Source organism: Dyadobacter sediminis, assembly GCF_005860765.1.
GTDB classification, from domain to species: domain Bacteria; phylum Bacteroidota; class Bacteroidia; order Cytophagales; family Spirosomataceae; genus Dyadobacter; species Dyadobacter sediminis.
On sequence record NZ_VCEI01000011.1, the window covers coordinates 865,070 to 1,095,755 of the forward strand.

The window sequence follows — 230,686 nt, forward strand, 5'->3', positions numbered from 1 at the left end:
ACGTATTTGGTTCCTTTTTTAAGGATTTTGGCTTTTGTCCAGGGCGCTTTGTCAAGCAATTTCTGTTTGGTCGCGTCCCCTTCGATGGCATATTCGATCTTGCGGAACACCATTTCCATGAACACCGTCTGCGGACAAGCCCAGCCACACCATAACCTTCCCAGGATGCTTGTAAAGAGCACAATGAAAACCATAAAGGAAAGCATGGCAAGCCCGAAAATCCAGTAATCCTGCGGACCGATGAAGATGCCGAACAGAATGAACTTTCGCGCCAGTACGTTGAAAAGCAACAGCGGCTGATCATTCACCCGGATAAAAGGCCCTGAAAAAAGCAGGGTTAAAATCAAAACAGTAAACCAGACCCTCCGGTTGTGCCATTTGCCTTTTGGCTTTTGAGGATAAATCCAGTTCCGCTTCCCGTCCTTGTTCACAACGTTGAACTGATCGCGGAAAGAAGGGTCGTGGCCGGAAGTAGCAAAGGTTTGAGAACTCATTGTATTGGTGCGTTGCACTTGGTTAAGCCGGATTTAATTTGCGGCAATTTTTTCATCCGTCATCAGTTCTCCCTGCGGCTCTTTCGGATTGGCCGGCGTTGATCCTTTCAGCGTCATAACATAACTCGCCACTTTCTGGATATCCGTTGGCGAAAGCTGTTTTTCCCAGGAAATCATTCCTTTTTCAGGCACGCCGTATTTGATCGTTTTGAAAATATTCTTAATGCCGGTGCCGTGCAGCCAGTAGTTGTCTGTCAGGTTCGGGCCTACCGTTCCGCCGCCGTCCATGCCATGGCAGGCCGAGCATTTTTCCTGAAAAGTTTTCTTTCCCTCGCTTACTATTGCCGGATCGGTAAGCTGTGCAACGTTGTTTTCGTCCATGCTGGCGCCTACCTTTTCCATATAGATCTTTTTGTCAATCTCCGCCTGCGCCATTTCCTTGTCCAGCTCCGCCAGTTGAAAATCGCCGATTCCGCTGTAGTAGTAAGCAAAGTAAGCAATGGCGATCACGATCGTACCCGCAAAAAGCGATTGCAGCCACGGCGGCATACGGTTATCGAGTTCATGAATGCCGTCGTAGTCATGGCCTTCAATAATCAGGTGTTTTTCATCTGCCGGCATGACGCTCATTCCTGCAAATTTTCTCCACCAGGAAATCGTTTCCCTCGTTTTGCTCTGAGCCGCTTTCTTATTTTTAGTAAACTTATTCAAAGTACTTAAAGCACTTGCCAGCGTAATAACCAGCTGTACGGCAACGAAAAACGACACAACCAGCAACAGATAGAGCACGATTTCAGTACCGCTGATGTTCTGTATTTCGGCTATGGGCGCCTGTGCAAAAGCAGAAACGGAGATCATCAGTAAGACAGCAACGGTCAAAATACCTTTTTTGATGACTCCATCGTTCAGCGGCATGCTTTCCAGTTTCTTCAATGTCTTTTTGTCCATCCGTAAAACAAAAACAAGCAGCGACACAAAGAAGAGAAAAAAGATAATGAGCGAAATGAGCGGATAAATGCTTATTCCGGATATGGTTTCGAGGTAGTTACGAAATTTCATGATTTACTTTTCAGTTTTAATATCCGTTCCCAGTCTTTGCAGATAGGCAATCAGAGCAATGATTTCCTTGTTTTCGGCTGTTTTGATTCCGCTTTGTCTGAGCCGCGCCTGTATTTCTTTGGACTGTTTATGCAATTCGGCATTGGCAATCTTGTCATAATCTTTTTCGTATGGCACGCCCAGCGTCTGCATGGCGCGGATCTTCGCAGCAGTTGTGGTGGTATCGAGATTGTCTTCCAGCAGCCAGCCATAGCGGGGCATAATGGAGCCGGGCGACATGCTTGCGGGATCTTCCATGTGATTGTAATGCCAGGAGTCGGGGTATTTCCCTCCTACCCGGTGCAGATCCGGACCGGTCCTTTTGGAGCCCCACTGGTGCGGGTAATCGTATACAAATTCGCCGGATTTGGAATACTCTCCGTAACGTTCGATTTCGGAGCGGAACGGACGTATCATTTGCGTATGGCACACATAGCAGCCTTCCCGTACGTAAATATCGCGTCCTTGCAATTCCAGCGGCGTATAGGGTTTAACGGCCGTAATCGTCGGAACATTGGAGTCAATCATAAAAGTCGGGATCATTTCGACCATGCCGCCGATGGCTACTGCGACCAATGCAAATACGGTCAAAGTCAAAGGCTTGCGTTCAAACCATCTGCGGTGCCAGTGTTCGCTTTTTTCAGTGTGCCAGATGGCTTTCAACGGCAAGGCGCGTGCCGTTTCAGTGGCAATCAATGTACCTTTCAGGGCCGTCATCCAGAGGTTGTAGATCATGACCACAAAACCGATGATGTACAGCGTGCCGCCTACGCCGCGCAGAAAATACAAGGGTTTCAGTTGCGTCACGGTTTCCAGGAAGTTAGGGTATTTCAAAAGTCCTTCCTGCGTAAACTCCTTCCACATCGAGCTTTGTACCCAGCCCGCCCAGTACATGGGAACCGTATAGAATACAATGCCGAGCGTACCGATCCAGAAATGGAAATTGGCAGCCTTCTGCGAGTATAACGGACGTCCATATATGCGCGGGAAAAGCCAGTACAAAATCCCGAAAGTCAGAAAGCCGTTCCAGCCCAGCGCGCCCACATGCACGTGCGCCACGATCCAGTCGGTATAGTGTGCAATGGCGTTTACATTCTTGAAAGAAAGCATGGGTCCTTCAAACGTTGCCATTCCGTAAGCGGTAATTGCCACAACCATAAATTTCAGGACTACATCCTCACGCACGCGGTCCCACGCGCCGCGCAGCGTCATCAGCCCGTTGATCATTCCTCCCCACGAAGGCGCGATCAGCATGACGGAAAAGACGGTTCCCAAGGTTTGCGCCCATTCCGGAAGCGCCGTATAAAGCAAGTGGTGAGGTCCTGCCCAGATGTACAGAAAAATCAGCGCCCAGAAATGAACAATAGAAAGCCGGTAGGAATAAATAGGCCGGTTGGCTGCTTTGGGCAGAAAATAATACATCAGACCCAGATAAGGCGTAGTCAGGAAAAAGGCTACGGCATTGTGTCCGTACCACCATTGTACCAGTGCATCCTGCACGCCTGCATAAACGGAATAACTTTTGAAAAGGGAGATCGGTAACGCCATGCTGTTGACCACGTGCAGCATGGCAACGGTTACAAAAGAGGCAATGTAAAACCAAACTGCCGCATAAATGTGCTCGGTCCGGCGGTTGATCGTCGTCATGATGATGTTGATCAGCGCGGCAACCCATACTACGGCAATGGCCACATCAATAGGCCATTCCAGTTCGGCGTATTCCTTGGAAGTGGTCAGCCCCATTGGAAGTGTGATTGCTGCGGCAAGGATAATGAACTGCCATGCCCAGAAATGCAGCCTGGCAAGTACCGGACTCCATATCGGTGTCCGCAAAACCCTGGGAACCGAATAATATAATCCGGTGAAAAAGCCGTTTCCTACAAAGGCAAAAATCACCGCATTGGTATGCAGCGGCCGGATGCGGCTGAAAGTCAGAAAGGGAAGATCCATGTTCAGGCCGGGGAAAACCAGCTGAAAGGCAGCAAGCAACCCGACCAGCATGCCGATAAGACCAAACAAAATGGTGGCAATCGCAAAATCCCGTACAATGCGGTTATCATATTGAAAATCATCCAGTTCAACAGGAACGAGTTCAGGATGCGGAACGTTTGACATAACTCAGGTAAAATTTGGTGAATGGCTTACTTGTCTTTTCTGTTGGATTTTTCGCTGACCGGATCATCCAGTAAAATCCGTATCGAAGGTGTATAGTCGTCGTCATAATGTCCTTTTTTGACCGACCAGATGAAAGCACTTAAAAATGCGGCAGCAATAAAAAGGCTGGTGATGATCATGACATAAAATGCGCTCATAGGAAGGAGGGTTTAAGTGTCTTTTGTTATTCAAAACTACCCGATCGCGCCGGTCGGCGTGATGATGACGGATACTGCAGGCGATGATTTTGGTCAGTCCCTGAAAATTCGTCTGGCTGCCAGCTTGCTGGCCGCAGTGGTAAAGGCAACAATCGTGATCAGACTGACCGGCATCAGAATGGCCGCAAACACGGGAGACAATTTCCCGCCGATTGCAAAGAAAAGACCCAGAATATTGTAGATAAGCGAAATGGCAAAGCTGGCCTTGATGATTTTCTGCCCTGCCTTCGCCAGCTTTATAAATGCGGGTAAGCGCGAAAGCTGACGGCCTTCCATGATCATATCGCAGGAAGGCGAGAAATCAGCGGTATCATCAGAAACTGCCATGCCTACATTGCTCTGCCGCAAAGCACCGGCATCGTTCAGGCCGTCGCCGATCATCAGCACATTTCTGTGATGGCTATTTTGCAGATTTTTGATGAATTCCAGTTTTTCATCCGGTTTCCGGTTAAAAAGAAGGCTTGCTTCATGGCCGAAAACCTTGCTTAGGAAATGCGGGTCGGCAGGCTTGTCACCGGAGAGCAGAAAAGTTTGAAATCCGTATTTCCGAAGTGCTGAAATGGCTTCGGGCAAATTACTGCGGTATTGAATCCGGATTGCGAAAAACCCGAGCACCACTTGATCAATGGCGACATACACCTTTGAAGATGAATAGTCTGCATTATTTTCAGAAGATGCACCGACCCATTCCGCAGAGCCAAGCCGTATTTCCTGTTTTCCCCGAAGCACCTGAATGCCCGCTCCACGGACTTCTGAATAATTTTCCAGGCTTCGTCTGCTAATCTGGATATGTGCAAGATTTCCCACGATCATCCGGCTGAGCGGATGGGAGGATTGTGATGCAACCGTCTTGATGATAATCAGCTCGTCATCGGATAATTCCTTGCCGACAAACTGCACGTCGGCTTCTTCGGACCGGGTAATGGTGCCTGTCTTGTCAAAAACAACCGTATCAATGTGCGACAAGCGCTCAACGGCATCGGCGTTCTTCGGATAGCAGCGGTTTATTCCAAAAAGACTTAAAATATTTCCGTTCGTGAAAGTAGAGGAAAACAGCAGGCCGCACGGACAAGCCACCAGCAGACAGGTTGTAAATGCCCGGAAGGCCGTTTCAGGATCGTTTTTAACAAAATACCAGATGAGAAATGTAACCGTGGCAATGATCAGGACAATGACCGAAAAGGAGCGGTTGATCCGGGCAGAAAGAGTATTGTTCTGATTTTCTTTTTCCCTCGAGAAGGCGTCATTGTTCCAGAGCTGGGTCAGATAACTTTGAGAAACTTTCCTCAGCACTTCCAGTTGAATGGCCGTTCCGGTCTGTTTTCCGCCTGCATAAATCATTTCGCCTTTTTTCCGCGAAACAGGTTCCGCTTCGCCGGAAACAAAGCTGTAATCAATCCACGCCTCCGGACTGAGCAGCACGGCGTCCGCCGGGATCAGTTCTGCATTGCGGACCAGTACTGTATCGCCCGGAGCGAGTTCCGTTATGGGTGTGCGCACTTCCGTACCGCCTTTCAATACAGAGACACCAACCGGAAAGTAGGATTTGTAATCCCGGTCAAAAGAAATGCTGTCGTATGTTTTGTCCTGAAAAAAACGGCCGGTCAGCATAAAGAAAACAGCGCCGGTCAGTGAATCCAAATAGCCCGGGCCGGTTTCGGAAAGAATCTGATACAGGCTCAGACCGAAAATGCTCAGCAAGGCCAGCACAATCGGCGCGTCGATATTCAGGTATTTTCCTTTCAGTGCAGACCAGGCCGATCTGAAAAAGTCACCGGCACAATAAAGCAGCACCGGAAGGCTCAGGACCAGATTCAGGAAACCGAAAGTAACCCGCAGATTTTGGTCCGAACCCGAATTTCCCAGATGAAAATATTCCGGAAAGCTCAGCATCATGATATTACCGAAACAAAATCCCGCGATACCGATTTTATACAGCCGTGTACGGTTCCAATTTTTGATCTGCTGGCCTCCGAGGTCATTCAAACTGATATAGGGCTCGTAACCAATTTGCGAGATCAATGCTGCCAGCTCGCTGAGTCTGATCTTTTCCGTATCGAATGTGATTCTGACCTTTTTTTCAGGAAAGTTCACCACCGAACTTCTGACCGCCGGATTAAATTTATACAGCTGTTCCAGCAGCCAGATGCATGAGCTGCAATGCATTTTGGGAATATGCCAGTTGACCCGTGATAAAGGATGATTTGTAAATTCCAAGATCTTTTCGCTGACTTCCGGCAGATCCAGATAATCGTATTTGCCGTTGAAATAGGCTTTGTCAGGCGAGATGCCCGTTGCGCCTTCAACGGAATAGTAGGCGCATAAATCACTTTCTTTTAAAATGTCATAAACATTAAAACAGCCTTTACAGCAGAACGCATGCTCGTCTGCAAGGATAATTTCCTCCCGGCATTCTTCTCCGCAATGATAACAGATATGCTTGGCAGCAGTCTCCTGCTTTCTTTCTTCCTTTAAAAAATTCATGAGTACGCCCGCTTAACTTTGAACCCGCAGCTTAACTGCCCGGTAAAGGTGCTGATTAGCGGTTTTTGCGTAGATGACGGCCGTGGGCATGAAGGATGATTTTCATCAGTCGTGCAACAGAAGCCGGAATAATCCTGGGAAATTATGAATTGGATGTAAGATGGGCTGTTCAAGTTGCAGGCCGTTCTCAGGTCGATAGTATATGCATTATATACCAAAAAAACAGCCCTGTACAGCGACAGTGCATTATAAAATCGGAAGAAGTGTTCAAGTAAACTTCCAAAAATAATTGGATGCAGAAAAGGTCAAGGTATCAAACGATCTTTCCGCAATTTTTCAAACAGGTCATAAAACGAATCCTGGGTGGACTGGAAATTCGTAAATCCGAGCTTCCGGCTTTTGGACATATCTGTCATAACCTCGATTGGACGGCCCAGATCCAGATCGGTATGCCAGGCCGAAACCAGGCGGTTCAGGTTGTTTTCCTTCAAATTGTACTTGACTGCCATTTCATTCCAGACTTGCTGGTCTCCTGCGATTTCAGCTTCCATCGGGCGAATCTCACCGTCAAAGCCTTTTGGCTGAATGTCAAACCATTCGGCCAGTTTTCGCCACAGCCAGCTCCACCGGAACACGTCGCCGTTCGTAATGTTAAATGCTTCATTGTGTGCCTGCGGCGTTGTTGCCGCCCATATCAGATGCTCGGCAAGTATTCTGGCATCGGTAACATCCGAAAGTCCGTTCCACTGCGCACCGGACCCCGGCCACACAAACGGACGACCGGTTTCTTTACAAATCGTGGCATATACAGCCAGTGTTGTCCCCATATTCATCATATTGCCGACTGCTTTGCCGATTACGGTATGCGGCCGGTGAATGCTCCATGTAAAGCCGTCACGCGCTGCGGCAGCATATACTTCGTCTTCCTGTGCATAATAAAAGTTTTCAATATCCAGTCGGGGATGTTCTTCGCGTACAGGCGTTTCGGGTAACGTTCCGGCTTTGGCATACGCATCAAAAGGGCCAAGATAATGTTTCAGGCCGGTTACAAGCGCAACATGCTGCACCGATTTCTGGGGCGACAGCGCATTAAGCAAATTGCGCACCATCAGACTATTCACACGGATGTTTTCCGCTTCCGTTTCGTTGCGCATCCAGCTGGTCAGGAATACGTGTGTCGGCTGAACGTCTTTCAGCGCAGCTTCCAGGCTCCCTTCATCCAGCAGATCGGCAGCAACAGGAATCAATTCCGGAATATCCGTATTCGGTTTTCTGGCCAGTCCGTAAGTTACCCACCCTTTTTCAATGAGCTTTTCAGCAAGGTTACTTCCGGTAATCCCACTCGATCCAACAACAAGCGCACTATTTTTCATTTTAAGAATTGTTTTTGCCGTTGTTATTGAAAGAATTGTTCCAGGCGGAGTGAATTTTAGTCATGAGGTCAGTTCGGATGAATCCGTTTGGTCATTTGTTGTTGCTGTTTCTCTTATTGAATTATTTAAGTATAATTTTTTGAAACTGCTGTTTAAAGGTCTTTTTTCATCATCATATCGGTTTGCTCATCTTCACCGAACCGGAAAATATGCTTGTCAAACGCTGCAAAACCATTTTTTTCATAAAATCGGATGGCTTTCCGGTTCTTTTCCCAGACACCAAGCCAGATATAGGATTTATTCAGAGAGCGGGCAATTTCCAATGCTTTTTCATACAGCATCTGACCTACTTTTTCACCATGAAAAGCCTTTTTTACATAAATACGCTCTATTTCAAGTGCAGATCCATCCCGAAGTTCCGTTTGCGACGTTCCGGTATTTACCTTCAGATAGCCAACCGGTGTTTCATTATTCCAGGCAATACAAAATACCGATTCCGGATTGGTTAATTCGGATCTGATTTTTTCATCACTGAAATTTTCCACCAGATACTTATTCATATTTGCTTCTGTGTTATCGGCTGCAAACGTTTCAAAAAAAGTCTCTTTTGCAATAAGTTGTACTATTTTCAAATCTTCAGGACTGGCTATGCTTAATTCCACTGGTTGTTCATTTAGGATGATTAATGGTGCAAAGTTAATTCCGCGTCAGCAGGTTTAATCACATAAGTCTTTAATCGGATTCAGGATTTTCTGCCTGTCTGGATGATGGCAGGTTTTTGATTCCGGTCTGTAAGTTCCACAATCTCGCTGATTCGTTTCTGACGGGTTTCGGGCCTTTTGGCGAGTACAAGCCATTGCAGGAGGTTGCGTTGATCCGATTTGCACAACGTTTGGTAAAATTTTCCCGCATCGGGCCTGCGGTTGAACTCCGCCTGAAGATCAGCCGGAATGATCCGTTCTTCCACTTCGTCCAGAATGTTCCAGGAACCGTTCTGCTTGGCTATGTTTATGACTTCCAGGCCCGCCTGCGTCATCAAACCTGCTTCAATAAACCTGTTCACTTTTTCCTTATTGATCTTGGACCAGACGCTGTTGGGCTTTCTGCGGGTAAAAAATTGCATAAACCGGTTTTCATCCATCTGCCTCGATAAACTATCGATCCAGCCGAAACACAATGCTTCATCTACGGCTTCACTCCAGGTAATGGTCGGCACGCCTGACTTTTTCTTGTGGTAAATCAGCCAGACGGATTTTTCCCGGGCATGGTTTTCCATCAGCCATGCTCTCCATTGCTGCTTGCTTGCAGGACAATAAGTCTGAATTTCTTTCTCCGTCATAGGAATGTCATTTTCGATTTTACAACAGCAAATTAAAATTACAATACAAAGGAAAGTGGCCGTGTGACAACCCTATGTCACAAGATTTTATTAATTTAGGCAATGATATACAAATTTACACAAGATGAAGATTGGCTACGGCTACCTGAATTTTTATTGCGTTTGTGCAAGAATATCCTTAATTGCTGATAAGGTCCATTCGCCAATTTGAATTATTGCTAATCGTAAATGAAATGCATCTGTCTTTCCAAAACCTTCTGCAGTCCCAAAAACCGTTATTGCAGATTTTATACTTTCTAAGCTAGCCATTGGTTTAAGCTCTAAATGCGCTACTCCATCTTTATTACAAATCCATTTTATTAATTGTTTTGGAGTGTATCCGATTGTTCCTTTTGCTAAGTTTGTTTGCTTGTCAATTTTAGGAACTGCACCAATCTCTGTATCTAAATATTCTTCTATGTTCATTTCGTATGCATCTTCCTCTAAGGTATAGGAAGCAATTAGTGCGTCGATTGTATAAGCGGTTTTATTAGGATTGAAGGTATGTCTTGCAGGGTAAGAACCCCAAACTTTTAACTCAATATTATGCTCTTTTGCATAGTATAATAAAATGGGAACCTCGCCATCGCAAAGGAGAACCCTTAATAGACCAGCTATCGTATAGTGTAAATCATATTCGTCTCTTTCAGGATCAGAAAGAAACTTTCCCAACTGATTCTGATGTCTATAAAGTACTTCTCGTAGCCTTATCTTTTCTTGAATAATCATTTGGTGTAAATTTGTATATCATTGCCTTAATTTAAAAATTCCTTCAATACGCAAGCTGAAACTCAACACAACTTCTATTCACCTTAACATTCCTGTTTTGATAAGGCTATAACTTTGTAAAACGTTTAGCTGCTATTGAAATTAAAAAATAAATTTGAACCGAATTATCAAAGCCAATTCAACCGAAATGCCCGATTTGTTCCCTGCCAGAAACAGGATTCTTTACGGATTACTCACGATCATTACATTGATTACGGGCTATTTGTCCAGACGTTTATTCGGTGATTACGCATTCATCAAGCTTTATGTCGGCGATGCCTTGTGGGCTTTGATGGTGTTTTTCGGCTTTGCTTTCCTGTTCCGAAAGCGTTCAACTCTGGTCGTTGCTGCAATTGCACTCGGATTTGCAGTAAGTATTGAAATCAGCCAGCTGTATCATGCGCCATGGATTGACGATCTGAGAAAGATGCCTTTAATCGGGCTTGTTCTGGGCTTTCAGTTTGTATGGAGCGATCTGATTTGTTACAGCATGGGCGTTGCATTTGGCGCACTTGCTGAAATCTGTTTCATTCAACCTTTTAAGGAATCCAGAACGGCCGCAAAAAAGCAGTAATCCGTTGATAAAGTTTTAACGGTTTCACTGCTTGTCTCACTTTCAGGCTTTTGGTCTGTTAACAACAGCATAAAAAAATCATCAGCTTGCAACCGTAACAAGCTGATGATTTGCAAAACCCGTTTATTTCAATCTGTTGAATTTATATTTCTGTCATGCTGCCTATGCATTTTTCTTAGTAAAATCAGGCAATGCGTTCGGACGGGCATAAGGAAATTCCGCGATTTTTTCCAGCTTGTAATAAGAATTCAAACCCGAAATACCAACATCATCCAGCTGGCTTAAATCAATCTGTCCCTGCGCATTCACAGCTTCATCAGGAACAATCAGATGTTCTACTTCGCCGATGATCAGGACCGTTCCATTCAGTTCAATCGGGACAGTTTGTACGAGTTTCATTCCCATTTTCACAAGACTTTCTTTTACAAACGGCGCCTTGAAACCGGCCATGTATTCCGCTGTCAAAGCACATGTATCAAATTCCGATTCATCTTTTCCAAACTTCGCCGAAGTATAATGCGCCTGTTCCATAAAGGATTCATGAACGTGATTTATGGTGTAACAACCATTCTCCTTGATGTTGTCAAAAGTATGTTGTCCGGCCTCGCGGTCGGGTCTTATAATAAATCCGATCAATGCAGGGTTGCTGCCCAGATGTACAACTGAACTGAAAATGGCCAGGTTTGTTTTGCCGTCATCGGAAACGGTTCCAACCAGATTGGCCGGTTTAATGCCGGTGATGGAATTGATGATATTTAAACGTTTGATCCGTTCTGTATTTTGAATTTCTTCTTTGGTCAGATGCATAAATGAAGATGTAAAATGATTGGTATGCGGCATTGGGTATCCATTGCCAAACTGGCTTACGGTTCATTTACCTGTAAAAATGACATGCCAGATTATAAACCAGCCTGTGACTTTCCGGGATATGCACGTCCATGAATGTCTCCCGCCATTCAACATGCACCAGCTATTCACTTTTAAACACAAACCCTTCCACAACTGCCACATCGCCCTGAACACCTTTGGCTAAAATACCGGCCCGTACGGCACGGTCCCATGGCGGCAGGTACGAAATATCGGGCATGGTTATATCCAGTTTTGTAAAATCATCTCCGTTCAGACTGTACGAGAAACTGATTTCCTTATTGTTTTTTACATCCATTTTCAAAAACAGGTGCTTGTCTGCCGCAGCCACCGGAAACTTGCCCAGGCTGCTTCTCGCACCGTCCCTGGCAATGGTTACATGGATACTATCCTGTTTGGCAACCGCGTAAATCAGGTTCTTTTCATCCCCGATCAATGCGACACCGGCCAACGGGTTTTTTCCCGGAACGGTTTCCACAGTCGCCTGATAATTTGGACTGTCTATCCTGCGGGCAATGAAAATTTCCCTTTCATCTTTGATCTGCAGCGCCAGTCTTCCGTTTTTCAATTCATATTCAGGCTTGTTGAATACCGACCAGCTCCATTGCAGGTTCAGACTTTTCTTGTCAAAATTGTCAGTCGATGTATAAGCTAAATTCTTGTTGGAAGGTGACAGATATTCGTCTGTAAAGCGTAGCCAGTTGTCAGGCGTAAATTCAAAGCCCCGGATCAGCGCCTGACGGCCGGTATACTGGGTTGAAGTTTTGTCGTAGGCATGGTACATGAAATAGTTTTTCCCCTTGTGCATGATCGCCGTTCCGTGTCCGGGACAAATCCAGTCACCTTGTCCGGTGAGGATGGGGTTTGCTGCGTACTTTTCCCATGGCCCCATCAGGTTTTTGGCCCGTGCAATGCCCGTTGCATAGGTACAACCTGCGCCGCAGCAACCCGCAGCCGCATATATTGCATAAAAATAACCGTTATTCTTGATCACCGAAACACCTTCCACCAGATTTCCTTCCCATGGCTTATCGTTCCTGAACAATTCTTTTTTTTCACCGGTGAGCTGGGTTCTTTCCTCATTAAGCGCCTGAATCCAGATCGGTGTTGGCTGTCCGATGCTGTTGCCGTCCTCTTTCCAGATCAGATACAGCTTGTTGTTTTCATCCCGGATCGGAAATCCGTCGATTGATCCGGCTTCCTGGCACACAAGCGGGCCGTGATCCTTGAACGGGCCTTCGGGACTGTCAGCACTGGCCACGCCTATGCACAGGTTCCCGCCTTTTTTGTGAGCCGTATAATAGGCATACACTTTCCCGTTGTCATAGTTGAGCTCCGGTGCCCAGTAATAGTAATCTGCCCAGGAAGTCAGGTCCGGAAAAATGGAGCCAGTCTGTTTCCAGTTTTTAAGGTCTTTCGATTTCATTACCGGGTATGCAGGCGCCCAGTTGGAACTCGTGGCAGCAGCATAATAAGATTTACCAACTTTAATAACGGACGGGTCTGCAAAATCGCCCCGGATAACCGCCCTTTGTGCATTTGCAAATTGAACCAAAACCAACAGCAGCAAATGAATGCTCAGAATCTTCATAAACAAATTTTAAGGTGAATGTTTTTCAAACTTCCAAATATAATCAAATCACTATTCACCGGATGGGACGGTAATAGCCAGTCCCGTCGCAACCGGCTCTCCGAAAACCGGCAAACCATCCGCATTCCAGCTGAACTTTTGTATTCTTACGTTCCTTGCATTGCCGCAACCCTGTCCGGCCGCTGAATTGGCATGGTAAATAATCCAGTCTTCTTTCCCGTCCTTTGATTTGAAAAATCCGTTGTGCCCGACTCCGAAAGCATTCGCTGAAGCAAGCCCGGTAAAAACAGGAGTTGGCATTTTGGTCCAGCTTTTCACATCCATCGGGTCGCCTGCTTCTTTCAGACTGATTAATCCCAGTCCGTAACGGTCATCGCCGCAGTAACTGCCCGAATACACGACAAATGTTTTTCCGGAAGGACTTCTTAGAATTTCCGGACCTTCATTCACCGGAAATCCGCGTTTTTCCCATTCATTCTCGGGAGCAGCCATTTTTACCGTCGGACCGGTGAGCGTATAGGGATTGCTCATGCGTGAAATGTAAAGATTCTGTGTCAGATCATCGTTTCCACCCGCAAACGGTCTGCCCGACCAGATCATGTATAACGTGGTATCCTGCTGGAAAATCGTTGCATCAATGGACCATAAATCGGTGGGCTGCGTTACAAGTCTGCCCTTATCGATCCATGTACCCTGCGTCGGGTCCGGGCTTGCATTTTCAAGTACCCACATGCGGTGTTCACGATCATTTCCATCCGAGCCGGTATAATAGATATACCATTTTCCGTTCAGAAAAAACAGCTCGGGCGCCCATATATCCCGTGAATTGCCACCCGAAGCCGGCGCATTAAATACAGTAACCGGCACAGCATCCTTCAGTCGGCTCATCTTACCCGTTTTCCGAATTTCAATCCGGTTGCCTAGCGTATGCAGGTAATAATAAACGGAATCTTTCTGGAATACCCACGGATCAGGCGCGGATTCAAGCAGCGGATTGGTAAATCGGGCTGTCTGCTCCGTAACGCCGGGCAGTTGGTTTTTTGCTTCCTTTTTGCAGGATGCATTGATAAACAACAGTGGAATACACCAGACTAAAACAGCGCGACAAAGTGAGCGAATGATCATATGGTTTAACGGATTGCGCTATGATTTAATTGAACGGCCTGAAGCGTAGCGACGCCTCTACGCCATGAGAAAAAAGACAGATTTGTTCTTCCCGAACTGATTACCAGAACCGCATCTGCACCGCACCGACAGGCAGCAGGCATGGCCTTTTTGATAGCTGCTTCCGCAGTTCTTCTGACATACAAGGATGAGCCGGTAATGCTTTCCAGATCGCATAATACGTTGTAAGCACCACCGATCTCACTTGCATTCCTGAATACCGGAAGCTGGCAATCGCTTGTTTTTGCCTCATCATGTTTTATTTCCTTTACACGGACAGATGCACAGGAAGTAAGCAATGATAACAAAATCAAACTAAAAACACACACTTTGATCAGGTTGGCAAACATGTAAATGTAAGATAAATGTGTACACCACTATACAAAAACCCTGTTTCTTAATACCCGGGATTCTGCGTCAGGTTCGGATTCAGATCTATATCCGATTGCGGAATCGGATACCATTCATTTCTGCCTTTTACGAAATTGGTAAATTCAGGATCTCTTGCTGCCAGTTCCGGACCAAGATCACCCCAACGCTGCAGGTCGGCAAACCGCCAGCTCTCGCCTGTAAGTTCGGTAATGCGTTCATGCTTGATCTGTGCCAGAAACTGTGCCTGCGTCATAGCCGGTTTAGCCTGCGTCAACGGCCGCAATCCGGCGCGTGCGCGAACCATATCCACATACGGATAAGCCTGGGTCGTCTGTCCTGTTCCGTTCAGTGCCTCGGCGTACATCAGCAAAATATCGGCATACCGGATCAGCCGGAGATTGTTTGGCGACCTGAAACCTTCTTCAGTCCTGCCCGGCTCGTTATCATTCAGCTGCTTGCGGAACCATACTGCGCTGCTTTCGCCTCCGGTGGTACCGTAACGGCTTGCGAATGTCTGACCGTAAACCGTTGTAAATTGCGGACCGCGGACATCCGTAGAATCGAACAGCAAGGTGGCGGCAAGTCTCGGATCCCTTGTTCCGGCAGCTGTTTTTTCTTTTTCAAATTCCCCGATCAGCCAGCGGCGTGCTCCGCCATCGGAAAACCCGACGCCGCGCGGTGCATAAAACTGGGCAATGGACGTTCCCGTGTTATTGATCCGCGTTTCGTCCACATCGTCATCCGTACTTTCATTGGGATTGAAACGGAACTGTATTTCAAATACAGATTCGCTGTTGTTTTCTGTGGATGCTTTAAAATTGTCCTGATAATTGGGAACAAGACTGTACAGGCTTTTTCCTTCACCCGTAATAAACCAGGCCAGCGTATTGACTGCTTCCTGATATTTGTTTTGCTGCAGATGGGCTTTGCCGAGCAAGCCCAAGGCCGCGCCGCGTGTAGCCCGGCCCAGATCGTCGCCGGTATAGCTCAGCGGCAAAGCCGCCGCAGCTTCGGAAAGGTCTTTTTCAACCTGCGCCCACGCTTCCGCATTGGTTGCGTTGGATGGCCTGTCAGTCGGCTCGGAAGGTTCCAGGATCAGCGGCGGCCTGCCGTAGTACAGCGTCAGATTAAAATAAAATAATCCTCGGAGGAATTTAGCCTCGCCTATAATCCGGTTTTTCAATGCTTCATCCATAGCAATTTCCGGTACATAGGCCAAAACCTGATTTGCCCGGAATACGCCGATAAACAAATTCTGCCACGTTCCGGCAGTCAGACCTTCGTTATAATTGGTCTGGTTGAAACTCATGATATTGTTCAGCGTGATATCGCCGCCTGAGCCGTAACCTTCATCGGAACGGAGCATACCGTGATAAAACAGAAACCGGGAATAAAGCGTGGCAGTGCGGTGAAAGGTACTGTAAACCGCATTGATTCCCTTCACCGCATCGCTCTCGCTTTTCCAGAAAGATGCAATGGTCGGATTGTTCGGATTAGGCTCATCAAAATCGCGGTCACAAGCGGTGGTAACCAGCAGAATAAAGGAAGCAAGCAGAAATATCTTTTTCATGTTGATGTCTTTTGAAGTAAATGGCCGTTTGTCAGAAGCCCAGGTTCAGGCCGAAAGAAATTATGCGCGAAGAAGGATAACTTCCCAGATCCACACCGGGTTCCAGATTGAAGTTGGCACCCACCACATCCGGGTCCAATCCGGTATACTTGGTGAAAGTCAGCAGGTTCTGCGCACTTACATATACTCTCGCATTGCTCAGGTGCAGTTTTCCGGTGACAGATTCGGGAATGGAATAACCCAGCTCCACATTTCTCAGACGCAGATAGGAACCGTTTTCCAGCCAGCGGTCCGTATTGGCACGTACATTGGAAACAATTCCCCGGTCGGCCGAAGCAGGATCGCCGGCTGCACCGGTTGAATAGGAAACGCCCAGTCGCGGAAAATCGGTACCGGTATTTTCGGGTGTCCACGGGTTGATGCCGCGACGGTAATTGGAATAACCCATGCCGTCAATTTCCCTTCTTACATCATTGTATAGTTTCTGGCCGAATGCGCCGTAAAACTGGATGTTCAGCGACAAGCCCGACCAGGTTCCGTTCAGGATCAGGCCCGAAGTCAGTTTCGGCCACGGACTGCCTGCGAACGTCCGGTCGCGGTCATTGATATCATCATTGGTACCCTGATCAATCCGGTTTACATAACGGACATCGCCGGGTTTTGCGTAAGCGGCCTGCGCACGGTGCGACTGTATTTCTTCATTGTTCTGAAACAGCCCGTCTGTTTTTATCAGATAATACTCGCCAATGGAACGTCCGACCTGCGAGCGTGTATTGCCCGACTGAATGTAATTTCTCGGCTCACCCGTTTCTTCGTCTACACCCAGATTTCCGAGTTCAAGCACTTTATTCCGGATCACGCTGACATTGGGCGCAATGCTCCATGTGAACGGACCGGACGTCTGGCGGTAGGCAAGGTCGAGCTCAATACCTTTGTTTTCAATGGAACCAATATTAACAAGCGGGTCGCCCTGTAAATTTCCGATGTAAAGCGGCAGCGGAAGCGAGAGCAAAACGTCCTTGGCAACGGAACGGAATGCATCCACTGTAATGGCAAGCTTGTTATTAAAAAGCACAAGGTCAGCGCCCAGATTGGTTGTAGCTTTTTGTTCCCATTTGATATCCTCATACACGAGCCTGGCCTGCGTTGCGCCGGGAAACTCGGTTTGACCCGATCCGAACACGGCGCGTGGTGCCTGGTTCAGAAATCCTGTAAACTGATAATTGCTCAGGTTGGCAGAACCGAGAACGCCGTAAGAACCTCTCAGTTTCAGCTCGGTGATCAGGTCGGATTTGAAAAACTCTTCGTTGCTGATTTTCCAGGAAGCCGCCGCGGAAGGGAAATAACCCGTACGGTGTGCAGGTGAAAAGCGTGAATCCTTGTCGGCGCGGAATGTAAAGGTGAGGTAATATTTTTCAGCATAATTGTAGTTCAGCCGTCCCAATGCTGAATTGATCAGTGTTTGCGAGCGCGTTCCTGAAGCAGTCATGCCGCCGCTGGCCGAATTGATGGTTGTAAAATAATCCCCTCCGTAAATGCCAAGCTGCAGGCGTCGTCCGCCAACGGCATCGTTCCGGATGGTCTGCTGTGTATATCCGACGACACCATTGAGGTTATGTTTATTAAAAGTAAAATTAAAGTTCAGCGTATGTTCAAACAGATAGCTCAGAAACTGTGAACGCGACTGCCCTACGCTGCTGAATTCCGGCGACTGGTTCCAGTACCAGAAACCTTCTTTCCGGACATCGTTCGTCTTGTCAAAACTGGTTTCCAGCCCCGCATTAAAACGGTAACTCACGCCTTTGAAGATTTTGTAATCAACATAGGCGTTTCCCAGAACCTTGAAAAAATTACTCGTCGATTGCGTGATATTATTGATCGCAGCCTGATTTCTTGCAAAAGAACGCGCATTGAACGAACCGTAACCCCATCCGCCGGGATTGGAAGTACTCACCAGATCAGCACTTTGAACCGGGATGATCGGAAGACTAGTCCAGATATCATACCATGCATTCCCTTCGGCAAATCCGCCCTGAAACGGCGCATTGCGTTCGGTGCTGGAAATCATCATGTTTTCACCGAAAGTAAAATTGTTTCGCGTTGCTTCCGTATTGATCCGTACGGATGCACGCTGGAAATCGCGAGCTTTCAGGATGCCTTTGTCGGCAAAATAGGAGCCGGAAATCAGGAACCTGCTGTCTTTTCCGCCACCCGACAGGCTGACGTTATAGTCCTGAATACTTCCTGTCCGCAGCAGCTCGTCTGCCCAGTTGGTATTTACCGCTCCGTTATAGCCAGCAACAGCCGGTTGCAAGGCATAACTTGCCGCCTGATAAGCGCGTGTGTTTGTTTGCACATACTCCTGCGCGTTCATCATGTCCCACCGTTTGGGAAGTGACGAAATTCCTACTCGGGCAGTTGCATCCACTTTCAGTGCACCTTCTTTTCCTTTTTTGGTAGTAATGATTATGACGCCATTCGCTGCACGGGAGCCGTAAATAGCCGCTGCCGAAGCATCCTTCAGAACTTGTATGGTTTCCACATCGTTGGGATTCACCGTCGTATTGGCATCGGCCAGCATGCCGTCGATGACATAAAGCGGGCTGGCATTACCAAACAGGGTACTGAGCCCGCGGATATTTACAACTGCTTCCTGTCCCGGCGCACCGCCGTTCCTTACTGCTACGCCTGGCGTCATACCCTGCAAGGCTTCCGGCACCGAACGGGCAATGCGCTTGTTGGTATTCTGCGCATCAATAATACCGGTTGCGCCGGTGAGATCCGTCCGTCTTACGGACTGATAGCCGATTACGACAAACTCTTCCAGGTTCTGTGCATCCTCCGCAAGCTGGATCGTATAAGTAGTCTGATCCGTTACGGGAACTTCTGAGGGCAGAAAACCGATAAATGAAACCCGCAATGTTTGTCCGTTTGCAGCAGTCAGTGAAAATTTACCGTCTGCATCCGAAATGGTTGCGGTGTTGGTACCGGCAACGAGCACCGTAGCTCCGGGAAGCGGTTCGCCGGTAGATGTCTGCACGATGCCGCTTACTTCCCTGCCCTGAGCAAGGGAATTTTCAATACAAAAGAGAAAAAGAACGACGATCTGAATCAGAGTACAAGAATAACGCATAGCTGATTGGTTGATGATTTAACGAATAAGTAACCTTATCGAAGCAAAAATGAAGAAAGCAGTTTACAAGCATAAAAATTGTGCCATTATTCAGTTATAAAATTCTATTTGCATGTATTTGCAGCCATGGGCAACCAGCTTTTAGCTGTAAGCGGATACTGATCAAAAGGATAAACACTCAGGAGGTTTAATACGGAATGATTTACGATATGCAATTTCCAGTCGTACATGCATACCCGACTGGTTCGGAAGTGTTCCGAGGTGCCCGGACCCAACACTTCAACCACTGGAAAAGCATATATATACTCTACTGAAAATTAGTGACTTAACTTGAACAACACAGTAAATAAATGGATATATTTAAATAAAATATGGTCATATACCTGCATACCTTAAACAGCCCGAGCTATGAAAATCAGACTACTTGTTTTGACGATTGCCATGGTACTGCCCCGCTTGCTGACTGCCCAGCAAACTGAACTGGTAAAAGATATTAACACAACGCAAACCGGTCTAGGTCTTTCTACCCGTGAACAGGCTGTTGCCAACAACATGCTCTTTATGCTTGCGGGCAACAACACAGAAGGAATCCAGTTCTGGAGAAGCGACGGCACCGACAATGGCACCATCAGGCTGACCGATGTCAACAGCATCCACCGCGGTGATCCCTCCTATCTGACCGGCGGCGGAAATTACGTTTGCTTTGTAATGGAATATGAAGGACAGGACTGGCTGTACCGCAGTGACGGCACCAGAGAAGGCACTTACCGGTTACGCAGGTTTGGCACATTTGCTTCGGGGTATTTCGATATCCTAGAAAATGTGAAAGGGACCATTTATTTTTCCTATTCCGATGAAATCAAAAGCCGTCAGCTCTGGAAAACGAACGGAACTGTTGCCGGAACCGTGCTGGTGAAAGATTTTGGCATTTCAGGTTCCGGTGAATCCGTTCCCGACCAGCTGTTCAGCTTCAACGAAAAACTCTACTTTGTAATCCGGAATGAAGAAGATTATGATTTGCCGGCAGTACTCTGGCAAAGTGACGGCACCACTGCCGGAACCGTGCCCGGGCCGGTTGTACCCAGGGGTTTTATCCGTCCTGTTTTCATGGGGAACAACATCTACTTTGGAGAAGGAAACAGCCTTTACCGCATAAACGGCAAAACGGTCACCGTAGTTAAAGACGGTTTTGAGTGGCTCCGCGAGCCGCTTGTAGTCGGACAAACCTTGTATTTCTCTGCCAGGCATACGGCTACGGGCGAGGAACTATGGAAATCGGACGGCACGACGTCGGGAACCGTTCTGGTCAAGGATATCAATCCCGGAAGTGCCAACTCCTCCGATCCCACCGCTTTTGTCCATGTAGCCGGAACGCTTTATTTCAAAGCACACGATGCAACCGGATGGAAGTTATGGAAAAGCAACGGCACCGCAGCAGGAACGGTTCCGGTAAGCAATGCAGAGGTCAGCAGATATACTTTTGTGGGCCAGAATGATCTGGTTGCAATTGGCAGCAAAATCGTATTTCCGGCTGGTCCCGATTCCGATGAACTCTGGGTGTCCGATGGTACACAGGCCGGAACGCAGTTGCTGCTTTCCGTGAAAGTCGAAATTCTGGGCAAAGTGAAAAATGAGGTTTTTTTTCTTGGAATAACGCGCCATGGCAATCAGTTGTACAAAACAGACGGCACGGTTGCGGGCACCGTAGCAATTACAAACCGGACTTCGTCCGAAGGCTCTACGCCGCAACAACTGACGGATGTAAACGGAACAGCATTCTTTATTGCATCCCCCGTCCTTTCCGTAAACACGAAATATGAACTCTGGAAAAGCAACGGCACGGCCGCCGGCACCGTCAAGTTAGTCAACTCGACTTCAGTCAATACCAACCGGCCGCCAAGATCATTTACCAACGTGAACGGAACATTATATTATGTGGAAAACGATGATGAACTATGGAAAAGCGATGGCACCGCAGCGGGTACAATACGGTTAAAGATCAACATGGGTTCGGATTTCAGCAGAAACATTGACTACCTGACAGCCGTTAACGGAACCCTCTTTTTCCTGATGAACAATGACGTCTGGAAAAGTGACGGAACCACTGCCGGTACCATCCGTATCCAGCATCCCGACTTGAAAACAGGAAGAATCAGCAGTCTGTTCCATGCAGGCGGAACGATTTACTTCAAGGAGATAAGGTATGCAGAAGATACGCTGCAATCTGTTGTCTTGTGGAAAACCAACGGCGAGCCGGGAGGAACCATTCTGCTGAAAAGCTTCGGTCCATCATTCCGAAACACGGTTCCGTATGCATTCAAAGGGGAACTCTACTTTGGGGAGTGGGATTTTGTCAACAGCGTGGAGCTATGGAAAAGTGACGGGACAAAAAATGGCACCGGCATCATCAAACAAGTAATTTCCAGCGGAGGCAATATACTGGCACAGCCCGAAGCAATGGCTGGCTGGGGAAATAACCTGTACTACATTACCAATACTTCCAACGGTTTTCTTCTGGTGAAAACAGACGGGACAGCAGCGGGCACAACGGTGATCAAAAATCTTTTCCCCGGTGGAAATATGAAGCGTTTCAGGCTATATACGGCTATGGGAATGGTTTATTTCAGCGTTTACAACCAGAATGCCATGCAGGAATTGCTGTGGCGGTCGGATGGAACTGCTGCCGGCACTTTTCAGCTTGCCGCTTTTGACGTATACGATGCCGGAGATCCGTACCGGGTTGAAAACAGGCCGGTTCAGATAAAAGACGAGATCAATGGCAAACTGATCTTTATCACCTACGGCAAACAATCAGGCGATCAGGTTTGGGTAACGGACGGAACCGTAAAAGGCACCCAAATGCTGACGACGGTCCAGACTCCGAAAAATTTTATCATCCGATCGACAGTGAAGTTTGGCAACCTGTTCTATTTTGACATGCTTGACCCTGAAACCGGAACGGAGCTGTGGCAAACAGACGGTACGGCAGAAGGAACGCACCTGACGGTGGAAATGAACCCGGACGGCAATGCAATCATCCATGAAATGCTGGTCATCGGCCGCACGTTGCTCCTGTCCGCAGATGATGGAAAAACGGGCATTGAACTTTATAAATACCTTCCGCCTGCCGGTCAGGACGTGGTTATGCCCCCGATTGCGGATGCCTATACGCGCAATGTCCCGTATGAAAAAACAAATTTCGGAACCCAGCCTGAACTAAGCATAAAAGCAGGAAGCCTGCCCGGCTACCAGCGGAAAACGTACCTTAAGTTCCCGCTTGAGGGCATCAGTAAAATTACATCGGCCAAATTGAGGATATACGGCTTCAACTTTGAAAACAACAAGAATATTACACTGGCAGCAACGGGAGTCAGTAATGACGGCTGGACTGAAACGGGCATCAACTGGCTGAACGCACCGGCAGCTTCCGGCAAAATACTGGATTCTGTAAAGGTCAGTAATCAGGCGAAGTATTATGAACTGGATGTAACGGATTTTGTGAAAGCGCAGCTTGGGGGCGACAAAACCGCCAGCTTCCTGCTGACCAATCCGAAGCAGGACAATGTACGCCTTTACTTTATGAGCCGGGAAAGCAAGACCAATCCTCCGCAACTGGTTATTGAAAATCAGAGCAGCTCTGCAGCGCGGATTGCAGCATTCACCGAACCCGAAAAAAGAATTGCTGACGATTCCTACATTTACCCCAATCCGGTAAAGGATCATTTTTTCATTAAGATCTCCGATAAGCACCAAGGACATGCGCAATTACTTCTTACACAGCTGAATGGCCAGACCCGGCTGCTCAGACAGGAGAATTACAAAGCAGGTAAAAAGACAATGAGAGTGGACGTGTCCGATTTCAGGCTGCCAGCCGGCAAATATCTGCTACGGGTAAAGTCTGAAAAAGAAGAGGAGGTTGTACAGATGATTGTATCGGAATAAAAAACGGGCCGTCAAAGGATTAAACTAAAAAAGCACTCCGTGTATAATGCCGAGTGCTTTTTTAGTTATTTGTTTAAAATCCTTCTTACTCCGTCACTATCAATTTAAGTACTTCGGATTTGGCTGCTGACTGCACTTTCAAAAGATACATGCCTTTATCCAGCGCCAGATCGGCAATGTTCACTTCCGCCCTGGTTCCCGCATGCAGCGCGTCAGTTGTTTTGACAGGATAAGCACGACCGGCTTCGTTGATAATCTCAAGAGCGATATTTTCCCGGTGCTGATTGCTGATCTGAAGTGTAAACCGGCTGCGTACCGGGTTAGGGTAAATAACCGAACTTTCGGTTTCAGGTTCGGAAATTTCATCCAGTGCAACTTCACTTTCCATCCGCGAGGCAGAACTTACAGCTCTATTTGCCGTAAGAATCAACTTTGGCGCATCACGAGAAGCTTCCCTGCTGTTAAACCACACAATGTTATTACGAGTACTTATATCTTTCAATTGTAGAGTTAATACTTTGTCTTTTCCAAGCTGTGCCTTAGCAAATTCTGTAATATCAACTTCAAAATGCTTTCGATTGCGTTCCGATTCGAAAGATCCCAGTGTAGCTGTAACGCCGGTTGGTGCATTGTTTCCGTTGATTCCCATTTCTGTCCAGTCATCATTGTCAACACCAATAACCCCGATCCGGACCCTTTTATTACTTTCAACATTTCCTCCAAACAAGCGAATTTTTGCACTTTTAATTTCTACCAGATCATCCAGTGAAAATTTAATGTAAGAAGTATAATCCCAATCTGCCGGTGAAGTTGCCTTAACACGCAAACTTTCTTTACCATAATTGGTTCCCGAATTGGTACCATAGCGAACATACGCATCGGCAACCGGCCATAAAGTAACCTCGGTGAGCGGACTCAGAAATTCAACTTCAATGGCAGATACTCTCGGTTTGTCGCGTAATGCCAGGAAATCAAGATTAAGGTATCCGTCAATTACCTGAACTTCAAAAGACTCTTTTACTGCTCTTAACGGTCCGCCAGCTCTTGCGATAATATCATAATTGGCAAGCTTATTGACGCCTTCTGCATTGACGTTGAATACACGCTGACCTGGTTTTCCGTCACGATTGGGATAAACGCCCCAAAAAATTTCAGCAAAATGAAGTGTAACCTTCATCGTACCGTTCCTGACAGGAATTGCGTAATTAAATTTATCTGAGCAGCGTCCTGATCTGTAAATTTCATCATCCGTTGTATTCAGAATATCCACATCCTTAACAGAACTTGCCCGATCCATTCCACCGTAGTATCTGTCTGCCTCAAAATAACGGCCATCAGGCGTTGTATAGCCGCTTCCGCCTGCATTGATCCGGATTGCAGTATTATCTATTGGTATATTTACCTTTACGCCAATCGTTTCTTCATCAAACAAAACCGGAGAAGTATTGCTGCTCACTCTTACAGTGATTGGATACACGCCTGCATCCTGGGGCACTATCCATTTGAAAAACCCGCTGGCTGAATCGATTGCAGCACCTGCCGGCGCATTTACCAGCGAAAATGTCTTGGTTTGCCCAAGAGCTGCTGTTGCCGTGGCAGTAAATGAAAGCGTTTGCCCGGCAAGCAATTCCTTGTTGCCAATGGGTTCCAGTGTCGGCGGCGTAGTTACATCGTTGACGCGGAGATTAACGGTCATCAATGCGCGTGCATAACCGGGAGCAGTAGCATTCACAACAGTTTTGAAATTACCCGGAAAAATTCCTGATGGATCCACTTTGAATGACAAGGAACCCAAAGATGCTGTGGGAAGGTTAAGCCAGGCGGAAAACGACTTTTTAACGGATACGGCAGTCGTTCCCGTATTTGCCGTCAGGTTTACAGTCTGAGGCGGCGTTGTTGTATTTCCGGTATTAGTAAATTCCAGTGATGTTGCAGAAAATGACAGCTTTCTGGTATTTGATTCGGCCAGCAGTTTTACAAACCATGTGCCTGATCCGGAATCGGCTTTATCGTTTGCAGCATCATAGCCATCCGTATTTCCGCATAGCCAATATCCGCCATCATAGGCTGGAAAGGCTCCAAACAGTTGGCTTGTTGAACCGGCACCCGCACCAAAACTCTGGTCCCATATTTTTTTCCCGTCCGGGCCTATTTTTACAATCCAGTAGTCACTTTTTCCTTTGCGTGACACAGTCTTGCTGCCGCTTTTGAAAGATTCAGAATTACCTGCAATTATAAAACCACCATCAGAGGTTTGTATAACCGATCTTAACAATTCCCATTCTTTTCCTCCAAGTGTCCTGTCCCACTGTTTAATCCCGTCTGAATTCACTTTAACGATCCAGAAATCTATAACTCCGATTAAATTTTCTGACTTGTCTGCACCGGTTGGAGATTGTGAAAAACCGCCGAGTATAAAACCGCCGTCAGCCGTACGCTGTACAGATAGAAAGTTATCATAACTGATACCGCCGATGGTTCTGTCCCATTGCTTTGAACCATTGGCAGACAATTGTACAATCCAGTAATCCGAATTTCCTTTGGAGTCTACAGTTTTATCTCCACTGATGTTGGAATACGATGTACCTCCCAAAATGTAACCTCCACTGTTTGTCAGGTCTATGCTGTATAATTCATCTGACTTTGCTCCGCCGATGGTTCTGTCCCATTGCCTGTTTCCGGATGAGCTGATCTTGATTACCCAGTAATCGTTGTATTCTCCTTTGGACCCCTCCGATTTCACATCACTGATTCCTGAATTGGACGAGCCGCCAATGATATAGCCACCGTCGGTCGCCTGTTTCATTGTCGTAAGAACATCATTGCCAGTTCCTCCGAATGTTTTATCCCATTGCTTTGTACCATTGGCAGAAACTTTTACGATCCAGAAATCGTTGCTCTCCGCCCAATAGGAATCTTGAGACTTATCAATTCCGGCATCGGAATTGCTGCTCCCTCCAAGCAGATAACCACCGTCAGAAGTCTGTATAATGGCCGACAACTGATCGCTTTTATTGCCGACATAGGATTTTTCCCATTCTTTAACCCCGGAAGCATTGAACTTGAAAATTAGATAATCCGATTCATTTGAAACGCCTGCAATCAAACCGCCATCAGAAGTCGGAGTGGCCAGATACAATCCTCTTCCCACAATTTTGTCCCATTCCACGGCAGGTTGTGCGACAAGGCTTGTGATGGAAAGCAGCAGGCTTAATGAAAAGATCAGGAAACGCCAAAGCTGCGCCGGACAATGGCCTGCCGAAAGCCGGGAAGCAGCCGGGGAGCGATTAACTTTTTCCGGGTAACGAAAACGTTGCGTAAGTACATGTGAATGCATAAAGTTTTAACAATTATAATTTTAGGTACATGGAATCCCAACAATCATGTTGACAAGTGTAAATGTACCTTTATTTACTGTTTACTAACAATATACAAAGTCTTCTCACGTAAAAAATGTATTTACCGGTTACAAGAACATGGTTATTTGTGCATTTACTGCTGATGAAAAGATGAAACGCTGACTTACGCGTGCATCAGCCGAGAACGTTCTTACATCGTTGTTCGCTGCACTGACTTCCGCGCTGGCATATTCAACGATAAAGGTCTGCGATGCCGGTGAGTGATATACGCCAAATTTGCGGTGAGGTCGCACTGCATCCGGATTACCGCAACCATTATCTGTAATGTTACACACTTCTTTTCCGTCCGACCAACCTTGGAACGAACCTCTTGTTCGTAAAAAATTCGTAGTACCGCAGAATGGATTTTAAGAATTATTTTATGCAGGTTGTCAGTTGTGGAGCAGGTGTACGCCTTAACAGTATCCATATCTTCAAGGCAATGGGCTGGCCGGTTGAGGAAATCATGGAAGCTGATGAAAACAACAGACCGTCCTGAACGGTGTCCGGAAAACCGGATGAACGTATTTGCTAAAAACCATTTTTTACGGCTGAAGCGACATGAACCAAATGATCCAAGGCCGATAAACCGTACAAACTTCGTGACCTGGCATCGTCCCAGCGCATCACCGTATGCGGACATCATTCAAATGGTATTATTTTTTATAGATACCTGATCAAAAAGATTTTGAATTTTTATGGATAAGAGTGGCACAATTATCATAATCGAAGATGATGCGGACGACCAGTTTGTACTGGAAGAAGTTTTCAATGAACTCGGTTATCCAAACAAAAGAATGTACTTTGCTAATGGCATGCTGGCGCTGGAATACCTTTATTCCACTCCCGACCGGCCTTTTATCATTATTTCAGACATCAATCTGCCGCAACTGAACGGCCTCGAACTGAGGCAGAAAGTCCAGACTGATGCCGAGCTCAGTTTAAGGTGCATTCCGTACGTGTATTTCACAACAGCCATCAACCAGCAGGCCGTTATCGATGCTTACAGTACTTCTGCACAGGGCTTTTTCGTGAAGCCCGGGGCATTTGATGACATCAAGGAAACGATCCGGGTGATGATGGAATACTGGAAAAAGTGCGCGGCTCCGAATAATTTCTGATGCTTACGGAGCATTTTCCTGACAGGTGTTGCTACCGGTTGCCCGAAATGGAGCAAACCGGATTGTGGTGGATTGTTACGTCGGCTGGGATTGTTGATTTGCCTTTAATGCCTTGTGAAAGTGCTGTACAAAGGTTTCAACCGGCCATGCTGATGTTCAGATTGTTTTTTATCCTGTTGATTGAAATTCGCTGTTTTTCCAGCAGCCCGTCAAGGACAATGGAAAGACGGTTGTTTTTCATCTGCAGATCATGGATGTGTTTTTTGATGGTAGCACAATCTGTTGAAAATCGCTGGCATGCGATTGCATTTGCTACCAGATCCAATTTGTTCATAAAAAGCTGCTGAATTTGAGTGGCTTGACCGGGCAACCTGGAAAACGGACGGAAAAGTGACTCGGGTGAAACTGACTGTAACAAATATACGCATTTTTTGGTGGTACTCACCGTTATGCTGAATCTTTCCAGGACATGGAAGACTTTCCTGCTGCAATATGCTCCAGAGAAACTGATCAGGCGAACTGGAACACAAGTTTGAATTGCTTTTACTACATAATACCGGAAGACTTTATTAAATTTTTATAGATGGAACAAACGCGCCTTACGGCTGAGCAGCCTGCAAAGAAGCCGCTGATTGCTACGCTGGCCATTACGCCGTCGGCACAGGATTATTTCAACCAGTTGCGCCGGCAGCACTTTCCGTCCAGACGTAATTATCTGGATGCACATCTGACCCTTTTTCATGCATTGCCGGATGAACCCTGGATCGTGGAAGATACCAAAAACATGGCAGCGAATCAGCAGCCGTTTGAAGTCACTGCCCAGTCGATCGTTTCGCTTGGCGGTGGCACTGCCTTCAAAATTATTTCGCCCGAACTACCCGCGCTGCATCAGATGCTTCAGAAGGGCTGGTTTGAATCCTTGACAAATCAGGACCGGCAGAAAAGAAATTTCCATATCACCATACAAAACAAGGTGGAACCGCATGAAGCCAAGAAGTTACAGGCAGAACTGATTCCGGATTTTCAACCCTTCCGCTTTTCGGTACATGGCATTCAGCTATGGCGCTATCTGGACGGGCCGTGGGAATTCCTGATGAAGTTTGATTTTCGTAAAGTATAATCTTCTGATCATTTATTATATAACGTTTTTACCGGATAAAGCTACTTGCAAACTATTCAATGGTTTCAATCCGTTCCTGAAAGATACCGTTTTCACTTCTCATGATGATCCGGTATTTTCCGGGAAAAAGGACCAGTGTGTTATCCGCTTTCAGATCCGTCATTTCAATGACATCAGCCGGAACCGCACTCAGGTGATCTTCTTCAAGGTAGTATGCAAAAACCAGGCACGGCACCACGGCCCTGCCCTCTTCTGCCCGGACCGGGAATGGCTTTCGTCTGCCGTTCAGATACAGCCAATCCGGACGGCCATGGATCATCTTGGTTCTGGGATGAAAAAGCCTTGCATCAAACCTTGCAGCAGCTCCGGGAGGTCCGTTGAAAAGCTCGTTTTTATTATTTACAAACAGGCTGGACGTATCAACAGCAACCATTTTATAATACGGATTTTCGTAAGCAGCGGAACTTCTTTCGGTCATCATTTCCTGATTTATCGTAAAAGGATTGATTCCGGTAAATTCCTTTAACCTTCCGGCCATTGCCTTGCCCCAGCTTCCACCAACCTGATCTTCGCGAATGTGGTCAAAACCGGCATGAATCAGAATTTTTGCCTGCGGATCTTTTGCAAGAACAGCCTGGATATGCCGGGCCTGACTTATTTCCCTGCGCTTGCCATCCTGAAAAGCTTCCATGGTTCGCGCTTCATAGTCAAATACCTGAAAACCGATTTTAAGCGCCTGCCGGATCAGTTCACCGTACTGAGGTTCCACGCTATACCAGCCGGTTGATTGCAAAGGATATTTCCGCTCATTCAGGAGCGAATCGGCGAAGCTTATTGTTTCCGCACCAAAATACCGGTATCCGCAATGGTATAAATCCTCTAACAACGACATCGTAAAAACCCGATGCAAAGGGCTGTGATGCGCTTCATTGATAATAACAATCTGCTCATTTGCAGCACGTTCCGCTATATAACCGTTTGCAGCAACCGGTCTGAATGTTCTGAAATAATCAGAATCTTTCTTTGCGAGTTCCGGAAACATCCGGGCACTGCTATCAGCAAACTGAATCGCTTTTTGGTAATCACCGATGAAAGAGAATTGCCAGGAAGTTAAAAAATAATTGTCCTTTTTGACAGAGTTGAAAATCCGGGATGAAAAGTAATAATCGTTGGGATGACTTTCATCGGTGACCGGCTGAGATGCCACAAGTTGCGCCTGGCTGCAAAGCAAGTATAAAGCAGCAATCAGGATATTGTACCCTTTGCTTTTTAGGATCATATAATTTCTTTAAATTAACCAAAAATCAATTTACAACCTTCCTTACAAATTTCCGCTATAACACATTTGCAAAAGGGATAAGAAACAGATTGTACATCTTCCAAAGACATTCAACAGAAACCGGTTATTACCTATGAAAAGCTGTACGATTATCCTGTGCTTTCTTGTCACGGCCTTCCTATACGCATGTGAGCCGGATGGCAACCGGCTGGGAAAGCCTGTATCCGGCACATCCGAAGCAGCTTCGGGTTTCAATAACTGGTGGAAGTACCATGGCAGGAATATCCGATTTTACGAAGATTTTACGCCATTTGATACGCATTCGAATGTGATACCGCTTGATTCCTTTATGGCACAATATGCCACCGGCCAGTACATCCTGCTGAAATATGTCGGCAAAAACGCTGAGGCACAATACAAACTGCAAAGGCTGGAACCGAACGCAGATGAAACGATCAGAAACACGCTGAAAAGTGTCGCTTACTCAGACTTTCAGGATTATCAGCAGCTTGGAAAAGCACTTCCGGACTTTAATTTCACAGATATAAACGGAAACCGGTATACCGCACAGAATACAAAAGGGAAACTTGTGATCCTGAAATGCTGGTTTATCGGCTGCAAGCCTTGTGTCGCGGAAATGCCCGAGCTTAACAAACTGGTGGCCAGCAAGAGCAACCGGAACGATATGCTGTTCCTGAGCCTCGCCTTTGATTCCGAATCCGAACTCAAATCATTTCTGGCCAGACGGAAGTTTGATTACAAGGTTATTGGAAATCAGAAAACCTATTTAAACCAGAAGCTGAACATTCGCGGGTACCCGACGCACATGGTCATCAATAAAGAAGGTCTGGTGGAGCGCATCTGCAATTCTGCACCAGCTCTGCGGACGATCCTTGCCGATAAAAAATATCAGTAGCCTGGCGCTACGTTATCCCACTATAAAAATATTTGGAAAGCCGCAACTTTCCACAGCAGCTTCCTGCATAGCAGACGTATAGCTGGCATAATCTTTGACACAAAGGCGCGTCGTGTGACCAGACAAGTTGTTAAAACAGATAAATTATACTGCATAACGGCTTGAAACAGCACATGTAAAAGCAATCATAAACGTTAACCCGCTTTTTTTATGCCCTTAATCCTACTCGCTTTGCTGCTGGCCAACTTGGCCACCATTGCATTTTTTGGACTGGAAATTTATTTATGGAGAGAATGGTATCTGCACAAGGATATTCTAGCTGATCATGATTATGCCCGAAATTGCCTGATCGGTGCAATCGCCATGCTTTTGTATTTGCTGTTGGGCAGAAGCATAATCAGAATGCTTTTAGGGAAAAAACGTACAGGAGAAGATGAACCTGTAGCAAACCGATTTCCGGATCAGCAGCAGTTACAAAGGCCGGACGGCAGTGTTATCCATATTGAATATGGCGGAATAAAGGGAAAACAGACGATCGTATTTATTCACGGCTGGAACTCCAACAGCATGCAATGGTATTACCAGAAAAAATATTTTGGCAATGATTATCATCTGGTGCTTATGGATCATCCCGGACTGGGGAAATCAAAGCGTGCCAGCAACAAGGATTTCAGCCTGGAAAAGTTAGCTGCAGACCTCGATGCCGTTATTGATTTCTCCGAAGCAAAAGATCCCATCCTGTGGGGACACAGTATGGGCGGTATGACCATACTGACCTTCTGCAAGGTTTACAAACAGAAGCTGTCCTCCATAAAAGGAATTATTCTCGAACATACGACCTTTACCAATCCGGTCAAAACTGCTATCCTCAGCAGCTTACTGGTGACCATTCAGAACTCGGTGCTGAAACCGATTTGCTGGCTTATGGTTCTGTTTTCTCCTTTGCTGTGGGTAAGCAGGTGGATGAGCTATCTGAACGGAAATATGCTGGTTATGACCCGGTTTTTGACCTTTGCCGGCACCCAGACCGGCAAGCAGCTGGATTTTACGAGTTATCTTTCCGCCATGGCACCGCCGGCAGTTACAGGCAGAGGCCTGCTGGCCATGTTCGATTATGACGCTACGGATGTACTGCCGGAACTATTCGTCCCGACCCTGATTATAGGCGCAAACAAAGACCGCCTGACGAAACTGGAAGCGAGCATTATTATGAAGGAAAGAATTCCGGGCGCAAAGCTTCTCACGCTGCAACCGGCCGGACATATGGGCTTTGTCGAAAGGCATCAGGAAGTGAATGAAGCAGTTAGTCAGTTCATTCTGCAAACCAGACTTGTATCGTAGCAGGCCTTACACGGCTGCTTAAATAGATGAACCTGTACAACCGGCATTTTTTGCAACGTTGTACAGGTTTGGTTTTAAAAAGCCGCTTATTGTCAGGTTTGAGCTTGTAGCATCATTATAATGAAATGATATGCGCAGGTTTGAGCAGCTTTGCTATCCAGACTACTGCTTTTGTTTCAGCTGATCATCCGTGAAATGTTCGGTATGTTTTGGCTGAGCGAATTTATCCGTGTTGTACACTTGCGATGAGCCGCGGGGAATGGAAAGTGACTTCCATTTATCGCCGAGGACCATTTTGCCGATAAACACGATCTGTCCGATGTGATAAGGATAATGAGCAAGTTGTCTGTTGATGGCCTGCACTACGGTATGGCCCTGATTACGGATATATATTTCTTTCCCCAGATCTTCAGTACCAAGTTCTTCCAGCGCTTTCTGCAGACAGGCCCAGCCTTTATTCCATATTTCCAGCAATTCAGCTTTTGTCCGGATATTGTTTTCAAACTCCTCCTCCCGGTCACGCCATTCCTTTTCACCGTCTGACGTCAGAAAATCCGTCCATCTTGACAGCATGTTGCCGGAAAGATGTTTTACGATGATTGCTACGCTGTTGCTATCGGCATTGATTTGCCCGAAAAGCGCATCTTCCGGCAATTGGTGAATGGTTTGTTCGCCCAGCCATTTATAGTATTCAAACTGTTTTTTGACACTGTCCAAATAGTCGAGGGCTATGGCTTCAGAATAGTGCGGATGTTGGTTTGACATAGGGTTTTCTGGTTTTGTGAAAAGGAATGTAGTTGGGCTTTGCTGTATGAGCAGAAAGTCATTTGATTGTTATTTTATTGACATTTGATGGTCAGTTCATTGTCATTTGGTTGTCATTTGGTTGTCATTTGGTTGTCATTTGGTTGTCATTTGATTGTCATTTGTTGTTTTTTAGAAGGCGCCCGGTTGTTGAGTTGTTTGGTTGATATGATTTTGGCAGGTGACGGATGCTTGAATGCGATGAATATTAAAGTCCTGTCACCGGCAGGCCGCTTGGGACGGAAGCAGGCACGGATTTATCGAAATTGTCATCATTCAATGTATTCAGGAAATCCACGATCCTTGAAATATCCCTGAAATTGACATCCATGTCCGTTGCAAGGGAATCCATTTCCTCCGGCTTTACATGCGGGTTCAGTATTTTACCGCCTGCAATGTCTTCGTAAAACATAAGCACCTGATCCAGCGTTGCCAATTTGCCGCTGTGCATATAAGGAGCCGTATACCGCAGGTTGCGCAACGTGGGCGTCCGGAAAGCATAATCCAGATGGATCCCTGCATCGCTTTCTTTCCGGTTGTCTGTATCGGGTACGCCCAACGTATGCAGCTTGTAATCGGAAAACATAGGCCCGGAATGACATTTGGCACAGCCGGCAACCAGAAAGGAATTCAGGCCGTCTTTTTCACCACTGGATAAAGCATTGCTGTCTCCGCGCATGTACTGATCAAACCGTGTATTCGGTGCAATAAGCGTCCGTTCAAATGATGCGATGGCTTTTGACAGATTGATCTGGTTTACCGGCTCTCCTTCTCCGGGAAATGCAGCGGCAAACAAGCCTTTATACGCCGGGATTCTTTGAACGCGTTCTACAATCTCATCCAGTATCCGGCCCTCATGAAAAGAAGCACCGCGCATTTCTTCCAGCGTCCGGATGGGCACGAGCGCCTGCATTTCCAGCCCTTTTGCCCGCAGGTCCCAGAACATGGGGGCTTCCTCAGGCTTGTACGGTTCACCGTTTTTTATGCCGTTAAAAGCTGTATTCAGGATGCTCTGGGAATTTCTTTTGACAAACGGCAGGTCATTGGAATCATTGAACCTCCTCTTGCTGCCCGTTCCTGTTCCATTCACACCGATGGAGGTTTCCAGAAATTCGGCATAGTTGAATTCCGGCTGGTGACAGGTTGCGCAGGACACATCCCGGTTTCCGGAAAGGATCGGATCAAAAAACAGGAAACGGCCCAGTTCTATCTTTTCAGGAGTTGCAGGATTATCTTCCGGATCGGTTACAAAGCGCGGCAGCGCACCCAGATCTGCAATCGTTTCTATTGTTTTTACCTTTTTCTGACGCAATGTACCCCGCTCCTTTCCACAGCCGGCACAAAGCAATGCCATGCACACCAACAGGAATGAATAACGCAACCGTGATTGCAGAGCCGTTTTGTTACGCAAACGCATCATGAAATGGCAGGATGTTTCATTATCCGGATAAAGCCTGCATGGTAGTAAAATATAATGACGGTTTCGGGCAACTTTATGAATGAATATTTTTTCCGGAAACTTGAACCTATCTGAAAAAATACTACTTTTGAAAAAACATACCACATAGTATCTTTATGGGAAAAGCTGCGGATACCCGCCTCATCATTTTGCAGAAAGCATTTGAGCTTATTTACAGAAACGGATATCAGGCCACAAGCATTGACGTGATCATTGCCACTACGCAGGTAACCAAAGGTGCTTTTTATTATCATTTCAAATCCAAGGAAGAGATGGGGCTGGCGATCATCAAGGAAGTGATGTATCCGGGCATGGCCGCTGCCATGATCGAGCCTTTAATGGATGGAACGGATGTGCCCGGCAAAATTTACCGCATGATGGAAGGTCTGCTGCTCGATAATCCTTTTTTTGATGTACGGTACGGATGTCCGGCCATTAACCTGATCGAAGAGATGTCACCTTTGAGCCAGTCATTTAAAAGTGCGCTTACGCAGCTGGTCGTCCGATGGCAGCATGCGATTGAACACGTTCTTACCCTAGCGCAGCAGTCGGGAACGATTCGGCCTGATCTGTCACCGCGACAGATTGCCTTGTTTGTCATTACTGGTTATGGAGGCGTGCGGAACATGGGCAAAGTATTCGGACAAAATTGCTACAAGGACTTCCTGGCCGAACTTAAACGCTACCTTCAGAAACTAGCCTGAATTTTTTTTGACCATAAACATACCAACCAGTATTTTCTCTGCTTATGTACGCGATCCTGCTTTTACTGCATTCTTTGTTCCGGTGGATGGTGCTGGCGTCCTTGCTGTCGTCCATTTATGTTGCTTTAAACGGTTACTATGGCCAAAGGCAATTCACGGCAGCTGCCGACAAATTCCGCCACTGGACTGCCACCATGGCCCATATCCAGTTTATGCTGGGAATGGGTTTGTATTTTTTAAGTCCGGTTGTGAAAGCGGCCGGCACTGCGTTCAGCGATGGATGGGCTCATGACCAGACATTCTTTTTCCGGTACATGCATGCAGCCCTGATGCTTGTCGTGGTGACCGTTGTTACAATTGGTTCTGCAAAAGCCAAACGCATGGAAACGGACCGGCAGAAGTTCCGGACCATGCTGCGCTGGTTTGTTGCCGCTCTGGTCATTCTTTTTCTGGCTGTTCCCTGGCCGTTTTCACCGCTGGTTGCCCGTCCGTATTATCGTTTATTCTAACCGTATCAATGAAAAACAATTTCAAATCTTCTGTATTCCGACTGCGCATCATGGGTATTCTGGAAGGGATTTCACTGCTGATCCTGCTTTTTGCTGCCGTTCCCAGAAAATACTTTTTCCATGATCCTTCGTGGGTCAAAGCCATCGGGCCTGTTCATGGCGTATTCTTTTTACTATTCATTTTCAATACGTTAAGCGTAGCCGTTGAGCAGCAATGGAAATTCAGGCAAATTACATGGAAAGTACTGCTGGCCTGCCTGGTTCCTTTCGGCACATTTTATATTGACAGGAAAATTCTGAAAAGTCTGGACCAGGCATAATCCGGAAATCCGGTACCATGCTCATGAAAGCTGAAAATTCATTGATTTGAATAAAGCAATTTCCGGAAAGCGGCGGGCGACAATCCGGTTTTCTGCCTGAAAAACTTATTAAATGATTGCGGATGCTCAAAGCCGAGCTGGTAAGCCACTTCTGCTGTCGTCAGCGTATCGCTGCTCAGCAGTTCCTTCGCTTTTTCTATCAGCCGGAGGTGAATGTGCTGCCGGGTTGTTTTGCCGGTTAAAGACCGGAGCATATCGGACAGATAACGCTGCGAAACTTTTAACTGATCTGCAATTTCCTGTGTAGTCGGCAAGCCGCTGATGAGGGCCTGCTCTTTCGCAAACCACTCCGTGAGGTACGCGTTCATCCGGTCAATCAAATCATGATGCATGACATTGCGGGTCAGGAACTGGCGGTTATAAAAACGGTTGCAATGATTCAGCAGCAACTCAAGCTGCGACACCAGCACGTCCTGACTGAAACGGTCGATGTTATTTTTCAGCTCCGTATCAATGGCCTCGAAAACAGACTGGATCACTTTCTTTTCGTTTTCAGATAGAAACAACGCTTCGTTTACGGAATAGGAAAAAAAACCATGTTGCTGAATCGTTCCGGCAAGCGGATAATCGTTGAACAGATCAGGGTGAAAAAACAATGCATAGCCTTCATGCTCTTCAGCATCGCCGGAAAGCTCAACCAACTGGTTTCTGGCGACAAAAGCAAGTCCTCCTTCCTGAAAATCGTAAGAACCCGGCCCGTATTTCGCCTTTCCACTGAAGCGTGACTTAAAGGCTATCTTATAAAAATGAAGTAAATACAGACTTCCCGCGTCCGACAGATCCGGCTTAGTCCTGTCATAATGAACCAACGCGATGTGCGGATGCAGTGGCCGGGGCAAAGCCAGACGCTGCATCAATCCGGAAATGTTTTCGAAAATCAGTGGCTTCACGATTGACTTCACAGCCTTTTATTTTTTACTAAGTTACGCTGTAAAAGGGATTTAATCCTGAGCAGTCGGGCGAATTACGATATCTCCAGTATCCACATAGTCCGGCTGCGCAATCGCAAAGGCAACTGCCTGCGCTATGGCTTCGGCCGGTATCGCAATTGCATCGGCCTTCTGCTGTATGGCTTCCCGCATGTTAGCATTTTTAATATTTCCGGCAAACGGCGTGGCAACAAATCCGGGCGATATTCCGGTAACGCGCCAGCGTCCGTTTGATTCCTGCCGCAACGCTTCGCTAATCGTACGTACTGCATTTTTTGTGCCTGCATAAACGCCCATCGCCGGAACGATGCTGATGCCCGCCGTTGAAATAATGGTGATAAAATGCCCTGATCCCTGCGACACAAAAATCGGTAATGCTGCGGCAATGCCGTAAAGTACGCCTTTCAGGTTTACGTCAATCATTTGTTCCCAGCCTTCCACATCCAGCTCTTCCATCCGGTAAAGCTGACTGATTCCTGCATTATTGATCATCACATCCAGCCGACCGAAATGGCTTACCGCCAAAGCTGCAAGCTGCGCAACTTCATCCCGGTTCGTCACGTCTGTTTTCAGGCATACGGCCTCGCCGCCACTTTGTTGTATGCGATCAGCAAGTTCGTTCAGCAAATTGGCCCGACGTGCACCCAATACAACCTTAGCTCCGCGTGCGGCCAGCAATGCTGCCGTGGCTTCCCCTATTCCGCTGCTGGCGCCGGTAATGACCACAACTTTTCCTTCCATTCCGTTTTTCATATTTTATCAAAATTTAGAATTACAAAATTCTGCCGGAATGATTCGCCAGGTGTAGCCATGCATGCAGAATGTGTAGCCAGAATTACGGATCCTGTATGAGGCAGGATGGAATGATTGGAGGATGAGGATTAATGGAGGAAAGGATTAAAGGAGAAAAGGAGGAGGTTTTTGGGGGATTGGGAGAGCTTTGTTATAAAATAAACCTGATTAGGAAGTTTGGTATATGCTTCATAATCAGGCTTAAAAGGATTAAATATGGATTTACCGCTTTGGTCCTACTGCATCATAAATCACCACTTTTTCCCATAGTTGGGCGTAATTGTTTCGGAAATCGTCATGGATCGGATGTTTCTGATAAGCTTCTTCATCTGCAGGGCTGTCGAAAAAGCATAGCCAGGAATAGGCATAAGTGCGCTCGATCACATCGCGGTTTGTTTCTGCAGGCGTTCCGATATGGACCATTTTAATTGTCGGACATTTGGCGAGCTTGTTCAATCCTTCCAGCAATTTGTCTTTGTCGGCCGTATTTCCCGGATTTTTCAGATAGAATAAAACATGGTGTACAAACACGTTTTTGGCGGCCGGTTCCGTTGCTATGCCCATGCCCACGCCAGCCGCAAGGCCGCTTTTAACAAAATTTCTTCTTGATTGCTGTTTCATTGACTTCTTGTATTAAAACGGATAATTGAATATTTTTTTAGAACAAACCTGCGTAATCTTTCGGCATTGCAGAAAGTTCCCTGATCATAATATTACGATAAAATACTTCCGCAGCCTCACTCTGCAGCTGGATTTTACCACTGATCATCGGCACTTCCTTCCCTTCCGGCGTAATATAACGCGAATTGTTCAGCACCATCACGACATGGCCGTTGACAATATGCAGACTTTTTCCTTCATAGCAAATCAGTTCGAGCGTAGTCCATTCGTTTGCCGGGCTTTCGTAATTTCCCGAACGCATGCAAAAATAATCCCCGCCGCCTTTGAAGGTGCCAAAAGGCTGCTTGTGATCTGCTACCCGGTTCATGACGCCTTCGGACGGGAATGAACGAATGTCAATGGCCGAATTGGCCTGGCACCAGAAATCGCCCATATGCCCTTCCATGATCTGAAATTCCTGCGACAGCATCCATGTCCGCCAGTATTCGGCACCCGCCTCGCCTTTGGAATGATACAAAATTCCGGAGTCGCGCAGCTTGTCCTGCCGGGGTTCATACTTTTTATCTCCCCATTTTACCTGAAGTCTGAGATGGTAATTCTTGTATGAACTGCGTGTGAACAGACATCCGTACGTTTCACCGCTGATCCGCAGCACCGGGCCGCCGGATTCATTGATAACCGAAAATACGTTGCCGTTATCTTTGTTATAACCAATCGGTGCAACCGGATTGCCGTTTACGTCTTTCGGTACTTTTCCATTATAGCCGTTTTTATGCGCATAGCTCAGGTAATTCTCCCACTGGCTGAGGTTTTTATCGAGAAGCGGCGTCCATTCATCCGCACTCCGCATGGAAAAGAGGGTACAAACTGCTGCTAACCCCGCTGAAAAGATAAATGCAAGTTTCATAAATGTATTTATATCTGTCGTTTGAATTCTTATACAAGGACAAATGTAAAAACCGGATAGCCGGCTGCATGGTAAAAATCCATTATAAATTGGTAGGTTTATGGTTTTATTAAAACCCGATGAAACGATACATTCTCCATACGCCTTTCAGCATTTACCATTTTGAAGCCGCAACCTGGGACCACTCTGTTCATAAGCATACCTATTTCGAAATTATTTTTATACTGAAAGGAAGCGGCATTCACCGGATCAATGGCAATGCTTTCCAGTATGCCGAGAGCGACGTCTTTCTGCTTGGGCCAGAGGATTTCCATCATTTTGATATTCAGGAATTGACCGAGTTCAGCTTTGTCCGTTTCAACGAATCCATTCACAAGCAGCTGCCCGGAGACAAAGACCGTCCGTGGCAGCCCATCATCCGCACTTTGCTGAATACTTCATCTCAAAGCCGCGGGTCCATTGTGGCGGATAAACAGGAAAAGCAAAAACTGCATCACCTGCTTGCCGTGCTGGAAGCAGAATCATCCGACGATCAGTCGCAGTATTTCGAAGTAATCCGCGATGGTCTGATGCGGAGCATGCTTATTATTCTGGCGCGAAACCTGTTCAGCCAGACACAGAGCAGACCGGTCCGGAAGGATTCGATCGAGGCGATCCTGATGTATATCCGGCAGCATATTTACAGGCCAGAGGACCTGACCATTGAGCGTCTGGCCGAACATTTTCATTATGCGCCAGCTTACATCAGCCTGTTTTTCAAAAAACAAACCGGCGAATCCCTGAAACAATATATCATCAGACATAAAATCAAACTGATCGAGGCGAGGTTGCTTTACAGCCAGCTGACACTGAGCGAAATTGCTGACGAATTTGGCTATACGGATGAAAGTCACCTTTGCAAACAGTTCCGGAAATATACCGGAACCACGCCTATTGCCTTTCGGATGCGCGTTTGATAAAAATGAATGCAGGATAAATACAGGCCGGGATGCAACATTTTTCATTTTTTCCGATCCATTGGTTGAAAACTTAGCCATGGACTTGTATGAAGCATCTTTTACCCGCAGCACTGATCCTTTTCGCATCCTTTTACGCGCATGCCCAAGATTATAATGTAAGCGGAAACGTCAGAAACCAGCAGGATGAGCCGGTTCCTTACGCCGCTGTTTCGGTCAACAATTCCGCTGATTCCGCACTGATCAGGGCCGATGTTGCCGACGATCACGGTTTGTTCCGAATTTCCGGAATTGGTTCAGGAAAATACTTCATCCGGATTTCATCGGTTGGCAGCAAATTGTTCCAGTCGCCGGCATTTGAAGTAACGGACTCCGATGTAAATTTCCCGGTTTTCAAATTACTTGCAGACACGCAGCAGCTGAACGAAGTCAAAGTAACTGCCGCCAGGCCGCTCATTGAGGTCAAAAACGACAGACTGGTTTTCAATATCGAAGGAAGCATCAACGCTACGGGTTCCAATGCGCTGGAATTGCTGCAGAAATCGCCGGGAGTACAAGTTGACAAAGATGAAAACATTCTGGTGAAAGGAAAAACCGGCGTTCGGATCTATATTGACGGACGGCCATCGCCTATGAGCGGAAAAGACCTTGCCTCTACGCTGAAAAGCATGAACTCCGCGGATATTGAGGCCATTGAAATCATCACAAACCCGTCCGCCAAATATGATGCTGCCGGCGATCTGGGCATTATCAATATCCGTCTGAAAAAAAATGTAAAGCTGGGAACGAACGGGAATTTAAGTCTGGGTGCAATGCTCGGCATCACGCCCAAATACAACGCTTCCCTGAACCTGAATCACCGGGATAAAAAAATCAATGTATTTGGCTCCTATGGCTTCAATCAGGGTGCCTGGCACAATACGACTTACGATGACCAGGTACTGAACGGTGTAGCTTACAACAAAATCTGGCATGGCATCTGGCGCGACACGACGCACAGCGCGAAAATCGGAGCGGATTATTTTATCAATGCAAAAAATACGCTTGGATTCAGTGCCAACGGCAGGATCAGCAATCACAACGGCGGCGGACAAAGTGAAACATTCATCAGCCGCCGGCTGCACATGGAAGGCGATTCCCTCATGCTTTATTCACAGACTTCCAACCCGGAAAAGAATAAAAACCTGAACATCAACCTGAATTATCATTATGCCGACACCACAGGCCATGAACTGAATATAGACGCTGATTACGGAAGGTTTGTGTCACGCGGGGTGAGTTACCAGCCCAACAAATATTTTTTCAGTCTGGACGAAAAGGAACCGCTTGAAAAAAATTATGTAAGCAAAACACCCGTAGGCATCACCATCCGGTCATTCAAGGCTGACTACGAGCAGCCGCTGAAAAAGGGAAAGCTTGGCTACGGTTTCAAGTTATCGGATGTAAAATCGGACAATACTTTTGATTTTTTCAATGTGGTCAGCCATGTGGAAGTCATTGATACCAGCCGCAGCAACCGGTTTAAATACACGGAACGCGTCTATGCGGCTTATGCCAATTACAATGTGGCCATTGGCAAAAAGTGGGATTTACAGGCTGGCATCCGCGCAGAACATACCAAATCCCTGGGCGATCTGACCAGCTTCAAACAGAATGCTTTGGACAAAGTGGATACGACTTACCTTAATTTTTTCCCGAGCGGCGCCATTTCATTCAAGGCTTCCAAAAATCACAACTGGAATCTAAATTACAGCCGCCGGATCAACCGGCCGAGCTACCAGAACCTGAACCCGTTTGAATACCGGATCGACGAACTTGTTTACTCCAAAGGAAACCCGTTTCTGAAACCGGAATATGCCAACAGCTTCAAACTCACGCATGTTTATAAAGCTAAACTGACTACCTCACTCGGTTACCGGAGAACGCGGTTTCCGGTTGTAGGCCTGCGTATTCCCTATGACAGCAGCCGCACTTATTTTATTACGCAAAACCTGGATCATTCCGAAAGTTTCAATCTGGATGTCAGCATTACAACGGCCGTTACCAAATGGTGGGACATTTATTTCAACATCGGCGGCTACCATAATAGCTGGAAAGCGGCTTTGCCGGACGGCCTGATCATCAACAATACGACAACCGCGTTCAACATGAACGGCCAGAATACCTTCAAGCTCAAAAACGACTGGACACTGGAACTGACCGGATGGTATAACTCTCCTTACCGCCGGATTGATTACAACCGGGGAATGGGCATGATGGATGCGGGAATCCAGAAAAAGTTCTGGAAAAGCAATGCCACGCTGAAAGTTTCATTCAGTGATATTTTTCATACGGCGCGCGGCGGATACGAATCTGAATACGCAGGCATCAAAACCAATCTGCGTTTCCGCTTTGAAGGCCAGATGCTGAAGATCAACTTCAACTACCGTTTCGGAAGCAAGGAAATCAATGCTGCGCGCAACAGGCGCACCGGCTCAGAAGATGAACTGAACAGGATCAAAGGCGGCTGATTTCTTGGCTACGCATCATCAAACCAATCCAATTAACAATCCGGAAATTGAGAACAGCACTTTTTATTCTCTGAAATCGTCAATTTAAACATCCGGCTTCACCATCAGTTACAAAATAGACCGCAAGTGCAAGTATTGTTATTCAATGGACAAAATACCTTAGTAGATTTTCTATAAATTTGCTTCGAAAATTGATTCATTTATTATCCTCACCAAAACTATCAGTATGAAATTGTTTATTACGATTTGTTCATTATGTTTCATTTCCCTCTTTGTAAATGCCCAGGATTTTGCTCCGGATTCAACCGTAACCATTCAGAAACAGCAGCTTTACACCGTTGTGCCCAATGAAGATCTGACGGTAAAAGGACAAATTGATGCAGAAAGACATTACGTCAAGTACAAAGGTGCAGCAACAGGAACACTCATTGCGAGCCTCGTATCTCCACTGATCGGACTGATCCCAGCAATTGCGACATCATCAACAACACCTAAAATTGAAAATCTGGGTTATCCGGACGAGTCGCTGTTCAGACAGGCAAACTACCATGCGGCTTATACGCGCAAGGCTAAAAAAATAAAGCAGGGAAAAGTATGGAAAAACTGGGGCATCGGCTTTGGTGTCAACCTGGCACTCATTCTGCTGCTCACCGCCGGACAGTAGCTTTTTAGATCTAACCCAAAGTACTTACCCGGACGCGCCGGGAAATTCAAGCTGAATTGGCGCGTTTGTAAACGTTGCATAACCAGATACAGTCCGGATCAGGGCACAGTATCTGGTTATTTTTATGTCCATTCCAATCGAATACCTTTTGGAAACAGTTTACAACATTGTAAGCGACAGCATTTAACAATAATCGGCACTTTCCGGCATAGAAAGTCTTTGTGTTCGTGACACGCTCAAAGCTGATCCGTACAGACAAGTTATTTGAGCCGTAGAGGAAATCTGAAATGAATAGCAACACGCACCTTTGTATTGTTCAATCAAAACAATCGCAATGACAACGATACCAACAATAAACCTCGGCAACAACGGCCCGCTCGTTTCCAAAATCGGATTAGGCTGTATGAGAATGTCACCCGTATGGGGAAGCCCGGCGAATGATGAAAATGAAAGTATTGCCACCATTCAGATGGCGCTGGACAACGGCATCAATTTTTTGAATACCGGCGATTTCTACGGCAGCGGCCACAACGAACTGCTTGTAGGCAAAGCCATCAAAGACCGGCGCGACGACGCATTTGTGAGTGTCAAGTTCGGGGCTATTTTTTACAATAACCAATGGATTGGGCTGGACCTGAGGCCGATAGCTATCAAAAATTTCATTAACTATTCGCTGGTTCGCCTGGGTGTGGAAACCATTGATCTGTATCAGCCCTGCCGACTGGACAACAGCGTTCCTACAGAAGATGTAATCGGAACGATTGCAGACCTTATCCAGGAAGGGAAAGTGCGGCATCTGGGTGTTTCCGAAGTTACTGCAGATCAGCTGCGCAAGGCCAACAGCATTTATCCCGTAACTGCATTGGAAATCGGCTACTCGCTGGCCGACCGACAGATTGAAAATGACCTGCTTCCAACGGCAAAAGAACTCGGCATCGGGGTTGTGGCATTTGCCAATACAGCCGAAGGACTGCTTTCCGGCGAAATGAAAGCGCCGCTTGCATCCGACGCCTATCAAAACCACTTCTCTCGTTTTCAGGGAGAAAATCTGATTAGGAACCTGGAAAAAGTAGAACTTTTGAAACAAATGGCCAGGGAAAAAGAATATACACCGACACAACTAGCCATAGCCTGGGTAAATGCGCAGGGTGAACAAATGATGCCGTTGGTAAGCATGAGCCGCAGATCACGGCTGCCGGAAAATACAGCGGCCATGTCCATTGCATTTACAGCGGAAGAATTAAATTTGCTCCATACGCATTTTGCACCGGGTGCCATACTCGGCAGCACTTATCTGCAGCGATAACAAGTCAAATAACAGCGGGGCCTTACGTAAGCCCCGCATTTTATAACTTTTCAAAGTGAATAGTCCAACTCAACTAATTCCCGGCGTCATTTTCTTTTCCTATCTCTCCATGATGAAAAAGGAGAAAGTGGCATTTCTGAAACATAATACGCTGGTGATGCTGGTTTCCGGCCGGTTTTCCATGGTAAATGCGGAGGAGAAAATATCCATGAAAAGTGGTGAAATGCTGTTGATCCAGAAAAACCAGTTGGCAGAAATTACCAAAACACCTTTGGAGAACGAGCATTACCAGACGATTGTAATCAGTCTGCAGGAAAACATGCTCAGGCAAATTGCACTGGAAGAGCAAATTGAAACGGGCAGAAAATACACCGGCCCACCCAATATCCTCATTCCCGGAAACGATTTTCTCAGGGCCTTTTTTCAGTCCATCCTTCCCTACGTCCGTAACCCGGACGAGAAATTAACCAATTCGATGGGCATGCTCAAAGTAAGAGAAGCCGTTCACCTACTGCTTCATACCATGCCATCATTACAGGAATTGCTGTTCGATTTTTCGGAGCCGTACAAAATGGATCTTGAGAAATTCATGCTCCATAATTATCACTACAATATACCGGTCGAGAAATTTGCGCACCTGACGGGAAGAAGTCTGGCGGGTTTCAAACGCGATTTCCAAAAGACATTCGGAATGGCACCGCGGCATTGGCTGCAGGAAAAAAGGCTTGTCGAAGCACGGCATCTGATAGAAACCAAAAACAAGAAGCCATCCGCCATTTACCTTGAACTGGGATTTGAAAGTCTTTCACATTTTTCTCATTCTTTCAAAAAGAAATTCGGAAAAGCGCCAACGGAATGGCCGGTTTAGAATGTAAACGAATGTTCCGCATCGAAGCAAGGGGATTTTAAATGTGTTAATGTTCATAAAATCAGCCCGATATAGGCGTGCATCAGGGGGCTTCTCCGGAGCCGTATGAATTGGAATGTCCTACAATTTTCTACAAACAGAAGGCTCCGCAGGAGCCGGCCTTTATTGAAAATCCAAGTGGAACATATCCAAAGCCAGGCTCCGGAGGAGCCCCCTGTTTATAGAAAACCCCAATCAAACAAAAGCAAAAACCAGGCTCCAGAGGAGCCACCTGTTTATAGAAAACCCCAATCAAACAAAGACAAAAGCCAAGCTCCGGAGGAGCCCCCTGTTTATAGAAAACCCGAGCAAAACAAATACAAAAGCCAGGCTCCGGAGGAGCCCCCTGTTTATAGAAAACCCGAGCAAAACAAATACAAAAGCTGGGCTCCATAGGAGCCCCCTTGTTTATAAGCACTGCCTGTATTCCAGCCAAATACATCCCGCAATCAAATCCCGTTCAATGATCTGATGTAAGCTTCAGCACAATCAATCCCGCTATAATCAACAGGACCGCAAGCACCCGTATCAGGCTGAATTGTTCACCAAGAAAAATAATCCCGACGATAAATGAACCCACCGCCCCGATCCCTGTCCAGATGGTATAGGAAGTACCGAGCGGTAAAGTACGCATGGCGGCAGCCAGCAGCCCAAAGCTGGCAATCATGGCAACAATGGTAATGACAGTTGGCATGAGCCGGGTGAAACCTTCGGATTGCTTCATGAAATACGCCCAAACGATTTCCAGCAGTCCGGCAATCACCAGATAAATCCAGGACATGAATTGAATCAGTATGATCCGGTCGTCCGGAGTTAAAACCCACTACGGGAGAGGTCGTCCTCTTGATCCTGTCACTTACTTCGGAGATCAGCAAGCAAGCATCTTTGCAAAGCTATAACGAATTTCAGGATTGTACGCCGGGAAGGTCGGAATTTACCTTTTTATGCAAAATTTAAAGTTATTAAAAAACCAATTTTCGATCTGATAACAGTACTTTTTATTCCCCGCGTTAGTCATTTCGTATAACATTCTTTACTTTCCTGAATTCGTAAATGATTTCTGAATTCAAACATGGCTCGTAACAGCTTTAATTTATTAAGACATATTGCAGCAATTCTTGTGGTATATGGCCACGCTTATCCCCTTTCGGGAAACGGAACAATCGATAAAATTCAGGAAATCAGCCGCGGTGTATTTCCGAGTGCACAAATAGGCGTGTTTATATTTTTCTCCATTTCCGGCTATCTGATTGCCATAAGCCTCGAACGAAGCAGCTCCTACATCAATTTTTTATGGAAACGGTTTCTGAGGATCATGCCGGGCCTGGCGGTGTGCCTAATTTTTATCATGCTGATCATAGGTCCGATCAGTACGGTGCTGAGCACGGCGGCCTATTTTTCTTCTCCGCAGACGTATGCTTTTCTGAAAGCACTGAAAATATTTCCGGATTATCCCAATTACTTACCCGGCGTATTCGAAACATTGCCCGTTCAATTGGTAAACGGGTCACTTTGGACACTTGCGTATGAAGTCACTTTATACGTTATACTGATGACCCTGCACATTGCGTTTGGAAAAAGAACAAAATCGGCTGTTCTCGTAATGATTATTTTACTTTGGTCTTCCTTTTTTGTATGGCATGGCCCGGTTACGTCATGGAATCAACCGCTGCGTATCATTCATTTGAATTTAGGTGAACTGATTAATTTCGGATTGTATTTCTTTATCGGTTCTGCATCTTTTTATTTCAGGAATATATTAAAATTCAAATCCTATTATATGCTGGCCGGACTGGGTATCCTGATGTTTGTTTACTGGCTTTCATCCACGATGAATTTTATTCCACTTAGCAGCATTGTGTGGATTCGCTACATGCTTTTACCCTATATTATTTTTTATATCGCCCTGCAATTTGACACACATGAATTAATGGATGGAATTGGAGATTTATCGTATGGGATATATATCTACTCTTTTCCCATTCAGCAGTTTTTACAGCTTAAACTTGGCGCTTATCATTTCAGCTCCGAAATCATGTTTCTGATCGCACTGCTTGTCATCGTTCCTGTTGCCGTATTTTCCTGGCGATGGGTGGAAAATCCGGCGCTTCAATACAAAATGAGTGTTAAATAACCATGCATAATCCCTTTTACAAATACTGCATTTTCATTTTGATCACCGCTTTCTGGTCTTGTAAAAATGATGATATTACAAAGGAAGAAGAATTGATCAAACGGGATTCCTGCGTTAATTACATCGATTCTTTACAGGCTGTAAACAAGGAAACAAGCCCTGCACCAATCAGCTCTTTGCGTTCCGGTAACGTTGCATTCGGAACCCTAGTATATTTTTATAATGACTCCCTGCATCATCAAACGGCGATTGAAATCAGTCTGGATTCCGGAAAAACCTGGTTGGAAAAAAGGTGTGCGGAAATCAGGAAAACCGGAGCGGTTCAGGCCAGGTACAAAAATAGTACTGCCGAATCTGCAAGCACAAAACTGCAATTTAAAGTCTATTACAAACGGGTCTTGATTATTGGAAACAGTATTACCATTAACGGGCCACTTCCCGAAAAAGGATGGATGGGCAACTGGGGAATGGCAGCCAGTGATTCGACAAAAGATTATGTCCACCTGCTATCTTCCAATCTGAAAGCGCTTAATCCCGAAGTCGATATTGTTATCCGGAATTATGCCGAATTTGAGAGAAGTTACTGGTGGTACAACTTTAATTCACTGCAGACGCTGACCGAGTTCAAACCTGATTTACTGATCATGCGTATTGCTGAAAATACAAATAAAGATAACCTGTATTCTTTTCAGGCCCAGTATGCCAGATTTATCAAAACGCTGATCGCCAAATCGTCCGCAAAGGTGATTTGTACGAACAGTTTCTGGAAAGGACTTGAGGATGCGGACAATATCATCAAGGATGTAACCATCAAGGACGAATACATCTATTGTGACCTGAGCAGCTTGCGTAATGACCCGTCGTATAGGGCATTCAAGCAATTTTCGGATGAGAGTGTGGGTTCACATCCTTCCGACAAAGGGATGAAAGCCATCGCAGAACTTATCGCAAAGAATTTATAGATTCAAGGAAAGATCAAAAAGCAGCTTTGCAACAAAATGACAAGAAAACAGAACAAAAAGCAATAGAATGATCACAGGAATGTCCTATCGCTTTTTGTTCTGTGCTGAAAGGCCGCCTAAACTCCCAAACTCCAGCCGTCGCGGTAATTTCTCCGGACATACTGATTAACCTCGTCGAAGTTCGTCACTTTCATATTCTGCGCGTCCCATAGCATTTTCATATTGCTTCCGGGATACGTAAATCCCTTGCCGTCTTCTCGGGCTTTGGGCATGTCTGCACCGCGTATTGCCAGGTTGGCGCCCAGGATTGCTTCGGTGAGCGGGCCGGCCAGTTCAAACGGCGAGCTGAGTTCCATTTTTCCATACCCTGCAATGCATCCTTCCACCCATTGTGCATAGTGGCCATCGGCGCTTCCCGGCACACGGGCAAATTTCTGCTTAACCTTCACTTCCTGCATTTTGCTAAGTGGAAGCAGGCGCGGATTAGCCGCGTACTCACTGGCCATCATCTTGCCTTTAGAACCTACAAACAAAATACCGCTGTTGCCGTCGCCGAATAATTCATTTGCCCCAAGTTCTTCCGGACGTTCGGGCTTGATACCGCCGTCCATCCAGTGCATGGTTACAGGGCCTTTTGTTTTTGGTGTTTTCGGGAAAGTAAGCGTTGCATGGCTGGAAGGCGGACAGCTGTCGGGGAAAATGCCTCTTTTGCCAAAAGCGGTGAAAACACTTCCTACACTTGCCTGCATATCTGTTGCATATTTCAGCCCGAGTACGCGAAATGGAGCTTCCATCAAATGGCAGCCAAGGTCGCCCAGAGCACCGGTTCCATAGTCCCACCATCCCCGCCAGCTTCCCGGGATCAGGTTTTCTACATAATCCTTTTTAGGCGCCGTACCCAGCCACAAGTCCCAATCCAGTTCTTTCGGAACCGGCGGTTTTTCAGTTGGCCACGGAATTCCCTGCGGCCAGATGGGACGGTTGGTCCAGATATAAACCGTATCGACATCACCGATGATGCCGGCATCGTACCATTCGTGCAACGTTCTTACGCCGTCGCCGGATGAGCCCTGATTTCCCATCTGGGTCACTACTTTATATTTTGCTGCTGCTTCGGTCAGTTTTCTGGCTTCGTAAATATCGTGCGTCATTGGTTTCTGAACATACACGTGCTTGCCGAGCTGCATGGCCGCCATGGCAACTACTGCGTGCGTGTGGTCGGGAGTGGAAACCGATACGGCGTCAAAGTTTTTGGATTCCTTTTCAAACATTTCCCTGAAATCCTTGTAATACCGGGCTTTGGGGAAATTGGTCCTGCTGGTTGCAGCCCGGCGATCGTCCACATCACAGAGGTAAGCGATATCAGCTTTGCCGCTCTGGAAAAAATGGGACAAGTCAGACGTTCCTTTGCCGCCGACCCCGACCCCGGCAACGGTAAGCTTGTCGCTTGGTGCTACAAAACCTTTTCCTCCCAGTACATGTCTCGGGACAATCATAAAACCAGCTGCGGTCATGCCCGCTGCTTTGACAAAGTCTCTCCGGGAAGCGGTCGACTTTTCACTTGTTGTACTCTTTTTTTCCATTTCGGGTTTTGGTTTAGTGGCTTTCTGCAGCAAATTTTCTCAGCCTTTATTCAGTGTTCGTGTAACCTCATTATTTAAGCAGCTTGTTTTCAAATTTTACTCGAAAATAATTTGAAGAGGTTCCGGTCACGATTGTGCAACTCCGAAACTACACGATTGTACCACTCAATCCGTAAACCATTTCATCACCGATTCGGATTATCACAGGTCTGTCCGCATTCCTGATAACTTTAACCCTCCGCACCGGTTGTGAGGACACAACCATCCCCTCAGCTACGATTCACATAACCTTAAACCATTACTGAAACGAACCGTTTCCATGCGTATGGTAACGGGCATGAACTCCGTGCTAAGTTCCGGGTACAGAATGCGGGAAGGTGGACGTGAATGACCAAATCTTTAATAAGGCCTAAAAGTACAAGGCTTGTAAATCGTGGATTTACAAGCCTTGTACTTTTAGAACAAAACAACATGCATTTAATCACAGGATACCGGTAAATAGTCACCAGTCATTTCCAGAAAAAGGCATGCTGACTTGCACGCTGCCACTACCAGTTGCCTTTGGATAACTGCGCTCCCTGATTGTCCGATTCGCTGAAATAAAGCCGCAATGCAGGCTGGCCTTTGGAGTCGGTTTCCGTGGCATAATAGTACGTTTTATGCGCATTTTCCTTTTCGCTGGCCGTCGCATCGCGCTTAAAATTTTTCCCGGTTGCGCAGCTGTATTCTCCGCGCTGGGTTCCCTGCGAAGGTGTCAGGGTAAGGGTATGATTGGTTTCATCAAATTTCACCTGCCCTTTCCAGTACGTGTAAGCACCTGTACGACAGCCATAATAGGTGGTCACGTTCATGACATACATTTCATAAGTTCCGTTGGAGGAAAAATTGAAAGCCATCGCCTGCTCATACGCAGACCCGTTGTAACTGCCGTCTGTTCCCCAGAAACTGCTGGGCGAGAACGTTCCGTAAGACCATTTGCCGCCGACACCTGCAGGTGGTGGTGAAGATGCCTCCGGATCGATGGACTCGGAAGATTTACTGCATGCCATCAGCAGAGCGCCTGCAAAAAGCATCAGGATGGAGATTGATTTCAATTGTTTTTTCATGGCTTTTTATATGATAAATTGTGTTAAAAATGCGTGTTGTCAGTTTAAAGTCAGATCAAATTCTCCGCTGAAAGATTTACTGGCCGGATTACATTCATCTTCACTGTTCGAATCCAGCAAAGCGCCTGAAAACGTACCTTTTGCATGTTTTCCCGGAACATATTCCAGGATTTTCACCTCACCTTTTGTAGAGTAATAACCAGACTTGTCAGGGCAGATCTGTGCAAAGTAGTTGTTAAAAGAAGTCCCGGCAGTTTTGTATTCCACCTGACTTACTTTCTTGTAATTGTTGATATCCTGTTTGTAGGGATATGTTCCGGCACTGTCGCCGAAAGCAGTTATCGTAAGGTAATCGGACTCCGTCGATCCGCCGTTGATGCTCAGGCTGACGATGGACCCCAGCTTGCCTTCGGATATTCTTGCGTCTGTGTAAATTCTGGTCTTTCCGTCAAAAGTAACTTTCAGCGTGCCTTTTTCGGTTGAAGATGCAGGAGGTTCATTACTGTTCTGGCAGGCAAGCAGGCTTGTCAGCAGGCATAAGCCGACTAATTTTTCACTAAATTTCATGGTCTAAATAATTGTTTATGGAACATGTACATTCCGGATCTGGCGAATCGGCAGGCCAAGAACCTGCATTTGCCATTCCGTTGACACAAAGGTGGCAGATGACAGCACGTGGAAGAATCAGATTAAAGTCCAAATGAAGACTTGGCATTGTGAACTGTTGTTCCGGACCGGTGAATTGATTATTCAAAAAGTTACAAAAAAAGATTTTTCATTAACCCCTACGTGTTTTTTACTTTGATTTGCGAAGGGCGGCCACACGTTGCAATGAGCAGAATCTGGAAAGCTTGCCGATCATCAAGCTTTGCTCAAACAGCAAAGGCTCACCAGCCAGCGTGGCCGCATTTAAAAAATCAAACCGGAATAATGCAATCCGCCAAAGAAAGAAATGCAAACTAAAGCAGCATAAACTTTCCGGTTATTTCTTCTTTGTAACCAATGTAATAAAGGTCATAAAAACAAAAGCCTTACGAACGATCTTCTGCCCTTTTCTTGAGCTTTACAACATTTGGCTGTAAGTTGCATAAACCTCGTTCTATACCGATCTGCCGATGTCTGCTGCCTTACCGTTATCCGAGTTGCTTTCCATTAAATACCCGGTTATCCAGGCGCCTATGCTGGGCGTAACCACGCCGGCGATGGTGGCTGCGATTGCCAATGAAGGCGGACTGGGATCTTTGCCCGTTGGCGGCCTTTCACCACAGAAAACCGCCGAGCTGATCCAGCTCACCAGAGAAAAAACCAGCAAGCCCTTTGCAGTCAATCTTTTTACGCACGCTATCCGTGGTCCTGTCGATCAGGCTCAGCTGGATACCATACAGGCGTTTATGAAGCCAATTCATGACGAGCTTGGAATTCCTTTTGAGTACAAATCCGTTTCAGACTTTGCCTTTTACCACTACCGGGATCAGCTGGAAGTGTTGCTGAATGAAAAAATCAGAATAGTGAGTTTCACATTTGGCATGCTTGAACCCGATGTAACGGAACTTCTGAAAAGCCGGGGCTGCAAACTGATTGGTACCGCCACGAGTGTCCGGGAAGCAAGCATGCTGGATCAGCTGGGAGTGGATGCCATTGTTGCGCAAGGGTTCGAAGCAGGCGGCCATCGGGGCAGTTTCTTAACTGATGAAGCATTGCCGCAGGTTGGACTGATGGCTCTGCTTCCCCAGCTTGTCGCTGCCGTTTCTGTTCCCGTTATTGCTGCAGGCGGATTGTATAACGATCAGACAATAAAGGCTGCTTTTACGCTGGGCGCCGCGGGTGTTCAGCTGGGCAGCATGTTCATTGCATGTGATGAAAGTGCGGCCAGTGAGGTTTACAAAGAAGCCGTACTCAGTTCAGGCGATACTTCCACGGCATTGACAAAAGCTTTTTCAGGGCGCTGGGCACGCGGAATCAGGAATGGCTTTATGGAACGGATTGAGCATTCGGGCATTGAAATTCCATATTATACGTATCAGAACAGCCTGACTTCCGCCATGCGGACGTACGGACAGCAGCATAATCTGTGCGACTACATTTCGCTATGGGCAGGCCAGTCCGCTGCACATGCCCGGCGAGGCAAGGCCGGTGAAATCTTTTTGTCTTTAATAGAAAAATTAAATTTTGATTTTTGATAGAAGCTGAATTTCAAAATGCATAAACCGGTATTCATCATAGAAACAAAGATTTATTAACTACAAAGAAATGAGTAAATCCAAATTTGAAATTTCACTGGAATCCGGCATTCACCAGCACATTCAGGCCATGGCCGGCATATGGGAAGGAAACACCAGAACCTGGTTTGAACCCGGTGTCATGGCAGATGAATCGCCAATGACGGCCAGCATTCGTCCCATTCTTGGCGGCAGGTTCTTGTTATATCACTATCGGGGCAGCTTGGGCGGGTCGGCATTTGAAGGTTCAGCTACAATCGGCTACGATCTTGAAAATGAAAAGTTTCAGGTTTCATGGATTGACAGCTTTCATATGGGAACAGCCATCATGCATTCCGAAGGCAGCTCTGTCGAACATGGATTTTCTGTTCTGGAAAGTTACAGCAGCCCGGAAATCCCGGTTCCGTGGGGCTGGCAGACTGTGATGCAGCTCATAGAACCCGATCAGCTTGTAGTTACTGCATACAACATTTCGCCGGAAGGAAAAGAAGACAAAGCCACAGAGACCATTTTCAGGCGGGTGAAAGAAGCAGCCGGCAGCAATCCAATTTGACGATTCACAAAAAGGATATTGCTGTAAAACAATCATTAGGAAAGCTTTTTAAACCAACTTACTCACGGATGTACTTTGACCTGTGCGCAGTAAAAGGCTCACAAAGGGTTACAATAAGTTCATTTCCCGTTTGTTCTATACTCCATGTATCGCATCCGACGCAATCAACAAGCGCACATTGCTCATTCACCGGCACTTCTGTCTTCGGCTTTATTTCAAACAGAACGCCATTCAGATAATATGCCTTTGGTGAGCAGCATATTGGCAATCCTTTTGGATCAAGAATGACTCCATCAAACCTGAAACTCATGTAATAAGGCTCCCCTTGGACCGGAACCCAGACTTTTTCCCCGTTCACCGTATTTTCATAAGCGGTCAGTTTCCATCTGTCCACAATGGAAGCAATTTCCGGCTCCGGTTTCGGTTCATCCTTTTTACAGGCAACCGTGACAAGTGAAATCATCAGAGCAAATAACAACTTTTTCATAAGGCAGCTTTTTTTCTTTACAGGATGCCCGACAAGCCTTTTTGGTTGTAACCTGGTTCAGCAGTTGATCCAAAAGAATGAGATGAGATATTAAATTTTGTACAATCGGCACAAATACGCTACCGGAAAATAATTCCCCTGTGCCTTCACACCTGTTTTTAAATCTGAATACGATCATTCGAATCAAATGTCCGGCTGCGAAGGCTGCATTTGCTGCTCATCCGTATGAACAACAGCCAAACCGAGTTTTCATAAAGCATGTTTATGAAAAAGACAAGATGCTGCTGGCCATCTCCGGTAACGGAAAGGTACAAATTTTGCTTACAAGGTTTTGCAGGGTCTGAACTGCGGATCAAATATCTTTCCGGCCCGGCCTGCACATCTGATAAGGCAGTGCTGCATAAGCAGGCAGGCAGTTAACCATTCACCGTTTTCATGAACATACCCGCTTTAAGCGCTTTCGACAGCCGGAATTACAAACTATATTTTGCAGGACAGACGATTTCACTTCTGGGCACCTGGATGCAGAAAACAGCCGTAAGCTGGATTATTTATTCCATGACACACTCCAAGTTCATGCTGGGCGTCAGTATTTTTGCCAACCTTTTCCCGTCTGCCATGCTCACGCCGTTTGGCGGTGTCGTTTCCGACCGTTACAACCGGTATCGTGTCTTGCTGGTCACACAAGTTTTATCCATGCTTCAGGCACTGACGCTGACGCTCGTGGTGTATTTCAAAAATTATGCAGTCTGGGAAATCATTTCGCTGAGTGTCGTGCTCGGACTGATCAATGCATTCGATGTGCCTGCGCGGCAGTCGCTGGTATATGAACTGGTGGATGACAAAAAGAATCTTCCCAATGCGCTCGCGCTCAATTCTTCGATGGTCAATTTGTCCAAACTGATCGGGCCGGCCATTGCGGGCATCGCCATTGAACGGTTTGGAGAAGTGGTCTGCTTTGGAGCCAATGCGTTCAGTTTCATTGCTGTGATCAGTTCCCTGCTCATGATCAGACTGCCGGCGTTTCAGGCAGTCAAGCATACCAAAAATATTTTCGGCGAACTGGCCGAAGGATTGACTTACATCAGACAAACACCTTCCATCCGTTACATTATTGTGATGCTAGCGCTTGTAAGCCTGTTGTTGCTGCCATTCACCAGTCTGATGCCTATTTATGCAAAAGATATATTTAAAGGAACCGCTTCCACATTCGGGCTGCTCGACAGCGCCATCGGATGCGGCGCACTTGTCGGTGCCATTTTTCTTGCCACGCTGCAGCCCGGGACCAACCTCAGCCGGATTTTAGCGATCAATACGTTTGTTTTTGGTACCGGGCTGATCCTTTTTTCGTACACGAGCGTCTATCCGCTCGCACTGGTATTCATTGCCGTTGGCGCATTTGGGATGATGTCGCAGACAACGATCAGCAATACGTTGATACAAACCACCGTAGCGCCAGCCATGCGCGGACGCGTGATCAGTATTTTCGTCATGGCCTATTCAGGCGGCGTACCGATCGGGAGCCTCCTTGTGAGTTATGTGTCGCAGCACATCGGCGTTCAGGCTACGGTCATGGGACAAGGAATCCTGGCATTAATAATTGGTACGATGCATGTAAGATACCTGAAAAAGAACAAAGCCAGTGAACAAATCAACGCAACCCGCAACCTCAACGAAGAAATCGCTCACGCCTGACTTAACTCTATAAAGTTCCTTCCTCCTTCCCTCCTCCTCCTTCCATTTTCCCTCCTACTTCCCTGCATTTTCCCTTCCTCCTTCCCTCCCTTTTCACCTTTCCTCCCGACAGAAATTTTCAAATCATTTGCAATCCTGAAATCTTTATACAATCTTTGTCTATCGAATTAGTAGATTTATAAAGAAGCAAGGGAGAGGTTAGGCTCTATGATCTTCTGGCAACCTGTCACTTTTTAAGGTGCCCCAACCTAATTCTAATAATAAATCTGAGAATCCAGCCACCGGAGTAACAGCGTAAAATAGTGTAAACGGAACGGTTCGAAGCCGTTCCGTTACGACAATTCTTATATCTGTTCAAAGCTCAAATAGCCGGAAAACTTAAAACTGTTTTACTAAAATAATGGAATGAAAATGAAAAAACTGATCTCCTTTGTCACAGCACTGGCGTTGATTTCTTCTTTTACAAAGGCGCATGCACAACAAAAAGCATTGCAAAACGGCATCTGGCGCGGTGTGTTCCGGATAAGCGACATCGATGTCCCGTTTAATTTTGAAGTAAAAAACGGAGCCGGCAAAGAACCTGTTTTCACAGCGATCAACGGCGAAAGGCGGGACGATTTTCAGGCCAGATTTATTTCTCCGGATTCCATTCAGGTGAGCCTTAATACTTTTGAAACGGCGTGGTTTGCCAGAATCGAGAACGACGGCACATTATCCGGCGTACAGAAAAGCCTGATTCCGGGAAACAACGGCAGAATCCTTCCGTTCAGGGCTGAACCGGGCAAATCATACCGGTTTACAGAGCCGGGCCAGGAAATTACCCCGAAGGCCAATTTGTCGGGAAAATGGGTGATAAAAATTGCGCCGGACGCATCCGCCGGTAATCAAGCCGCGCCCGACCGCGTTGCCGTTTTCGAACAAAAAGGCAGCAAACTCAACGGCATCATACTGACTGTTTCGGGCGACAGCCGCGAACTGGAAGGCGATGTGCAGGGCGACGAATTCCAGCTTTCCGGCGTAACGGGTTCCGGCCCGGCTTATGTAAAAGGCAAAATCAACAGCGACCATTCCATCAGCGGTGCCATCGGTGCCAATGCACATCCGGTTCTTTTTGAAGGTATTAAAGACGACAAAGCCGCATTGCCCGATGCCTATGCGCTCACTTTCCTGAAACCGGGCTATGAAAAGCTGGACTTCACCTTTCCAGACCTGAACGGAAAACCGGTTTCCCTAAGCGATGAAAAGTACAAAGGCAAAGTCGTTGTCGTCGAGATCATGGGAAGCTGGTGCCCCAACTGCATTGACCAGATTACTTTCCTGGCGCCGTGGTACAAAGAAAACAAAAGCAAGGGCGTGGAAGCCATTGCACTGGCGTTCGAAGCGAAAGACGATCTGACTTTTGCAAAAAATGCGCTGACCAAACTCAAAAACCGGTACGACATGCAGTATGACATCCTGTTTGCCGGCAAAACAGGCGCCAATGCCGTAGCCGAAAAACTTCCGGCCATCGATAAATTCCTGGCTTTTCCAACCACAATCATCATTGGCCGCGATGGGAAAGTAAAGGAAATCCATACCGGTTTTTCGGGTAAAGGAACGGGGAAGTTTTATCAGGATTATGTAAACAAATGGAATACGGATCTGGCGAAACTGATCAGCGAACCGCTGCCATAAGCCTGCAAAATCAAATTTAATTATCAGCAATCTGAAATATTCCATTTAAAACCTTGAATGACTATGGAGATTTATTGTGACAATGCCGCAACAACAGCCCTTGATCCGGAAGTGATCGAAGCCATTCTTCCTTTTTTAACACAAAACTTCGGAAACCCTTCTTCGTCCCACTGGGCGGGAAGAAAAGTAAATGAGGCCATTGCGGATTCTCGCAGGCTTATCGCCGGAATTCTGAACGCGTCGGATGATGAAATATATTTCACTTCGGGCGCTACGGAGGGAATTAATCTCGCTATCTCGGGTGTTGTGCTTACATACGGGATAAATCATGTAATAACGAGCAAAATCGAACATAAGGCCGTTTTGCAAACCATTTCCCAGCTTGAAAAGAAAGGAGACGTTGAAACAAGTTTTGTAAAACTGGATGAACGCGGCAATGTCGATCTGGATCATCTTGAAAATCTGCTAAGGGCCAATCCCCGGACGCTCATCTGTCTGATGCACGGCAACAATGAAACAGGAAATCTTACTGATATCAAGGCTGTCAGTAAACTTGCACAACAATATAATGCCATTTTCTTCACGGACACCACGCAGACCATCGGCAAGTACCGGTTCGATCTGGAACAGATACCTGTCGATTTCCTCGTCGGGTCTGCGCATAAATTTCACGGGCCAAAAGGTACAGGATTTATTTACATCAATAAAAAACACCGTATCAAGGCGCAGATTTTTGGCGGCGGGCAGGAGAAAGGGCAACGCGGCGGAACGGAAAACGTGATCGGCATTATCGGGCTGGCCAAAGCGATGCAAGTGGCTTACCGCGATCTGGACGCCAATCTGGAAAAAACCGGCAAACTGAAACAGTACATGCTTTCCAGACTGGCCATCAGCGGTGTTCAGGACATGGACTATAACGGCGAAAGCCGCTCGCTGGAAAAAAGCCTTTCGAATATCCTGAATGTATCCTTTCCATGTCTGCCGGAAGGAAGTCTGGTTAAAATTCTGGATGCATCGGGTATTGCTGTTTCGGGAGGCAGCGCATGTTCCAGCCAGGGCAGCTCGCATGTGATCAGCGCACTCCGATGTCGGCAAAACAGAGAAAATGTCCGTTTTTCTTTCAGCAAGTTCAACACTTTTGACGAGATCGACCACATTGTGCAGGCCATTGCAGGCATTTACAGAGCCGGACAGGCTGCGCAGCAAAATCAATCCCGGTTTCACTTTGAATTAACCAACTGAGCCAATACACGCTCATCTATATCTGTTTAAGTATTATCTCTACATCATGAATAAAAATTTAGTCTTCATTTTCCTCCTGTTCAGTATTGTGCATGCGTCATTTGCACAGAATATCAGTGTTACCGGCCGGGTAACGTCCAGAAACGACAACGAAGCCCTGCCCGGCGTAACCATTCTTATCAAAGGAAGCTCCAAAGGAACGGCCACCGACATTGATGGTCGCTATACTATAGATGCCGCATCAGGTGCTACGCTCATTTTTTCCTTTATCGGCCTGAAATCCACCGAACTGACTGTGCCTGAAAACGGCAAACTGGATGTGCAGCTGGAAAGCGACGAAACGATCCTGCAGGAAGTTGTTGTGACGGCGCTCGGCATTGCAAAAGAGAAAAAATCACTGGGTTATGCCGTTCAGGAATTGCAGACCAAGGATATTGCAGAAGCGCGGGAAAACAATCTCGTGAATGCATTATCGGGTAAAATTGCCGGTGTAAACATCACAAACAGTCAGGGCGGAATGGGCTCTTCCCGGATTGTGATCCGCGGCGAAACCTCCATTGCAGGCAATAACCAGCCGTTGTTTGTAGTCGATGGAATTCCGATTGACAACTCGCAGCTGGGTGCCGGCTCGGTTGGTTCGCGCGATTTTGCCAATGCAATTTCCGATATCAACCCCAACGACATTGAGTCGATCAGCGTCCTGAAAGGTCCGAACGCGGCTGCATTGTACGGATCGAGGGCTTCCAACGGCGTCATTCTGATCAAGACCAAATCAGGAAAAGGCACGCAAAAAGGGCTCGGCGTAAACGTGAATTTCGGCTACACTTTTGATAAACTGCTTGTTTTGCCTGAATACCAGAATGTTTACGGTCAGGGAACAGGCGGCGCTTTCTCTTATGTCAACGGAAAAGGCGGCGGCATCAATGACGCAACAGACGAAAGCTGGGGTCCGAAAATGGACGGCCGGCTGATTCCGCAGTTTTTCTCCAACGGCGAACCGGCCCCGTTCGTCGCGCACCCGGATAACGTCAAAAACTTTTTTGAAACCGGGCATACAAGAACAACCGGCGTCTCGGTTTCGGGTTCCAATGAAAAGCTGGATTACCGTTTTTCATTCAACAACAGCAAGCAGACCGGCGTCATCCCGAATACGGATATTTCCAAAAACGCGTTTGGTGTCAACACCACTTACCGCCTCAACGACAAGCTGACGCTAACGACCAGCGCAAACTTCTCCCGCAACAGTTCGGATAACCTGCCGGGGACATCCGGAAGAGGATCAAGCGTCATGCTTCAGTTCCTGTGGTTCGGGCGTCAGGTGGATACGGAACTACTGAAGGATTACAACAAAGGTGGTTTTGATTACAACTGGAACCACAGTTATTACAGCAATCCGTACCTGCTTCAATATGAAAATACCGTTCAGCAACGTCGTGACCGCTTTTTCGGCAACGTAAACCTGAACTATAAAATTACGGACTGGCTTACGGCAACGGTGCGTACCGGAAACGATTATTACAATGACAAACGTAAATTCAAGGTTGCTTACGGCACAAACGGTACGCCTTTCGGTTCCTATACGGAAGACAGCTACATTGTGAATGAGAACAATACAGACTTCAATTTCAACTTTCACAAAAATGTAAGCGCGGATTTCGAACTTGACTGGCTTGTCGGCGGTAACCTGCGCAGCAATTTCAACGAACAGAATTATCAGCAGGCTCCGAAGCTGGCCGTTTCAGGATTGTATACGCTCAACAATTCCCGCGATCCGCTGGTATCCAGCAATGTGCTGCGCAAACAAAAGGTTTACAGTGCATTCAGTTCGGCCCAGCTGGGTTTCCGGAATTATGCCTTTCTTAACCTTACAGCCAGAAATGACTGGTCCTCAACGCTGCCGACCGGGAACAACTCGTATTTCTATCCATCCGTTAATGCCAGTCTGGTCCTTACGGATGCATTCAATATCAAGAGCAATGTGCTGACTTATGCCAAGCTGCGCGGCGGCTGGGCACAGGTTGGAAAAGACACAGACCCTTATCAGCTGATCAACACCTATCCTTTCAACCAGCCTTTCGGCAGCAATCCGTTACTGACTGTTTCGGATGTGTTACTGAATGCCGACCTTAAACCGGAAATTACAAAATCGACCGAAGTCGGTGCGGACGTGGCATTGTTTAAAAACCGCGTAAGACTGGATGTCAGCTATTACAATACGGACAGTTATAACCAGATTTTAAGAGCAGACGTAAGCCCTTCCACCGGATACAAGCAAAAGCTGCTGAACGCCGGGCACATCAACAACAAGGGCTTTGAGGCCATGCTGAATGTAAAAGCCATTGAAACCAACGCAGGTTTCAGATGGGATGTCGGCATCAATTACTCAAGAAACAGAAGCAAGGTCATTGCACTCGACGACGAAGGATTTCTGAACGATTACAAACTGGGAACCAACGGTGTTACGGTTTATGCCAGCAAAGGACTGGGTTACGGCGCATTGTTCGGCTCGGCTTTTGCCCGCAATGCAGCAGGCGAAATGATCATTGGCTCCACCGGAATCCCGACAAGAGACCCCAACCAGAAAGTACTGGGACATTACCAGCCCAAATGGATCGGCGGAATCACGAATTCGTTCGCTTTCAAAGGATTTAACCTGAGTGTTCTGATTGATACCAAACAAGGCGGCTCCATCTATTCGGCAACCAATGCAACCGGCCGTTACACAGGCGTTCTGGCCTCGACACTGCCGGGAAGGGATGCGGAACATGGAGGGCTTACCTATTACTATCCGGGCAACAACAAATCAGGCGTTGCGGTGCAAATTGCCAATGCAGCAGCTGCGCCAACAGGCGCTGTGGTTTACGAGGACGGCATCATTGCGCCCGGCGTTACAGCAGACGGCAAGCCAAATACGACTATCGTTTCTGCGGAGCGCTATTACAAAGGCGTTTACAGCAACAGTGCAGGTATCAACGAGGCAAGTGTATTCGACGCATCCTTTATCAAACTGCGCGAGGTTAAACTGGGTTATACGGTTCCGCAATCCTTTGTATCGAAATACAAACTGCAAAGCCTGATCTTCTCGGTCTACGGCAGAAACCTGGCTTTCCTGCAGAAAAAAGCAGACAACATTGATCCGGAAACGGCTTTCAACACCGGAAACACAGGTCAAGGACTGGAATCCCTGCAATTGCCGACCACCAGTTCTTACGGATTTAATATTTTAATTGGCTTCTAACTGACAAATCATCATGTTTAAAAATATAATAGTAAAAGGGATTGCCATTGCTTCACTGTCGGCATTTTTGATAAGCTGCCAGGACGAACTGGAAGAAATAAACGAGAACCCGAACGAGGCGATCAGCGCACAGCCGGAATACCTGCTGGCCAATTCGATCAAGTCCAACGCGGATGTAATTCTGGGATCGGATGCCTCCATGGAAACGACCACCTTATATGTACAGCACTGGGCCAAAATACAGTATACGGACGTTGACAAATACACGGTCAGTATTTCCAATATCCAGAACATCTGGACAAACCTTTACTCACAGGGACTAACGGATTATAACCGGATCATTGAAATCGGGGAACAAACGGAAAATGTAAATTATCAGGCCGTTGGACTGATCCTCAAATCATGGACGTTTCAGATCCTGACCGATCTCTACGGCGACATTCCTTACAGTGAAGCAGGGAAAATCGATCAGACACTGACGCCGAAATACGATGCACAAAGAGATGTATATCTTGGCTTGTTAAGCGACCTGAAAAAAGCTTCGGACCTTATCAATCCTGCCGGCAGCCCGATCAGCGGTGATGTGATTTACAACGGTAACCTGAACAAATGGAAAAAGTTTGCAAATTCCCTGCGGTTGCGTATCGCACTGCGCATTGCAGACCGTGAACCTCAAATTTCAAAAACAGTTATTGCAGAACTTGCTGCGGATAAAAGCCAGCTGATTGCATCCAATGATGAAATTGCTCAATTGAATTATCTGGCTTCTCCGAACCAGAACCCGGTTTCAAGAGACCGGGAAACGCGTGATGATTACCGTGTGAGCAAATCGGTGATTGACAAGCTTCAGGAATTGAAAGATCCGCGGCTGGCCATTTTCGCAAACAAAACCGTGGATGCCACGCCGACCGGATACATTGGCGTAACGAACGGATTGCCGGCGGATTCTTCGGCCAAACTGGGATTTACAAGAACTTCCAGACTGGGCGATTATTTCACCGCCCCTACTTCACCGGCTGTGTTTCTGAGCTATTCCGAGGTATTGTTTAACCTGGCCGAAGCGGCACAAAGAGGCTTTATTGCCGATAAGCCGGCGGAATTGTACAATGCGGCGGTTACCGCTTCTCTGCAGCAGTTCAAGGTAAACAGTGCAGACATTACGACGTACCTCGCGCAGCCTGCCGTTGCATACAATCCGGCCAATTTCAAGAAATCCATCGGTGAACAGAAATGGCTTGCCTTGTTCAGTCAGGGACCCGAAGCCTACACGGAATGGAGAAGACTGGATTTTCCCCAGCTGAAACCGGCTTATGCAGGTGTGCTGGACGGTAAAATCCCTTCGCGGCTCATTTACCCGACCGGCGAACAGGCACTGAACGGCGCCAATTACAAAGCGGCTGTTGCCAATCAGGGCGAAGACCGGTTGACTACGAAATTGTGGTTTGATGTTTTTTGAAACTAAATGCCTGTTCCGGCAAATGGGAACGGACATAAGTAACGGAAAAGCCTGATAAAAGAACGCCTGAAAGAATGAAGAGTTCATCATTGTTTCAGGCGTTTTTATTTTGGTTAGCTACTTCTGCTGGTTGTACTGAAATCCGTCTGCCTGATTTACTGACATGTCATTTCAAAGTTATTTTGCTCTTGCTGTTACGATGAATGCCACGAGAAACGGAGCTGTAAATACCAGCAGGGCATTGCCGAACCCACCCAGCATACTGACCAGCGAACCAATGAAAAAAACGGCCGTAGCCGTAAAAAAACGACCGATATTAAAACAAAATCCCGTTGCGGTTCCCCGGATATTTACCGGGAACAATTCAGGGATATAGCTTGACAATGCACCCTGACTGATCCCGAAGCAGAAAGACAGCATTGCGGTTTCAACATAAATGATACCTGAAAATACACGGTTGGTAAGAAACAGAATGCAGCACATGATGAGGCAAACAGCAAAGGTCGCCATTAAGGTGGCTTTTTTGCCAAACCTGTTGATCAGCATGCCGGAAAATATTCCGCCGGTAATCCCTCCTGCTCCAAGCAGCACCATAATGAGGCCGCGTTCCTTTTGTCCTTCGTGTCCGTCGGCAAGCAATGTCTGCACCCATGTCGGCAGCCAGGAGAATATGCCCCAAAGCCCGATCAGTACGGACCCGAAAATGACAGATCCTGAAACCAGGTTAGCCCGGTTACTTTTATGAAAAACATTTTCTTTACGATTTTTTATAATTTTCATATGCTTCCATTTGTCCGACTCCGGTGCTGCCATCCCGATGATCAGCGCAGCGATAACCGGAATGATCCCGATGCCAAATGCCGTGCGCCAGTCTGAAAAAATCAGGTTGAGACTGCCTGTTGTTACAATGCCTACGGGAAAGCAGACGGCCAGAATGCCCAGCATCACCGCACTGCTGCGCTGTTCCCAGATCTCCGAGATGTACACGGTCGTAATCAGCAGTACGCCGCCTACGCCCATGCCCGACAGAAAACGAATGGCAAGCAACGTATTCAAATCGGGCACGATGGAAACCAGACAAGTGCCAAATCCATACAGCGCTGTCACCAGCGCAAGCGATCGGACCCGGCCGATGTTATCACTTACAACTCCGAAAAGCAATCCGCCGCACATCCATCCATACAGATAAACCGCATTGACATAAGCGCCTGCTTTCCCGAGTTCGGCCGGTGATAAAGTTGCCCCTTTCAGCTCCGGAACGGCAACCGGCAAATACACAGACATCAGCGTGGAGACTGTTCCGCTCAGGATGTAACTTACGGCACACAGTCCAAAAGCAAACCATTTTTTGCTCATGCTGATCGTTTCAGCATTGTTTATTTCCAGTGTTTCCATTAAAGGCGTATTCGGTTACCTGAATAACTGATCAAAATTGAGGCTTATATAATACAAGCCGCCTACTGCCGGTGAGCCGTATGCCTGCACGATGTACCGGTTGCCGATATTGGAACCGCCCAGTTTTACAATGGTTTTCATGCTGGGTATGCGGTAGCTGACCTGCGCATCCACCAGGTTGTATGCCTGCACTTTGCCGGGCAGCATTTCAGTGAATGTTCCATACCAGTCAAAAGCACTCTGCCAGTGCCAGGCTACGTTGAAACCCAGTTTGTCGGTCAGTCTTGAATTTCCGAACACTACATTCGTTTTCCAGTTCGGTGTGTTAAAAGCCGGGATGTTGTTGGGATCAGCATTTCTGATGTTGAAATCAATATAAGTCGCGTTGCTACTGATCTTGTAATTCCCTGGCATGGAATACGTAATCCCAGCACTTACACCCTGGATCGAAACCTTGTCGGCGGCATTGGTATACAACTGGAACAACTGCCGGTCTGCACCCAGCAACTCGGCAGCGGCAGCGGGATTCACCGATCCGTCTGCAAGCAGAATATTCGATTTTGCCCTTGCCACCACGGTATTGATCATAAAATCGGTATACCGGCTGAAATAATAATTCACATCAAACAATACCTTTTTGCTGATCAGTCCCTTGTAGCCGATTTCATAGCTTTTAACCTTTTCGGACTTGATATACGGCACATTTGATTTGACCAGTTTGTCTTTATTGTTGGCAACGGCCTGTGGAAAAGGCGTTCCTTTCTGCATATCTGAGCCAAATGCATTGGCAAATGCAGAGAAGGAAGCGATTGTTACCGAATTTTCATATGCATTCAGTCCCTGCGAGTTCACCGGAGCGCCACCCAGAATAATGATAGGTCCGACATTCAGCTTGATGTACTGATCGCCGATTGTCGGATTTCGAAAGCCTGTCTGGTAAGAAGCGCGGAAATGGTGGTCTTCAGACGGTGAAAATACAGCCGAGGCTCTTGGCGTAAAACGTCCGGTAAAGTTTTCGTTTTTGTCATACCTGCCTGATAGCGTCAGTTTCAGATGATTTTTCCAGAATGACCGGGAAGCCTGCGCAAAAACGCCGTATTCTTCATTGGTCAGTTTTTTGTCTTTGTCATCAAAGAGCGTCCCGCCGGTATTGAGGAAATATTTGCGGTAGTTGCCGCCTACCTGAAAGTTGATGATTTTAAATACCGGACTAAAATCGTACATGCCTTCAATATGCCGCAGGCTGCACTGGCTCAGTATGCCCGCTCCGGCCAGCCCGCGCGTCCGGATCAGTCTTTCTCTGGCCGCATCATATGCCTCCGATCCCGGCAAAATCCTCCCTTGGTCCGCAAATGAACGTGCCATATTGTGATCCTGCGGCGTAACGCCGGTAACGATGCCTTTGTATGCGGCTGCGTAACGTTCAAACCATGTTGCGTCCGCCTTTTCCGGTGCTACCGTATTGCCGTTCAAATCTTTAACCCATGTTCGGTTAATCTGCTGCCCCAAAGCCCGGGTGTTGTAGGAATTGGTTGAATACTCGTGATTCGTGTACGCACGCAGATAAAAATTACTGCCTGTGAGTTCCAGCCTTTGCTGTACAAATTTGAAATCGTTAATCACAAAACGGTTACTGCCGGTATACTGCGCCGTACCCTGATTGTAATTTCCCTGATAAATCAATTCCAGCTTGCTGGTAATGCGGTAGTGCAGCGCCCCGTTCAGTTTGAGACTGTAGACGCCGTAGGTTGCAAGGTCTTTTTCTTCATACCCCGTACGTGCCACCCGGCCGATATCGGGCAATGTCTGCGCCACTTCGTCACCGTAAATGTTCAGCTGGTTTTTGCCGGGATTCTGAGGTCCGCGTTTTGCAGCCGGCGTATTGGGATCGATGTCTGTATAATCGTTGGCATACCAGTCCGTTCCTTTCAGATAGGATGCGTTTAACTTGAATGCCAGTCTGTCGTTAAAAGCTTTGGCATAACGCACGGCCAGGTCGTACAACGGCTTTGCACCCAGGTCGGTGCCGTCTCCGATGTGGTTCATACCAAACTTGGTCTGAGCACTCAGCCCCTGATATTCAAAAGGATTTTTAGTACTCGTATTGAGCATTCCGTTGAAAGCGATCGGTCCATACAATGCGGAGGCTGCGCCCGGAATCAGTTCAGCACTTTCGACATCGATGTCATGCGGGCCAAAAAGATTGCCCATTGCAAAACCCAGTCCGGAAGGCTGATTGTCTACTCCGTCCACCAACTGTAAAAAGCGGCTGTTGCCCGTCGTGTTGAAGCCCCGGGTATTGATTTGCTTGTAAGTAAGGCTGCTTGTGACCATATCCAGCGACTTCATGTTCACAAGTCCGTCGTAAAAATTGGCGGAAGGTGTTTGCTGGATCGTGCGGGCATCCATTTTTTCAATACTTACCGGAGAACGCATGATGTTTTCCTCCACGCGGGAAGCGGATATGACGACCTGATTCAGTTCTTCAATAGCGGGTTGCAAATAAATTTTCAGGATTTCACCGGAAGAAACTTCCTTTTCCAGCCGTGCATAGCCGACCAGCGAAATGACCAATGTTGCGGCACCTGACGATCTCAGTTCAAAATATCCGTCCGGGCCGCTGACAGTGCCTCTGGTGCTTCCTTTTATGGAGATGGAAACACCTGAAACGGGTTTTCCGGATTCCTGATCATAAATATGTCCGGAAATTCCGGTGGCCTGTGCGCATGCCAACTGTATACAACATACGTAAAGCAGCAAAAAGCATAAATATCTATTCATAGCCTGTTTTCAAATTTTGAGAAGGTTGATTCTATTTCAAATGATCGTAACCGTTTGGCAGGCGGTTGTAGCCGTTACTGACCAGCCTTTCTCCAAGCCCTTTGTAGAAATCCGGATCAGTCGGTGCAACGGTCGCCATTCCGTCCACATAGCGGTTGTACAGGCAAAACAAGGCTGCAATAAGCACCGTATCATGAATTTCAAGGTCGGTGGCCCCGTGATGCTTCGCTTCTGCAATGGATTCGGAAGTCACTGCTTTGCCGCTCACCTGAACCAGGCCGGCTATCTTTAGCAATGCTTTCATTTTATGACTCACAGGGGCTGCGTCAATATCCTGTTTCATGATGTGGCAGGTTTCCGTATCGCCCAGCAGCAGGTCCGCAGCTGCAGTATGTGCGGCGGTACAAAACCGGCATTCATTTTGGTGTGAAACGATCGTGGCAATCAGCTCGCGTTCGCCGGGTGTCAAGGTGGATGGACCTCTCAGCAAAAGCTGGGTCAGCACCCGAATTGGCTGCGCACTTTCCTGGCTATACTCGAGTAATCCTGTTATGCCCGGCAAGTGTCCGGGCAGCGGTATATGTGGCATTCGGATTGATTTTAAAGGTAAAATGTTAAATGGCTGTTTCATCCACGTTTCTTACATATCCTGTAAAGGCCATACGCTGACCCATTTCACGGTATGCTTCGTTATCCAGCGGAGCCCACGTACCCAGCCCGTCCACATACCGGTTAAACATACAGAATGCTGCAGCAATGAGGACGGTATCATGAATGGTCCGGTCGTCTGCGCCATGGGTGCGTGCAGCAGCTACATCTTCTTCTGTAACCTGCCTGCCGCTTTTCTGCACTTTGGCTGCTATGCCGAGCAATGCATGCAGCTTTGGAGAAAGGGCTATTTCCTGAAAACCGTGTTTGATGTCATCGATCAATGACAAATCGCATTTCAGGTGCGCCATTGCAGCGGATGCATGGGAAGTATGGCAAAAATGGCAGTCGTTCAGGTGCGATACGTAAGCTGCGATCAGTTCGCGTTCTCCGCTGGTCAGAGGAGATTCTCCTCTCAGTAATGTTTCAGCCAGTAACTGCAGCGGAACGGCAGTTTCAGGTCTGAAGCTGAATAATCCGACTATGCCCGGAAGTGTTTCATCGGGCAATGAAATATGTGCCATGTTGGAAAGGGTAATCTGTTCAAGTTATTTTTTGCTTTGATGCTCTGCTTTTGATGTGTCTTCACATCAGAAGCAGAACTTTCCTCTGGAAGAATGGCTGCATCAAAAATACAGGCTATACGTGATGTGAGGACACATCCCGTGCATACATGCAAACAGCAAACAATCAAACCGGTAGGAGGAAAAAGAAAAACAGACTAAAACAGATCCGGAGGCGGGAACGGGATTGCGGCAGGCAGTTCAGGTAAAACCACAAACGGTGAAGGGAATACAATCCTGTTATTTTCAATCCATTCCAGCACATAAAACATATGCTTGCAGCCATGATTCATATACTCTTTCAGAAAGTTTTTCAGGATCACCGAGCGGGAGCCCTGTTCGGAACCGGTGTTGCCATCGCCGACCTGATCATTGATTCTGGAGACAAGATCGTAAAAACGTTCACGCGCGTACTGGTCATATTCGCAGACTACCAAAAGTGTGTCGTTGATCAGCTGTTTGCTTTTAAGCTGGTAAAATTTACCATCATGCACAATCTGGCCCTCTGCCGGTTGCGGAAATTCCCAGTTATTCTGATAAGGTACAGCAACAGGCATTCTGATAACGATATCCTGAGAACCTGTCGATTGCTGAATAAAATCGTTACCCATGGCACTGACCGTCTGCCTGTCTTCCAACAGATAAACTATCGAGTAGCCTACCGTATTGTAAAGCAGCAGCACGAAAAGGAATATGGGGATAATCCTGCGCAAGTTGAAAATAAAAGTAAATTCCCTGAATGATGCAAATGTATAAAAACAAAGGAATCCTATTTCTATTTTCACATTATTTTTAGAAAAAATAGAATAAAAAGCGGTTATATGCAATCGGTCCGTAAACTAGTGTTGTACGATGCGGTTTTCAATGGCTTTTACAACAGCTTCTGAAACACTGTGGACATGAAGTTTCTGATACAGCCTTTTTACATGATTATGAACGGTATGAACCGAAATGAACAGATCTTCAGCAATCATTTTGTGGCTTTGCCCTTTAACGAGTTTGGTCAGAATATCCGTTTCCCGCTTGGAAAGGTCGAAGTTCCTTTTTTCCGGGCTCGGCTTCTTTTTACTGAAGTAATTCAGTATTCTGGCCGCTATGGATGGCGTGATCGGGGCACCGCCGTTTACGACATCGTAAATGGCTTCAATCAGCTTGTCGTTGGGCGCTTTTTTAAGAATATAGCCATTGGCCCCTGCCTGAATGCATTTGAAAATAGTATCGTCTTCTTCAAAGACTGTCTGCATGATGATGCTGGTTTCGGGATAATGCTGTTTCAGCAGCTTGACCCCTTCTATCCCGCCGACCTTGGGCATATTGATATCCATCAACACGACCGTGGGCGGATCACTGGCCAGGTTTTTAACCAGCCCGGCGCAGTTTTCGTAACTGCCCGTGCATTCCATTCCGGGCTGAAGACTAATAAGTAATTCTAACGCCTCACGTCGAGACTTGTGATCATCGTATACGACTACTTTTATCATCATTATTGCAGGGGTTCAAAGTCGATGCAATAATAATTCCAAAATACAGACTAAAAAATAGCCTAAACAGGCTAATTTCTTCTGATTTGCAAGGTACTTATTTAAAGGTAATCAGCCTGTAACCGGTCAATTCAGCCGGTTTAACAGACACCAACTAGAATACAAAGCGGAGTTTGGTACCCTTTCCAATTTCCGAAGTAATCATCAGCGTTCCCTTCAAGGCATTTGCCCGGAACCGCATGTTGCTCAGCCCGTTCCCGTTTTTTGCTGCCGCCTCCGGATCAAAACCCTTTCCGTCATCTTCGATGATCAGGTTTATCTGCTGGTTGCCGGTAGTCACCGCGATCCAGACATTTTTACCTTCTGCATACTTTGCAATATTGTTCAATGCTTCTTTGTAGATCAGATAAAAATCACGTCTTCGCTCCATCTGCAGTTTCATTCTGGAGAGCGACTCGTCAAACTGGAAGTGCAGCATATAGCCTTTTGCTTCAAAAAGCTGATATGCATGCTCACGCATTTTGATGATAATATGATCAAATGAATCGTTTTTCGTATTGATGTTCCAGACAATGTCGTTCATCGATTCCATAATTTCCGTTGCATGCTCCGTAATCTTTTTCAGCAGCGGTTCATTGTTAAAGGTTTTGATTCCGACATGCTCATGAACGATTTTCGAGTAAATAGCAATGGTACTGATCGAAGAACCGACTTCATCGTGCAGGTCGCGGGCAATCCGGTTCCGCAATCCTTCCAGGCGCATCAGCTGATTAATCCGGTATTTGTAAAACGCATAGCACGACGATATGATACTGATTGTGACGAATGTATAAAACCAGTACGTGCGGTACCACGGAGGAACGATCACCAGCAGCATGGATGCCGAATCCGTTCCCCACGAACCGTTCCTGAACTTGCCCTGTACAACAAATGTATATTTTCCGGGATCCAGATTCGTGTAAGTCGCTTCATTTTCCTCGGCTGCATAAATCCAGTCGTTGTCAAACCCCTGCATTTTGTACCGGTATACAATCCTCTTTTTTGCCCGGAAATCCATTCCTGCAAAGCCGAACGTAACCACATTTTGCACATAGCGCAGCGTTATCGCCTTCACATAGGAAATATTTTTTCGGATGGGCGATCCCGGTTTTGTAAAATCGACCGGCTTGTTGAACAGGCGGAAATCCGTGAACATTACATTCGGGGGCGGCAACGGTTTTATTTCTTCCGGATCAAAATAGTTCAGGCCGTTGAGGCCGCCGAACACAAATTTTCCTGTGGAAGTTCTGAGGTAAGCGTACCGGTTGAACTCATTTCCCTGCAATCCATCCTCTTCGTTGAAGTTCTTGATATTTCCCGAAACAGGATCCAGTTGGGTCAGGCCGTTATTGGAACTCAGCCACAGTTTTCCGCTATCGTCCGGTAAAATGCCGTAAATCACATTATTGGGAAGTCCGTTTTTGGTACTGTACCGTTTGAACAACCCGGTCTTTTTGTCCAGCCGGTTTAGTCCTCCGCCTTTGGTTCCAACCCACAGATACCTGTCCGGGTAGTGTGTGTCTTTCGCCAGGGCAATTACGAAATCATTGCCGAGCGACTGGCCGTTGCCTTCTTCATTGGTAAAAGGCCTGCTCATTTTTCCGTTCTTTGTATCAAAACGGTATAATCCCTCAACGGTTCCAAGCCATAGAAAATGATCATCTTCGTAAATGCACTGCAGGAAATCGAAGTCCAGCAGGAATGCAATGGAAGGATATGCAAAGCGCGAAAACGTTTCTGTAACAGGATCAAACCGGACAAGATAATTCCGGTAACCCATCCAAAGCTTGTTGTGACGGTCCGTAATCAGCGGAAACGGCGTTGATACAATATCGTTATAAGGAAGGCTGTATTTTTTCCCTTTTCCCGTTTTTACCTGATGCAGATAAACCGATGAAGACATGCCGATCCAGATATTCCCTGAAGAGTCCCTTGCAAGCGGCGATTCCGAAAGTGCCGTTAAAGACTGCTTCTTTATTTCCCTCAATCCGGTCATTTTTCTGCTGAGGTAAAGATTGCTCTTTTCCAGCTTTACGATTTGTAAATGGTGCGTAAGCAACGATTCCGGATCGAGTTCAAGAATCTGGTAAATGCTGTTTTCAGGTAATAAATGATGAAACGGTTCTGTATGCGGATCATACTTCAGCAAGCCGTACCCGCCCGAAGCAATCCAGACGACTCCGTTCCGGTCGGTGTACATAACCGTTGCTATTTCCAGTAATTTCATCTGTGCCGGATCAGAGGAATATACGTACCTTTCCATACAGGAATTCGGATCGATCAGCCTGACCTGTTTCTGATGATTTGCCCAGATCCGGCCCTGCTTATCCAGGGTCCAGCACGGTACTTCGCGGTTGGCTTCGAAGGCAGGCTGAGGATCTGTAAAGTCATACTTCAGAAAACGCCAAGATTGCTGGTCATTCACATACAGAATACGCCGGACGGTATCTTCCAGTATTTCAGGAATGGGAAACACAGCCCTGGGGCCAAACCGGAATCTCGGAATCAAAGTATAGGTTTTTCCGTTTCGACTGAATTGCAGTTCCCACACATGCGTATGGGTGGTAACCAGAATCCTGTTTTTGCTGTCAACAAAAACCTTTTCTGCCCAGAACTCATCTCTGTGCCGCTCAAATTCAGTATCCAGCCGGATGTGCGTAAAGTTGTATTTTCCACTTTTTTCAATAACGAGCCTGTCCAGGCCTTCTCTGGTTTCGATCCACAGGGCACCGGTCCGGTCTTCAGTAATTTTATTGATTCCATCAGACCGGATGCTGTTTTTTTCACCATGACGAAAATGCTTTGCCGTTTCCGTTTCCCGGTCAAACAAATCCAGGCCGTGATTTCTGGTCCCTATCCATAACCGCCCTTTTGAATCCTCAAAAATGCACGACAGATCATTCCCGCCAATGGTGGTGGAATCTTCCGGATCGTGATGATAGCTTGTCATTTTAGTTCCGTCATACCGGTTGAGCCCGTCGCTTGTAGTAATCCAGACAAATCCGTCGTGATCCTGCGTAATATCGCTGACGTACCCCTGTGAAAGACCCTCTGTCATGCCTACAGATTCAAATTTCAGTGGCGGGGCGAGCTGGGCTGCTGTATGGAAATTTCTGAAAAACATACAAAGAAAAACAGCACATGTGATCGTCTTTTTCACAGCCAGCCGTACACGCACAATACAGAAGTTTTTATCTGTCAATATCGCAAATGTTCTATATAATGACTTAATTCAATACAGAAAAACGGCATAGGCAAGGTGTTGCATGGAATTCTTTTCGTTTTGAGGACAAATTTATACTTAAGTCTTAGTTAAAGGCTGGTCAGGCTCTCAGGCTGTCTCCATTTCAATTGCTGCATGGTGGCCTGTTTTTAGCAACCATTGGATTTTACCGGACCATTCGGCCCTGGCAAATGGCATATGCTGTGCATAAAGGCATTGCCAACCGTTTCTTACAATTGAGAATGTTTTCAAAATCCGTTACAGCAAATTGGTGGCTGGCAGCATTTTTTTATCCAAAGGTTTTATGAAAACGATAACCGCACTCATGCTCATGATACTGACCATGGCCGATCAGCCCCGCAAGGTACTGCTGTTTTATAAACCCGCAGGCGAGCAACAATGGAAAGCGCAGTTGCAGGAACTGGAAGCAGCTCAAAAAGAAATCCGGGAAAGAGACATTGAAATCAGATCCATTTCCGGTTCTGCCCGGAATGCAGACGAATGGAAAAAGTGGAACGTCGATACTTCCGAAGCATTCACTTTTATCCTGATCGGACGCGACGGAGGCGAAAAACTCCGGTCTGCTGAAATTGTAAAAACCGACAAACTGTTCGGCCTCATCGATGCCATGCCGATGCGTCGAAGAGAAATGAAGAAAGAGCCTTGAAAGCAGGATCAAACCGGTTTGCTGCTCATTTTACAAAATCCTCGCGCATGGGCGTAAACATATCGATCAGTACGCCGGCTTCCTTGCACACTGCTCCGTGCATGATGTTGGATGGAATATAATAACCGTCACCCGCTTTTAAAGTCTGCTTTCTGTCTCCGATCGTGATTTCAAAAACACCACTTTCCACGTAGCTCATCTGCGTATGAACATGCTTGTGCGGCGTACCTATGCCACCTTTTTCAAATACGATTTTCACCATCATCATCTTCTCATCGTAAGACATGATCTTGCGTTTCAGCCCGCTGCCAAGGTCCTGCCACGGAATTTCCGAATCAATAATAAACTGTTTTCCTTTCGCTTCCATGGATGGAGATGTGGTTTGTGCAACTAATGGATTGGTTAACAGGATTATGGTTACAAAAGTTAAACAGATTGGTATAAGCCTTTTCATCATGCTGGACAGAAGTTAAATCGGGAGTCTGCAAACGCATGCAAATGTATCATTTATATCCTGAAACCTGCTTCTTGACGCGAGATTGTAGAAGTTAAAAACAACAACGTACTTCGTTTGAAATGTTCCTGTTTGTTATCAATAACGCTCCCAGCTGGCATTATACATCGGGAAACCGGAATACGACCGGGATTCCCGAACTGTAAACTGCATGCTTTTTACTGACACGATGCATTGTTCAATCTAACCATTTTCATGACAGAAAACCAGGAAGGCACAGAATTTTTGCTGTTTTAATTACATCTAAAATCAGACTTATGAATACTGAAAAAGCCATTCTGGCAGGCGGCTGCTTCTGGGGAGTAGAGGAATTGTTCAGGCACCATCCGGGCGTCATCTCGACGGTTGTCGGATACACCGGCGGCGATGTACCCCATGCTACTTACCGGAACCACGGAACGCATGCTGAAGGCATCGCCATTACATTTGACCCGGAAAAATTGAGTTACCGGAAACTGCTGGAATATTTCTTCCAGATCCACGATCCGACTACAAGAAACCGGCAGGGCAATGACATAGGAACTTCGTACCGTTCGGCTATTTTTTATCTGGATGAAAACCAGCGTGAAGTTGCCAATACATTGATTGCAGAAATGGAAGCTTCCGGAATATGGCCGGGTAAAATCGTTACCGAGGTTGTACCGGCCACTGATTTCTGGAATGCAGAAACGGAGCATCAGGATTATCTCCAGAAAAATCCGGGCGGATATACCTGTCATTTTGAAAGACCAAGCTGGAAGCTGAGTTAATCTTAAGTTATAACGAAAACGGCGTTGATAGTCATATTAACGCCGTTTTTTATACATCATCTTCTGGATTTGGGCTCAAATATAACTCTTGCCATAAAGCTCATTCCTTCGGCATGAAAGTTCGTCGGAATTCCGGTAACAAGTCCAAGTGCCAGATTGGAAGCGAGAATCAGTTTCATCTGTGGACGCAGCACCGTGCGGCGGCTCATGGAAGAAAACTCGTCATTTACCTCTAGCCCCACAAAGTTTCCGTCAGAAAGCACATAATGCATACTAGCATTGATCTGATAATATAACTCCTTTTTGGATTCTTCGGGTGTAAATTCCCATTCAGGCCCTGTGTAGATCATGGTATTTATTCTGTTCCCGAACTTTTTGGCCACAATAAAAAACGGACTGACAGAATTTCCTTTCAACATGCCCCGGCCATGACTCATTGAATAGAAAGAATGTGCACGAAATTCATGCATATACCCGCCTGCCATAGACATCTGATTTTTTTCAGAAACCAGAAATGTATATTGTGCAGCCAGTTTCATTCCTTCAATCCGGTTGCGGGGCACATCATTTCCTTCGTGTACATGTGTAGTTTTATAAAGTGCAAACGGCACTTCCACTTCCAGTCCCAGTCTGTTCAGGGGTGAAAATTCATATTCCACAAAAGAGTGATTGATCGTGTAATCTTTATGTCCTTCGACGCCGTATCCGACGTTCCATTCCTTCTCGCCCTTTCTCGCTCCAAGATCACGGATCAGATCCATATAGAGCGGCTCCGCATGACGGATTTTAAGGGGTTTTTCTTTCTGAACAGAATCAGTCTGCGCCATGACCGACAGACTTGCGACAGCGAACAGTATGGTATTGATTATGAAATTTTTCATGCATTTATCGTTTTTTGTTACAATGTTAAAGGTCAAAACCGGAAGGAATTGGGAATAAAAAAATGCATTTTTGAAAAGGGATTTAAAAATGGAACATGGTCAACAGGAGGCCCCGCCGGGGCCATCGTCACATGCGGCGATGCAATTGCTATAAACAGGAGGCCCCGCCGGGGCCATCGTCATATATGGCGATGCAATTGCTATAAACAGGAAGCCGCTCCGCGGCGAGTTGTAAAGGGAATGAGGAAGTATTTTGCACTTGTTTGAAAACAGCCAGCTCCGGAGGAGCTTACTTGTTTATAGCAAAAAGATTTAAAGTTATTACGTGGCTCCGGAGGAGCCTGCTGTTTATAGCAAATGGAATTTACACATACGATTTAGCTCCGGAGGAGCTTACTGTTTATAGCAAAAAGAATTTAAAGTTATTACGTGGCTCCGGAGGAGCCTGCTGTTTATAGCAAAAAGAATTTAAGGTTATTACGTGGCTCCGGAGGAGCCTCCTGAATACAGCGGTGCAATTATTACAAACAGAAAGCCGCTCCAATGATGCTTGAATAATAAATACAAACCCTAATTTACTTTTACTTACTAAAACCAAACTAAATGATTAATTACAAATGAGTAACTCTAATTATAATATGTATACAGTACTTACTTAATGTCAGTAAACTTGATATTAAAAAGTTTTTACAATTCCTCCCAAAGTTATATGATTGCAAATTGAATCAAATTGATGTTTTATTACTGAAACTTACAAGTTGATCCGTTCTTCAACCTTCCCTCCTGTCAGCAAGCAGAAAATTCAATTCCATAGCCATTATAGTTACCTAGTAACGCATATGTTCCTTAGTCAGGAAGCTTTTTAGTAATTACAAGAAATATTTTACTCGCTTGTTTTAATCCTTCGGTGCATTTGCATTCTGACCTAATCGCTGGTACAGGATTTATTATATGCGGTGAAATTTTAAAAGAACTTATAAAAAGTTCTTTGTACTTAAAAAAGCGGTTATGAAAAATTCTATTAACGCTGTTGAAATCTGGGGAGGATTAGAATGTACAATTAACCGGGTCAATGACAGTTATTTTGATCAGCTCGAGTATGCCGGTCATTATACACGGGATGAGGATATTGGCATGATTGGTTCACTTGGGATCAAAATCCTGCGGTATCCGGTTTTATGGGAAAGGCATCAGCCGGAACCGGATACAACTATTGACTGGCACTGCACGGAGGCTAAGCTTCAGCAGATCCGGCAGGACCATATGGACGTAATTGCCGGGCTTGTGCATCACGGAAGCGGCCCGCGGCATGTCAGTTTTTTTGATGGCAGCTTTGAAAAGGGTTTAGCAGATTATGCAAGGCTTGTAGCACAAAAATTCCCATGGATTCAATACTATACTCCCGTAAATGAGCCGCTTACCACGGCCCGGTTTTGTGGTCTTTACGGTCATTGGTATCCGCATCAAAGTGATGAACTCTGTTTTTACAAGATACTTCTCAGTGAATGCAAGGCTACAATCATGGCCATGCAGGCCATTCGCGAAATAAACCCATCTGCAGAACTGATCCAGACAGACGACCTTGGCAAGTGTTACAGCACACCACTGCTGAAATATCAGGCCGATTATGAAAACGAGCGCCGGTGGCTTTCTTATGAGCTGATCTGCGGTACACTTACGCCGGATCATCTTATGTGGAAACGTCTTGTTGAGTCCGGTATCAGGCCGGAAGAACTGTACTACTTTCATGAAAATAACTGTCGCCCTGCCATTGCCGGATTTAATTATTATATCACTTCCGAACGGTACCTGGATGAAGACATGTACAAGTACGACAGGCAGTATCATGGCGGAAACGGCATTCATTTTTACAGCGACATTGAAGCTGTTAGAGTTCCGCTTTTGGCGGAAAGTGGCCCGAAACTGCTTATCCGGGAAGCCTGGGAACGTCTCGGAATTCCGATTGCCATCACAGAATGTCATTTGTACAGTACCAGAGACGAGCAGATGCGCTGGTTTTGCCAGATGCTGAATACGGCAATGGCTTTAAGAAGCGAAGGAGTAGACGTGCGGGCTGTAACCGCATGGGCTTTGCTGGGCCTGTTCGGCTGGAACCGACTTGTAACGCAACCCTGGGGCGAGTACGAAGCGGGCATCTTCCATGTCAGCGGCGGACAAGTCCGGCCCACTGCGCTGGCAGCCATGATCAGAGCTTTGGCCGGCGGACTGCCGTTCAAGCATCCGGTTCTGGAAATGCATGGCTGGTGGCAACGCAAAATCCGACTGCTATCCACGTTCAGGAATGATTCGTCCGATGACTTTATGGAAAGTGAAAGCACTTGTCAGCCATTATTGATCTTTAGTAAATCCGAAACATTTACAAATGCGATGGGAAAAGTATGTTCCGACAGGAATATCCGCTGGATTTCAGTTAATACCGATAACCTGGCAGCCGGACCGGGATTGTATGAACTGGAGATAAAACGCCTTAATCCATGGGCTGTCCTCCACAGTCCGGCCGATGGTGCCCGGTTCCCATCGCATGAACACAGACTTACAACGCTTGCCAATCTGTGCGGTGAGCTTGGTGTCCGCCTGATGATCTGGTTTTCGAACAACGATTTTGGCAGTTATGAAAACATTCTTGATGCCAATCCATGTGCATTGATTTTAAATACTCCGTTGCATCCCGAACAATCGTACGAGTTATTGCATGAAGCACTTAACATGCTTCTGGATGAAAATTCGGGAGTACATGACATGGAAAATGGTACCATTCCGGAGCGCGCTTCCATCTGATTGAAATGTGTAACAACAGCATGTAAAATCCGGGCTGCTATGTAATTATAACAGAACTACTTCTGCCAAATTAATTTATACTTCTTACGTATTATATATACCGGCGTGTTTTCTATTTTCTGTCTGTCAATCATTTTTAAAAGTGAAAATTCGTAATAATTGTCTTGGAACCAACCAGAAATTATTTATTCTTGAGGAACCGGAAACAATTCAATTTTTTTGTCATTTGCTACAAACAGGAAGCTCCTCGGGAGCTACATAAAATGGCTCATTGATTATCACTTGTTACAAACAGGATGCCCCTCCGGGGCTACACTAATTAACTTGTTTGTTTATCACTTGCTACAAACAGGATGGCCCTCCGGGCCGATGTTTGCATTTGCCGCAGAGCGGCTTCCTGTTTCTAGCAATGGAAAAGGCATTTCACATTATTTCACATTCATAGCCCTGGAGGGGCCTCCTTTCAGTCGCTAATCTCAGGATGCCCCTCCGGGGCTACACTAATTAACTCGTTGTTTATCACTTGCTACAAACAGGATGGCCCTCCGGGCCGATGTTTGCATTTGCCGCAGAGCGGCTTCCTGTTTCTAGCAATGGAAAAGGCATTTCACATTCATGGACCCGGAGGGGCCTCCTTTCAGTCGCTAATCTCAGGATGCCCCTCCTGGGCTACACTAATTAACTTGTTTGTTTATCACTTGCTACAAACAGGATGGCCCTCCGGGCCGATGTTTGCATTTGCCGCAGAGCGGCTTCCTGTGTCTGGCAATGGAAAAGTCATTTCACATTCATGGCCCCGGAGGGGCCTCCTTTCAGTCGCCAACTGCAGGAAGCTCCTTCCGAGCACGTCCTGTTACTAAACCATAATAATTTCACGATTTTATCCATTCTGATCCGTTTAATAAAAAGGTACTCTGATGTTTGCTTTCACAAAAACAAAATTTTTCAAAAGTCTTAGTTTTGCGGCATAAGTATTTCTGCGTGAGCATCTTTATTATTTTTCCTACCAACTTTCAAACCTTATCCCAAATGAAAAAGTCCATTTTACTTTCTTTTGCTACATTCCTGACCCTTGCCATCGGCATTGCTGCCTGTACTACGGACCATGTAGTGCCCATTCCCGAACCAGCCCGGTTTGCAGTGACCACGGTTGATACTACATTACGCGCACCAATCGGACTGGATATGGATGGAGACGGAAATCTCTGGATTGCAGAAATTGGAACAGGAAACGATGACGGTGCTATTGTAATGCTTACGCCGGGCGGACAAAAAACAACCGTAATCAGCGGTTTTCATTCAGCAGCCGGACCCGAATCCAATGAAGGTTTGAGCCACATCAAATATATGAATGGCAAGTTGTACATATTGCATGGCATCGATGGTATTCTGTATGTTGCCGATGTTTCCAGTTTCAAAGCCGGAAACCCGCAAATTCCGGTGGCATCGCTGACAAAAACCGACATTGGTACTTACAGCAGAAGCCTCAACCTCACGGACCCGGTTAACTCCAACATTTTCGATATAGAATTTGACGGCGCAGGAAACTACTATGTGGCAGATGCCGGAGCAAATGCCATTTTCAAGTGGGATCAAAACAACGGTAACATTTCCCTTTTTGCAAAAATCCCTTCTGTTGCAGGCGGCACCATTGACGCAGTTCCAACCGGAATCGTATTTGACGGCAGCAAATTTCTTGTCAGTTCACTCACCGGTTTCCCTTTTGCACCCGGTAACGCAAAGATTTTTGCCGTAGACCTTAACGGCAATGTCTCTATTTACAAAGACGGCTTAACGATGCTGACGCACATCGAACTGAGTGCAAACAAAAAGCCGCTTGTAACCAAATTTTCAGACTTTGCCCTGCCAAACGGATTTGTTCCTTTCAGCGGAGCGGTACTCAACGAAGACGGAACGGTTCTGGCGGGCGGACTGATGATGCCGACTGATATCCGCAGAACCGGCGACAGACAATTTCACGTAATCAGCTTTGCGCTGGGACAACTTTACAAGCTGACTTACTAAGGAAAATAAAGTTTACAAAAAAGCCTGTTTGCAAACAGGCTTTTTTGTTTTGAAAGTTGTCAATTAACTATTCAAGGTTGGCCAGTTACTTTTTCGAAAGTCTTGCCTTCCGGATTTTTAAATTTTTTGTAATACCCGATACCAACAATCAGAATCGTTACGGTAACCGCCAGAATAAGCCACCACAAGTTTGTATTTGTTGTAAATTGAATTGGTTCCGGATTACCGATCAAAACCAGATTGGCCCAGTAATACGGCAAAAACTTTTCCATGCTGTTTTCTGAAATAAAGTCGAGTTTGGCCTTTTGCAAAGCTTTGTCTTTGGACAAACCTTGTGACAAATATTTGTGAAAATAAACAGACACAGCGTAAATAGCCTGCTCATCCGCTTTCCATAATGTGGCCGCTATAGATGGAATTCCGGCCGCTGTAAAACCTCTTGCCAGACTGTAAATTCCTTCACCCGCTGCGCTTTTTCCAGCGTTTGTTTCACAGGCGCTCAGTATCACCAGCCGGGTGGCTATTTGATGATTCCATAATGGGAGTTCAGTAAGACGAATAACGGAATCCTGCATGAATAATAAAGGTTCATTTCCATTTTTGTCTGCCTTCGCATGCGAAAAAACATGAACGATACTATAATCTTCAATATGGCTGATAAAATTATTTTTCGTTGCTTCTTTATTGGTAAATAACCTGGCTCCTTGGTAAAAACCGGCCGCTTTTTCCAAGGAAAAAACCGCATTATTCAAATCTGCAACTTTAAGATACTGCTGATAACGGGACGGTGCAAACCCGGCGAAATTCCCGTTTGCCGCTTTATTGCCCCATGGTTTTAATAAATAGCCTGCGGAGTAAACGTAATCGAAAATGTATTTTCTTAAAAGAAATTCTTTGCCATGATTATCGCTGGTAAATGCTTCAAAAGGAACCAGAAAATGATCGGCACAAATAATGACTTTTCCAGCCGGCAATTTCAGAGGTTTGAACAATGATTTATATAATTCGCTGGATAGTAAGGCGAATTCATTATAATGATTCAACAAGGTCTGCTTCTCTGAACACATTTGCATAAAATCATTAATTTTGGAAGGATTAAACTGTTCTTTTTTCAGTTTGAACAATTCAGCATTCCGGGCAGTAACTTTCAGCATATAAGTAACCGAATCATTCATGAAATAATGAACGAAACTGGCTTTTTCCTTTATAAGATAATGCTGAAGCTTGTCTAAAGCAGGCACTTCAGATGAATATTTATAGTGATAATACGAGGGATATTTCTGTTCCAGTTTTTTGATATAGTGATCAAAATCCGTTTTGGCAGCCAGCATTTCAGCCTGAATTTTTTCTTTTTCCGTTTTGCCGGATGTGGAAGAAATCCATTTCTGCTGCGCATTGATAACAGCCATCCGGTATTTATTTTCATTTACCGACTCCTGCACGGGCAATTTGGCAGAAGCGCCCAGCTCATTTAATTTATCATTCAGTAAAACCGCACGGCTTTTTTCCATAAAGAAAAAGGCAAGACGAACGTCATTGGAAAGATAACAGGCCTCAATCGCATGCTCATACATTGTATTTGTTTTCTCTCTCCAGTACAGTTTGGACTTTTCGCCATATTGTTTCCAACGCATCAAATCCACGGTTTTATCTGCCAGCCGGAATGTTTTCAATGCCGTTTTTAGCAGCGTTGTATCCTTTTTGATTTTGTAAAGATCCAAAAGCGCTTCTGCCTTGTTCGACAGTAAAGTGGATACAAAATAATCATTGGAAACAAGCATCAGCATTTTTAAATCCGGATTGCTTGTTATGGAAGTATTTGTAAAATGAACCGGTAATGCATTGAGGGCTTTTTGATAAAAATGCAGCGCCTGATCAAAATTCTTCTGACGCCAGTACAGATAACCTATATTGATAAACAATCCGGATTTCTGATAATCATCCTTTGATTTATCAGCCATTTGCAATCCTTGTTCATATGCATTCAACGCTTTCGCAGTATCGTGCAAATGGCTGTCGTATAAATAGCCCAGGTTAAGCATATCTCTTGAACATTGTGCCCAGTTTCCCGTTGTCTCATTCAGCTGGTTTGATTGAAGATAATATTGAACTGCAGTATGATATTTCCGGTTCTTTTTCAATAATTGCGCGTAAACGGCGTAGGCAGTGGCCAGGCGGTTTGAATTTAGGGGATTGCCGTAAAAAATGGAAATTGCATCCTTGATATTTTGCTCCGCTTTTTCAAGATCATTCAGCTCGATTTGCGCCTGTGCTTTCTGACATAACAATGCGCCTTCTGCCAACGTATCCTTTACTATTCCTGCAAATAAAATCCCTTCATCCGCCGTTTCAATTCCTTTTTCATAATCCCCGGTTTGAAAAAAAAGATATGCTTTTTGTTCATAGGCCATAAAAACCAGAAAGTATTTGGAAGGAAATTTTTTACCTGTAGCTACACATTCGTCCAGCGAACGGTGGGTATATTCGTAACGGTAAATCCGGCTGTAAAAAGTACCAAGATTAAAATAGCTGTTGGCCAGAAATGAAGCATCTGCTTTCCTGCTTTTTCGGTTGACAGCGATGGCTTCCCGGGTAAAAGATATAGCTTTTTCGATTTCTCCTGTTTTGCTGTAAATACCTCCTGCCCGATGCACAATCCGGGCATAAATACTGTCTTTAAATGGACGGCATTTTAAATAGGATTGCTGTAATTTCAGAAGTTGTTCCAGATTTTCCGAATCCGGAACTGACGTATTTTCTTCAATCTTTTTAAGCGATTGCCGGAATTCAAAATCCGTAGGACATTGCGCTTTAACCTGCTGTTTGGATAAACACAAGTGTAAAAGCATAAGGAGCATTATAAACAGCTTATACATATCCTTATAGATATTATTATGCTAGGATGTCTTTCTGGTGCAGGTACCCTTTTTGATGTGCTTGAATTCAAGTTCGGGAACATCAAACATGACAGCCGGCGACGATTCGGAATCATCTACAAGGGTAAGGGTATGCAGCAATTGCGTCTTGTCCATATTTTCCAGACGAAGCAGTTTTTTTTGCCCGAAAGCTCCGATTACACCGGTTGCAATTGCCGTCGCAAACGAAGATCCGCTGATCATATCCTTGCACGATTTGCCGTAAAACGGAACATAAAATTTCATACCCTCGTCTGCAAAAACCCCGAGATCAACGTGCCTGCTTGAAAAGTTCTGGGTCGAACTTATACTTTTTCCATCCGTTGTAGTTACAGTCAAAACACTGTTGGGGTAAATGCTGAGATCTGCAGGATAAAAGTGATGAATTGCCAGGTTCCGAAGCTGTTCATCGGTTATGTTCAATCCATATTCTGCAAGGTAAATTTCTTTTGCGATCAGTTCTTCATCGGCAAATTTGTTTCCAGCAGCTGTAACAAACAATATCCCGCTTTCTTTGAGTGTCTTGTTGATCAGATGATCAAAATAGGCAAATTGATTACGGTAATAATAGTAAAATCCCCAGCTTGCATTGATCATGTTGGCGCCCTTGGCCATTGCAAAATGGATCGCGCAAATGATTCCGAAAAAATCCCCTTGGCCGTTTGCATTATGCGTTTTCAAAGGCATAATTTCAACTGCATTGTTTTGGGAGTTAAGAAATTCATTAATGATAAACATACTGACCGCTGTGCCATGGCGATAAGGATTGTCATCCCTGAAATCCGGATTTCCTGTGTTGCCTGAACTCATTTCAGAAAAATTCCACCCGGATTCCACTTCTTTATAACAGCTGGAATCATTTAATTGGCTTTTCCATAAATATTGCGGATCAATCAATTGATCATCGAAGCCTGTGTCCAGTACGGCAACTACGATTTTTTCCTTGCCGTTATCAATGTCTTTCGGTTTTTGAAATAATGAGTAATTACTAAAAACGTTGAAATCTTCTTTCTCAAAAGGGGAACTATTAAAATAATTATGCGAATATTCACCAACAACCGGAGGACTTGGAACAGAACCGGCAACAACTCCTTCCGCATTGATTACAGTATGAAACAATTCACCAATAAACAAAACAACCAAGCACCCGCAATCATCACATTTGATCACTTCAACTTCATTGGAATCGCTTCTTCTCCGGCCATTGATTTCCTTGGCTGTTACGAGCAGGAAATTTTTAACATTTGCAATATCTTCCGTTGTCGGCAGTTCTTTAAAAAAAACACAAATTTGATTTTGCTTGTATGTTTTAAGAAACAGGGAAGCATATCGATCCTTATTTTTTTTGGATCTTCTGATCCAGAGTGGCAAATCGCCGGATGGTTTCTTTTCCATTTCAGTCACGGTTTAGTAATCCTGTATGTACTTCAACAGTTCATTTGCAAACCACTGTCCAGAGTTGTTTTATTTTCTTGTTTTCAGTCCGGTTTTTGTTCGTCGTGTTCAACTAAAAGTTTTTTAACCATTCTTTGCTTTCCCTGCTTCCTTCTGTATTTTCAATTGCCAGTTTTTGCATAATTTGCTTCGCTGATTGCCGGTCGCCGCTTTTATCGCGCATTAAAAGGGTTATGGCTTTGAAAAACAGTCCCGGATTTCCATACAGATTTTGCATTTGCGCCAATTCTTCAAATGCTTCTAACGCATGCGTATAATCACCTTTGGCGAGATAAGTCAAACCTGCATATTTTTTTGCCTCACTACTTTCAGGATGCCGGTTATAAATACTTTCAAAATAGATTAATGCCTTGTTATAGTCTTTCCTGTTATAAGCTGCAATTCCGGATTGGAGACTGTCATCTGCATTTCCCATTGTCTGGCTCAATTGCAAAAAATTCTCATTGTAGTAACTGGTTGCCAGCACTTTGACATCATTTTTGGAAGGGAACAAAACAGAGTAGGAAATGAAAATAACCGCAATTGCTGCTGCTATCCATGAAAATATCCGAGCTAACTTACCCGGATCAAACCGGATGATCCGGGCATCCGGTTGCTCCATTTCTGGTTTGAAATAACGCTCGTTTAACGTATGTAAGGAAGTTAATAATGCATGGTCGTTTATAAGGTGCTTTTCCTTTTCCCGCATGGCTACTTCAATCGTGCGGTAAATTTCAAATGTTGAATATAAATCCGAATCAGAAGACAATTCAGCTTCGAAGTACGATCTTTCTTCGCTGCTCATTTTTCCATTCAGGTACAAGTCAAACTGCTCAAATCGGCGGGTTTCCATATTTTTTATTTTAGAGAATTAAAGCGCGAAGAAGTTTTTACCAGATGAATGAGCTGAGCCATGCATTCCGACTTCTTTTTCCTGGCATAACCGTAAGTCAATCCCGTTATCTGCGCTACTTCTTCCATCGGTTTGCCTGCCCAGCTCAGACGCAGCAGTTGCCTGCAAACCGTACCAAGTTCTTCGAGCTTTTCCGTAATCAGGTTTAATCTTTCCTCATGAAACGTGAAATCCTCAGCCAGTTTGAAACTATCTTCGCTGATTGGAAATCCGTCTTCTTCCCAAGTTGTTACCTGATTAAACTTCTTTTTATCCAGCTCGTTCAACCATTTCTTTTTACAGATCAGATACAGAAATGCATCCAGCGGACAGGTTAATACAAAATCATGCAAACGGGCTTTATGAAAAATCGAAATCAGTGCATCCTGAAAAATATCGGCTGCTTCCGCCTCCGTTCCGTTATTTTTCAGCACCATCCATTTTATTTTACCGGAGAACTTTCTGTACAATTCATCCAGCAATATTCTGTCGTTATTCAACAGCGCATCTATGTATTTCTGGTCGGGATGATGCATTGGATCAAATTTAAAATACAACCTTAAATAACCTGAATGGCTGCTGTTCTTAACTGCAGTTATGCTTTTTACAAGCTAAAAAAATTCACTTGCAGTTACATGATATTCTACTATGTAAAGATAAACGGTATACCGATTTTCTGCTTGTTTTAAGACATTATCTACTTGTTTACAGGGCTGTTTTTATTTAACGGTTTTTATTATTTAGTTAACTGAAGTATAATAATCATCTGCATACTCTTATGGATAGCCAGTTGCTTTAAAAGCGCAACAAAACTTACTGAAAGTTAATTATTTTATCAGATACGAGGTAACAACTGGAAAGTCGCCCGGATATATACCCGAACAAAGAAATTAAACTGATTTAGTATTTAAACTTTAAATTCTATCAACATGGAAAATTTTGATCAGCTTGGCCTGGATTTGCTAAATGCAAACGAATTACAGGAAACAGAAGGTGGATTTATTTTTGTCTTCGTAGCAGGATTTGCAGCGGGTGTTGCAGCAGGCGTAGCTATTGCAACAGCATTGAAATAATGAATCGATATAGTTATTCTATTTACTTAAACGATTAAGAACAAATGAAAATCTCGGACTATCCATTCCTTAAAGATTTAAATGCACGGGAAATCAACCAAATCAATGGTGGATTTTCACCTCTGTGGCTTCCACTGATTGCTTATAAAATAGCTCAAATGCTTTCCGAAAAAGGGTAAATGTAAATCATGTTTAAAATTAAGTTCATGAAAATAAACCATTAAACAATTAACAAAATGGAAAATTCGGAGAATCTTGCTGCACAAGAATTAAATGCTACGGAGTTAAAGGAAATACAAGGTGGAATATGGTGGCTTATACCATTGTTAATTGCGCCGATCATTATTAAAAACTGTTAAGTGTTTTACATGTTTTAATATTCATACCGGCTGCAAACTGGGTGTATTTCAATCACTGAAACAATGTGAATCAATAAAATTACTTCGTTATGGAAAAGCCAAAAGAATCCTTGCAATGCCCCAGTTATATTGCCAAGCCCGGCGCTGATCTGTTCGGAATTGTAGGCAAGGACGGAAAGGTTGAATACCTCGAGGAACCGATCAGAATTGATAAGACTTTTGTTGAGTCTGCCAGGGAATACGAGGATAATACCGGAAAATCCGCCGAAGAACGATTCCGGTTTTCAGGAAAATGTATTGAGGGAGGATGCCATCAATGGAGCCACGAACATGCATCCTGCAGCCTTGTCAGTAAAGTAATTGAAGCCATGAACCAAAAGGCTGAAAGAGAAGAATTGCTTGTTCCTTGTGCAATCCGCAGAAAATGCCGCTGGTTTTCACAACAAGGTGCACTTGCATGTGCAAACTGTGACGAGATCGTCCGGAATGCAGAAAAGGAAAGACAATCGATTGCTGCCTGACCTAAAAAGCCCTGCGGCATTCTTAATTTCCGCGCAACAAATTAACCAATTTTATTAAACGTATAAGCTATACAGTTTTACGTTCTCAGCCTGTAATTAAATCAGAGACAAATTTTGGCATCGGTTAAAGTTCCGTTGCCCGGGAAAACTTTATTCTTAATTTTTTATTCACAATTAAATTTAACAACTGTCCAATGAAAACAAACCAAGAAGGGATCGTAGCGGGTCTGAAGGCATCGGCTGCGTCAAATGAGGATTTTATGCGTAAACTGGCGCAAATGGAAACCGGCGAGATTTCTCCCGAATCGCAGGAAAAGATTGATGGCGGAATATATGCGACCAGTTCCGTATATCGTGTTCCGTTTATCTGGGGTATAATCATCAATATCGAGAAGACGCTCAACTTGAATACGCAGTATTAACAATCAAAAACTTTCTGCTTTATGCAGCAAAGTAGGATGCATCCGGTTTTGTAAAACAGCCATGAAATCAGCATGCAGAGAAAGTAATCCTTCCAATTTTTTTCTTATTCACAATCTAATCATTACAGTTATGTATTCTTACAATTCACAAACTTCAACGAAATCGCTTGAAGATCTTTTTACTAATTACGAAGGCGGAGAACTTGTATCATTGACTACCGATGAACTGTCGGAAGTGGATGGCGGCTTGCTGGCATTTCTTGTGGGAGTGGCAATTGGCGTAACGGTTGCCCATTACATTGCTACGCACTAATTTTTTTATTTATCATTTTTAAATCTTTAACATTAAAAACAATGAACGCTAATCTGACATTTGAAAATGACGGGCTTGTATCTTTAAGCCAATCCGAATTAACCGAAACTGAAGGCGGATTACTTCAGGTACTCGTAGCAGGTTTTATTGTCGGCGTACTTGCTTATGCCGCAGTAACCAAGTAAACAGGTTATGCTCTGCTTTCCGAAAAAAGCAGAGCATAAATATCATTAAAAAATTGTAATGAAGGCTAATTATAACACCCTATTAATGCCACATCAAACCAACTAGTTTAATCATATAAATGGCCTTTTCTAACTTTAACTATAACACATTTCGCAACAAACAGATTGCTCCTCAGAAGCGTATGTACCGTGGAGCGGTTTCCTGTTTATAGCATTCTTAAATTAAAAATACAATTATTAAACCCGGGACGGGTTGCCTGTTATTATTTCAAATTAGTAACTACTCTTATTTAATAGCATGGTAACAAAACATCTTTTATAAGGATATAAAACAAAGCAAAAAAATAAATCAATAAGCATTTATTAAAGTTGAACAACATGAAAAATCAGGAACCATTTGAATGCTGCCAAACGGAACTGAACCCGGCTGAACAGCATGACATTCATGGCGGTGTGAAAACCGGAGGCTGCATCGGATCGTCAAAGCCTATTGAGGAATTTCCGTTTATTCCGTTCGGTCCGCCCTGTTATCCTCCCGTAATCTGGAAATGAATCCAGTACCCGGCCGATTGCATCACAACCAAGGGCTATTTGCCCGTACTTCCCTCCTCTTTCCATTTCCTATCCTGCCATTTTCCGGATCTTTTTACACTCTAAAATCCAATGTTATGCAAACGCAGCTTTACCCCGCTGAAATCATGGAACATACAACGGAAGCTTATCTTCCGCAGGTCTCGGTGCAGGGACAAATCATTTATGTTTCGGTTGTACTTGCAGTTTTAACAGGACTATTGTCACTCCCGTTTATTCGTATAGACGTCTCCGTTCGGAGTTCAGGTATAATTCGTTCCAAAGCTGAACGCAACGAATTGCGGTCGCTGACCGGCGGAACAATTGCGAAAGTACTGGCGCACGAAAATCAGACTGTGAAAGCCGGACAACCGGTTTTTCAACTGCAAACGGCCATTCCGGACAGCAAACTCCGATTACTGCATGCACAACAGACTGAAAAGCAACTATATATCCGTGATCTCACCTTGCTTGTTTCGTCACACGGTACCAATCGCCCAATTGCAGGATTGAAGTCTTCACTTTATCGCCAGCAATACGAACAATACATTTTTCAGCAGGCAGAACTGGCGCAAACCGAGCGGAAAAGAAAACGTGAACTGGAGATTAACCAAAATCTGTTTGCCGAAAAGGTAATTGCCCGGCAGGAGCTTGAAGACAAGGAATTTGCATTCAACACGGCGCAGGCGCAATACCGCTCATTCATTGAACGACAAGTCAGTGACTGGGAAAATGCACTTTCTCAATACAGGATGGCGCTGGACGAATTGCGGTCGCAAGAACAGCAACTTGTCAAGGAAAAAGAGCTGCTGACGATCACCGCGCCTGTTGCCGGTACCATGGGCCAGCTGGCCGGAAAGTATACAGGAAGTTATGTGCAGCCCGGAGAAATACTGGGCGTGATTTCGCCTGACTCCAACCTGATCGTGGAATGTTATATATCTCCGAAAGACATCGGACTGTTACGGAACGGCATGAAATCCCGCATGCAGGTGGATGCTTATGATTACAATCAGTGGGGAATGGCGGAAGGGACTATCATCAGTATTTCCAATGACGTTACGGTATCAGATCAGCAGACTTTTTTCAAGGTTAAATGCCGGCTCAACAAAGATCATCTTACGCTCAGGCAAGGTGTAAGAGGGTATTTAAAAAAAGGAATGACACTGCGGGCACATTTTATTATCACCGAGCGGAGTTTGTACGATCTGCTTTATGACAAGGCCGATGACTGGCTTAATCCGAAAAATACGCCTTCGGTTCCGCATGCAGTTGCCGCCATGTAAAGTGCTCTTCAACCGTTCCGATCAGCTTACCGTTTTATCCTAATCTTTATTTGCCATGTTTAATCAAAAAAAAATCTGCGTACGCCAACACGACATAACGGATTGCGGCGCGGCTTGTCTGGCATCCATTTGTGCATTTTACAAACTCATTATGCCCATTGCACGCATCCGTCAGTACGCATCGACGGACAAAAAAGGCACCAATGTGCTTGGCATGATTGAAGCGGCGCACAAGCTTGGGTTTCAGGCAAAAGGCGTACGCGGCCATTTCGAAAATCTCGCCGGAATCCCGAAACCCGCCATTGCGCATGTGATTGTAAAAGAAGTGCTGCATCATTTTGTCGTGATTTACGAGGTGTCCGGAATGCTTGTTACCGTTATGGACCCCGGAACCGGAAAACTGGAAAAATACACGCATGACGCATTCAGAAAAATGTGGACGGGCGTACTGATCCTGCTGCTTCCCGGCGAACAATTTGAAACCGGAAATAACAAAAGGTCCGTCACAAGCCGTTTCTGGAACCTGATCAAACCCCACCGCTCTGTGATGACACAGGCCCTTTTCGGTGCCGTGATGTACACCGTACTCGGATTGTCCACTTCCATTTACGTACAGAAAATCGTGGACAACGTACTTGTGGAAGGCAACCGCAACTTACTTAACCTGCTGAGTACGGGCATGATCCTGATTCTTGGACTGCAGTTGTTTATAGGGTCGATGAAAAGTGTGTTTGCCCTTAAAACCGGCCAGCAGATTGATGCGCGGCTTATCCTGGGTTATTACAAGCACCTTTTAAAACTGCCGCAGCAATTTTTTGATACCATGCGCGTCGGTGAAATCATTTCACGCGTAAATGATGCGGTCAAGATCCGGGCGTTCATCAATGACACGGCGCTTTCGCTGGTTGTAAACTTGTTTATCGTTGTGTTTTCATTCGGCATGATGTTCACTTACGACTGGAAACTGGCGCTGATCATGCTGGCTGTGATCCCGTTTTATGCGGCTGTTTTTTTCATCATCAACCGGATCAACCGGAAAGGCCAGCGCAAGCTGATGGAAAATTCCGCTGACCTGGAATCGCAGCTTGTGGAATCGCTTAATGCCATGGGTACGATCAAACGGTTCGGGCTGGAATCGTATGCCAATGTGAAAACGGAAGTCGGGTTCATGAAGCTGCTGAAAAGTATTTTCACCTCTGCCTCGGTTTCCATCTGGGCAGGAAATGCTTCTGAACTGATTTCGCGCTTGTTTACCATCATTTTACTTTGGGTCGGTGCCGGTTTTGTACTGGACAATGCCATAACGCCGGGCGAATTACTCTCGTTTTATGCATTGATCGGCTATTTTACAGGCCCGGCCAGCAGCCTCATCAGTTCCAACACGGTTATTCAGGATGCGCTGATTGCGGCCGACAGGCTCTTTGAAATCATGGACCTGGAACGTGAATCAGCTGAAAACAAGATCGAACTGAAGCCTGAAATGGTCGGTGACATTACGTTCCGCCATCTTTCCTTTCGTTACGGATCAAGGGTGCAGGTTTTTCAGGATCTTGACCTGACCATACCAAACGGGAAAGTAACGGCAGTTGTAGGCGAAAGCGGTTCCGGCAAATCCACGCTCCTGTCGCTTTTACAGAATATGTATCCGCTACAGAGCGGGTCCATTCACATCGGCGATTACGACATCAAACACATCAGCAACGAAAGTCTCCGGCGCATCGTCAGCGTGGTTCCGCAGCAGGTCGATTTGTTCAATGGCCATGTCATTGACAATATCGCTGTGGGTGAATTCCAGCCGGATATGCAGCGTGTTCTAAAAACCTGCCAGCTGCTTGGCATCAGTGACTTTATTGAAAAGCTTCCCAACGGATTCCATACGCATCTGGGCGAAAACGGCGCCAGCTTGTCCGGCGGACAAAGGCAGCGGCTTGCGATTGCGAGGGCTTTATACCGCGATCCGCAGATTATCATCCTGGATGAAGCCACTTCTTCGCTGGATTCCTTATCGGAAAAGGCCGTGCAGAATACGATTGAAAAATTGCGGGAATCCGGCAAAACGATCATCATCATTGCGCACCGTCTGAGCACCATAATGGGTGCGGATAAAATCATGGTGATTGAAGACGGCAAGCTGATCGAAGAAGGCAGCCATGCCAGGCTTCTGGCCAACCAACATGCCTATTACCGTTTATGGGCTTCCCAGTATATGATCGGTTCCGGAACAGATCTGCTCGATCATGCCAGTCTGGTGAATGTCTGCGCAAATGGTACAACGGTCGCAATGGACACCAATATTTCCTAAAATCCTGCAAGCCATGTATTTTTTCACAAAAAAATTATTTCAGATTTCACTTTGTACGGCACTGGCCGTTCCGGCACATGCACAGGACACACTGTCGCTTATCGAATGCATTGACTTGGCACTTGTCCGGAATCTTGAAATCAAGGAAGCCGATCTGGGCCTGCAGTCTACGATCAATACACATCAGCAGACCAAACGGGAACTATTGCCCAGTGTGGAAGGCGTATTTAATCCCGGCTATTCGCTGGGCCGCAGCGTTGATCCTTATACCAATCTGATCACCAATAACCAGATTGGGACAAACAGCTTGTGGATCAAGGCAGACTGGATCATTTTCAACGGGTACCAGCGAAAGAATGCGCAGGAACAAGCTGCCATGAATCTGTCGGCCAGCCAGCTTGATGTCCAGTCGTCCAGAAATTCTATTGTACTGCATGTATTACAGGCTTATATGCAAGTGCTGATGTCGAAGGAACTGCTCAATATGGCCCTGGCACAATCCGAATCCACGCAGCAGCAAATAGACCGCACAAACAAGCAGATCCGGTTACAGGTTGTACCCGAGTCCGCCTTGTACAGTCTTCTGGCGCAGCTTGCCAATGACAAAATCCAGATCACCAATGCCGGAAATGACTTGCGGATCGCCCGTATGAACCTGAACCAGCAGCTGAACAGATCTGCAACGGAAAGTGAGTTCGAGCTGACTCCCGTTGAAAACAGCGATACAATACTTGTACATGAAAACTGGAAGGATATTTATCTTGCCTCCTCAAATTTGCTTCCTGAAATAAAAGCAAGTGAAATACGGGTAAAATCAGCCGAAAAAAGCCTGGAAATTGCAAGAGGGCTGAAACATCCGGTTTTCTCGTTGAGCAGCTCGTTCGGAACGGCGTTTTCGTCTATTGCCCGGAAAACAGTGATCAGCGAAAACTATACGGAAACACCCATTAACGCCTTTGTAAATGTAGACGGGAAAAAATATCAGGCGACATCGTTCGGTCCGTCTGTGGAGCAGAAGACAATCGGCTACTTTAATCAGCTGGGGCTTAACAGGGCTTTTTCAATTAATCTTTCGATCCGGATTCCTGTATTTAACGCGACCCGTTCGTCTTTCAAAATGCAGGAGGCACGTATCCAGAAAATGATTGCAGCAAATCAGCAGTCGCAGGTCCGTCAGGCCCTGATGCAACAGATTGAACAGGCTTTTATAACGTTTGAAAATGCTGTGGAACGCTACAAAACACTTTATGAACAAGTCGTTGTTCTGGAAAAAGCCTTGCATGTAGCCGAAATAAGGCTGGCCAACGGCGTGAGCAGCCCGCTGGAATATACCATGGCAAAAAGCAGCCTCGACCGTGCAAAAGCCAACCTGATCCAGACAAAATACGAATGCACAGTCCGGAAAAAGGTTTTGCAATTCTACGAGACCGGTTACGCTGAATAATTTTATTTGTTTTTCAGATCATTGAAAAACCGCTTACAACATCTTGCCTTCTTTGGCCAGCTCCTTCCTGATGCTTTCCGTAATCAAAGCATGGCTTATACTCGTTTGCTCCGCAGCCAGTGCTTTCAGACAAACCTGCTGAACAATATTGATGATATTGGAGCCTGTAAGTTCGTACTGCGCCGCAATATTTTTTAATGTAACCGATTTGTCCAGCGTAAGCTGCGATGGAAGCGTATTCTGCCAGATTTTCAGACGTTCGTCGCTATGCGGTTTCGGAAAATAAATGACTGACTGGAACCGTCGGATAAACGCTTCGTCCATATTGTCGCGGAAATTGGATGCCAGAATGACAAGGCCCGGATACGTTTCCACCCTTTGCAGCAAGTACGAAACTTCCTGATTTGCATATTTGTCATGCGCATCGCGAACGCCCGTACGCTTACCGAAAAGTGCATCGGCCTCGTCAAAAAACAGGATCCATTCGTGACTTTCGGCCGTTGTGAACAGATTGGAAAGGTTTTTTTCCGTTTCTCCGATGAATTTGGAAACAACCGTGGAAAGATCGATTTTGTACACATCCCTTTCGGTATATTTTCCCAGCAACGTTGCCGCCAGCGTTTTACCCGTTCCGGGCGATCCGTAGAACAACACCCGGTAACCCGGCTTGATCATGTGCTTCATATTCCAGTCTTTCAGCAGCGTGTTGCCGTGCAAAACCCAGTTCTGCAGGTCGCCGAGCTGCTGCATCGTATGCTCGTTCAGCACAAGATCTTTCCATTCCCTTTCGGTCTCAATCAATCTGGCCGGAAAATGAATCCCGAACCGGGGCCTTGAAATTTTCCCGGTTGTCAGACTGTCGGTATATTCCGGCGACATGATGATTTTTCCGCTCATGGCCGGTTCTCCTGCCGGCGCATCTTCCAGCCATAAAATGCGTTTTCGCGCAAAGAAATGATCTTCTCCAAACAGTTGCTGCACTTCAAGACGCTTTTCAAGTTGGTCTCCGGCCAGTACAAACAAAACCGTTTCAGCCGTTGGTATAAACCCTCTGAACTGCTTTCCGCGAACGCCGCCGATGAGGTAAAAATCCGTCGGCTGATCAAAAAATGCATGAATTACATTGTCAAAGAAATCCGGTTTGAGGTGCGGTACAAGTGCGATCAACAGACAAATGATCTCGTCAAAAGACAATTTCTCATGCTCAAAAAATAAAGCAAGCGGTTCTTCAAATCCTGAAAAATCCGGAAATGGAATTTTTTCAATGCTTTTAAAATCAGTCTTTTGTTCGAAGTGTATCCCAAGCCGCGTAAGGATCACCGGCCTTAAATAATCATCCAGTAAAGTGGAAAGGTAACGGGTCATACTTTTATAAATACCGGTCTTTCAGATCTTCCGCATTTTCAACATTTTTGTCATCAATGTCAACATGAATTCCGTCCTGACCTATACTGCTGTCTTTCACCCATTTGCCATCTTTCAGTTTCAGCTTGGAAGCTGTAAAAAACAAAGCTTTGGGAATATACTTTTCACTTTCCACAATCAGCCTGACCAGCTTCAGTCGGGCCAATTCTCCGGCAGTTGCAGGATCATTTGCCTGGCCTGAAAGACCCTTTATTTCTTTATCGATCAGTCCGAGCAATTTGGTGTTTGTTGCACGTCCATACTCAGCCCATACTGTGTAAGTATATACTTGACCCTGTGCCACGCCGGCTTTTATTTTTTTCTCGATTTGTCTGTGGTGTTCCGAATTGGCTCCCTGCGTTATAGGAGCCAGATTGTAATTTGCTCCCGGCCCGCCCAGATTATCATTCAGTAAATGTCCCTGTACATAAAAAGATCTGTTTTCCATATTCCTGCGCATAACTAGTATCTTCCAGAAATCGGATGCCGAGCCGGTTGCAGGCGGCTTGGATCCTTTATTCGGGCCTGGCTTGACGGAAAGGATTTCGATGTTCATGGCTGTGCCGAATTCACCGGCATACGGTTCCTTCCACTCTGCTGCAGTAGATTCAGGAACCGGTGTTTTGGGTATTTTCTTGCTTTTTTTCTGAATATAATCATAATCCCAGGTTTCACCTCCGTCAGCAACAGAAGATATTTCAATGACCGAAGCATGATCCTGATTAACTTTATCTTTGATCGTTTTTGCCTCGTCTTCTGTAATCCCTCCTTCATCTTCCTCCTTTTCTCCTTCTTCCTCAATTTCCCTTAACGCACTTGTGATGCTGTCTGCTCCTTCTTTTTCTTCTTTCCCAAACAGCTTTTCAATCCAGCTTTTGATTTTTTCCATTACCTTCCGGACGCCGTTCTCCACTTTCTGGCGCAGTTCCTGAATTACTTCCTTCACTTTGTCCACCACGCCGTTGAGGCCAAAAAGGGAAGACATGATGGCCATCGCAACCGGGATCGCCGATGCAATGGCTGTTTCCAGCACAACGGCCGCTTGATCGATGATTCCTATAATAAGCGCCCCGATGTTGTCCAGAACGCGTTCGATCATTTCCAGGATTTCACGGGCTTTTTCCACGACTGCCTGAAAGACGACAAAAACGTCTATAACCGTCGTGATAACAGCCATAATACCTGTCGGATCAAGCTTTTGTGCAATCCAGGCAAGTGCTTTTACCACAATTGTTTCTTCCAGCCAGCCGATGATGCCGTCCAGAACCATATCCCAAATACTTCCGACCGCAGCTTCCAGTTTGTCCCAGACACTGCCGCCTTCCGGGCCTTGATTCATCAGTTTCTGGAACCATTCCCATGCGTCGGAAATAACGCCGATGTAATTTTCTATCTTTTGTTTCAGTCCTTCTTTACCGGTTACCTCTTCCAGCTGTTTCAGAAGCATATCGACTGTAATTCCGAGAATCTGGAAAGCCAGTTTCAGCATGGACATAAAACTGAAATCCTTGGGCATTTCGATACCCGTTCCTTCCAGTTTGCTCAGAAGCCACGCCTGAAGCCCGCCGAGCAGGTGTGTTCCCAACCGGTTAAAGAATTGTTCAAAACCCAGTTTCAATGCACTTATAAAATGTCCGAGAAAACCCAGCGGATCAGCCATGATAGCACTAAGCGACTGCGCAGCTTTGGCAATTACCCTCGTTACAAGCTGAGGCGGAATTCCGATGATATCCAGCATGGTGCTGTAAAATGTCCAGATTGCCTTTCCAAGATCCCCGTCAATAAAAACCTGTTTTAAAGCCACAATAGCCATATTCTCGATCCGTTCCCAGATATTTTCTGCCTGTTTGAGTTTCTGGAAAAAGGACAGCCTGCCGAGAATCTGCTCGATGAAAAACTTTTTGACCGGTTCTTTGATACAATCCGGAAGTATGGCCCAGACCGGTCCAAGCAGGAATTCCGGCAGTTTACCAAGCAGATCGCCGAGTGCCGAAAAAATCTTGTGAAGCGCATCATAAATCGGCGTCAGGAAGCCCGACAAATACGTCAGACCGCTTTGAAGTACGTCAAAAAGTGCGGTTACCTGCGTCTGGCACCAGTCCTTGAATTCGGCGGCTTTTGTTTCCAGCCACTCGATTGCACTTCCGGCCATGCCTAACAAAGGAATGTTCCTGACAGTGGAAAAGAAAGCCGTTACAGCGTTGTAAATGTCACCGACCTGTCCGTTTACCCAGGCCGAAGCTTCTGAAATCGAGCCCTTTAAATCTTGGATGGATGCCTGAACAGCCGGCAGAATCTGGTTTCTGAGGCTCGTCTGTGCCGCTTCGTTGCCGATGTTGGAAGCGTCACCGCCCATGGCCGCCGAAGTGGCCACCACCTTGGCCAGCCAGTCCTGTATCGTCTGACGCAGATTCAGGATGGCACCCAGCGGAATAAAGGAGGCAATTCTTGTAACCAGCTGTCTTGCAGGTTCTATAACCGGACGGACCAGTTCCTTGATTTCTTCCCAAACCGCCTCCACTTTGCGCTGCGCCCATTGAATAAGCCCTTCTTCCCCGGTTTCGTCCGCGTTCTGTCCGAGCATTCTTTGCAACCAGTCCCACGCAGCACTGACGGCATCTCGTATAGGTGAAAATCCTTTCCAAATGAACGCGGCAAGCTGTTTTATACCTTCCCAAATGGCTGCTGCCTTGTTTTTCAGCCATTCAATGGCGGGCAACGCAATCGAATTCCAGACTTCGGTAAAAAAGTCGATGGCCGGCTGAAAGAATTCGGTTATAGCGTCCCATGCTTCTCCCGCCATTTCGGTTACAATTCCTTTCAGTTCTTCCAGTGCTGCAAACAGCGGCTGACAATCGCCCTGCGCCAAGGCATTGATAATCACTTGCGCGCGGTTCAGCAACTCACCGAATTTCGGAAAAACCAAAGCAATAACGCCGGAATTGTTCTGCAGTCCGTCAAAAATGGTGTCGACAGCGCCAAGAAGCTTGTTTTTGAAAAATTCCGCAACGCCTGTATTTTGTATTTCCCTTAAAGTAGCCGTTAAACTGCTTCCGCCGATTTTTTCTACGACTTCCCAGAAAAGCGTTTCGCTGAATTCCAGCACTTCTCCGGCTGCGTCAACCAGTTGTCCGCCCGTTGCATTCCATGCATCGTTCAGTAAATCACGCTGTATATGCGGCATTCCGGAATGTCCCGAAGGATGAAACGGCGTTTGCGGCACGGCAAATCCTGAATTTGCCCCGGGTTTTATTTTCCGCTGAACACCGCCTTCCTGCTGTAACGTATGCGTCAGTTCATGCGCAAGTAAATGCTGGCCTTCTGTTGAATCCGGATTGTATTTTCCCTGATTGAAATAAATGTTTTGTCCATAGGTAAAAGCCTGCGCGTTGACGGATTCGCTCATTTCCGCCGCTTTGCTTCCGGTATGTATGCGCACACCCGACAAATCCGCGCCCATTGAAGTTTCCATTCCGGAACGGATCCGTGCCGGCAATACGCTTCCCGAACCTTTGCCCGCGTTCAGTTTTTCCTCCAATCCGTCCATCGGCGCTGCCGTGCTGTCCGAAGTTTTTTTCTGCCTTTTTTCATCTGCAGATTTTATACTTCGCTTGACCTCTTTTTCAGCATCTGCTTTCCTGGCTACTTTTTCTTCCGGGCTGCGGTCTTTCAGCTTGTGAATGGCGGGCTTTTCCTCTTTTGCGAGTTTTCGCTTAACACTTTCTTTTTCGTCTGCCTTTGCTTTTTCTGGCAGATCCGAAGTACGGTGAATGGCTGTAAACGGTGCTATCCCGGCTGCTTTCCGATGCAGATCTTGATCCTGTCCGCCTTTGGGTTTTTCCTTTCTGGAAACCTTTTCTTCTGTGGCGCAATCGGTACACTTCCGCTGAATTTCTTTTTTTCCGGCATGGACAGAAGTTTCCGCTTTTTCCTGCGCCATTTTCTGAACTACGCTGCTGGCAACAGCATCCGCCTCTTTTTCATACTTGTCGCCCGGCTCGCCGATTTTCAATCTGGTTTGCAGCATCGGGAAAAAACGTTCTTCTGATCGCGACTTTGAAGAAAAAAAGCTGTCTTTTCCGTTTTTGTCAAAAAAAGGTTTTCCGGCAGATCTGGAGCCGGATTCCGGGTTTTTAGCAGTTTTGGCAGCAGCTTGCATCACTTGGCAGTTAAAACGTTACATCCAGTCCACTTTCAGCATTTCATCCATCCACGGCAACTTGATGATCGAAATCGGATAAGGCAAATGATCGAGCAGCATGTCAAAACTTTTTTGCTCCACAATGATTTTCCACAGTCCGTTTTCACGGTTCAGTTTTCCTTCCCGTGCAAAAAAAGACGACCGCAAACCTTGCACCGACGTATTTTTCAGAATCGCCCAGTTGGCAATCAGATTTTCAAGCATCAGATTGACTTCTTTTTTTTCCTTCTTTTTCAGCCTTGGGTTTTTCGCAACAGGCATATGCAGCGGCATTCCGCAGAGGAGCTTGGCAATCAGCAACTTCGGCTCTTCCGACTGTGCTTTTCCCGTTGCCATATAAGCCAGCAAATGAACGGCCCGATGCTGCGAACGCTCATTTTTAAACCCGGAATTCTTTGTAAAACCCAGTATCCTGAACAAGGTCGAAAGATATGGCCAGGCCAGCAATACACCCGAATGACTTGCATAGTAAAAATCCGGTTTAGCCAAAAATTCACTTTCCTCAAACTGCCTAGTCGTAAACTTCCCCGCCTTTTCGCCATCGCTCCGTAATCTCTCATCCTGACCTCTTCCCCGTGTTTCAGGTTCGGTTCCATTCAAAAAACTACTCCAGTTACCTTTTTCCTCATCCAAAGATTGCAACGCCCCCTCCGTTTCCAAAGAAATACGCTCGCTCCTCTCTCTTCCACCCATCTCCTCCATTCCCTCCTCCATCTTACCTTCCTCCCTTCCTCCTACCTTCCCCTTAATCTCTTCCTCCTTCCTCCTTAATCCTTTCTTCCCTTCCTCCCGATTTTCACTTTCCGAAGTAAGTCCCAAACTCGTTTCAGCAGTTTTATTTCCCTTGTTCAAACGACTTTTCTCCCTTGATTTAAAGTTACTGCTTCTGCCAAACTCCTTGTTTTTCAGGTACTTTTTAATCAGTAATGTAACTGTATTCCGGCGGTGCTTGGAAAGTTGTACAGCACTATTCAGAAGTTCATGTGCCTGCTGCGGATCTTTCCGGAAAACGGTTGTGACAAAAAAATCAATGTATTCCAATGGCCAAACATCCGGTTTTGAAGATGCTTTCAGACTCATCCATTTTACTATTTCGTACCGGTCATTTTTGTTCCGGAGTTTACTTTCAATTACCTCATTCTGAATGTCCTTTGTAAGGATGGCAGTGAGTTCGTTATATAGTTTTGAAAGCAATTTGTATTCGGAAACAAAAAGCCCGCACAGAACCTGAGAATTAAAATCAGCCGTAAACTGGTTGTAAAGTCTTTTCCTTGCCGGCCTGTTCAACAATTGCTGCCGTAAGCCATGCAGTTTTTCAGGTCCGTTCCGGGAAATGACAACCGTCATTTGTTTTTGTAACAACTTAATCGTCTGCACACGGCTGTTCCACGGCAAAATCCCGTAATCCAGAAAATAACTGAAAGTATCCGTCCAGTGGCTGCTTTCGGCACCGTCCGCATGTGATGCGGCTTCGCTATTCCGGTTTTTTATGGCTCTGGAGAAATGCCGTTGCGTCTGCACCGTTTCAGGATAAGTTTCAATGATCGGGCGGCCTTGGAATATGCTGCTCAGCTTTCTTTCCAGCGCTTTCTCCAGCTCCGGCAGGAAGCTCTCTTTCGTTACGGAACCGATGTTTATTTCCAGCTTGTCGATTTCAAAATATTCTTCTTTCCCCGCATACTGATCAAAAAGCCTGTCCAGCATCGGCACAATGTTCATCTGGTTGAATTCGGACGCAGAACGGTTCCATGACAAGGCCTCTGCTTCATTCGTGAAGCTCAGTAATAGGCTTTGTTTCTGTATTTTGTGCGTCTGTTTCATTTATCCGGTAAATAAATCTGTAACAGATCTGCAAGCCAGTTTTCATACAAAGCTTCAAATTCAACAATTTCCTTATAATCAAGCCAGCAGATATAAGGCAAAATGTGCGCGGGAACTTCTTCGGCAATCATATTTTCAACAAATTTCTTTCTGTCGAACCATACCGGATACCATTTTGGTAAAATGACCGTAAGCTGGAAAGAATAAGGGTCCGCCGGCAAATTTTCCTGCATGAATGCCGCCAGATAATTGAAAAGCAGTGCGGCCGATTTGTTGAACCTGTTTTCGGCTTCGTTTGCACCCTTTTTCCCGATCAGCAAAATATGTTCGACCAGGTAAAATCCCGCCAGGTCATTTCCTTTTTCCCCGCTCAGTTTCCGGTGATTCAAGGCCGGATTGTCGATGCCCGTCAGCCGGTAAAGTCTTTTCTGAAAACCGGACAGCATATCCTGTTCCCAGATGGTCGTTCCATCAGCGGTCAGCGGCAGCCCGGTGCCCCGGTTGCGTGTGATCAGCGGAACGTCGTGCAGCAGCATCCGCAGTTTTTCAAGCCGCTCGGTTTCCTTGTACGCTTCCGGTCCGGACAGTCTCACGAATGAGCCCGTAGTTGCAAATCTTGCAAGCAGGTGGTTTACAACCTTTGTTTGTCTGCTGGTACTGTGTCCGAAATCCGCTTCCAGTTCTTTCAGTTTGTCCGCATCCAGCATACCCAGTTCGTCCAGCTCAGGAATGGCTTTTCTGGCTTTTTCAATTTCATTTTCCAGCATAGGATTCTGGTCTCTGACATTAAATAGCATGGACAAATCCGAAAGCTGCCCGAGATGACCGATCAGCAATCTTTCAAAAAAGAACAGATACGCTTTGAACTGCCGGATTTTTGCCTGTTGCGGATCGGGAATCTGCCCTGTACGCTTTCCTTCGCCAAGCTTGTAGTTTTCAGGAAAATCCTTTTGAATGGATACATATTCGGCAATTTCTTTCATCAGCAGCGTGACATTCCGGACAGAGGGATCGGGACTTGTTTCCGCTTTCTGCCAATCCGGTAAAACCGTTTCCATGGACGGCCTGAATGCCGGCTTTTCGCCAGACGGGTTCCAATCAATGGCTTTTTCACCGAAATGGATGATCCGTACCGACGATTTTTGTTTGCTGAACCGCGGCGCAAAATACGTAAAGGGATGTAATTCAAGATTTTCAAAAACGGCTTCTTCGCCAAGCGGAATCGTTGGAACGCCGTCAATGTACAAATTCATGTTTCTGATCTTTGCCGCTTCCACTTCTTTCACTTTTGTGATAATTTCTTCAATCAGATTGGATGCGTAAAGGATATTGTTTCTGGAAGCGGAATCATTTCGCTTGGATTCTTTTACAATCCGGAACAGAAATAAATCAAGCTGGTAAAATATGTCGCTGATCGCCGCATCCGGATCGTCCGTGCTGTTCTTAAGAATGACTTCAAGATCAATTTTGATTTCCTGACTGTTCACAATCCGGAACGATATGAAATCCTCGCAAAGATTCCGGAACGGAAGAATGAACCGGTGAATATCCAGCAGAATCTGCTGCTTGTTCTTTTCCCTCAACAGTAGGTTGTTCAGTTCCTGAATAAACTCCGTACTTTCCAGCTTGGCTATGATATGTGTTTGGTAATCATCAAAATAATGAAGTGTACCGAATGACAGTCCGGAGTAAATACTTCCGCGTGCCTTGACCTGCACCGGACTTTTCTCTGCTTCTGTCTGGCCGGCAAAAACGACTTCCAGCATCATCAGGATCTGGAAATTGTATTTTTCATACACAAAAAGATTATCTTCTTTCGAGCGGTCCCATTTGCAATCCAGCACCTTGTCTATACTGCTCCATTCCATTCTGCGGTTTTCTTCCGTAAAGAAGACAATGTCCATCCCGGTTTGGCCGTCGTCGAGAGAAAGCTGGATGCCGTCTGTGTTCAGCTCGCCCAGCTCGGGATGCGGCCGAAGCATCACGGCGATTTCATACGCGCCTCTGGCCGCATGGCCATTGTGGATGATTGCCGATTTTGTAAACCACGCGAGCAGCACTTCGGGGCTTTCCTCCACTTTCCTTTCGAAGTCATCGGCAGTGAGCGGAGCACTGGGGAAAAGTTCTGTTTTATGAAAGAAATACCGATCTGTAAATTCCGGCGAAATCGCCTTTCCCGACTCAAAAATTTCCTTCACTAGCTCGGTCCGGTAACCCAGATCGGTCAATGCATAGCAAAGTACTTCCAGCGTTGTAATGCCCGGATCGTGCAGGTTATGGTCCGTCCAGCGCTTGCCGGAAAGCGCACGGATCATCGACAATCCCTCTTCCCTTAATTTGTAAAAATTGAGGGACGGATTTTCAAACGGTTGTTTTGATATGCCGTTAACCGGGATCATAGGGATATCATCTTGAAGAAAACGTAAAACCCAAACCGCCAAAACCTGTCAAAAGCAGCTTGTTATATGCTTCGGACTGATAAAAACTGCTTGGAAAGGGAATGGGTACTTTCATATTGTAATCAAATAGGATGTCGACGGAAAGGCCATGCCAGTTTTCCTGTGGTTTCGGATCAAACTTTACTTCAATCGCCTGCTTTCCTGTTTTTATTTCCAGATTCTGCGAAATGATTTTTTCATATCCGTTAAAGATGTCCATCCGGATGCCGATTTCAAGATGGATCGTTTTTCTGGTGGGCGGCGATTCGCTTTCCACTACTTCCAGCGGTCCCATAGGCGGCAGCTGCAGATTCCATTCGATTTTTGAAAGCTGAAGATCTGCGCCGAGATTACAGGCGGGCAAGGAATAATTGTAAATTCTCGTAATCTGGCCGTTCAGATTCTTGAAAACAGGAACCAGCATGGTATCTCCGCCCTGCCTTCGGATGATCCTTGCCTCTTCGGAGTTTACAAGCACATGATAGCCGGACACGAAGGAAGTGTAGGCAACATCCTCGTTGTAAGAACAATCTATAAGCTGGTGAAACTGCTCTTCATTGGGCCTTTTACCACTTTTGAAATATTCCTTCAGGGCTGTTTTGGCTATTTTGGCAGACATATTGGCTTGGTTTTACTGCACTTCAAAATTGATATCGATCAACATTTGTCCGATTCCCCTGTAATTCTGGTAAGGAACCGTTTCTGCAATCACGGATTTAAGTTCATGCTTTCCGGACGATACCACCACCGATTTCTGGTCGAGGATGATTTCCTGATCGCGGACGGTCTCCCCGTTTTTTTCCCAGCTGATGCGATCTATAAAATTGATGTATTCCCTTGTTTCAATAAAGCTGATTACGGATGACAAATGAAGCTTGCTTCCGAGCTGAACTTCCATGTCTTCCCGGAATGCCCACGGGGAAAGAAAATCTTCCAGCTCTTTCTGCAGTTTATTAATGTAAAAACCTGCTTCCATCCGATGCCTGAAACTGATCTGTGCCACAATTTTAATCTCGACAAAAGCGGCATTGGTAACCTCCGCCTGTACTTGCGGGGATTTTACGGAATCTACAAATCGGTCGATGCTGTTCAGCAGATTCTGTCCTGCAACGGGCCTGAACAACCTGCGCCGTTCGGCATGCATGATCCTGGGAATGACAATGATATGTACATGTCCGGGCTGCACGCGGTCTGATCCGGAACTGCTGTGCCGGATGCATTTCACCTTATATATTTCGGGAAAGTTTTCCAGCACAAGATGTTCGAAATCCCATGCTGTAACCGCTTTGTTCTTGTGCCGGAGCATTTCACTGATTCGCACGAAACGGGCCTGATTTGTTTCATCCGGTCTGCCTGAAAAGGACGGGTACGGCTGTTCTGTCTTTCTGATTTCCCGGATTGCCGGCAAAAAGGACTGAACCGATCCGGGGGGCAGTTTATTCAGATTATAAGTGACCGGCACCGACTCCATTTCTCTTTTTGCCCTGATTGCATTGGGCCTGATTTCCGTGATCCGGTCAAAATTGGCTGCATTTTCCTGAACCGAAATACGCAGCCAGTACTGTCCGGCGGGCATCGCCGGATTATGCATGGAAATGGTTTCCGGAAGCTGCAGGGTAAGGATACCCGTCTGCTGCAATCCCGTTGTGGTGTCTGACAAAATCTGGTTGGGCAGAAAATCCTTCCAGCTATCCAGTTCGGCAAAGGAAAAAGTGACGGTCCCTTTGGCAGCCGTACTTTCTTCCATAATGGCAAAGAACAGACTGATCTGAAGCGGAGGTTCAATCCCTTTCAGGCCAATGTACAAGTACCCTGAATTCTGCACAGAATCCGTCAGCAGGGCCGGAAAATTTCCGTCTGTAAACATGCCGGGCAAAACCGAACGAATGCCGAATGGCTCTATATGATAAAACTGCATACCCGCTTTCTGATCGCCGATATGCAGGCATTCGGCTGCCGTGTAAGACAGCCGCACTGACTCCATCACAGGTGTGTAAGGCTCGTTGGGAATCTGCACGTCTTTACCCTGCGCCTGCTGAATGCTGGCTCTGGTAAGTACCCTCGGGAAGAGCGCATGTCCGAATGCTTTGTCCGGAGAACTGATGGAAAGGCACAGCAAACCGTCTTCATTTTCCCAGCCGGCCAGCGAACTTTGCTTGTTTTCAAAATAACGGGCTACATTAAATTCCATTGGCTGCTGAAAAACCGGAAAACTAACTTCGTTTTCAGAAGCGGCAATGCTTTTCCATTCCTTGCAGCTGCGGACGGATGCGCTGACTTTAAAATCGTTATTGCTTTTCACCAGACTGTTGGTATCGCCGGTATAACCCTCGTAATAAATGGGAAAACCCTCTTCCGGAATTCCTTTCCATGCCATGTTGACTTTAAGCGAAAGAAGCGGCTTGTAAAAAATTTCTTCCAGACCAATGTACAGACTGGAACCGACTACCGGGCTGAACCCGAAAGCCTGGCTTGCCTTACCGGCATCAAGCACTCCGTAATCATTGCTCAGGAGAACCGAAGCTGCATTTTCACAGCTGACATGCATATCGATCCTGCCGAATCGGACGGAGCGGAGAAACTGATAAACAGATGCATCCGTTTTCCTGAGCCTGACACGTACAACCGGCCATTCCTTTGCGTTTATTGCATATCCGTGTACAGCCGGATCAAAGCCGGAAACGGCGGGTGCCGTTTCATCCAGAACGGTTACAAAGGAATAGTTTCCACCATTGAAAACGGGGGCGTCATTCAGCTTTGAGGAGAACCATTTACCGGCTGTTGTAAACTGCATTTCAAACAGATCCGCAGTGAGCATTCCATAGCCAGGGTTAATGTCCGAGTCTGTACTGAGCTGCGAAAAAGTAATGCTGACTGTTCGCGTTCCTTCTTTCAACAATAGAACAGGCGAACTCAATGCCCAGCCGATTGTTGTATTTTCTCCATCGTTTTCCGCACCAAACGGATGCCAGCCCTGCTTGTCTTCGCCAGGGTCCACATTGGATTCCGGAAAGGATCGTATATTTTGTCCTGTTTCTTTCGGATTGTAGACGGATTTAAAGCCGGTCAGTTTTACGAGTGAAATAACCGTTTCCTTTTCCGTTGTAAACAGGATATTGTTTCCGACCTCATCTTTTCCGGCTGTAATTCTCGAATCTGCGGGTATAGCAAACTGCTGCACATTTCTGGCGAGTTCCGGGAAAATATAGATGCGGTCCGCCTGCGGCAAAATATCCTTTAAACCCAGTACATGGCGGTAAAAAAAGTCAAGATGAGCAGAAACAAGCGCATTGAGGTCGTTCTGAAGGTATTTGTACAGATTCAGGAAAGTAAGGAATAGTGCAAGATGTGGAGACACATCCCCTTCACGATAATTCTCCGAAAGTACCTTTTCATCCAGTTCCTTAAAGAAAGCAGACCAGTTATCGCGTGTTGAACCGGCTTCATCCGGGTAAAAAATAACTGCTTCGGCAAGCCTGCGCGTTTCAGCATAGATTTCGGACATAGTCCTTGCATCCCTCCTGAAATAATCAGGCATCAAAGCGCGGGCATCCGCAATCCTGTCCTTTTGATTCGTACCCTGACTCATGGCCTGACTGCGTTTATACCCACATTGCTGGCTTCATGCATGTAAAACGGAAATACCATGTTGGACCGCGAATTGGTTGCACTGATGATGTAAACAATGTCAAAAACCAGGGCACCGTCCGGAGCCGAACGGTCACTCACGTTTATTTCTTCCAGCACGATTCTGGGTTCGTGATAAAGAATAGCCGTTTCGATCGTATCCCGCAAATACGTGATGGTGGTTGTATTTATCTTTTCAAAGACGAAGCTCTGAAGATTGCACCCGAACTGCGGCTGCATGACGCGTTCGCCGGGACGGGTGGAAAGCAGGATTCGCAGCGATTGCCGGATATCCTCTTCGCCCGCAGCCATAATTGCCTCGCCGTCGTACAGCGAAAATCCGGGTGGAAAAGCCCAGCCATTACCCAGGAAGCCTGAATCGTCTGTCATCATTTGCACGCTATTTCAGAACGGATTGTTAATTCGATGCGCTTTTAAGCGGTCAGTTAATCTGCACCAATGATCCTTTCAATACGGCGATTGCCTTGGTTCTGATTTCTGCGCCGGCATCGGCCTCGGCAACAAATTTGCCTTTTGCCTTGTTTGAAATGTTCACGCCCTCTATTTCGATTCCGGTTTTTGCACGAATCCTGAGATTGCCGGAACTTTCAATGGAAATACCTTTTTCATTCATTTCAATCCGGTTTTGGTTTTTGTCGGTGATCGTGAGCTTTCCTGATTCTTCATTGATTTCAATGCTGTTTCCGGCGGGCGTGGAAATGGCGACAGCCTTTTTTTCATCGTCCCAGATCATGCTCATGTTGCTTTTTGTAAAGTTGCCTTTCCGGACATTTTTATCCGTTACTTTCAAAGCCGGTGCGTTGGCGCTGCTGTACAATGCACCGATGACGATGGCTTTGCGCGGATCGTCGTTCAGAAAACCTACAATCACTTCATTTCCGATTTCAGGGTAAAAGAAAAATCCGTACTGACTGCCCGCAGAAACATGGGCAACACGCGCCCAGATTCCTTCCACGTCATTTGCGGAAGCAGCCAGTTTTATCTTTACACGAAACTCACCGTCAGGATCGCCTTCCAGCGCAGTGACAGTTCCCGTATGCAAACCTGAAATGGCAGGCAGCATCCCGTCGGCCGCCGCACGGAATTCCTTTTGTTGCCCGTACTTGTTATCCGACCAGCCAAACTGAATGTCGGAAGTCCAGCTGCCATTGTTCAGCTCATGCCTGATTCCCGTTACATAGGCGCGGCCATTGAACCGGTCGCCCAGGCCTGCAAGCCGGATTATTTTACCCGGAAAAACAGATGCGTTTCCGCGGATGCGTACCGTTCCCGTTGCTTTGGAAAGCGCGCTTTTCGTTGCTTTGGCCTTTGTCCAGGCTTTGAGTTCTTCCAGCGGCGTTCCGTCACCGCCGGTTAATGCGTATGGATCCGGGTTCAGCACGCCGGAAAGTTGTCCGGAAGTCAGGTTTCCGATTTCGTTAATAAATTCAGCAGTTTCTTCGGTCACAACGATTTCCTGCTCGGACGGTGACCACGCCGTACTTTCCACGGCTGAAAACTGATCTTCCGAATCGATCAGACCGTCGAATGCCAGTACATTGACGCCATACTGACAAGTGAGTGCATCGGTACCATCCATAGAAGGTTTTGAAACCGTAAGCTTTTCCTGATCAAACAGCATCATGCAGCCGCATGCTTCCACCCGCGACAGAATAAAATCCCAGGAAGTGCTGTCGTACTGAACCAGCTGCAAATGCCTGATATCTTCCATTCCGTCCATGGTATAATGAATGCCTGCATCGTCCAGGATCTGTGAAACGGCATCTTTGTCGCTTGCATTGCTGAAATACCGGCTTTTCCGGACCGTAGTCAGCCTTACCACGGCATGCTTGCATTCTATTTCCAGTTGTGATTCACCGGATTCCCTGATTCGGATGCTATGCCTTACGGCTATTCCTTTAAAAACGTTGTCTGCATTGCCTTCATAACCAAGGTCAATTTCAATTTTGGCACCCGGTTTGAAATAATCCTTGCTGCTGAGCTCAAAATCCTGCCTGCTTACATTTCCGTCCAGCAGGATCAGTCTGGCACGCGGTACCCTGTTGGCTTCATGGAACGTCACAATACTTTTCACCTTATAGCTGTCGGCAAATTCCTCGCCGTTGATCCTGATTTTGTAACTCGTAACACTCTTCATCAGCATACAAATAATAATGACTTCATCAAACCTTCGGGTCCGACTCATTCAGCCAGGTTTCGGTTCATGGATTCAAAGGCGGAAAAACAATGCGCATGTTAGGCGTAAGATTTCTGAAATTGCTGATGCCGTTGAATTTTGCCACCTGAATATACAACGCGGCATTACCGTATATCCGGTAAGTCATCAACGGCAGTGTGTCGCCTTCCTTTACATACCGGACATGCGTCAGGTCCGGAGAACTTGTACGCATTTTCTTGGCGCGCAGCTCCTCTTCCACTACTGCCACAAACTTGGTGCTCAGGATCGCCCGCAATGCCGTTCCGTCCGGTTTAAATAGCGTATAATCTATTTTCAGCTCCTTAAGTACGCAGTTGAACGACAGCTCGCCCCATAGCAGTTTCAGGAATTTGGGACGGTGAATTTCTCCGTCGAAGTTGTAAACTGCTTCCTTGAATTTGGCAACCTCGTCCCTGACATTCTTTTTACCACTGATCACGCCGGTTCCGTCAAACAGGAATTCAAGCTGGATTTCCTCCGAGGGTGTTTTGTTGAAAGTCGGATTGCTGCCGTGTGTTCCCTGCTCCTGTTCTTCATTGTACCGGATGTTCAGCTTCCTGCTGAACCGGGCAGGATTTACCGGAACAGAAATGGAATCCACTTTGTCCTGAAAGCGGTCATCTTTGTAGACAATGATCTGAAGCTTGTTCGAGTCGGTCATGGTTATCTTTCTCTCTGCATCCGCAAATATTCCAGCACTTGCTCCATACACCGCGCCACGATCCGGTCTTCCAAAAGGAAATCCGCACCATTTTGTGCCGCCGGCTCAGGTGCATTTTTATTTACTGCTTGATTTTCCACCGTGGCCCGGATGATCAGTTCCCGTATTTCAATCGGCATTTCAGTGCTGTTTGAAGGTAAAATAATGGTAATTGAGTTCAAGTGTTTCAATGAGCAGTCCGCTGCTTTCCGCATTCAGGCCGGAGCACGACCATTTTACGGGTATGGCATGCACCAGATTCCAGGTGCAAAGCTTTTTATGTTCTTCATTCAGCAGGTTTACGGTGAGGTTTTTAGGCTCAAAATCCATTTCCTCCATGGCTTTTGTACACCAGCCTGTAATACGGGAATCTTTGATAATGCCGCGTTTCAGAACCAGGTTATCGTAAGTTGTCCCTTTCGGGAGCTTATGCGCAAACCGGTTTTCGCCGCCCTCGGCATAATCTTCCGTAGCCACATGCTGCGACAGTCCGCTTACCTCCTGAAAACTGGAATCCGTGCCGGCGGGCAGCCCTTCAAACTCCACCGAAAAATGAAATGCGACCGGCGGGTAATATGCTTTTTCCATTTATTCCGTGGTTATTCCTTCGTGTACAACTTCCATGGTTTCAATGGCGACGCTGTTGTCATCCGATTTCAGCTCGGTTGCCTGCACTTTGGACGGCCAGGCATTCTTGATTTTCCACGAAATAACAGGCTGATGTTCTTCATTGAGCAGACTGATCGTAATATCTCTCCGCTTTACGGTTTCCAGCTTGTTTTCGGCCCACCATTTATAGAATTCGTTGTCGCCCTTGAACGACCCTCTTTTCAGCGTTATGTTGCTGTATTTGGCCAGTCCCGGCATTTTCAGTTTGGAGTATTCCTTGCTGGAACCTTCGCGGTATTCAATGATTTCCCGTTCCATATCCAGACCGGTTACTTCTGTGAAAGCCATTTTTGACCCGCCCCAATCCACCTGAAAGTGAAACTTGGGCAATGGATATTCGTTCGCCATGCTATTTGAGGTTTATAATGTAAGTTGCTGTTGGCTTTTAGCGATTGGCTTTTAGCTTTCAGCCGACAGGAATGTAAAAATTGGCATTGAGCATTTGGTGTGGAATAGTAGTCTCAGCTAGTTCTTGACAATGACTTGTTATGGATTAGGAAAAGATCAGATTTCCTGCATTTTGTGCGTGAAGCGCAGCACCAGAAATTCGGTGGGCCGAACGACGGCAAGGCCGATTTCTACATTCAGGATACCGTTCAGAATGTCCTCGCTGCTCATGGTAACGCCAAGCCCTATCCGTACGTAAAATGCGTCCCCGGCAGCAGCGCCGGCCAGCGCTCCCTGCCGCCACAGATTGGTCAGAAAATTTTCTATCATCGTACTGATCCGCACCCACGTATTGGCATCGTTCGGTTCAAAAATGAATACCTGCGTGGCCTTTTTAATCGATTCTTCCACGAAATTATAGAACCGGCGGACGTTCACATATTTCCATTCATTGTCATTGCCCGCCAGCGTCCTTGCTCCCCAGACCAGAATACCAAGCCCGGTAAACGCACGGATTGCGTTGATCGACTTTCCGCCTTCTGCATGCACGTTGAGCTCGGCCTGCTCCTCATGAGAAATCTTGCGCGTAAGGCCGCTTACTGCATTCAGGCTAACATTCGCAGGCGCTTTCCAGACACCCCGGGTTGCATCCACATTGGCAAATACACCCGCTATGGCCGCACTTGGCGGCAGCACCATCATTTCGGATTTAAGCCTGAGCAGTATTTCCTGACGGCGGATACTGCCTGTCTCCATCTTAGCGGTGACGGGCGGCTTGGGCTTTCTTTCCGCTGGCGGCGCCTCGCCCGGAGCCGCTGGCGGCGGAGGTGCGGCCGCAGCAGGCGGCTCTATCAATGAAATATCCTCATCATCCAGGGAAGCATATCTGGCAATGGACGTCTGCAGATAGGGATAATAAGCCGCACCGTATTTGAGATTATTGACACCCAGGCCGTTGCGGAAACTTTCAATTTCATCTTTCTCGGTTTCAGGAATGTCTATAATCACAAAACGGTCCATCAGCTTTGCAGCCTGGGCAAGTGCCTGCTGATAATATTCCAGATAATCGGCATAAGGAAGCTGGACCGCTTCGGGCGCCAGAATAAGCGTGGGCTCATCTTCTTTTTCTATGACCGTCAAAGCATCCTGAAAGTCTTTTTTTTCGACACCCGCACCCTTTCTGGGACCCAGTGAAGCGATGTAGCACTTTCCGCCGCCATTGGCAAAATACAACTGCAGGTGATAATACAGCTCATTTCTGGAAAAACTCTCTTCCCAGGTATTGTCCTGAACATTGTATTTAAGTTTCCAGTCGTCCCAGTTACAGAACTTCTGCTCAAATTCCATCAGCGTCCGGATCTTGACTGCATGGATTTCGCCGTCACCCGGCCGTGTATCGGTATAACCTATGAAAGCAGGCACGGCAGTGTCCACCGCTGCGACAGAAGGAGGAAACAGCGGTACTTCCTCAATATATACCCCCGGAGTTTTTGTTACAATTGCCATTGAATGTATTCAGATTGATATATGAATGAAACAATAAATAGTTACTTTCAACAGGTCATCCAATTCGCAGCTCCATGAAGCAGATTGCTATAGAATACTATTTCACAACCGGCTGATTTATAGCATACGTTTCCTTTCAGGTCATACAAACTTTTTTCAATTGTTGTCCGGACGGTAAATCACTGTCTCCGAGCTGTTTCTTTGCGGCACGCCGTCTCGGTTTCTTCCTTCAAATTCCCCGAAAGTACTGTTTGAAGACAGGATCACCGGCATGGCCGTACTTTCCTGGGTATCCACCAGTTCCAGCAACCGCATTTTGTACATCACAGACGGTATCTGTTTGCTGCCCAGGCTGCTCCACATGTCGAAGGCTTCCTGAAAACCGATGTCGTGCAGTTCCAGTGTTACCTTTTGTTCCGGTTGCTGTTCGTCTTGAGGATCTCCTACCTGAAAATTTTTGTGTGCCTGAAAAAAAACGATGGTATCCGAAAGCAACTGCAGCGATTCGGCGTAGTTCTTTTTGGTTACAGAAACCAGCAGGTACAGATTGAGAAATACAGGCGGGTTAAACTTTCTTGCTTCCTTTTCTTTTTTCCGTTCGGCTATTCCGGAGTAAAACGCGGTATTCTTAAGGCTGGCTTCTTCTTCAATTTTAATGAGCGTGATGATAATCCTGTTCTGAAGATCATTTTTTTCTTCGCTGATGCTGGCAATATTGTTCAGCTGGACAATGTCACCGGTGCCGTTGATCGTATCTCCCCATTTACCGTAAATGGATTTGTTCAGCCGCTCCGCAATCGCTTTAAGTGCAGGATAAATCATAGACAGATCCGGTTGAAAAGATAGAACTGTAAGTTATAAATTTATTTACAAGAGTAGGCTATATCAATATAAATTTCCGATTTTTATTATACGGTAAATCACTCAGTAAAAAACATTTAACATGCTCCATCTGCCTACTATCTATCTGGTTCACGCATCAGATGCCCCACAACATTTGTCCAGGCTGAAGAAAATTTTACAGGAACTGGCAAGCAAGCGTTCCATCGGTGATTTTGTATCACTGGACAGTAATCAGAATTATGCGCTTCCGGAAGAAAACATCAGGGAAAATGACATGGTCATTATTTTACTCAGCAATGGATTTACCGCCACCGAAGGGCTGAAAGAAGCCGTGGAAAAACGGATGTCGGATCTGGCAGCCAAAAACCGGTCGCTGAAACTGGTTGAAATCATCATTGACAGCATACCGTTCGATAAAAACTTCATGATCCTTCCGGAAGACCTTCAGCCGATCCGGGAACAGGCCGATATGGACAGCGTTTGGACCCATATCAAAAGCAGGCTGGAACAGCTATACACTGCCGGCAAAAAACCGGTCAACTACAGGAAATACCTTCTTTACGCTGCCACAGCACTTGTACTCTTCTTGATCATCCGGTGGCTTTTATCACCGCCCGATTACTTGTCCGTGTACGACGACGCAGCCGTGGAAACCGAGACTACTGCCGAAACCAAACCTTATGAAAAACTGGGCGAATTTACTTACGGCGGGGCGGGTGTCGAAAGTATTACCTCTGCGGTGGCAACTCCGGACGGAGGCGCCCTGCTGGCGGGATCGTCCAGCTCCGATCCGACCAACGGAAAGTCTGATTTTAAAGTTGTAAAGATTACCGCCGACGGGACCAAGGAATGGGAAAAAAATTTCGGCGGCACACAGGATGAGTTTCTAACCACTATCGTAACCGTGCCAGGCGGTTATCTGCTGGGAGGACTGAGCTATTCTGCGGCAGAAACCGGCAAAACGGCTGCTCTGCTGGGCGAATGCGATTTCTGGCTTGTAAAAATGGACAGCAACGGCAATCAGCTCTGGGATAAAACCTACGGCGGTACAACCACGGATATCATCGAGGATATAATCCCGGTACAGAATGGTTTTCTCCTCGGCGGCTATTCCAACTCCCAACCCGCACCGGACAAGACAGCGCCCGCCAAAAGCAGTGATTACTGGATCGTCAGAACCGATGCGCAGGGCCAGCGATTGTGGGACAAAAGCTTTGGCGGCACAGATTACGATTTTCTTTTCAGCATGGCGTATGATAAAAACAACAGGCAAATCATGCTTTCCGGCTATTCTCTTTCGGCCAAGGATCAGGATGGCAAAACAGCACAGGATTACGGCCAGGAAGATTACTGGATTGTCAGAGTAAATGAAGAAGGCGACAAACTGGCCGAGTACAGCCTCGGCGGTTCAGCAGTGGATAAAGCATTCACATCGGCTTTTGACGGTTCGCTGCTGATCGGCGGTCCTTCGGATTCCCATGGCGGTACCGGCTCCAAAAGCATGGGCATGGCCAGAAATCTGGGCAAAAATGATTTCTACGTCGGCAAATATTCCGGTGACGGAGACAAGTTGTGGGATAAAACCTATGGCGGACCCGAAGAAGATAAATTGTTGTTCATTTCGCCGGTCAGCGGCGGATTGCTGCTTGGCGGACAGTCGGCCTCGGATTCATCGCAGACAAAAAGCGCGCCGAATAACGGCAAACTGGATGGATGGATTGTAAAAGTGGACTCAACCGGAAAGAAATTGATGGACGTAACCTTTGGCGGCAAAGAAGATGACACGATCAATGTCATTATAAAACTGAAAGACGGAAGTTACCTTTTATGCGGGGATTCCAGTTCACCTGAAGATGCGAACAAGCAAGCCGCAAGTTTCGGCAATGCAGACTTCTGGGCAGTGAAAATAAAGTTAAACTGACACAGCTATACGCGGCCGGCAGCTTGCTGCATCATTCTACGGATTGAACCGGCCCGAAGCGCATGACCGTACAGTAAATAGTTGATATTTTACATATATGCCCCTTTTTATCTGATTAAATTTAGGAAAGCTACACAGAACAGGATTCCTCAGAAATAGCAACGAGATTATCTGAACAATTTAATTCATCCTTGATATGGCTAATCGTCCCAACGTCTATCTGATTCATGCCTCCGATGCTGTTCAACACGTGGATTACATGAAGGAAATACTGATCCGCCTCAAAGCCGGAAACCGGATCAGCAGTTTTATCCCGCTGGAAGGTGCCGCAGCATGGGCGCTTCCTGAAAAAAACCTGCTTGCCGGCGACGCCATCGTCGTTTTACTGACCAACCAGATCATCCCGTTTAAAGAAGAAGGTGAAAAGTACCTTAAAAGCCTTCAGAACAAAGACCTCAAAATAATAGAAATCATTATCGACAGCATTCCTTACGATTCCGGATTCTACTTTTTTCCGGACGATGCACAGCCGATCCGGGAAAAGGGTAAAATGGACGAAGCCTGGGGAAAAGTTGAAAAAGGGCTGGAACAGATGTTTCCGCCGGTAAATGGAAAAGAGAAGAAGTCCGATTTTACAAAATACCTTAAATACGCTGTTGCCGCTATTGTTTTATTGTTGTTAATCTGGCTTGTTCCGAAGCTTTTTCATAAGAATGAAGTAAACTTTACTTTCCGGGTACAGGATGCATTGATGAAGCAAAAAAAGGATACTTCATCTTGTTATCAGCCGTGCCTTGCGAGCTTTTATGCAGAATCCGGCGACGCTGAAAATCTGGTCTGGAATTTCGGCGATTCTCTGCAAAAAACGGCGGTTACAGGCCAATATCCGGAATATCTGTTTACACAGGCCGGAACTTACACGATAAAACTGGCTGCCGGCAAAGAAGAGGATGCCGCAAGTACGGAAAAGAAACTGGAGGTCAAACCTGTTCCGCAAGCAGACTTTGAAGTAGTGAACAATGGATGCGTGGCACCGTGCCAGCTTACATTTATCAACCGATCCGTTTATGCCGATCAGTATTCCTGGGACCTTGGCAATGGCATAACGACCACTGAAAAAGATGCCAAAAATATCCAGTACCCGGCCAGCGGAAATTTTACCGTGCGCCTGACGGCATCCAACAAGGACGGCATCAAGCTGGATACTTCCAAATCCGTAACAATTGCTGTAGACGAATCGCCTTTTGCACGGTTCACTGCGAGTTATTCAGGCGATGAACAGCATAAATACAGAATGACGTTTAAAAACAATTCCCAATACAGCGATGAATATACATGGTCATTCGGCGATGGCAGCGATTTGCTGAAAACAAATAATCAGGACGCCATCACACATGATTTTCCATCCCTGAAAACCTACCGGGTTGCCCTCACGGCATCCAAAAATCGATCAGCAACAGACGAATACACCGACGACGTTTACCCGAGAAAATTCATCTGGCAATACAAGGATTATATAAAAGCCGTCAATAAAACCAACCCGGCGTACATGGAGGAAATTAAAAAATATGCTGTCAAAGATGCAGCCAGATTTCCGAGGTAATACGTACTTTATACAAGACCGTTACCCGATCAGCACCGTCATGCAGCCCAGCAGGATTGTACCGCCGTGCGCCGTCGTATCGCCCAGCCTCGCAGCAGGTTTTCCTCCGATCAGTACCGTGCCGGAACCCGCTGCAATCATGTCGGGCGGCCCTGCGCAGGTACAAAGGCTTGTCACCGTTGCTGCCGGCATTCCGCCGATCAGAACCGTAGGAACGCCGGGCGGCATCACTGGCCCTCCGACGTGGGGAACCAAAGCTGTAATCATCGGGCAGACATGCATATCTCCTACTCTTGCTGCGGGCTGTCCCATCTTGCCGGTTAAATAGTTGAAAAGGGATTACAATGCCAGGCGATAATCAGACAAATAATTCCAATAATGCCAGTTATAAATGTAAATATAAATTTTTGTGCATTTTCAATAACGCGGGGCCATTTTTGTCAAATGCAGCCTGACAGGCTACCCATAAAATAAAATCTACAAATTAATTGTAGTTACTTGTGCATTTTTGTCGTACTTTTCTGTTATATAGTCAATGTCGGATAATCCGGATTGTTGCTTTAATCCGATTTGTTGATGTAACTGGTTACCCGGCATAGCCGATTAATGAATGATTTCAGGCATGGTATAAAGTACATTTGACAACGTTGTAAAATGACGGATTTTCCGGTTTTCCAAGGCAACATTTCGGGAATTTTCTACGTAACTGCTTATAAATGTTTGTATTTTGTTTAGAATTTAAATCGCTTTTCTTGAAACAGAGAATTATTTTATGTATATTTTGAATAAAGGCGCGTTTTTTGTGGTTAAAGAACTTACTGCGCATTGATCAATCGGTAAGTATTGCAGAATTCAATCAAACAAAGCTCCTGATTCCGGAAGCCTTGTTTTTAATATCACACTACAATCATTTCTATATTGCTCGTAATATCATCCTATGAATGCAGAAAATCTACTCCCTCTAAAAGCATTTGATTTTAGGCATGTCCCTCTTTCCATGAACAATGACCTTTCTTTTTCCAGGGAAGGTGAAGCCTCTTTTTACGGTTCCGACGGTTACCTGCACTTTGCACTTCCCGGAACGAACTGGCTTATTGACAGTGTTAAAATGACTGATTTGCCATGGAGTAAAGTAGGCACGACTGTTTCAGAAATCAACGACAGGAACATTGCAGGGAATTTCAGTTTTGTAAAGAAACTGGCCGAGTCAAATGGCACGGGAGAACACCGGATTTCACAGGAAGTGAATGTGGTGATGGATATTCCGCTGACGATCAGCGTTTATGTCAAAGCCGGCACCAGAAATCTGGTACAGTTCAGCTTTCTGAATGCTGCCACCTATACCGGAGGAAATCCGGGTATGCGGGTTGACCTGACGAACGGCACCATTACTTCCAAAAGCTCCAATATTATTTCCTGTGAGGCCGTTGACAGTGGAAACGGCTGGTGGCGGCTTGCTGTTACCGGTGTTCCGGATCTGGGAACGGAATCGGGTCTTCATATTTACATACTCAACGAAAGTTATACGGTCAGCTATGACGGCAACCCGGATAAGTACATATATGTATGGGGTGCGCAGTTTGAGCAGGGTTTCAAGGCATCGGCTTTTACACCCACAACCACGGCACCTTATTTCGGATTAAGGTACAATTATAATCTTGCTTCCAAGCCTGTTCTGGCCGGCGTACTTATTGAACCCGCAGGAACGAACCTGTTTTTATACTCGCATACTTTCAACCAGAGTGCCTGGAAAGCCAAAGATACCCGGATTAATCTGGTTTCGGAGCGTTCTCCGGACGGAACACTCAATGCCTATAAACTGACCGAGAACGCCGGTTATTCTTCCCATTATCTGATTCCGGAACCAATGGTGGAAACCGAAGCGGGAGGCGTTTATACCATCAGTGTTTTCCTGAAGGCTGCCGGCCGCAATTGGGCATATTTCAATATCAACGGCGTTACGGCCCATTTCAATCTTGCAAATGGTATCCTGGGAAATCTAAGTTTTAAAATTGAATCTGCTGCTATGGAAAGCGCGGGCAACGGCTGGTACCGGTGCTCGTCCACGTTTGTTTCAGTGACGCCGGTTGCTTCCATAAGGATCGGTACCGAGATTGAAAATGCCGAAATGGTTTATACCGGGAATGGCAGCGCCGGAGTACTGATCTGGGGTGCCCAGCTTGAAAAAGGTGATAAAACGACAAGTTACATCCGGACCAGTGAAAAGGCTGCTTCCCGCAGCGCAGACAAAGTCACACTGACCCGCCCCAAATCCAATGTTCCGCTGGATGTTTTTATACAGCGAAGAAACGGCGGTATATGGATGACTGAGCAAACGGACGATCATGAAGTATCGACTTCCGAAAGTGAAGTTCAGCTTATACAATATTATAATCCGGAAATGCCGGATGTCAAAAAAGAGGAAATTTCGCAAAGTCTTTTCCCGCAGGAATATGGCTATTTTGCAGATGATTCGGCTCAGGTAATGATTTTCGGCACTGAATACAAAGCACAAACGCCGAACAAGCCGTGGTCCCTGCAAAAAGCGTACAACAAAACTTCTCCGACTTTCCGGATGCAGGTTAAAAATGGCGACCGATGGAGCGGTGATATAAAAACCATGCGGTCAAGAGAACGTTCCGAGCTTTATCTTAAGAGCGCAAACCTTCCTTTTGACCAGGATGTCTGGCTTTCTTTTGCGATAAAAATAGAACCCGGCGAGGCGCTGGATCTGTCCGACAATGGTTTTTGCATCATCGGCCAGTTTCATGCGAGTGAAGATGCCGAAGATGTAAGTTCTGCCCCTATTCTGGGACTGCGGATGGAAGGAGCTGATACCATCCGGCTCTATACGTGTTCCACTACAGAAAACCCGCATACAGTCGGGCCACCGATCGTTCCGAGGGCATTCAGCAGATTTACGCGCGGCATCTGGCACCGAATTGTTATCCGTGCCCGGTTTTCTCCTACCAATGCAGACCTGCAATGGTGGAAAAACGGTGAAGAACTGATCAATCTTACGGGTATCGGCATGGGCTTTCCGGATAAAACCGGTCCATACTGGAAATTTGGCTTATACCGGTCAACGATGCGGCAGACACTTGCTGTAGAGTATGCCAATATGGAGCTGAGCTATACGGCCTCACTTCTTCCGCGAGTCAAGCAACCGCTGATTATCATATAGTGCTTCTAAACATTGAACATAAAAAAGACTGTCTTGCAAGCCGAGACAGTCTTTTTTGTACATCCAATAAAAGTCAGAAATCCAGTTTCATATTTAAATAAATATTTTATACGCAATGCTGATTTCAGGATCGCCCATTCAGGAAAGCAAAACCGGTTTACAAGCCTGCTTTTTACTTTTTCACAATCTGGTGCGTACTTCCGGAGCCATCCTGTTTAATGATGACCAGCGTATACAATCCAGTCTGTAAATGCCGCAAGTCAATTTCACTAACGGGCACTTCTGACTTAAACACCTGCTTTCCGCCGGTATTTAGCAAGGTTAAGCTTTTTATAATATTTTTATCCGCAGCTTCAATGTAGATCTTCTCGTGTGACGGGTTCGGATATACTGAAAATGTTGATCCGGATATTTCAACATCTACGTTCTGAATCCGGCTGTAAGTAAAAGTCTGATCCTGATCAATCATTTTAAGTCTGTACAAATTCCGGCCTTTCATAGCAGCCGAATCAGTAAAAGTATAGTGGCTGTTCACTTGTGAATTCCCGGCAGATTGTACACTGCCAATTGTGAGCCACTGTTTTCCATTATAGCTGCGCTGGACTTCAAAACTTTTACTGTTTTCTTCACTGGCAGTTTTCCAGTCTAGCTGCACATTTCTTTCAACTGCCTTGGCTGTAAAGCTGATGAGTTCTACCGGAAGAACTACATCATTCATGTAGCGGGCAAGTGCGAAATTGTAATCGCTGCCATTTTTGGTATAACCGGCAACAACAATCTTTCCGTTTTTCTGAAGAGCCATACTGGTTCCAAAATCCCAGTTTCCAGCAAAATCTGTGATGACTTTCCCGTTTGCACCAAAGCTGTTGTCCAGCGTACCATCCGTATTGTAACGTGCAAGTGCAAAGTCCAGAGTAGTTCCGTTATTTCTGGCTGTAAAGCCAAATGCCAGAATTTTCCCATCCGTTTGTAGCACCACAGAAGCAGGAACATCATCTGTATTATCAAATGTTGTTAATACAATGCCATTGTTGCCGAACGTATTATCAATGCTGCCGTTGCTATTATAGCGGACGAGTGCAAAATCATCAAAGCCTCCTATTTTCACAGCTTTAGTTGTGCCAGTTGTAATAATTTTTCCATCTGCCTGAATCTTAAGTGATACTGCAACATCCCACTTTCCCAATGTAGTTTTTACAATGCCATTTGTGCCAAAAGAATAGTCCATTTGCCCATCAACTTCAAACCGAGATATTAAAAATATATTATTGAATGTGTCATTAATTTCATCGTATACTTCTGTAAAACCTGCTACAACAATCTTTCCATTAACTTGTAATTCCATTGCTCTAATAGATTGCCAACTTCCCAATATGCCAACATGTGATATTCTTCTACCATTTATACCAAAATTAGAATCTAAAGATCCATCATTATTGTACCGAGCCATTGCTAAATCAAGATCAGTGTTAGATAGATCACCTGAATATCCACCTACAATAATTTTACCGTCCGGCTGCAAAAGAACCTTATTTGCTTTTTCATTGGTATTGTTAAAATCTGTTGTAACAACGCCGCCAGTTCCAAAACCCAGATCTCTGCTGCCATTAGAATTGTATCTAACCATTGCAAAATCATAATTGGTACCATTCCAACTGTATCCTGCCGCAATGATTTTCCCATCTGGCTGAATAACCACTGAATATGGAATATCTTCATCAATGCCCACAATTGTTTTAACTACTCCGAAATTACCAAATGAATTATCTATAGAACCATCTGAATTGTAACGAACAAGTGTGAAATAGGCATTATAGTCTACGGGCGTACAATACCCTGCCATAATTATCTTTCCGTCATCCTGTACAAGAACAGATGTAGCGATATTTCTTGTCTGATCAACATCAGTTACTACTTTTCCATTCTGCCCGAATGAAGCATCCAGCATTCCTGATTGGGCAAACAAGTGGGTAGAACAAATAAGAAAAGCAGGTGTAAACAGGGAAAGTGTAAAGTGGAAAAGTCTTGTCATCAAGTTCATTTGATAAGCGTGTGTAAATGATTTTGTTCATCACTCGGGTGAAATTAGCAGATCGAGTTGATGGATTAAAGAAACTCAAACTTTGCGAATCCAGAAACCATCTAGGCCGTTCAGTTTTCAGCCGGTACTTATCATTATACAAATGGTATTTACAGGGTTTAAAATAGCGTCGAGTAATGTAATTAGAACGATTAAACACTTTTGCACAAACGTGTTAATACAGCATGAAAAAGCCCCGTTCTGCATGTGAACGAGGCATTTGGAATAGTTAACTATGTTTTGAATGGATATCCTCAATCTGTAATTATCAGCTATTTTGGATAGCAGTAATAAATGACATTCAATTAAATCGTCGGTGTACCGCCTGTAACCTGTATCGTAGAAGCGGTCATGTAGCTCGAATCCTGCGAAGCCAGCAATACATATGCAGGTGCAAGTTCCGCTGGTTGCCCGGCACGTTTCAACGGTGTATCCGAACCAAATGACTTTACTTTTTCAGGCGGCATGGTGGATGGAATCAGCGGTGTCCAGATCGGGCCGGGCGCCACACAATTGACACGAATGCCTTTTTCTCCCCACAACTGACCCAGACCGGCTGTGAAATTCTGAATGGCTCCTTTGGTAGAAGCATAAGCCAGTAATCCGGGCGATGGACGGTATGCATTTACAGAAGTGGTATTGATAACGGTGCTGCCAGGCTTAAGATGCGGCTCGGCTGCCTTGCACAAGTAGAACATGGCAAATATATTGGTCCGGAAAGTGCGGTCCAGTTCCTCTGCGCTCAGTTCCTGTAATGATTCGTGCGACATCTGGAAAGCCGCGTTGTTCACCAGAATATCCAGTCCGCCCAGTTCATTGACGGCTCGTTCCACAATTTGCTTGCAATGCGCTTCTTCCTGAATGTCACCGGGTACCAATACGGCCTTTCTGCCTGCCTGCTCTACATATTTGGCTGTTTCTCTGGCATCTTCGTCTTCACTAAGATAGGAAATCAGCACGTCGGCGCCTTCACGGGCAAAAGCAATAGCAACAGCTCTGCCTATTCCTGAATCACCGCCGGTTATGATTGCTTTCCTGCCCGTTAACTTGCCGGAGCCTTTATAAGAATTTTCGCCGTGATCCGCTTCCGGAGTAAGCTGCTCTTCGTAGCCCGGTACTGGCTGTTCCTGATCCGGGAACGGCGGTTTTTCATATTGTTCCAACGGATTCTGCATTTCGTTGCTGCTGTTTTCCATAATGGTAAGTTTTAGTTAAAATTTAGAACGGCAACCGTATTGCCAACAAAATTGAGAAGGAAGAAAATCACAGTGTTATATGCATTCCTTTTACATGCCATATCTTTGATGTTTCATCCGTTCGGGTACTTTTATCCGAATGCACTGTGCCCTGCAAATATGATGCCGCAAAGAAACCGCCAAACCTTGTTCCGCTCCTCTTTCCTGTTTTTACCCTGAATCATTTTTCAAAGAATCCGGGTTTTGGTACTTTCCACACCGTTTATATCACTTTTATCTTTAAATTGACGCTTTTAACTTTCAAGCTTGTATGAACCATTTATTCCAGACCAACCTGCACCGGCGTTCCCGGTTTTCTCTTTTACCCGCACTTACTTTGCTGCTGGCCTTTTTCACGCTGAATACTTACGGCCATGGGCTGAAACCAATGGCTTCCCCGCTCGAAGGACGATGGGATATTACGATTGATGTTTCCGGAAAACCGTCTCCTTCGTGGCTGGAAGTGAGGCATTCCGGAACACATACGCTCGTCGGGCAGTTTACGGGGATTTCCGGAAGCGCCCGCCCTATTTCCGAAGTTCATTTCAAAGACGGCAAACTAAGCTTTGAAATTCCGCCGCAATGGGAAAAAGGCGATAAAAACCTGAGTGTGGAAGGAACACTCGCCGGGGAAAAATTGTCGGGCACACTCACAACACCTGATGGAAAAACCTATAACTGGAACGGCGTACGTGCGCCATCTCTGAGACGGCAGTCGCAGCCTTCCTGGGGAAAACCCATCAAACTAACTGAAGGAAATACAATTAAAGGCTGGCATGCAGCAGGTGAAAACCAGTGGATTGCGGAAAACGGCATTTTGCGCAGTCCGAAATCCGGTGCCAACCTGATTACGGATGAAAAATTCAATGACTTCAAACTGCATGTGGAATTCCGCATTCCGAAGGGAAGCAACAGCGGCGTATATCTGCGCGGCCGCTACGAAGTGCAGGTGACAGACAGCAAAGGCATGGAACCGGCACTGGATCAGCTTGGCGCCATTTACGGCTTTATCAGCCCCACAGAAATGATGGCCAAAGATCCGGGAGAATGGCAGTCATTTGACATTACACTGGTCGGAAGAATGCTGACGCTGGTTACAAATGGCAAAACGGTGATCTGCGGACAGGAAATTCCGGGCATTACCGGCGGCGCATTGGACAGCAACGAAGGCGAACCCGGCCCGTTGTACATTCAGGGCGATCATGGTCCTGTGGAATACCGCAATATTGTAATTACGCCTGCCAAATAACAGGTATAAAACTTTCTATAAAACGCAAAAAGCAGTCCAGAATGGCTGCTTTTTGCGTTTTAACGGCTTTTTACTTTCAACCAATTTCCGGCTCCGGACCACGGTGTTCCGCCACTTTGACAGCAGTGTTTATTTTTACAGGCTTTCCTTCCTTTGCCGACTGATAAATGGCTTCCATCAGCAAATGATCCTGCAGACCTTCTTCTCCCGGCGTAAAAGGCTTTGTGTTTTTTAAAATACATTCCGAGAAATGGTCTATTTCAGCAGCGAACTGATTGTTTTCTGCCATTCCGATATTTTCATGCAGTTCCAGTTTGCCATTTGCCCTGGCACTTGTAAGGTCCTGTCCTTTATAGGCATATGCTTTGTCCATGTTGAGCCAGCCCCGTTCGCAAAGTACGCGGTAACGGCGGCTTTCATGAACATTATAATGCGTGGCGCAGTTGGCAATCACTCCGTTCGGAAAGCGCATTTGCCAGGAAATAAATTCCTCCACTTCGGCAAACAACGGATTTCCGGGCGTACTGTATTGATAAGCAAATACTTCTGTCGGTTCTTCACCGAGGATAAAACGCGTTGTATTCAGGCAATACAGGCCAATGTCGGGCAAAGCGCCGCCTCCGGCCAGTTTCTTTTTGTGCCTCCAGTGATCCGGATTGGCGCTGCTCTGGCAATTGGCGGCTTCAATATATTTCGCCGGACCGAATTCTTTCTTTTGCAGCAATTCTCTCAATTTTCTGTTATGCGGCTGATACTGAATCCGGTATGCAATCATCAGTTTCACATTTGCCTTGTTGCACGCATCGATCATTTCGCGGCATTCTTCCGAAGTATTTGCCATCGGTTTTTCACACAGAATATGCTTTCCTGCCTTGGCGCCCCGTATAGTATATTCCTTGTGCATTCCGTTCGGCAAAACAATGTAAATGACATCGACGTCCTTATTGTTTTTAATCTGGTCGTATGTTTCGTAGCTGTAACAATTTTCCGGTTTCACACCGTATTGCGCGGCTACTTTCTGCATTTTGTCAGGCGTGCCGCTCACGAGCGCAGCCAGTTTTGATTTTTTACAGGTATGAAGGGCAGGTATAATCTCTTCCAAAGACAAATGTCCGAGTCCGACTATTGCATACCCGATGCGCTGATCCGGCGGAAGCGGCATCGGTACCGGTGCAGACTGCTGATCAAATTCCGATTTCCATTTTTCCAGCACGATCTGATCTTCGGGTTTGTATGGAACCATCGTTGCAGACGAAACCGGTTTTTTAACCGTCTGTGCAAAAATCCTGTTTTTACCGCTTGCAGCCACGATATTTCCCATTGCTCCGATTGCCGCATATTTTCCGGTCATGGATAAAAAACCTTTCCGGGAAATAATTTCCTTTTCGCTGATGTTTGTTGATGAAGTATCATTCAGTTCATTTTCTTTCATTATAAAAGTTACTTAGCTGTTGATAAAGGTTCCCATTGTTGGTATTTGGTACCAGGAAAAAATATTATACCCGACTGTCTGTAAATGTATATTTCTAACAGACTGAAAATTCTTGCAAAAAATCGATAGAGAACTAATTCACAACAGTTTGTAGCATCAGTTCATTTAAAAATAAAACTGGACAGAGAGTATACAAAAGTCCGGCTTATTGTTGTTAGCATGAGAGATTATCTATCTATGAGACTGGACGCTTTATGAGCAAGCACTTACACGAAAAAAGCTGCTGGACCGAAAATGCACCGGACGGCAGCGAACGCCATCTGTTTAAAATTCAGCATAAAGGTCTGGGCACCTACAGAATCCTGAAAGATCTTCATCCCGGCTTGCTGAATAAAAAAGCAGAAAATCAGTTTCGGCTATGGGATCAACAATGGAGTGCGATTTTAAGCCAGAACGACGTTCTTGTTTCCAAAACAAAAACGCCTGCACTTGCCGGAGAAGCTACTGCGAAAGCCAGAAAGGCAATTCAGGAAATAGAAGATATTGCCGTTGAATCAACTCCGATGCATCTTGGTGACCTGAGCTGGAACGCACTGACCGATCATTCTGCATTTCCGGAAACCGATCCCGCCGAGTTGCTGCAACGTGAATTGATGCATTTTGAAGAAATTCCCGAACCTGCGCTGCATGTCCCGCCCGAAAAGCCGGATGAGGCTGATTTTATCCCAGAGCTTACTTTCGCAGCCAGGAAATTAGGTTTTCTGGCAGATCGGAGCATAGCCAGGCAGCAGAAAAAATACCATGAAGCCATTGCCGAATGGGAAACACAAACTGTAAAGCTGAACCATGAAAATGACAATCTTCGGAAAATTTATCACGCTGAAAAAGCAAGGTTTGAAGCAGGCCGCCAGCAGCTGATTGCCAAATATGAGAAAGCGGGTATAGTTTGGAAAAGGAGAAAAACCGAATTTTACAGAAATCAGAATGAGCTGAATGCGTATGTCTCCGGTTTGCGCCAGTCTTACGCATATCACGAGCCGACAGCTGTCATTGCATACAATGAACTGATTCTGAATAATGTCGCATATCCTGCCGGCTTTCCGAAAGACTTTGATCTGGAATACAATCCGGAGACTAAAATGCTTGTTGCTGAATACATTTTGCCATCGCCTTTTCACTTTCCACTCCTGAAAGAGATCAAATACAACAGTTCAACAAAGGATTTTGAAAACCATTATTTGTCAAAGGAACAGCTTGCCGGGCTTTTTGAAACTACGCTCTATAAAATTACGCTGAGAGCCTTGCACGAGTTGTTTACTTTTGATGATGCACATGCCATTGATACCATTGTGTTTAATGGGTGGATTGAATCAGTAAATAAAAGAACACGTAAAACGGGTACCGAATGCATCTTATCGGTAAAAGCGGATAAAAGTAAATTTCAGAAAATCAACCTCACCAACATTGACCCGAAAACCTTGTTTGAAAATCTGAACGGAGCTGCGGCAAGTCGTTTGATCGATATGGTACCGGTAAACCCTATTGCTCAGTTGAATTTGTACGATAAGCGTTTTGGTCCGTCCCAAGGCGGCTTACTTTCACAAAATTACAATTTTGTTTGTGTTTGATTTAGAAATTTAGACCCAAGAACAGGCGGCTCCGCAGGAGCCTAACAATTGCATAACTTTTCTTACATACTCTACAAACAGAGGGCTCAGCAGGAGCCATATCACAGGCCCGGCAGGGCCTTCCTGTTTATAGCAGTGTTTGTCCATTTCCATAATCCTCACTCCTGCGGAGTGGCCTTGCCGAGAACAGGCGGCTCCGCAGGAGCCTAACAATTACATAACTTTTCTTCCATACTCTACAAACAGAGGGCTCAGCAGGAGCCATATCACAGGCCCGGCAGGGCCTTCCTGTTTATAGCAACGTGGTCAATTTATAGGTTTCTCACTCCGAAGGAGTGGCCTTGCCGAGAACAGGCGGCTCCGCAGGAGCCTTCTATTACATACATTCTACTGCATTTCCTACAAACAGTGGGCTCCGCAGGAGCCATGCCACAGGCCTGGCAGGGCCTTTCTGTTTATAGCAATGTTGTCCATTTCCATAATCCTCACTCCTGCGGAGTGGCCTTGCCGAGAACAGGCGGCTGCGCAGGAGCCTTCTCCTCATTACCCTTTTAATCCACATCATTTTATTATTGTATTTTCACTAATTTGCAATTACCATTTCCCAAGCTGACATTATCCTATGAAAAATATACTTCTTCTGCTCTTGTTACCACTTCTGTTAACGTCTGGCTTGCATTTCTTTTACAGAGAATATGAGTCTTTGCCAAGGACTGAGCCGGAAAGTATAACCATGTGCAGCTCAGGATCCGGAATAAGCGTTAGTACCGATGCAAACGGCAAGTTTGTTACGGAATTGCCGGGATGGGGAAAGTATGCTTATCCTGTTTCAACTTCAAAAGACAGTGCACAATTCTACTTTAATCAGGGATTGAACCTGTATTACAGCTATCATATGAAGGAAGCACTGGCTTCTTTCAGAGAAGCTGCCCGTATTGATCCCGGCTGTTCGATGGCATTCTGGGGACAAGCACTGGCCATGGGACCCTATTACAATGCGGCACATACCTATAGAATGCCCGCCGAAGTACCGCCTGTCTTACAGCAGTTCACTCAGGTTTCGGACAATGCAACCGCAAAGGAAAAAGACCTGATGCAAGTCATGACGCTTCGATACTCCGCAGATGCTTCGGACACTAAACGAAAAGAATTGAATCTTGCATATGCTTCGGGTATGCGTAAACTGGTTGAAAAATACCCCGAAGATCACGATATCAGAATGTTGTACGTGGATGCGGTTATGCTTATTCATGCCTGGGATTTCTGGAACAGTAACGGATCAGCAAAAGAATGGACCGGTGAACTTGTTCAACTATGCGAAGGCACTCTCAGGAAAAACCCGGATCACCCTGCCGCACTGCATTATCATATTCATCTTACCGAGGCATCACACCATCCCGAAGTTGCGCTGCCAAATGCCGACAAGCTTAAAAATCTTTTTCCGGGCGTTGCACATATGGTGCATATGTCGAGCCATGAGTATCAACGAAACGGAATTTATGCGAGCGGCGTTGAAGTAAATGATCTTGCCGACAGCAACCTGCTGCTTTATAATTCCCTTGCAGCGCATCTTTCACTGAACAAACACAGTGCGCATTATTTTGCCGTGCAGACTTACTGTGCCATGAGCGGCGGCATGTACGAAACAGGTATGCGTGACGCATTTCGATGCCGCAATACAGTTTCGCCGAGCCATGAAAATACCTACGATCAGTATTTGTATATGCTGCCTTCGCTTACGCTTGTCCGTTTAGGCAAATGGGATGAAATTCTGAAAGACAGTACAATTCCTGATGCAAGCTGGTCATACGCATTACTGCTTCATCATTTTTCCACAGGGATGGCTTACGTAAATACTGGCCGCATGGAAATGGCGAAGAAAGAGCTGGCCGATTTACAGATCAATGCAAAAGACGAAATCCTTAAAAAGCGCCGGATTCCTTTTAATGCACCGCTTCCAATTGCACACATTGCAGAAAATATATTGAATGCCAGTATTTTATATGTTGAACAAAAATCTGATGCTGCAATTGCATCTCTGAGGAATGCAATTGAAATAGAAGATAATCTGATCTATACCGAGCCGAATGACTGGCCTCTTCCGGCACGACAATACTTGGGTGCTATCTTGTTAAAGATGAAAAAGCCTTTGGAAGCCGAAAAAGTTTACCGTGAAGATCTGATCTGGAACCCGGGAAATGGTTGGTCGCAGATCGGATTGCACCGTAGCCTGGAGATGCAGAAGAAAAATGAAATGCTTGCTAAACTGAAATCCGGTTATAAAAAGTCATTTTCCCATGCCGAAGTAATTCCGCCCGCGTCTGTGTATATGAACTTGTAATTTAACTTCTAACAGACTGACGTTCTATTAAGGCTGCTCCAACGGAGCAACGCTTAACAAGGCACGAGGTCATTTGCTAGAAACAGTCAGCTCCGCTGGGCTGATCGTTTAACCGCGGGGCGGTTTCCTGCTTATAGAACGTAGTTTGTGAAAGTAAACCCTCAACTCCGGATGGAGTGGCCATTTGCAATTGCATGGAGGCTATGCCAGAGCTAGATTTTATACAACAGTTCTGATTGTATCAAAAGGCAGAATATCATAATAAGAACAGTATTTTTTCTAAAAAAATATCTTTCCTGAAAGCTCAGGAAAGATATCTGCATTATTTACTCAACGTTCCTCTATTACTTAACCTTCAAACTCGTACATCAATCAAACAAAAAAATAATTGATGCCTTCATAAGCCCTGGTTCAGAATATTATTCAAATATGGTCACCCGGAATTTAATATTAAAAATGCGATGAGCCAACGGCAGTACTGGTTGAACTTACGGATTCAGAAAGTAGTTTTGACGATTTTTGTCTTCTTGATTGTTGATGCTGATAAAACGGATCTTCATGCTTATATTTAAGTTCGATTTATAAATTATTCCTATTTTTAATTAATTTCTTACAGAATGAACCGTAGAGAAGCTGTTCAAACATTAACCTTCCTGCTGGGAGGTACGATATCTGCTCCCCTGATGGCCGGCATCATGGGTGAAAAACTCAATTTCGGTCCATCGGTGGAAGTTACAGACCAGCAGGAAGCTTTACTGGCAGAAGTTGCGGATGTAATTATTCCCACAACTGGAACGCCCGGAGCCAAGGCAGCCGGTGCAGAAAAATTCATTACCCGCATCATGCGCGATTGCTATAAAGAAGAAGATCAGAAGAAATTCTATGACGGACTTGAAAAAGTGAACGGACAAAGCAAGGAAGTTTACGGAAAAGGATTCACCGAACTGGACGCCGCGCAGAAGATCGATATTGTGAAACGCACTACTGTTTCAGACAAACCTTTCTTTTTACAAATGAAAGGCCTTACGCTGACGGGATATTTTACTTCTGAAGTCGGCGCAACGCAGGCGCTTGACTACTTGCCGGTTCCGGGCAGATTTGATGGAAGCTGGCCCATGCCGAAAGGTCAGAAAAGCTGGGCGCTGTAACCTGTAAAAACTATCCGGCAGATTGTCATCCAACCCACTTAAATAATGACCATTCATGACAATCAATGACAACTGAATAACAATTCATACCCATTGATTACAATTCATGACAATCCATGACAACTAAATGACCATTCATGACAATCCATGGCCACTAATGACAATCGCTGATCAATACCAATAAAAAAACTCTTAATAAATGGCGAATTTAAATATTGACGCAGTAAAAGAAGTTACATACGATGCCATCGTCATCGGTTCGGGTGTTTCCGGCGGATGGGCGGCAAAAGAACTTACGGAAAAAGGCCTGAAAGTGCTGATGCTTGAAAAAGGCAAGAACCTCGAACACGTGTCGGGTTACGAAAATGCCATGAAAGCGCCCTGGGAAACCAAGTATAACGGCAGGCTTACCGTAAAACAGATTGAAACACACCCGTTCCTTTCCCGCGATTACCCGTATAATGAACTTACGGAAAAGTACTGGATGAACGATATGGATTCGCCGTACGAAGAAAAGAAGCGCTTCGACTGGTTCCGGCCCAATATCGTGGGCGGAAAATCCATTATGTGGGGACGCCAGTCGTACAGGCTGAGCGATATCGATTTCGAAGCCAACCTGAAAGACGGCATTGCGGTCGACTGGCCGATCCGTTATAAAGATATAGCGCCATGGTATTCATATGTTGAAAAGCACGTTGGAATTTCAGGTGAAAAACTGGGACTCCCACAGCTTCCCGACAGTGATTTTATCCCGCCGATGGACATGTATTTTGTGGAAAAAGAAGTTCGCAAACGCCTTGAAAAACAATTTCCGGGACGTACAATGACCATTGGACGTGTTGCCAACCTGTCGCAGCCGACCAAAATACAGCTGGAAGGAGGCCGTGCTCCGTGCCAGTACCGCAACCGCTGCGCACTAGGCTGTCCGTACGGCGCCTATTTCAGTACGCAGTCGAGTACACTTCCGCCGGCTGTAAAAACCGGCTTGCTTACCTTGCGTCCGGATTCGGTTGTAAGGGAAATTATTTACGACAATAAAAAAACGTCCGGCGGTACAAACGGAAAAGCAACGGGCGTGCGCGTAGTAGATACTGTTACACTTCAGGAAAAAGAATATTTTGCCGGATTGATTTTTGTTTGCGCAAGTGCGCTTGCTTCCACTGCACTTCTGTTAAATTCCACTTCCGACCGTTTTCCTAACGGTATGGGAAATGATTCGGGTGAGCTTGGCCACAATTTGATGGATCACCATTTCCGCACTGGTGCAAGCGGCGTTTGGGAGGGCGATCTGGACAAGTACTACTTCGGACGCCGTGCGAACGGAATTTACGTGCCGCGTTACCGCAACATCGGTTCTGACAAGCGCGATTACCTGCGCGGATTTGGTTACCAGGGCGGCGGCGGCCGTCAGGGATGGCAGCGGAACATTGCCGAACTTGCTTTCGGAGCGGAATTCAAGGAAGAACTGACAACTCCGGGCAACTGGACCATGGGTTTTGGCGGTTTTGGCGAAACTTTGCCGTACCATGAAAATTACATGTACCTGAACAAGAACAACAAGGACAAGTTCGGAATGCCGGCTGTTGTATTCGACGCTGAACTTCGTGAAAACGAGAAAAAAATGCGTGTCGATATGATGAACGATGCAGCCGAAATGCTTGAAAAATCAGGTATTAAAAATGTAAAAACCTATGATAACGGATCTTACCTCGGCATGGCGATCCACGAAATGGGAACAGCCCGGATGGGACGCGATCCGAAAACGTCAGTACTCAATGGCTTCAACCAGATTCATGCGGTTAAAAACGTATTTGTAACCGACGGCGCGGCCATGACCTCGGCGTCATGCGTGAACCCGTCGCTGACTTACATGGCATTGACTGCACGTGCTGTCGACCATGCGGTGAAGGAATCCAAAAAGAAGAATATCTAAACTTTTCATTGCCTGCCGGATCTCAACAGCCGGCAGGCTTTTTTTATCCTACGGCAATCAGTTAAAATGATCAGAACTGCAGATTTCTACTAATTTGCAGCTCTGATCATTTTTTTAATCTCGTATTCATGGATCAAGTATTACAAATCAGTGCTGCCCGAAGAGCAACTTTACTCATTTTCCTCGTTTGCGGAATCGGCCTTTCAAGCTGGGCTCCAATGGTTCCTTTTGCAAAAATCTCGCTCGGACTCAATGATTCCGATCTCGGCGTTGTGCTTCTTTCGCTGGGTGCGGGCGCCATTTTCACCATGCCGCTGACCGGAATCCTGATCAATAAATTCGGAAGCAGAAGAATTGCGCTGATCGCCGCTTTTATCATCGCCCTGTTGCTTCCTATGCTGCTGATGGCAAAGAATTCGTGGCAGCTGGCTGCTGCGCTGTTTGTTTTCGGTGCCGGGATCGGGTGCATTGATGTTTCCATGAATGCACAGGCTGTCGTTGTTCAGGAACGTCACGGAAGCCACATCATGTCTTCTTTTCACGGCATGTTCAGCCTGGGCGGCTTGATTGGTTCCATTGGTCTTGGCTTTCTCATTAAAGCAGGCTTGTCCCCTACGGTTGCTGCGGTCAGTATTTCGGCTTTACTGATCCTGATTGCTGTGACGCAATCCAGGTATTTGCTTCCGCATTCGGAAGAAGCACAAATAGACAGTACGGGCTTTCAGTTACCAAAAGGTCCGGTTCTGTATCTGGGGCTAATGTGTTTTGTACTATTTCTTGCCGAAGGTTCCATGCTCGACTGGAGTGCTGTATTTCTGCAGTTTTCAAGAAACTTTGATCCGTCGCTTTCCGGCGTCGGTTATGCTGCATTTTCGGTCGCCATGGCAGTTATGCGTTTGACCGGCGACAAAATCATTCACCGCATTGGCCCTGCCAAAGTAGTGTTCTACGGCACCATGCTGGCCGGTTCCGGATTTCTGCTGGCCGTTCTGGTACCTTCGGCTTTGGCTGCCATTGCCGGCTTTGTACTGGTCGGACTGGGCGCGGCCAATGTCGTGCCTGTGTTTTTCACAGCAGCCGGCAGTTTTCCCAACATCCCTCCTTCCATTGCCTTGTCGGCCGTTACAACGCTGGGTTATTCCGGGCAGCTTGTCGGGCCTGCATTCATCGGCTTTATTGCGGAGATTACTTCGCTATCCATAGCTCTGGGAATCGTCGGCGCCTTGCTTTTTATCGTTGCGTTCACATACAGGCATCGCGAATGATCTGTCGCCAGCCTCCATTTATACCTTTTTGCATCAGATCATAAATCAGTAGATGACAAATACCAGCCGGCTTTTCTTCAAAATGACTTTCAATTTACGAATGAAAAAAATTACAGTGCTGATCTGCATCTGCTTATGTGCCGCTTCTCTCTTTGCCCAGACGGTTAAAAAAGAAGATTTCTGGTGGAAGAAAAATAATCTGCGCGTTATACAGATGAACCTTCCGGCGTACGAAGGAGCCACTATTCATGCAGATTCCATCGTGGCCGATCTGGAAAAGTATTCGGCCAATACGCTGCTCATCAATGCAGGCGGGATCATGGCGTTTTACCCGACCAAGCTTGACTTTCACTATCAGAATCCTTACTCCACAGACAATTACATTCTTGGAGATGTCATCCGGAAATGTCATGAAAAGAACATCCGGGTCATTGTACGGTTTGATTTCAGCCGGGTGCATGAAAGCATTTTCAAGGCGCATCCCGACTGGTGCTATATTTCGCCAAAAGGCGAGCGGATCATCAATACCGATATGTATGTGGTTTCCATCAATGCACCTTATGTTCAGGAAAAAGCTTTTAAAATCATTGAAGAAGTCATCAGTCTTTTTCCGGTAGACGGGATTTTTCTGAACATGCCGGGATATCAGGTCAATAACCCGTATGAAGGCAAATACCACGGCATTGACCAGAATGATTACGATAAAAAACGTTTTACAGCATTTTCAGGAGGGATGAAGTTACCAACGGAGGAAAACAAGGCGGATACTTTGTTCCAGAAATACCTTGAATTCAAAAAGCAAACCGTTGAAGACTGGTCTGAAAGGCTGCACAAGCTGGTGAAATCCAGAAACAGCCAGATTGCAATCTGTACTTATTCAGACAAATTTGTGGACATTATCCGCCATGAATCGCAAAGCATGACTACGCTGCCTTACTGGCCTTATACCGCTTCGGACAACGTTGCGAATGCCGTGAATTCTTTTCCGGAACATATTATCAGCAATGCCAGTATCCAGCAGATTTCATTTCAGTCGCGCTACAATGCCGTCGAACCACAGGAAGTCCAGATCAGGCTTTACGAAAATATTGCGAATGGCTCCGGGCTGGACCTGAGCATGATGGGCGACATGCGCGGCTATGAAGATGAACGAAATTATGACGTAATCCGGACAGTATACGCTTTTCATAAAAAAAATGAGCCTTATTTCGGAAAGTACCAGTCCGTTGCCAAAATAGCCGTTATCGCGCCCGGTGCATGGCCCAGCGGCGAGCCGATGCAGGAATACCGCGGCATCCAGCTGATGTTAAAGGAAGCGCATATTCCCTTTGATATTATAGAAGACGGACAAATCGCACATCTGGCAGAGAAGGTGAAAAATTATAAATTACTGATCCTGCCGGAAATTACGTACCTGAAACCGGAATCCCTTGAAACGCTGAAACAGGCAAGCAGACAAGGCACCCATTTGATTGCAACAAGCCGCAGCCTGTTCGACAGTCCTGAAACCTTGCAGGAATTGTTCGGAGCCAAAATTGAAAAGAAAGACAATGACGGCGCAGGCAATTACCTTGTTCCGGACGATAGAAGGATCTTCAAAAGATTTCCGGGACAAAAAATGCTTTTCTGGAAATTCAATCTTGGATTATACGATCTGAAAGGAGCAGATCAGCAGCTGCTTCCGATCCTTGCCAAAGGTCGTCCGGGCCCGCCTGAAATCATCGGCGGCCACGATCTGACGGGTTATCATGCCATGGGAATTAAAAATCATGGAAAGAGCAAAGCGGTCATTTTTCCCGTAAATCTTGGAAAGTTATACTATGTACATGGTTATCAGGAGCATAAGAATTTACTTCTGGATGCAATCGACTATATTCTGCCCGAGGCCAAAGAAACCATACAGACCAATGCACCGGCGCGTGTGGAAGTCATCGTAAAGGAATTTGTAAAAAATACGGACGCCAGCCGGGAGAAGAAAACGAGCGACGGCATGATTCTTCATCTTGTCAATCTCACGGGTTTCAGCGGTAACACCTATTTTGAACCTTTGCCGCTTTATCATCTTGAATTCAGGATCAAATCGGAAAAAATGCCGAAGAAAGTGTTCGCATTAGCAAACGGGCGAGCCGTTAAATTTCAAACCAAAGACGGTTTTATCCATCTTGAACTGGACAAACTGGAAGGATTTGAAGGCATTGTCATGGAATGGAACTGAAATCTGTCAGCTATTCTGATATCACTTAAAGGTAACTCAGCCATGGAGAACGTTTGCGGGCTTTCAGTTCACCAAACCACTTGCATGGAAAATACATGAGCCCAACAACAGCGATCCATACCAGATATACGTAACCCAGTTCGTAGCCGAAATCGGCTGGCCGAAATTTAAAAAACAGATCGGGGGCCGTGGCCTGCTGCCAAGTATAGCCGGATGAAAGCACCGCAATCATCGTCAGGGTATGGATGAGGTAAAAATGACCTAGAAAGTAAAAAAACGGCACTCTGCCGTAAACGGTTAAAATCCGGGCAATACGGTTGCTGCTGTTTTCCGTAAACGCAAGCAGAATAAGCAACGGACCTTGCGTGATCAGTGTAAAAAGCAGTGAAGGCGGGTATTTGGTAACGTTCAGAAAGGAAAGGAAAGTCCTTGCTCCCGTTTTTTGTCCGGACCAATGCACAGGGTCGCCATAACCGTTTGCAAACCTTAATCCTACAAACAATACCACGGCAGCAAGGCCTGCTAAGATCAGGATCTTTTGTCTTTTCGCTTTCGGAAAACTGCTTTTGTAAAGCGTTCCGAGGCCATAACCCACAAGCATATGTCCGGCCCAGGGCAGAATCACGTACATAAATGCCAGCATGCCGCCGTCGCCCCGCGGATAAAACCTTGCACCGCCTGTCATCAGAATTCCGAGAAAAATGTCCAGTGCCGAATTGGGAGTAAGCTTGATATAATCCAGCAGATTATGGCCAAACAAAATGACCATTCCAATTATCAAAATGGTTTTCGGACTGAAAAACCGGATCAGCAGTCCGAGTAAAAGCATACTGCATCCAAGCGACCAGAGCACAGCCAGAAACGTCGTTTTGAACGTTATATCAAATGAAAAGGCAAAGGTCATGAAAGTTATTTCCACGATAATGAGCCAGAATCCGCGTTTGATCAGAAAAGCGGAACTTTCCGAAGTGCTTTTATTTTGTCCCGACAAGTATGCAGAAATACCGGAAAGCAATAAAAAAGACGGTGCGCAGAAATGTGTGATCCATCTTGTAAAAAAAAGAGCAGCCGTTGTCGTTTGCGGATCGAGAGGATCGGCTGTGAAAGCAGTAATGTGAAAATAGTCACGGACATGATCCAGCGCCATAATGACCATGATGGCGCCGCGAACGGTATCGATGGAACGGATACGCTGACTGATTCCGGCAGTACTCATGCAATGGATCTGTTTAAAGAAACGGATGATTATGCAGTAAAAGCAACGCAGTAAAACGATTTACTTGCCATAAACTGCCTACAATATTCAGCTGAACATACCGCCGGCAGATACGCTTCGGCCTGATTGCATCAAAAGCCAAATTATGAAAATAACTGATAAACCGGCTTCAAAAACAAAACCAGATAACCTTACAGATCACCTGGTTTTATCAAGCTTTTCAAAAAATGGACTTTACTGATTTTCCCTGATTCCTTGAAGGCCTTTCGTCCACCTTGCAATTCCATCCAGCATGGTTTTTGCCGCTTTTACCGAAGTTTCATTCGCGACAAATTCTCCCTGTTCATTGATGTTATTGATAAAGAATGGGAAATTGACAGCTTCGGTCAAGGGCACCATTTTTAGCGTGGCCAGATCGCCTTTCAGACTGTTTGCCGCGCGAGTACCCGCGCTTACGCCTCCGTAGCTTACAATACCGGCCGCCTTGAAATGCCATTCCTGAACCAGGTATTCCAGTGCATTTCTCAACGGAGCGGGATAATTGAAATTATACTCTGCAGTCACGAAAATAAAGGCATCGGCTTCATCAATGGTTGCACTCCATTTTTTGGTATGCTCATGTTCATACTTGCGCATGGCCGGATGGTTCGGCTCGTTCATCATCGGCAGGTCCAGTTGGCCGAGATCGAGTAATTCTACTTCAAAACTGCCGTGCTGGCGTGCAACTTCCAGAATCCATGCTGCTACCAAAGGGCCTTTTCTGCCCGGTCTTACAGTGGACGAAATAACTTTAAGCTTGTACATAAATCAGTTTAATTGTTTTAATTGGCCGGGCCGAATTCACCATCGGCGATAATCATTACTTCTTCGCTGAGCATCGGTGCAGGAAATTTCGGACCGATACCGAAATCAGCTCTTTTTACAGTTCCGGTCGCACGGAAACCGGCAACTGGTTTTTTACTCATCGGGTTCGTAACGGTTCCGCGGTGCGTAAGTTCCAGTGTTACGGGTTTGGTAACGCCGTGCATGGTCAGATCGCCGGTTACCTGAAATTTGTCCTTGCCTGCACTTTTAACCGTGTTACTCTTGAAAGTAATTTCCGGATTTGCCGCTGCATCAAAAAAATCGGCTGATTTCAGGTGTTCATTGCGTTTGTCCACACCCGTATTAATGGATTCGGTTTTTGCGGTAAGTGCAAATATGGCATCGCTGAAATCCGGTTTGGAGGCCGTGATCGTTGCATCAAAGTCGGTAAATGCACCGGAAACGGTGGAAACGCCCAAATGCGTGATGTCAAATTTTAGTTGCGAATGTGCCTTGTCGCTTTTCCAGACAGATTGTGCGGAAACAAAAAGGGAGCAATTCAGGAACAGGAATACAAGTACAAGCTTTTTCATATGGATGGATTGTTTAGAGGTTAAAAAACTGTTTTACAATAACGCTGCACCAAATACGCCCGCACTGTCGCCCAGCTTCGGTTTCAGGATCGGGGTTGTAATCACACCTTTGTTGAAAATGTATTTCCGTATGCGTTCATAGCCTTCCGTATAAAGTAGATCGATGTTGCCTACACCGCCTCCAATGACGATCAGTCCCGGATCAAGTACGTTGGTCAGCGTGGAAATCGCTCTTCCGTAATATTCCAGCAGTCGTTCGATTGTTGCTACCGCATGCTCATTTTTACCTTCCTGATACGCTTCCAGAATCTCTTTCAGGGAAAGCCTGCTACCACTAGTACGCTCGTAGAAACGTTCAAGTGCCGGACCTGAAATAACTTGTTCCACGCAGCCTGATTTTCCGCAGTAACACGGCTCGCCGTTCTCTTCCAGAATGTTATGTCCCCATTCGCCTCCGATACCGTGATGACCCGCAATGATTTTGTTATTTACGACCAGTCCGCCGCCAACGCCTGTTCCCATGATGACGCCAAAAACAACTTCTGCCGCAGGATAATCCTTTCCGGCACCCATCAAAGCTTCTGCCAGTGCAAAGCAATTGGCGTCATTGGCAAGCTGGACCGGAATACCAAGTACTTTTTCAAGATCTGCTTTCAGCGGCTGTCCGTTCAGGCAAATGGTATTGGAATTCTTCATCAGCTGCGAATCCGGTTCCAGTACGCCCGGCGTTGCAAAACCTACTTTGGAAGGTTTTTCCTGCACCTCACCGGAAACCATATCGATCAGTTTTTTGATCTGAGACAAGATATGTTCATAACCACGGGCCGATTCTGTCGGAAGGCGCATACGGGCTACCACTTCCAGATTTTTATCCGCATCCAATACAGCACATTCGATCTTCGTGCCTCCTAAATCAATTCCCCAGAGCTTCATTTACTAATTAACGTACTTTATAAAATTTATAACCAAACAAGAAAATCATGAAATAGCATAGAATCGGAAGATAGTATGCGGCTGCAACATCGTATTCCGCCACGGCGCCCATTGCAAACGGGAAAACCGCTCCGCCCACAACGCCCATGGAAATAAAGGAAGAAGCCTGCTGTGTATGTGCGCCCAGGTTCTTGAGGCCAAGACTGAAGATCGTCGGATACATGATGCTAATGAAGAAATTGATCATCAGCAAGGCAATAAACGAAGGCCAGCCGAAGCTTTGTGCAATGATCACACACATCAGGATATTACCCAGTGCAAATATGGCCAGCAAGGTCGGAGGTGCAATGAAGCGCATCAAAAAAGTACCTGCAAAACGTCCTACAAGCAGCATGCCCATGAACAAAACCATGTAATTTCCCGCAGTAGCATCTGAAAAGCCCATTTTCTCATGCCCGTAGTTGATAAAAAACGCCCACGTTCCGCCCTGTGCCGCTACATTAAAGAATTGCGCAATAACCGCCCAGACAAAATGCCTGTGCTGGATCAGGCTTTTGCCCGGTGCCGAATCGGTATTTGCTGCATCCGGATCTGTCTCAGCCATGTGCGGATCGATCAGTTCCGGCACTTTTACAAAAGCAAAGCTGATCGCAATTAAAGAAATTACACTGCCGATTGCGATGTACAGCATTTTTACAGAAGTAAGGTCCGTGCTGCCTTCTACATTGCTTCGTAACAGGAAATAAGAACCGATTGCCGGCCCCAGTATGGCGCCCAGTGCGTTAAAAGACTGTGCAAAATTAATCCGCTGATCGCTTGTGCGCTGATCGCCGAGTGCGGCTACAAACGGATGCGCAACGGTTTCAAGCGTGGAAAGCCCGCAGCCCAGAATGAACAGGGCAATTCCGAAATAGGTAAAAGATGCCGCTGCCGCCGCAGGCACAAAAAGGAATGCACCGGCTGCAAAAAGCGAAAGTCCGAGCAGTACGCCGTTTTTATAACCAAATCGTTTCATAAACAATCCGGCCGGAATACCCATTACAAAATAAGCGCCGAAAATGGCAAACTGAACGAATGCCGATTGCGTTTTGGTCAGGCTGAGAACATGCTGGAAGTGCTTGTTGAGAACATCGGCCATCGTAATGGCAATTCCCCAGAACATAAAAAGGGAAGTAACGAAAATAAAGGTCAGCAAATATTTATTTTCGGTGAATTTGGCTGCTGATTTTGTAACCGGCGGGGAATAGGTGCTCATTTAGCTGAATAGTAGATTAAAAGGTATGTAGATTCTAATGTTGCAAATGTAAATTAGAGAAATTTAAAAACTGAATCCAATCAAAGTTTGTAACATCATGGCCGCCCGGACGTATATGGAACCCGACTTGTGCATAAACTGATTGATTCAGAGCCGGAAATACGGTTCCGGGGAATCCTTTGGTACCCAAAAATTTGTAAACCGCATCTGAAGCTTTTGCCGTTTCAAATTCTCCTTCCGGATCAGAATTGACATCGCCCTGCGCCGTTGCCAGATAAACCGGCCGGGGCGCAATCAGCGCCAGTACAAAATGCTGGTCAAACGGAAGTTGCTGATCCTTGTCCATGTACCGGGAAAAACTTTTGGCAAACCAGTGCGGAAATACAGTACATAACCTGCGTATATTTTCACCGGTTCCGCGCCTGAACTGCTTTCCGCCGCCCGCACCCGATTCGTTGCTCAGCACCATGGCAAAGCGCTCGTCCGTTGCGCCGGCCCAGAGGGCAGCTTTTCCCAGCCGGGAAAAACCGAAAACCGCCACGTTCTTCGCATCAATGTCCTTGTCCGTTTCCAGATAATCCATTCCCCGGCTCAGCGCCCAGGCCCATGCAGCCATCGTACTGAAATTATCCTCCCGGTTCTGCAGTTCCGGAAAAAGCGTATGAACGCCTGTTTGAAACATTTCTTCCTTCCGGTCCGAAGCAATTTCCTCGCGGTACAGGGTTACCAAAGCGAATCCCGCATCCATCATACTGTCCAGCGGCCATTGCGCCGCATTTTTACCGCGGCAGGCTTCTGTTGCTTTTCCGTTTACTGCACAGGGAAACATTTTACTGCTTTCCACCCAGACATTCGTCAGCTTTATGCCCGGATCGTTATGAATTGCATGATTTCCGAGAAAGTTAAGCCCGATGATGGCCGGAACCGGCTGTTTTGCTTTGTTCGGAATGTACATCAACAGGTCAAAACTAGCTTCTTTTCCTTTTTCCTGCATGTGTACCGTAATCTGTTTCCGGGTTGCCTTTCCGTTCAGTGCATTTTTGTCCGTGTCGAAAACGTCAAACCGCATTTTTTCCGGACGTCCCGGCGAAGTGCCGTACATCTGCGTAGTCAGGATTTGCAGGATTTCCTTTCGCCGCTGCTTCCATTCGCCCGCAGATTTTACTTTCCCGCCATTGTTAAAGACTAAAGGGTCAGGCAATGTTCCGGATAATTCCTGGGCGAAAGCCGGAAAAGCCAGCAACAGGATCATCAAAGCGCAAGGAAACTTTTTCATAGCCATAACCGATGCAGAATAGTAATTTGAGATCATTATTTTTTGCTGAAATACTCATTCATAAACAACAGCTGATACTTGACGGCATGGTTCCAGTACGGCCAGTTATGTGCGCCCGGCTTGGTGATATAATCGTGCGGAATGTTGTTATACAATAGCTTTTCGTGCAGCTTTTCATTTACCTTGTAAAAGAAATCCTCGGTTCCGCAGTCGATAATCAGCGCAAGTGCATTGGGCTTCAGCAGATGCAGCATATTGATGACCGTATGCTGTTCCCATCTTTCAGGCTGTTCGGCATAAGAACCGAGTCTTTGTGCCATTTCCCAATTGTTCGGAAACGGCCGGATATCGACACCGCCGCTCATACTTCCGGCAGCACCGAAAACATCCTGATGCCGGAAAGCCAGATACAATGCGCCGTGACCGCCCATGCTCAAACCGGTAATGGCACGCCCTTTCCGGTCTTTTACCGTTTTGTATTTGCTGTCAACCCAGCTTACAAGTTCTTTGGAAACGTACGTTTCGTATTGCGACTGGGCATCCACCGGACTGTCCCAGTACCAGCTGCTGTAACCACCGTCCGGACATACAATGATCATATGGTACAGATCGGCTGCTGCCTGAAAACCGTTGGCCTTTGTAACCCAGTCGGCATAGTTACCGCTATAGCCATGCAGCAAGTATACAACCGGAAATTCTCTGGAAGCATTGTACTGATCCGGTTTGATAACAACAGCTTTAACCGACTTCTTCATGGCATTGCTGTAAGTTTCCACCGTATCGACCGAGGCAGCCATGGAAATGGAATAGACACCGAACAGGAAAGCAAGCAGCATTAATGTTTTTTTCATTGTAACCGGATCAATCTTTTTGTTACTGTTTTGAGAAAAATCTCTACAACTTGAAGCAAAATTGCTTATTAAAAGATTCAATATTGTAGAATTCTGGGAAAATATAAGGATTTATTTAAACGTATAATCTGTGGCACCTAAATTGATACAAATGATTTTATTACAAACAACTCAAACACAATAATACAATGGGAAATTTACTTTATACAATCGCTGTCATTCTGGTCATTCTGTGGCTGATTGGATATTTCGGTTTTGCAAGTTTCGGACTTGGAAACATCATTCACGTACTTCTTGTAATTGCCGTTATTGCAATCATTCTTCGTTTGATCCGCGGCGACAGAGTTGTGTAAAAAACCATTCATATAGCAACGCCCGGAACCTGTGTTTTCAGCAAGGTTCCGGGCTTTTCTTTTTTTGTTACCTCCACGTAGATACCGCACGTACCCAAAAATTGGCATAATTGTTTTTACTTTCAGCCATAATAGACGTCGCAATAAACTGTTAAAATCCTGATGATGAATACAGATAACGAAAACCAGAACCCAATACCGACATTGGTCAATGCAGCATTTGCAAGCAAAACAGAAGCACAGAAAGCTTATGACGAACTGATATACCGCGGTTATACGCCGGAAGAAATCAGTGTAGTGATTTCTGATGAGACGCATCGTATCCATCATTCCGGTACTGATCAAGAAAGTACAGCATCTTCGGGCAAAACGATGGAAAAGGCCGGAATCGGTTCTGCAATCGGTGGAACAGCCGGCGCAATTGCCGGAGCGGTGGCTGCCATTGGAACTGCGGTCGTAATCCCTCCGTTGGGAATTGCTGTTGCCGGACCTCTGCTGGCTGCACTGACAGGCGCCGGAGCCGGGGGTGTAACGGGCGGAATAATTGGTGCATTGTCGGCATCGGGCTTCTCGAAAGAACATGCTGATGCTTATGAATCCGGAATCAAAGACGGCGGCGTTATCTTATCTTTCAAGCCGAGAACTATTGAAGACCGTATTGAAATCATCACAGCCTGGAACAATCACGGTGCCCGGCAGCTGCACGGAAACGAAATTTATACAGTCTGAAAATTTATCTTTTTGTGAATCATTTTGATTTGAATACGTTCTATGCTTATTTCCACTTGCGGAAAACCGTAATCCGTAGAGAATAAACGGGCATAACAACAATATTAATGACGCACGAAAAGGTATTCCAACGCAAAGACGGAAGTCAGGTCAAAGTATCGGTATGGTTATATGTACATCAGAGCCAGTGTAACTGGGGGTACCTTATTTTTGTGAAAGAAGCCGGTACTGAAAGGTGGTTTGACCCGTTCAGTGACCGCGATTACATACTCCGGATTGTAACGCCCAAGATCAGCAAAGGTTCCGAAACGGATTCTTTTGACAATTACGTTACCAAAAAAGAAATCCTTCAAACTAAAATGGAACTCTGGGAAATGATCAAGCCGAATTAAGCATACCGGTGCTTTCAGAGCAGGTCTTTTATTATTACCCAAACGTTCTCCGCCAGAATTTTATGTCCTTCCGCAGTCGGATGGATTCCGTCCGGCAGATTGAGCTTTGCCTCGCCTCCTACTCCTTCCAGTAAAAACGGGATCAGGGTTATATCATTCTTTTTGGCAACATCTGCATAAACTTCACGGAAATCGGATGCATATTTCCGTCCCAGATTCGGCGGGATCTGCATGCCGGCCAGTACCCGTTTTGCTTCCGGGTATTTTGCATGGACTTTATCCAGAATGGCCTGTAAATTCCTTTTTGTTTCCGAAACCGGAATCCCGCGCAAGCCATCGTTTCCTCCCAGTTCCAGTATAAAAACGTCCAGCGGCTGTTTCAATAGCCAGTCGATCCGGCTGTTTCCGCCTGAAGTCGTTTCGCCGCTTACACCGGCATTGATTACCTTATAGTTCAGGCCCAGCGAATCAATGCGTTTCTGGATCAGCCCGACGAATCCCTGCTGCGGATCGTCCAGCCCGTATGCAGCCGTCAGGCTGTTACCGAAAAATACGATTGTTTTTCTTTTCTCGGCCGGTGCCTTTGCTTCGGCAGGATTATTGATGACTTTATCGGAGGCGTTTTCCTTGTTTTCGCTTTTGCATGAAAAAAGCAGCGCAGCAACGACAACAAACTGGAACAGTAACCCGGAAAATTTCATATGGAATATACTAGTTAAAAATTTCTAAAAAGACGCGTGTTAAAAACGCGTAACGGCACACAAGCCGCTTATTTAGTTTTAAACGCCGTTTACACTATATTTATACGCCACACGGGTCAAAAGAACCAAATTAGGCTGAAAGCAGGTTTCCGGAACCGGAACTTCTGCGGATGTAAATTTAATAACAATTGATGGATACCATACTCGATCTGAAACAGGTAAGTAAAATATATAAAAGTGGAGAACGTACCCTGACCGTTCTGGATAATATCCATTTCTCCATAGCAGCACAATCCACATTATCCATTGTAGGACCTTCCGGAAGCGGAAAAACGACATTGCTCGGTTTGTGCGCCGGACTCGACCGGTCTACTTCCGGAACGGTCGAACTGCACGGAACGAAATTGAACGGGCTGAACGAAGACCAGCTTGCGGCAGTCCGGAACCGGTATGTCGGTTTTATTTTCCAGAACTTTCAACTGTTGCCGACACTGACAGCCCTTGAAAATGTGATGGTTCCGCTTGAACTCCGGGGCGAAAAAAACATCAGGCCGCGTGCACTGGACTTGCTTGATAAAGTCGGGCTTGCAGAACGCAGTCATCATTATCCAACGCAACTCAGCGGCGGCGAACAGCAGCGCGTTTCGCTGGCACGCGCATTTTCCAATCAACCGCGTATTTTATTTGCCGACGAACCGACCGGAAATCTCGATGCCGAAACAAGCGAGAAGGTTGTGAAGCTGCTTTTTGACCTGAACAGAGAAGCCGGCACCACACTGGTGCTCGTCACGCATGACCTTGACCTTGCTGCAAAAACGCAGCGCATCATCCAAATCAAAGGCGGCAAAATTGTTGAATAAACAGAAAAAATGAATCAGAATAAACTGAATTTTCCGTGGCTGCTGCAAATGGCATGGCGCGACAGCCGCAAAAACCGTTCACGCCTGCTGCTGTTTATTTCATCGATCATACTTGGCATAGCTGCACTGGTTGCCATTTATTCACTCGGCGACAACCTCAGACAAAACATTGACGAACAGGCTGCAACGCTTATTGGTGCTGATCTTGCATTGTACGGCAATAAACCTGTAACAGGCAAATCCAAAGCCTTTGTGGATTCCCTAAGCAAAACCCGCTCGGAAGAACGAAGCTTTGCGTCCATGATCTACTTTACAAAAGGCGGCGGCAACCGGCTTGCGCAGGTAAAAGCCATGGAAGGCGGTTATCCCTATTACGGAAAGTTCGAAACGGTTCCGGTTACGGCCGAAAAAACCTTCCGCACCAGAAAAGAAGCTTTGGTGGATCAGGCGCTGATGCTGCAATATCAGGCGAAAGTCGGGGATTCCATTAAAATCGGAGAAGTAACGTTCGGCATTGCAGGAATTCTGGAAAAAGCACCGGGCTCCACGGGACTGACGAGCACTGTTGCGCCTACGGTTTACATTCCGATGCAATACCTTAAGCAGACCGGACTGATGCAGAAAGGCAGCCGCGTTGCATATCGGTATTATTTCAGATTTCCTGCGAATGTAAATGTTGAAAAACTTGCCAAAAAACTGGAACCCCGATTCGAAGCATTCGATCTTGATTACAAAACCGTGCAGGGTCAAAAAGAAGATACGGGAAGATCTTTCAAAGATTTGACCCGGTTTCTGGCGTTGGTCGGTTTTGTGGCATTGCTGCTTGGCTGTATCGGCGTGGCGAGCGCCATTCATATTTACATCCGCGAAAAGCTCAGTTCCATTGCCATATTAAGGTGTTTGGGTGTAAAAGCCTCGCAGGCATTTCTGATTTATGTGATCCAGATCGCATGCATAGGCATTCTGGGATCCGTACTCGGTGCTGTCCTCGGCACTGCAATCCAGCAGTTTTTGCCTTTGGTCATCAAAGACTTTCTGCCGTTTGAGCTCACGACGGACATTTCCTGGCAGGCTATCGGGCAGGGACTTGCCATTGGCGTGCTGATTTCCATTTTGTTTGCACTGCCGCCGCTTGTTTCCATTCGCAAGGTTTCCCCGTTGAACGTACTCCGGTCTTCAGCCGATGCGGCCAATCCTGCCAAAGATCCGCTTGCATGGGCATTATACGGTCTTATTGTTCTGTTCATTTTCGGGTTTTCCTATCTGCAAATGCGTACGTGGACCGAAGCGCTGATTTTCACCGGTGGCATACTGGGTGCATTTCTGATACTTTATGCAACCGCAAGTCTGCTTACATGGCTTGTGCGGAGGTTCTTCCCGGCTTCATGGAGTTATTTGTGGCGGCAGGGACTTGCCAATCTGTACCGTCCCAACAACCAGACGGCCATTCTGATCGTTTCCATCGGACTGGGGACTGCGCTTGTTTGTACGTTGTTTTTTACACAGGATATATTGTTGCAGCGCGTTCAGCTTTCCACCAGCGGCAATCAGCCGAACATTGTCCTTTTTGACATTCAGAATAACCAGAAAGAAGCCGTACTTGCCATAGCAAAGGCACAGCATGTTCCGGTTAATCAAAGCGTTTCCATTGTTAACATGCGGCTGGAAGAAGTCAATGGCCGTACTGCAGCCGACTTTGAAGGCGATACAACAGCCGAACAGTCGCGGCGCATTTTCGGACGGGAATACCGCGTTACTTTCCGGGACTCAACGACTTCCACCGAAAAAATCACCAAAGGAAAATGGCAGGGCGTTTATCATCCTTCTTCTGCGTTCATCCCGATTTCGCTCGAAGAAGGCTTTGCCAACAGAAGCCGGATCGAACTGGGCGATACGATGGTCTTTAATGTGCAGGGAACCATGATGTCAACGGTCGTTTCCAGTTTCCGCGAAGTTAACTGGGGCGAAGTCCAGACGAATTTTCTGGTAGTTTTTCCAAAAGGCGTGCTCGAGGAAGCGCCGCAGTTTCATGTGATGCTCACGCATGTGCCCGATCCGCAGACGTCCGCTTCTTTTCAGCAGGCCATCGTACGGCAGTTTCCCAACATTTCCATCATTGACCTTGCACTTGTACTGCGCGTTCTGGACGATATCTTTAACAAGATAGGCTTTGTAATCCGTTTTATGGCGGGTTTCAGCATCCTGACCGGCATCATCGTTCTCATTGCATCCGTGCTGATCAGCAAATACCAGCGCTTGCAGGAAAGTGTGCTTTTAAGGACGCTGGGAGCCAGCCGGAAACAGATTTTCGCCATTACTGCACTCGAATATTTTTTCCTCGGCTCACTGGCCGCATTAACGGGAATTCTGCTTTCGCTTGCCGGAAGCTGGTCACTGGCAAAGTTCAGTTTTGAAGCGGAATTCAAGCCTGATGCATGGCCGGTAATTGCCGTATTCCTGTTCGTTTCGCTGATGACGGTATTGATCGGACTTGTCAACAGCCGCGGTATTTTGTCGCGGCCGCCGCTGGAAGTTCTGCGTCAGGATGTCTAGATTATTAACATAGACAGCAAACCCTGAAACTTGGAAATCTGCAAAATCCCGCGATTTTCCGTTTGTGGAATTAACAATTTGTTAAAACAGGATTACAGTATAATTAACCTGTAAATCCGATTTTTGCGCGCCGCAGCTCACTTTATGGCTTTGGACGTAAAATAACATGGAATGAATCATGATCACTACTTTTACTTCTTAATAACAGGATTATTCCCATACAATTTATTCTTAAAAATATTTCAAACGTTTGCATAAAATTTCAAACGTTTGCAAGGCGTCGCTTCCTTTTTATAATAAATATTTTAAAAATACAATTTGTACTCTTGTACAAAAACAACTGCCCGAGGATTTCACAATCCGGAACACTCACAGATTTAACTCAATTCAATCCATCAGTTTACAATTATGAAACGAACTTTAACGCAACCAGTCAGAACCGGAAGGATGCGAAGCTGTCTGCTGCATGCGACCATGCTCTGCAGCATGCATGCATGGGCATCGGCCGGAACTCCGGCTTTTGAAATTCCTGCGCCTGAAAAACCGGCAGAACGTGTTCATCGGAGCATGCACATGTCAATGGAAATAACACTGACCGGCAAAGTGCTTACCGACGGCACCGCGGAAGGACTGCCGGGCGTAACGGTTGTCATTTCCGATGTGAACGGGGGCAACAAACAGGGTGCTACGACTGACGAATCCGGCGTTTTCAGCTTCCCGAATTTGCAGACAGATGCCAGATACAATCTGGAATTCAGCTACATAGGATATGAAAAACAGTCGGTCAATAACTTTCTACTGACGGAAGCAAACAGCCGTTCCATCGAAATCAAGCTGAAAGAATCGGCTTCCAGCCTGAACGAAGTCGTTGTTGTAGGTTATGGCAGCACGGAAAAAAAGGATGTAACCGGTTCGGTAAAATCGCTGAAAAGCGCTGATTTCAATGCCGGGATTATCAATTCGCCTGAACAGCTTTTTCAGGGAAAAGTAGCCGGTGTAAACGTTACTTCTGCAACCGGTGAGCCGGGCGCAGCGTTACAGATCGCTGTTCGCGGACCGGGCAGCGTTCGTTCCGGAAGCACGCCTTTGTTTGTGGTGGACGGCATGGCGCTGGACAATTCGGCGACGGGCGGCGCCATGAACCCGATGAGCTTTCTGAACCCGCAGGATATCGAATCCATTGATGTGCTGAAAGATGCTTCGGCAACGGCCATTTACGGTTCCAGAGGTGCAAACGGGGTAATCCTGATTACTACGAAAAAAGGCAAATCGGGCCGTTCCATGGTGACTTACTCCGGCAATATCGGTTTTTCCAAAATGGCCAGGCCGCTGGAAGTACTGACTGCCGACGAGTTCCGCACCGAAGTTCCGCGACTGGACGGAAGCCTTATTGACAAAGGCGCCAATACGGACTGGCAAAAAGAAATCTCACGCGTGGCACAGACACAGAACCATAATGTCTCCTTGGCCGGCGGTACGGACAAGCTGAGCTATTTCGGCTCTTTCGGAGCACAGAAGCAGGAAGGTATCCTGAAAAACAATCAGCTGAACCGCTATACCGGAAGGATCAACATCAATCAGAAAATTCTTGATGACCGCGTCAGCATTGATGTAAACCTGAATGCCACCAATATCCGCAACGAGCGCCCTCCTATCCAGTCTCTGATCGGAAGCGCGATTTCTGCCAACCCGACTTATCCGGCATATGATGCCAACGGAAATCCGTTCAAATATCAGGACGGAACAAACCCGCTGATCACGCTCGGCCTTGAAAAAGACATTACGACTACAAACCGCGTACTCGGAAATATTTCTCCTTCGGTAACAATTATCAAAGGTTTGGTTTACAAGCTGAATTTCGGGATTGACAATACGACTTCTGTTCAGGATATTCAGTCGCTCGGCAATCTGGAACCGCAGCAGGACGGACGCCTGGAAACGATCAGCAAGAACAACAGCAACAGGCTGATTGAAAATTACCTTACCTATACTTTTGACAAGAACAAGCATAATTTCTCTGCCCTTGCCGGACATTCATATCAACGGTTTTTTATCCAGACCAGAACTTCCAGCATCAATAAATTTCCGGTTTCCGATCTTGAACCGATTTACAATCCCGGACTTGGACAGGACCTTACGCTGGTGAACAACAGACCGACTGGAAGTGCCACGCGAAACGAACTTCAGTCTTTCTTTTCCAGGATCAATTATCAGTATAACGATAAATATCTGCTGACAGCGACTGTCCGCGTGGATGGTTCTTCCAAATTCGGAAGCAACAACAAATACGGCGTATTCCCTTCCTTCTCGGCAGGATGGCGTATCTCGGAGGAGAATTTCCTGAAATCTTCCGCGTTCAACGATCTTAAACTGAGAGCTGGCTGGGGCCGTACCGGAAACCAGGAAATCCCTTCCAAAATCACGCAGGCGCTGTTTTCGTCTTCAACGGCAGGAAACGTAAGCTACCCGATCTTCAACAACGGAACGTATCCGGCAGGAACTTCCTATTCACGGCTTGCGAACCCGAACATTCAGTGGGAAGTTTCCTCACAAACGGACGTAGGACTTGATTTCGGGTTGTTCAAAGGTGCTTTGAGCGGAGCCGTTGATTATTTCCATAAAGTTTCAAGAGATATTTTGCTGGAAGTTATCCCGACCGATCCGGTTCAGCCGGCGGGCACATACTGGACCAATGTGGGTGATATGAAAATCGTAAATCAGGGAACAGAATTGGATCTGAACTTCCGCCGCGTGCTGGGCAGCGGCCTGCGCTACGAAATCGGCGGTAACGTGACTTTCATTAAAAACAACGTTGAGAATTCCCCTTATTCGGTTATTCCTTCGGGTTCTGCGCAAGGTTCCGGGCTTACTTCGGCTACCATCAACGGCTACCTCAACGGCGAACCGATCGGAACATTTTTCCTGAAAGAGTGGACGGGTTTTGATGAAAACGGAATCAATTCATTCCGCGATCTGGACGGCGACGGCATCATTACGGACAAGGACCGCATCGCCGCGGGCACCGCTTTGCCGACCAAAATGTTCAGCGTAAACGGTAACATCGCATACAAAGGTTTTGATCTGACAGCCAATTTCAACGGCGTTGCCGGGAACAAGGTTTACGACAACACGGCCAACTCCGCCTTTTACAAACTCCGGCTTTCCAAAGGACTGAATGTTACCAAAGAAGCACTCGCCGAATCCGCAGAATCCGTTAACAACTCCGCGCCGGTTTCCACACGTTACCTTAAAAACGGCAATTATTTCAGGCTTAACAACCTGGCGCTCGGCTATAACCTCAACACGACAGCATTGGGAATCAACAAATGGGTACAAAGTGTAAGATTGTCGGTTACAGGCCAGAACCTGTTTGTGCTTACGAAATACAACGGATACGATCCCGAGGTGAACAACAACCGTGAAATCAACGGAATATCGTCTTACGGCATTGACTACATGAGTTATCCGAAAGCAAAGTCTGTCATTTTTGGTGTAACAATCGGCTTATAATTTTTTAACAATGAAAAAGAAAATACATATTCTGCTGACACTCGCCGGCATTTTGTTTCTGAATAATTCCTGCACAGACCTGAAAGAAGAAGTTCTGGACGAAACGCTGGGCACAACGCTGACAGACGAAGAAGCTGCCAACGGCATTATTGCGCCGGTTTATGCGCTGCTTCCGAACATTTTTCAGCATACAACCTATTTCGCGCTTCAGGAAATTTCTACGGACGAAGCTATTTTGCCATACCGCGGCGGAACGGACTGGGGCGATAACGGGATTTACCTTGCGCTGCATGCGCATAACACCACCAGTACCGATCCCAACGTAAGAAGTACGTGGGACAATCTTGCCCAGTCGATTTCACGTTCCATTCTGGCGATTACAACTTTGCCGAACCTTTCGTCGCCGAATGCGCCGCTATACCTGGCGGAAGCGCGCGGCATGCGGGCGTATTATTCCATGATGACGCTGGACTTGTTTGGTGTTGTGTTCGTAAAAGATGATTCCAACACGCCTTCCAAAGTGATCCGTGGCGACGAGGCCGTCAAGTACATCGAAAGTGAACTACTTGCGATTGAGCCACTTGTCCAGCCGAAATCGGCAGTTGGTCCCGGAAGGCTGAATCAGGCTGCCGTTTGGGGTCTGCTGGCCAGACTATACCTGAATGCACCGGTTTACCGCAACATTTACGGCAGTACTTTTGATTTTACAGCGGCTGACATGGACAAGGTAATCCAGTATTGTGATAAAATCATTACTTCCGGACAGGCTAAATTGTCCAGCGATTACTTTGCGATTTTCGGCAATGATAACCATACGAATGAAGAACTGCTCTTTGCCGTGGATCAGCGTCCCGACCTGAACGGTCATAACCGGATGGCTTATTTTTCCATTTCCGGCGACCAGTTTCCTCTGGCGCAATATCCGTTGGCAAACGGTACGGACGGACCGGGTATCACATCCGATTTTTACCGTACATGGGTTCAGGCATACGGCGCCGTTGACCCGAAACGTGATCCACGCTTTTATCAGGAAAATATGTCCATTTACTCCAATCAGGCGGATACTTGTGTGAACGATGCGGATTATAAAATCAACCGCGGCATTCTGAGAGGCCAGCAATATGGCGCTTTGCGCGTAAACGGTGCATTTCTTCGCTGCCCGGACGGAAAGCTGAAAGTAGGAAAATTGGGCTATGTAACGCGCAGCAAGCCGGAACTGGCCGTGAACTTTACCGAGCTGATTGATTTTACAACTGCCGGCAGCAACTACAATTCAGGTTACCGCGTGGAAAAGTATGAGTTCAGCCGGGAATCCAATACGGGTCGAAACCGGGGTGAAGCGGATATTGTCATTCTGCGTCTGGCGGATATTTACATGATGCGTGCCGAAGCAAAATTGCGCAAATCGGGCGACGCTGCCGGCGCACTTGCCGATGTAAATCTGGTAAGAGCTTCCCGCACGGCAACCTTGCCTCCTCCCGCGCTGACTGCGATGGACCTTGATCTGCTGTTCCGTGAGCGCGGATTTGAGTTCTACTGGGAAATGCTGCGCAGAACGGATATGATCCGTTTTGGTAAGTACGAAGGAAAGTGGACGGAGAAAACGGATTCAAACGTCAGAAAAAGAATTTTCCCGATTCCGCAGACAGCCATCGACGCGGCTTCCAATACGCCGGGTTATCTGGTTCAGAATGAAGGGTATTGATTGGCTGTTAGCTATTAGCTATTGGCTATTAGCTGTTGGCTCTTTGAGGATACGTTTTTGATCAGATCTAGATGATAAGAACTTGTAATTTCAACTTACTATGATTTAATACTGATTCTGAATTTTATTTGAAAGAGCAGCCAGACCGGAACAATGGTTTGGCTGCTCTTTTATTATTTTACCTGATTAATTATTCGGTCCGCAAGCTTTTTACCGGGTTCATTAATGCGGCTTTTACGCTCTGAAAACTGATGGTCAGCAATGCAACGGCAACCGAGAGCAAGCCGGCAAGCGCAAAAATCCACCAGACAAGATCCGCTTTATAGGCAAAACTCTGAAGCCAGGTTTTCATGACATACCAGCCAGCCGGTACAGAAATGATGATTGCAATTAATACAAGTTTAAGAAAATCGGCACTCAGCAGCGTAACCACACTTGCGACGGACGCGCCCAGAACCTTGCGCACACCAATTTCTTTCCTTCGCTGCTCCGATGTAAAAGTAGCCAGTCCGAACAACCCCAGACAGGCTATAATGATGGCAATAACAGAAAATGCCAGAAACAAGCTGCTTTTGCGTTCATCCGCTTCATACTGTTTGGCAAAGGTCTGGTCCAGAAATGCGTATTCAAATGGCTGACCGGCATTTACTTTGTTAAAAGTATCTTTGATGTAGTCGATGGCCGCCGGAATGTTATGCCCTGCTACCCGGATCAGCAGATGATCCGATTTTTCTTTTTTTATCAAAAGCACCAGAGGCTCGATCTGATTATGCAGGGAACGCAGATGAAAATCACTGATCACGCCGGTGACGGGCACTTTTCTGGTTTCAATTTCAATCAATCCCGATTTGTAATCTTTCCATCCCAGTCGCTTCATCATGGCCTCATTTACCAGTACGGAACTGGAATTCTCATTGTCGATACCGGATGCAAAGGCACGTCCCTGCTGAACGAGGATTTTCAAGACATCCAGAAATTCGGTATCCACATAAAAATACTCCGAACTGACTGTCTGCTCCGCTCCTTTTCTGTAAAATGAAAAAGAGGTTTTGTTGTTGAGATTTTCACCGATCAGGCCGTTTGTCAGGCTGACATTTTTGATAAATGGATTCTGAAGCAGTTTGCTTTTTAGTACTTCCGCGGTCTGCTGCACAAAGGTTCCTTTCAGAGGCAAAGTTATAACCTGATGCTGGTTAAAACCCAGTTCTTTATGCCGCATGAACTGCAATTGGCGGTAAACCGTAATGGTACCCATGATCATGATCATGGAAATGGCAAATTGCACGACAACAAGGGATTTTCTCAGGACGGCTCCGTTCCCGGCTCCTGAAACGGAGCCTTTGAGTATGGTTTCAGGTTTGAACCTGGATAAAATCAGGGCCGGGTAAAAACCACTGACCAAACCGGTTATGAACGTAAATCCCAGAACCAGGCCGGTCATTTTAAAGTCCGTCAAGTCAAAAGCCAGCGTTTTACCTGCAATCTGATTGAAAAAGGGCAACAGCACTTTCAGTAAAATGATTGTCAGCAACAAGGCCATGAACGACATGAAAACGGATTCTGCCAGAAATTGTGCGATCAGCTGAAACCTCTGCGATCCGACTGCTTTTCTTACGCCTATTTCTTTTGCACGGCCGATAGACCTTGCAGTAGCCAGATTAACGTAATTCACAACTGCGATCAGAAGGATAAAGAGTCCGATTACTGAAAATGTGTATACGTAACGCATGTTGCTTCCATTCTCTTCGCCAAGCAAATGCGTGGAACGCAGATGTATGTCGCTCAAAGGCTGATAGGAAATCTGAAAACTGACATTTGATTCGCCGTTATCGCCAATTGTTTTTGCTATGTATTTCTTGTAAAAAGCAGGCATTTTGGCAGTAAGGCCATTAACCGATTCGGGATGATCCAGCATTACGTAAGTCATGGTGTTGAAACTGTCCCATTTGTCAGGATCCATCGCGCTGACTTCCCGGTTGAAATAAGGCAATATTGCTTCAAAAGCCAGATGGTGATTAGCCGGTACTGCGCTGATTACGGCTGATACGGTGAGTGGAATATTTTCTTTTACAATGACTGTTTTACCAACCACACCGGAAACTTTGCCAAACAGAATCAATGCCAGTTTTTCAGTCAGGACGATATGGCCCGGTCTGACTAAGGCTGTCCTTGCGTTGCCCGCTTTGAATGGGTAATCAAAAAAGGAGAACAATGTTGAATCTGCATAGATAATTTCTTTGATGTTAACCGCTTTATTTTCCGTCCTGACTATTTCACTGCCCTTTTTGACACGTAAAGTTTTACGGATTTCGGGATACTCCTGCTGCAAGGCCGGTCCGAACGGCGAGGAAGAAATACCCATATTAAACTGGTTTTCGGACCATTTGATATTCAGGTTAATCCTGTAAATGCAGTCGGCGTGCGGATGATACCGGTCAAAACTCAGCTCATCACGAACATAAAGCCACAATGCAATAGCGCACGTCATACCAGTTGCCAGCCCTGTCAAAATAAGCAGGCTGTACGTCTTGTTACGCGCCAGATTGCGTAAAGTAATCTTAAGGTAGTTCTGCAGCATAAGAAATCACATTTAAAATGCAAGAATTCCTAATTCTCATGCCACAGGCTGTAAACACTCCATACAGCTCGAAAAGGCATGTTCAAGCGTCAGTACCTGTACGGTAACGAACAGGATTTGTCCGGTTTTAACCAAAAAAACAGCCTGCTTACTTTTTTACTGCAATGATGATTCCCGTCGCCCAGACCTGCTTGGTAAGAATCAGATCTGTTCTGGCTTCCAGCTTTTTTACAAGATCCGTTGCTTTTTGCTGATGTCCTTCCGGCCAGTTGGACTGCGGCAGCATGTCGTCGATAATATAAAGCCCGCCGACATTCAGCATTGCAAGCACTTCGTCCAGAAGCAGGTATTTACCATGCCATGTATCCGCAAAAATGTAGTCGTATTTTTCATTCCGATTGTCATTGACCCATTTTTCACCGTCGGCATGAAGCAATTTCAACCGTTTGTCATTGCCGAGAAATTGATCAGCGATGTCAAGAAATTTACGTTCATTGTCAATGGAAACCAACGTGGAATGCGGATCCATACCGCTGAGGATCCATGCGGTGGAAAGTCCGGTTCCGGTGCCGAGTTCAAGAAATTTCCCGACTGGCTTTGTGGCTGCCAAAGTCCGCAAAAGTGAGCACGTAAGCACATCCGAAGCCATCGTAAAACCCGATTGCTTCGTAGCTTCATCAATTTGGCTGTAAGTTGCAGGAAAAGGCTGATTGATTTCTTCTGTCATGATTGCAAATGGTTAGGTATTTTCTGTTCCAAAAGTTAAAACCGCAAGGACGATTCCCTGATAATCAGCTCCGAAGGCAGCACAATGCTTTCGTGCAGGAAATCACCGGAGCCGTTCACCTGATTCAGGAAAAGCCTCGATGCTTCCATCCCGATCTTCCTACCCGGCCGGCTTACCGTTGTCAGCGAAGGAAAAATATAAGCGGAAATAGGGGAATTGTCAAAACCGACCAAACCGATATCCTGCGGAATCCGGAGTCCTTTGTCTTTTACAACCCGCATGGCACCAATGGCAACCTGATCGTTTACACCAAAAATGGCATCCGGCGGCAAAGCCATGTCCAGAAGCCTTTTGGTAGGCACAATGGCACTTTCCACCTGAAAATTGGTATTGATGATCAGTTCTTCACGGACAGGCATGTCATGTTTCTGCAGACAATCCTTGTACCCTCGGAACCGCTGTTCCGAAACGGTCAGCCCGTTCGGGCCTTTCAGATGTGCAATCTGTTTGTAACCGATATTGATCAGATGTTCCACTGCGGCAAAAGCACCGTGATAATCGTCTACAGTGGCCCGGCTGGTTTCAAAATCCTCGTATTCGCGGTCAATAAAGATCAATGGCGTTTTTCGCTGGATTACGTTTTCAAGATGCTCATAATAACCGGAATCATACGTTTCCTGCGAAACAGACAAGAAAATCCCTTCCGCACGGTTGGAAAGCAGCCGGGACAAATACTCTTTTTCAAGCAGATAATTTTCATTGGTGACGCAAATATTCAGCGTGTAGCCCATGGGTTGTAAAACGGAATGAAGTCCTTCAATAACAGCCGTTTCATAATAGTTGCTGATCGTCGGCACCACGACGCCGAGCAAGGCGGTTTTTTTGTTCAGCAGGCTGAGCGAAACTTCATTCCGCTGATATCCGACCTCGCGGGCATATTCCTGAATGTTTTTCCGGGTGTCTTCATTGATTGCCGGATGGTCGTTCAATGCTCTTGAAACCGTGGACGGCGAACAGCGGAAGCGACGTGCAATATCTTTGATCGTAACGGGACGGGTGGAATTCATTTTCTTGAATTATGGCAATTAAATATTATAAATTTTTTCAAACGTTTGCATTCAATATAAACATATTTACATTTTGTGTTTAATTTATACCACACTATCATTGTGCAAATGAAATGGAATAACCTGCAATGAGCAATCTTCTGATCAAACCGCAATCCGGTAACAAGACTTATCATTCTCTGACCAGCGAGCAAGCGGGCTGGACTTATTTAAACTTCGAGGCGAAAGTACTGGAGGAAAAGGAACAATTTTCTGCAAATACCGGAGATTACGAGTATTGCATCGTGCTTTTGAGCGGAAATTTCAAAGTGGAGGCCGCCGGCCAGACATGGGAAACGCGCAACGGACGCAAGGATGTATTCAGCGGAATCGGGCACGCCATGTATTTGTCACGAAATACGGCTTTCACCTTAACGGCTCAGTCTGCCGGAACGGACATCGCTATCTGCAAGGTCGCTACGGACGAAGATCATCCGCCGCGCATGAAACGCCCGGAAGAGGCCGCCATTGAATACCGCGGCGGCGACAATGCCAACCGCCAGATCAACAGCTTGCTGGAACCGGGATTCGATTGTCACAAAATCGTTTGCGTGGAGGTATATACGCCTTCGGGCAACTGGAGTTCATTTCCTGCTCACAAGCACGACGAACGAAAAGTGAGCGAAGACGGAACGCTGCTGGAAGCCAATCTCGAAGAAATCTATTTTTATAAAATTGACAAGCCGCAGGGCTACGCCATTCAGCAGGTTTATACAGATGACCGTTCGCTGGATGAGATTGTAAGAGTAAAAAACAACGAGGCCGTTCTGGTTCCCAAAGGTTATCATCCGGTTGTGGCCGGCCACGGTTACCATGTTTATTACCTCAATTTCCTTGCAGGAAGCGATCAGTCGCTGGCCAATACCTCCGACCCGGACCACGACTGGATCTACGGAACCTGGGCCGGCTCCGATCCGAGACTGCCGATTGTTACCGCAGAAATGAATGGCTTTTAGCTAATAGCTGTTAGCGATTGGCTGTTAGTATTTATCGATTGATAGCTGGCGTTTATCTTTCTGTCATACATTGTTGGTTTTACCAATCAGCCTTTTAGCTTTTCATAAATAACATGTACCCAAACACAATTCATGACAACGCATGACTAATAGCCAACATTTCCCATCTCACGTTTCGCATTTTACAATTTACATTTCACACCCAACAGCCAACAGCTAAAAGCCAACCGCTAAAAATGACCAGAAAATACGATTTGCTAACGCTTGGCCGCTCATCCATTGATCTGTATTCCGCCAATGTCGGAAGTCCGTTTGAGAAAATCGAAGCGTTCAATGCATTTGTGGGCGGTTGTCCGCTGAATATTGCCACAGGCAGCCGGAGACTTGGACTGAATACAGCCATTCTGACCGGGGTCGGAAACGATCAGGTCGGAAATTTTATCAAGCATTTTCTGGATCAGGAAGGCATTGTTACGGATTGGGTCCCGACGATTGAAGGAACGAGAAGTTCGGCCGTTGTGCTGGGCATTGAGCCGCCGGACAAATTCCCGCTGGTATATTATCGTGAAAACTGCGCTGATATTCATTTAAATATCGATCATGTTGCCGCCATTCCTTTTCAGGATTTCAGGGCAGCGGCTTTTTCAGGAACCGCTTTCAGCAAAGATCCCAGCCGGACAGCCATGTTTTACGCATTGGAACTTGCCAAAAAGAATCAGGTAACCCGTTTGCTGGACATTGATTTTCGTGCCGATCAGTGGTTTGACCCGCGCGCATTCGGCGTAACGATCCGGGCGGCACTGAGCAGCTTTAACATTGTGGTGGGTACCGAAGAAGAAATCCTGGCCACTTTCCTGACGGACAAGGAACAACTGCTGATCAAGCACCAGCAGATTTCCGCTCCTGAAATTCGCGGCAATATCGAAAATGCCATTCAGGAAATACTGGAATCCGGTGTGGAAACACTCGTTGTAAAAAGAGGAAAAGACGGCGCTTCCATATTCCAGCCTGACAAAGCGGAAATCAAAGTGCCCGGATTTCCGGTGGAAGTGCTGAACGTGCTCGGCGCCGGCGACGCTTTCTGCGCCGGATTTTCATACGGGCTGCTGAGCGGATGGGATTTGTACAAAAGCGTAAGAATGGGAAATGCCTGCGGCGCAATCATTGTAACACGCGAAGGCTGCGCCAATTTTATGCCTGCATATCAGGAAGTGATGGATTTTGTCGCTGGTTACGGCGGATTGTAAAAAAGCTCCGGATGCGCTGGCGAAATAGAACCAAACATTAAATTACCGATACCAAATTCAATGGAAAAGTTAAAAAATTACATCAACGGGCAGTGGGTTGAAAGCCATTCGGAACATTACGAAAATGTGCTTAACCCCGCTAGTCAGGAAGTGCTTGCGCAGGTACCTTACGGTAATGCAAAAGACGTTTCCGACGCGGCCGAAGCTGCTGAAAAGGGATTTCAGGAATGGAGAAGCACGCCCGTTTCAAAACGAGTCCAGTATTTGTTCAAACTGAAAACGTTGCTGGAAAATAACCTGGATGACATTGCAAAAACCATCACGCTGGAATCCGGAAAAACTTTTCTGGAAGCAAAAGCTGAAATGGTGCGCGCCATTGAAAACGTGGAAAATGCCTGCGGCATGCCGGCCATGATGCAGGGCGAGTTTTCGGAAGATATTGCCAAAGGTATTGATGAATACATGATCCGGCAGCCGCTGGGCGTTTGTGCCTGCATTGCGCCTTTCAACTTTCCGGGTATGATCACGTTCTGGTTTCTGCCGTATGCGCTGGCCTGCGGGAACAGTTACATCATCAAACCTTCGGAAAAAGTGCCGCTGACAATGACAAAAATCGTCGGCATTATGGAGCAGCTTGATCTTCCCAAAGGTGTTCTGAACCTTGTGCAGGGTGCGCGGGAAACGGTGGATGCCATTCTGGAACATCCGGCTATCAAAGGCATCAGTTTTGTGGGTTCTTCCGGCGTTGCCAAATACGTTTACTCCAAAGGTGCTGCAAACGGGAAACGCGTTCAGGCACAGGGCGGAGCCAAAAATCCGGTTATCGTTTTACCCGATGCCGATATTGAAATGACTTCCCAGATTGTCATCGACAGTGTTTACGGCTGCGCGGGTCAGCGTTGCCTGGCCGCTTCCACGATCATAACCGTCGGCGAACATAAAGACATTACCGAAAGTCTTGTTGAATCTGCAAAAGCAAGAAAAACGGGTTTCGGTCTGGAAAGCGACGTACAAATGGGCCCGGTAATTACAGCAGAAAGCAAAAACCGTGTACAAACCCTGATCGATAAAGGATTAAGCGAAGGCGGAAGACTGCTCGTTGACGGCCGGAACGCCACTGTTGAAGGTTTTGAAAATGGAAATTTCATTAACCCGACTATCATAGAAGACATTCCGCTCGACGGCGAACTGGCTGCCACAGAAATTTTCGGACCTGTTTTAAGTCTTGTCCATATTCATACGATTGATGAAGCTATCCGGTTTATCAACTCAGGCAAATACGGCAATATGGCTTGTGTCTTCACAAGCAGCGGTTCCAACGCCCGCAAATTCCGTCACGAAGCAGAAGCGGGTAACATCGGCATCAATATCGGTGTTGCAGCTCCGGTGGCACAATTCCCTTTTTCAGGCTGGAAAGAAAGCTTCTACGGAGATTTACACGGTCAGGGAAAACACGCAGTCGAATTCTTCACGCAGACCAAAGTAGTGATCGAGCGATGGCTGAAAGAATGGAACAGAAAATTCTGATGGCTGTTGGCTGTTGGCTATTAGCTGTTGCCCATTAGCTATTACTTAATGTGTTTTTCGTTGAGAAAAACGGCTGAGAACCAGTGGCAAACTACTGAATGACTTTTGCTAAAAGCTAACAGCCAACAGCTATAAGCAACTATTGTCAATATAAAAAATACCAACCTCAAATGTCAAGAAAATTAAAAACGGGTGTTATCGGCCTGGGCCGGATCGGGCAGATCCATCTCAGCAACCTTGTACACCATATGCCTGATGCAGAAGTAATTATTGCTTCTGACCTTTCGCCCGCATCGCATGCATTTGCGCAGAATCTGGGTGTTGCCAATGTAACAACGGATGCATACGACGTCATTAATCATCCGGACGTAGAAGCGGTTATTATCTGCTCGCCTACCCCGTTTCATGTGCCGTATACGGTTGCTGCAGCACAGCAGAAAAAGCATGTATTCTGTGAAAAACCGCTGGATGTAACGCTGGAAGCCATTCAGGCAGCGGAAAAAGCAGTTACTGAAAACAAGGTAAAACTGATGCTCGGCTTCAACCGCCGTTTTGATGCCAATTTCAGCAATGTCAGAAATCTTGTCAAAGCCAACAAAATCGGCGATCCGCATATCCTGAGAATCACAAGCCGTGACCCCGCTCCTCCGCCGGTTGAATACCTGAAAATTTCCGGCGGCATTTTTCTCGACATGTCCATTCATGATTTCGATATGGCGCGTTATATGGTCGGCAGCGAAGTGAAAGAAGTTTTTGTAAAAGGCGACGCGCTCATTCATCCGGAAATAAAGGAATTCGGCGATATAGACACGGCAGTTATCGTTCTGACTTTTGAAAACGGTGCCATTGGCGTTATCGACAACAGCCGCAAAGCTGTTTACGGGTACGATCAGCGACTGGAAATTTTCGGTTCCAGAGGAATGGCAAAAGCGGAAAACAATACAGCCGACACACTTGTGCATTTTGACAGTGAAGGCGGGCATACTTCATTGCCGCTGCACTTTTTCCTCGAAAGATATGAAACCGCATACCGCGTTTGCCTGAAATCTTTTATCGACTGTGTTTTGAACGATACGCCTTCGCCGGTGGATGCCCATGACGGGCTTATGGCAACGGCTATCGGGATTGCAGCCATGAAGTCGCTGACCGAAGGACGAAGCGTCAGGCTGGACGAAATTCTGCAGTATGCCGTTGTCTGAAATCAAAATGCATGGATTGCTCTGCTTGTAAACGCAGACTGTAACGGAAGCCGGTGTTTACGTGTTAGAAAATGTTAAGAAAGTTTATAAGTTTGAAGCGACATCAATCTGCAAATGTTCTCGGATCAGGATGGCTTAATTGCTGTTGAAATTGACCTGCCGATCAATAAACGATTGATTACTTACAAGATCTGATCAAAATTCGTTCTGTTAAACTAACCCGCTCCAATGTCCAATACCGGTTTGCAATCGCTGGATTATGTTGTTTTCTTTATTTACCTGATAGGCATTTCAGCTTACGGTTACTGGATTTACCGAAAAAAATCATCCAAAGAAGTAAGCTCGACGGATTATTTTCTGGCGGAGGGCTCACTCACTTTCTGGGCAATCGGTGCTTCCATTATTGCTTCCAACATTTCCGCCGAACATTTTATCGGCATGTCGGGCTCGGGTTTTGCAATCGGACTGGCCATTTCGTCCTACGAATGGATGGCGGCGGCATCGCTGATTGTTGTGGCTTTGTTTATCCTGCCCGTTTATCTTAAAAACAGGATTTACACCATGCCTCAGTTCTTGCGGCAGCGGTACAATCCGACGGTTGCAACCATTATGGCCGTTTTCTGGCTTTTGCTTTACGTTTTTGTAAACCTGACTTCGATCCTTTATCTGGGTGCGCTCGCGCTGGAAGTAACCGCCGGGTTTGATTTTACCTATGGAATCGTCGGTCTGGGAATATTTGCGGTGATCATCACCATCGGAGGCATGAAAGTCATTGGCTATACGGATGTTGTTCAGGTTATTGTACTTGTTTTGGGCGGTCTGGCGACTACTTATCTGGCGCTTGACCTTGTTTCAACGCATTTCAACAGACCCGGATTATTCAATGCACTTGGCTTGCTGAAAGAACAGGCGGATTCGCATTTTCACATGATTTTACCCAAAGACAACCCGTTTTACAAGGACCTTCCGGGTTTATCGGTGATTATCGGCGCTATGTGGATTAACAATCTTGCGTATTTCGGCTGTAACCAGTATATCATTCAGCGAAGTCTAGGCGCGGATTTGCCAACGGCTCGAAAAGGGATTTTGTTTGCAGCACTTCTGAAACTGCTCATTCCGATCATTGTTGTTATTCCGGGCATTTCTGCTTACGTTTTGTACCAGAACGGCATGTTCCAGCAGGAAATGCTGGATGCAGCCGGCGTTGTAAAACCCGATCACGCATACCCGGTTCTGCTGAACCTGCTCCCAGCCGGATTAAAAGGAATTGCTTTTGCGGCACTCACCGCTGCCATTGTGGCCTCGCTCGCCGGAAAGGCAAACAGTATCTCGACGATTTTCACGCTGGATATTTACAAACAGTACATTGCGCCGCATGCCAGTGAAAAGCAGCTTGTGCGAATTGGCCGTTACTGCATTTACGTAGCCATGGGCATTGCCATGCTCATTGCGCCGCAGTTGCGGGTTCTGGATCAGGCGTATCAGTTTATTCAAGAATACAGCAGCTTTATTACGCCCGGGGTTTTTGCCATATTTATTTTCGGCATGTTCTGGAAAAGGACTACTTCTGCTTCGGCACTTACTGCGGCCTTGCTTACGATTCCGCTTTCCACGGCCGGCAAATACCTGGCTCCTGAAATTCCGTTTCTGGACCGCATGGGAATCATTTTCCTGATTCTTTCTGTCATTATCATTATTATGACACTTGCGGACCCACGCAGCAAGCATAACGAAAAAGGTCTGGCGATAGACGAATCCATGTTCAGGCCGGGAAAAAGTTTTGTTGTCGGATCCATCATGATCTGCGGCGTTATTGCGGCGTTGTATACGGTGTTTTGGTAGGGTTTGGCTGTTGGCAATTAGCTTTGGGCGATTAGCTGTTAGCGATTGGCTTTTAGGTGAGTAGTGAATGAATGTAAGATTGATTTTTAGATTGTGAATTGTAAAATGTGAGTAGCTAACCAAGTAGCTAAGTACCAAGAGCTAATGGCTAAAAGCCAACAGCTAACCGCTAAAAGCCAACAGCCTATGCTAGTAACAACAAAACAACTTTTCCAGGAATGCTACGGCAAATATGCCATCCCGGCGGTAAACGTGTTTTTTATGGAGGAAATTCACGGTCTTTTTTCTGCTGCGCAGAAGGCCAATGCACCGTTTATTGTACAGACAACGCCGTTTGCAAGAGATTATGCGCATCCTGAAATGCTGCTTGCCATGATTGAAGCCGCTTCAAGCATTTATCCCGACGTTACTTATGCCGTTCATATGGATCACGGCTACGAAGAACACATTTTCGATGCCATCCGCAAAGGCGGTTATACGTCCGTGATGATCGATGCATCGCACGACCGTTTTGATGAAAATGTAAAAAGGACCAGGAAAGTTGTTGAAAAAGCACATGAAAAAAACATCAGTGTGGAGGCGGAACTCGGCGTCCTGGCCGGCGTGGAAGACAATCTGACGATTGATGCAGCGCATTCATTTTACACCAATCCGCAGGAAGTGGAGGATTTTGTAAAAGCAACGGATTGCGATAGTCTGGCCATTGCCGTTGGAACCAGTCACGGCGCCTATAAATTTTCCGGCGGTCAGGGACTTCAGTTTCATATACTGGAAGAAATCCAGCAACGGTTACCGGGATTTCCATTGGTTTTACACGGCGGCTCCAACGTGGTTCCGGAAATTGTAGAACGGATCAATGCAGCCGGCGGCAAGATTAAAACGGATGCGAAAGGCGTTCAGGAAGATGAAATTCGGAAAGCTATTCCGCTGGGAATCTGCAAGATCAATATTGCTACGGATACAAGACTATTATGGACGATGGTGAACCGTGAATTTTTCAGAGACAAGCCCGATGAATTTGCTCCTACCACGCCCGGAAAGATTTTCATGGAAGAATACGAACGTTTTATAATAAAAAAATTCGAACTGTTTGGCTGTACCGGAAAGGCAGACAATTTTCTACCGGTAAATGCCTGATCCTATTTCAAGCCGTCTAATACGACAAACAAAATGACGAGAAGACTCACCGTAGCGCAGGCTACCATTACCTTTTTGAAAAATCAGTACATTGAAAGAGATGGCGTGGAACAGCCTTATTTCGGCGGTTGCTTCGGGATATTCGGACATGGAAATGTGGCTGGTTTGGGTCAGGCTTTGCAGGAAAATCCTGACTTTCGTTATTATCAGTGCCGGAACGAGCAATCGATGGTTCATACCGCAGTCGCTTACGCCAAAGTAAAAAACAGGCTGGGTGCGTTTGTCTGCACCACTTCAATCGGGCCGGGTGCCACCAATATGATCACCGGCGCCGCACTTGCGACCATCAACCGACTTCCTGTTTTGCTTTTGCCCGGAGATATCTTTGCCACACGCGAACCAAACCCCGTTCTGCAGCAACTGGAAAGTGCCGGTACACAGGATATTTCCGTAAATGACTGTTTCAAGCCTGTTTCCAAATACTGGGACCGCATCAACCGGCCGGAGCAACTGATTTACTCCTTGCCCGAAGTCATGCGCGTGCTTACTTCCCAGGCAGAAATGGGCGCAGTCACTTTGTCGATGCCGCAAGATGTGCAGACACATGCATATGATTTTCCCGAAGCCCTGTTTCAGAAAAAAGTCTGGCATATCGGAAGGCCGCGACCCGATCTGGACAATCTGAAAAAAGCTGCAGAATGGATCAAAGCGGCTAAAAATCCGGTTATCGTAGCCGGCGGCGGAGCCATTTACAGCGATGCCTGCGATAAACTGCATGAGTTTGCGACAAAAACGGGAATTCCGGTTGGAGAGACTTTTGCCGGAAAAGGTGCGGTACGTTACGATGCGCCTTACAGCATCGGCGGACTCGGTGCCACAGGAACCAAATATGCGATTGAAATTGCCAATGAAGCCGACATGGTTATTGGTATCGGAACGCGTTACAGCGATTTTACGACAGCCTCCAAATCCATTTTCAAAAATCCGAAAGTCAAGTTTATCAACATCAATATCAGCGAGTTCGATGCATTCAAACATGCCGCATTGCCGCTGACAGGCGATGCAAAAGTTACATTGGAAGAACTAATGTCACTGCTGGAAAACTTTGAAGTGGATGCAGCATACCGTGAACGTATTGCCGGAATGAACAAGGCCTGGGACAATGAAGTAACGCAAATTTATGCAGAAGGGAACAGCACGGAACCGCCTATTGATCAAGCCATTGTTATCGGTACGTTAAACAGCTTTATGGATGAACGTGATGTGATGATCAATGCATCCGGAAGTGCGCCGGGAGATTTGCACAAATTGTGGCGGGCCACTGACCCTAAAAACTTTCATCTGGAGTATGGATTTTCCTGCATGGGTTATGAAATTGCTGCAGGAATGGGCGCCAAAATGGCCGATCCGAGCCGGGAAATCTATGTGATCTGCGGAGACGGCGGTTATCTGATGAACAATCATGAAATTGTCACTTCTATTCAGGAAGGTATCCGGTTTACCATTTTGCTGCTGAACAACAACGGTTATGCAAGTATCGGCGGACTTTCCGAAAGTATTGGAAGTGAACGCTTCGGAACCATGTATAAATACCGTGACGAGAATTCCGGGCAGTTGTCGGGCAGCTTCCTACCGGTCAATCTGGCTAAGAATGCAGAAAGCCTGGGCGCAATCGTGATCAAGGCAACTGACAAAGACTCTCTGGATGAGGCGCTTTCACAGGCTAAATCGAATGAACGTACAACGGTCATTTACATTGAAACCAGTTTGTACCGGACGGTAAAAGGCTATAATGCATGGTGGGAAGTCCCGATTGCAGAAGTTTCCGCTTCCGCGAGTGTTCAAAAGGCATACGAAACGTACCGCGACAACAAGAAAGAACAAAGGATATTTTTATAACGGATAAAAGGAGGAAAGAAGGAAGGAATAAGGAAAAGGAATGAGTTTCCTCCACCTTTTCTCCCTTTCTCCTATTCTCCCTTTCTCCTTTTCTTTTTACCGACATGAATTTTGATAATATAAAACTCGGAGTTGCTCCTATTATCTGGACCAACGATGACATGCCTGAACTGGGCGGTGAAAATACGTTCGAGCAATGCGTAAGTGAAATGGCGCTAGCCGGATTTACAGGTTGTGAAGTAGGAAATAAATTTCCACGTGATGTAAATATTCTTAAAAAAGCCTTAGATCTCAGAGGATTACAGATTTGTAATCAATGGAACAGCTATGAACTGACTACCAAAAGTTTTGCCGAAAACAGAGAGAATTTTACCAGACTTCTTGATTTTCTGGAAAACATGGGTGCCAAAGTCATCGGTGGCGGTGAAACCGGAAACAGCTGTCAGGGCCAAATGACTGTTCCCGTTTTGGAAGGAAAAGGCATGCTGAATACGCGTGAAGAATGGAACAGTTTTACTTTCGGCCTGAATGAACTGGGTAAAATAGCGCATGACCGTGGTCTGAAACTAGCATTTCATCACCATATGGGCACGTGTATCCAGACCATGGAAGAAACGGACAGACTGCTTCATAAAACGGATCCGGAGTATGTTTTTCTGAATTATGATTGTGGTCACTTTTACTTCGCAGGTGAAGATCCGGTTGCCGCACTGCAAAAATATATAGGCCGGACCGCTCACATCCACTTGAAGGATGTGCGTCAAAACATATTGCAAAGTGTACACGATGACCGTTTGAGTTTTCTGACCGCAGTAAAAAAGGGTGTTTTCACAGTGCCCGGCGATCCGGAAGGATGCATTGATTTTCCTGCTCTTTTTTCCATCATTAAAAGCAGCGATTATCATGGCTGGATTGTACTGGAAGCTGAACAAGACCCGTCCAAAGCAAATCCGCTGGAATATGCCATGATTGCAAGGAAATACTTCAGAGATCTTACCGGCATTTAATTTATATATACAGGCTAAAAGCCTTCTTCTGCATCGCTTCATTTTCAATTTGCTATAAACAGAAGGCTCCTCCGGAGCCGAATAGCCAGGCCCGGAGGGCCTTCCTGTTTGTAGCAAACGAATTTAATTGTATGTTTTTCAACTCCGGAGGAGTGGCCTTGGTGCTAGAACCAGGCGGCTCCTCCGGAGCCTTCTTCTGCATCGCTTCATTCGCATTTGCTATAAACAGAAGGCTCCTCCGGAGCCAAATTGCAGGCCCGGAGGGCCTTCCTGTTTGTAGCAAACGAATTTAATTGTATATTTTTGAACTCCGGAGGAGTGGCCTTGGCGCAAGAACCAGGCGGCTCCTCCGGAGCTTTCTTCTGCACCGCTTTATTTTCTTTGCTATAAACAGAAGGCTCCTCCGAAGCCGAATAGCCAAGCCCGGAGGGCCTTCCTGTTTGTAGCAAACGAATTTAATTGTATGTTTTCCCAACTCCGGAGGAGTGGCCTTGGTGCTAGAATCAGGTGACTCCTGCGGAGATTTCTTTAAATATTCTGCGCCACACTTTTCTTTTGACATACGTAATAACAATCGGCTTCGTTAATTTACCCAAGCCTGAAATCGCCTATGAACCATCAGTTACTTAAATTTAAATACTGATTCAATATGTACCATTTTAGAAAACTTAATACATACATTTTCCTTGCCTTTGTGGCACTTCTTGCCAGTTGCAAAAACAAAGATGTCGAGCCTGTTGTAGAAACCGCAACAGATACCACTACCCTTTTCGGCAATAAGGATGTCAATAGCTGGCTTTACGAGATCATGAACGACGCTTACTTCTGGTATAAAGAAATGCCTGCCGAATCCAGCCTCGACAAAAGCATGGATCCTGATGATTTTTTTGAAAAACTGGTTTATCAAAGACAAACAGTTGACAGGTTCTCCGGCGTGACAGACAATATTGATGTTTTGCAAAATGAATTTAACGGGATCAGCAAGATTTTCGGGATCAGCTATTCGCTTTCCTACATCGATGACAGCAAGTCCAATATTGCCGCATTCCTTAATTATGTCGTAAAAGGAAGCCCAGCAGCTGCAGCAGGATTGAAAAGAGGCGATATGATCCTGAAAGTAAATGGAACTCAGCTGACCTCCGACAATTATGGTGCACTTCTCGGAAGCAATGAAACCGTGACATTGACCCTTGGAACACTTACAGGGACAACCATAACTGCTTCAAATACAACGCTAACTATTACAAAAGCAGAAGTGAATGAAGACCCGGTTGCATTTTCAGGCGTAATTTCAAAACCGGCTTACGGAAAAACAATTGGATATCTGGTTTATACGCAATTTGTGCCGGGTACAACCGCGGATAAGGAAAAATATGACAACGAACTTCGTCAGGTTTTTGCCGATTTCAAAAGCAAGGGTGTTAATGAACTGGTTCTGGATCTGAGGCTGAATTCCGGCGGATACATCAGTTCGGCGGAAACACTGGCATCGCTGATCGGTAAAAATGTTTCAAGCACAAAAATATTCTATACCGAGCAGTGGAATGACAAATACAACGCATACTGGAACAAGACCAACGGTGCAAATGCATTGAAATATAATTTTCAGAATGAGCCCAACAATATCGGCAGCAATCTGAGCCGTGTATTTGTGCTGACGTCCAATGCTACTGCTTCTGCCAGTGAGCTGGTTATTAATGGCTTGAAACCTTATATGGATGTCATCACAATTGGTGAGCATACGGCAGGGAAAAACCTCTTCGGCTCGTTGATTAACGATGATCAGGAACGCTGGAAATGGGGTGCTTACATCATGCTCGGACAAACCGCCAATGCAAACGGCGAATCGGATTACGGCACTGTAAACGGAATGACGCCGACTTACCTTGTAGAAGATTCAGCCGTTCCGTATAAAGCGTTCGGGGATGAAAATGAAACCTTGTTCCGCAAAGCGCTGGATGTCATGGGAATTCCTTCTGATATAAATGCCAGAACAAGCGCGGCCAAAAAAGTCATTTCCATTCAGAAACAACTTCGGGACAACCTGAAAGTCAGTCCGGCGCTGATGCTGAAAAAAGGTTTGATGAAACCCGCAGAGCTGTAAGCTGCATTTTCTGGATTATACACAAAACAGACATGGATATCCCATGTCTGTTTTGTGTTTTACAGCGTTTAGTAAAAAATGAGAACAAAAAATCATTTTAACCGGAATTGCCGTAATTTTATTTAACAACTTTGCCTGATTTAATGAATTGGTGTGGCCCAGTGTTGGGTTCCAGGCACCTTTACTCACGTTTGATTTTACTTCTGAATTCGGTTACTATATGCATATAAAACTACTTTTTATTTGCTGTTTTTCTCTTTTCATCCATGCTGTTGCAGCACAGAAAATCAGCCATACATATCGTTTTTATGATAATCTGGAAGTTGCCGAACCGGAATGCGGACCGGATCTTCAACCCGCACAGGCACTTGGCTTCTGTAATGCCGGTTCCTCTCCGGGCGGCTTTATAAAAGACGGACTTCCCTGCGGCGTACAAAGAAGTGTTTATCATAATGCGCTTAACTGGGGCCTCTCCTATCCGAATACCGAAGGGGCAATTACGGATAATTACACCATTCAGATGTATGTCAAAGTGACGGATTGGGGTAAAACCTGGACCCGCATTATTGATTTCTCCAACGGCGTAGATGATGTCGGAATTTACTTTAAAGACATCGATGGATCGAATGACCGCTGTATGGATTTTTACCCAACCGGAATTGCCGGTAATTGCCCGTTTTTCAACAATGACGAGTATTACCTTTTAACATTTACCCGGAACGGACAGTCAAAAATTATGGAAGTTTATGTCAATAATATTTTGTTTGTCACATTTAATGATGTCGACAGATTGTACGTTGGAAAAGCGGGAACGCCGATCTATATTTTCAGGGATGACGAATTCGTAACATGCGAGTCGGGCGAAGCCAACTTTGCATACATAAATTTCAGTAATGAAATTTCCTCGCAAGCGGATGTAAACAAAGTATATTCAGAGTTATGCTTCGTAGCAAATATCAATCCTTATGCTGATTTTTCAATTTCGCCCAATCCAAGCTGCGGCATTCCGCAAAATATCGACATCAAATATACAGGCAATATTCCCGCTCCCGGCACCGGCTATACTTTTGCCTGGGACTGGGACGGCGGCAAAGTCGTTTCCGGCTCGGGAATGGGTCCTTATGTTGTGACCTGGGATAATGGCGGAACCAAAAATATAACCCTCACGGTTACGAACTCCGCCTGCGGAAATGTTTTGGTAAACCGTAAACAAGCCATTATCAGCGACCTGAATATGACTACTTCACTGCTGGCCGGCAGTTGTGACGACAATACGGAAGCAACTTTGACGGTCAGTGCAGCAGCCGGTCTTGCTCCGTACCAGTACTCCATTGACTCAATTAACTATCAGGCAGACAATACTTTTAAACTGACGCCTGCTGTTTACAAGGTTTTTGTCAAAGACGCCAACAATTGTACGGTTCAGAAGGAAGTCAAGGTTGAATTTGAAAATGACCTCACTGTTTCCACGATTTCCGATGCTTCCATTTGTGTTGGTCAAACTGTAAACCTGACCACAAACAGCAATGCTCAGCAATTCTCATGGTCGCCGCAAACTGGTCTGGATAATCCGAATTCCAAAGATCCTGTTGCCAGCCCGAATGTCACTACACAATATATTGTAACGGCCGGTCAGGGTAATTGTACGCAGCAGGATACAGTGACGATTACGGTTGTTACGGCGATGGAACTGGCTGTAACGCCGGATACGACCGTCAGCTACAATGTTCCGTTTCAGCTTGCGGTGTCTTCACCGCAGATCCCGAATGCTGCTGACGGAACTTATTTATGGTCGCCTCCCGAAGGTCTGAACAACCCGGCAAGCCCGAACCCGATTGCTACTTTGCAGGAAGATCAGACCTACACGGTCAATGTAACGACTGCATCCGGATGCACAGGTTCAGCCAGCGTTAACCTGCATGTCACCAGAACCGGAAACATCAGTATGCCGACGGCATTTACTCCTGACGGAGACGGTAAAAACGAAGTACTCACGCCTGTGGTTTTCAGCATTGCGTCCCTTTCCTATTTCAAGGTTTACAACCGCTGGGGAGAAGTTGTATTTTATACGAATCAGCTGGGTCAGGGCTGGGACGGAAGTTTCAAAGGATCAAAGCCAATCGGCGGATATTATGTTTGGGAAATTGAAGGCACTGCGGAAGACGGCAAAAAAATCCGTAAAAAAGGCTCTGTTCTACTGATTAGATAATAACAAAAAAGCCTTCGCTGGCGAAGGCTTTTTTGTTCAGGATGATGCTTTCCGGCTCTTTGTTTCAAGTATTGGAACAATCAGCTGATCCAGCTGAATTCGTATTGCAGTTCGGGAACGCGCGTACGGTCAGCGATTCTTTTCAGACGTGCAGGCAACGCCATCAAATAATCTCTTGCTTTTTCAGCTTTTTCATTAACGTTTCTTACCGCCCCGATTTCCCATTCAACAAGTAAGGATTCCAGAATCTCGATGTAATCGTTGGTTGTATAAACGCCCAGTCTTTGAGCCGCATCCGAAAAATGAGAAAAAGTGTCTCCCATCTTGACACCGGATTCCCGCAGGAAATGAGCCGGCATAACAATTTTTTTCCGCATCATATCTTCCAGCGCAATCAGCAGCTCCGAAGGATCCACTTCAAGAATCCGGCTTACAAATGCCTTATACGCCTTTGCGTGGCGCATTTCATCCGAAGCAATGACCCCGCAGATTTTGGATAAGTGCGGATTCCCGTACTTTTTGGCCAGCGTGGCCGTACGCCGGTGAGAAACATTGGTTGCCAGTTCCTGAAACGATGTATAAATAAAATTCCTGTAAGGATCACGGTCTGTTCCGATGTCAAAGCCGTCCGCTATCAGAAATTGCGTTGACACTTCCATGGCGCGCATGTTTACACGTCCGGACAAGTACAGGTATTTATTCAGCAAATCGCCATGACGGTTTTCCTCGGCCGTCCAGCTTCGCACCCACTGCGACCATCCCGAAGGATTATCCACCTGATCTACACCGATGACATCCATGAGCCAGGATTCGTAAGTAGGAAGTGCTTCTTCTGTAATGGTATCACCGATCAATACGGCTATGTAATCATATGGCAGATCACGGCAGCTTTCCTGCAGTAATTTGACCTCTGTAAAAAAATTATCTTTGGAAGAATCAGGTAAAAAATCAGTAGGCTGCCAGTTTTCTTCAATTGGCTTAAGGTATTCTGCCATCAGCATATCCAGATCTTTTCCTACATGTTGCATGACTTCAAGTCTCTCTGCTGAAAGTGCGGTGTCCATTTTTTTTGAGGTTTAAACGCTTGATGTATTTTTGCAAAGTACGTGAAATAAAAATAAGTATTGAACGATCAATAACTTTTTACTTCAACACAAATTAGGATAAACAAAGCAGTTTTGAACTATTTTTGCAGAAAAAATCGGAATGAAAAAAATCCTTGATTACCCTCTCAGTATTATTTACCTTATTCATTTTGGATTAACCCTGCTGGTCTTTCACGTTATACAGGTTATCGCTTACAATGTTTTCGGCAAGAAAGTACACAAGGTTGCTGTTGACATTCTCAACTTCTTTCTCACATTCGGAATTTACCTGACCGGCGCACGGATTTCACTCGTTAACCGCACTGCAATTCCGGATAACCGGACGATTATTTTCGTTGCCAATCACCAGAGCACATTCGATATCCCGGCGTTAATCTGGCTTCTGAGGAAATATCATCCCCGTTTTGTTTCCAAAATAGAACTCTCAAAAGGCGTTCCAAGCATTTCCTATAACCTTCGCAAAAGCGGCGCCGCACTCATCAACCGCAAAGACAGCAAACAGGCTGTGATGGAAATTTCCCGGCTGGGCAAACTGATCTTCGAGGAAAAATCCTCAGCCATTATTTTTCCGGAAGGCACGCGTACGGCCAGCGGCATCATGAAACCGTTCATTGCCGGCGGCGTGGCAACCTTGCTCAAACGTGCTCCGGATGCGCTCATTGTTCCCGTAGCCATTGCCGGAACCGGCGCATTCAACCCGAAAGGAATATTTCCGCTGAAATCATTTTCCGATCTTTCCTGGACCGTGCTGCCGGGCATCGAACCCGCCGGCAGAAAAGTAGAAGACATACTTCAGGAAGCACAGGAAGCTATACGGACATCAATCAGCGCTGCACGCATTTAAGTTTTTTTTCTTAACAATCATTAACAACCTGCTTTTAAACCTGATTGCATCGCAGCACTCTAACCCATGAACTTTAAATTTATTAGTCATGAAAAAGATATTTGTTGCCGCAATGCTCGCTTTAAGTTTCACAGGTGCTTTCGCCCAGTATCCGCATAATGACCGTTACGATAACCGTGATTACGACAATCGCGAGTACAATAACCGCGATCGCTACAACGATAATTACCGCCATGGCCGGTCTTCGGATATAAGCTATCTTCAGAGAGAAGCACGTCAGGAAATTTCCAAAGGCATTCAGCGCGGAACACTTGATTCCCGTGAAGCCAGTGCACTCATGAACCGGTATGAAAGAATTGAGGCTATGGAGAGAAAGTTCAGCCACCGCGGCCGCCTGTCTAACCGGGAAACCAGAATGCTGCGTGAAGATCTGGAAAGGCTGATGGCAGATACACGCAGAATGAGCAGCCGGAGAGGCGATCACTGGGCACGCGACCGCAGATACAGATATTAAAAGCAGTTGAAGGTTTAGGGTAATGCAAAAAGCATCCGGTCACTGGCCGGATGCTTTTTTTATCATTCATCCCTGAAATACCGCACAAGCTTTACATGCGACTTTTCAAACCCTTCACGCTGGTAAAAACGATGCGCATTTTCACGCGTGCTGCGCGATGTCACTTCCATCTGGATCGCACCCTGGCTTTTTGCAAATGCAGTTACATGCTCCATCAGCGCTTTTCCGATTTTGGCCGAACGATAATCCGGCGCTATATACATTTCCTGAATTTCAGAAACCAGTGCGGCATGATGCAGCAAAGGCTGAATATGGCAGCTCACTATGCCGACCGGATTTCCGTTCAGCTCGGCAATAAAGTAATGAATGTTGTCACTTTTCAGATTTGCCCGGAATACCTTGTTGTATGCCGTACGGTCCATTTCCCTATTTTCAAGACCGCAGATCATTTGATAAATCGTTTCCTCATCTTCACCGGCCGCGACTCTGATTTTTAAAGTTTCCAAGTTCATCTGATTACAATTTCTGTAAGGCTGCGGAGTCGTGTATAAAAATACCTTTTTCAGGTTTCATCGCCAGTGACACCATCGCGCGGGCCACTTTTGACGATTCTATGGCTTTGTACTTTTTCAGAGAGCCGTTCATAAACGGGGCAAATAATTTTGAAAACACCTCGCCTATTTTCTCACCCATCCGGCTTTCTGCTCTGTTGCCCAGCAGCAACGAAGGCTGAAGTATATGTAAGGCATCAAATTTCATTGCATACAACCTTTCCTGCACTTCACCCTTGATGCGGTTATAAAAAAACACCGATTTGGTATCTGCTCCCATTGCCGTCACAATCAGGTATTTCTCAGCACCGTTGATCTTTGCAAATTCTGCGATCCTGACAGGATAATCCAGATCGACTTTTTTAAATGCTTCCTGCGAACCCGCCTTTTTAATAGTGGTTCCAAGACAGCAGAATATATCATCGGCCCGGATCAGTGTTCTATCCAGATTGTCAAAGTCTGTTATGATCTTTGTAAGTCTGGGATGCTTTAAGTCCAGCGGACTCCTGGTCAGTACTTTTACTTCCGAAAAATTAGGGGATTCAAGCAAATTCCAAAGTACTTGCTTTCCGACAAGACCGGTTGCGCCGGCCAATAATGCAGTTCTTGAAATTTCTTCTGGCATAAATTCAGTAAGGTTACACCAAAAGGTACGAATTATAAGCTACTTTTCAGGCCATAGGATCGTTTTTTTGCCCGAAGTATCGTTAATCAAAGCCTGGAACTCCTTCAATTCCTGTTCTGGAAATTTACTTATATCAACACGGGAGCCGTCACATTCATAATTGATACAGCCATAACAGGACATGTATAAAGTACTGTAATTCAAAATGGGCCGTCCTTTGAATTCCAGCAGCGTAACTGTCAACATATTGGCTTCTTTATCATCAATCGCTTTTTCTATCAGGTTTTTCAGCCATGGAAGATTTCGGATCGGATCATTTACACCGCATGCAGAAACGTTGGAAGAAACAGTATTATCCTTGCAGGATAACAGTGAACAAACGATCAGAACAGGAAGAACAAGTTTTTTCATAGCATTGTCATTCAGGATTTTTCAACAATAAAAAGACACTTGGACAATCCTGTAAGTTGGAATTTCCGGATTATTTCAACCAGAATTTTCAGAGAAATATCCAGGAACAACAAACATGCGGGAGAACGGAATCCAGAAACCAAGTGTGGAACAAACGAAACAGAACAACCTGACTGTTTTCACCCGTTCCGTCTTACTTTTCACTTTTTACCCTGCATAGCTTACGTATATAAGTCAGGAACAAAAATTGCTATGAATTCGAAAAGAACAAATATGATCATGGAAAATCAAGCGAATCCTGAAGACGTAGAAGGCGGCTCTCCGACGCATGGCGGCCCGAAAGGTAAAATCAAGCAGGAAGATGATAGTCAGAAACCATCCAAAAGCCTGAAAAAAGATGCAATCAAAGAATCTGAATCGGAGAATATGAACGATAAAAAAGGCTATAATGAAACGCCTCCGACTGTTCCGGTGGAATCAACCCACGAATAAAAAACCCTTGCATAACAAGGGTTTTTTACTTACAAATTTTTTATTTTGATTTGCTCATGATGGCTTCCAAAGCAGCTGCAAGGTAAACCATCGGCGCATTCCAGTTGATCGCAATTTCATTGGACGCATACGAACAGTCGTCATCTGTAAATGATTCGTCGGCAAACTTGCTCGTGTAGGTCGTGCATTTATCCTGCTGGCCGGGGTTTGGGCCTCCTGAAAGCAATCCGGGAACCGGTTCGTCAATTCCATCCGCAATAGAAGGCCTGTGATGCGGGTGCATAACTTGTTTCGTACCAAAACCGGTCAGAAAACTGTAACCCGTTGCATTTCTGCCCAACAGATAATCCAGATTTTCAAGTGCCGCATTCACGTATCTAGCGTCTTTTGTAAGCTTGTAGGCATACAGCAAGGCTATGCCCTGATTGGCCGCGACGGAGCTGCTTCCCCACGAATAATCCTTTTCCGATTTTCCCATAACCGTATGGTATGGCTGCTTTTGATATCCTTTGATCAGATCATCTGAAAAGGCAAGAACATTTTTTTTCAGATCAGCTGAACGTTTGCTTTCCATCTTCAACTCATCCGCAAAACGCAAAAGCGTGTAATATCCCAATGCTTTCACCTGGCTCCATGTCGGCAGCGGCATGGCACGTTCGGTTTCAAGAACAATGCCGTCCAGATATTCCGGCTTTTTGGTCAAGGCATACATTTCCGCAGCGGCCCAGATCCACTCGTCACTGACATTCTTATCTCCATACGCGCCGGTTACAATATCGGGATCAAACTGCTTGTTCAGTTCATTCTGATCATACATAACGGCGGGATTCTTCTTTGCCCATTGCCAGCCTTTTACCGCCGCAACAGAACAGGAATCCGCCAATCCCGGCAGCTGTGCATTAAAATTCTTTAAAATCCGGGCCGACTGCGCCATGACTGCTACAAAATCCAGTGTGGCCGCAGTGCCTTTCTGTACGACATATCTAGGATTTTTTGCAGCATCCGGCATAATCATTCCGTCAAACCGCGGGTTAGTCAGCTTGTGATAAACGCCTCCGTCTTCCGGGTCCTGCATCGTCAGCATCCAGCGAAGATTCCAGATTATTTCATCCAGCAAGTCGGGAACGGCATTGGTACTTTCGGGAATATTGGTGTTAAAATCTTCAAAATAAGCTGGAAAATCTTCGTACAACGACAATAAAGTACCCATGGTAATTCCGGAATTGACAATATATTTATTGTAATCGCCTGCATCGTACCAACCTCTCGGCGAACTGATTACTGCATTTTCGGGTCTGCCGGCAGAAGCTGCGGATGCATGAATCAGGATTTTGTCGTCAGGATGTCCGGCCGGGCGCGCCCATTTACCCGCATACTTTTCAGGAAGGTCAATGGAAACGCGCTGATAATAGAAGCCTTTCAATGAAGCTAGTGCCGCTTCCTTATGTACACGATCCTTGATTTCAAAGACGGGCGATTTGCTGTTTGCATTTACTTCAATGTAGTATTTCCCGGCTTTCCTGAAATCACTGAAATCAGCGGTCTGCGTTTTTTTTCCTGAATACGGATTGGTGACCGGTTCGCCAGACTTTCCTTTGAAAACCACTTTTCCCGATGAAGCTTCTTTTACACTGAAAGCGGCGTTTTTCTCACCGGGAATGATTGCCACTTTCCTGCCTCCCGGATAAAAGCCAATCTGATTTACCCGAATGCCGGAATCCGGAATTTGCGCAGAAAGCGCTGAAGCAAATGCAACAGAAACAAAAAACAGCGATTTGAAAAACTTGGAAACAGCAGGCATATTTAGGGATTTAAGCAACAGAATAAAAGTAAAGAGAAAATCACGGTTTGTTTTACTGAATTTATAATGATTTTCTCTTCTGCACACCTATTCATTTCAAGCAAGTTCCCGATCATGGAAAAGTAATCGTTTCATTTTCAATTGCTCATGGCTACTACAAAATTGCTGATCCTAACTCACCTTCCCGGGTCCTACTGAATCAAACACATGTACTTTCTCCCACAAATGCGCATAGTTTTTTACGAAATCAAGATGGATCGGATGTGTCTGGTAAATTTCTTCTTCGATGATGTTTTTGAAAAAACACATCCATGAAAATGTGTAATCCTTCACAATCACACTTCTGTTTGTATTCGCCGGCTTTCCGATATGCACGTATTGAATGGTTGGAACTTTGGCCAGCATATGCAATCCTTCCAGAAGCTTTGCTTCATCCTGCGCATTGTTCGGGTCTTTCAGATAAAAAAAGACGTGATGAATAAACAATTCCTTTTCTCTTTGAGGCTCTGCGGCAAGCGGACTGACGGATGCCAGCGTTGCCAGCCCTGCATTTTGCAAAAATCTACGTCTTGATTTATCTTCCATATTTTAATAAAATGCCGTTTATGTTAATTTCTGTTTCTAATTTTTTCAGTAAAAGTCAATTTGCCACCGCTTAGGTATCAAGAGTACAAATTCTCCCGACATTGTCAAAATTCATAGCTAGCTGCCGGTTTTTCAGCTTTCAACAAACAATCCATGCAAATCAAAAGCCAATCGCCAATAATCATCCACATAACAAGGAGTGACCAATTTGAAACAATCCATGACTTGCATATTTACAATCAAGGACCAATCATAACAACCCATGACTAATCCTGAAACCCGTCCGCTAACGCTAATATTGTTTTCCAGTTTCTTGTGGTTGCCGTTACTTTGAGTTTGCTTTCAAAAAAGTTATTATGCAATTTGGTTTTGCCGTAGCCCGACGGACAAAACAGGTAAATCACTTGATCCGCAAGTACCAATTCATCAGGCAGGTATTTGCCGGGATCCATTTTCTCCCACTTTTCAGGATCCGGTTTTTCCGACAGAAAAGTAACATGCAACTGCGAAACTTCTTCATTTCTGCCATGCAGAAAAGGATTGTTCTGCCGAATTTCCAGAAGTTCTGAACGCTTCATGACAAGAACCGGGACATTCATTTCCAGTTCATTACGGATCATATTCATTATTTTGCCGACCAGATCCTGGCAAGTCAAGGTTTGATGTGTAAAAACGACATTTCCGCTCTGCATATATGTCTTAACAGCTTCACAGCCTGCTGCTTCAAATAACGTTTGAAGTACCGGCATTTTAATCAGGTTGCTTCCACTGACATTGATGCCTCTCAATAGGGCAATATAAGTTGTTTTGTTCACGGGCTTATGTAAAAAAACAACGCCCCGAAAATGGAGGCGTTGCAGGTAATCAATGTATTCAGCTAAACGAAATACTACTCTGTTTTTGCATAATCTGCAGCAAAACCGTTCAGTGCAGCATCCTGCAGATGTTCGGAAGCAATGATCGTACGGTAACGGAATGTCGTCGATTCTCCTTTTTTCAGTTTGAAATCAAGCACTTCCTTTCCGTCGCTCAATGCCTTCATTCCTAGCGGGTTTACAGCAAACAAGCCATAACCTCTTGCATGCCAGTATGCCGGGTAACCTACATTTTTCGGGTGATCAATAATGGCAATGCTGATGTTCTCATCTTTGATTTTACCCGTCAGATTACACCAGATGGCACGTTTTCCCCAAACCGCTTCGCCCGTAATTCCGTTGCTGTTGCGGTAATTGCCTGTAATCCCGGTGTTGTTCATAACCGGCACTTTGGTCGCAATTCCGCTGGCATCCGTAAAGATCTCCGGTTTATCAGACGGCAGTTCCAGTTCCCGCGCCACGCGGATGGCAAACATTCCGTCCTTTACATCCGGCATGGCTACATCCGTTACAGCCGTAAGCGTTGTGGAACGGTCAATGACTCTGTGATCGCCTTTTCCGCTGAAAACGTACGTAGTGGTTTCCTTGATCGTTAACGTTCCGTTTTTATCTATCCAGTCCGCCGTCACTTTTAGCTCTCCTTTATTGCCGCTGCTTTTTACGGATGTGATGCCCGTATGTATAATCGTTCCGTAAGCCCGTTTTTCATGATCCACTGCATCCGAATTGTTCCAGTAATCGTTTCCGTTCACATCTTCATAATTCAGCCACATGCCCACGTGATGCGGATGATCCACGCGTTCGCCGGGCCTTGGGTCCAGCGGCCAGCCGCGCGTCACCAAAGTTCCTTTTGCAGTCTGGACAGGATATAAAACGGCTTTTTTCAGCGTTTTCTCACCCGGATAAAAATAGGATGTAAAAGGCTTTCCATCGATTCTGACTTCTACCTTTTTATCCTTCACACTGTTGATCATCTCAACTTTCTGAGCATTTACGATTCCCGTTATTGCTGCAAGGGAAAAGCTGGCCAATGCTATGCCGGTGTTTTTAAGGTTCACGTAAATCGGATTATTTAAGAACGCGGTTTCAAGTTTATACGCAGATTGGATTCTGATGATCTGCTTTTCTTAACTCAGGACAATCTCCTTTTTGGTCGGGTCCCAGTTCACGCGCTTGCCCGAATGCAGCGCCTGCGTAGCCATAATGTTGGCAACCGAATGGTTAAACCCTACTTTCGCAGGTGCATTGGTTTCCTTGCGGCTTCTTACGCATTCCATCCAGTTGCGCATGTGCAGCGAGGTCATCGGATCGGCTCCGGTATTGGCATCCGTTGCAATTTTATCACCTGTTTTCAGTGCCATTTCCGGCAGCAGATTGGCCTGAAGGCCCATGGATTTGGCATCTTTTTCTTTAAGCCCGCCTTCCGGAGTTATCTTGTTGGTATCCAGATTGATCATGCCGCCGTTTGAATAATAGTACTCCTTTACGCCGCCTGCTTCATTGTTGAACCGGGAAGAATAGATCACCTGAAATCCTTTGTCCTTGTTGTCAAACGGGCCGTACTCGAAAGCGGCACTGAATGTATCCACGTTGGTACGACCGTCTTTCCAGGTGTAAATCCCGCCGTTGGCAACAACATTCCGCGGCGCATCCAGCCCTGAAAACCAGTGAACGGTATCAATCTGGTGTGCCATCCACTGGCCGGGAATGCCGGAAGAATACGGATAAAACAGGCGGAATTCCAGATAATAACGCGGGTTCCATTCCACTTTCGGGCGGTTCATCAGAAAACGGTCCCAGTCGGTATCTTCTTTTCTGATCTGCGATACCAGTTCCTGACGTCTCCACCGGCCGGGCTGGTTTACATTCCAGGTCATTTCAACCGTAGTGATATCCCCGAATTTACCGGATTTGATATATTCGTACGCAGCCCAGTAATTGGGTGCGCTTCTTCGCTGCGATCCCACCTGAACAATCTGTTTTGAATTTTCCACAGCCCGCAATGCAACTTTGGCGTCTTCCAGCGTTTCTGCAAACGGCTTTTCAACATACACATCACGGCCCGACTTGACGGCTTCGGCACAATGCAGCGCGTGCTGGAAGTCAGCCGTACTGATAATCACTGCGTCTACATCTTTTCGCCCAAGCAGTTCTTCGTTATTCCGCGCCTTCACAAATTCACCGGATGCATAGCTTTTGCCTTTCATAAAAGCCTCCGCTTCGTCGCGTCTGCGGTTCCACAAGTCGGAAACGCCCATAAACTCGAAGTTCATATCCTTGGCGTGATCTGAAAAACTGGGCGCAAGCGAACTGCGGAAACGGTCGGAAAAGCCGATGATGCCTACTCTTACCTTGTCATTTGCACCAAGTATACGGCGGTAACTCGCAGCTCCGAAAGCATTGGAACCAACGGCAATTCCGGCGGACGCCAAAGCTGTTTTTTTTATAAAATCCCTCCTGCTGTTCATAATTATGGTCTGTAAAAATGTTGATACGGGTTGTTAGAATAAATGGCTGTTGGCACAATACATTTGTAATCTATAAGAAGTTGATTAAACTCAAAATTTTGAATGCTTTAACAACAATCAGATTTTACTCCCTTGATACTATGTTCCTGATCGGGTTTTTAGTTAGAAGCACTTTTTGGTTCCGGCCTAATCCATTTCCCTGATTCTGAGACTGCGGAAAGAAACGTTGTCACCATGGTCCTGCAAGAGCAGATTGCCTTTCTGCGAAAGTCCGAACCCTTCGAAATTCTTGAACTTGGAATCGGCAACAAAATCCTTGAACTGCTGCGAACCGCGAACGTATTCGACCACTTTGTACCCGTTCAGAAAATGCTGTACGGTACCGTCTTTTTGTACTACAATTCTTCCCTGATTCCATTCTCCTATTTTTTTGACGGCATTTCTCGGGCGGTCAGCAGGAATAACGTCGTAAAAAGAGGCAATGGTACGGTTTCCGTTTTTGCCCAGTTTGGCATCCGGATGTTTTTCATCATCAAGTACCTGATATTCACAGCCGATACCCGATTTGCCGCCGGAGCTGAACTTCTGATCCACAAAATATTTCACGCCGCTGTTTGCGCCTTCGGTCAGTTTGAAATCAAAAGTAAATTCAAATGCCGGACCATACAGTTTTTTGGTAATGATGTCATTGCCTGTTTCGGAACCGTCTGACTTGGAAATGGTTATTGTTCCGTCATTGTAACTCCACCGTTTGGACGGAAAATCATTTCCGCCGTATGACTTCCACTGATCCGCAGATTTTCCGTCATAAAGCAGCGACCAGCCCTGTGCTTTTTCGGCACTCGTCAGTGCATTTGGAATAAGGTTGACAATACGGATATTGGCAGCCGGACTTGGTTTCAGGTTACTGGTCTGTATGCGAACATTTTTCCAGCTAACCTGCGTGCCTTCCAGATCTTTACTGCCAATGGCATGTACCTGCAGACAAATAAATCCGCTCGGTGTCATATCGTCGATGACATGTGCTACCGGAACGCCGTTCAGAAAGGTACGGATCGAGTTGCCGATGGCTTCAATGCGGTATTTGTTCCATTCCTCTTTTTTAAAGGCTTTTTTGGCGGCTGCATTCAAATCCAGCGGATACAGCCAGCCGCGACGCGCTTCGTCGTAAATTCCCGCAGAGTATGCGCGGTCGCTCGGATCAATTTCCACCTGATAACCATGCACGCGGCCGTTCTGGTAATCAGGCGTGGACAAGCTGCGGATCTGAATGCCGGAGTTGAGCTTGTTATCCACTTTCACGTCACATTCCAGGATAAAATCGCCGTAGTTTTTTTCGGTTGTCAGAAAAGAATTGGGCGTGTCCATGACAGAAGTCCCGACAATGGCTCCGTCCTTTACTTCATATTTTGCCTTGCCGTTGAGCTGTTTCCATCCGGCGAGGTCTTTACCGTTAAAAAGATTTTCCCAGCCGTTTCCGGACTTCTGGGCAACAACTGCATGAAAGGATAACAGCAGAAAAAGGCAAAAAGAAATTTTAAAATGATTCATTGTAATAGAAAACTGATTGATGGAACTGAACCCGGAAATGAATGATTGAAGCGCAATAAACGGCTTGTCATCTACATAACGAAGTATTGCTGCAAATACCCCTACAAATTCCTTGCAAACGATTCAATTTGAACTTGCATTCCGGTCCTTTGTATTGAAGATTAATGCGTTAAAATCTTATAAATTCCCGTTGGAACCCGGATGTTTACAACGGGTACTTCAAAACTTCGGTAATGTATTTTTTATTGATCTCGGCGCATACAAGCGGAGATTTTTCGGGATCGGGAACGCCGTCCAGCTCTACAACAGCCCAGCCTTTGAACCTGATCTTGTCCAATGCAGCAAAAACCGCAGGCACATTGACACGGCCTTCGCCAAGCTCGACAAATTTGTACCCGTTTTTGGTATCAGCCGGCTTGGTATCTTTTAAATGAAGTGAATGAATGATATTTTTATACTTGATGACGGCATCTTCAGGCTCGCCCCCGCCCTGTTTGTAATGTGCAATGTCCAGCAGCAGCTTCGTATAGCGCGGGTCCAGCGCCTGTACAATGATGTCCACTTCTTCCGGCGTTTCTCCAAGCTGATGCATATGATTATGATATACAGCCTGTACGCCCAAATCGGCCGTCTGCCTGCCGATTTCATTCATGACCTCCGCCAGTTTTTTCAGTTCTTCCACGGACGGAGCACGGTCTTTTGGCCGCAGGCTGTTTGTCAGCTGCAATGCATTCCCGCCGAGCGCTTTCACAAAACTGGCGTGCGCCACGTGCGTATCAATGGTACTTTCCCGCTTTGCAGGATCCGTTTCCACGTTCCCGCTGGAAAACATGCAGAGTGTGAGGTTGTTTTTTACTAATGCATCTTTGAGTTCCGAAACGCGGTTCCGGTACGGGCCAAACGTATTCGCCCGCAACTGGACGCCTTTAAACCCGAGTGCAGCCAGATCGCTGATCGCCTGTTCATCCTTTCCGCCCCAGGTTATTGCCGAGTAACCGATTTTGACGTCGCCTTTTTTGACGATCCCTGCCTGTAAATCAGAAAAAGCAAGTATTGCGGCAGTTCCCATGGAAATACGTTCCAGAAAATTTCTTCTAGTCAACTCAGATTTTGCATTCATAGGATTACAGGATTTCGGATCGGGATTTTGCATGCGAACTAGCAGGACAAACAATTAAATCTCAATGACTTACAAGCTGTTAAAAATAAAATAAATTAAAAAAAAAAGGAAGGTAGCCGACATGATGATCAGGATAATCCGACGCAGGACATGATCGTTTCCGTTCGGCTTGGAAGAAGGTGCCTTGGGTTCGCGGTCGGACATGATGTCGAGTGAACTGCGTATGCGGTCCCATATGGAATTGATATCCTGATTGGTCAGCGTATCCGGTTTCCAGTCTGAGGCAGTCAAAACCAGTTCACGCGCTTTGTCAACCGTTTCTTTCATAGCCGGATATTTCAGTATCCAGTTTTCCCAGAATGAACGGATCGGCGGGTCATCAGGAAACCGAACCCACCTGATAAACAGGTTTTCCATCGCTAGCTCCTCAGCCGATAACTCTGAAAACGGTTTCATTTTTGTGGCGTGTAAAAATTAGATTATCCTTTGGTACTGGTCAGACCTTTCGTTTAAAAAAGAATGCATATCCCGGTTTATACTCTTTTCATAAACCTTATGCCCCCTGAAAATACACATAATCGAAAATACATCTGCAAGGGATCCAGCACTCCTTTTTCCGTTTACCGTACACCCATCTCCGGAAAATGTTATCTGTTGAAAATCACCATCAGACCGAAGGATAATCAGGATATTCCATTTACAACAATACAAGTGCCGATGGAAATCTGGATATTGAAGTTAATCCGGCATTTGAATAATTTAGCAAAACACACTATACCGTTGCTGACTTTGTATAATTATTCAGAAATGCCTGAGGATGAATTGTTGTCTTTACTCATAGAAGGCAACAGACCGGCTTTCAAGCAGCTTTATCTGGACTATTACCGTAAAATTTTCGCTTATGCATTGAAGTTTACCAAGTCTATTGAACTCTCGGAAGATATTACACAGGAAGTATTTCTCAAAGTGTGGGAAAAAAGGGAAAATCTGAGAAACATCAAGTATTTCAAAGCTTATCTGTATGCAATCTGTAAAAACATCACGCTGAATGTGCTCACCCGCGCCGCAAGGGAAATCAATATCAAAAGCCTGATCCTGATCGGCTGCGAAAAGTTTCATGAGGATACGGAAACCACCTTTCAGAATGAGGAATACGATACATTGCTGAACAAAGCCATCGAGCAACTTCCGCCGCAGAGGAAAGTGATTTACACGCTGGTCAAAACAGAAGGCAAGAGCTATGAAGAAACAGCCGAACAGCTTGGCATAACTGCTGGTACCGTCAACGACCACATTGTCAAGGCTACACGATCTATCAAAGAATACCTGTTGTGGTATAATATTACGCTCACCATATAACCACCGGTGAATAGCAATGAAACATATTCAAGCATTTTACTCCTTTTATCAGTTATGTACCCAAAAGCAACCCAGATTGAAATAGAAACGGTACGGATCCTTTTCCGCCGGTTTATCCGCAACCGATGCAGTCAGAAAGAAATTGCACAGGCACTCGTTTTTCTTCAAAGCGCCGAAGGACGTGAAATGTATGCGGAACTGATGGATCAGGAATTCATGAAAAGAGAATTTGATGAAGAATATTTCAGTAACAGGCATATCAAACGGCAGTTTGCCGCACTGGAAAGGAAAATCGATAAGACCGCACGGGAATCCTACGTAAACACAGGCCTGAATTAACCTTTGTACTGCCTATCCGTCATCTTTTTATATCGTTTTTGCTTACCTTTGCGGCTTATTCCGTGAAGTTCCAGTACCAAAATATAAAAAATGACCTCGCATCAAATACGTCAGGCTTTTCTTGATTTTTTCCGCAGCAAAGAACATTTAATTGTACCGTCGGCACCGCTTGTCGCAAAAAATGACCCTACCCTGATGTTCAACAACTCGGGTATGGCGCAGTTCAAGGACTTTTTCCTGGGAAACGGAACGCCGCCTGCGCGCCGGATTGCCGATACACAAAAATGCCTGCGTGTTTCCGGAAAACACAACGATCTTGAGGATGTCGGTTTTGATACGTATCACCATACCATGTTCGAAATGCTGGGAAACTGGTCTTTCGGGGATTACTTTAAAAAAGAGGCCATTACATGGGCATGGGAACTGCTGACAGAAGTTTACAAACTGCCAAAAGACCGATTGTACGTATCCGTATTTGAAGGCAATTCCGCCGACGGTGTGCCGTTTGATCAGGAAGCATGGGATTTATGGAAGCCGATTGTCGGAGAAGACCGGATTATTCTTGGAAACAAAAAGGATAATTTCTGGGAAATGGGCGATACCGGTCCATGCGGTCCATGTTCTGAAATCCATATCGATCTGCGTCCGGAAACAGAAGTGGCTGAAATTTCCGGCAAGTCACTTGTCAACAACGATCATCCGCAGGTTGTCGAAATCTGGAACCTTGTTTTCATGCAGTTTGAACGCAAAGCGGACGGCTCGCTGATCCCGCTTCCTTCCACGCACGTGGATACCGGAATGGGCTTTGAGCGTCTTTGCATGGCCGTACAAAATAAAACTTCCAATTACGACACGGATGTTTTTCAGAATACGATTCAGGTTCTTGAAACCTTGTCAGGAAAAAACTATGGTGCCGGAAACGAGCCGTTTGCGGATATTGCCATGCGCGTTATTTCGGACCACATCCGGGCCGTTGCGTTTGCCATCACCGACGGACAATTGCCGTCGAATGTGAAAGCCGGCTATGTCATCCGCCGTATTTTACGGCGTGCCGTGCGTTACGGTTACTCTTACCTGGGTTTTCAGGAGCCTTTCTTTTATAAGCTGGTTGCGGTACTTGCGGATCAGTTCAAAGATGTGTTTACCGAACTGAAAGCGCAGGAAGAATTTGTGACACGTGTGATTCTGGAAGAAGAAAAAAGCTTTCTGAGAACGCTTGAATCCGGACTGAAAAGGCTGGACAATATTACTTCTTCCTTGAAACAGAAAGAGGTTAATGTCATTGCTGGTGAGGAAGTCTTTGAACTCAGCGATACGTTCGGGTTTCCTGTTGACCTTACCGCACTGATTGCACGCGAAAAGGGCTTTGAGATCGATGAAACCGGATTTCAGGATGCTTTGGCAGAACAGAAAAAACGTTCCCGTCAGGATGCAGCCAAAGAAGCTACGGACTGGATAGAGCTGAGAGAAGCGGACAGTGTGGAATTTTTGGGCTATGATTTCGAGGAAACGCACAGTCATATTATCAAATACCGAAAGGTTAAGACCAAAACAGGCGAAGAATACCATATCGTACTCGACCGTACGCCTTTTTATGCAGAAATGGGTGGCCAGATCGGCGATACAGGCGTACTCGTGCTTGATCCGACGAGCAGCAATCAGGAAGGAAAAACGATCCGGATTGTCGATACCAAAAAGGAAAACGACCTCTTTGTGCATATTTCAAGGGATAAAAACCTGGATGAAGCTTTGCAGCAAGCCGGTATCATCGTTGCACGGATAGATGTGGAGCGAAGAAATAAAATAAAGGCAAATCACTCTGCAACGCACCTGATGCTGTCGTCCATGCGGGAAATCCTCGGATCGCATATCGGACAGAAAGGATCGTACCTGAATGATGAAGTACTGCGTTTTGACTTTTCCCACTTTTCGAAAGTAACGGATGAGGAACTGCAGAAAATTGAAGACCGCGTAAATGAAAAGATACGCGAAGATATCGTACTGGAAGAAAGAAGGAATGTACCGATCCAGCAGGCACTGGATTTGGGCGCAACGGCAACATTCGGCGAAAAATACGGCGAATTTGTACGTCTGATCATTTTTGATCCTAAATTCTCCTTTGAACTCTGCGGCGGGACGCACGTGCCTTCAACGGGTAAAATCGGTGTTTTCAAGTTTATTTCAGAAGGATCGGTTTCCGCTGGCGTAAGGCGTGTGGAGGCTGTTACCGGCGAAAAAGCACTGGAACTGATGCGCCAGCAGGAAGAAACACTGAACAAAATCAAGGATCTTCTGAAAGGCCCGACTGATCTGGTTAAAGCGGTTGAGTCATTGCTGGATGAACGCAATACGCTGCAGAAACGCATTGCGGCACTGGAACATGAAAAAATCCAGGTCCTGAAAACAGGATTGCTGGCCAGACTGGAAAAACATAAAACATTCAGCCTCGTGGTCGAAAAAGTGGATGTTCCGAATGCAGAATCGCTGAAACAGCTGTCATACGAACTTCGTGACCAGGTGGAAAACCTGATTGCTGTTTTCGGGACGGAAATTGCCGGCAAACCGCAGCTTTCCGTCTTTATAGCTGAAAATATTGTTCAGGAAACGGGCCTTAACGCCGGAAAAATCGTGAAGGACCTTGCAAAAGAGATCCGCGGCGGCGGCGGCGGGCAGCCATTTTTTGCAACAGCCGGCGGCTCCGATGCAAGCGGGCTCGAACGTGCGTTGGAAAGAGCAAAAGAATTATTTTAAGATCCTTTAAGTCTTTCTATTTTTCAGGTGAATTTACAAGAAGCGGCTGGCTCGGAATCCGAGCCAGCCGCTTCTTGTACTTGTCATTTAACCTCGATGGTGTGCAAACGGAAATGCATTTATTTGAATTACTAACCGCTATGCAATCCTTTCATCTCTCTCCGTATTTCAGAGCCTATTTTCTCGCCTATTTACCGACTTTATATTTTTAAATACCCTCTAAAATAGTAAAACCTAATTAAAATGATCAATCAAACTGATTGTTTCTATCTTTGTATAAATAAAATTTATGTCATCGAACCGGATTTGCTTGTTACAAGATTCGGTTTGTCTGATTTCCAACCGGAAATTTTACGTTCAAATGAACATACAGCAGTTAGAATACATTGTTGCCATTGATAATTACCGCCATTTTGTGCATGCCGCCGAGCACTGCAATGTTACGCAGCCAACTTTATCCATGATGATCCGAAAGCTGGAAGAAGAGCTTTCGGTAAAAATTTTTGACCGGACCAAACAGCCGATTGTTCCGACTGCTATCGGAAGACAGATCATTGATCAGGCGAAAGTGATTCTGCGGGAAGCATCCCGGATGAACGAAATAGCAAAACACTTTAACGGAGATTTGTCCGGAGAACTGCGCATAGGCATTATCCCGACGATTGCACCTTATCTTTTACCCCATTTTGTAAATCCTTTTGTCACCAATTATCCGGAGATCAAGCTGCACGTTTCGGAAATGATTACCGAACGCATTATCCATGAACTGAAACTCGGAAATCTGGATGCCGGAATCATTGCCTCGACTTCCGAAGAAAGCAGTCTGCAGGAAATTCCGTTGTATAAAGAACGCTTTTATGCCTTTGTGTCGCGCAATACAGGTTTGTACGCCAAGCAGTATATTCTTCCTGCGGACATTGAACCAAACGAACTGTGGCTGCTGGAAGAAGGCCATTGTTTCCGAACACAAATACAGCGCCTGTGCGAACTGAGCCGGAACAGTCAGTTTGGCAGCAGTTTCAGTTATCGTTCGGGCAGTATCGAAACTTTGATCCGCATGGTGGAAAGAAACGGCGGCATTACTATTTTGCCGGAAATGGCGGTTATGGAACTTTCGGAGGAGCGAAAAAAGCACATCCGGAATTTCAGGTTTCCGGAACCGGCCCGGGAAGTTTGCCTGATCGTAAACCGCGAACAAATGAAAACCCGTTTGATAGATGCCCTTAAAACAGGAATTATTTCATTTTTACCGCCGGAAATTTTTCAGAAAGAAATAGAAATGCGTGTTTTGTAATTTAACGGAACCATAAACTAATGAACACCCGGAAAGCATACGACAAATGGTCGGAGCAATATGACAGCAATGTCAACAGAACCCGAGACCTTGAAGCCATGGCATTAAGGCAGGTTTTGGAAGAAAAACATTTCAGCAGCGCACTGGAAATCGGCTGCGGTACAGGAAAGAACACACAATGGCTCGTCAACCGGACCGAAACGCTTGTGGCTGCGGATCTTTCCGAAGAAATGCTGGCCAAAGCCAGGGAAAAACTGGCCGGCTACCATGTAGAATTCCATCAGGCCGATATTAACATGCCTTGGGATTTTACAGACCAATGCTTTGATCTGGTTACTTTCAGCCTTGTACTTGAACATATTGAAAACCTTGATTTCATATTTCAGCAGGCCGGCAACAGGCTTAAAACCGGCGGAATGATTTATCTTGGTGAGCTGCATCCCTTCAAGCAGTATTCAGGCTCGAAAGCACGTTTTGAAACTGAAGAAGGCCAGACGATTGTACCTTGTTTTACGCACAACATTTCAGATTTTACGGAATCTGCCAAAAAATACGGTTTCGAAATCAAGGACATACAAGAATTCTTTGACAATGAGGACCGCACAAGCATCCCGCGGATACTGGTCATGACTTTTATATTACTGGAATGACCGTCATCAGCAGAAAAATGCAGGCTCTTATTTAAGAGCCTTTTTTGTTAAATACGCTTCCATTTCCGCCAGAGAAAAGGCATTGAAAGTCATACCTTTGATAAGTCCGCCTTTGCGTGCAACAGCAACGCCGTAATGCATATCCTGATATCCCTGTCTGGAATGCGCATCGGGATTGATACTCAGCAGAACGCCTTTTTCCATGCAGTACGAAATCCAGCGCCAGTCTATGTCCAGCCGCCACGGCGATGCGTTTATTTCCACCACCACCTTATGTTCCGCACAGGCATCAATAATGGTTTTGTGATCAATTGGATAGCCTTCGCGGGATAAAAGCAAACGCCCGGTCGGATGGCCTAAAATGGTCGTATACGGATTTTCAATCGCTTTCAGCAGCCGTGCAGTGGCTTTTTCCTGCGACATGCTGAGATTGCTGTGCACCGAAGCCACAATGTAATCAAATGAGGCAAGTACTTCCGCAGGATAATCCAGCGAGCCGTCGCCCAGAATATCGGATTCAATTCCTTTCAAAATCTTGAACGACTTTTCCGGGTTTTCGGAAGCAAACCGCGCATTCAGATTCCTGATTTCTTCATGCTGGCGAAATACATCTTCAGCTTTCAGTCCGCGCGCGTAAGTGGCTGTCTGCGAATGATCTGCAATCCCAAGATATTCAAAGCCAAGTTCACGGCAATGCAAAGCCATTTGTTCCAGCGTATCCTGACCGTCGGAATAAGTGCTGTGATTATGTAAAATTCCTTTCAGATCGTTCCATGTAACCAGGTCATCCGCATTGTATTTCTCGGCCCACTTGAATTCCTCGGCGCCTTCGCGCATTTCGGGAACGATGTACGGCAGGCCGGCTTTCTGATAAACGGCATTTTCATCTTCAAGGGTTTCAAAATTCGCAAAACGCCAGATTGTACTTCCGGAAGGCGTTGCATAACCTAAATGTTCCGCACTTGCGCTTTCCAGAAAAAGCTCGTTTACAATTCGTTCCGGCTTTACGGCAAGGATTTCAACTTCCACGGCGACATCGCTCACATTGCCGCGCCATACAAACGGTGAAGATTGCCTTTTATCCTGAACCAGAAATTCCAGTCCGTCAGAAACGGTATGCAGCAATGCCGGCGAGTCAGTTGCCACCAGAATTTTTATAGATTCAACGATTTCCGATTTGCGTCGGATGTCACCGGCTATTTCTACTTTTTCAAAGCTTTTCTTCAGTTCGCCGGCGATGACATTTGCAATGACTTCTGCTTTGTCCATTCGCAGTTTCCCCGCCTGATCTTTCAGGAAAGCAAGCGATTCCAGGATCTTTTGTGCAGTACCGGCACCAAATCCCTTGATTTTTGCGACACTTCCGTTCAGACAGGCTAGTTCCAGTTCGTGCAGGTTGTCGATGCCCAGTTCACGCCATAATACGGCAATTTTTTTGGCACCGATCCCTTTGATATTGAACATTTCCATGACACCGAGCGGCGTATTGCCAAGCAGCGTTTCCAGTTCCGGGAAAGTACCCGTTTTCGCGATCTGAACAATTTTACCGGCTGTGCTTTTCCCAATTCCCTGCAATTTGGTCAGCTCCTGCTCCGACATGTTCTGAAGTTCGCCGTCCTTGTATTTGTCCAGATAAAAAGCCGCAATGGAATAGCCCTTGATCTTGAACGCATCGGCTCCATGCAGTTCCATCAGTTTAGCGGTTAATTCAAGGACCTCGACAATTTCAGAATTGCTCATATCAGTATCAGGTGGAAAATGAGCCGCTAATTACGAAGTATGTCTCAGCATTTGCAAATGTTCCGCATGCTCATCGTCCCGCAGGTTTCAAGTAGTTATTTTATATGGCTGACTTAAATACTATTTATAACGACCAAAACTCCGGCTGTATCGCAACTAACCCGGATATCGATACAGCTTATACCGTTAAAACAGACAACGCATTTTTAAAAATCCTAATTCTGACTTATAACTGCCCAATGGATACGGACAAATTAAAAAATTACAAACAGGAAATTTACAGTCATCTGACAAACGAATTGCTGCCTTTTTGGGAAAATCGCTGTGTAGACAAGGAAAACGGCGGTTTTATTACGCATTTTGATTACAACGGAAATGACTCCGGCGAAGATGAAAAATCTTTGATTGCACAAACCAGAACTGTTTTCACCTTTTCATCCGCACACCGGGCGGGTTACGGAGAAGGACGTTATGCAGCCATTGCAAAGCACGGCGTTGATTTTCTGATCGACAAAATGTGGGATCAGGAAAACGGCGGTTTTTACTGGCTTATGGACCGGAAAGGCAATATAAAAATAGATGAAAAAATCGTTTACGGACACAGTTTTGCCATTTACAGCCTTGCCGAATATACTCTGGCCACCGGCGATCCTCGCGGACTGGAATATGCTTCGAAGGTTTTTGACCTGCTTCAGAAACACGGCGCCGATACCTTTTACGGCGGTTATTTTGAAATGTTTTTCCGCAACTGGGAATTGAAAGGCCCAGGCCCGGCTGGCGGCGACCGCAAAACGCTGGACGCGCACATGCATTTGATGGAAGCTTTTACAACTTTATACGAAGCCAGCGGCGAACAGGTTCATAAACGTAAATTACTGGAAATCATACAACTGCTATTGCATAAAATCATGCACCCGCAGTATAAAACGGGTATTCCGCAGTTCTGGGCCGACTGGACGGTTGCACCGCAGATCAAGTTTGACATCATCTGGGGCTGGGACCGGTTTTCGGAAGACGGCATGAAAAGTTCGGCTGAGGATAATACCAGTTATGGCCATAATGTGGAGTTTGCATGGCTGCTGATGCACGCGCTGGATATTGCAGGCATTCCTTATGACGAATACGAAGAGCAGTTGCTGGCATCTTACAACCATGCCGTCGAACACGGAATTGACTGGGAATTTGGCGGTGTGTACGTGGAAGGCTCGCATGCAGGCGAAGTTTACGACCGGGAAAAGGAATTCTGGCAGCAGGCCGAAGTCATCATCGGCATGCTGGACGCTTACCGTGTTTATAAAGATGAAAAATACCTGAAAGCTTACAATGCAACACACCGGTTTGTTTTTGACCATATGATCCGCCACGAAGTCGGCGAATGGCTGCCGCTGCTTACGCGGCAAGGCGAACCAATCTGGAAACATATGAGCCATTCCTGGAAAGTGAATTATCATTCGGTCAGGTCCATGATTCAGGCAATTGTACGTCTGGACAAGCTGACCGGTACAACAGTATAACGGAAAATGGTCTGTTAAAGCTGCAATGGAGCTTTTCAAGGACTATACGGGAAAATATTTTCTCAGTCTTTTTTCCAGATGAATCTATGGACAGTATTCAGGCGCTGGAATGATAATTTTAGAAATTCAAGTATATACGTGCTTGTAAAAGCATATTTGTTCCATTTAAAATTACATAGTCATGAGTGCTTTCACCCAACAATTAAAAGGAAACTGGAATGAGCTGAAAGGAAAATTAAAGCAGCAATATGCAGATTTGACTGATGATGATCTGGCTTATGAAGAAGGAAAAGAAGACGAACTTCTTGGAAAACTTCAAAAAAGGCTGGGCAAGACCCGCGAAGAAGTAGAAACCGAATTCAGCAGCTGGTCGAAATAAACTCTTCTTTAAATAACAAAAGCCCCGAAACGAAATGTTTCGGGGCTTTTGTTGTAGTAGGAAGTTTGAAAATCAATCTTATTCATAATAAAACAATTTCTCTAAAAGCCCTAAGCTAACAGCTAACAGCTTTTAACCTAAAATTCCTCTGCATAATGAACACAAATGAAATTCCGGTTGGCATTGTTGGTTTGGGATTAATGGGATGCAGCATTGTGAGCTGTCTGCTGATTGCCGGACATCCGGTGATTGCAATTGCCCCGATCAGCGCAGATTTGCAGCATGCAGAAAAACGAATCCGGGAACATCTTGAAAATTCCGCGGAAAAAGGCATAATCCCGAACGATCCTGAATTTTACCTGAAAAACCTGATCATTACCGAAGATTATGCCATTCTCAAACCATGCAGGCTTGTCAATGAATGCACGATTGAAAATATTGACATCAAGGAATCGGTTTACAAAAAAATAGAGAAAGTCATTTCAGCGGATGCACTGCTGACCAGCAATACCTCGGCGATTCCGATCAGTAAACTGCAAAAGCTGACATCGTATCCCGAACGTTTTCTGGGCCTGCACTGGACGGAGCCAGCTCATACCACGCGTTTTCTGGAAATTATCTGTGGCGATGAAACCGACCTCAAGAACGGCGAATACCTGTATGAATTATCGCATTTGTGGGGCAAAGAACCGATCCTGGTACGAAAAGATATTGCCGGATTTATCACCAACCGGCTTATGTACGCCATGTACCGCGAAGCCATCAGCCTGGTGGAAAACGGTTATGCGACGATTGAAGACATTGACCGTTCCTGCCGCAACAACGCAGGCTATTTCATGACTTTCGTCGGGGTTTTCCGCTGGATGGACCTGACTGGCGTTCCCGCTTATCATACGGTTATGAAAAATCTGCTTCCTACGCTGAACAACAGCACCGAAGTTCCTGAACTTATTGACAAAGTCGTCAGAGAAGGCGGAAGAGGCGTTGCCAATTCGCATGGTTTTTACGAATATGAGCCCGGCGAAGCAGAAATGTGGGAAGAAACCTTTAAGGAATTTACGTATCAGATCAGGGAACTGGCGCTGAAATACCCGGCGGATATTGTTAAAAAAAGACTTCATGAAAAGAACAATCCAAATTCATAGAACTTCATAAGTCCATTAACCGCTTTCCGATTCTTCTAAAAAATCTTTCAAAGTTGATGCTTGCATCAACTTTTATGCTTTGTATATATTTTGTACAGGCTGCCGTTCCCAATTCTCCAAAATCCTTCCTCCCACCTTCCTACTCCAAAAAATTCCTCATCAAAACTGTTTTAAACGCTAAAAAATGGTTCTTCTCGCAAGACTTGATTAGTTTTGAACATCCTAATTCCTGATCCCTGAACTGCTGCGATTAAATGATAGATAATCATTAAACAATTCCAAATGAATGATTTTATAGCTGCAAGGTCACAAATGGCACTTTCACTGGGATTTCACATTGTGTTTTCATGCATTGGAATGGTCATGCCGTTTTTCATGGCCGTTGCGCATTATATGTGGCTCAGAACGGACAAGGCCGTTTATAAAAATGTGACAAAGGCATGGAGCAAAGGCGTTGCGATTTTCTTTGCCACGGGTGCCGTTTCAGGAACAGTGCTGTCTTTTGAACTCGGGCTTTTATGGCCGGAATTCATGAAACACGCCGGCCCGATTTTCGGCATGCCGTTTTCGCTGGAAGGAACCGCATTTTTTATAGAAGCGATTGCGCTTGGCTTTTTTCTTTACGGCTGGGATCGTTTCAATAAATGGTTTCACTGGTTTACGGGCGTCATTGTGGGCGTAAGCGGACTGGCTTCCGGAATTCTGGTCGTGGCAGCCAATGCATGGATGAACAGTCCCGCCGGTTTCAATTTTGTAGACGGCAAATACCTGAATATTGATCCCATAAAAGCCATGTTCAATGACGCATGGTTTTCGCAGGCATTGCATATGACCATTGCGGCATTTGTGGCCACGGGTTTTGCCGTTGCCGGCATTCACGCGCTCATGATCCTGAAAGGGAAGAATGTACTTTTTCACACGCGGTCTTTTCAGATCGCAGCTATTTTCGGTTGTGCGGCAGCACTTGTCCAGCCATTCAGCGGTGATATTTCGGCAAAAGATGTTGCAAAAAGGCAGCCTGCCAAGCTGGCGGCGATGGAAGCGCATTTTCATACCGAAAAATCGGCATCGCTGATCGTCGGCGGAATTCCGGATGAGGAAAATAAAAGGGTGAATTACGCATTGAAGCTGCCGGGATTCCTCAGTTTTCTGGCACACGGCGATTTTGAATCCGAGGTAAAAGGGCTTGATCAGATTCCTGCTGAAAATCATCCGCCTGTTGCCATTACGCACTACGCTTTCCAGATTATGGTCGGAATGGGAACGGCCATGATGCTCATTTCGGCGCTGTATTTCATGGCTTTATGGAAAAAGAAAAAATGGCTTGAAAGTGAATGGCTGCTGAAATTATTTGTAGCAGCAACGCCGCTCGGGTTTATTGCCGTGGAAGCCGGCTGGACGGTGACGGAAGTCGGAAGGCAGCCGTGGATCATTAATGGAATCATGCGTACGGCGGATGCAGTAACGCCAATGCCGGGGATCGCGTACTCGTTTTATCTTTTTACGGCTGTTTACGTTTCCCTGGCCTGTGTGGTCATATTCATGCTTTACAGGCAGATCAAAATGGTTGGAAAACTGTACGACAAACCACAACTCTGAAATTTATCCAATCCAGAAAACGCATGCTTTACGTTGTTATCACTTTTCTCTGGACGTCCATTCTGCTATATCTGCTGCTTGGCGGCGCGGATTACGGAGCCGGGATTATTGAACTTTTTACGTCCGGAAAAAACAAGGAAGTTACACGAAAGACCCTGTATTCGGCCATCGGCCCGATTTGGGAAGCCAACCATATGTGGCTGATCATTGCCATTGTTATTCTGTTCGTCGGTTTTCCGGTTATTTATTCCACCATGTCCGTAAATCTGCATATTCCATTGACTATTATGTTATTAGGAATCATAGCAAGAGGAACTGCTTTTACATTCCGGCATTACGACGCCGTTGTTGACGACATGCAGCACATCTATAATACCATCTTCGCCATATCAAGTTTTGTAACGCCATTCTTTCTGGGCATCATTGCCGGCAGCGCCGTTTCCGGGCACATTGATCCGAACGCGGATACGTTTCTTTCTGCATACATTTTCAGCTGGCTGCACTGGTTTGCGGTTGCGGTCGGGCTGTTTACGGTTTCAATCTGCGGATTTCTGGCATCTGTTTACCTCATCGGAGAAGCGGACGATGACCAAAGCAGGCTGCGTTTTGCACACAAGGCACAGTTTTTCAATATAGCGGCTGTTATCTGCGGGATTCTTGTCTTTATAGCCGCTTATCTGGAGAACGTTCCGCTGATGGAATGGGTATTCGGAAACTGGGTCGGCCGCATTGCCATTATTTCAGCAACGCTTTCGCTGATCTGGATGTGGTATTTGTTGTATCAGGGAAAAATAAAGTTACTGCGTGTATTGGCCGGCTTTCAGGTCACGATGATTTTACTGACCACGACTTACAGGCATTTCCCGAATATAGTTATTCTGAAAGGCGGCGGTTATTTGTCACTGATGGAACATGCCGGACAGGAAAAAACCATGCAGTCACTGGGTCTTGCCTTGCTGATCGGCAGCGTTTTTATTCTTCCGGCCCTTTTTTATCTGATTTACAGCTTTCAGAAAAACCCGTTGAAATACAACGAACCGCATTAATTGAATACCAGCCGTCGTCCGTTTTTGTAAAAAGCCGCCTGATCTTTGGCATCCGCATTTTCTGTTTCAGTGACTAGCATTCTGAACGATGCAGGATTTGCACCCTTGATTGGATTTCCTTCGAAAAATACACTTTTGTTGTCCCGCGCATAGCCTTTTTCCAGCACGCTGAATGATGCTGTTTCCGCCAATTTCACCGGTATGGTGACTGGCAGAGGCTTGGCAACGTCATGCGTCTGAACTTTTGAAAAATAAATGTTCCGGGCATCTTTCGCGTATTCGTGATCCAGATTCTGAAAGGATTTTCCGTCACTTTCAGCAATTTCCGTCTGCAGATAATATCCTCTGAACGCATCTCTGGCAAATCCGTATTCCAGCAGCCGGAAAGAACCGGCATCGCGTACGGGAAAACTTTTTCCTTCATAAAACACCTTGCGGCTGTCTTTAGCATAATTACTTTCCAGATACGCAAATGTAAGTGCATCGGCATCGCTGATCACGGAAATACGGTTATGCCGAACCGCGTAATATTCCTGCCCTTTGCGGTAAGTATCGCAATAGTAAACATGCGCTTTGTCTCTGGCATAATGCTCGCTCAGTGCCGTAAAACTTTCCGCATCGCTGCCGGCAATCACTGCGTTCCGGTAAAATGCATGTCTGGAATCGACTGCAAAAAACGCATTGATCTCCTTTAAACTGCCATTCGGCCCGGTTTCCAGCAACAAATCCTTGTAATACCATTGTCCGTTTTCCTTTTTATATGAAGATGAACCAGAACAACCGAAAAGAAACGACAGGAAACCCATTGTAATGATCATTTTCGACTTCACAGACAGTACGATTTAGCAGAAAGGAACCATCAATAATTGTAAAAACAGGAAAGTGTAAAAGATACTTTTCAAGGCAGACTTACCATCCATGATCCCATACTTAAACAGAAAAGCCCAATCTATTCAAGTTTTCTGAATTGTACAGACCAAAATTATCCACAGGCAGTTTTCAATTATTTTATGCTGCTGCGGCAAGCTGCATGGCTGCGGTTTTTTCTGATCTTATTTTCCCCGATCCAGTTGCTTTAACCTTAAAATAACTGCACAGAGCCACTTGCACATTAGAAAATACCCGATTCCTGAATATTCATCTACTTTGAATCACACTTAAAAAAGGCGTCGATCCGGTGCCGCACAACAAAGCACTACAGCCCATGATTAAAGTATTAATTGTTGATGACGAATTCAGAGCGCGCAACGTGCTGCAGCATTATTTGAGCAATTATATACCGGAAGTCAGTGAAATACGGCTTGCATCTTCAGTGGAGGAAGCAAAGAACATTTTACTTTCCTTCAATCCCGGAATTATTTTTCTGGACGTCGAAATGCCGCATCAGAACGGGTTTGAACTGCTGACCACGCTTAAATCATTCACTTTCGACATCATTTTTACAACAGCGTATAACCAGTATGCCATTCAGGCCATTCGTTCCAGTGCGCTGGATTATCTCCTCAAACCTGTTGATCCCGATGAATTAAAAGAAGCCATTTACCGCCATATGACAAAACAAGAATCTGTAAGACAGAAACGCATGCTATACGATAATCTGGTAAGCAATATTGAGAAGAAAGACATACGGGATTTCAGGCTGGCAGTTCCGTCGAGTGAAGGCGTCTTCTTCTTTACCATCCATGAAATACTTCGTCTCGAGGCGGACCGGAACTATACGGTTATTCACCTGAAAGACAAAAGGCCGTTTGTAGCCAGCAAAACGCTCAAGCATTTTGAAGAAATGCTGGAACAGTTCAAATTTATACGCACGCATAAGTCACACCTTGTCAATCCCGATCATATCATACGCATCAGCAACAACAATGAATTCATTATCATATCCGACGGATCGCGTGTGGAGATTTCACGCAAGAAAAAGGATGAAGTTCAGCACCATCTGAACATTCGCTGATTCGTGAACAGACAATTCATTGCGCTGAACCAGGCAATTGTAACAGGCATTCACTGAATCTGCATGCGGAATGGTGCTGCCTGTTATATGCTTCTGCTGTAAACTTATTTGCTGCGTTTTGCTTTACTTTACATTCTTACGGGAAACCAGTAAAGATTTTCACTTTTTACCATGGATTTACAACTTAAGAACAAAGTAATTATAGTCACAGGCGGTGCCAAAGGAATCGGAGAAGGCATTGTGCAGGTTCTGGCTTCCGAAGGTGCGATTCCGGTTATTGTCGGACGCAATGCAGAAGATAACCAGAAAGTTGTCGATGATCTTGCAGCAAAAGGTCTAGAATCTTTTCAGGTTGCCGCAGAACTTACGCGGCCCGAGGAATGCCAGAATGCCGTAGCGGCAGTCATACTGGAGTACGGACGGATTGACGGCCTGGTAAACAATGCCGGCGTTAACGACGGAGTCGGGCTGGAAACAGGAGATTACCATGGCTTCATGGCATCCCTGCATAAAAATTTGGTTCATTATTATCTGATGGCGCACCATGCATTGCCGGCGCTGAAAGTTTCCAAAGGCTCCATCGTCAACATCAGTTCCAAAACGGCTGATACCGGGCAAGGCGGCACTTCGGCATATGCGGCATCCAACGGCGGACGCAATGCACTTACGCGTGAATGGGCTGTCGAACTGCTGAAATACGGTATCCGCGTGAATGCCGTAATTGTAGCCGAATGCTGGACACCGCTTTACGAACGCTGGATTGAAACGCTTCCGGACCCGGCAGAAAAACTGCAATCCATCACTGCCAATATACCGCTGGAAAACCGGATGACGACCGCAGAGGAAATTGCCAACATGACCGCGTTTCTGCTGTCCGCCCGTTCAAGCCATACAACCGGCCAGCTTATTTACGTGGATGGCGGGTATGTCCATCTCGACCGTGCGCTGGCAAATTCCTGATCCTGAAAGAACCGGAATTTTGATGAGTCACTTTCTGGAATGACCGGCGTGATCGTTTTCGCCAGACAAAACCTGTTATTTAGCCGAAGCCAAAGGTTCCGTTCTTTCGGATTACAACACTCCATTCTACAGAACATCCGGGCGGTATTGTGCAAGCAGTATTGCCCGGCATTCATTCCTGTTTCGTAAAGTATTTCCTTTAAGTTTGAAGTTCAGCAAGAAAACCTGTTGAAATATTAATTACCCTCGTAATTTTGCACATGCTTTGATCCAACATCCATTCAAAGCGCCAGACAGTAATTATTTTCATGAAGAAAATCCGTAATTTTTGCATCATCGCCCATATTGACCATGGAAAAAGCACCCTGGCAGACCGCTTGCTTGAGTTTACCAAAACAGTGACCCAGCGGGAAATGCAGGCTCAGCTTCTGGACAATATGGATCTGGAAAGGGAACGTGGCATCACGATCAAAAGTCATGCGATCCAGATGAACTATATCTATAAAGGAGAAGAGTACATTCTGAACCTGATCGACACACCGGGACATGTTGACTTTTCTTATGAAGTTTCCCGTTCCATTGCAGCCTGCGAAGGCGCTTTACTGCTCGTTGATGCATCTCAGGGCACTGAGGCCCAGACTATTTCCAATTTATACCTGGCGATCAATCATGATCTTGTCATCATTCCGGTACTGAATAAAATAGATCTTCCGGGCGCAATGCCGGAAGAAATCAAGGATGAAATGGTGGATCTGCTGGATTGTACACGTGAAGATATTATTCCGGCCAGCGGAAAGGAAGGCATCGGCATAGAAGCCATCCTGAATGCCATTATTGAACGTATCCCTGCTCCTGTCGGAGATCCGGCGGCGCCTTTACAGGCTTTGATTTTTGACTCGGTATTCAATTCCTATAGAGGGATTGAAGTTATTTTCCGGGTGAAAAACGGAAGCATTAAAAAAGGAGACCGTGTAAAGTTCATGGCGACTGGCAAGGAATACATTGCAGATGAAATCGGTACGCTCGGATTGCAGCAAATACCCAAGCAGGTTGTAGAATGCGGCGATGTGGGCTATCTTATTTCGGGTATAAAAGTAGCCAAAGAGGTTAAAGTCGGCGATACATTCACGCACATTGACCGGCCTGCAAGTGAAGCAATTGTCGGGTTTTCGGAGGTTAAACCCATGGTTTTTGCCGGTATTTATCCGGTGGATACCAGCGAATTTGAAGAACTTCGCGAAGCCATGGAAAAGCTGCAGTTGAACGATGCCGCTCTGGTATGGGAACCGGAAACGTCCGCTGCACTGGGCTTCGGTTTCCGTTGCGGATTTCTCGGCATGCTCCATATGGAAATTGTTCAGGAAAGGCTTGAAAGGGAATTTGATATGACGGTGATTACAACCGTGCCGTCGGTGCAGTTCCGCATCCTTGATACCAAGGACAAACTGATAAACATCAGCGCACCTTCGGAAATGCCTGAACCCAACCATATCAAATGGATTGAAGAACCGTACATCAACGCGCAGATCATTACCAAATCCGACTACATCGGCCCGATCCTGAATCTTTGCATGGACAAAAGGGGCATTCTGAAAAATCAGGTTTACCTTACTTCCGAGCGTGTTGAACTGCAATTCCTGATTCCGCTTGCCGAAGTCGTGTTTGACTTTTTTGACAAGCTGAAAACCATTTCTCGCGGCTACGCTTCGCTGGATTACGAACTTTCCGGATATCAGGAATCGGACATGGTCAAACTGGACGTCATGCTGAACGGCGAGGCGGTGGATGCGCTTTCGGCTATTGTACACCGCTCGAAATCCTATGAATGGGGCAAAAAACTTTGCGAGAAACTTCGTGAACTGATTCCCCGCCAGATGTTTGAAATTGCCATTCAGGCTGCAATCGGACAAAAAATCATTGCCCGTGAAACGGTAAAGGCCATGCGCAAGGATGTACTTGCAAAATGTTATGGCGGTGACATTTCCCGTAAACGCAAACTGCTTGAAAAACAGAAAAAAGGAAAGAAACGCATGCGTCAGGTCGGAAATGTAGAGATCCCGCAGGAGGCATTTATGGCTGTTCTGAAGATCAACTAAAAACGGCTGAGGTTTAGAATTAATGACAAAAGGAGGTGCAAAATTGGCCTTTTGTTGTAATTTTGACTTAAATCTGAATATAGACCAAGAAACTAAAATACCTTAACAAGCGATATGGCAGAAGTAATTCGTATGCCCAAAATGAGCGACACCATGGAAGAAGGTGTTATCGCAGAATGGCACAAAAAAGTAGGTGATAAAATTAAATCCGGTGAAATAATCGCAGAAGTCGAGACTGATAAAGCGACAATGGACCTGGAATCTTATTATGACGGTACACTTCTTTATATCGGCGTTAATAAAGGTGATGCTGTTCCCATCAATGGAATAATGGCTGTAGTCGGATCCGAAGGTGAAGATTACAAATCGCTTCTGGATGGCGGCAGCAACGGTGCAGCACAAAACGGTGCCAGTGCGGAAGCGCCCAAAGAAGAAGCCCAGCCGTCCGCACCTGCTGTTGAAACGGTCACGCCGGAGCCTGCAAAAAAACCGGCGCCATCAACTGAAAAAATCAATGCAGTGGTGGTGCGCATGCCAAAAATGAGCGATACCATGGAAGAAGGTACGCTGGTTTCATGGCAGAAAAAAGTAGGCGACAAAGTAAAATCCGGTGATATTCTGGCCGATGTTGAAACGGACAAAGCCACTATGGAACTGGAAGCATACGAAGACGGAACACTGCTTTATACCGGAATCAAAGAAGGTGAAGCCGTTCCTGTGGATGCCATTATCGCTGTAATCGGTGAAGAAGGAGCAAATGTAGAGGCCTTGCTGGCACGTGAAAACGGAGAAGCAGGCGTTGAAAATATAGATGCTGCGGACGAAGGAAAACCTGCCGCACAATCCGAAAGCCAGGATGCATCTGCTGATAAAAGTGTGTCTGTGGCGGATTCCGGCGACCGTATCAAGGCTTCCCCGCTTGCAAAACGCCTTGCAGACGAGAAAGGGATCAATCTGAGCCAGGTGGAAGGCAGCGGCGATAACGGACGCATTGTAAAACGCGATGTGGACGAGTTCAAACCTGCGGCGGCAGCTGCTGCTGCAAAAACCGAAGCGCCTGCTTCTGCCGCGGCTGCTCCGGCGCCTGCTGCAAAAACAGCTGAAACGGCCGCTCCGTCAGTGCCTGCAACGGGTGATTTTACCGATCTGCCTATTTCGCAGATGCGCAAGACAATTGCCCGCAGACTGAGCGACAGCTTGTTTACGGCGCCTCATTTCTATGTAACGATGGAAATCGTTATGGACAAAGCAATGGCATTGCGTCCGCAGCTGAATGAAGTGAGCCCTGCAAAGATTTCCTTCAACGATATGGTGATCAAAGCATGTGCCGTAGCTTTAAAACAACATCCTGCCGTTAATTCAGCATGGCTCGGAGATAAAATCAGAAGATATAATTATGTAAATATCGGCGTGGCCGTGGCCGTAGACGAAGGTTTGCTGGTTCCTGTCATCCGTGATGCGGATAAAAAAACGCTTTCTGCTATTTCCGGAGAAGTAAAAGACCTGGCCGGCAAGGCAAAAGACAAAAAGCTGCAGCCGAAGGAATGGGAAGGAAACACTTTTTCTGTTTCCAACCTCGGAATGTTTGGTGTTGACGAGTTTACAGCCATCATCAATCCGCCGGATTCCTGTATCCTTGCTATCGGCGCCATCAAGAAAGTAGCTGCATTCAAGGAAGACGGAACAGTTTACCCGACGAATATCATGAAAGTAACCCTTTCTGCCGATCACCGCGTTGTGGATGGCGCACTCGGAGCCGCATTCCTGCAGACTGTGAAGAAATTGCTTGAAGAACCGATGAGCATGCTGGTTTAACCAACCGATTTATAAAAAACAAAAAAGGTTATCCGCCTTCAGATAAATTAAAATGTACAAAGTGTCAGGTTTTAAAACCTGGCACTTTTGTTTTAAGTAAGCATTATAAAAAGTCCATTTGCTGTATATGATCCAGATTATACCCTTTCATAAAGACTTTCAGAACCAGATTGTTGATCTCATTCTGAATATTCAGCAGATAGAATTTCAGATCCCGATTACTGCCGGAGAACAGCCGGATCTTTTTATAGTGGACGAGTTTTACCGCAAAAATGGCGGACAATTCTGGCTGGCTATCCATAAAGGCCAAGTTGTCGGAAGCATTGCTTTGATCCGGATTGGCAACCATGCAGGCGTAATCCGGAAAATGTTTGTTCAGAAAGAATTCCGAGGCAAGGAATTCCGGATTGCGCAGCTACTGTTCGATACGCTGGAAGATTATTGTGTGACTTCCGGCATCCGGACTTTGTATCTGGGAACCATCGACAGACTCAGTGCAGCCATACGGTTTTATGAAAAGAACGGATTTGAAAAGATCAGCAAGGAAGCATTGCCCGAAGATTTTCCGCTGATGCCGGTCGACAATGTTTTCTGCAGACTGAACATCAGGAAATTTCAGTCATAAACTATTTATCAAAGATTTAACTCAGAGCCAATTCAATGGAAAAAATTCATGCTACGACCGTCCTTGGAGTGTTACATAACGGAGCCGTCTCACTGGGCGCAGATGGCCAGGCAACGATGGGAAATACCGTTGCCAAAAGCAATGTCAAAAAAATCAGAACGCTCATGAATGGCAAAATCCTTGTCGGGTTTGCCGGTTCAACTGCGGATGCTTTTACATTGCTCGAGAAATTTGAAGAAAAACTGAATGCATACAGCGGCAATATGAAACGTGCCGCCATTGAACTGGCGAAAGACTGGCGTACAGACCGCTACCTCCGCAAACTGGAAGCCATGATGATTACGGCAAGCAAGGATGAAATTCTGGTTATTTCCGGAACAGGTGATGTTCTGGAACCGGAAAACGGCATTGCAGCTATCGGATCGGGCGGTAACTATGCACTTTCTGCGGCCCAGGCTTTAAAGAAACATGCACCGCAATTATCCGCAGATGAAATGGTGCGTGAGGGCCTGACTATTGCAGCCGATCTTTGTATTTACACCAACCATAACTTGGTGATCGAAAAAGTGCAGTAAACACAAACAGCCATGGAATGGCATACCGAAACCGTGCTGCCGTTCCATGGCTTTTCTTTAAAGTTCCGCCATTAAGGTCATCAGCTTCACCAGCTGGTCCGTAACAATGCGGTTACTGCCCGGAAGGTATTTGTGCGCAATGACGGAAAAGCTCAATAAGGAGCCTGATTTGGATGTGACATAACCAGCATACGCGCGGGTTCCTTCAATGGAGCCGCTTTTAACGTGCATGTTTCCGGCAGCTTTACTGCCTTTTCCCAGATTCCGTACGGTTCCGTTCAGGCCGAGCACGGCAATGCTTTTGTAAAAATCGCCAAAGCTTTTATCCCGGTTTGCGGCATTCAGAATGTCCGTCATACTGCTGGTTGTAACAGAACCTGAAGGCGACAATCCGCTGCCGTCCTTGATATAAAATCCCCGCATATCGGCACTTCTGTTCAGCCAGTATGTGGTTACCGCCTCTGCCGAACTTTCAAAGCCGGACTTTCCGGAAAGTTTCTTTCCGATTTGTTTGAAAAAGGCATCCGCAAATAAATTGACGCTCCAGAAATTGGTCTGCTGACAGATTTCCCTTAATGGCGGTGATTTGTACTCGTCCAGTACAACCCTGACAGCAGCGGTCACCGGCAGGATGCCCGCAGCAATAAAGTTGCTGTCAAGGACTGTAACCGATGCATTTTTCAATCCCGACTTCAAAGCCAATGCGGTATATCCGGCTGCATCCGGAATGGAACCTTTTACTGAAAACAACGGAACTCCGGCGGGAACTGTGCCGGTGAGCACGACATTGTTTCCCAGCGGGCTGCTGTAAATGATCGTCTGGTCGCCACTTCCTCTTTCTCCGGTTGTAACCTGATTTGTAAAAGATAGATAAGGAATCAGCGGTTCGATGCCTGCAAATGCGGCGGGATCGCCAACGTCCGCACCCGGCCTGAATCTGACCTTATACTGGTTTTCCATGAAGTTCAGACCTTGTACGCCTGCGCCGTAGTAATTTCCCATATCGCCCCAGATCCAGGTACTTGCCACGGTTTCAGTATCAAAAAAAGAATCATCTGCAAGCACTTTTCCCCGGATACATACGATCCCTGTTTTACTTATGGCTGCAATCCAGCGGGCAATTAATTGTGAGCCTGACAGATAGCCTTTAAACCGTTCGCTTCCCAGCGAAGGATCACCCGTTCCGCGAATGTAAATATTTCCGACCAGCGTATCGTTCCGGATGATACCGTCGTGTTCCAGAAAAGTCTGAAACCGGAAATCACCGCCAAAGACAGCCAGTGCGGTTGCTGTTGAAACAAGTTTCAGGGTAGAAGCCGAAGGAAGCGAGCGTTCCGGGTTCAATGCAAAAATAGTTGTACCTTCTTTTACCGATTTAATGCTTACTGCCAGCGAACCGCTTCGCATCAATTCACTGTTCTGAACTTCCAGCACGGCATCCTGTAAATTATTTAGCGCAAGAGTATCAATGGTTTGGGCAAATACGAAAGGCTGAAAGAGCACAAAAAAGAGAAAAACACTGAATTTCATAAAGGCCGTAACTGATAAAGGTCAGTTCAAAAGTTTCGAATACAAATCTAAACTAACAAGTAATCACCAATTCTCAGCCGGTTTTTTGATACTTTTGTGGGATATTGGTTGTGACAAGACCATCAAGTGATATTGATTTTCGCGTTAAGTGAAAAATCGCAATATACGTATTTACCCCATTTACAGCGTATGAAATTGACATTTTGGGGAGCTGTGCAACAGGTGACAGGTAGTATGTTCCTTCTGGAATCGGACGATTACCGGATTTTGATTGATTGCGGCTCTGACTTTGATTTAGATGAGATAGGTAGAAAAACGAGATATGAAGAACAAAAAAGTGTCTTTCCATTCGATGCCAGTCTGATTAATACGGTTCTTTTAACGCATGCCCATATTGACCACTCCGGCAACATCCCCAACTTGTACAAAGAGGGGTTTGAAGGAAGAGTCGTGTGTACGGAACCTACTCTTGCCCTAACTTCGCTGTTGCTGAAAGATGCGGCAAACCTGCACCAGAAACGCCTGAATTCCAGAAGTTCCTCTTCTGCCAGAAAACGGGGCAAAAAGAAGGATGTCCCAATGGATTATTACGTTGAAAAACACGTGAATGAAGCGTTGGACAACTTTGTGCCCGTAGCTTTCGGCCAGCGTTACCGCATTGCAGATAACATCACCATTACGTTTTACCCAGCCGGCCACCTGCTGGGCGCCGCGCATATCGTTGTGGAAGTTTATGAGGACGGACAAAAGAAAAGAATCTGTTTTTCAGGCGACATAGGCCGCAGCAATTACCCGCTGCTTACCGACCCGCAGGAAATTCCGCCGGTCGATTACCTGGTTTGTGAATCCACTTACGGCAACCGCCTGCATGAAAACAAGGGAACGCCTGTGGAAGCACTGGCAGACGTAATCAAGCGGACCTGCATTGATATTCCCGGCAGACTGATTATTCCGTCATTCAGCGTCGGACGTACGCAGGCACTGCTTTATACGCTGAACAAAGTATATATGGAACATTCGTTTCCGTACCTGAAAGTGTTTTCTGACAGCCCGCTGGCGCACAGCAGCACCAAGGTTTATCAACGCCATGTACGCCTTCTCAACAAAGAGGCACGCAGTTTTCAGGAAGATAACGATATGCTTTTTGACTTTGAAAACCTGATTTACCTCGAAAGTTCGGATGCAAGCCGCGCCGTTTCGAATTACAACGAGCCGTGTATTATTATTTCGTCTTCCGGAATGGTTCAGGGCGGCCGCGTTGAACAGCACGTGGAAGCAAACATCGGAAATCCGTATGCAACGATCCTGATGATCGGCTACGCTTCGGAAGGAACGCTCGGATGGAGGCTTCTGAACGGGCAGGATACGATTTCAATTCGCGGAAAGCAGTTGCCGGTCTTGGCTAATATTGAAAAAATTGACGTATTTAGCGGCCACGGAGATCAGGACGACTTGCTGAAATTTGTTAAAATGCAGGACCCGGAAAAACTGAAAGGGATTTTCCTTGTCCATGGAGAGAAGCAGAGCATGGCTGATTTCCAGAATAAAATTGAAGAACTTGGATACAAGTCGGTTGAAATGCCGACAAGAGGACGCACTTATGTACTGTAAGGCATCCGCCTCAACAATCAGAACCTTTATATGAGAACATACCTGGATTTTGAAAAACCTATGGCCGAGCTGGAAAGAAAGCTCGAAGAAATGAAGACATTGGCGAAAGATAACAATGTAGATTTTTCCAATGCCATTTCCTTGCTGGAAAACAACATTACAGATCTTCAGAAAGAAATTTTTGAAAATCTTACAAGATGGCAACGGGTACAATTGTCCCGCCATCCGGACCGCCCTTATACGCTGGATTATATCGAGCTGATCTGCGATGAATTCATTGAACTGCATGGCGACCGTCAGGTCAGGGACGATCCGGCTGTGATCGGCGGGCTTGCCAATGTCGGAGGCCAGTCTTTCATGCTGATCGGTCAGCAGAAAGGCAGGAACACGAAGCAAAGGCAGCACCGGAATTTCGGCATGCCCAATCCGGAAGGTTACCGCAAAGCACTTCGCCTGATGAAACTGGCAGAAAAATTCAACAAACCCATTGTTACCTTGATCGACACACCGGGTGCATTTCCCGGAATGGAAGCAGAAGAACGCGGTCAGGGCGAAGCCATTGCCAGAAACCTGAAAGAAATGTTCATGCTGAAAGTGCCTGTGATCTGCATTATCATCGGTGAAGGCGCATCCGGCGGCGCACTCGGAATTGCCATCGGCGACCGCGTGCTGATGCTGGAAAACACCTGGTACTCGGTTATTTCTCCTGAAAACTGCTCGGCCATTCTGTGGAGAAGCTGGGATTACAAGGAACAGGCAGCCGAAGCCATGAAAATCACGGCCCGCGACATGAAGAAAAACAAGCTGATCGACGGCATTATTCCGGAACCACTCGGTGGCGCACATCTGGACCATAACGCAATGGCCAATGAGCTGAAAAGAGTTATTCTCGAAAACATTTCCGAGTTATCGACAATCAATACCGAAGAAAGAATTAAACAGCGCATCGAGAAATTCTGTGCAATGGGCGTTGTTGTAGAGTAAAACAAATCGGATATGTAGCTTATTTGCTGATTCACAAACAGATGAAAAACGAAAAAATCAAGAACATAATCTTTGATCTCGGCGATGTTATCCTGAACATTGATGTCCCGATTGCTTCCAGATCTTTTGCGGAACTCAGCGGCAAAGAACAAAGTGAAATTCTGACCATTTTTCAGGAAAACGACATTTTCCGCCAGTTTGAAACGGGAGAACTGGATGAAGAAGGCTTCCGGAACTTTGTCAGACGGATTATCGGATTCAATGATTTATCCGATGATGCCATTGATACGGCATGGAACAGCCTGCTTCTTGACCTTCCGCCGGAGCGGGTGGAGCTTCTACAGAAACTCCGCATGAATTACCGCCTTTTTTTACTCAGCAATACAAGCTCCATTCACATTCTGCAGGTTAACAAAATCCTAGAGGCTTCCACCGGAATAGAAAAACTTCAGGATCTTTTCGACACCGTCTTTCTTTCCTATGAAATGAAGCTCATGAAGCCTGATCCGAGAATCTATCAGAAAGTACTGGAACAGGCAGGCCTGAATGCGGAAGAAACGCTTTTTCTGGACGACAATGCAGCCAATATCGAAAGTGCCTCCAAACTGGGAATAGATACCATCCACGTCCAGAAACCGTTAACCATACTCGATTACCTCAAAGACTATGCAGTCTAATACGCGGACCTATTTAATCCAGGCACTTCTGTTCATAACAACCGTCATTACGACAACGCTTGCCGGCGCGGAGTGGATTTACGGCAACATGTTTTTTCTGGTGGAAAAACCGCTTGGATGGACGCAGTTTTTACAGGGATTTAATTTTTCCATTCCTTTCCTGGCGATCCTTACTATTCATGAATTCGGGCATTACTTCGTTGCAAGGGCACATCAGGTCCGGGTTACGCTGCCTTATTATATCCCGCTCTGGTTTGGTATTTCGCAAAGTATCGGCACCATGGGCGCATTCATCCGGATTACTTCCGTTGTACGTTCCAGGCTGAAATTTTTTGATATCGGAATCGCCGGTCCGCTTGCCGGATTTGTTGCTGCGCTGGTGGTGTTATGGTACGGATTTACGCATTTGCCGCCGCCCGAGTATATTTTCAGCATTCATCCCGAATACGAACGCTTCGGATTAAGTTACCCGCAGTTTGTTTACGAAAATGCCTCCGGTAATATCGTTCTGGGCGACAATATCCTTTTCTGGCTGTTTAAAACGTACGTTGCCGATCCGGCCAGATTGCCGCACGCTTTTGAGATGATCCATTATCCGTACATTTTTGCCGGGTATCTTGCGCTTTTCTTTACTTCTCTTAACCTGATCCCGATCGGCCAGCTGGATGGCGGCCACATTCTTTACGGAATGATCGGAAAAAAGAGGTTTGATGTAGTTGCGCCGGTCCTGTTCGGAATTTTTGTTTTTTATGCAGGTCTTGGTCTTTTCCGTGCCGATACATTTGCTACCGGCAACGACAAGGAGTTTTACGAACGCCTGTTTTATCTTTTTATTTACATCTATTTTATTTACATCTGCTTCCGAAGGGCAAGTGACAACCAGTTAACGGGATTAATGCTCAGCCTGATTATTGTTGTAGGGCAATTTGCTGTTTCCTATATGCGTCCTGACTGGGAAGGTTCTAGTGGCTTTCTTCCGTTCGTTTTCATACTTGGCCGCTTTCTGGGAATACGGCACCCGGATACCGACGAAAACAAACCGTTGGACACGCCGCGGATTATTCTTGGCATCTGCGCTTTTATCATTTTCATTATATCCTTCAGTCCTACTCCTTTTGTAATTATTGAATAATCGGTAATTAGAAATCGCTAAAACTGAACTTGTCCTATGCAGAAAAAATACCTTCTGCCCCGCAGGCATTTCCTGAAATGCTGTGCTGCTTTTCCGTTTCTGATCCGGAATTCCGGTTTTGAAAATACATATATACATACGGTAAAAGGCCAGATCAAACCTGCTGAACTGGGCGTTACGCTTATTCATGAGCATGTACTGGTGGATTTTATCGGTGCGGATAAAATTTCGCCTGCACGCTGGAACCATGCAGACGTAATCCGGAAAGTTCTTCCGTATCTGCTGGAAGCCAGGTCAAAAGGAATAAAAAGTATGATGGAATGCACGCCTGCATTTCTGGGACGCGATGTCGTTCTGCTTGAAAAGCTTGCCGACCAATCCGGCCTGAACCTGCTTACGAATACTGGCTACTATGGTGCTTCCGACAATAAATATCTGCCGCAATGGGCATTTACCGAAACGGCAGAACAACTAGCAAAACGATGGATCGATGAATTTGATAACGGCATTGAAAAGACTTCGGTTAAACCGGGATTTATCAAAATCGGCGTCAATGACGGACATTTGTCCGAACTGCATCAGAAGCTGATCAAAGCAGCCGCACTCACGCATTTGAAAACCGGTCTGACCATCTGCTCGCATACCGGCCCGGCCATTCCTGCCAATGAGCAAATTGAAATCCTTAAAACCCTGAACGTTGATCCGGCTGCATTTGTGTGGGTTCATGCCAGAGGCAGTCATGAAGAATTAGTAACAACGGCTGCATCCGGCTGCTGGATCAGTCTGGACGGAATCAATGAGGAAAATGCCGCTGAAAATGCAGAACGGATCTTATTTCTTAAAAAAGAAGGATTTCTAAAAAAGATCCTGATTTCGCATGATGCCGGCTGGTACCAGCCCGGAGAACCCGACGGCGGCAAGTTCCGCGGCTATACGGCCATTTCAGAAAAGCTGTTGCCGGTCCTAAAACAAAAAGGAATGAACGATACAGCGATCGAACAGCTTATGGTCAAAAACCCGGCTACCGCTTTTGCGGTTTCCATTCGCAGGTATTAAGCCCGTTAGTGTTTCTTACTTAAATTCAATGGCAAAGACTGTCCAGCCGTTACTGTCCGTTTCCAGCGAGAATTCAAAACCATGATTTAGTAGAATTTCCTTTGTTAGTGTCAGTCCGATGCCTTGCCCATCGCGTTTGGTACTGAAAAAGGGATTGAACAACTGAGTTCCGACTGCTGTTTCAATAGGTGCTCCGTTATTTCTGATCATGAGATTTGCTTCAGAAAATTCTATCTGTATTTCATTTCCCGGACTGCAGGCTTCAATGGCGTTTTTAATTACATTAACGAGCACATGCTCCATTTGCCCGGTGTCCATATTTTTTATAACCGGTAAATCCGGTAAAAAAGGCCGGATCGAAATGCCATTTCCCGCGGCAGCCGGCTCCATAAAAACGACAACATCCCTGACCAGTTTGCTTACGTCCGTATTTTCCCTGACCGGCAAGGGCAGCCGTACCACATCGGCAAAATTCCGCATAAACCTCGTCAGCCTGCGGTTGCGTTCCGAAGCCACCAGAATCGCTTCTTTTATATCCCGAAAGGACTCGTCCGTCAGGAATGCGCCGGTGGTCTGAAGAATGGAATCGGTGGCGCCCAGTGTGTTGTTGACTTCATGCGCCATCATGCGGATTACTTTTCCATAGGCATTTTTTTCCGATTCCAGCAGTTCATTTGTCAGTTCTTCAATCATCAGAAACGAACGCCTGAAACCCTGATCCATAAAATGGGAACGCTGGACTTTGAACGTAACCACGCCGTTTGTCTTGACAACACGCGACTCGCCGTCCGGGATATGCGCCAGTTCCATCAGTAACGGATGCCCTGTTTCTCCCAGTTTCCTGCCTTTGTACGGATAAATGTCATCTTTAAAATGCTGCGCCGCCTTCACGTTCATGGATTCAATGCAGTCGTCAAAGTCCAGAATGATGATGGAAATAGGCGAGGCTGCAATCAGTTTTTCAAGGAAAAAGTGCTGTTCATGGAGTTTGGTTCTTTCTTCGCGCAGCTGATCAATCATCAGGTTGTACACTTCGATAAGCGTATCCACCTCCCCTTTTCCGGTCGGCACAAACTTGATGGTGAAATCCTTTTCCTTGATGGCTTCAATTCCGGAACGCACAAATTCAATAGGCCGCATAAAATTTCGGTATAACACGATGGAAAATAGAACGGACAGCAGCAAAAAAATTTCGGAAGCAATAAAAAGCAGCTTGTCCTGATACAGAATTTTATAAACCAGAAAAAGCAACACGGCATGCAGCGCCGAAATATACAATACGTATCTGAATCGCGTGGATAGTCTCATGCCTCTTCCGAATCGTAAGCAATGCCGTATTTTTCCAGCCGGCGGTACAGTGCAAACCGCGTGATTCCCAAGGAACGCGCCACTTTGCTTACTTTGTTCTGATGAAACTGCATGGCTTTGGTTATCATCTGAAATTCCATTTCTTCCAGTGTAATCGTTCCTACTTCGGGCAGATTTCTGTGTGCCGCCATTTGCGGTCCTGCATTCAGGTTTTTCTGAAAATCAGCAATATCCAGTTCATCCTTTCCCGACAATAATACCGTCCGTTCCACAAGGTTTTTCAGCTGCCGGATATTTCCTTGTAATTGCAAGGTTTTCAGCCATTTCATAGCAGCCGCGCTCAGATGCAAGTCGGGGCGCTGATAAATTATTTTCAGGTTATTCACAAAGAAGGCAGACAGCAAAGGAATATCGTCCGGGCGTTCGCGCAATGCGGGAAGTTTGACGGTGATCAGGTTGATGCGGTAATAAAGATCTTCCCGGAAAGTCCCGAGTGCAACCATTTCTTCCAGATTCCGGTTGGTGGCGCATATGACACGCACATCCACGGTCCGGCTTTTGCTGCTTCCGAGAGGCTCAAAAGTACGTTCCTGCAATACGCGGAGCAGTTTTACCTGGCTGGAAAGGTCCAGCTCCCCGATTTCGTCCAAGAAAACCGAACCTTTATTGGCCATTTCAAACCGGCCGATCCGATCCGTTTTGGCATCTGTAAATGCGCCGCGCACATGCCCGAACAATTCACTTTCAAACAAAGTAGAAGAAATGCCGCCCAGATTTACTTTTACAAACGGCCGCAGCTTTCGTTTGCTGTTCAGATGGATCGCTTCTGCAATCAGCTCTTTGCCCGTACCGCTTTCACCCGTAATAAGTACCGCCGCATCCGTCGGCGCCACACGCCCTACGGTTTCCAGAATATCGAGCAGCTTCGGGTCTTGTCCGACGATATTTTCAAAATGATACTGCTGTTCCAGTTTTCGCCTGCTTGCCGAGCGCGGAACCTGCTGCGCAAGATTGAGGATCGTACGTATGGATTGCAGAAGGTAATCATTCTGCCAGGGTTTGGTAATAAAGTCAATGGCGCCTTCTTTCATTCCTTTCACTGCCAGATCAATTGTTCCCCATCCGGTTATAAGAATGACCGGAACAGCCGGACAAGCCTTTTTGATCCTTTGCAGGAGCTGCATGCCTTCCTTGCCCGAAGTTTCAATGGAAAAATTCAGGTCCAGCAAAATCAGTTCAGGCGTTTCCGTTTGAAGGATTTCCATCGTTTCCTCCGGCGACATTACGCCTTTTACCGCAAATTCTTCCTTTTTGAGAAGCAATGTCAGTGAAGTGCGTACCGCGATGTCGTCGTCAACAATTAACAGCATGTAGTTTTGTGTTTTGGCAAATGGCTTTTCACAATTTATATATTTTACTAATCCTCATGCAAGGCCAGTGCCGGATGAATGAGTGAAGCCTGTCGGCTCGGCAGCCATGCACAAAGTGTGACAATTATATAAATTACCGCAATGGATACAAGGATTGCCGTGATGTAAATTTCGCTGTTCAGGTCAAAAACATGCATCAACGGAAACTGAATGGCAAAAACCAGCCCGATAATCAGACTGAACGTAGCCAGTACCCATATTTCGCCGAGAAACTGCTTGGTTACGTTTCCTTCCGTTGCACCCATTGCCCGGCGCAGGCCGATCTCATTTTTACGTTTTGCAATATTCAGGTTCAGAATTCCGAACAAACCCAATGCTACGTTGGTGAGCAGAAAACCGCAGATCACCAGAAAAATCACCACCGGGATTACAGTCAGGTTCTGCCTGTTTTTCCGTGATTCCGTCAGATAACTCACTTCGATTCCCCACTGGTCAGTCATGGCGGCAATATCTTTAACCAGCCGGGCTTCAAAGTTGGCGTCGGTTCCGGGCTTTACTTTAATCAAGACATTGCGGTCCCAGTCTTCTTTTTTAATCATTTTGAAAAGGGCAGGATTATCGGCCATAAATTCGCCTTTTGCCTTGTATTTATCCACAACGCCCACGATTTTATAGGAAAGCGTATCATTTTCTTTAATCAGCTTGCCAAGCGGATTTTCATTGGCAAACAGTTTGTCTTCCATTTTCTTGTTGATGACGATCGGAATAAATTTTGCGCTTATATCGCTTTCTTCATACCAGCGTCCTTTCCGCAGAGGCAAATCAAGCGTTTTGCTGAAATCTTCGTCGGTGACGTAAAAATCATGTGAAACGGAGACTTTGTTGTACGAACTGCTATTGCTCATCTGATTGGCAGAAAACGGCGTATTTCCGCTTGTCCGTGTAGCCGACAGGACTTCCGGGTAAGATATGATCCGCTGCATGATCCGCTGCGATTTTTCAGGCAGATTCACCGTATCCTGATTGGTGGAAAGATCCAGCACCCATACGTCTTTATATTCAAAGCCGATGGGTTCCAGGTAATTGTTCAGGTTGTATGCAATCAGGGAAAGTACGCCGAACAAAACCATAAAAGATGCCCAGATTTCGATGATCAAAAGCGAATGAGCGCCTTTTTTATTCCAGATTAATTTAAATAAATGACGTAACATGGCTGTAATTGGAATTGTGAAATGTGAATAAACGTCCGGTCAAGATTATACTTTCAATGCTTCTGCAATTCGCAGTCTGGACATGCGGAACGCAGGCAGTACGCCGGACAGCAAACCGAAGAACAGACAAACCAGCATACTGACCAGAAATACGGTAAAATTGATCGTAAGGTCGGCATACGCTATCCAGCCGCTTGAATTGATGATCTGAATGATTGCGAAAGACAATGCAAGCGCAAAGAAGCCGCCCAGAAATGTGATGAAAACGTTTTCAATGATAAACTGCCAAAGCAAAGCTTTGGAAGGCGCTCCGAATGCTTTTCTCACGCCTATTTCCGAAGCACGTTCCAGAATCCGGCTGACGTTTACATTGATAAGGTTAATGGCTGGCAAACCCATAAACATCAGCAGCACAAAACCGGCAATGGAATAAAAAACAAACCTGTTTTTCAATGAATCGTCACGCAACAGGGCATTCAGAAAATGATCCAGATATTTGTCAGCCTGCACGATGAGAACCGGAAATTTTTGTCCAAAATCAACCACCGGAAGCGGAATTTTACTGATACCGCTGTTGAATTCCTTTTGAATGGCGGGTAGATCGGTCTCGTTCCGGGCCAGCACGATACCAACATAATTTCCGCGCAATCCGGCACTCTGATAATTGCTTTTCGGAGCCGTATAAGGAAAATAAACGTCACTGTACGTATAAATGCGTGTAGCCGGGCTGCCTTTGACCACGCCGATGACTTTGTAACGGATACTTTCGATTTCCACGTTTCTGCCGATAACCGGTTTGCCGTCATCCTCAAAATACTGCTTTCTGAGCGCATCCGTAATCACAATGACGTGATCGCCGTTGTCAATATTCTGCTGGCTGTAAGGCTTGCCTTCCAGGAATTCGAAATCCATTACATGCCAGAAATCCGCGTCAGTATATTTGGTATTCAGCTTGATGCGTTTGCCGTTTACATATGCATTGGTAAAACCGAACATGGACGAGATGGCAACTTTTTCAGGCGTTTTAAGCGATTTGGCATACTGCGTAAGAAACTTGAAGGAAGCCGGCCCCTGCGAGCGGGATGTACGGGAAGAATCCGTATAGGTCACGCTGGTGATATAAAGCGACCTGAAACGCTTGTTCTCGGGATAATGCGTCCCGAAAAGATGATCCAGAAAAGAAGTCAGCACCATGAGCACCGTCAGCGTGAGACTGATTCCGAAGAGCGTTATAAACGTATAGAAAGGATGCCGGAGCAACACTTTCCAGGCTATCTTTATGTAGTTAAGAAGCATTTTTTTAAACTGAAACAAATGTGAAAAAGTAAGTTTGCTATAATACCTGGGTTCCGTCGAACAGGCGGATAAGCCGGTGCGTGCGCCGCGCCATGGCATCGTCGTGCGTCACCATCACAATCGTGGCGCCGTCTTCATTCAGTTTCTGAAGAATGCTCAGTATTTCATTTCCCATGGCACTGTCCAGGTTTCCCGTGGGTTCATCGGCAAGGATTATCTCGGGTTTTCCCACAATGGCCCGAGCAATGGCCACACGCTGTTTCTGACCGCCGGAAAGTTGCTTCGGAAAATGCTTCATGCGATTGCTCAGTCCTACTTTTTCCAGCGCTTCCTGCGCCAATTCCCGCCGTTGCCTTGCCGAACTGCTGCGGTACAAAAGCGGAATTTCCACGTTGTCAATCACGGAAAGATCGTTGATCAGGTGAAAACTCTGGAAAATAAAGCCCAGTTTTTTGTTTCTCAACTGTGCGAGTTCCTTGTCTTCGTATCTGTCCACTTTGCTTCCGTCTATTTCAATATGTCCTTTGGAAGGTTCGTCAAGCAGGCCCATGATGTTCAGCAAAGTACTTTTACCGCATCCCGAAGGACCCATAATGGAAACAAATTCTCCTTTTTTGACATTCAGGTTGATGTTGTTGAGCGCCAGCGTTTCAATGGTGCTGGTCCGGTACACTTTCTCTACGTTCTGTAATCTGATCATGGCTTTGTTTAAAGGTTGAAATGGCTTGAATGTTTTCGGATCAATAATTTATTTTTCTGTTTTGCTCAAAATCATACAATGTCAGCAGCCGCAGGCTGTAATAGGATTGCCAGTAATCGCGCAGGGCAAGGATATAATCTCTTCTGGCAATGTCTTTTTCCTGTGTGGCGATGCCGAGGTCTGTTACGCTTAGATCACTGAGTATAAAGCGCTCTTTTGCAATCTGGTACCGGTCTGCTGCAATGTTGTCGGCCAGCTTTGTCAGTTTTACCTGTTTCTGAAGCATTTGTAAAAGCGTCACCTGCGTAAATATTTCCTGCTCAAATGTGAGCCTGTCCTGTTCCACTGTCTGCCGTGCAAATTCCTGATTGGCCTTGGCTACTTCGGAACGCGCCTTGTTTCTTCCCCATGTCATGATGGGAAGCGTAAATTTCAGCTCCACAAACTCCCGGTCCTGCGGACTTACATATACGTCCGCCGGCCTGATTCCCTGATCCGATAAGCCGAAAGTAGCATTCAGTTCGGCATTCAGGCCGTTTTCCTTTTTGGCAAACTGTACTTCCTGCTCCGCTTCCAGCAGCCTGCGCCGGAAGCCGATGGCATCCGAACGGTTGGCAAATGCTTCGTCGAGTGCAATGCGTGTATCAATTTCAAATTCAGCGGATTCAAGCGGGATTTCCAGTTCCAGTTCGCGTTCGTCTCTGGAACTCAGGTACATTTTCAGTTTTAAAGTCGCCACTGCTGCGGCCTGACTGGCTGACGCAAGATCTTTCTGAGCGGTAAGCAATCCCATCTGCAGTTGCAGCAGGTCATTTTGTGAAATTTTGCCGAGTTCCAGTTTATGCTGCGCAATTTTATACAAAGTATCGTTGTTGCTCCGGTTTTTTTCAGCAATCTGTAAATTGACCTGCGCCACAAGCAGCTCAAAATAATAGCCCGTTGCATCCAGCGCAACTTTCTCGAGCGATGCAATGTACTGCTGGTTTCCTTCCTGAAATTTAAGCGGCTGAATCTTTCGTTCCCATTTCATCGGATTAAAATGAAACAGCGGCTGCCGGAACCCGATTTCAACCGGAATGCCGTTGTAACGCGTATTGTTCCGGGCAAAATCGTCAAAACGCTGCAATTGCTGCTGCACATAAATTGTACCGCCCGTTGCCGCCAGACTCTGGCTCAATGAAAGGTTAAGCAGGGAATTGTTGTTGGAAACCTGCTGGAAAGAAACCGTTCCGTCCGGCTGAACTACCTCGATATAAGATCTTGTAAAGCCGGGAAGCGTGCCCAGCAAGCTCAGTTGCGGCTTGTAGTCCGCCTGAAAGGACCGGAACTTCCAGTAATTGGTCTTTTTCAGGGTCAATGCCTGTTTGGAGGCAACCGATTGTTCCCGGGCGACTTCCACAGTTTCGGCCAGCGTAAGGCGGCGCGGCTGCGCATGAACATGCATCGGGAAGTATAGAAAAAGCAGTAGTGCGGAAATGTATTTCATCGTTATCATTATTGAATAGCAATTTCCTCAAGATGCTCGTAATCATTCATATCTGTCAAAATCACCTTTTCGCCGGCCCGGAGTCCGCTTTTTATTTCAATGAAATCAAAGTTGGAAAGTCCGGTTTCTACTTCACGGCGGTAAGCCATGTCGTTTTGTACAACGTAGACAAACTGCTTCTTCTTTCCGGTAAATGCCGGCCCGTTTGCCACACGCAGCGTGCCGCTGCTCTGACTGGTCACCACATAAACCTCCACTTTCATGTTCGGGCGGAGCGATTCACTTTTTGCATTGTCGAGCTGCACGACAAACTGAACAATTCCGTCTCTAACGGCCGGTTTTACCTGCGTAATCATGCCGCGCAGCGCAACTTCATTCATTTTTACAATTACCGCCAAACCTGATTTTACCTGATCGGCATATACGTCGGAACAGCTTCCTTCAATCCTGAAACTGCCCAGATCGGCCACTTTGGCGAGCATTTCACCTTCATTGACAGAAGAACCGATGTTTTCATTTACCCACGTAAGCACGCCTTTGCGGTCTGCAACGATGTCGGCCATAGTCAGTTTATGCTTCAGTTCTTTCAGGTTTTTGCTTTCGATCTGTGCGCCAAGTTCGGTTTCACGCAAGCTTGCACCCATGGATTCGCGGTTATAGGCAAGATCATTTTCAAGCTGCTTCTTTTCCAGTTCTGCAATTTTCAATGCGTTCTCAGCCCTGGTGATGTTTTCCAGCGTTCCCCCTCCTACTTTCTGCAGCCGCTTGGCATCTTCAAAATCAGCCTGTAGCTTGCTGATGTTTAATAATTTGATTTTGTCGCTGATTTCGGCGTCATAAAGTTCCTTGTTCAGCCGCATTCTGAGCTGGTCAATGCCGTTCTTTTTAAGTTCCAGCTGATCCTGATAACGTTCAAATTCAATTTCTGTCAGCGATTTGTCAAGCTCCACAATGGCTTGTCCGGGCGTTACTTTCGTTCCGGGTGTAAGCAAAATCCGCTTGATGCTTGCTTTGATCGGACTTGTAAAAATCTGCTCGTATGCAGGAATTACCTCGCCCGAAGCTGTCAGCGTATTTTCTACATTGCCTTTTTCAACAATTCCAGTTCTGATTCGACTGGATTCCAGCGTACTTCCAAGGGATTTACGGAAGAAATAAATAATGAGACTCAAAAGAAGGACCGTCCCGATCATGACAAGCCATCGTCGGTTTCTTGTACTTGCAACATATTCCGGTGCTACTTCCCGATCCATTTTCAGATTTGTTTACGTGTTTGATAATCATTTTCATGGCTAATATGTATGCTTTAATTACAATTTTATGCCATTATATAACTCGCTGGAAAACAAACATTTACCAAGAATCTAAAAACAAAAAACCGTGCGTTAACGCACGGTTTGTGTGATTGGGAACAAGTAAATTCCGGAGTTCTGGAAGATGATCAGGTTTTCAGCTTTTTCTTTTTGGCGGCTGGAAAAAGCACATTGTTCAGAATCAGGCGGTATCCGGCAGAGTTCGGATGCAGGTTCAGATCGGTCGGTTCCTCTCCTACGCGGTGCTGATAATCCTCCGGATCGTGGCCGCCGTAAAATGTAAAGAAGCCTTTTCCGTGCGGACTGTGAATGTAGCGCGCTTCCTTTGCCGATTTATTTTCCGCCAGAATAATCACTTCCGGTTTGATCAGCCTGTTTTTGAACGCCGTCGTCTGTCCAAGAAAGCCTTTGATCAGTGTCTGGTGATTTTGTGTCAGCATGCTTGGAACCGGGTCCCATTTGGCCGAAAACTGAAAAAGTGAAAAAAAGTCGTTGGCTTCCTGAAGGCCGCGTTCGTCCGGCTGATTATCGATATCAGAAAACTCGATTTCGTACGGATACGGAATGGTTTTGAAGTCTTTAAATGCAAAAGTATTGCCGTAATTAAGCTTTCCGTTTGCAGTCGGATCAGCAGGCGTGCCGTCGTACATAGACTCTACAATGTCGATTCCGTCTGCTGCAAGCGTAATGTCAAACGTATCGGTTGCGTTGCACATGGCGAACATGTAACCTCCGCCGGTAACAAATTCGGCAATCTTTTTGGCCACGGCCAGCTTCATCTGCGGCACATTGGCAAAGGAAAATTTATTGGCGGTTTCTTCCGCTTCCCGCTTCTGCTCGCGGTACCATGGATAATCCTTGTACTGGAAAAATTTACCGAACTGGCCCGTAAAATCTTCATGATGCAAATGCAGCCAGTCATATTCAGGAAGCTTGGTATTCAGCACTTCATCATCATAAATAACGTCATAAGGAATTTCGGCATACGTAAGCACAAGCGTAACGGCATCATCCCATGGAAGTTTGGATTTTGGCGAATACACGGCGATTTTGGGTGCTTTCTGCAATTTTACCGCATCCATGTTCACATCCGGCGCACTGATCTGACTTAAAATCTGCCCCGCCTGTCCTTCGGAAATAACTTCAAAACTGATGCCTCTGACCGTCATTTCAGAAGCGAACTGCTGATTATAGGCAACCATAAAACTACCGCCGCGGTAATTCAGCAGCCAGTCCATTTCCATTTCAAAGTTTTTAAGAATCCAGTAAGAAATTCCGTATGCCTTCAGATGGTTTTTCTGGCTTTCATCCATGGGGATCAGCAGCCTGTTTGCGTTACCTTTCAGCGATAGGGTTAAAAAAATGATAAACGGGACAATCAGCCGTATCACTGGTTTGATTCTTTCACCTTTCATATGCAGCTTTACAAAATTCATTTGCTATTTAATAAATATATAAAGAATTCCTGATCAATCGAGAAATTGTTCCTTCAGATTTACATTTCCGGAACGGGTCAGTCTGAAACTTAACGCTTGAACAGCCATTTATAATGCACAACCGTTTACCTTATGAATATCCGTGAAAATGTGGATGAAGGCCTGCGTTCGATCCGCTCGAACCTGCTGAGAACAGTGCTTACCGCCATGATCATTGCGATCGGCATTACTTCGCTTGTCGGAATCCTGACGGCCATCGATGGCATACAAAGTTCGGTAAACAGCAGTTTTGCAGATCTGGGCGCCAATACGTTTACAGTCAGGAACAAAGATGAAGATTTTCGCCGCGGAGGCAGGCGCAACAAGCAGTACCCGCCGGTCAGTTACCGGCAGGCGCTTCTTTTTGCGCAAAAATTCAAAGATTCCTACAATGCAACGGCTTCGCTTTCGGCAGACATCGGCGGTGCGGTTCAGGTTAATTACAGGTCAAAAAAAACCAATCCGAACAGCTCGGTTGTTGGTTCTGACGATCAGTATCTGACAATCAACGGCTATAAAATGGATCTGGGCCGTAACATTGACAGAAATGATATGGAAAATGCACTTAACGTAGCCGTGCTTGGCCAGGAAATTGCGCGTAATCTTTTTCAGCAGATTGATCCTGTAAACAAGGAAATCACCTTTATGGGAAGCCGGTACAAAGTGATTGGTGTTCTGCAGAAAAAAGGTTCGCTCGGCGGGGATAACGATGCAGACCGGATCATTCTGGTGCCGCTTTCAAATGGCCGCGGGCTCGCTGCCAACCGGGAACTTACGTACAATATTACCGCCTCTGCTCCCGAAATTGCCGATGGAGACTTTATTGTAGAAGAAGCACGCGGCATCATGCGAAGGATCAGGAACGATGCGCTGGGTTCGGAAGATTCCTTTACAATCAACCGGGCGGATGAAATTGCAAAAGAGTTTGACGAAGTATCGGGCTATTTAAGAATCGGCGGATTCGGGATCGGGATTATTACCTTGCTGGGCGCATCCATTGCGCTGATGAACATCATGCTGGTTTCCGTTACCGAGCGGACCCGGGAAATCGGAATCCGTAAATCACTCGGCGCAACGCCTAAGGTAATCCGTTTTCAGTTTCTGATTGAGGCCATTGTAGTGTGCATCATCGGCGGAATCGGCGGTCTTTTCATGGGAATTTTAATCGGTAATGTCATCTCCACATCCATCAGTTCCGAAAGTTCCTTTGTTATACCGTGGTTATGGATGGCAATGGGAATTATCGTTTGCGTGGTTGTCGGCGTACTTTCCGGCATTTATCCGGCTATCAAGGCATCCCGGCTTGATCCGATTGAGGCGTTGCGTTATGAGTAGCAAAGCCGGCAAGATGATGTTACGAAAGCAATTTTCTTCCAATTATTTTAAACCATAGCTTGCTTAATTTATTTTTCTGTCTACTTTTGCACTCCCAACAAGAGAGATCAATGCCCGGATGGCGGAATTGGTAGACGCGTTGGTCTCAAACACCAATGAGGTTACACTCGTGCCGGTTCGACTCCGGCTCCGGGTACGAAAACACCTGACAATCGATTGATTGTCAGGTGTTTTGATTTTCAGGGGTGGCTAAAAGGGTGGCTAAATTTATTTAATTTGTTTGAGGGGAATTCAAAACATAGCCAAAAGCCTTTTCTAGCGTCTTTTGTCCTATGCCGTCATAATTGGCTAATGCTATCATTGACATTGCTTCGCCATTTTGAATTATTTCAGAAATTTTTCTAGCATACTGTGCTTGAATGCCTGTTTCCTTTTTAATTGTCCCTTCGTCCAACGATAGCCATTTTGCTTTAAAAGAAGCAAACAAATCATCCTTTGCACTAGGATCATAGTCATAAATCTCGATATCAATGTAACACCTTCGCAAGTAATCGTCCATGAGCCCCTTTACCTGACTTGTTTCAAGACCTCCATTGTGAGTTCCTAGTAAAGGAAATGCTATTGACTTAATTCCTTTATTCTCATAGGTCTCCACAAACTTTTTTAGTCCTTGCTCAATCCATTCTATTTTGCTTGGATATTTCCAATGAAATTTTGTTGGAAAACTTAGAATCCATGGTGCATTTAGCTCTTTGGTGTAAAGCCATAATGATCCAGTCTTGATCAGCTTGTTTTCACAATGCATTTTGTATTCCTCGTACATTTTGGGATAACGAAGTTTGTGTACCAATGCAATCCCCTTCCCCATTACACCAACACAGTTAACAGTGTTTACAATAGTTTGGCACTTGGTATTGAAGATGTTGCCATGTATATGGTTTATCGGCATAGTATTTGTTAAACGATTAATAAAAAGCTCTCATAAGCTCAATTAGAATAAACATACCAACTCCTTCCAGATTCATCAATAAAACTTAAATTTATGCCCTTCTGAAAGTTTCCGATGGATAAATTGGACTTAAAGATAATTTTGTCGCCTTCCAGTTTAATTACATTTCCTGAAAAAATCTCAATATCATTGATGTCCCTAACTCCACTCAACACAAAATAACCATCACCGTCAAATCCCGATGTAATGTATAACTTTAAATCCCGCTCCTCCACGTTCACACGAGAGTTGTCGTGGTTATAGTAATTCGGATCAACCACAATTTTTGGTAAAATATCTACATGCGAGGCTCCAAGCAGATTTATGAGTAAAATCTTATCCGCATTCGATGGACAAACAATCTCAAAATCTATTAAATCATCGAAAGCAAGCTCATCTTTAACCAAAAATTCCTGTTGTGCGTAATCTCTGTATCTCGCATAATCGTCTCTCGTTGCGTACTGCTCTGGTGTAAAATAT

Annotated in this window: 188 protein-coding genes and 1 tRNA gene (2 of these 189 cut by a window edge); 91 read left to right on the forward strand and 98 right to left on the reverse strand. The window is 46.0% G+C overall.

Annotated features, from left to right (window positions below; genetic code table 11):
- The 9 genes from ccoG to FEM55_RS04400 form a co-directional block, all read right to left on the reverse strand.
- Window positions 1-494: the beginning of a cytochrome c oxidase accessory protein CcoG gene (gene ccoG, locus FEM55_RS04360; protein WP_138280068.1), read on the reverse strand. 916 nt of this gene lie to the left of the window's left edge; 494 of the gene's 1,410 nt are visible here — the first part of the coding sequence; it begins with the start codon at window positions 492-494; its stop codon lies off the left edge, out of view.
- Between the two features lie 33 nt (window positions 495-527).
- Entirely contained in the window at window positions 528-1,553 is a 1,026-nt protein-coding gene (locus tag FEM55_RS04365; RefSeq protein ID WP_138280069.1) for a cbb3-type cytochrome c oxidase N-terminal domain-containing protein, read from the reverse strand.
- A gap of 3 nt (window positions 1,554-1,556) precedes the next feature.
- Window positions 1,557-3,707 (reverse strand): cytochrome-c oxidase, cbb3-type subunit I, encoded by a 2,151-nt coding sequence (gene ccoN, locus FEM55_RS04370; RefSeq protein WP_138280070.1) that lies wholly within the window; start codon window positions 3,705-3,707, stop codon window positions 1,557-1,559.
- A 26-nt stretch (window positions 3,708-3,733) separates the two neighbouring features.
- Window positions 3,734-3,904, reverse strand: coding sequence for a cbb3-type cytochrome oxidase assembly protein CcoS (ccoS, locus tag FEM55_RS04375; protein ID WP_138280071.1), 171 nt, complete (start codon window positions 3,902-3,904; stop codon window positions 3,734-3,736).
- A 93-nt stretch (window positions 3,905-3,997) separates the two neighbouring features.
- A complete protein-coding gene (locus FEM55_RS04380) occupies window positions 3,998-6,448 on the reverse strand; it encodes a heavy metal translocating P-type ATPase (RefSeq protein WP_138280072.1) in 2,451 nt (816 codons plus the stop codon).
- 305 nt (window positions 6,449-6,753) lie between these two features.
- Window positions 6,754-7,821, reverse strand: coding sequence for an SDR family oxidoreductase (locus FEM55_RS04385; RefSeq protein WP_138280073.1), 1,068 nt, complete (start codon window positions 7,819-7,821; stop codon window positions 6,754-6,756).
- Window positions 7,822-7,973: 152 nt separating this feature from the next.
- Entirely contained in the window at window positions 7,974-8,483 is a 510-nt protein-coding gene (locus FEM55_RS04390; protein ID WP_229219053.1) for a GNAT family N-acetyltransferase, read from the reverse strand.
- Window positions 8,484-8,563: 80 nt separating this feature from the next.
- Entirely contained in the window at window positions 8,564-9,160 is a 597-nt protein-coding gene (locus FEM55_RS04395) for a YdeI/OmpD-associated family protein (RefSeq protein ID WP_138280075.1), read from the reverse strand.
- A 153-nt stretch (window positions 9,161-9,313) separates the two neighbouring features.
- Window positions 9,314-9,928, reverse strand: coding sequence for a hypothetical protein (locus FEM55_RS04400; protein ID WP_138280076.1), 615 nt, complete (start codon window positions 9,926-9,928; stop codon window positions 9,314-9,316).
- Window positions 9,929-10,082: 154 nt separating this feature from the next.
- On the opposite strand from FEM55_RS04400, the gene FEM55_RS04405 reads away from it, so the two are divergent.
- Complete coding sequence (locus FEM55_RS04405; RefSeq protein ID WP_229209086.1) at window positions 10,083-10,541, forward strand: ribosomal maturation YjgA family protein; 459 nt, start codon at window positions 10,083-10,085, stop codon at window positions 10,539-10,541.
- A gap of 162 nt (window positions 10,542-10,703) precedes the next feature.
- Here FEM55_RS04405 and FEM55_RS04410 read toward each other — a convergent pair whose 3' ends face one another.
- The 6 genes from FEM55_RS04410 to FEM55_RS04435 form a co-directional block, all read right to left on the reverse strand.
- On the reverse strand, window positions 10,704-11,381 hold the full coding sequence (locus FEM55_RS04410) for a flavin reductase family protein (protein WP_229209087.1): 678 nt from the start codon (window positions 11,379-11,381) through the stop codon (window positions 10,704-10,706).
- A 130-nt stretch (window positions 11,382-11,511) separates the two neighbouring features.
- Entirely contained in the window at window positions 11,512-12,999 is a 1,488-nt protein-coding gene (locus FEM55_RS04415) for a family 43 glycosylhydrolase (RefSeq protein WP_138280077.1), read from the reverse strand.
- A 51-nt stretch (window positions 13,000-13,050) separates the two neighbouring features.
- Window positions 13,051-14,124, reverse strand: a complete 1,074-nt coding sequence (locus FEM55_RS04420) for a glycoside hydrolase family 43 protein (protein ID WP_138280078.1) — start codon at window positions 14,122-14,124, stop codon at window positions 13,051-13,053.
- Between the two features lie 5 nt (window positions 14,125-14,129).
- Window positions 14,130-14,513, reverse strand: a complete 384-nt coding sequence (locus FEM55_RS04425) for a hypothetical protein (RefSeq protein ID WP_138280079.1) — start codon at window positions 14,511-14,513, stop codon at window positions 14,130-14,132.
- 47 nt (window positions 14,514-14,560) lie between these two features.
- Window positions 14,561-16,105: a RagB/SusD family nutrient uptake outer membrane protein gene (locus FEM55_RS04430; RefSeq protein WP_138280080.1), complete on the reverse strand. Its 1,545-nt coding sequence runs from the start codon at window positions 16,103-16,105 to the stop codon at window positions 14,561-14,563.
- Between the two features lie 31 nt (window positions 16,106-16,136).
- Window positions 16,137-19,238, reverse strand: a complete 3,102-nt coding sequence (locus FEM55_RS04435) for a SusC/RagA family TonB-linked outer membrane protein (RefSeq protein WP_138280081.1) — start codon at window positions 19,236-19,238, stop codon at window positions 16,137-16,139.
- Between the two features lie 408 nt (window positions 19,239-19,646).
- On the opposite strand from FEM55_RS04435, the gene FEM55_RS04440 reads away from it, so the two are divergent.
- Window positions 19,647-23,180, forward strand: a complete 3,534-nt coding sequence (locus FEM55_RS04440; protein ID WP_138280082.1) for an ELWxxDGT repeat protein — start codon at window positions 19,647-19,649, stop codon at window positions 23,178-23,180.
- A gap of 85 nt (window positions 23,181-23,265) precedes the next feature.
- Here the strand turns inward: FEM55_RS04440 and FEM55_RS04445 are convergent, their stop codons facing one another.
- Both FEM55_RS04445 and FEM55_RS04450 read right to left on the reverse strand, forming a co-directional pair.
- A complete protein-coding gene (locus tag FEM55_RS04445; protein WP_138280083.1) occupies window positions 23,266-26,517 on the reverse strand; it encodes a CBM96 family carbohydrate-binding protein in 3,252 nt (1,083 codons plus the stop codon).
- A 129-nt stretch (window positions 26,518-26,646) separates the two neighbouring features.
- Window positions 26,647-26,832, reverse strand: coding sequence for a hypothetical protein (locus FEM55_RS04450; protein ID WP_138280084.1), 186 nt, complete (start codon window positions 26,830-26,832; stop codon window positions 26,647-26,649).
- Window positions 26,833-26,939: 107 nt separating this feature from the next.
- Here FEM55_RS04450 and FEM55_RS24865 point away from each other — a divergent pair, with 107 nt between their 5' ends.
- Both FEM55_RS24865 and FEM55_RS04455 read left to right on the forward strand, forming a co-directional pair.
- Window positions 26,940-27,077, forward strand: coding sequence for a hypothetical protein (locus tag FEM55_RS24865; RefSeq protein WP_171036461.1), 138 nt, complete (start codon window positions 26,940-26,942; stop codon window positions 27,075-27,077).
- A 199-nt stretch (window positions 27,078-27,276) separates the two neighbouring features.
- Entirely contained in the window at window positions 27,277-27,699 is a 423-nt protein-coding gene (locus FEM55_RS04455) for a response regulator (protein WP_138280085.1), read from the forward strand.
- A gap of 136 nt (window positions 27,700-27,835) precedes the next feature.
- Here FEM55_RS04455 and FEM55_RS04460 read toward each other — a convergent pair whose 3' ends face one another.
- The gene (locus FEM55_RS04460) at window positions 27,836-28,033 is read right to left on the reverse strand and encodes a hypothetical protein (RefSeq protein ID WP_138280086.1); all 198 of its coding nucleotides are present in this window, start codon (window positions 28,031-28,033) and stop codon (window positions 27,836-27,838) included.
- Between the two features lie 249 nt (window positions 28,034-28,282).
- Between FEM55_RS04460 and FEM55_RS04465 the strand changes: the two genes are divergently transcribed.
- On the forward strand, window positions 28,283-28,819 hold the full coding sequence (locus FEM55_RS04465) for a 2'-5' RNA ligase family protein (RefSeq protein ID WP_138280087.1): 537 nt from the start codon (window positions 28,283-28,285) through the stop codon (window positions 28,817-28,819).
- A 52-nt stretch (window positions 28,820-28,871) separates the two neighbouring features.
- Here the strand turns inward: FEM55_RS04465 and FEM55_RS04470 are convergent, their stop codons facing one another.
- Window positions 28,872-30,098 (reverse strand): hypothetical protein, encoded by a 1,227-nt coding sequence (locus tag FEM55_RS04470; RefSeq protein WP_138280088.1) that lies wholly within the window; start codon window positions 30,096-30,098, stop codon window positions 28,872-28,874.
- Between the two features lie 133 nt (window positions 30,099-30,231).
- Between FEM55_RS04470 and FEM55_RS04475 the strand changes: the two genes are divergently transcribed.
- Both FEM55_RS04475 and FEM55_RS04480 read left to right on the forward strand, forming a co-directional pair.
- On the forward strand, window positions 30,232-31,014 hold the full coding sequence (locus FEM55_RS04475) for a TlpA family protein disulfide reductase (RefSeq protein WP_138280089.1): 783 nt from the start codon (window positions 30,232-30,234) through the stop codon (window positions 31,012-31,014).
- Between the two features lie 210 nt (window positions 31,015-31,224).
- Window positions 31,225-32,355 (forward strand): alpha/beta fold hydrolase, encoded by a 1,131-nt coding sequence (locus FEM55_RS04480; RefSeq protein ID WP_138280090.1) that lies wholly within the window; start codon window positions 31,225-31,227, stop codon window positions 32,353-32,355.
- 162 nt (window positions 32,356-32,517) lie between these two features.
- Here the strand turns inward: FEM55_RS04480 and FEM55_RS04485 are convergent, their stop codons facing one another.
- The gene (locus FEM55_RS04485; protein ID WP_229209088.1) at window positions 32,518-33,120 is read right to left on the reverse strand and encodes a DUF1572 family protein; all 603 of its coding nucleotides are present in this window, start codon (window positions 33,118-33,120) and stop codon (window positions 32,518-32,520) included.
- 247 nt (window positions 33,121-33,367) lie between these two features.
- A complete protein-coding gene (locus FEM55_RS04490) occupies window positions 33,368-34,579 on the reverse strand; it encodes a cytochrome-c peroxidase (RefSeq protein ID WP_229209089.1) in 1,212 nt (403 codons plus the stop codon).
- A gap of 155 nt (window positions 34,580-34,734) precedes the next feature.
- Between FEM55_RS04490 and FEM55_RS04495 the strand changes: the two genes are divergently transcribed.
- The 3 genes from FEM55_RS04495 to FEM55_RS04505 are packed head-to-tail and all read left to right on the forward strand — an operon-like array spanning window position 34,735 to window position 36,151.
- On the forward strand, window positions 34,735-35,322 hold the full coding sequence (locus tag FEM55_RS04495; RefSeq protein ID WP_138280091.1) for a TetR family transcriptional regulator: 588 nt from the start codon (window positions 34,735-34,737) through the stop codon (window positions 35,320-35,322).
- 44 nt (window positions 35,323-35,366) lie between these two features.
- Entirely contained in the window at window positions 35,367-35,831 is a 465-nt protein-coding gene (locus FEM55_RS04500) for a hypothetical protein (RefSeq protein WP_138280092.1), read from the forward strand.
- A gap of 8 nt (window positions 35,832-35,839) precedes the next feature.
- Window positions 35,840-36,151, forward strand: coding sequence for a DUF3817 domain-containing protein (locus FEM55_RS04505; protein WP_138280093.1), 312 nt, complete (start codon window positions 35,840-35,842; stop codon window positions 36,149-36,151).
- 38 nt (window positions 36,152-36,189) lie between these two features.
- On the opposite strand, the gene FEM55_RS04510 is transcribed toward FEM55_RS04505, so the two are convergent.
- The 4 genes from FEM55_RS04510 to FEM55_RS04525 all read right to left on the reverse strand — a co-directional run bounded on the left by FEM55_RS04510 (window position 36,190) and on the right by FEM55_RS04525 (window position 39,460).
- Window positions 36,190-37,101 (reverse strand): helix-turn-helix domain-containing protein, encoded by a 912-nt coding sequence (locus FEM55_RS04510; protein WP_229209090.1) that lies wholly within the window; start codon window positions 37,099-37,101, stop codon window positions 36,190-36,192.
- Between the two features lie 51 nt (window positions 37,102-37,152).
- Window positions 37,153-37,893 (reverse strand): SDR family oxidoreductase, encoded by a 741-nt coding sequence (locus FEM55_RS04515; protein WP_138280094.1) that lies wholly within the window; start codon window positions 37,891-37,893, stop codon window positions 37,153-37,155.
- A 261-nt stretch (window positions 37,894-38,154) separates the two neighbouring features.
- Window positions 38,155-38,553, reverse strand: a complete 399-nt coding sequence (locus FEM55_RS04520) for a Dabb family protein (RefSeq protein WP_138280095.1) — start codon at window positions 38,551-38,553, stop codon at window positions 38,155-38,157.
- A 37-nt stretch (window positions 38,554-38,590) separates the two neighbouring features.
- Window positions 38,591-39,460, reverse strand: coding sequence for a 3-keto-disaccharide hydrolase (locus FEM55_RS04525; protein ID WP_138280096.1), 870 nt, complete (start codon window positions 39,458-39,460; stop codon window positions 38,591-38,593).
- Between the two features lie 119 nt (window positions 39,461-39,579).
- Between FEM55_RS04525 and FEM55_RS04530 the strand changes: the two genes are divergently transcribed.
- From FEM55_RS04530 to FEM55_RS04550, 5 genes are all read left to right on the forward strand, one after another.
- Window positions 39,580-40,416: a helix-turn-helix transcriptional regulator gene (locus tag FEM55_RS04530; protein ID WP_138280097.1), complete on the forward strand. Its 837-nt coding sequence runs from the start codon at window positions 39,580-39,582 to the stop codon at window positions 40,414-40,416.
- Window positions 40,417-40,505: 89 nt separating this feature from the next.
- Window positions 40,506-42,926: a TonB-dependent receptor gene (locus tag FEM55_RS04535; RefSeq protein ID WP_138280098.1), complete on the forward strand. Its 2,421-nt coding sequence runs from the start codon at window positions 40,506-40,508 to the stop codon at window positions 42,924-42,926.
- 226 nt (window positions 42,927-43,152) lie between these two features.
- Window positions 43,153-43,590, forward strand: coding sequence for a hypothetical protein (locus tag FEM55_RS04540; RefSeq protein WP_138280099.1), 438 nt, complete (start codon window positions 43,153-43,155; stop codon window positions 43,588-43,590).
- 334 nt (window positions 43,591-43,924) lie between these two features.
- A complete protein-coding gene (locus tag FEM55_RS04545) occupies window positions 43,925-44,896 on the forward strand; it encodes an aldo/keto reductase (protein ID WP_138280100.1) in 972 nt (323 codons plus the stop codon).
- A gap of 55 nt (window positions 44,897-44,951) precedes the next feature.
- Window positions 44,952-45,764 carry a helix-turn-helix domain-containing protein gene (locus FEM55_RS04550; RefSeq protein WP_138280101.1) on the forward strand — a complete coding sequence of 271 codons (813 nt, stop codon included), beginning with the start codon at window positions 44,952-44,954 and terminating at the stop codon, window positions 45,762-45,764.
- 499 nt (window positions 45,765-46,263) lie between these two features.
- On the opposite strand, the gene sugE is transcribed toward FEM55_RS04550, so the two are convergent.
- Window positions 46,264-46,584: a quaternary ammonium compound efflux SMR transporter SugE gene (gene sugE / locus FEM55_RS04555; protein WP_138280102.1), complete on the reverse strand. Its 321-nt coding sequence runs from the start codon at window positions 46,582-46,584 to the stop codon at window positions 46,264-46,266.
- 291 nt (window positions 46,585-46,875) lie between these two features.
- Here sugE and FEM55_RS04560 point away from each other — a divergent pair, with 291 nt between their 5' ends.
- A complete protein-coding gene (locus tag FEM55_RS04560; protein ID WP_138280103.1) occupies window positions 46,876-47,937 on the forward strand; it encodes an acyltransferase family protein in 1,062 nt (353 codons plus the stop codon).
- A 2-nt stretch (window positions 47,938-47,939) separates the two neighbouring features.
- Entirely contained in the window at window positions 47,940-48,899 is a 960-nt protein-coding gene (locus FEM55_RS04565; RefSeq protein ID WP_138280104.1) for an SGNH/GDSL hydrolase family protein, read from the forward strand.
- A 116-nt stretch (window positions 48,900-49,015) separates the two neighbouring features.
- Here FEM55_RS04565 and FEM55_RS04570 read toward each other — a convergent pair whose 3' ends face one another.
- The 3 genes from FEM55_RS04570 to FEM55_RS04580 all read right to left on the reverse strand — a co-directional run bounded on the left by FEM55_RS04570 (window position 49,016) and on the right by FEM55_RS04580 (window position 52,155).
- Window positions 49,016-50,482, reverse strand: coding sequence for a Gfo/Idh/MocA family protein (locus FEM55_RS04570; protein ID WP_138280105.1), 1,467 nt, complete (start codon window positions 50,480-50,482; stop codon window positions 49,016-49,018).
- A 548-nt stretch (window positions 50,483-51,030) separates the two neighbouring features.
- Window positions 51,031-51,588 carry a hypothetical protein gene (locus FEM55_RS04575; protein WP_138280106.1) on the reverse strand — a complete coding sequence of 186 codons (558 nt, stop codon included), beginning with the start codon at window positions 51,586-51,588 and terminating at the stop codon, window positions 51,031-51,033.
- Between the two features lie 39 nt (window positions 51,589-51,627).
- Window positions 51,628-52,155, reverse strand: a complete 528-nt coding sequence (locus FEM55_RS04580; protein ID WP_138280107.1) for a hypothetical protein — start codon at window positions 52,153-52,155, stop codon at window positions 51,628-51,630.
- A 548-nt stretch (window positions 52,156-52,703) separates the two neighbouring features.
- Here FEM55_RS04580 and FEM55_RS04585 point away from each other — a divergent pair.
- Complete coding sequence (locus FEM55_RS04585; RefSeq protein WP_138280108.1) at window positions 52,704-53,768, forward strand: NAD(P)H-dependent flavin oxidoreductase; 1,065 nt, start codon at window positions 52,704-52,706, stop codon at window positions 53,766-53,768.
- A 70-nt stretch (window positions 53,769-53,838) separates the two neighbouring features.
- The gene (locus FEM55_RS04590; RefSeq protein ID WP_138280109.1) at window positions 53,839-54,360 is read left to right on the forward strand and encodes a DUF1579 domain-containing protein; all 522 of its coding nucleotides are present in this window, start codon (window positions 53,839-53,841) and stop codon (window positions 54,358-54,360) included.
- 58 nt (window positions 54,361-54,418) lie between these two features.
- Here the strand turns inward: FEM55_RS04590 and FEM55_RS04595 are convergent, their stop codons facing one another.
- Complete coding sequence (locus FEM55_RS04595) at window positions 54,419-54,847, reverse strand: hypothetical protein (RefSeq protein ID WP_138280110.1); 429 nt, start codon at window positions 54,845-54,847, stop codon at window positions 54,419-54,421.
- A 435-nt stretch (window positions 54,848-55,282) separates the two neighbouring features.
- Between FEM55_RS04595 and FEM55_RS04600 the strand changes: the two genes are divergently transcribed.
- Window positions 55,283-56,542 carry an MFS transporter gene (locus tag FEM55_RS04600; protein ID WP_138280111.1) on the forward strand — a complete coding sequence of 420 codons (1,260 nt, stop codon included), beginning with the start codon at window positions 55,283-55,285 and terminating at the stop codon, window positions 56,540-56,542.
- On the opposite strand, the gene FEM55_RS25100 is transcribed toward FEM55_RS04600, so the two are convergent.
- Window positions 56,533-56,694, reverse strand: coding sequence for a hypothetical protein (locus FEM55_RS25100; protein ID WP_188584470.1), 162 nt, complete (start codon window positions 56,692-56,694; stop codon window positions 56,533-56,535). The genes FEM55_RS04600 and FEM55_RS25100 overlap by 10 nt on opposite strands.
- Before the next feature lie 259 nt (window positions 56,695-56,953).
- Between FEM55_RS25100 and FEM55_RS04605 the strand changes: the two genes are divergently transcribed.
- From FEM55_RS04605 to FEM55_RS04620, 4 genes are all read left to right on the forward strand, one after another.
- A complete protein-coding gene (locus FEM55_RS04605) occupies window positions 56,954-58,216 on the forward strand; it encodes a peroxiredoxin family protein (RefSeq protein ID WP_171036462.1) in 1,263 nt (420 codons plus the stop codon).
- A 63-nt stretch (window positions 58,217-58,279) separates the two neighbouring features.
- Window positions 58,280-59,458: a cysteine desulfurase family protein gene (locus tag FEM55_RS04610; protein ID WP_138280113.1), complete on the forward strand. Its 1,179-nt coding sequence runs from the start codon at window positions 58,280-58,282 to the stop codon at window positions 59,456-59,458.
- A gap of 46 nt (window positions 59,459-59,504) precedes the next feature.
- Window positions 59,505-62,696, forward strand: coding sequence for a SusC/RagA family TonB-linked outer membrane protein (locus tag FEM55_RS04615; RefSeq protein WP_138280114.1), 3,192 nt, complete (start codon window positions 59,505-59,507; stop codon window positions 62,694-62,696).
- A 13-nt stretch (window positions 62,697-62,709) separates the two neighbouring features.
- Entirely contained in the window at window positions 62,710-64,152 is a 1,443-nt protein-coding gene (locus FEM55_RS04620) for a SusD/RagB family nutrient-binding outer membrane lipoprotein (protein WP_138280115.1), read from the forward strand.
- 177 nt (window positions 64,153-64,329) lie between these two features.
- Here the strand turns inward: FEM55_RS04620 and FEM55_RS04625 are convergent, their stop codons facing one another.
- The 7 genes from FEM55_RS04625 to FEM55_RS04655 form a co-directional block, all read right to left on the reverse strand.
- Window positions 64,330-65,547, reverse strand: a complete 1,218-nt coding sequence (locus FEM55_RS04625) for an MFS transporter (protein ID WP_138280116.1) — start codon at window positions 65,545-65,547, stop codon at window positions 64,330-64,332.
- Window positions 65,548-65,562: 15 nt separating this feature from the next.
- On the reverse strand, window positions 65,563-68,328 hold the full coding sequence (locus FEM55_RS04630; protein WP_138280117.1) for a TonB-dependent receptor: 2,766 nt from the start codon (window positions 68,326-68,328) through the stop codon (window positions 65,563-65,565).
- A gap of 31 nt (window positions 68,329-68,359) precedes the next feature.
- On the reverse strand, window positions 68,360-68,917 hold the full coding sequence (locus tag FEM55_RS04635) for a carboxymuconolactone decarboxylase family protein (protein ID WP_138280118.1): 558 nt from the start codon (window positions 68,915-68,917) through the stop codon (window positions 68,360-68,362).
- A 25-nt stretch (window positions 68,918-68,942) separates the two neighbouring features.
- On the reverse strand, window positions 68,943-69,500 hold the full coding sequence (locus FEM55_RS04640) for a carboxymuconolactone decarboxylase family protein (protein WP_138280119.1): 558 nt from the start codon (window positions 69,498-69,500) through the stop codon (window positions 68,943-68,945).
- Between the two features lie 197 nt (window positions 69,501-69,697).
- On the reverse strand, window positions 69,698-70,324 hold the full coding sequence (locus tag FEM55_RS04645) for a hypothetical protein (RefSeq protein ID WP_229209091.1): 627 nt from the start codon (window positions 70,322-70,324) through the stop codon (window positions 69,698-69,700).
- 54 nt (window positions 70,325-70,378) lie between these two features.
- Window positions 70,379-71,023, reverse strand: a complete 645-nt coding sequence (locus tag FEM55_RS04650; RefSeq protein ID WP_138280120.1) for a response regulator transcription factor — start codon at window positions 71,021-71,023, stop codon at window positions 70,379-70,381.
- A gap of 151 nt (window positions 71,024-71,174) precedes the next feature.
- On the reverse strand, window positions 71,175-74,117 hold the full coding sequence (locus FEM55_RS04655; RefSeq protein WP_171036463.1) for a sensor histidine kinase: 2,943 nt from the start codon (window positions 74,115-74,117) through the stop codon (window positions 71,175-71,177).
- Window positions 74,118-74,586: 469 nt separating this feature from the next.
- On the opposite strand from FEM55_RS04655, the gene FEM55_RS04660 reads away from it, so the two are divergent.
- A complete protein-coding gene (locus FEM55_RS04660; protein ID WP_138280122.1) occupies window positions 74,587-74,949 on the forward strand; it encodes a DUF4174 domain-containing protein in 363 nt (120 codons plus the stop codon).
- Window positions 74,950-74,974: 25 nt separating this feature from the next.
- Here the strand turns inward: FEM55_RS04660 and FEM55_RS04665 are convergent, their stop codons facing one another.
- Entirely contained in the window at window positions 74,975-75,316 is a 342-nt protein-coding gene (locus FEM55_RS04665) for a cupin domain-containing protein (RefSeq protein WP_138280123.1), read from the reverse strand.
- Window positions 75,317-75,720: 404 nt separating this feature from the next.
- On the opposite strand from FEM55_RS04665, the gene msrA reads away from it, so the two are divergent.
- Window positions 75,721-76,212 carry a peptide-methionine (S)-S-oxide reductase MsrA gene (gene msrA, locus FEM55_RS04670; RefSeq protein WP_138280124.1) on the forward strand — a complete coding sequence of 164 codons (492 nt, stop codon included), beginning with the start codon at window positions 75,721-75,723 and terminating at the stop codon, window positions 76,210-76,212.
- Window positions 76,213-76,268: 56 nt separating this feature from the next.
- On the opposite strand, the gene FEM55_RS04675 is transcribed toward msrA, so the two are convergent.
- A complete protein-coding gene (locus FEM55_RS04675) occupies window positions 76,269-77,093 on the reverse strand; it encodes an HAEPLYID family protein (protein ID WP_138280125.1) in 825 nt (274 codons plus the stop codon).
- Between the two features lie 1,008 nt (window positions 77,094-78,101).
- Between FEM55_RS04675 and FEM55_RS04680 the strand changes: the two genes are divergently transcribed.
- Together FEM55_RS04680 and FEM55_RS04695 are read left to right on the forward strand one after the other, a co-directional pair.
- Window positions 78,102-79,892 carry a glycoside hydrolase family protein gene (locus FEM55_RS04680; RefSeq protein WP_138280126.1) on the forward strand — a complete coding sequence of 597 codons (1,791 nt, stop codon included), beginning with the start codon at window positions 78,102-78,104 and terminating at the stop codon, window positions 79,890-79,892.
- Between the two features lie 1,029 nt (window positions 79,893-80,921).
- Complete coding sequence (locus FEM55_RS04695; RefSeq protein WP_138280128.1) at window positions 80,922-81,917, forward strand: ScyD/ScyE family protein; 996 nt, start codon at window positions 80,922-80,924, stop codon at window positions 81,915-81,917.
- Window positions 81,918-81,988: 71 nt separating this feature from the next.
- Here FEM55_RS04695 and FEM55_RS04700 read toward each other — a convergent pair whose 3' ends face one another.
- From FEM55_RS04700 to FEM55_RS04715, 4 genes are all read right to left on the reverse strand, one after another.
- On the reverse strand, window positions 81,989-84,766 hold the full coding sequence (locus FEM55_RS04700) for a CHAT domain-containing protein (protein WP_171036464.1): 2,778 nt from the start codon (window positions 84,764-84,766) through the stop codon (window positions 81,989-81,991).
- Window positions 84,767-84,814: 48 nt separating this feature from the next.
- Window positions 84,815-86,227, reverse strand: coding sequence for a S8 family serine peptidase (locus FEM55_RS04705; protein ID WP_138280130.1), 1,413 nt, complete (start codon window positions 86,225-86,227; stop codon window positions 84,815-84,817).
- 112 nt (window positions 86,228-86,339) lie between these two features.
- Window positions 86,340-87,119, reverse strand: coding sequence for a tetratricopeptide repeat protein (locus tag FEM55_RS04710; RefSeq protein WP_138280131.1), 780 nt, complete (start codon window positions 87,117-87,119; stop codon window positions 86,340-86,342).
- A 5-nt stretch (window positions 87,120-87,124) separates the two neighbouring features.
- Window positions 87,125-87,694, reverse strand: a complete 570-nt coding sequence (locus tag FEM55_RS04715) for an RNA polymerase sigma factor (protein WP_138280132.1) — start codon at window positions 87,692-87,694, stop codon at window positions 87,125-87,127.
- Between the two features lie 393 nt (window positions 87,695-88,087).
- On the opposite strand from FEM55_RS04715, the gene FEM55_RS24870 reads away from it, so the two are divergent.
- The 10 genes from FEM55_RS24870 to FEM55_RS04745 all read left to right on the forward strand — a co-directional run bounded on the left by FEM55_RS24870 (window position 88,088) and on the right by FEM55_RS04745 (window position 95,633).
- Entirely contained in the window at window positions 88,088-88,231 is a 144-nt protein-coding gene (locus FEM55_RS24870; protein ID WP_171036465.1) for a hypothetical protein, read from the forward strand.
- 44 nt (window positions 88,232-88,275) lie between these two features.
- Window positions 88,276-88,410: a hypothetical protein gene (locus FEM55_RS25290; protein WP_262710579.1), complete on the forward strand. Its 135-nt coding sequence runs from the start codon at window positions 88,276-88,278 to the stop codon at window positions 88,408-88,410.
- A gap of 269 nt (window positions 88,411-88,679) precedes the next feature.
- A complete protein-coding gene (locus FEM55_RS04720; RefSeq protein ID WP_138280133.1) occupies window positions 88,680-89,111 on the forward strand; it encodes a hypothetical protein in 432 nt (143 codons plus the stop codon).
- Between the two features lie 194 nt (window positions 89,112-89,305).
- Window positions 89,306-89,533, forward strand: coding sequence for a hypothetical protein (locus tag FEM55_RS04725; RefSeq protein WP_138280134.1), 228 nt, complete (start codon window positions 89,306-89,308; stop codon window positions 89,531-89,533).
- Between the two features lie 130 nt (window positions 89,534-89,663).
- Complete coding sequence (locus FEM55_RS04730) at window positions 89,664-89,846, forward strand: hypothetical protein (RefSeq protein WP_138280135.1); 183 nt, start codon at window positions 89,664-89,666, stop codon at window positions 89,844-89,846.
- A 41-nt stretch (window positions 89,847-89,887) separates the two neighbouring features.
- Window positions 89,888-90,031: a hypothetical protein gene (locus tag FEM55_RS24875; RefSeq protein WP_171036466.1), complete on the forward strand. Its 144-nt coding sequence runs from the start codon at window positions 89,888-89,890 to the stop codon at window positions 90,029-90,031.
- A gap of 378 nt (window positions 90,032-90,409) precedes the next feature.
- Window positions 90,410-90,583, forward strand: a complete 174-nt coding sequence (locus FEM55_RS24880) for a hypothetical protein (RefSeq protein ID WP_171036467.1) — start codon at window positions 90,410-90,412, stop codon at window positions 90,581-90,583.
- Between the two features lie 116 nt (window positions 90,584-90,699).
- Window positions 90,700-91,887, forward strand: a complete 1,188-nt coding sequence (locus FEM55_RS04735; protein WP_138280136.1) for an HlyD family secretion protein — start codon at window positions 90,700-90,702, stop codon at window positions 91,885-91,887.
- Window positions 91,888-91,942: 55 nt separating this feature from the next.
- Window positions 91,943-94,189, forward strand: a complete 2,247-nt coding sequence (locus tag FEM55_RS04740; RefSeq protein WP_138280137.1) for a peptidase domain-containing ABC transporter — start codon at window positions 91,943-91,945, stop codon at window positions 94,187-94,189.
- 13 nt (window positions 94,190-94,202) lie between these two features.
- Complete coding sequence (locus tag FEM55_RS04745; protein WP_171036468.1) at window positions 94,203-95,633, forward strand: TolC family protein; 1,431 nt, start codon at window positions 94,203-94,205, stop codon at window positions 95,631-95,633.
- Window positions 95,634-95,666: 33 nt separating this feature from the next.
- On the opposite strand, the gene FEM55_RS04750 is transcribed toward FEM55_RS04745, so the two are convergent.
- The 14 genes from FEM55_RS04750 to FEM55_RS04810 all read right to left on the reverse strand — a co-directional run bounded on the left by FEM55_RS04750 (window position 95,667) and on the right by FEM55_RS04810 (window position 115,426).
- Window positions 95,667-96,998, reverse strand: coding sequence for an ATP-binding protein (locus FEM55_RS04750; RefSeq protein WP_138280139.1), 1,332 nt, complete (start codon window positions 96,996-96,998; stop codon window positions 95,667-95,669).
- Window positions 96,999-97,002: 4 nt separating this feature from the next.
- The gene (locus FEM55_RS04755) at window positions 97,003-101,196 is read right to left on the reverse strand and encodes an eCIS core domain-containing protein (protein ID WP_138280140.1); all 4,194 of its coding nucleotides are present in this window, start codon (window positions 101,194-101,196) and stop codon (window positions 97,003-97,005) included.
- Window positions 101,197-101,214: 18 nt separating this feature from the next.
- Window positions 101,215-103,059, reverse strand: coding sequence for a contractile injection system tape measure protein (locus FEM55_RS04760; RefSeq protein WP_138280141.1), 1,845 nt, complete (start codon window positions 103,057-103,059; stop codon window positions 101,215-101,217).
- Window positions 103,056-105,458, reverse strand: coding sequence for a hypothetical protein (locus tag FEM55_RS04765; protein WP_138280142.1), 2,403 nt, complete (start codon window positions 105,456-105,458; stop codon window positions 103,056-103,058). The genes FEM55_RS04760 and FEM55_RS04765 overlap by 4 nt, the downstream gene beginning before the upstream one ends.
- Window positions 105,459-105,465: 7 nt before the next feature.
- Window positions 105,466-106,116, reverse strand: a complete 651-nt coding sequence (locus tag FEM55_RS04770; protein WP_138280143.1) for a hypothetical protein — start codon at window positions 106,114-106,116, stop codon at window positions 105,466-105,468.
- Between the two features lie 12 nt (window positions 106,117-106,128).
- Window positions 106,129-109,086, reverse strand: coding sequence for a baseplate J/gp47 family protein (locus FEM55_RS04775; RefSeq protein WP_138280144.1), 2,958 nt, complete (start codon window positions 109,084-109,086; stop codon window positions 106,129-106,131).
- On the reverse strand, window positions 109,083-109,517 hold the full coding sequence (locus FEM55_RS04780) for a gp25 family contractile injection system sheath assembly initiator (protein ID WP_229209092.1): 435 nt from the start codon (window positions 109,515-109,517) through the stop codon (window positions 109,083-109,085). The genes FEM55_RS04775 and FEM55_RS04780 overlap by 4 nt, the downstream gene beginning before the upstream one ends.
- Before the next feature lie 49 nt (window positions 109,518-109,566).
- Window positions 109,567-111,330, reverse strand: coding sequence for a type VI secretion system tip protein VgrG (gene vgrG, locus FEM55_RS04785; protein ID WP_138280145.1), 1,764 nt, complete (start codon window positions 111,328-111,330; stop codon window positions 109,567-109,569).
- A gap of 16 nt (window positions 111,331-111,346) precedes the next feature.
- Window positions 111,347-112,003, reverse strand: a complete 657-nt coding sequence (locus FEM55_RS04790) for a CIS tube protein (protein WP_138280146.1) — start codon at window positions 112,001-112,003, stop codon at window positions 111,347-111,349.
- 2 nt (window positions 112,004-112,005) lie between these two features.
- The gene (locus tag FEM55_RS24885) at window positions 112,006-112,182 is read right to left on the reverse strand and encodes a DUF5908 family protein (protein ID WP_171036469.1); all 177 of its coding nucleotides are present in this window, start codon (window positions 112,180-112,182) and stop codon (window positions 112,006-112,008) included.
- Between the two features lies 1 nt (window position 112,183).
- A complete protein-coding gene (locus FEM55_RS04795) occupies window positions 112,184-112,630 on the reverse strand; it encodes a phage tail protein (protein WP_138280147.1) in 447 nt (148 codons plus the stop codon).
- A complete protein-coding gene (locus FEM55_RS04800; protein WP_138280148.1) occupies window positions 112,631-113,059 on the reverse strand; it encodes a phage tail protein in 429 nt (142 codons plus the stop codon).
- A gap of 156 nt (window positions 113,060-113,215) precedes the next feature.
- Window positions 113,216-114,604, reverse strand: coding sequence for a contractile injection system sheath protein (locus tag FEM55_RS04805; RefSeq protein WP_138280149.1), 1,389 nt, complete (start codon window positions 114,602-114,604; stop codon window positions 113,216-113,218).
- 156 nt (window positions 114,605-114,760) lie between these two features.
- Window positions 114,761-115,426: a contractile injection system cap protein gene (locus FEM55_RS04810; RefSeq protein ID WP_138280150.1), complete on the reverse strand. Its 666-nt coding sequence runs from the start codon at window positions 115,424-115,426 to the stop codon at window positions 114,761-114,763.
- Between the two features lie 121 nt (window positions 115,427-115,547).
- Between FEM55_RS04810 and FEM55_RS04815 the strand changes: the two genes are divergently transcribed.
- A complete protein-coding gene (locus FEM55_RS04815) occupies window positions 115,548-117,368 on the forward strand; it encodes a hypothetical protein (protein WP_138280151.1) in 1,821 nt (606 codons plus the stop codon).
- Between the two features lie 196 nt (window positions 117,369-117,564).
- A complete protein-coding gene (locus FEM55_RS04820) occupies window positions 117,565-118,971 on the forward strand; it encodes a PKD domain-containing protein (protein ID WP_138280152.1) in 1,407 nt (468 codons plus the stop codon).
- Between the two features lie 21 nt (window positions 118,972-118,992).
- On the opposite strand, the gene FEM55_RS04825 is transcribed toward FEM55_RS04820, so the two are convergent.
- Window positions 118,993-119,283, reverse strand: a complete 291-nt coding sequence (locus FEM55_RS04825) for a PAAR domain-containing contractile injection system baseplate protein (protein WP_138280153.1) — start codon at window positions 119,281-119,283, stop codon at window positions 118,993-118,995.
- A gap of 625 nt (window positions 119,284-119,908) precedes the next feature.
- Here FEM55_RS04825 and FEM55_RS04830 point away from each other — a divergent pair.
- Window positions 119,909-122,155, forward strand: a complete 2,247-nt coding sequence (locus tag FEM55_RS04830) for a phage head spike fiber domain-containing protein (RefSeq protein WP_138280154.1) — start codon at window positions 119,909-119,911, stop codon at window positions 122,153-122,155.
- A gap of 172 nt (window positions 122,156-122,327) precedes the next feature.
- Here the strand turns inward: FEM55_RS04830 and FEM55_RS04835 are convergent, their stop codons facing one another.
- On the reverse strand, window positions 122,328-124,187 hold the full coding sequence (locus tag FEM55_RS04835; RefSeq protein WP_171036470.1) for a T9SS type A sorting domain-containing protein: 1,860 nt from the start codon (window positions 124,185-124,187) through the stop codon (window positions 122,328-122,330).
- Window positions 124,188-124,540: 353 nt separating this feature from the next.
- Entirely contained in the window at window positions 124,541-125,431 is an 891-nt protein-coding gene (locus tag FEM55_RS04840; protein WP_138280156.1) for an SDR family oxidoreductase, read from the reverse strand.
- A gap of 310 nt (window positions 125,432-125,741) precedes the next feature.
- Between FEM55_RS04840 and FEM55_RS04845 the strand changes: the two genes are divergently transcribed.
- Window positions 125,742-126,719 (forward strand): 3-keto-disaccharide hydrolase, encoded by a 978-nt coding sequence (locus tag FEM55_RS04845; protein ID WP_138280157.1) that lies wholly within the window; start codon window positions 125,742-125,744, stop codon window positions 126,717-126,719.
- 76 nt (window positions 126,720-126,795) lie between these two features.
- On the opposite strand, the gene FEM55_RS04850 is transcribed toward FEM55_RS04845, so the two are convergent.
- Window positions 126,796-128,151 carry a Gfo/Idh/MocA family protein gene (locus tag FEM55_RS04850; RefSeq protein WP_138280158.1) on the reverse strand — a complete coding sequence of 452 codons (1,356 nt, stop codon included), beginning with the start codon at window positions 128,149-128,151 and terminating at the stop codon, window positions 126,796-126,798.
- Between the two features lie 254 nt (window positions 128,152-128,405).
- Between FEM55_RS04850 and FEM55_RS04855 the strand changes: the two genes are divergently transcribed.
- The 6 genes from FEM55_RS04855 (at window position 128,406) to FEM55_RS04880 (ending at window position 138,681) form a co-directional block, all read left to right on the forward strand.
- Complete coding sequence (locus tag FEM55_RS04855; protein ID WP_138280159.1) at window positions 128,406-129,779, forward strand: hypothetical protein; 1,374 nt, start codon at window positions 128,406-128,408, stop codon at window positions 129,777-129,779.
- A gap of 733 nt (window positions 129,780-130,512) precedes the next feature.
- The gene (locus tag FEM55_RS04860; RefSeq protein ID WP_229209093.1) at window positions 130,513-132,120 is read left to right on the forward strand and encodes a tetratricopeptide repeat protein; all 1,608 of its coding nucleotides are present in this window, start codon (window positions 130,513-130,515) and stop codon (window positions 132,118-132,120) included.
- 617 nt (window positions 132,121-132,737) lie between these two features.
- Window positions 132,738-133,268, forward strand: coding sequence for a gluconate 2-dehydrogenase subunit 3 family protein (locus tag FEM55_RS04865; RefSeq protein WP_138280161.1), 531 nt, complete (start codon window positions 132,738-132,740; stop codon window positions 133,266-133,268).
- Window positions 133,269-133,467: 199 nt separating this feature from the next.
- A complete protein-coding gene (locus FEM55_RS04870; protein ID WP_138280162.1) occupies window positions 133,468-135,201 on the forward strand; it encodes a GMC oxidoreductase in 1,734 nt (577 codons plus the stop codon).
- Between the two features lie 128 nt (window positions 135,202-135,329).
- Window positions 135,330-136,466 carry an MFS transporter gene (locus tag FEM55_RS04875; protein WP_138280163.1) on the forward strand — a complete coding sequence of 379 codons (1,137 nt, stop codon included), beginning with the start codon at window positions 135,330-135,332 and terminating at the stop codon, window positions 136,464-136,466.
- Between the two features lie 100 nt (window positions 136,467-136,566).
- Window positions 136,567-138,681, forward strand: a complete 2,115-nt coding sequence (locus tag FEM55_RS04880) for an alpha-amylase family protein (protein WP_138280164.1) — start codon at window positions 136,567-136,569, stop codon at window positions 138,679-138,681.
- 25 nt (window positions 138,682-138,706) lie between these two features.
- Here FEM55_RS04880 and FEM55_RS04885 read toward each other — a convergent pair whose 3' ends face one another.
- The 7 genes from FEM55_RS04885 to FEM55_RS04915 all read right to left on the reverse strand — a co-directional run bounded on the left by FEM55_RS04885 (window position 138,707) and on the right by FEM55_RS04915 (window position 145,609).
- A complete protein-coding gene (locus FEM55_RS04885) occupies window positions 138,707-139,897 on the reverse strand; it encodes an acetyltransferase domain-containing protein (RefSeq protein ID WP_138280165.1) in 1,191 nt (396 codons plus the stop codon).
- A gap of 234 nt (window positions 139,898-140,131) precedes the next feature.
- Window positions 140,132-140,701, reverse strand: a complete 570-nt coding sequence (locus FEM55_RS04890) for an NADPH-dependent FMN reductase (RefSeq protein WP_138280166.1) — start codon at window positions 140,699-140,701, stop codon at window positions 140,132-140,134.
- A gap of 17 nt (window positions 140,702-140,718) precedes the next feature.
- The gene (locus tag FEM55_RS04895) at window positions 140,719-141,294 is read right to left on the reverse strand and encodes a YceI family protein (protein WP_138280167.1); all 576 of its coding nucleotides are present in this window, start codon (window positions 141,292-141,294) and stop codon (window positions 140,719-140,721) included.
- 33 nt (window positions 141,295-141,327) lie between these two features.
- The gene (locus FEM55_RS04900) at window positions 141,328-142,227 is read right to left on the reverse strand and encodes an ROK family protein (RefSeq protein ID WP_138280168.1); all 900 of its coding nucleotides are present in this window, start codon (window positions 142,225-142,227) and stop codon (window positions 141,328-141,330) included.
- Window positions 142,228-142,234: 7 nt separating this feature from the next.
- On the reverse strand, window positions 142,235-143,482 hold the full coding sequence (gene fucP, locus FEM55_RS04905; RefSeq protein WP_138280169.1) for an L-fucose:H+ symporter permease: 1,248 nt from the start codon (window positions 143,480-143,482) through the stop codon (window positions 142,235-142,237).
- Between the two features lie 34 nt (window positions 143,483-143,516).
- Complete coding sequence (locus FEM55_RS04910; RefSeq protein ID WP_138280170.1) at window positions 143,517-144,758, reverse strand: glucuronyl esterase domain-containing protein; 1,242 nt, start codon at window positions 144,756-144,758, stop codon at window positions 143,517-143,519.
- A gap of 35 nt (window positions 144,759-144,793) precedes the next feature.
- Window positions 144,794-145,609, reverse strand: a complete 816-nt coding sequence (locus tag FEM55_RS04915; RefSeq protein WP_138280171.1) for an alpha/beta hydrolase — start codon at window positions 145,607-145,609, stop codon at window positions 144,794-144,796.
- Window positions 145,610-145,797: 188 nt separating this feature from the next.
- Here FEM55_RS04915 and FEM55_RS04920 point away from each other — a divergent pair, with 188 nt between their 5' ends.
- The 3 genes from FEM55_RS04920 (at window position 145,798) to FEM55_RS04930 (ending at window position 147,083) form a co-directional block, all read left to right on the forward strand.
- Window positions 145,798-145,962, forward strand: coding sequence for a lmo0937 family membrane protein (locus tag FEM55_RS04920; protein ID WP_109673765.1), 165 nt, complete (start codon window positions 145,798-145,800; stop codon window positions 145,960-145,962).
- 162 nt (window positions 145,963-146,124) lie between these two features.
- Window positions 146,125-146,691, forward strand: a complete 567-nt coding sequence (locus FEM55_RS04925) for a hypothetical protein (protein WP_229209094.1) — start codon at window positions 146,125-146,127, stop codon at window positions 146,689-146,691.
- A gap of 107 nt (window positions 146,692-146,798) precedes the next feature.
- Window positions 146,799-147,083, forward strand: a complete 285-nt coding sequence (locus FEM55_RS04930; RefSeq protein WP_138280172.1) for a hypothetical protein — start codon at window positions 146,799-146,801, stop codon at window positions 147,081-147,083.
- 14 nt (window positions 147,084-147,097) lie between these two features.
- Here FEM55_RS04930 and FEM55_RS04935 read toward each other — a convergent pair whose 3' ends face one another.
- Window positions 147,098-147,784, reverse strand: coding sequence for an arylesterase (locus FEM55_RS04935; RefSeq protein ID WP_138280173.1), 687 nt, complete (start codon window positions 147,782-147,784; stop codon window positions 147,098-147,100).
- Window positions 147,785-147,975: 191 nt separating this feature from the next.
- Between FEM55_RS04935 and FEM55_RS04940 the strand changes: the two genes are divergently transcribed.
- The 4 genes from FEM55_RS04940 (at window position 147,976) to FEM55_RS04955 (ending at window position 156,412) form a co-directional block, all read left to right on the forward strand.
- Window positions 147,976-148,644, forward strand: a complete 669-nt coding sequence (locus FEM55_RS04940) for an ABC transporter ATP-binding protein (RefSeq protein ID WP_138280174.1) — start codon at window positions 147,976-147,978, stop codon at window positions 148,642-148,644.
- Window positions 148,645-148,653: 9 nt separating this feature from the next.
- Window positions 148,654-151,197 (forward strand): ABC transporter permease, encoded by a 2,544-nt coding sequence (locus FEM55_RS04945; RefSeq protein ID WP_138280175.1) that lies wholly within the window; start codon window positions 148,654-148,656, stop codon window positions 151,195-151,197.
- A 408-nt stretch (window positions 151,198-151,605) separates the two neighbouring features.
- On the forward strand, window positions 151,606-154,707 hold the full coding sequence (locus FEM55_RS04950) for a SusC/RagA family TonB-linked outer membrane protein (RefSeq protein WP_229209095.1): 3,102 nt from the start codon (window positions 151,606-151,608) through the stop codon (window positions 154,705-154,707).
- Between the two features lie 10 nt (window positions 154,708-154,717).
- Window positions 154,718-156,412: a RagB/SusD family nutrient uptake outer membrane protein gene (locus FEM55_RS04955; protein WP_138280176.1), complete on the forward strand. Its 1,695-nt coding sequence runs from the start codon at window positions 154,718-154,720 to the stop codon at window positions 156,410-156,412.
- A gap of 190 nt (window positions 156,413-156,602) precedes the next feature.
- Here the strand turns inward: FEM55_RS04955 and FEM55_RS04960 are convergent, their stop codons facing one another.
- The 3 genes from FEM55_RS04960 to FEM55_RS04970 all read right to left on the reverse strand — a co-directional run bounded on the left by FEM55_RS04960 (window position 156,603) and on the right by FEM55_RS04970 (window position 160,784).
- Window positions 156,603-158,990 carry an ABC transporter permease gene (locus FEM55_RS04960; RefSeq protein ID WP_138280177.1) on the reverse strand — a complete coding sequence of 796 codons (2,388 nt, stop codon included), beginning with the start codon at window positions 158,988-158,990 and terminating at the stop codon, window positions 156,603-156,605.
- Between the two features lie 148 nt (window positions 158,991-159,138).
- Complete coding sequence (locus FEM55_RS04965; protein WP_138280178.1) at window positions 159,139-159,717, reverse strand: O-methyltransferase; 579 nt, start codon at window positions 159,715-159,717, stop codon at window positions 159,139-159,141.
- A 35-nt stretch (window positions 159,718-159,752) separates the two neighbouring features.
- Window positions 159,753-160,784 carry a LacI family DNA-binding transcriptional regulator gene (locus tag FEM55_RS04970; protein WP_138280179.1) on the reverse strand — a complete coding sequence of 344 codons (1,032 nt, stop codon included), beginning with the start codon at window positions 160,782-160,784 and terminating at the stop codon, window positions 159,753-159,755.
- A 128-nt stretch (window positions 160,785-160,912) separates the two neighbouring features.
- On the opposite strand from FEM55_RS04970, the gene iolB reads away from it, so the two are divergent.
- The 10 genes from iolB to FEM55_RS05020 all read left to right on the forward strand — a co-directional run bounded on the left by iolB (window position 160,913) and on the right by FEM55_RS05020 (window position 175,950).
- Entirely contained in the window at window positions 160,913-161,779 is an 867-nt protein-coding gene (iolB, locus tag FEM55_RS04975; RefSeq protein WP_138280180.1) for a 5-deoxy-glucuronate isomerase, read from the forward strand.
- A gap of 236 nt (window positions 161,780-162,015) precedes the next feature.
- The gene (gene iolC, locus FEM55_RS04980; protein ID WP_138280181.1) at window positions 162,016-163,026 is read left to right on the forward strand and encodes a 5-dehydro-2-deoxygluconokinase; all 1,011 of its coding nucleotides are present in this window, start codon (window positions 162,016-162,018) and stop codon (window positions 163,024-163,026) included.
- A gap of 60 nt (window positions 163,027-163,086) precedes the next feature.
- A complete protein-coding gene (locus FEM55_RS04985) occupies window positions 163,087-164,553 on the forward strand; it encodes a CoA-acylating methylmalonate-semialdehyde dehydrogenase (RefSeq protein WP_138280182.1) in 1,467 nt (488 codons plus the stop codon).
- A gap of 170 nt (window positions 164,554-164,723) precedes the next feature.
- Window positions 164,724-165,752, forward strand: coding sequence for an inositol 2-dehydrogenase (gene iolG, locus FEM55_RS04990; protein WP_138280183.1), 1,029 nt, complete (start codon window positions 164,724-164,726; stop codon window positions 165,750-165,752).
- A 228-nt stretch (window positions 165,753-165,980) separates the two neighbouring features.
- Entirely contained in the window at window positions 165,981-167,594 is a 1,614-nt protein-coding gene (locus tag FEM55_RS04995; RefSeq protein ID WP_138280184.1) for a sodium/sugar symporter, read from the forward strand.
- Window positions 167,595-167,780: 186 nt separating this feature from the next.
- Window positions 167,781-168,731: a class II fructose-bisphosphate aldolase gene (locus tag FEM55_RS05000; protein WP_138280185.1), complete on the forward strand. Its 951-nt coding sequence runs from the start codon at window positions 167,781-167,783 to the stop codon at window positions 168,729-168,731.
- A 33-nt stretch (window positions 168,732-168,764) separates the two neighbouring features.
- A complete protein-coding gene (gene iolD, locus FEM55_RS05005) occupies window positions 168,765-170,630 on the forward strand; it encodes a 3D-(3,5/4)-trihydroxycyclohexane-1,2-dione acylhydrolase (decyclizing) (RefSeq protein ID WP_138280186.1) in 1,866 nt (621 codons plus the stop codon).
- Between the two features lie 104 nt (window positions 170,631-170,734).
- Window positions 170,735-171,637: a myo-inosose-2 dehydratase gene (iolE, locus tag FEM55_RS05010; RefSeq protein WP_138280187.1), complete on the forward strand. Its 903-nt coding sequence runs from the start codon at window positions 170,735-170,737 to the stop codon at window positions 171,635-171,637.
- Window positions 171,638-172,286: 649 nt separating this feature from the next.
- Window positions 172,287-173,741: a S41 family peptidase gene (locus FEM55_RS05015; protein ID WP_138280188.1), complete on the forward strand. Its 1,455-nt coding sequence runs from the start codon at window positions 172,287-172,289 to the stop codon at window positions 173,739-173,741.
- A gap of 220 nt (window positions 173,742-173,961) precedes the next feature.
- Window positions 173,962-175,950 (forward strand): T9SS type B sorting domain-containing protein, encoded by a 1,989-nt coding sequence (locus FEM55_RS05020; RefSeq protein ID WP_138280189.1) that lies wholly within the window; start codon window positions 173,962-173,964, stop codon window positions 175,948-175,950.
- Between the two features lie 80 nt (window positions 175,951-176,030).
- Here the strand turns inward: FEM55_RS05020 and FEM55_RS05025 are convergent, their stop codons facing one another.
- Window positions 176,031-177,014 carry an acyl-ACP desaturase gene (locus FEM55_RS05025; RefSeq protein WP_138280190.1) on the reverse strand — a complete coding sequence of 328 codons (984 nt, stop codon included), beginning with the start codon at window positions 177,012-177,014 and terminating at the stop codon, window positions 176,031-176,033.
- Window positions 177,015-177,156: 142 nt separating this feature from the next.
- On the opposite strand from FEM55_RS05025, the gene FEM55_RS05030 reads away from it, so the two are divergent.
- On the forward strand, window positions 177,157-177,900 hold the full coding sequence (locus tag FEM55_RS05030) for a lysophospholipid acyltransferase family protein (RefSeq protein ID WP_138280191.1): 744 nt from the start codon (window positions 177,157-177,159) through the stop codon (window positions 177,898-177,900).
- Window positions 177,901-177,988: 88 nt separating this feature from the next.
- Window positions 177,989-178,414: a hypothetical protein gene (locus FEM55_RS05035; protein WP_138280192.1), complete on the forward strand. Its 426-nt coding sequence runs from the start codon at window positions 177,989-177,991 to the stop codon at window positions 178,412-178,414.
- Window positions 178,415-178,476: 62 nt separating this feature from the next.
- On the opposite strand, the gene FEM55_RS05040 is transcribed toward FEM55_RS05035, so the two are convergent.
- The 3 genes from FEM55_RS05040 to FEM55_RS05050 are packed head-to-tail and all read right to left on the reverse strand — an operon-like array spanning window position 178,477 to window position 180,001.
- Window positions 178,477-178,926: a GNAT family N-acetyltransferase gene (locus tag FEM55_RS05040; protein ID WP_138280193.1), complete on the reverse strand. Its 450-nt coding sequence runs from the start codon at window positions 178,924-178,926 to the stop codon at window positions 178,477-178,479.
- A 4-nt stretch (window positions 178,927-178,930) separates the two neighbouring features.
- Window positions 178,931-179,590 (reverse strand): oxidoreductase, encoded by a 660-nt coding sequence (locus FEM55_RS05045; protein ID WP_138280194.1) that lies wholly within the window; start codon window positions 179,588-179,590, stop codon window positions 178,931-178,933.
- Between the two features lie 39 nt (window positions 179,591-179,629).
- Window positions 179,630-180,001 carry a hypothetical protein gene (locus tag FEM55_RS05050; protein WP_138280195.1) on the reverse strand — a complete coding sequence of 124 codons (372 nt, stop codon included), beginning with the start codon at window positions 179,999-180,001 and terminating at the stop codon, window positions 179,630-179,632.
- A gap of 279 nt (window positions 180,002-180,280) precedes the next feature.
- On the opposite strand from FEM55_RS05050, the gene FEM55_RS05055 reads away from it, so the two are divergent.
- Window positions 180,281-180,493 (forward strand): hypothetical protein, encoded by a 213-nt coding sequence (locus FEM55_RS05055; RefSeq protein WP_138280196.1) that lies wholly within the window; start codon window positions 180,281-180,283, stop codon window positions 180,491-180,493.
- Between the two features lie 40 nt (window positions 180,494-180,533).
- On the opposite strand, the gene FEM55_RS05060 is transcribed toward FEM55_RS05055, so the two are convergent.
- The 8 genes from FEM55_RS05060 to FEM55_RS05095 all read right to left on the reverse strand — a co-directional run bounded on the left by FEM55_RS05060 (window position 180,534) and on the right by FEM55_RS05095 (window position 189,349).
- On the reverse strand, window positions 180,534-182,294 hold the full coding sequence (locus FEM55_RS05060) for a glycoside hydrolase family 9 protein (protein WP_138280197.1): 1,761 nt from the start codon (window positions 182,292-182,294) through the stop codon (window positions 180,534-180,536).
- Window positions 182,295-182,465: 171 nt separating this feature from the next.
- Window positions 182,466-182,879, reverse strand: coding sequence for a Dabb family protein (locus FEM55_RS05065; RefSeq protein WP_138280198.1), 414 nt, complete (start codon window positions 182,877-182,879; stop codon window positions 182,466-182,468).
- Window positions 182,880-183,145: 266 nt separating this feature from the next.
- Window positions 183,146-183,694: a DUF1697 domain-containing protein gene (locus FEM55_RS05070; RefSeq protein ID WP_171036471.1), complete on the reverse strand. Its 549-nt coding sequence runs from the start codon at window positions 183,692-183,694 to the stop codon at window positions 183,146-183,148.
- A 74-nt stretch (window positions 183,695-183,768) separates the two neighbouring features.
- Window positions 183,769-184,728: a DUF6807 domain-containing protein gene (locus FEM55_RS05075; RefSeq protein WP_374756473.1), complete on the reverse strand. Its 960-nt coding sequence runs from the start codon at window positions 184,726-184,728 to the stop codon at window positions 183,769-183,771.
- Between the two features lie 153 nt (window positions 184,729-184,881).
- Window positions 184,882-186,222, reverse strand: a complete 1,341-nt coding sequence (locus FEM55_RS05080) for a Gfo/Idh/MocA family protein (RefSeq protein ID WP_138280200.1) — start codon at window positions 186,220-186,222, stop codon at window positions 184,882-184,884.
- A 186-nt stretch (window positions 186,223-186,408) separates the two neighbouring features.
- Window positions 186,409-187,773 (reverse strand): 3-keto-disaccharide hydrolase, encoded by a 1,365-nt coding sequence (locus FEM55_RS05085; protein WP_138280201.1) that lies wholly within the window; start codon window positions 187,771-187,773, stop codon window positions 186,409-186,411.
- Between the two features lie 205 nt (window positions 187,774-187,978).
- The gene (locus FEM55_RS05090) at window positions 187,979-188,893 is read right to left on the reverse strand and encodes a sugar phosphate isomerase/epimerase family protein (RefSeq protein ID WP_138280202.1); all 915 of its coding nucleotides are present in this window, start codon (window positions 188,891-188,893) and stop codon (window positions 187,979-187,981) included.
- A gap of 69 nt (window positions 188,894-188,962) precedes the next feature.
- A complete protein-coding gene (locus FEM55_RS05095; RefSeq protein WP_138280203.1) occupies window positions 188,963-189,349 on the reverse strand; it encodes a hypothetical protein in 387 nt (128 codons plus the stop codon).
- A gap of 294 nt (window positions 189,350-189,643) precedes the next feature.
- Here FEM55_RS05095 and FEM55_RS05100 point away from each other — a divergent pair, with 294 nt between their 5' ends.
- From FEM55_RS05100 to FEM55_RS05120, 5 genes are all read left to right on the forward strand, one after another.
- Window positions 189,644-190,252 carry an RNA polymerase sigma factor gene (locus FEM55_RS05100; RefSeq protein WP_171036472.1) on the forward strand — a complete coding sequence of 203 codons (609 nt, stop codon included), beginning with the start codon at window positions 189,644-189,646 and terminating at the stop codon, window positions 190,250-190,252.
- Window positions 190,253-190,306: 54 nt separating this feature from the next.
- Entirely contained in the window at window positions 190,307-190,591 is a 285-nt protein-coding gene (locus FEM55_RS05105) for a hypothetical protein (RefSeq protein WP_138280205.1), read from the forward strand.
- Between the two features lie 90 nt (window positions 190,592-190,681).
- On the forward strand, window positions 190,682-193,342 hold the full coding sequence (gene alaS / locus FEM55_RS05110; protein WP_138280206.1) for an alanine--tRNA ligase: 2,661 nt from the start codon (window positions 190,682-190,684) through the stop codon (window positions 193,340-193,342).
- A 361-nt stretch (window positions 193,343-193,703) separates the two neighbouring features.
- Complete coding sequence (locus FEM55_RS05115) at window positions 193,704-194,636, forward strand: hydrogen peroxide-inducible genes activator (protein ID WP_138280207.1); 933 nt, start codon at window positions 193,704-193,706, stop codon at window positions 194,634-194,636.
- A gap of 20 nt (window positions 194,637-194,656) precedes the next feature.
- A complete protein-coding gene (locus FEM55_RS05120) occupies window positions 194,657-195,286 on the forward strand; it encodes a class I SAM-dependent methyltransferase (protein WP_138280208.1) in 630 nt (209 codons plus the stop codon).
- A 27-nt stretch (window positions 195,287-195,313) separates the two neighbouring features.
- On the opposite strand, the gene FEM55_RS05125 is transcribed toward FEM55_RS05120, so the two are convergent.
- Window positions 195,314-197,026 carry a DNA polymerase/3'-5' exonuclease PolX gene (locus FEM55_RS05125; RefSeq protein WP_138280209.1) on the reverse strand — a complete coding sequence of 571 codons (1,713 nt, stop codon included), beginning with the start codon at window positions 197,024-197,026 and terminating at the stop codon, window positions 195,314-195,316.
- Between the two features lie 239 nt (window positions 197,027-197,265).
- Between FEM55_RS05125 and FEM55_RS05130 the strand changes: the two genes are divergently transcribed.
- The 5 genes from FEM55_RS05130 (at window position 197,266) to FEM55_RS05150 (ending at window position 202,709) form a co-directional block, all read left to right on the forward strand.
- On the forward strand, window positions 197,266-198,540 hold the full coding sequence (locus FEM55_RS05130) for a beta-1,2-mannosidase (protein ID WP_138280654.1): 1,275 nt from the start codon (window positions 197,266-197,268) through the stop codon (window positions 198,538-198,540).
- 181 nt (window positions 198,541-198,721) lie between these two features.
- Window positions 198,722-198,919 carry a CsbD family protein gene (locus FEM55_RS05135; RefSeq protein WP_138280210.1) on the forward strand — a complete coding sequence of 66 codons (198 nt, stop codon included), beginning with the start codon at window positions 198,722-198,724 and terminating at the stop codon, window positions 198,917-198,919.
- A gap of 155 nt (window positions 198,920-199,074) precedes the next feature.
- Entirely contained in the window at window positions 199,075-200,064 is a 990-nt protein-coding gene (locus FEM55_RS05140; RefSeq protein WP_138280211.1) for a 3-hydroxyacyl-CoA dehydrogenase family protein, read from the forward strand.
- A 282-nt stretch (window positions 200,065-200,346) separates the two neighbouring features.
- On the forward strand, window positions 200,347-201,663 hold the full coding sequence (locus tag FEM55_RS05145) for a cytochrome ubiquinol oxidase subunit I (RefSeq protein ID WP_138280212.1): 1,317 nt from the start codon (window positions 200,347-200,349) through the stop codon (window positions 201,661-201,663).
- Window positions 201,664-201,686: 23 nt separating this feature from the next.
- Window positions 201,687-202,709, forward strand: a complete 1,023-nt coding sequence (locus FEM55_RS05150; protein WP_138280213.1) for a cytochrome d ubiquinol oxidase subunit II — start codon at window positions 201,687-201,689, stop codon at window positions 202,707-202,709.
- Here the strand turns inward: FEM55_RS05150 and FEM55_RS05155 are convergent.
- Entirely contained in the window at window positions 202,706-203,539 is an 834-nt protein-coding gene (locus FEM55_RS05155; RefSeq protein WP_138280214.1) for a DKNYY domain-containing protein, read from the reverse strand. The genes FEM55_RS05150 and FEM55_RS05155 overlap by 4 nt on opposite strands.
- A gap of 374 nt (window positions 203,540-203,913) precedes the next feature.
- Here FEM55_RS05155 and FEM55_RS05160 point away from each other — a divergent pair, with 374 nt between their 5' ends.
- The 6 genes from FEM55_RS05160 to hslV all read left to right on the forward strand — a co-directional run bounded on the left by FEM55_RS05160 (window position 203,914) and on the right by hslV (window position 210,734).
- A complete protein-coding gene (locus tag FEM55_RS05160) occupies window positions 203,914-204,663 on the forward strand; it encodes a LytR/AlgR family response regulator transcription factor (RefSeq protein ID WP_138280215.1) in 750 nt (249 codons plus the stop codon).
- A 171-nt stretch (window positions 204,664-204,834) separates the two neighbouring features.
- The gene (locus tag FEM55_RS05165; RefSeq protein WP_138280216.1) at window positions 204,835-205,623 is read left to right on the forward strand and encodes an SDR family oxidoreductase; all 789 of its coding nucleotides are present in this window, start codon (window positions 204,835-204,837) and stop codon (window positions 205,621-205,623) included.
- A 308-nt stretch (window positions 205,624-205,931) separates the two neighbouring features.
- Window positions 205,932-207,719 (forward strand): translation elongation factor 4, encoded by a 1,788-nt coding sequence (gene lepA / locus FEM55_RS05170; protein WP_138280217.1) that lies wholly within the window; start codon window positions 205,932-205,934, stop codon window positions 207,717-207,719.
- Window positions 207,720-207,833: 114 nt separating this feature from the next.
- On the forward strand, window positions 207,834-209,534 hold the full coding sequence (locus FEM55_RS05175; protein WP_138280218.1) for a pyruvate dehydrogenase complex dihydrolipoamide acetyltransferase: 1,701 nt from the start codon (window positions 207,834-207,836) through the stop codon (window positions 209,532-209,534).
- Window positions 209,535-209,661: 127 nt separating this feature from the next.
- The gene (locus FEM55_RS05180; RefSeq protein ID WP_138280219.1) at window positions 209,662-210,159 is read left to right on the forward strand and encodes a GNAT family N-acetyltransferase; all 498 of its coding nucleotides are present in this window, start codon (window positions 209,662-209,664) and stop codon (window positions 210,157-210,159) included.
- A gap of 35 nt (window positions 210,160-210,194) precedes the next feature.
- Window positions 210,195-210,734: an ATP-dependent protease subunit HslV gene (gene hslV, locus FEM55_RS05185; protein ID WP_138280220.1), complete on the forward strand. Its 540-nt coding sequence runs from the start codon at window positions 210,195-210,197 to the stop codon at window positions 210,732-210,734.
- Between the two features lie 57 nt (window positions 210,735-210,791).
- On the opposite strand, the gene dacB is transcribed toward hslV, so the two are convergent.
- Window positions 210,792-212,264, reverse strand: coding sequence for a D-alanyl-D-alanine carboxypeptidase/D-alanyl-D-alanine endopeptidase (dacB, locus tag FEM55_RS05190; protein ID WP_138280221.1), 1,473 nt, complete (start codon window positions 212,262-212,264; stop codon window positions 210,792-210,794).
- A gap of 189 nt (window positions 212,265-212,453) precedes the next feature.
- Between dacB and FEM55_RS05195 the strand changes: the two genes are divergently transcribed.
- From FEM55_RS05195 to FEM55_RS05215, 5 genes are read left to right on the forward strand one after another with little or no spacing between them, the layout of a single operon-like run.
- Window positions 212,454-213,875 carry an MBL fold metallo-hydrolase RNA specificity domain-containing protein gene (locus FEM55_RS05195; protein ID WP_138280222.1) on the forward strand — a complete coding sequence of 474 codons (1,422 nt, stop codon included), beginning with the start codon at window positions 212,454-212,456 and terminating at the stop codon, window positions 213,873-213,875.
- Window positions 213,876-213,905: 30 nt separating this feature from the next.
- Window positions 213,906-214,859: an acetyl-CoA carboxylase carboxyltransferase subunit alpha gene (locus FEM55_RS05200; protein WP_138280223.1), complete on the forward strand. Its 954-nt coding sequence runs from the start codon at window positions 213,906-213,908 to the stop codon at window positions 214,857-214,859.
- A 41-nt stretch (window positions 214,860-214,900) separates the two neighbouring features.
- Window positions 214,901-215,536, forward strand: a complete 636-nt coding sequence (locus FEM55_RS05205; protein ID WP_138280224.1) for an HAD family hydrolase — start codon at window positions 214,901-214,903, stop codon at window positions 215,534-215,536.
- Window positions 215,526-216,668, forward strand: a complete 1,143-nt coding sequence (locus FEM55_RS05210) for a site-2 protease family protein (protein ID WP_138280225.1) — start codon at window positions 215,526-215,528, stop codon at window positions 216,666-216,668. The genes FEM55_RS05205 and FEM55_RS05210 overlap by 11 nt, the downstream gene beginning before the upstream one ends.
- A gap of 36 nt (window positions 216,669-216,704) precedes the next feature.
- Window positions 216,705-217,724: a phosphotriesterase family protein gene (locus tag FEM55_RS05215; protein WP_138280226.1), complete on the forward strand. Its 1,020-nt coding sequence runs from the start codon at window positions 216,705-216,707 to the stop codon at window positions 217,722-217,724.
- A gap of 15 nt (window positions 217,725-217,739) precedes the next feature.
- Here the strand turns inward: FEM55_RS05215 and FEM55_RS05220 are convergent, their stop codons facing one another.
- The 8 genes from FEM55_RS05220 to FEM55_RS05255 all read right to left on the reverse strand — a co-directional run bounded on the left by FEM55_RS05220 (window position 217,740) and on the right by FEM55_RS05255 (window position 227,799).
- Window positions 217,740-219,032: a sensor histidine kinase gene (locus tag FEM55_RS05220; RefSeq protein WP_138280227.1), complete on the reverse strand. Its 1,293-nt coding sequence runs from the start codon at window positions 219,030-219,032 to the stop codon at window positions 217,740-217,742.
- Window positions 219,029-220,402 carry a sigma-54-dependent transcriptional regulator gene (locus FEM55_RS05225; protein WP_138280228.1) on the reverse strand — a complete coding sequence of 458 codons (1,374 nt, stop codon included), beginning with the start codon at window positions 220,400-220,402 and terminating at the stop codon, window positions 219,029-219,031. Before FEM55_RS05225 ends, FEM55_RS05220 begins: the two co-directional genes overlap by 4 nt.
- A 47-nt stretch (window positions 220,403-220,449) precedes the next feature.
- Window positions 220,450-221,613, reverse strand: coding sequence for an ABC transporter permease (locus tag FEM55_RS05230; protein WP_138280229.1), 1,164 nt, complete (start codon window positions 221,611-221,613; stop codon window positions 220,450-220,452).
- Between the two features lie 45 nt (window positions 221,614-221,658).
- Window positions 221,659-222,909 carry an ABC transporter permease gene (locus FEM55_RS05235; RefSeq protein ID WP_138280230.1) on the reverse strand — a complete coding sequence of 417 codons (1,251 nt, stop codon included), beginning with the start codon at window positions 222,907-222,909 and terminating at the stop codon, window positions 221,659-221,661.
- 37 nt (window positions 222,910-222,946) lie between these two features.
- Window positions 222,947-223,609 (reverse strand): ABC transporter ATP-binding protein, encoded by a 663-nt coding sequence (locus FEM55_RS05240; RefSeq protein WP_138280231.1) that lies wholly within the window; start codon window positions 223,607-223,609, stop codon window positions 222,947-222,949.
- 40 nt (window positions 223,610-223,649) lie between these two features.
- Window positions 223,650-225,095: a TolC family protein gene (locus FEM55_RS05245; protein WP_138280232.1), complete on the reverse strand. Its 1,446-nt coding sequence runs from the start codon at window positions 225,093-225,095 to the stop codon at window positions 223,650-223,652.
- Window positions 225,096-225,103: 8 nt separating this feature from the next.
- Entirely contained in the window at window positions 225,104-226,348 is a 1,245-nt protein-coding gene (locus tag FEM55_RS05250) for an efflux RND transporter periplasmic adaptor subunit (protein WP_138280233.1), read from the reverse strand.
- Between the two features lie 188 nt (window positions 226,349-226,536).
- A complete protein-coding gene (locus FEM55_RS05255) occupies window positions 226,537-227,799 on the reverse strand; it encodes an asparagine synthetase B (protein ID WP_138280655.1) in 1,263 nt (420 codons plus the stop codon).
- Window positions 227,800-227,976: 177 nt separating this feature from the next.
- Between FEM55_RS05255 and FEM55_RS05260 the strand changes: the two genes are divergently transcribed.
- A complete protein-coding gene (locus FEM55_RS05260) occupies window positions 227,977-229,218 on the forward strand; it encodes an ABC transporter permease (RefSeq protein ID WP_138280234.1) in 1,242 nt (413 codons plus the stop codon).
- A gap of 112 nt (window positions 229,219-229,330) precedes the next feature.
- Window positions 229,331-229,414: transfer RNA gene (locus FEM55_RS05265), tRNA-Leu, on the forward strand.
- A gap of 75 nt (window positions 229,415-229,489) precedes the next feature.
- On the opposite strand, the gene FEM55_RS05270 is transcribed toward FEM55_RS05265, so the two are convergent.
- On the reverse strand, window positions 229,490-230,167 hold the full coding sequence (locus tag FEM55_RS05270) for a macro domain-containing protein (RefSeq protein ID WP_138280235.1): 678 nt from the start codon (window positions 230,165-230,167) through the stop codon (window positions 229,490-229,492).
- Window positions 230,168-230,205: 38 nt separating this feature from the next.
- Window positions 230,206-230,686, reverse strand: partial view of a DarT ssDNA thymidine ADP-ribosyltransferase family protein gene (locus tag FEM55_RS05275; RefSeq protein WP_171036473.1) — the end only. 3,959 nt of this gene lie beyond the right edge of the window; only the last 481 of its 4,440 coding nucleotides appear in the window; the start codon falls outside the window, past its right edge; it ends in the stop codon at window positions 230,206-230,208.

What these genes read in the sequence shown, in the direction of transcription:
- FEM55_RS04365 (WP_138280069.1), bottom strand. Translation starts at nt 1,553, where the DNA reads ATGAAATTTCGTAACTACCTCGAAACCATATCCGGAATAAGCATTTAT.
- ccoN (WP_138280070.1), bottom strand. Translation starts at nt 3,707, where the DNA reads ATGTCAAACGTTCCGCATCCTGAACTCGTTCCTGTTGAACTGGATGAT.
- ccoS (WP_138280071.1), bottom strand. Translation starts at nt 3,904, where the DNA reads ATGAGCGCATTTTATGTCATGATCATCACCAGCCTTTTTATTGCTGCC.
- FEM55_RS04380 (WP_138280072.1), bottom strand. Translation starts at nt 6,448, where the DNA reads ATGAATTTTTTAAAGGAAGAAAGAAAGCAGGAGACTGCTGCCAAGCAT.
- FEM55_RS04385 (WP_138280073.1), bottom strand. Translation starts at nt 7,821, where the DNA reads ATGAAAAATAGTGCGCTTGTTGTTGGATCGAGTGGGATTACCGGAAGT.
- FEM55_RS04395 (WP_138280075.1), bottom strand. Translation starts at nt 9,160, where the DNA reads ATGACGGAGAAAGAAATTCAGACTTATTGTCCTGCAAGCAAGCAGCAA.
- FEM55_RS04400 (WP_138280076.1), bottom strand. Translation starts at nt 9,928, where the DNA reads ATGATTATTCAAGAAAAGATAAGGCTACGAGAAGTACTTTATAGACAT.
- FEM55_RS04410 (WP_229209087.1), bottom strand. Translation starts at nt 11,381, where the DNA reads ATGCCGCATACCAATCATTTTACATCTTCATTTATGCATCTGACCAAA.
- FEM55_RS04415 (WP_138280077.1), bottom strand. Translation starts at nt 12,999, where the DNA reads ATGAAGATTCTGAGCATTCATTTGCTGCTGTTGGTTTTGGTTCAATTT.
- FEM55_RS04420 (WP_138280078.1), bottom strand. Translation starts at nt 14,124, where the DNA reads ATGATCATTCGCTCACTTTGTCGCGCTGTTTTAGTCTGGTGTATTCCA.
- FEM55_RS04425 (WP_138280079.1), bottom strand. Translation starts at nt 14,513, where the DNA reads ATGTTTGCCAACCTGATCAAAGTGTGTGTTTTTAGTTTGATTTTGTTA.
- FEM55_RS04430 (WP_138280080.1), bottom strand. Translation starts at nt 16,105, where the DNA reads ATGAAAAAGATATTTCTGCTTGCTTCCTTTATTCTGCTGGTTACCACC.
- FEM55_RS04435 (WP_138280081.1), bottom strand. Translation starts at nt 19,238, where the DNA reads ATGCGTTATTCTTGTACTCTGATTCAGATCGTCGTTCTTTTTCTCTTT.
- FEM55_RS04440 (WP_138280082.1), top strand. Translation starts at nt 19,647, where the DNA reads ATGAAAATCAGACTACTTGTTTTGACGATTGCCATGGTACTGCCCCGC.
- FEM55_RS04445 (WP_138280083.1), bottom strand. Translation starts at nt 26,517, where the DNA reads ATGCATTCACATGTACTTACGCAACGTTTTCGTTACCCGGAAAAAGTT.
- FEM55_RS24865 (WP_171036461.1), top strand. Translation starts at nt 26,940, where the DNA reads ATGGATTTTAAGAATTATTTTATGCAGGTTGTCAGTTGTGGAGCAGGT.
- FEM55_RS04455 (WP_138280085.1), top strand. Translation starts at nt 27,277, where the DNA reads ATGGATAAGAGTGGCACAATTATCATAATCGAAGATGATGCGGACGAC.
- FEM55_RS04460 (WP_138280086.1), bottom strand. Translation starts at nt 28,033, where the DNA reads ATGAACAAATTGGATCTGGTAGCAAATGCAATCGCATGCCAGCGATTT.
- FEM55_RS04465 (WP_138280087.1), top strand. Translation starts at nt 28,283, where the DNA reads ATGGAACAAACGCGCCTTACGGCTGAGCAGCCTGCAAAGAAGCCGCTG.
- FEM55_RS04470 (WP_138280088.1), bottom strand. Translation starts at nt 30,098, where the DNA reads ATGATCCTAAAAAGCAAAGGGTACAATATCCTGATTGCTGCTTTATAC.
- FEM55_RS04475 (WP_138280089.1), top strand. Translation starts at nt 30,232, where the DNA reads ATGAAAAGCTGTACGATTATCCTGTGCTTTCTTGTCACGGCCTTCCTA.
- FEM55_RS04480 (WP_138280090.1), top strand. Translation starts at nt 31,225, where the DNA reads ATGCCCTTAATCCTACTCGCTTTGCTGCTGGCCAACTTGGCCACCATT.
- FEM55_RS04485 (WP_229209088.1), bottom strand. Translation starts at nt 33,120, where the DNA reads ATGTCAAACCAACATCCGCACTATTCTGAAGCCATAGCCCTCGACTAT.
- FEM55_RS04490 (WP_229209089.1), bottom strand. Translation starts at nt 34,579, where the DNA reads ATGATGCGTTTGCGTAACAAAACGGCTCTGCAATCACGGTTGCGTTAT.
- FEM55_RS04495 (WP_138280091.1), top strand. Translation starts at nt 34,735, where the DNA reads ATGGGAAAAGCTGCGGATACCCGCCTCATCATTTTGCAGAAAGCATTT.
- FEM55_RS04500 (WP_138280092.1), top strand. Translation starts at nt 35,367, where the DNA reads ATGTACGCGATCCTGCTTTTACTGCATTCTTTGTTCCGGTGGATGGTG.
- FEM55_RS04505 (WP_138280093.1), top strand. Translation starts at nt 35,840, where the DNA reads ATGAAAAACAATTTCAAATCTTCTGTATTCCGACTGCGCATCATGGGT.
- FEM55_RS04515 (WP_138280094.1), bottom strand. Translation starts at nt 37,893, where the DNA reads ATGAAAAACGGAATGGAAGGAAAAGTTGTGGTCATTACCGGCGCCAGC.
- FEM55_RS04520 (WP_138280095.1), bottom strand. Translation starts at nt 38,553, where the DNA reads ATGAAACAGCAATCAAGAAGAAATTTTGTTAAAAGCGGCCTTGCGGCT.
- FEM55_RS04525 (WP_138280096.1), bottom strand. Translation starts at nt 39,460, where the DNA reads ATGAAACTTGCATTTATCTTTTCAGCGGGGTTAGCAGCAGTTTGTACC.
- FEM55_RS04530 (WP_138280097.1), top strand. Translation starts at nt 39,580, where the DNA reads ATGAAACGATACATTCTCCATACGCCTTTCAGCATTTACCATTTTGAA.
- FEM55_RS04535 (WP_138280098.1), top strand. Translation starts at nt 40,506, where the DNA reads ATGAAGCATCTTTTACCCGCAGCACTGATCCTTTTCGCATCCTTTTAC.
- FEM55_RS04540 (WP_138280099.1), top strand. Translation starts at nt 43,153, where the DNA reads ATGAAATTGTTTATTACGATTTGTTCATTATGTTTCATTTCCCTCTTT.
- FEM55_RS04545 (WP_138280100.1), top strand. Translation starts at nt 43,925, where the DNA reads ATGACAACGATACCAACAATAAACCTCGGCAACAACGGCCCGCTCGTT.
- sugE (WP_138280102.1), bottom strand. Translation starts at nt 46,584, where the DNA reads ATGTCCTGGATTTATCTGGTGATTGCCGGACTGCTGGAAATCGTTTGG.
- FEM55_RS04560 (WP_138280103.1), top strand. Translation starts at nt 46,876, where the DNA reads ATGGCTCGTAACAGCTTTAATTTATTAAGACATATTGCAGCAATTCTT.
- FEM55_RS04565 (WP_138280104.1), top strand. Translation starts at nt 47,940, where the DNA reads ATGCATAATCCCTTTTACAAATACTGCATTTTCATTTTGATCACCGCT.
- FEM55_RS04570 (WP_138280105.1), bottom strand. Translation starts at nt 50,482, where the DNA reads ATGGAAAAAAAGAGTACAACAAGTGAAAAGTCGACCGCTTCCCGGAGA.
- FEM55_RS04575 (WP_138280106.1), bottom strand. Translation starts at nt 51,588, where the DNA reads ATGAAAAAACAATTGAAATCAATCTCCATCCTGATGCTTTTTGCAGGC.
- FEM55_RS04580 (WP_138280107.1), bottom strand. Translation starts at nt 52,155, where the DNA reads ATGAAATTTAGTGAAAAATTAGTCGGCTTATGCCTGCTGACAAGCCTG.
- FEM55_RS04585 (WP_138280108.1), top strand. Translation starts at nt 52,704, where the DNA reads ATGTCTGCTGCCTTACCGTTATCCGAGTTGCTTTCCATTAAATACCCG.
- FEM55_RS04590 (WP_138280109.1), top strand. Translation starts at nt 53,839, where the DNA reads ATGAGTAAATCCAAATTTGAAATTTCACTGGAATCCGGCATTCACCAG.
- FEM55_RS04595 (WP_138280110.1), bottom strand. Translation starts at nt 54,847, where the DNA reads ATGAAAAAGTTGTTATTTGCTCTGATGATTTCACTTGTCACGGTTGCC.
- FEM55_RS04600 (WP_138280111.1), top strand. Translation starts at nt 55,283, where the DNA reads ATGAACATACCCGCTTTAAGCGCTTTCGACAGCCGGAATTACAAACTA.
- FEM55_RS04605 (WP_171036462.1), top strand. Translation starts at nt 56,954, where the DNA reads ATGAAAAAACTGATCTCCTTTGTCACAGCACTGGCGTTGATTTCTTCT.
- FEM55_RS04610 (WP_138280113.1), top strand. Translation starts at nt 58,280, where the DNA reads ATGGAGATTTATTGTGACAATGCCGCAACAACAGCCCTTGATCCGGAA.
- FEM55_RS04615 (WP_138280114.1), top strand. Translation starts at nt 59,505, where the DNA reads ATGAATAAAAATTTAGTCTTCATTTTCCTCCTGTTCAGTATTGTGCAT.
- FEM55_RS04620 (WP_138280115.1), top strand. Translation starts at nt 62,710, where the DNA reads ATGTTTAAAAATATAATAGTAAAAGGGATTGCCATTGCTTCACTGTCG.
- FEM55_RS04625 (WP_138280116.1), bottom strand. Translation starts at nt 65,547, where the DNA reads ATGGAAACACTGGAAATAAACAATGCTGAAACGATCAGCATGAGCAAA.
- FEM55_RS04630 (WP_138280117.1), bottom strand. Translation starts at nt 68,328, where the DNA reads ATGAATAGATATTTATGCTTTTTGCTGCTTTACGTATGTTGTATACAG.
- FEM55_RS04635 (WP_138280118.1), bottom strand. Translation starts at nt 68,917, where the DNA reads ATGCCACATATACCGCTGCCCGGACACTTGCCGGGCATAACAGGATTA.
- FEM55_RS04640 (WP_138280119.1), bottom strand. Translation starts at nt 69,500, where the DNA reads ATGGCACATATTTCATTGCCCGATGAAACACTTCCGGGCATAGTCGGA.
- FEM55_RS04650 (WP_138280120.1), bottom strand. Translation starts at nt 71,023, where the DNA reads ATGATGATAAAAGTAGTCGTATACGATGATCACAAGTCTCGACGTGAG.
- FEM55_RS04655 (WP_171036463.1), bottom strand. Translation starts at nt 74,117, where the DNA reads ATGACAGAGGGTCTTTCACAGGGGTACGTCAGCGATATTACGCAGGAT.
- FEM55_RS04660 (WP_138280122.1), top strand. Translation starts at nt 74,587, where the DNA reads ATGAAAACGATAACCGCACTCATGCTCATGATACTGACCATGGCCGAT.
- FEM55_RS04665 (WP_138280123.1), bottom strand. Translation starts at nt 75,316, where the DNA reads ATGGAAGCGAAAGGAAAACAGTTTATTATTGATTCGGAAATTCCGTGG.
- msrA (WP_138280124.1), top strand. Translation starts at nt 75,721, where the DNA reads ATGAATACTGAAAAAGCCATTCTGGCAGGCGGCTGCTTCTGGGGAGTA.
- FEM55_RS04675 (WP_138280125.1), bottom strand. Translation starts at nt 77,093, where the DNA reads ATGAAAAATTTCATAATCAATACCATACTGTTCGCTGTCGCAAGTCTG.
- FEM55_RS04680 (WP_138280126.1), top strand. Translation starts at nt 78,102, where the DNA reads ATGAAAAATTCTATTAACGCTGTTGAAATCTGGGGAGGATTAGAATGT.
- FEM55_RS04695 (WP_138280128.1), top strand. Translation starts at nt 80,922, where the DNA reads ATGAAAAAGTCCATTTTACTTTCTTTTGCTACATTCCTGACCCTTGCC.
- FEM55_RS04700 (WP_171036464.1), bottom strand. Translation starts at nt 84,766, where the DNA reads ATGCTTTTACACTTGTGTTTATCCAAACAGCAGGTTAAAGCGCAATGT.
- FEM55_RS04705 (WP_138280130.1), bottom strand. Translation starts at nt 86,227, where the DNA reads ATGGAAAAGAAACCATCCGGCGATTTGCCACTCTGGATCAGAAGATCC.
- FEM55_RS04710 (WP_138280131.1), bottom strand. Translation starts at nt 87,119, where the DNA reads ATGGAAACCCGCCGATTTGAGCAGTTTGACTTGTACCTGAATGGAAAA.
- FEM55_RS04715 (WP_138280132.1), bottom strand. Translation starts at nt 87,694, where the DNA reads ATGCATCATCCCGACCAGAAATACATAGATGCGCTGTTGAATAACGAC.
- FEM55_RS24870 (WP_171036465.1), top strand. Translation starts at nt 88,088, where the DNA reads ATGGAAAATTTTGATCAGCTTGGCCTGGATTTGCTAAATGCAAACGAA.
- FEM55_RS25290 (WP_262710579.1), top strand. Translation starts at nt 88,276, where the DNA reads ATGAAAATCTCGGACTATCCATTCCTTAAAGATTTAAATGCACGGGAA.
- FEM55_RS04720 (WP_138280133.1), top strand. Translation starts at nt 88,680, where the DNA reads ATGGAAAAGCCAAAAGAATCCTTGCAATGCCCCAGTTATATTGCCAAG.
- FEM55_RS04725 (WP_138280134.1), top strand. Translation starts at nt 89,306, where the DNA reads ATGAAAACAAACCAAGAAGGGATCGTAGCGGGTCTGAAGGCATCGGCT.
- FEM55_RS04730 (WP_138280135.1), top strand. Translation starts at nt 89,664, where the DNA reads ATGTATTCTTACAATTCACAAACTTCAACGAAATCGCTTGAAGATCTT.
- FEM55_RS24875 (WP_171036466.1), top strand. Translation starts at nt 89,888, where the DNA reads ATGAACGCTAATCTGACATTTGAAAATGACGGGCTTGTATCTTTAAGC.
- FEM55_RS24880 (WP_171036467.1), top strand. Translation starts at nt 90,410, where the DNA reads ATGAAAAATCAGGAACCATTTGAATGCTGCCAAACGGAACTGAACCCG.
- FEM55_RS04735 (WP_138280136.1), top strand. Translation starts at nt 90,700, where the DNA reads ATGCAAACGCAGCTTTACCCCGCTGAAATCATGGAACATACAACGGAA.
- FEM55_RS04740 (WP_138280137.1), top strand. Translation starts at nt 91,943, where the DNA reads ATGTTTAATCAAAAAAAAATCTGCGTACGCCAACACGACATAACGGAT.
- FEM55_RS04745 (WP_171036468.1), top strand. Translation starts at nt 94,203, where the DNA reads ATGTATTTTTTCACAAAAAAATTATTTCAGATTTCACTTTGTACGGCA.
- FEM55_RS04750 (WP_138280139.1), bottom strand. Translation starts at nt 96,998, where the DNA reads ATGACCCGTTACCTTTCCACTTTACTGGATGATTATTTAAGGCCGGTG.
- FEM55_RS04755 (WP_138280140.1), bottom strand. Translation starts at nt 101,196, where the DNA reads ATGCAAGCTGCTGCCAAAACTGCTAAAAACCCGGAATCCGGCTCCAGA.
- FEM55_RS04760 (WP_138280141.1), bottom strand. Translation starts at nt 103,059, where the DNA reads ATGAAACAGACGCACAAAATACAGAAACAAAGCCTATTACTGAGCTTC.
- FEM55_RS04765 (WP_138280142.1), bottom strand. Translation starts at nt 105,458, where the DNA reads ATGATCCCGGTTAACGGCATATCAAAACAACCGTTTGAAAATCCGTCC.
- FEM55_RS04770 (WP_138280143.1), bottom strand. Translation starts at nt 106,116, where the DNA reads ATGTCTGCCAAAATAGCCAAAACAGCCCTGAAGGAATATTTCAAAAGT.
- FEM55_RS04775 (WP_138280144.1), bottom strand. Translation starts at nt 109,086, where the DNA reads ATGAGTCAGGGTACGAATCAAAAGGACAGGATTGCGGATGCCCGCGCT.
- FEM55_RS04780 (WP_229209092.1), bottom strand. Translation starts at nt 109,517, where the DNA reads ATGATGACAGACGATTCAGGCTTCCTGGGTAATGGCTGGGCTTTTCCA.
- vgrG (WP_138280145.1), bottom strand. Translation starts at nt 111,330, where the DNA reads ATGAGTCGGACCCGAAGGTTTGATGAAGTCATTATTATTTGTATGCTG.
- FEM55_RS04790 (WP_138280146.1), bottom strand. Translation starts at nt 112,003, where the DNA reads ATGACCGACTCGAACAAGCTTCAGATCATTGTCTACAAAGATGACCGC.
- FEM55_RS24885 (WP_171036469.1), bottom strand. Translation starts at nt 112,182, where the DNA reads ATGCCGATTGAAATACGGGAACTGATCATCCGGGCCACGGTGGAAAAT.
- FEM55_RS04795 (WP_138280147.1), bottom strand. Translation starts at nt 112,630, where the DNA reads ATGGAAAAAGCATATTACCCGCCGGTCGCATTTCATTTTTCGGTGGAG.
- FEM55_RS04800 (WP_138280148.1), bottom strand. Translation starts at nt 113,059, where the DNA reads ATGGCGAACGAATATCCATTGCCCAAGTTTCACTTTCAGGTGGATTGG.
- FEM55_RS04805 (WP_138280149.1), bottom strand. Translation starts at nt 114,604, where the DNA reads ATGGCAATTGTAACAAAAACTCCGGGGGTATATATTGAGGAAGTACCG.
- FEM55_RS04810 (WP_138280150.1), bottom strand. Translation starts at nt 115,426, where the DNA reads ATGATTTATCCTGCACTTAAAGCGATTGCGGAGCGGCTGAACAAATCC.
- FEM55_RS04815 (WP_138280151.1), top strand. Translation starts at nt 115,548, where the DNA reads ATGCTCCATCTGCCTACTATCTATCTGGTTCACGCATCAGATGCCCCA.
- FEM55_RS04820 (WP_138280152.1), top strand. Translation starts at nt 117,565, where the DNA reads ATGGCTAATCGTCCCAACGTCTATCTGATTCATGCCTCCGATGCTGTT.
- FEM55_RS04825 (WP_138280153.1), bottom strand. Translation starts at nt 119,283, where the DNA reads ATGGGACAGCCCGCAGCAAGAGTAGGAGATATGCATGTCTGCCCGATG.
- FEM55_RS04830 (WP_138280154.1), top strand. Translation starts at nt 119,909, where the DNA reads ATGAATGCAGAAAATCTACTCCCTCTAAAAGCATTTGATTTTAGGCAT.
- FEM55_RS04835 (WP_171036470.1), bottom strand. Translation starts at nt 124,187, where the DNA reads ATGACAAGACTTTTCCACTTTACACTTTCCCTGTTTACACCTGCTTTT.
- FEM55_RS04840 (WP_138280156.1), bottom strand. Translation starts at nt 125,431, where the DNA reads ATGGAAAACAGCAGCAACGAAATGCAGAATCCGTTGGAACAATATGAA.
- FEM55_RS04845 (WP_138280157.1), top strand. Translation starts at nt 125,742, where the DNA reads ATGAACCATTTATTCCAGACCAACCTGCACCGGCGTTCCCGGTTTTCT.
- FEM55_RS04850 (WP_138280158.1), bottom strand. Translation starts at nt 128,151, where the DNA reads ATGAAAGAAAATGAACTGAATGATACTTCATCAACAAACATCAGCGAA.
- FEM55_RS04855 (WP_138280159.1), top strand. Translation starts at nt 128,406, where the DNA reads ATGAGCAAGCACTTACACGAAAAAAGCTGCTGGACCGAAAATGCACCG.
- FEM55_RS04860 (WP_229209093.1), top strand. Translation starts at nt 130,513, where the DNA reads ATGTGCAGCTCAGGATCCGGAATAAGCGTTAGTACCGATGCAAACGGC.
- FEM55_RS04865 (WP_138280161.1), top strand. Translation starts at nt 132,738, where the DNA reads ATGAACCGTAGAGAAGCTGTTCAAACATTAACCTTCCTGCTGGGAGGT.
- FEM55_RS04870 (WP_138280162.1), top strand. Translation starts at nt 133,468, where the DNA reads ATGGCGAATTTAAATATTGACGCAGTAAAAGAAGTTACATACGATGCC.
- FEM55_RS04875 (WP_138280163.1), top strand. Translation starts at nt 135,330, where the DNA reads ATGGATCAAGTATTACAAATCAGTGCTGCCCGAAGAGCAACTTTACTC.
- FEM55_RS04880 (WP_138280164.1), top strand. Translation starts at nt 136,567, where the DNA reads ATGAAAAAAATTACAGTGCTGATCTGCATCTGCTTATGTGCCGCTTCT.
- FEM55_RS04885 (WP_138280165.1), bottom strand. Translation starts at nt 139,897, where the DNA reads ATGAGTACTGCCGGAATCAGTCAGCGTATCCGTTCCATCGATACCGTT.
- FEM55_RS04890 (WP_138280166.1), bottom strand. Translation starts at nt 140,701, where the DNA reads ATGTACAAGCTTAAAGTTATTTCGTCCACTGTAAGACCGGGCAGAAAA.
- FEM55_RS04895 (WP_138280167.1), bottom strand. Translation starts at nt 141,294, where the DNA reads ATGAAAAAGCTTGTACTTGTATTCCTGTTCCTGAATTGCTCCCTTTTT.
- FEM55_RS04900 (WP_138280168.1), bottom strand. Translation starts at nt 142,227, where the DNA reads ATGAAGCTCTGGGGAATTGATTTAGGAGGCACGAAGATCGAATGTGCT.
- fucP (WP_138280169.1), bottom strand. Translation starts at nt 143,482, where the DNA reads ATGAGCACCTATTCCCCGCCGGTTACAAAATCAGCAGCCAAATTCACC.
- FEM55_RS04910 (WP_138280170.1), bottom strand. Translation starts at nt 144,758, where the DNA reads ATGAAAAAGTTTCCTTGCGCTTTGATGATCCTGTTGCTGGCTTTTCCG.
- FEM55_RS04915 (WP_138280171.1), bottom strand. Translation starts at nt 145,609, where the DNA reads ATGAAAAAAACATTAATGCTGCTTGCTTTCCTGTTCGGTGTCTATTCC.
- FEM55_RS04920 (WP_109673765.1), top strand. Translation starts at nt 145,798, where the DNA reads ATGGGAAATTTACTTTATACAATCGCTGTCATTCTGGTCATTCTGTGG.
- FEM55_RS04925 (WP_229209094.1), top strand. Translation starts at nt 146,125, where the DNA reads ATGATGAATACAGATAACGAAAACCAGAACCCAATACCGACATTGGTC.
- FEM55_RS04930 (WP_138280172.1), top strand. Translation starts at nt 146,799, where the DNA reads ATGACGCACGAAAAGGTATTCCAACGCAAAGACGGAAGTCAGGTCAAA.
- FEM55_RS04935 (WP_138280173.1), bottom strand. Translation starts at nt 147,784, where the DNA reads ATGAAATTTTCCGGGTTACTGTTCCAGTTTGTTGTCGTTGCTGCGCTG.
- FEM55_RS04940 (WP_138280174.1), top strand. Translation starts at nt 147,976, where the DNA reads ATGGATACCATACTCGATCTGAAACAGGTAAGTAAAATATATAAAAGT.
- FEM55_RS04945 (WP_138280175.1), top strand. Translation starts at nt 148,654, where the DNA reads ATGAATCAGAATAAACTGAATTTTCCGTGGCTGCTGCAAATGGCATGG.
- FEM55_RS04950 (WP_229209095.1), top strand. Translation starts at nt 151,606, where the DNA reads ATGAAACGAACTTTAACGCAACCAGTCAGAACCGGAAGGATGCGAAGC.
- FEM55_RS04955 (WP_138280176.1), top strand. Translation starts at nt 154,718, where the DNA reads ATGAAAAAGAAAATACATATTCTGCTGACACTCGCCGGCATTTTGTTT.
- FEM55_RS04960 (WP_138280177.1), bottom strand. Translation starts at nt 158,990, where the DNA reads ATGCTGCAGAACTACCTTAAGATTACTTTACGCAATCTGGCGCGTAAC.
- FEM55_RS04965 (WP_138280178.1), bottom strand. Translation starts at nt 159,717, where the DNA reads ATGACAGAAGAAATCAATCAGCCTTTTCCTGCAACTTACAGCCAAATT.
- FEM55_RS04970 (WP_138280179.1), bottom strand. Translation starts at nt 160,784, where the DNA reads ATGAATTCCACCCGTCCCGTTACGATCAAAGATATTGCACGTCGCTTC.
- iolB (WP_138280180.1), top strand. Translation starts at nt 160,913, where the DNA reads ATGAGCAATCTTCTGATCAAACCGCAATCCGGTAACAAGACTTATCAT.
- iolC (WP_138280181.1), top strand. Translation starts at nt 162,016, where the DNA reads ATGACCAGAAAATACGATTTGCTAACGCTTGGCCGCTCATCCATTGAT.
- FEM55_RS04985 (WP_138280182.1), top strand. Translation starts at nt 163,087, where the DNA reads ATGGAAAAGTTAAAAAATTACATCAACGGGCAGTGGGTTGAAAGCCAT.
- iolG (WP_138280183.1), top strand. Translation starts at nt 164,724, where the DNA reads ATGTCAAGAAAATTAAAAACGGGTGTTATCGGCCTGGGCCGGATCGGG.
- FEM55_RS04995 (WP_138280184.1), top strand. Translation starts at nt 165,981, where the DNA reads ATGTCCAATACCGGTTTGCAATCGCTGGATTATGTTGTTTTCTTTATT.
- FEM55_RS05000 (WP_138280185.1), top strand. Translation starts at nt 167,781, where the DNA reads ATGCTAGTAACAACAAAACAACTTTTCCAGGAATGCTACGGCAAATAT.
- iolD (WP_138280186.1), top strand. Translation starts at nt 168,765, where the DNA reads ATGACGAGAAGACTCACCGTAGCGCAGGCTACCATTACCTTTTTGAAA.
- iolE (WP_138280187.1), top strand. Translation starts at nt 170,735, where the DNA reads ATGAATTTTGATAATATAAAACTCGGAGTTGCTCCTATTATCTGGACC.
- FEM55_RS05015 (WP_138280188.1), top strand. Translation starts at nt 172,287, where the DNA reads ATGTACCATTTTAGAAAACTTAATACATACATTTTCCTTGCCTTTGTG.
- FEM55_RS05020 (WP_138280189.1), top strand. Translation starts at nt 173,962, where the DNA reads ATGCATATAAAACTACTTTTTATTTGCTGTTTTTCTCTTTTCATCCAT.
- FEM55_RS05025 (WP_138280190.1), bottom strand. Translation starts at nt 177,014, where the DNA reads ATGGACACCGCACTTTCAGCAGAGAGACTTGAAGTCATGCAACATGTA.
- FEM55_RS05030 (WP_138280191.1), top strand. Translation starts at nt 177,157, where the DNA reads ATGAAAAAAATCCTTGATTACCCTCTCAGTATTATTTACCTTATTCAT.
- FEM55_RS05035 (WP_138280192.1), top strand. Translation starts at nt 177,989, where the DNA reads ATGAAAAAGATATTTGTTGCCGCAATGCTCGCTTTAAGTTTCACAGGT.
- FEM55_RS05040 (WP_138280193.1), bottom strand. Translation starts at nt 178,926, where the DNA reads ATGAACTTGGAAACTTTAAAAATCAGAGTCGCGGCCGGTGAAGATGAG.
- FEM55_RS05045 (WP_138280194.1), bottom strand. Translation starts at nt 179,590, where the DNA reads ATGCCAGAAGAAATTTCAAGAACTGCATTATTGGCCGGCGCAACCGGT.
- FEM55_RS05050 (WP_138280195.1), bottom strand. Translation starts at nt 180,001, where the DNA reads ATGAAAAAACTTGTTCTTCCTGTTCTGATCGTTTGTTCACTGTTATCC.
- FEM55_RS05055 (WP_138280196.1), top strand. Translation starts at nt 180,281, where the DNA reads ATGGAAAATCAAGCGAATCCTGAAGACGTAGAAGGCGGCTCTCCGACG.
- FEM55_RS05060 (WP_138280197.1), bottom strand. Translation starts at nt 182,294, where the DNA reads ATGCCTGCTGTTTCCAAGTTTTTCAAATCGCTGTTTTTTGTTTCTGTT.
- FEM55_RS05065 (WP_138280198.1), bottom strand. Translation starts at nt 182,879, where the DNA reads ATGGAAGATAAATCAAGACGTAGATTTTTGCAAAATGCAGGGCTGGCA.
- FEM55_RS05075 (WP_374756473.1), bottom strand. Translation starts at nt 184,728, where the DNA reads ATGATCAACAGTGTGAAGGATAAAAAGGTAGAAGTCAGAATCGATGGA.
- FEM55_RS05080 (WP_138280200.1), bottom strand. Translation starts at nt 186,222, where the DNA reads ATGAACAGCAGGAGGGATTTTATAAAAAAAACAGCTTTGGCGTCCGCC.
- FEM55_RS05085 (WP_138280201.1), bottom strand. Translation starts at nt 187,773, where the DNA reads ATGAATCATTTTAAAATTTCTTTTTGCCTTTTTCTGCTGTTATCCTTT.
- FEM55_RS05090 (WP_138280202.1), bottom strand. Translation starts at nt 188,893, where the DNA reads ATGAATGCAAAATCTGAGTTGACTAGAAGAAATTTTCTGGAACGTATT.
- FEM55_RS05095 (WP_138280203.1), bottom strand. Translation starts at nt 189,349, where the DNA reads ATGAAACCGTTTTCAGAGTTATCGGCTGAGGAGCTAGCGATGGAAAAC.
- FEM55_RS05105 (WP_138280205.1), top strand. Translation starts at nt 190,307, where the DNA reads ATGTACCCAAAAGCAACCCAGATTGAAATAGAAACGGTACGGATCCTT.
- alaS (WP_138280206.1), top strand. Translation starts at nt 190,682, where the DNA reads ATGACCTCGCATCAAATACGTCAGGCTTTTCTTGATTTTTTCCGCAGC.
- FEM55_RS05115 (WP_138280207.1), top strand. Translation starts at nt 193,704, where the DNA reads ATGAACATACAGCAGTTAGAATACATTGTTGCCATTGATAATTACCGC.
- FEM55_RS05120 (WP_138280208.1), top strand. Translation starts at nt 194,657, where the DNA reads ATGAACACCCGGAAAGCATACGACAAATGGTCGGAGCAATATGACAGC.
- FEM55_RS05125 (WP_138280209.1), bottom strand. Translation starts at nt 197,026, where the DNA reads ATGAGCAATTCTGAAATTGTCGAGGTCCTTGAATTAACCGCTAAACTG.
- FEM55_RS05130 (WP_138280654.1), top strand. Translation starts at nt 197,266, where the DNA reads ATGGATACGGACAAATTAAAAAATTACAAACAGGAAATTTACAGTCAT.
- FEM55_RS05135 (WP_138280210.1), top strand. Translation starts at nt 198,722, where the DNA reads ATGAGTGCTTTCACCCAACAATTAAAAGGAAACTGGAATGAGCTGAAA.
- FEM55_RS05140 (WP_138280211.1), top strand. Translation starts at nt 199,075, where the DNA reads ATGAACACAAATGAAATTCCGGTTGGCATTGTTGGTTTGGGATTAATG.
- FEM55_RS05145 (WP_138280212.1), top strand. Translation starts at nt 200,347, where the DNA reads ATGAATGATTTTATAGCTGCAAGGTCACAAATGGCACTTTCACTGGGA.
- FEM55_RS05150 (WP_138280213.1), top strand. Translation starts at nt 201,687, where the DNA reads ATGCTTTACGTTGTTATCACTTTTCTCTGGACGTCCATTCTGCTATAT.
- FEM55_RS05160 (WP_138280215.1), top strand. Translation starts at nt 203,914, where the DNA reads ATGATTAAAGTATTAATTGTTGATGACGAATTCAGAGCGCGCAACGTG.
- FEM55_RS05165 (WP_138280216.1), top strand. Translation starts at nt 204,835, where the DNA reads ATGGATTTACAACTTAAGAACAAAGTAATTATAGTCACAGGCGGTGCC.
- lepA (WP_138280217.1), top strand. Translation starts at nt 205,932, where the DNA reads ATGAAGAAAATCCGTAATTTTTGCATCATCGCCCATATTGACCATGGA.
- FEM55_RS05175 (WP_138280218.1), top strand. Translation starts at nt 207,834, where the DNA reads ATGGCAGAAGTAATTCGTATGCCCAAAATGAGCGACACCATGGAAGAA.
- FEM55_RS05180 (WP_138280219.1), top strand. Translation starts at nt 209,662, where the DNA reads ATGATCCAGATTATACCCTTTCATAAAGACTTTCAGAACCAGATTGTT.
- hslV (WP_138280220.1), top strand. Translation starts at nt 210,195, where the DNA reads ATGGAAAAAATTCATGCTACGACCGTCCTTGGAGTGTTACATAACGGA.
- dacB (WP_138280221.1), bottom strand. Translation starts at nt 212,264, where the DNA reads ATGAAATTCAGTGTTTTTCTCTTTTTTGTGCTCTTTCAGCCTTTCGTA.
- FEM55_RS05195 (WP_138280222.1), top strand. Translation starts at nt 212,454, where the DNA reads ATGAAATTGACATTTTGGGGAGCTGTGCAACAGGTGACAGGTAGTATG.
- FEM55_RS05200 (WP_138280223.1), top strand. Translation starts at nt 213,906, where the DNA reads ATGAGAACATACCTGGATTTTGAAAAACCTATGGCCGAGCTGGAAAGA.
- FEM55_RS05205 (WP_138280224.1), top strand. Translation starts at nt 214,901, where the DNA reads ATGAAAAACGAAAAAATCAAGAACATAATCTTTGATCTCGGCGATGTT.
- FEM55_RS05210 (WP_138280225.1), top strand. Translation starts at nt 215,526, where the DNA reads ATGCAGTCTAATACGCGGACCTATTTAATCCAGGCACTTCTGTTCATA.
- FEM55_RS05215 (WP_138280226.1), top strand. Translation starts at nt 216,705, where the DNA reads ATGCAGAAAAAATACCTTCTGCCCCGCAGGCATTTCCTGAAATGCTGT.
- FEM55_RS05220 (WP_138280227.1), bottom strand. Translation starts at nt 219,032, where the DNA reads ATGAGACTATCCACGCGATTCAGATACGTATTGTATATTTCGGCGCTG.
- FEM55_RS05225 (WP_138280228.1), bottom strand. Translation starts at nt 220,402, where the DNA reads ATGCTGTTAATTGTTGACGACGACATCGCGGTACGCACTTCACTGACA.
- FEM55_RS05230 (WP_138280229.1), bottom strand. Translation starts at nt 221,613, where the DNA reads ATGTTACGTCATTTATTTAAATTAATCTGGAATAAAAAAGGCGCTCAT.
- FEM55_RS05235 (WP_138280230.1), bottom strand. Translation starts at nt 222,909, where the DNA reads ATGCTTCTTAACTACATAAAGATAGCCTGGAAAGTGTTGCTCCGGCAT.
- FEM55_RS05240 (WP_138280231.1), bottom strand. Translation starts at nt 223,609, where the DNA reads ATGATCAGATTACAGAACGTAGAGAAAGTGTACCGGACCAGCACCATT.
- FEM55_RS05245 (WP_138280232.1), bottom strand. Translation starts at nt 225,095, where the DNA reads ATGAAATACATTTCCGCACTACTGCTTTTTCTATACTTCCCGATGCAT.
- FEM55_RS05250 (WP_138280233.1), bottom strand. Translation starts at nt 226,348, where the DNA reads ATGGATCGGGAAGTAGCACCGGAATATGTTGCAAGTACAAGAAACCGA.
- FEM55_RS05260 (WP_138280234.1), top strand. Translation starts at nt 227,977, where the DNA reads ATGAATATCCGTGAAAATGTGGATGAAGGCCTGCGTTCGATCCGCTCG.
- FEM55_RS05270 (WP_138280235.1), bottom strand. Translation starts at nt 230,167, where the DNA reads ATGCCGATAAACCATATACATGGCAACATCTTCAATACCAAGTGCCAA.